This is a genomic window from Bordetella tumbae (genome assembly GCF_965139195.1).
GTDB lineage: Bacteria > Pseudomonadota > Gammaproteobacteria > Burkholderiales > Burkholderiaceae_B > Bordetella_A > Bordetella_A tumbae.
In genome coordinates, this window is the sequence record NZ_CBCSJH010000002.1 from 1 (window position 1) to 168,527 (window position 168,527).

148 protein-coding genes and 3 pseudogenes are annotated in these 168,527 nt (G+C 59.8%); 92 read left to right on the forward strand and 59 right to left on the reverse strand.

The genetic code is table 11. The features are described from left to right. From ACNA0J_RS03635 to ACNA0J_RS03655, 5 genes are all read left to right on the forward strand, one after another. A partial coding sequence (locus ACNA0J_RS03635) for a hypothetical protein (RefSeq protein ID WP_415816523.1) occupies positions 1-196 on the forward strand: 196 nt, incomplete at its 5' end. Positions 197-448: 252 nt separating this feature from the next. Beyond that, a complete protein-coding gene (locus ACNA0J_RS03640) occupies positions 449-1,423 on the forward strand; it encodes a tripartite tricarboxylate transporter substrate binding protein (RefSeq protein WP_415816525.1) in 975 nt (324 codons plus the stop codon). Between the two features lie 81 nt (positions 1,424-1,504). Beyond that, entirely contained in the window at positions 1,505-1,981 is a 477-nt protein-coding gene (locus ACNA0J_RS03645) for a tripartite tricarboxylate transporter TctB family protein (RefSeq protein ID WP_415816527.1), read from the forward strand. A gap of 4 nt (positions 1,982-1,985) precedes the next feature. Continuing rightward, positions 1,986-3,494: a tripartite tricarboxylate transporter permease gene (locus ACNA0J_RS03650; RefSeq protein ID WP_415816529.1), complete on the forward strand. Its 1,509-nt coding sequence runs from the start codon at positions 1,986-1,988 to the stop codon at positions 3,492-3,494. Next, entirely contained in the window at positions 3,491-4,576 is a 1,086-nt protein-coding gene (locus ACNA0J_RS03655) for an Ldh family oxidoreductase (RefSeq protein ID WP_415816531.1), read from the forward strand. Before ACNA0J_RS03650 ends, ACNA0J_RS03655 begins: the two co-directional genes overlap by 4 nt. A gap of 37 nt (positions 4,577-4,613) precedes the next feature. Here the strand turns inward: ACNA0J_RS03655 and ACNA0J_RS03660 are convergent, their stop codons facing one another. The 6 genes from ACNA0J_RS03660 to proC all read right to left on the reverse strand — a co-directional run bounded on the left by ACNA0J_RS03660 (position 4,614) and on the right by proC (position 10,711). Beyond that, entirely contained in the window at positions 4,614-5,693 is a 1,080-nt protein-coding gene (locus ACNA0J_RS03660; RefSeq protein WP_415816533.1) for a sn-glycerol-3-phosphate import ATP-binding protein UgpC, read from the reverse strand. Between the two features lie 46 nt (positions 5,694-5,739). After that, positions 5,740-6,567 carry a sn-glycerol-3-phosphate ABC transporter permease UgpE gene (ugpE, locus tag ACNA0J_RS03665; protein WP_415816535.1) on the reverse strand — a complete coding sequence of 276 codons (828 nt, stop codon included), beginning with the start codon at positions 6,565-6,567 and terminating at the stop codon, positions 5,740-5,742. Between the two features lie 18 nt (positions 6,568-6,585). Then, positions 6,586-7,467, reverse strand: coding sequence for a sn-glycerol-3-phosphate ABC transporter permease UgpA (gene ugpA / locus ACNA0J_RS03670; protein ID WP_415816537.1), 882 nt, complete (start codon positions 7,465-7,467; stop codon positions 6,586-6,588). 189 nt (positions 7,468-7,656) lie between these two features. Next, positions 7,657-8,970: a sn-glycerol-3-phosphate ABC transporter substrate-binding protein UgpB gene (gene ugpB / locus ACNA0J_RS03675; protein WP_415816539.1), complete on the reverse strand. Its 1,314-nt coding sequence runs from the start codon at positions 8,968-8,970 to the stop codon at positions 7,657-7,659. A gap of 203 nt (positions 8,971-9,173) precedes the next feature. Continuing rightward, positions 9,174-9,752, reverse strand: a complete 579-nt coding sequence (locus ACNA0J_RS03680) for a queuosine precursor transporter (RefSeq protein WP_415817110.1) — start codon at positions 9,750-9,752, stop codon at positions 9,174-9,176. A 125-nt stretch (positions 9,753-9,877) separates the two neighbouring features. After that, entirely contained in the window at positions 9,878-10,711 is an 834-nt protein-coding gene (gene proC, locus ACNA0J_RS03685) for a pyrroline-5-carboxylate reductase (RefSeq protein ID WP_415816541.1), read from the reverse strand. 402 nt (positions 10,712-11,113) lie between these two features. Between proC and ACNA0J_RS03690 the strand changes: the two genes are divergently transcribed. The 5 genes from ACNA0J_RS03690 (at position 11,114) to ACNA0J_RS03710 (ending at position 15,963) form a co-directional block, all read left to right on the forward strand. Beyond that, positions 11,114-12,229 carry a high-affinity branched-chain amino acid ABC transporter substrate-binding protein gene (locus tag ACNA0J_RS03690; RefSeq protein ID WP_415816543.1) on the forward strand — a complete coding sequence of 372 codons (1,116 nt, stop codon included), beginning with the start codon at positions 11,114-11,116 and terminating at the stop codon, positions 12,227-12,229. 107 nt (positions 12,230-12,336) lie between these two features. After that, positions 12,337-13,263 (forward strand): high-affinity branched-chain amino acid ABC transporter permease LivH, encoded by a 927-nt coding sequence (gene livH, locus ACNA0J_RS03695; protein ID WP_415807831.1) that lies wholly within the window; start codon positions 12,337-12,339, stop codon positions 13,261-13,263. Further along, positions 13,263-14,498, forward strand: coding sequence for a high-affinity branched-chain amino acid ABC transporter permease LivM (locus tag ACNA0J_RS03700; RefSeq protein WP_415816545.1), 1,236 nt, complete (start codon positions 13,263-13,265; stop codon positions 14,496-14,498). The genes livH and ACNA0J_RS03700 overlap by 1 nt, the downstream gene beginning before the upstream one ends. Continuing rightward, positions 14,495-15,262 carry a high-affinity branched-chain amino acid ABC transporter ATP-binding protein LivG gene (gene livG, locus ACNA0J_RS03705; protein WP_415816547.1) on the forward strand — a complete coding sequence of 256 codons (768 nt, stop codon included), beginning with the start codon at positions 14,495-14,497 and terminating at the stop codon, positions 15,260-15,262. Before ACNA0J_RS03700 ends, livG begins: the two co-directional genes overlap by 4 nt. Then, entirely contained in the window at positions 15,262-15,963 is a 702-nt protein-coding gene (locus tag ACNA0J_RS03710; protein WP_415817112.1) for an ABC transporter ATP-binding protein, read from the forward strand. Before livG ends, ACNA0J_RS03710 begins: the two co-directional genes overlap by 1 nt. A gap of 496 nt (positions 15,964-16,459) precedes the next feature. On the opposite strand, the gene ACNA0J_RS03715 is transcribed toward ACNA0J_RS03710, so the two are convergent. Continuing rightward, positions 16,460-17,071, reverse strand: coding sequence for a glutathione S-transferase family protein (locus tag ACNA0J_RS03715; RefSeq protein ID WP_415816549.1), 612 nt, complete (start codon positions 17,069-17,071; stop codon positions 16,460-16,462). Between the two features lie 107 nt (positions 17,072-17,178). Between ACNA0J_RS03715 and ACNA0J_RS03720 the strand changes: the two genes are divergently transcribed. After that, a complete protein-coding gene (locus ACNA0J_RS03720) occupies positions 17,179-18,417 on the forward strand; it encodes a PQQ-dependent sugar dehydrogenase (RefSeq protein WP_415816551.1) in 1,239 nt (412 codons plus the stop codon). 42 nt (positions 18,418-18,459) lie between these two features. On the opposite strand, the gene ACNA0J_RS03725 is transcribed toward ACNA0J_RS03720, so the two are convergent. Further along, the gene (locus ACNA0J_RS03725) at positions 18,460-18,834 is read right to left on the reverse strand and encodes a DUF423 domain-containing protein (protein ID WP_415816553.1); all 375 of its coding nucleotides are present in this window, start codon (positions 18,832-18,834) and stop codon (positions 18,460-18,462) included. A gap of 137 nt (positions 18,835-18,971) precedes the next feature. Then, positions 18,972-19,922 carry an arginase gene (rocF, locus tag ACNA0J_RS03730; RefSeq protein WP_415817114.1) on the reverse strand — a complete coding sequence of 317 codons (951 nt, stop codon included), beginning with the start codon at positions 19,920-19,922 and terminating at the stop codon, positions 18,972-18,974. Positions 19,923-20,187: 265 nt separating this feature from the next. On the opposite strand from rocF, the gene asd reads away from it, so the two are divergent. Further along, positions 20,188-21,051, forward strand: coding sequence for an archaetidylserine decarboxylase (asd, locus tag ACNA0J_RS03735; protein ID WP_415816555.1), 864 nt, complete (start codon positions 20,188-20,190; stop codon positions 21,049-21,051). 10 nt (positions 21,052-21,061) lie between these two features. Here the strand turns inward: asd and ACNA0J_RS03740 are convergent, their stop codons facing one another. Both ACNA0J_RS03740 and ACNA0J_RS03745 read right to left on the reverse strand, forming a co-directional pair. Then, entirely contained in the window at positions 21,062-21,871 is an 810-nt protein-coding gene (locus ACNA0J_RS03740) for a MetQ/NlpA family ABC transporter substrate-binding protein (RefSeq protein WP_415816557.1), read from the reverse strand. A 117-nt stretch (positions 21,872-21,988) separates the two neighbouring features. Next, positions 21,989-22,879 (reverse strand): NAD(P)-dependent oxidoreductase, encoded by an 891-nt coding sequence (locus ACNA0J_RS03745; protein WP_415816559.1) that lies wholly within the window; start codon positions 22,877-22,879, stop codon positions 21,989-21,991. Between the two features lie 227 nt (positions 22,880-23,106). Between ACNA0J_RS03745 and ACNA0J_RS03750 the strand changes: the two genes are divergently transcribed. Further along, entirely contained in the window at positions 23,107-23,835 is a 729-nt protein-coding gene (locus ACNA0J_RS03750; RefSeq protein WP_415816561.1) for a TerC family protein, read from the forward strand. A gap of 65 nt (positions 23,836-23,900) precedes the next feature. Here ACNA0J_RS03750 and ACNA0J_RS03755 read toward each other — a convergent pair whose 3' ends face one another. Further along, complete coding sequence (locus ACNA0J_RS03755; RefSeq protein ID WP_415816563.1) at positions 23,901-25,229, reverse strand: MmgE/PrpD family protein; 1,329 nt, start codon at positions 25,227-25,229, stop codon at positions 23,901-23,903. A gap of 220 nt (positions 25,230-25,449) precedes the next feature. Here ACNA0J_RS03755 and ACNA0J_RS03760 point away from each other — a divergent pair, with 220 nt between their 5' ends. The 4 genes from ACNA0J_RS03760 to ACNA0J_RS03775 are packed head-to-tail and all read left to right on the forward strand — an operon-like array spanning position 25,450 to position 30,626. Next, positions 25,450-26,610, forward strand: coding sequence for an acyl-CoA dehydrogenase family protein (locus ACNA0J_RS03760; RefSeq protein WP_094820993.1), 1,161 nt, complete (start codon positions 25,450-25,452; stop codon positions 26,608-26,610). A gap of 26 nt (positions 26,611-26,636) precedes the next feature. After that, complete coding sequence (locus tag ACNA0J_RS03765; RefSeq protein ID WP_415816565.1) at positions 26,637-27,608, forward strand: Bug family tripartite tricarboxylate transporter substrate binding protein; 972 nt, start codon at positions 26,637-26,639, stop codon at positions 27,606-27,608. 5 nt (positions 27,609-27,613) lie between these two features. Further along, entirely contained in the window at positions 27,614-29,695 is a 2,082-nt protein-coding gene (locus ACNA0J_RS03770; RefSeq protein WP_415816567.1) for an acetate--CoA ligase family protein, read from the forward strand. A 46-nt stretch (positions 29,696-29,741) separates the two neighbouring features. Next, positions 29,742-30,626, forward strand: coding sequence for an alpha/beta fold hydrolase (locus ACNA0J_RS03775; RefSeq protein WP_415816569.1), 885 nt, complete (start codon positions 29,742-29,744; stop codon positions 30,624-30,626). Here the strand turns inward: ACNA0J_RS03775 and gcvA are convergent. Next, on the reverse strand, positions 30,618-31,559 hold the full coding sequence (gene gcvA / locus ACNA0J_RS03780; protein ID WP_415816571.1) for a transcriptional regulator GcvA: 942 nt from the start codon (positions 31,557-31,559) through the stop codon (positions 30,618-30,620). The two genes, ACNA0J_RS03775 and gcvA, sit on opposite strands and share 9 nt — an antisense overlap. A gap of 191 nt (positions 31,560-31,750) precedes the next feature. On the opposite strand from gcvA, the gene ssuE reads away from it, so the two are divergent. The 7 genes from ssuE (at position 31,751) to ACNA0J_RS03815 (ending at position 39,496) form a co-directional block, all read left to right on the forward strand. Next, positions 31,751-32,335: an NADPH-dependent FMN reductase gene (gene ssuE / locus ACNA0J_RS03785; protein ID WP_415816573.1), complete on the forward strand. Its 585-nt coding sequence runs from the start codon at positions 31,751-31,753 to the stop codon at positions 32,333-32,335. Positions 32,336-32,485: 150 nt separating this feature from the next. After that, on the forward strand, positions 32,486-33,403 hold the full coding sequence (locus ACNA0J_RS03790) for a sulfonate ABC transporter substrate-binding protein (RefSeq protein WP_415817116.1): 918 nt from the start codon (positions 32,486-32,488) through the stop codon (positions 33,401-33,403). A gap of 27 nt (positions 33,404-33,430) precedes the next feature. After that, positions 33,431-34,618, forward strand: a complete 1,188-nt coding sequence (gene ssuD / locus ACNA0J_RS03795) for an FMNH2-dependent alkanesulfonate monooxygenase (RefSeq protein WP_415816575.1) — start codon at positions 33,431-33,433, stop codon at positions 34,616-34,618. Continuing rightward, on the forward strand, positions 34,615-35,406 hold the full coding sequence (gene ssuC, locus ACNA0J_RS03800; RefSeq protein ID WP_415816577.1) for an aliphatic sulfonate ABC transporter permease SsuC: 792 nt from the start codon (positions 34,615-34,617) through the stop codon (positions 35,404-35,406). The genes ssuD and ssuC overlap by 4 nt, the downstream gene beginning before the upstream one ends. A 27-nt stretch (positions 35,407-35,433) precedes the next feature. Beyond that, positions 35,434-36,495, forward strand: a complete 1,062-nt coding sequence (locus ACNA0J_RS03805; protein WP_415816579.1) for an ATP-binding cassette domain-containing protein — start codon at positions 35,434-35,436, stop codon at positions 36,493-36,495. Positions 36,496-36,526: 31 nt separating this feature from the next. Continuing rightward, entirely contained in the window at positions 36,527-36,742 is a 216-nt protein-coding gene (locus ACNA0J_RS03810; protein ID WP_094821002.1) for a TOBE domain-containing protein, read from the forward strand. A gap of 210 nt (positions 36,743-36,952) precedes the next feature. Continuing rightward, on the forward strand, positions 36,953-39,496 hold the full coding sequence (locus tag ACNA0J_RS03815) for a mechanosensitive ion channel domain-containing protein (protein ID WP_415816581.1): 2,544 nt from the start codon (positions 36,953-36,955) through the stop codon (positions 39,494-39,496). Positions 39,497-39,609: 113 nt separating this feature from the next. Here the strand turns inward: ACNA0J_RS03815 and ACNA0J_RS03820 are convergent, their stop codons facing one another. From ACNA0J_RS03820 to ACNA0J_RS03850, 7 genes are all read right to left on the reverse strand, one after another. Then, the gene (locus ACNA0J_RS03820) at positions 39,610-40,995 is read right to left on the reverse strand and encodes a M20 family metallopeptidase (protein WP_415816583.1); all 1,386 of its coding nucleotides are present in this window, start codon (positions 40,993-40,995) and stop codon (positions 39,610-39,612) included. 133 nt (positions 40,996-41,128) lie between these two features. Continuing rightward, the gene (locus tag ACNA0J_RS03825) at positions 41,129-42,100 is read right to left on the reverse strand and encodes an ABC transporter ATP-binding protein (protein WP_415816585.1); all 972 of its coding nucleotides are present in this window, start codon (positions 42,098-42,100) and stop codon (positions 41,129-41,131) included. Next, positions 42,097-43,077, reverse strand: a complete 981-nt coding sequence (locus ACNA0J_RS03830; RefSeq protein WP_415816587.1) for an ABC transporter ATP-binding protein — start codon at positions 43,075-43,077, stop codon at positions 42,097-42,099. Before ACNA0J_RS03830 ends, ACNA0J_RS03825 begins: the two co-directional genes overlap by 4 nt. 4 nt (positions 43,078-43,081) lie before the next feature. Continuing rightward, positions 43,082-43,993, reverse strand: a complete 912-nt coding sequence (locus tag ACNA0J_RS03835) for an ABC transporter permease (RefSeq protein ID WP_415816589.1) — start codon at positions 43,991-43,993, stop codon at positions 43,082-43,084. Between the two features lie 3 nt (positions 43,994-43,996). Next, positions 43,997-44,914, reverse strand: coding sequence for an ABC transporter permease (locus ACNA0J_RS03840; RefSeq protein ID WP_415816591.1), 918 nt, complete (start codon positions 44,912-44,914; stop codon positions 43,997-43,999). Positions 44,915-44,959: 45 nt separating this feature from the next. Then, positions 44,960-46,546, reverse strand: a complete 1,587-nt coding sequence (locus ACNA0J_RS03845; RefSeq protein WP_415816593.1) for an ABC transporter substrate-binding protein — start codon at positions 46,544-46,546, stop codon at positions 44,960-44,962. Between the two features lie 26 nt (positions 46,547-46,572). Then, positions 46,573-47,289 carry a GntR family transcriptional regulator gene (locus ACNA0J_RS03850; RefSeq protein WP_415817118.1) on the reverse strand — a complete coding sequence of 239 codons (717 nt, stop codon included), beginning with the start codon at positions 47,287-47,289 and terminating at the stop codon, positions 46,573-46,575. Between the two features lie 336 nt (positions 47,290-47,625). Here ACNA0J_RS03850 and ACNA0J_RS03855 point away from each other — a divergent pair, with 336 nt between their 5' ends. From ACNA0J_RS03855 to ACNA0J_RS03895, 9 genes are all read left to right on the forward strand, one after another. Next, positions 47,626-48,678, forward strand: coding sequence for a serine hydrolase domain-containing protein (locus ACNA0J_RS03855; RefSeq protein ID WP_415816595.1), 1,053 nt, complete (start codon positions 47,626-47,628; stop codon positions 48,676-48,678). 379 nt (positions 48,679-49,057) lie between these two features. Next, a complete protein-coding gene (locus ACNA0J_RS03860) occupies positions 49,058-49,669 on the forward strand; it encodes a DUF6088 family protein (RefSeq protein ID WP_415816597.1) in 612 nt (203 codons plus the stop codon). Continuing rightward, positions 49,662-50,420 (forward strand): nucleotidyl transferase AbiEii/AbiGii toxin family protein, encoded by a 759-nt coding sequence (locus ACNA0J_RS03865; protein WP_415816599.1) that lies wholly within the window; start codon positions 49,662-49,664, stop codon positions 50,418-50,420. The genes ACNA0J_RS03860 and ACNA0J_RS03865 overlap by 8 nt, the downstream gene beginning before the upstream one ends. Before the next feature lie 6 nt (positions 50,421-50,426). Then, the gene (locus ACNA0J_RS03870) at positions 50,427-50,693 is read left to right on the forward strand and encodes a hypothetical protein (RefSeq protein WP_415816601.1); all 267 of its coding nucleotides are present in this window, start codon (positions 50,427-50,429) and stop codon (positions 50,691-50,693) included. A 204-nt stretch (positions 50,694-50,897) separates the two neighbouring features. After that, positions 50,898-51,869 (forward strand): Bug family tripartite tricarboxylate transporter substrate binding protein, encoded by a 972-nt coding sequence (locus ACNA0J_RS03875; protein ID WP_415816603.1) that lies wholly within the window; start codon positions 50,898-50,900, stop codon positions 51,867-51,869. Between the two features lies 1 nt (position 51,870). Then, the gene (locus ACNA0J_RS03880; RefSeq protein ID WP_415816605.1) at positions 51,871-52,677 is read left to right on the forward strand and encodes an SDR family NAD(P)-dependent oxidoreductase; all 807 of its coding nucleotides are present in this window, start codon (positions 51,871-51,873) and stop codon (positions 52,675-52,677) included. A 191-nt stretch (positions 52,678-52,868) separates the two neighbouring features. Next, complete coding sequence (locus ACNA0J_RS03885; protein WP_415816607.1) at positions 52,869-53,660, forward strand: amino acid ABC transporter substrate-binding protein; 792 nt, start codon at positions 52,869-52,871, stop codon at positions 53,658-53,660. 35 nt (positions 53,661-53,695) lie between these two features. Next, complete coding sequence (locus ACNA0J_RS03890) at positions 53,696-54,349, forward strand: amino acid ABC transporter permease (protein ID WP_415816609.1); 654 nt, start codon at positions 53,696-53,698, stop codon at positions 54,347-54,349. A 67-nt stretch (positions 54,350-54,416) separates the two neighbouring features. Next, positions 54,417-55,169, forward strand: a complete 753-nt coding sequence (locus ACNA0J_RS03895) for an amino acid ABC transporter ATP-binding protein (protein ID WP_415817120.1) — start codon at positions 54,417-54,419, stop codon at positions 55,167-55,169. Between the two features lie 26 nt (positions 55,170-55,195). On the opposite strand, the gene ACNA0J_RS03900 is transcribed toward ACNA0J_RS03895, so the two are convergent. The 7 genes from ACNA0J_RS03900 to ACNA0J_RS03930 all read right to left on the reverse strand — a co-directional run bounded on the left by ACNA0J_RS03900 (position 55,196) and on the right by ACNA0J_RS03930 (position 61,907). Continuing rightward, positions 55,196-56,113 (reverse strand): SMP-30/gluconolactonase/LRE family protein, encoded by a 918-nt coding sequence (locus tag ACNA0J_RS03900; protein ID WP_415816611.1) that lies wholly within the window; start codon positions 56,111-56,113, stop codon positions 55,196-55,198. A 51-nt stretch (positions 56,114-56,164) separates the two neighbouring features. Further along, entirely contained in the window at positions 56,165-57,127 is a 963-nt protein-coding gene (locus tag ACNA0J_RS03905) for a Bug family tripartite tricarboxylate transporter substrate binding protein (protein ID WP_415816613.1), read from the reverse strand. A gap of 120 nt (positions 57,128-57,247) precedes the next feature. Continuing rightward, the gene (locus tag ACNA0J_RS03910) at positions 57,248-58,168 is read right to left on the reverse strand and encodes an NAD(P)-dependent oxidoreductase (protein ID WP_415817122.1); all 921 of its coding nucleotides are present in this window, start codon (positions 58,166-58,168) and stop codon (positions 57,248-57,250) included. A 62-nt stretch (positions 58,169-58,230) separates the two neighbouring features. Beyond that, the gene (locus ACNA0J_RS03915) at positions 58,231-58,914 is read right to left on the reverse strand and encodes an RraA family protein (protein ID WP_415816615.1); all 684 of its coding nucleotides are present in this window, start codon (positions 58,912-58,914) and stop codon (positions 58,231-58,233) included. A 50-nt stretch (positions 58,915-58,964) separates the two neighbouring features. Then, positions 58,965-59,957, reverse strand: coding sequence for a Bug family tripartite tricarboxylate transporter substrate binding protein (locus ACNA0J_RS03920; RefSeq protein WP_415816617.1), 993 nt, complete (start codon positions 59,955-59,957; stop codon positions 58,965-58,967). 2 nt (positions 59,958-59,959) lie between these two features. Next, complete coding sequence (locus ACNA0J_RS03925) at positions 59,960-60,868, reverse strand: amidohydrolase family protein (protein ID WP_415816619.1); 909 nt, start codon at positions 60,866-60,868, stop codon at positions 59,960-59,962. A gap of 70 nt (positions 60,869-60,938) precedes the next feature. Then, positions 60,939-61,907 (reverse strand): Bug family tripartite tricarboxylate transporter substrate binding protein, encoded by a 969-nt coding sequence (locus tag ACNA0J_RS03930; RefSeq protein ID WP_415816621.1) that lies wholly within the window; start codon positions 61,905-61,907, stop codon positions 60,939-60,941. A 98-nt stretch (positions 61,908-62,005) separates the two neighbouring features. Here ACNA0J_RS03930 and ACNA0J_RS03935 point away from each other — a divergent pair, with 98 nt between their 5' ends. After that, a complete protein-coding gene (locus tag ACNA0J_RS03935; protein ID WP_415816623.1) occupies positions 62,006-62,767 on the forward strand; it encodes an IclR family transcriptional regulator in 762 nt (253 codons plus the stop codon). 74 nt (positions 62,768-62,841) lie between these two features. Here ACNA0J_RS03935 and ACNA0J_RS03940 read toward each other — a convergent pair whose 3' ends face one another. Beyond that, positions 62,842-63,501: a LysE family translocator gene (locus ACNA0J_RS03940; protein ID WP_415816625.1), complete on the reverse strand. Its 660-nt coding sequence runs from the start codon at positions 63,499-63,501 to the stop codon at positions 62,842-62,844. A gap of 237 nt (positions 63,502-63,738) precedes the next feature. On the opposite strand from ACNA0J_RS03940, the gene ACNA0J_RS03945 reads away from it, so the two are divergent. The 3 genes from ACNA0J_RS03945 to ACNA0J_RS03955 are packed head-to-tail and all read left to right on the forward strand — an operon-like array spanning position 63,739 to position 66,235. Then, a complete protein-coding gene (locus tag ACNA0J_RS03945) occupies positions 63,739-64,503 on the forward strand; it encodes a 2-keto-4-pentenoate hydratase (RefSeq protein ID WP_415816627.1) in 765 nt (254 codons plus the stop codon). Positions 64,504-64,516: 13 nt separating this feature from the next. Beyond that, the gene (locus tag ACNA0J_RS03950) at positions 64,517-65,272 is read left to right on the forward strand and encodes a YdcF family protein (RefSeq protein WP_415816629.1); all 756 of its coding nucleotides are present in this window, start codon (positions 64,517-64,519) and stop codon (positions 65,270-65,272) included. Positions 65,273-65,320: 48 nt separating this feature from the next. Next, positions 65,321-66,235 (forward strand): DUF808 domain-containing protein, encoded by a 915-nt coding sequence (locus ACNA0J_RS03955; RefSeq protein ID WP_415816631.1) that lies wholly within the window; start codon positions 65,321-65,323, stop codon positions 66,233-66,235. Here ACNA0J_RS03955 and ACNA0J_RS03960 read toward each other — a convergent pair. Together ACNA0J_RS03960 and ACNA0J_RS03965 are read right to left on the reverse strand one after the other, a co-directional pair. After that, positions 66,213-66,863, reverse strand: coding sequence for a 2-dehydro-3-deoxy-6-phosphogalactonate aldolase (locus tag ACNA0J_RS03960; protein WP_415816633.1), 651 nt, complete (start codon positions 66,861-66,863; stop codon positions 66,213-66,215). The genes ACNA0J_RS03955 and ACNA0J_RS03960 overlap by 23 nt on opposite strands. 27 nt (positions 66,864-66,890) lie before the next feature. After that, positions 66,891-67,889, reverse strand: a complete 999-nt coding sequence (locus tag ACNA0J_RS03965) for a 2-dehydro-3-deoxygalactonokinase (protein WP_415816635.1) — start codon at positions 67,887-67,889, stop codon at positions 66,891-66,893. A 136-nt stretch (positions 67,890-68,025) separates the two neighbouring features. Here ACNA0J_RS03965 and ACNA0J_RS03970 point away from each other — a divergent pair. Then, positions 68,026-68,294 (forward strand): annotated as a pseudogene (locus tag ACNA0J_RS03970) (hypothetical protein); the annotation flags it as partial. 208 nt (positions 68,295-68,502) lie between these two features. On the opposite strand, the pseudogene ACNA0J_RS03975 reads toward ACNA0J_RS03970, so the two are convergent. Further along, positions 68,503-68,667, reverse strand: a pseudogene (locus tag ACNA0J_RS03975) (ABC transporter ATP-binding protein); the annotation flags it as partial. A gap of 11 nt (positions 68,668-68,678) precedes the next feature. Next, on the reverse strand, positions 68,679-69,890 hold the full coding sequence (locus ACNA0J_RS03980) for an RNA-guided endonuclease InsQ/TnpB family protein (RefSeq protein WP_415816637.1): 1,212 nt from the start codon (positions 69,888-69,890) through the stop codon (positions 68,679-68,681). A gap of 137 nt (positions 69,891-70,027) precedes the next feature. Between ACNA0J_RS03980 and ACNA0J_RS03985 the strand changes: the two genes are divergently transcribed. After that, positions 70,028-70,426, forward strand: a complete 399-nt coding sequence (locus ACNA0J_RS03985; RefSeq protein WP_415816639.1) for a DUF6496 domain-containing protein — start codon at positions 70,028-70,030, stop codon at positions 70,424-70,426. A 40-nt stretch (positions 70,427-70,466) separates the two neighbouring features. Then, a complete protein-coding gene (locus tag ACNA0J_RS03990) occupies positions 70,467-72,569 on the forward strand; it encodes a response regulator (protein WP_415816641.1) in 2,103 nt (700 codons plus the stop codon). Here the strand turns inward: ACNA0J_RS03990 and ACNA0J_RS03995 are convergent. After that, complete coding sequence (locus ACNA0J_RS03995; RefSeq protein WP_460490360.1) at positions 72,566-74,008, reverse strand: RNA polymerase factor sigma-54; 1,443 nt, start codon at positions 74,006-74,008, stop codon at positions 72,566-72,568. The genes ACNA0J_RS03990 and ACNA0J_RS03995 overlap by 4 nt on opposite strands. Positions 74,009-74,376: 368 nt before the next feature. Between ACNA0J_RS03995 and ACNA0J_RS04000 the strand changes: the two genes are divergently transcribed. From ACNA0J_RS04000 to ACNA0J_RS04010, 3 genes are read left to right on the forward strand one after another with little or no spacing between them, the layout of a single operon-like run. Continuing rightward, positions 74,377-75,765 (forward strand): sigma-54-dependent transcriptional regulator, encoded by a 1,389-nt coding sequence (locus tag ACNA0J_RS04000; protein ID WP_415816646.1) that lies wholly within the window; start codon positions 74,377-74,379, stop codon positions 75,763-75,765. A 55-nt stretch (positions 75,766-75,820) separates the two neighbouring features. Further along, positions 75,821-76,084, forward strand: coding sequence for a hypothetical protein (locus ACNA0J_RS04005; RefSeq protein WP_415816648.1), 264 nt, complete (start codon positions 75,821-75,823; stop codon positions 76,082-76,084). Next, positions 76,075-76,662: a hypothetical protein gene (locus ACNA0J_RS04010; RefSeq protein WP_415816650.1), complete on the forward strand. Its 588-nt coding sequence runs from the start codon at positions 76,075-76,077 to the stop codon at positions 76,660-76,662. The genes ACNA0J_RS04005 and ACNA0J_RS04010 overlap by 10 nt, the downstream gene beginning before the upstream one ends. On the opposite strand, the gene ligD is transcribed toward ACNA0J_RS04010, so the two are convergent. After that, positions 76,663-77,562: a non-homologous end-joining DNA ligase gene (ligD, locus tag ACNA0J_RS04015; protein ID WP_415816652.1), complete on the reverse strand. Its 900-nt coding sequence runs from the start codon at positions 77,560-77,562 to the stop codon at positions 76,663-76,665. It abuts the gene before it with no gap. 40 nt (positions 77,563-77,602) lie between these two features. Further along, complete coding sequence (locus ACNA0J_RS04020) at positions 77,603-78,088, reverse strand: DUF421 domain-containing protein (protein ID WP_415816654.1); 486 nt, start codon at positions 78,086-78,088, stop codon at positions 77,603-77,605. 416 nt (positions 78,089-78,504) lie between these two features. Here ACNA0J_RS04020 and ACNA0J_RS04025 point away from each other — a divergent pair, with 416 nt between their 5' ends. The 4 genes from ACNA0J_RS04025 (at position 78,505) to ACNA0J_RS04040 (ending at position 82,523) form a co-directional block, all read left to right on the forward strand. Beyond that, positions 78,505-78,990: a (2Fe-2S)-binding protein gene (locus ACNA0J_RS04025; protein ID WP_415817124.1), complete on the forward strand. Its 486-nt coding sequence runs from the start codon at positions 78,505-78,507 to the stop codon at positions 78,988-78,990. A gap of 4 nt (positions 78,991-78,994) precedes the next feature. Then, positions 78,995-79,990: an FAD binding domain-containing protein gene (locus tag ACNA0J_RS04030; protein ID WP_415816656.1), complete on the forward strand. Its 996-nt coding sequence runs from the start codon at positions 78,995-78,997 to the stop codon at positions 79,988-79,990. An 11-nt stretch (positions 79,991-80,001) separates the two neighbouring features. Beyond that, complete coding sequence (locus ACNA0J_RS04035; protein WP_415816658.1) at positions 80,002-82,251, forward strand: xanthine dehydrogenase family protein molybdopterin-binding subunit; 2,250 nt, start codon at positions 80,002-80,004, stop codon at positions 82,249-82,251. 68 nt (positions 82,252-82,319) lie between these two features. Further along, positions 82,320-82,523 (forward strand): hypothetical protein, encoded by a 204-nt coding sequence (locus tag ACNA0J_RS04040; RefSeq protein WP_415816660.1) that lies wholly within the window; start codon positions 82,320-82,322, stop codon positions 82,521-82,523. Between the two features lie 65 nt (positions 82,524-82,588). Here ACNA0J_RS04040 and ACNA0J_RS04045 read toward each other — a convergent pair whose 3' ends face one another. Next, a complete protein-coding gene (locus ACNA0J_RS04045) occupies positions 82,589-83,407 on the reverse strand; it encodes an IclR family transcriptional regulator (RefSeq protein WP_415816662.1) in 819 nt (272 codons plus the stop codon). A gap of 122 nt (positions 83,408-83,529) precedes the next feature. On the opposite strand from ACNA0J_RS04045, the gene ACNA0J_RS04050 reads away from it, so the two are divergent. Then, positions 83,530-84,507, forward strand: coding sequence for a Bug family tripartite tricarboxylate transporter substrate binding protein (locus ACNA0J_RS04050; RefSeq protein ID WP_415816664.1), 978 nt, complete (start codon positions 83,530-83,532; stop codon positions 84,505-84,507). A 113-nt stretch (positions 84,508-84,620) separates the two neighbouring features. Beyond that, complete coding sequence (locus ACNA0J_RS04055; RefSeq protein WP_415817126.1) at positions 84,621-86,972, forward strand: cytochrome P450/oxidoreductase; 2,352 nt, start codon at positions 84,621-84,623, stop codon at positions 86,970-86,972. A 9-nt stretch (positions 86,973-86,981) separates the two neighbouring features. On the opposite strand, the gene ACNA0J_RS04060 is transcribed toward ACNA0J_RS04055, so the two are convergent. Both ACNA0J_RS04060 and ACNA0J_RS04065 read right to left on the reverse strand, forming a co-directional pair. Further along, complete coding sequence (locus ACNA0J_RS04060) at positions 86,982-88,607, reverse strand: NAD(P)-binding protein (protein WP_415816666.1); 1,626 nt, start codon at positions 88,605-88,607, stop codon at positions 86,982-86,984. Between the two features lie 85 nt (positions 88,608-88,692). Next, entirely contained in the window at positions 88,693-90,204 is a 1,512-nt protein-coding gene (locus tag ACNA0J_RS04065) for a polyamine aminopropyltransferase (RefSeq protein WP_415816668.1), read from the reverse strand. 82 nt (positions 90,205-90,286) lie between these two features. On the opposite strand from ACNA0J_RS04065, the gene ACNA0J_RS04070 reads away from it, so the two are divergent. The 4 genes from ACNA0J_RS04070 (at position 90,287) to speD (ending at position 93,778) form a co-directional block, all read left to right on the forward strand. Further along, on the forward strand, positions 90,287-90,673 hold the full coding sequence (locus ACNA0J_RS04070) for a DUF350 domain-containing protein (protein ID WP_415817128.1): 387 nt from the start codon (positions 90,287-90,289) through the stop codon (positions 90,671-90,673). Positions 90,674-90,767: 94 nt separating this feature from the next. After that, the gene (locus ACNA0J_RS04075) at positions 90,768-91,811 is read left to right on the forward strand and encodes an SPFH domain-containing protein (protein ID WP_415816670.1); all 1,044 of its coding nucleotides are present in this window, start codon (positions 90,768-90,770) and stop codon (positions 91,809-91,811) included. A 6-nt stretch (positions 91,812-91,817) separates the two neighbouring features. Next, on the forward strand, positions 91,818-93,287 hold the full coding sequence (locus ACNA0J_RS04080; RefSeq protein WP_415816672.1) for a DUF4178 domain-containing protein: 1,470 nt from the start codon (positions 91,818-91,820) through the stop codon (positions 93,285-93,287). Positions 93,288-93,427: 140 nt separating this feature from the next. After that, positions 93,428-93,778: an adenosylmethionine decarboxylase gene (gene speD, locus ACNA0J_RS04085; RefSeq protein ID WP_415816674.1), complete on the forward strand. Its 351-nt coding sequence runs from the start codon at positions 93,428-93,430 to the stop codon at positions 93,776-93,778. Positions 93,779-93,855: 77 nt separating this feature from the next. Here the strand turns inward: speD and ACNA0J_RS04090 are convergent, their stop codons facing one another. Together ACNA0J_RS04090 and ACNA0J_RS04095 are read right to left on the reverse strand one after the other, a co-directional pair. After that, the gene (locus ACNA0J_RS04090) at positions 93,856-94,680 is read right to left on the reverse strand and encodes an FxLYD domain-containing protein (RefSeq protein ID WP_415816676.1); all 825 of its coding nucleotides are present in this window, start codon (positions 94,678-94,680) and stop codon (positions 93,856-93,858) included. Then, positions 94,652-95,536, reverse strand: coding sequence for a hypothetical protein (locus ACNA0J_RS04095; RefSeq protein WP_415816678.1), 885 nt, complete (start codon positions 95,534-95,536; stop codon positions 94,652-94,654). Before ACNA0J_RS04095 ends, ACNA0J_RS04090 begins: the two co-directional genes overlap by 29 nt. Before the next feature lie 215 nt (positions 95,537-95,751). Between ACNA0J_RS04095 and ACNA0J_RS04100 the strand changes: the two genes are divergently transcribed. From ACNA0J_RS04100 to ACNA0J_RS04110, 3 genes are all read left to right on the forward strand, one after another. After that, positions 95,752-96,660 (forward strand): aldo/keto reductase, encoded by a 909-nt coding sequence (locus ACNA0J_RS04100; RefSeq protein WP_415816680.1) that lies wholly within the window; start codon positions 95,752-95,754, stop codon positions 96,658-96,660. 11 nt (positions 96,661-96,671) lie between these two features. Beyond that, positions 96,672-97,958 carry an NTP/NDP exchange transporter gene (locus tag ACNA0J_RS04105; RefSeq protein WP_415816682.1) on the forward strand — a complete coding sequence of 429 codons (1,287 nt, stop codon included), beginning with the start codon at positions 96,672-96,674 and terminating at the stop codon, positions 97,956-97,958. Positions 97,959-98,118: 160 nt separating this feature from the next. Next, entirely contained in the window at positions 98,119-107,070 is an 8,952-nt protein-coding gene (locus ACNA0J_RS04110; protein WP_415816684.1) for a hypothetical protein, read from the forward strand. 9 nt (positions 107,071-107,079) lie between these two features. On the opposite strand, the gene ACNA0J_RS04115 is transcribed toward ACNA0J_RS04110, so the two are convergent. Further along, the gene (locus ACNA0J_RS04115) at positions 107,080-108,069 is read right to left on the reverse strand and encodes an SDR family oxidoreductase (protein ID WP_415816686.1); all 990 of its coding nucleotides are present in this window, start codon (positions 108,067-108,069) and stop codon (positions 107,080-107,082) included. Positions 108,070-108,223: 154 nt separating this feature from the next. Between ACNA0J_RS04115 and ACNA0J_RS04120 the strand changes: the two genes are divergently transcribed. Further along, positions 108,224-108,376 (forward strand): DUF3309 domain-containing protein, encoded by a 153-nt coding sequence (locus ACNA0J_RS04120; protein ID WP_415816688.1) that lies wholly within the window; start codon positions 108,224-108,226, stop codon positions 108,374-108,376. An 8-nt stretch (positions 108,377-108,384) separates the two neighbouring features. Here ACNA0J_RS04120 and treY read toward each other — a convergent pair whose 3' ends face one another. The 6 genes from treY to ACNA0J_RS04150 are packed head-to-tail and all read right to left on the reverse strand — an operon-like array spanning position 108,385 to position 115,846. After that, the gene (treY, locus tag ACNA0J_RS04125; RefSeq protein ID WP_415816690.1) at positions 108,385-110,931 is read right to left on the reverse strand and encodes a malto-oligosyltrehalose synthase; all 2,547 of its coding nucleotides are present in this window, start codon (positions 110,929-110,931) and stop codon (positions 108,385-108,387) included. Positions 110,932-110,971: 40 nt separating this feature from the next. Next, positions 110,972-111,739, reverse strand: coding sequence for an alpha/beta hydrolase family protein (locus ACNA0J_RS04130; RefSeq protein WP_415816692.1), 768 nt, complete (start codon positions 111,737-111,739; stop codon positions 110,972-110,974). Continuing rightward, complete coding sequence (locus ACNA0J_RS04135) at positions 111,726-112,847, reverse strand: DUF3182 family protein (protein WP_415816694.1); 1,122 nt, start codon at positions 112,845-112,847, stop codon at positions 111,726-111,728. Before ACNA0J_RS04135 ends, ACNA0J_RS04130 begins: the two co-directional genes overlap by 14 nt. Positions 112,848-112,878: 31 nt before the next feature. Continuing rightward, positions 112,879-113,874: a lysylphosphatidylglycerol synthase domain-containing protein gene (locus tag ACNA0J_RS04140; protein WP_415816696.1), complete on the reverse strand. Its 996-nt coding sequence runs from the start codon at positions 113,872-113,874 to the stop codon at positions 112,879-112,881. Positions 113,875-113,882: 8 nt separating this feature from the next. Beyond that, positions 113,883-115,079 (reverse strand): cardiolipin synthase ClsB, encoded by a 1,197-nt coding sequence (clsB, locus tag ACNA0J_RS04145; RefSeq protein WP_415816698.1) that lies wholly within the window; start codon positions 115,077-115,079, stop codon positions 113,883-113,885. After that, on the reverse strand, positions 115,076-115,846 hold the full coding sequence (locus tag ACNA0J_RS04150; RefSeq protein WP_415816700.1) for an endonuclease/exonuclease/phosphatase family protein: 771 nt from the start codon (positions 115,844-115,846) through the stop codon (positions 115,076-115,078). Before ACNA0J_RS04150 ends, clsB begins: the two co-directional genes overlap by 4 nt. A 155-nt stretch (positions 115,847-116,001) precedes the next feature. Between ACNA0J_RS04150 and ACNA0J_RS04155 the strand changes: the two genes are divergently transcribed. Together ACNA0J_RS04155 and ACNA0J_RS04160 are read left to right on the forward strand one after the other, a co-directional pair. Then, positions 116,002-116,271 (forward strand): H-NS histone family protein, encoded by a 270-nt coding sequence (locus tag ACNA0J_RS04155; RefSeq protein WP_415816702.1) that lies wholly within the window; start codon positions 116,002-116,004, stop codon positions 116,269-116,271. Between the two features lie 111 nt (positions 116,272-116,382). Continuing rightward, positions 116,383-117,472 (forward strand): annotated as a pseudogene (locus tag ACNA0J_RS04160) (BamA/TamA family outer membrane protein). Positions 117,473-117,512: 40 nt separating this feature from the next. Here the strand turns inward: ACNA0J_RS04160 and ACNA0J_RS04165 are convergent. After that, on the reverse strand, positions 117,513-118,490 hold the full coding sequence (locus ACNA0J_RS04165; protein WP_415816704.1) for a helix-turn-helix transcriptional regulator: 978 nt from the start codon (positions 118,488-118,490) through the stop codon (positions 117,513-117,515). Positions 118,491-118,789: 299 nt separating this feature from the next. Between ACNA0J_RS04165 and ACNA0J_RS04170 the strand changes: the two genes are divergently transcribed. From ACNA0J_RS04170 to ACNA0J_RS04250, 17 genes are all read left to right on the forward strand, one after another. After that, a complete protein-coding gene (locus tag ACNA0J_RS04170; protein WP_415816706.1) occupies positions 118,790-120,385 on the forward strand; it encodes a Hint domain-containing protein in 1,596 nt (531 codons plus the stop codon). A gap of 134 nt (positions 120,386-120,519) precedes the next feature. Further along, on the forward strand, positions 120,520-121,665 hold the full coding sequence (locus ACNA0J_RS04175) for a formylglycine-generating enzyme family protein (protein ID WP_415816708.1): 1,146 nt from the start codon (positions 120,520-120,522) through the stop codon (positions 121,663-121,665). Positions 121,666-121,725: 60 nt separating this feature from the next. Continuing rightward, positions 121,726-122,694 (forward strand): AAA family ATPase, encoded by a 969-nt coding sequence (locus ACNA0J_RS04180; RefSeq protein ID WP_415817131.1) that lies wholly within the window; start codon positions 121,726-121,728, stop codon positions 122,692-122,694. A gap of 8 nt (positions 122,695-122,702) precedes the next feature. Further along, on the forward strand, positions 122,703-123,644 hold the full coding sequence (locus ACNA0J_RS04185) for a DUF58 domain-containing protein (protein WP_415816710.1): 942 nt from the start codon (positions 122,703-122,705) through the stop codon (positions 123,642-123,644). Continuing rightward, positions 123,641-124,147 carry a DUF4381 domain-containing protein gene (locus ACNA0J_RS04190; protein ID WP_415816712.1) on the forward strand — a complete coding sequence of 169 codons (507 nt, stop codon included), beginning with the start codon at positions 123,641-123,643 and terminating at the stop codon, positions 124,145-124,147. Before ACNA0J_RS04185 ends, ACNA0J_RS04190 begins: the two co-directional genes overlap by 4 nt. Continuing rightward, positions 124,134-125,150, forward strand: coding sequence for a vWA domain-containing protein (locus tag ACNA0J_RS04195; protein WP_415816714.1), 1,017 nt, complete (start codon positions 124,134-124,136; stop codon positions 125,148-125,150). The genes ACNA0J_RS04190 and ACNA0J_RS04195 overlap by 14 nt, the downstream gene beginning before the upstream one ends. Then, entirely contained in the window at positions 125,147-126,661 is a 1,515-nt protein-coding gene (locus ACNA0J_RS04200; RefSeq protein ID WP_415816716.1) for a vWA domain-containing protein, read from the forward strand. The genes ACNA0J_RS04195 and ACNA0J_RS04200 overlap by 4 nt, the downstream gene beginning before the upstream one ends. Beyond that, a complete protein-coding gene (locus ACNA0J_RS04205; protein ID WP_415816718.1) occupies positions 126,658-128,034 on the forward strand; it encodes a BatD family protein in 1,377 nt (458 codons plus the stop codon). The genes ACNA0J_RS04200 and ACNA0J_RS04205 overlap by 4 nt, the downstream gene beginning before the upstream one ends. Then, entirely contained in the window at positions 128,031-129,065 is a 1,035-nt protein-coding gene (locus tag ACNA0J_RS04210; RefSeq protein WP_415816720.1) for an HAD family hydrolase, read from the forward strand. The genes ACNA0J_RS04205 and ACNA0J_RS04210 overlap by 4 nt, the downstream gene beginning before the upstream one ends. Before the next feature lie 46 nt (positions 129,066-129,111). After that, the gene (locus ACNA0J_RS04215) at positions 129,112-130,755 is read left to right on the forward strand and encodes an arylsulfatase (protein ID WP_415816722.1); all 1,644 of its coding nucleotides are present in this window, start codon (positions 129,112-129,114) and stop codon (positions 130,753-130,755) included. 76 nt (positions 130,756-130,831) lie between these two features. After that, complete coding sequence (locus ACNA0J_RS04220; protein ID WP_415816724.1) at positions 130,832-133,372, forward strand: fused MFS/spermidine synthase; 2,541 nt, start codon at positions 130,832-130,834, stop codon at positions 133,370-133,372. 124 nt (positions 133,373-133,496) lie between these two features. Then, a complete protein-coding gene (locus tag ACNA0J_RS04225; protein WP_415816726.1) occupies positions 133,497-134,294 on the forward strand; it encodes a bestrophin-like domain in 798 nt (265 codons plus the stop codon). Between the two features lie 79 nt (positions 134,295-134,373). Beyond that, a complete protein-coding gene (locus ACNA0J_RS04230; RefSeq protein WP_415816728.1) occupies positions 134,374-135,336 on the forward strand; it encodes a hypothetical protein in 963 nt (320 codons plus the stop codon). A 74-nt stretch (positions 135,337-135,410) separates the two neighbouring features. Next, positions 135,411-136,595 (forward strand): hypothetical protein, encoded by a 1,185-nt coding sequence (locus ACNA0J_RS04235; protein ID WP_415816730.1) that lies wholly within the window; start codon positions 135,411-135,413, stop codon positions 136,593-136,595. A 99-nt stretch (positions 136,596-136,694) separates the two neighbouring features. Beyond that, the gene (locus ACNA0J_RS04240) at positions 136,695-137,972 is read left to right on the forward strand and encodes a DUF3300 domain-containing protein (protein ID WP_415816732.1); all 1,278 of its coding nucleotides are present in this window, start codon (positions 136,695-136,697) and stop codon (positions 137,970-137,972) included. Continuing rightward, complete coding sequence (locus tag ACNA0J_RS04245) at positions 137,969-138,817, forward strand: DUF2950 family protein (protein ID WP_415816734.1); 849 nt, start codon at positions 137,969-137,971, stop codon at positions 138,815-138,817. The genes ACNA0J_RS04240 and ACNA0J_RS04245 overlap by 4 nt, the downstream gene beginning before the upstream one ends. Positions 138,818-138,866: 49 nt before the next feature. Further along, positions 138,867-139,259, forward strand: coding sequence for a hypothetical protein (locus ACNA0J_RS04250; RefSeq protein WP_415816736.1), 393 nt, complete (start codon positions 138,867-138,869; stop codon positions 139,257-139,259). A 6-nt stretch (positions 139,260-139,265) separates the two neighbouring features. On the opposite strand, the gene ACNA0J_RS04255 is transcribed toward ACNA0J_RS04250, so the two are convergent. From ACNA0J_RS04255 to ACNA0J_RS04280, 6 genes are all read right to left on the reverse strand, one after another. After that, positions 139,266-139,916 (reverse strand): LysE family translocator, encoded by a 651-nt coding sequence (locus ACNA0J_RS04255; RefSeq protein WP_415816738.1) that lies wholly within the window; start codon positions 139,914-139,916, stop codon positions 139,266-139,268. 142 nt (positions 139,917-140,058) lie between these two features. Further along, positions 140,059-140,841, reverse strand: a complete 783-nt coding sequence (gene hpaH, locus ACNA0J_RS04260; protein ID WP_415816740.1) for a 2-oxo-hept-4-ene-1,7-dioate hydratase — start codon at positions 140,839-140,841, stop codon at positions 140,059-140,061. Positions 140,842-140,850: 9 nt separating this feature from the next. Beyond that, positions 140,851-141,717 carry a fumarylacetoacetate hydrolase family protein gene (locus tag ACNA0J_RS04265; RefSeq protein WP_415816742.1) on the reverse strand — a complete coding sequence of 289 codons (867 nt, stop codon included), beginning with the start codon at positions 141,715-141,717 and terminating at the stop codon, positions 140,851-140,853. Then, entirely contained in the window at positions 141,714-142,589 is an 876-nt protein-coding gene (locus ACNA0J_RS04270) for an amidohydrolase family protein (protein ID WP_415816744.1), read from the reverse strand. Before ACNA0J_RS04270 ends, ACNA0J_RS04265 begins: the two co-directional genes overlap by 4 nt. Further along, on the reverse strand, positions 142,586-142,984 hold the full coding sequence (locus ACNA0J_RS04275) for a RidA family protein (protein ID WP_415816746.1): 399 nt from the start codon (positions 142,982-142,984) through the stop codon (positions 142,586-142,588). The genes ACNA0J_RS04270 and ACNA0J_RS04275 overlap by 4 nt, the downstream gene beginning before the upstream one ends. A 27-nt stretch (positions 142,985-143,011) precedes the next feature. Beyond that, positions 143,012-143,983, reverse strand: a complete 972-nt coding sequence (locus ACNA0J_RS04280) for a Bug family tripartite tricarboxylate transporter substrate binding protein (RefSeq protein ID WP_415816748.1) — start codon at positions 143,981-143,983, stop codon at positions 143,012-143,014. A 209-nt stretch (positions 143,984-144,192) separates the two neighbouring features. Here ACNA0J_RS04280 and ACNA0J_RS04285 point away from each other — a divergent pair, with 209 nt between their 5' ends. The 4 genes from ACNA0J_RS04285 to ACNA0J_RS04300 all read left to right on the forward strand — a co-directional run bounded on the left by ACNA0J_RS04285 (position 144,193) and on the right by ACNA0J_RS04300 (position 147,939). Continuing rightward, complete coding sequence (locus tag ACNA0J_RS04285; RefSeq protein ID WP_415816750.1) at positions 144,193-144,825, forward strand: flavin reductase family protein; 633 nt, start codon at positions 144,193-144,195, stop codon at positions 144,823-144,825. Beyond that, positions 144,822-145,646: an IclR family transcriptional regulator gene (locus ACNA0J_RS04290; protein ID WP_415816752.1), complete on the forward strand. Its 825-nt coding sequence runs from the start codon at positions 144,822-144,824 to the stop codon at positions 145,644-145,646. The genes ACNA0J_RS04285 and ACNA0J_RS04290 overlap by 4 nt, the downstream gene beginning before the upstream one ends. A gap of 91 nt (positions 145,647-145,737) precedes the next feature. Continuing rightward, positions 145,738-147,507, forward strand: a complete 1,770-nt coding sequence (locus tag ACNA0J_RS04295) for a thiamine pyrophosphate-requiring protein (RefSeq protein ID WP_415816755.1) — start codon at positions 145,738-145,740, stop codon at positions 147,505-147,507. A gap of 102 nt (positions 147,508-147,609) precedes the next feature. Further along, positions 147,610-147,939, forward strand: a complete 330-nt coding sequence (locus tag ACNA0J_RS04300) for a glycine zipper domain-containing protein (RefSeq protein WP_415816757.1) — start codon at positions 147,610-147,612, stop codon at positions 147,937-147,939. Between the two features lie 167 nt (positions 147,940-148,106). Here ACNA0J_RS04300 and ACNA0J_RS04305 read toward each other — a convergent pair whose 3' ends face one another. Further along, on the reverse strand, positions 148,107-148,610 hold the full coding sequence (locus ACNA0J_RS04305) for a YciE/YciF ferroxidase family protein (protein ID WP_415816759.1): 504 nt from the start codon (positions 148,608-148,610) through the stop codon (positions 148,107-148,109). A 119-nt stretch (positions 148,611-148,729) separates the two neighbouring features. Beyond that, complete coding sequence (locus tag ACNA0J_RS04310; RefSeq protein WP_415816761.1) at positions 148,730-149,959, reverse strand: MFS transporter; 1,230 nt, start codon at positions 149,957-149,959, stop codon at positions 148,730-148,732. A 109-nt stretch (positions 149,960-150,068) separates the two neighbouring features. Here ACNA0J_RS04310 and ACNA0J_RS04315 point away from each other — a divergent pair, with 109 nt between their 5' ends. Next, entirely contained in the window at positions 150,069-151,022 is a 954-nt protein-coding gene (locus ACNA0J_RS04315; RefSeq protein WP_415816763.1) for a LysR family transcriptional regulator, read from the forward strand. Here ACNA0J_RS04315 and ACNA0J_RS04320 read toward each other — a convergent pair. Beyond that, positions 151,005-151,688: a GntR family transcriptional regulator gene (locus tag ACNA0J_RS04320; protein ID WP_415816765.1), complete on the reverse strand. Its 684-nt coding sequence runs from the start codon at positions 151,686-151,688 to the stop codon at positions 151,005-151,007. The genes ACNA0J_RS04315 and ACNA0J_RS04320 overlap by 18 nt on opposite strands. 71 nt (positions 151,689-151,759) lie before the next feature. Further along, complete coding sequence (locus ACNA0J_RS04325; RefSeq protein WP_415816767.1) at positions 151,760-152,257, reverse strand: V4R domain-containing protein; 498 nt, start codon at positions 152,255-152,257, stop codon at positions 151,760-151,762. 222 nt (positions 152,258-152,479) lie between these two features. On the opposite strand from ACNA0J_RS04325, the gene ACNA0J_RS04330 reads away from it, so the two are divergent. The 6 genes from ACNA0J_RS04330 to ACNA0J_RS04355 all read left to right on the forward strand — a co-directional run bounded on the left by ACNA0J_RS04330 (position 152,480) and on the right by ACNA0J_RS04355 (position 159,831). Continuing rightward, positions 152,480-153,982 carry an ABC transporter substrate-binding protein gene (locus tag ACNA0J_RS04330; RefSeq protein WP_415816768.1) on the forward strand — a complete coding sequence of 501 codons (1,503 nt, stop codon included), beginning with the start codon at positions 152,480-152,482 and terminating at the stop codon, positions 153,980-153,982. Further along, entirely contained in the window at positions 153,982-154,998 is a 1,017-nt protein-coding gene (locus ACNA0J_RS04335) for an ABC transporter permease (RefSeq protein ID WP_415816770.1), read from the forward strand. The genes ACNA0J_RS04330 and ACNA0J_RS04335 overlap by 1 nt, the downstream gene beginning before the upstream one ends. After that, positions 154,998-155,894 (forward strand): ABC transporter permease, encoded by an 897-nt coding sequence (locus ACNA0J_RS04340; protein WP_415816772.1) that lies wholly within the window; start codon positions 154,998-155,000, stop codon positions 155,892-155,894. Before ACNA0J_RS04335 ends, ACNA0J_RS04340 begins: the two co-directional genes overlap by 1 nt. 4 nt (positions 155,895-155,898) lie before the next feature. Then, a complete protein-coding gene (locus tag ACNA0J_RS04345) occupies positions 155,899-157,842 on the forward strand; it encodes a dipeptide ABC transporter ATP-binding protein (RefSeq protein WP_415816774.1) in 1,944 nt (647 codons plus the stop codon). Between the two features lie 118 nt (positions 157,843-157,960). After that, entirely contained in the window at positions 157,961-159,274 is a 1,314-nt protein-coding gene (locus ACNA0J_RS04350; protein ID WP_415816776.1) for an aromatic ring-hydroxylating dioxygenase subunit alpha, read from the forward strand. Then, the gene (locus ACNA0J_RS04355; RefSeq protein ID WP_415816778.1) at positions 159,271-159,831 is read left to right on the forward strand and encodes an aromatic-ring-hydroxylating dioxygenase subunit beta; all 561 of its coding nucleotides are present in this window, start codon (positions 159,271-159,273) and stop codon (positions 159,829-159,831) included. The genes ACNA0J_RS04350 and ACNA0J_RS04355 overlap by 4 nt, the downstream gene beginning before the upstream one ends. A gap of 12 nt (positions 159,832-159,843) precedes the next feature. On the opposite strand, the gene ACNA0J_RS04360 is transcribed toward ACNA0J_RS04355, so the two are convergent. Continuing rightward, a complete protein-coding gene (locus ACNA0J_RS04360; RefSeq protein ID WP_415817133.1) occupies positions 159,844-160,884 on the reverse strand; it encodes a site-specific integrase in 1,041 nt (346 codons plus the stop codon). Positions 160,885-161,147: 263 nt separating this feature from the next. Between ACNA0J_RS04360 and ACNA0J_RS04365 the strand changes: the two genes are divergently transcribed. From ACNA0J_RS04365 to ACNA0J_RS04385, 5 genes are all read left to right on the forward strand, one after another. Beyond that, entirely contained in the window at positions 161,148-162,140 is a 993-nt protein-coding gene (locus ACNA0J_RS04365) for a DNA-binding protein (RefSeq protein WP_415816780.1), read from the forward strand. 267 nt (positions 162,141-162,407) lie between these two features. Then, on the forward strand, positions 162,408-163,439 hold the full coding sequence (locus ACNA0J_RS04370) for a SphA family protein (RefSeq protein WP_415816782.1): 1,032 nt from the start codon (positions 162,408-162,410) through the stop codon (positions 163,437-163,439). 119 nt (positions 163,440-163,558) lie between these two features. Next, entirely contained in the window at positions 163,559-165,187 is a 1,629-nt protein-coding gene (locus tag ACNA0J_RS04375; RefSeq protein WP_415816784.1) for an arylsulfatase, read from the forward strand. 112 nt (positions 165,188-165,299) lie between these two features. After that, complete coding sequence (locus tag ACNA0J_RS04380) at positions 165,300-166,673, forward strand: glutamate decarboxylase (RefSeq protein WP_415816786.1); 1,374 nt, start codon at positions 165,300-165,302, stop codon at positions 166,671-166,673. 113 nt (positions 166,674-166,786) lie between these two features. Next, positions 166,787-168,487: an aspartate:alanine exchanger family transporter gene (locus tag ACNA0J_RS04385; protein WP_415816788.1), complete on the forward strand. Its 1,701-nt coding sequence runs from the start codon at positions 166,787-166,789 to the stop codon at positions 168,485-168,487. Positions 168,488-168,527: the final 40 nt, after the last annotated feature.

Below are 168,527 nucleotides of genomic sequence, written 5' to 3' on the forward strand. Positions count from 1 at the left end.
ACGCTCCTTCGGTTTCCCTCGCTCGACTCCGAGGCGCGCCAACACGGTCACTGCCCCGCTTCGACTCACAGCATCTCTGATTCCCTCGTCGCTGGCACGAGCGGTCTACGTAGGCTTCGTAGGCGATGATTTCTGCAAGGACGAAGATCTTGCAGGGCGGCTATTCATTGGCGCCTACGGGCGCGCCAATGAATAGCGTTCGTGATCTGCATGCGAGGGCTTTGGCGTTGGTGGCAAACAGGAGATCTCTCGAGCAATGGGTTCTCGTAGGCCAGTAGGCGAATCGTTGATTGCTCTGCTAATAACGATCAATTAAGATGGTTTCACACTATCACAGAGCGTCTGTTGTTATTTCAAAATGAGGGTGCAAGTACACATTGCGCCCCTATCGTAGCTGACCGGATCCGGCATCCGCCGGGCATTCCACGAAGGACCTGGAGACAATACGATGAGGAAACACCGCTTACTTGGATGGGCGTTAGCGCTGTGCGCTTTTTCTCCGCTGGCATACGCGGATTGGCCTGAAAGGCCTATCACGATGTATGTGGCGTGGGGCGCTGGAGGAGGTACCGATGCCACAGCGCGCATCATCGCCTCGCTGCTGGAAAAGGAATTGGGCCAACCCGTCAACGTCGTCAACCGCACGGGCGGCAACGGGGTCGTGGGACATGCAGCGATTGCCAAGGCCCGGCCTGATGGCTATACGTTGGGCATGTTGACGGTCGAGATCGCGATGATGAAGCACCTGGGCCTGACGTCTCTGTCGCCCGCGGACTATACGCCGCTCGGGTTGATGAACGTGGATCCTGCTGCGGTTTCTGTCAGCGCCTCGTCTTCGTACAAGACGATGGGCGATTTGATGGAGGCGATCAAGGCGAATCCCGGCAAACTCAAGGCATCAGGCACGGGTCAGGGCGGTATCTGGCACATTGCGATCGCCGGTATGCTCAAGACCGCAGGTCTGGACCCAGCGGCGGTCCCGTTTGTGCCATCCAACGGCGCGGCACCGGCCATGTTGGAATTGGCCTCTGGCGGTATCGATATCGTGCCGACCTCCTTGCCAGAGGCGCGTCCGATGATCGACGCCGGTAAGGCGAAACCATTGGCGGTGATGGCCGACAAGCGCGAGGTGCTGTACCCCGATGTGCCAACGTTGAAAGAATCTATCGGCGTAGATTGGAAGATCGGCGTGTGGCGCGGCATCGCAGGTCCCAAGGGCCTGCCCGACGATGTCACCAAACGGATGGTGCAAGCGCTCGACAAGATCAATCACAGCAAGGAATACCAGGACTTCATGAAGCAGCGCGGCTTTGGCATCGGCTGGGCCGGCGGTGCCGAGTACGGCACATTCATGCAACGTTCGATGGATGATTTCGGGCAAGTGATTTCTGCTATTGGCATGGCGCGCCCCGCGCCGCAGTAGCCAATCGGCATCGTTGCCGCATCGCATTCCCCGGCCTGTTGTGTTGGCCGGGGTGTCGAACCCTCATTTAAAAGAGGTCCCATGAAATTCGACGATATTCGAATTGGGATTGTGCTGGGCGTTTTCTCTGTATTTACTTTCGCCGTTGCGCGCATGTTTCCCGTGATTCCTGGCCAGCATTTTGGCGCGAGTCTGTTTCCGACGCTGATTTCAATAGGTCTGTTTATTTGTTCTGTGTTGCTGGTGATCCAGGGATGGCGTGCGCGCCGTGCGGGCGCTGCGCGCGGCGGCTGGCCTGCGTGGTTGCGCGATCCGCTGGCGGTGCTGCGTTTTCTGATGGTGCCGATTTCCCTGGTGTTTTATTTCATGGCGGCTGATTGGCTGGGATTTTTGCCTTGCTCATTCTTGTTGCTGCTGGTGATGCAACGCCTGTTTGGCGTGCGCTGGGTGCGCGCGTTGATGGTGGCGCTGATTGTCTCGCTCGTCATTCATGTGATGTTCTACAGTGTGCTGCACGTGCCATTGCCGTGGGGTCTGCTCGAACCGTTGGCGTGGTGACATCATGGCATCTGAACATATCTATCAGGCATTGCTGCAGGTAGCCGACCCGTTTGTGCTGGGCGTGATTTTGCTGTCTGCGATATTCGGTCTGTTTGTGGGGGCGGTGCCCGGGCTGAGCGCGACGATGGCAGTCGCGCTGCTGGTGCCCATCACGTTTTTCATGGACCCGATCCCCGCTATCGCGATGATGGTGACGGCCACGGCGATGGCGATCACGTCCGGGGATATTCCGGGGTGTTTGTTGCGCATACCAGGCACGCCGTCGTCGGCAGCCTATACCGACGAGGCCTACAGCATGACGCGGCGGGGCTTGGCGGATCAGGCCTTGGGCGCGAGTATCGTGTTCTCGTGTATTGGCGGGCTGTTCGGCACGTTTGTGTTGATCACGTGCGCGCCGATGCTGGCGGATTTTGCGTTGAACTTTACGTCGTACGAGTTTTTCTGGCTGGTGGTGCTGGGCCTGTCGTGCGCGATATTCATTTCGCCATCGAGCACGCTGCGGGGCTTTGTGTCGTTGCTGATAGGGCTGTTGCTGGCCTGTGTGGGGATGAACAATCCTGCGGCGTATCCGCGTTTCACGTTCGGCAACGATGACATGCTCAATGGGGTGACGCTGTTGCCGATGATGGTGGGGATGTTTGCGGTGTCCGAGGTGCTGCGTTACGCCACGGATATCAGTCAGCGTCCGGTGGATATCAAAGGGCGCATCGGGAATATTTTCACGGGCATGGGCGGATTGATGCGCAAGTATCCTGCCAGTGTTGCGCGCGGCAGTGTGCTGGGAACCGTGGTGGGTATTCTGCCTGGGGCGGGCGCTGACATCGCGGCCTGGATGTCGTATGGCGTGAGCAAGCGTTTTTCGCGCGAGCCAGAGAAATTCGGCACCGGCCATGTGGAAGGGATCGTCGAGGCCGGGGCCGCCAATAATTCCGCATTGGCCGGCGCGTGGATTCCCGCATTGGTGTTCGGGATTCCGGGGGATTCCATTACGGCGATCGTGATCGGTGTGCTGTATATGAAAAATATGACGCCGGGACCGATGATTTTTACCAACAGCCCGGTCGAGATGTATGCGGTTTTCGCCGTGTTCGTATTGGCGAACCTCATCATGTTGCCGTTGGGTTATCTGGCGGTAAAGACGGCAAAGCAGGTGCTGAATGTGCCGCGCAATGTGTTGATGCCTATCATTCTGCTGTTCTGCATCGTGGGGACTTTTGCCATCAACAACAGCGTGTTTGATGTGCTGGTGATGTTGGTAATGGGCGTGCTGGCGTATCTGATGGAGGAGAATGACTTTCCGATCGCACCAGCTGTGCTAGGGGTAGTGCTGGGCGGGATGCTCGAAGAGCATTTCGTTTTCTCGATGATCAAGGCCGATGGGAATTTCTGGGCGTTCTTCAGCCGTCCGATTGCTTGCGGCCTGGGCGTTCTGGCAATCCTGGTTTGGTTGATACCGCTGTGCAAAGGCGTATATCGCATGTCGATGCAGAAAAGGAGCGTGACGGCATGAGTCATGATGAGGTTGGGGTGTATGAAGCTGGCGCGCTACGGGAATTTGCCGAGCGAGTGTTGGTGCAGGCCGGGATGCGTACAGATATCGCGGCTACCGTGGCCGATGTCTTGGTCGAGGGCGATTTACTGGGACATACGACGCATGGCCTGGCGCTGTTGGCCCCCTACGCCGCGGAACTGCAGCAAGGCCGCATGGCCAATGACGGCGAGCCCGAGGTCTTGTCTGACAAAGAGGCCGCGGTGTTGTGGGATGGCCGGCGTTTGCCTGGTCCCTGGCTGGTGTGCCGCGCGATTGATGAATTGCTGCCGCGTGCGCGCCGTTTCGGTTCGGCAACCCTGGTCATCCGGCGCAGCCACCATATTGCCTGCCTGGCCAGCTATCTGTTGCGCGCGGTTGAACAAGACATGTTGATCGTGTTGGCCTCGTCCGATCCAGCGGCACGCAGTGTGGCGCCTTTTGGCGGCACGCAGGCAGTGTTCACACCCAATCCTATTGCCGCAGGCATCCCCGCGGCATCACCGTTGTTGATCGACATCTCCGCGTCGATCACGACCAATGGCATGTCTGCACGTCTGGCGCAGCAGGGCAAGCAGTTCGACGAGCCCTGGTTGATCGATGCGCAGGGTCATCCCACGCGTGATCCGTCGGTATTGTTTGCTCAGCCGCCGGGCACTATCTTGCCCGTGGGCGGGATTTCCGCAGGGCACAAGGGCTATGGCCTGGCTTTGCTGATCGAGGCGCTGACCGGCGGGCTAGGCGGTTATGGCCGCGCCGACGGCGCCCAGGGGTGGGGGGCTACGGTGTATTTGACGCTGCACGACACAACGGGTTTTGGTGGCAAAGAGGACTTTCATCGGCAGATGGATTGGCTGGCTCAGCAATGCCGCGAGAATTCGCCTCGGCCCGGCGTGGACGCGGTGCGATTGCCGGGTGATCGGGGGCTGGCGCTACGGGCGCGGCAGCTCAGTCAGGGCGTGTCCTTGGACCCCACGATTGTGCCGGCGTTGCACAAGTTGTCCGAGACGTGGTCCGTGCCGATGCCGCCAGCGATTCAGGTGCGTGCAGACCGCAGCGTTTAGAGGTTGATCACGCCACGCTGATGGATTCACCGCATCATCAGAGTCGCCGGCCAGTCTCTACGTCGAACCAATGCAAGGCATGCTGGCCGTCCGAGTCCAGATGAATCGAATCGCCGGGTTTGAGCGGTGTGGCGGCCAATAGGCTGGTGGGACAGCGGACGACGATAGGCGATTGACCGCAGCGGGCGTGCAGGAGCTGTTCCGAGCCCAGGGTTTCGATCATTTCGACTTCGGCGGGGATGCCTTGGCCATTGAGATGGATGTGTTCGGGACGTATGCCCAGGATGACGGGTCGGCCACGCACGGCGGCGGGGACTTGGTCTGCGGGGATTTGCAGGGTGATGCCGTCCTGGGTCTGGACGCCGCCGTCGGCGCTGGTGTTGACAGTGATCAGGTTCATGGGCGGTGAGCCGATGAAGCCTGCGACAAAGGTGGAGGCCGGTTTTTCGAAGACCTCCATGGGAGTGCCGATTTGCTCGGGGACGCCCTGGTTCATGACGATCATGCGGTGGGCCAGCGTCATGGCCTCGACTTGATCGTGCGTGACGTACAGGCTGGTGGTGCCCAGGCGCCGATGCAGTTTCATGATTTCCAGACGCATGGCCACGCGCAGTTTGGCGTCCAGGTTGGAGAGGGGCTCGTCGAACAGAAAGACTTTGGGTTCGCGCACGATGGCGCGGCCCATGGCGACGCGCTGGCGTTGGCCGCCGGACAGTTGGCGCGGGCGGCGGTCGAGCAGCTTGTCGAGTTCCAGGATCTTGGCGGCGGCGTCGACGCGTTTGCGTATGTCGTCCTTGGAGAATTTGCGGATTTTCAGGCCGTAGGCCATGTTGTCGAACACGCTCATGTGCGGGTAGAGCGCATAGTTCTGGAACACCATGGCGATGTCGCGTTCGGCCGGCTCGAGTTGGTTGACGACTTTGCCGTCGATCAGGATCTCGCCGCTGGTGACAGTTTCCAGTCCGGCGACCATCCGCATCAGTGTGGATTTGCCGCAGCCGGATGGGCCGACGATCACGATGAACTCGCCGTCTTGCACGTCTGCGTCGATGCCGTGGATGACGGCGACGTTGCCGGCATAGGTTTTCTTGACGTTGCGAAAGCTCAGGGTTGCCATGAGATGTTCTTTGCGTAAGCGGCTGCCCAGGTGGTGGGCGGCACGGTTATTTTTCGGTATCGACCAAGCCTTTGACGAACCACTTTTGCATCAGGATCACGACCAGTACCGGCGGGATCATGGCCAATAGCGCGGTGGCCATGGTGATGTTCCACTCAGTGACACTGTCGCCGCCGCTGATCATGCGTTTGATGCCGATGACCACGGGATACATGTCTTCCTGGGTGGTGATGAGCAGCGGCCAGAGGTATTGGTTCCAGCCATAGATGAACTGGATGACAAAGAGGGCGGCGATGCTGGTGCGCGATAGCGGCAGCAGCACGTCGCGGAAAAATCGCAGCGGGCTGGCGCCGTCGATGCGCGCGGCTTCGACGAGCTCATCGGGAACGGTCAGAAAGAACTGGCGGAACAGGAACGTCGCGGTGGCTGAGGCGATGAGCGGCAGCGTCAGGCCGGCGTAGCTATTGAGCAATCCCAGATCGGCGACGACTTTGTAGGTGGGCGCGATACGGACTTCGACAGGCAGCATCAGGGTGACGAAGATCATCCAGAAAAAGAACATGCGCCCCGGAAAGCGGAAATACACCACGGCAAAGGCCGAGAGCAATGAGATGGCGATTTTGCCCAGCGAGATGACCAGTGCCATGATCAAGCTGACGTACAGCATGCTGCCCACGCCAGCGTTGGTCAGGGCGCGCGTGTAGTTCTCGACAAAGTGCGGGCCGGGCAGCAGCGACATCGGTGCGGCGGCGACTTCCTGGGCGGTCTGGGTCGAGGCGACAAACGTCACATACAGCGGAAAGGCGACCAGAGCCACCCCGCACAGCAGGATGATGTGAGCCAGGATGTCCAGCCAGGGACGGCGTTCAACCATGATGCGTAGCCTTTTTGATCAGTACTGGACTTTGCGGTCGATGTAGCGGAACTGCACGACCGTGAGTGCGACGACGATGACCATCAGCACGACGGACTGTGCCGCCGACGACCCCAGGTCCAGGCCGTTGAAAGCGTCGCTGTAGACTTTGTAGACCAGGATGGAGGTGGACGTGCCGGGGCCGCCTTGCGTGGTGGTGTCGATCACTGCAAACGTATCGAAGAACGCGTAGATGACGTTGACGACCAACAGAAAGAACGTGGTCGGCGACAGCAGCGGAAAGACGATGGTCCAGAATCGGCGCGTAGGTGACGCGCCATCAATCGCGGCGGCCTCGATCAACGAGCGCGGAATGGATTGCAGGCCGGCCAGGAAAAACAGAAAGTTGTACGAGATCTGTTTCCACACTGCGGCAATGAGCACGAGCATCATGGCCTGATCGCCATCCAGGCGCGGATTCCAGCCAATGCCCATTTTGCCGAGTGCGACGGCCAGGATGCCGACCGACGGCGAAAACAGGAACAGCCACAGCACGCCGACGACGGCAGGCGCAACGGCGTAGGGCCAGATCAGCAGGGTTTTGTACAGACCCGCACCGCGGATGACGCGATCAGCCATGACGGCCAGCAGGAGCGAGACTGCCAGCCCGACAAAGGCCACCAGCGCCGAGAACACGGCGGTGACGCGGAAAGATTCCAGATACGCCGTCTGGTTGAACAGATCAACGAAATTGTCCAGGCCTACGAATTCGGTAGATAGGCCGAAGACGTCCTGCAACTGGGTTGACTGCCACAGGGCCTGTCCCGCAGGCCAGAAAAAGAACACCAGCGTGACCGCAATCTGCGGCGCCAGTAATAAGTACGGCAGGGTCTTGTGTCGAAAGACGACGCGTTTTTCCATGAGGCAAGCCCTGGTCAGCTAGCAAAAAGTACTGTCAATGTAATTTGGAAATACGTATAACGGCAAAAAAAAGCCCCCACGCTGCGCCTTTGGCTTGCTGCCCCCCGAGGGGGCGTTTTTACCTTGGGGCGGCCCGGCGGTAAAAAAATACGGCGGCCCTCACCGAGAAAGCCGCCGTGATGACAGGTTTTACTTCACGCTTTTTTCGAATTTCTCGAGCAGCTCGTTGCCGCGCGTGACCATGGTCTTGATGCCGTCCTGGGCGCTGGTCTTGCCGGAAACGATGCGTTCGATTTCCTGGTCTTCGATTTCACGGATTTGCGGCAGGTAGCCCAGGCGCAGGCCGCGGGATTGCGCGGTGGTCTGGACGTTCAACTGCTTGACGCCGACTTCCGTGCCCGGGTTCTTGTCGTAGTAGCCGGCCTTTTTGGTTTGCTCGTAGGCGGCGACGGTGACGGGCACGTAGCCGGTCTGTTGGTGCCAGCGGGCAGCGATCTCGGGGCTGGCCAGGAAATGGAAGAACTTTGTCACTCCCTTGTAGACCTCGGGCGATTTCTTGGCAAAGACCCACAGCGATGCGCCGCCGATGATGGTGTTTTGCGGTGCGCCTTTGACGTCGGCGTAGTAGGGCAGGGTCGAGGTGCCGAATTCGAATTTGGCGTTCTTGGCGATGTTGGCGCGCAGACCGCTGGAACCTGTGATCATCGCGCATTTGCCGCCGATGAACAGCGAGTTGGGCTGGTCGCCGCGGCCGCCGTACATAAAGATGCCTTCTTTGGCGAGCTTGGCCAGGTTGTCCAGGTGGCGCACGTGCAGCGGCGTGTCGATCGCCAGGCGGGCGTCCAGGCCGCCAAAGCCGTTGTCTTTGGTGGCGTAGGGTACGTTATGCCAGGCTGACAGCGTTTCCAGCTGAACCCAGGACGGCCAGGACGTGGTGTAGCCGCATTCTTGGCCAGCGGCCTTGAGTTTCTGACCAGCGTCGGCGAGTTCTTCCCAGGTCTTGGGCGGTTTTTCGGGATCGAGGCCGGCTTTCTTGAAGGCGTCCTTGTTGTAGTAGAACACCACCGTCGAGCTGTTGAACGGCATGGAGATCAGCTTGCCGTCCTGCGACGAGTAGTAGCCCGCAACGGCGCCGATAAAGGCTTTCGGATCCAATGGCTCGCCGGCTTCTTCGGACATCTCCTGGACCGGTTTGACGGCGCCCTTGGCGTACATCATGGTGGCCGTGCCGACCTCGAACACCTGCAGAATATCGGGGGCGTTGCCGGCGCGGAACGCGGCGATGCCGGCGTTCATCGATTCGCCGTAGTTGCCTTTGTAGACGGCATTGATCTTGTAGTCGGGGTTTTTCTGGTTGAATTCCTGGACGAGCTCATTGACGCGTTCACCCAGCGCACCTTCCATCGAGTGCCAGAATTGGATCTCCGTCGCGGCGTATGCCGAGGTCGCGGCAAAGGCCGTCATTAGTGCGGCAAAGGTGAGGGCTAGGCGTTGCGGTCTCATGGATTTTTTCTCCGGGTTGCGTGCGTAGTGTGGCCAATGGTATTGGGCCGCAATGAACACGACACCTTATGTATGGGGTGTGACAGAGTTGTGACTTTTACACCACTGGGGGGCGCTGTCAAATATCTGTAGTAGCTTGAATGACACAGCGCTGCGAACGGCGCCGCGAGGCAGCCGCCGCACGGCGCGAAAGTGTCAGCAGGCTATCGAACGCCGCAGCCCGGCTGATCGCAGCCCGGCCTATCGCGGCCCGGCCGATCCAGAGGCTCGGGCCGGGCTAGATTCCACATGAGTGCGCGGAACGGAGCCAGCATGCTGACGTTGACGACCAGCTTGATGGCCAGGTCGCCGAGCATCCAGGTTATCCACGGCGTCCCGGTCGCGGCAAAGGCCACGCTGAAAAACACGGCGGTATCGAGCAGGGCGCCAACGGTGCCCGACAGCAGAGGTGCGCGCCACCAGCGCTGATCGCGCAGCCGGTCAAAGACCTGGATATCGGCCAATTGCGCGCAGATATACGCCAGCCCTGATGCCAGAGCGATACGGGGCGAGGCCAGCCAGATCGATACGGCGAGTGCGACGGCAAAACCGACCCAGGCGACGCGGCGCGCAGCGCTCGGGCCAAAACGGCGGTTCAGGACATCGGTGACCAGAAACGCGATCGGGTATGACAGTCCGCCCCAGGTCAGCCAGTCGTTGAGCGGCACCTGGACCAGGATGTTGGACCCGACGACGATCAGGCCCATGCAAAAGACGGCCACGGCGAACTGACCCGGCGTCATGGCCTGGAAATGGCGGGGTGTTGGTGAGCCTGGGCTGATGCTGGCCGAACCAGGCTTAGGGGTATTGAGGTTCATTGCTTGCATGGAGGGTATCTGACATCGGGATGTCAGATACCCCCTGGGGCTTATTTGCCGAATTCGTCGGCGAGCTCTCGCGAGCGCTGCGCTGCGGCTTCGAGAGCCTGGCGCACGGTGCCGCGCAGGTCGGCCTGCTCAAAAACCTGCAACGCAGCGGCAGTGGTGCCGCCTTTGGAGGTGACGCGTTCGCGTAATACCGAGGGCGAGTCGCTCGCCTGCTCGGCGAGCTTGGTGGCGCCAGCCAGCGTGCCCAGGGCCAATTGATGGGCCTGGTCGGGGCTCAGGCCAACGGCCACGCCGCCTGCAATCAGGGACTCGAGGAACAGGAAGACATACGCCGGGCCGCTGCCGGACAGGGCGGTGACCGCGTCCAGGGCGGCATCGTCCGCCACCCATACGACCTGGCCTACCGAGGCCAACAGGCTTTCGGCCAAGGCGCGGCCCGCATCATCGACGCCGGGCAGGGCAGCCAGGCCCGAGACGCCGGCGCCGACCAGCGCGGGCGTGTTGGGCATGCAGCGCACCAGGTTTTGCCAGGGCCGGCCGGGCTCGCCCAGCCACTCGGCCAAGGTGTCGGCACGTATGCCTGCGGCCACGCTAATAATGAGGGTGTCGGGCTGTAACCACTGACGTGTCGCGGCGACGGCATCGCGCAGTTGTTGCGGTTTGACGGCATAGAGCCAGACTTTGCTGGCTCGCAATGCCTCGTCCGGCGCGCCTGCAGCTGTCGCACCGCGTTGGCGCCAGGCGTTCTGGATGTCGGCATTGGGGTCGACGACATGCAGGTTGCCGGCGGGGCAGGTTTTCCCGGCGAGCCCGCTGGCCAGCGCCGAGGCCATGTTGCCGCCACCGATAAAAGCGATAGAGAGGTCGTGATTCATGGCGTGATTGTAGCTGGCAGCCAGGAAAATGGGCGCGAAACGTCAGTGTTTTCCAGGAGTATTTATCATTTGCAAGCTTGACGTAAGTAAGTTGATGAATACTTGCCCGCCTCTTTTTCCCAGGGCAGCGGGGGAGTTCGGTCATGAAGCGGCTGCGTGCGCAATGCCTTGCAAATAGGCGGCGCACCATGGCGAGATTGCTGCGATGCGTCCCTGAATATTGGGCATTACACGATATTGGGGATTACACGCAGTGACAGGGTGTCAGGCAGCTTTCAGAATACCGCCCACGCTGTACTTTTGCCCAAGAAGCCGGCAATGCACGTCTCTGGGGCCGCCGGGTATCCCCCGTCGATGCCAAAGCCGTACAACGCTGTCCATCCTATCGCCGGAGAATATCGAATGAAGCTTCTGCATCGCGTTAACCCCATCGCTTTGGCCCTGGGTTCGTTGCTGTTGGCTGGCGCTGCCCATGCAGCCGACACTATCAAGATCGGCATGCCCCAGCCCATGACTGGCCCCAATACTCAATACGGGACGCAGATCCAGGCCGGCGCGCTGACCGCCATTGAAACCATCAACGCACAAGGCGGTGTCAAGGGCAAAAAACTCGAAGCCATCCTGATCGATGACGGCTGCGAGCCCAAACAGGCCGTGCCTGCCGCGAACCGCGTAGTCAACTCCGGCGCCAAGTTCGCCGTGGCGCACGCGTGCTCGGGCGTAACGGTGCCTGCTGTGAACGTCTATGAACAAGAGGGCATCGTCGCCATCACCCCGGGGGCGACCTCGCCGCTGGTGACGGACACGACCAAGCCGCATTTCTTCTTCCGTACGATCGGCCGCGATGACCAGCAAGGTCCGTTCGCTGCGAATTACATCGCAAAAACGCTCAAGCCCAAGAAAGTCGCCGTGCTGCACGACAAGCAGACCTACGGCTCGGGTGTGGCCTCGCAGGTGAAGGCCTCCCTGGAAAAAGAAGGCGTGAACATTGCCCTGTACGAGGGTATCAACGTTGGCGATAGCGACTATTCGGCCGTGATCACCAAGCTCAAATCCGCGGGCGTGGACCTGGTCTATTTCGGTGGTTATCACCCCGAACTCGGCCTGTTGCTGCGCCAGTCGCGCGAGCAAGGCCTGAACGTGCAGTTCATGGGCCCCGAGGGTACCGCCAACCAGGATCTGGTGGCGATCGCCGGCCCGGCTATCGAGGGCTTGCTGGTCACGTTGCCGGCTGACTTTACCAAGATGCCCGGCAACGAAGGCATCGTGAAGGCCTTCAAGGACGCCAAGCGCGATCCGGACGGCGCGTTCCAGATGCCGGCCTATGCCGCCGTGCAGATCCTGGCCAAGAGTATCGAGGCCGTGGGTGAGGATCCCGCCAAGGTTGCAGACTATATGCACAGCCATTCGTTCGATACCGGTATCGGTAAAGTCGAATACGACGCCAAGGGCGACTTGAAAGACTTTGAGTTCGCCGTATTCAAGTGGGACAAGGACGGTAAGAAAACCCAGCTGTAAACACGCGAGGCCTTGGCTATCCGCCGAGGCCTGTCCGCACGCCCAGGTTTCCGGCTCCGGGTTGTTGTTACCGGGGCCGGTGCCATTTGGAGCATAGGTAATTATTCATGTCAGACCTTATCCCTCAACTTACCCAGCAGATCTTTAACGGTCTGTCTCTGGGCGCGATTTACGCGTTGATTGCCATCGGCTACACAATGGTCTACGGCATCATCGGTATGATCAACTTTGCTCACGGCGAGATCTATATGATCGGCGCCTATGTGGGCCTGGTCACATTGACCGCGATTGGTACAGGCAGCGGTTTGCCTTTGCCGTTCATGGTGGCTGCCATGTTGTTGGTGGCGATTGTGGTGACCGGTATTTATGGTTTCAGTGTCGAGCGCGTGGCCTACCGGCCGGTACGCGGCAGCCAACGGCTGGTGGCGCTGATTTCCGCTATCGGTATGTCGATTTTTCTGCAGAACTGGGTCGCATTGGGCCAGGGCGCACGCGATATGGCGGTGCCGTCGCTGGTGTCGGGATCGCTGCAGTTCCACATGGGCACGGACTTTGATGTCACGCTGCCGTATTCGCGCATCATGATCATTGTGGTGACGGTGCTGTTGATGATCGCACTGTCGCTGTTTATCAAGTACTCCCGTATGGGCCGTGCATCGCGCGCTTGCTCGCAAGACATGCACATGGCCAATCTGCTGGGTATCGATACCAACCGGGTGATTTCGTTCACCTTCGTTCTGGGAGCGATGCTGGCGGCGGTCGGTGGCGTGTTGATCGCCATCACGGTCGGCAAGCTCAATCCTTTCATCGGCTTTCTCGCCGGGATCAAGGCGTTTACGGCGGCAGTGCTGGGCGGTATCGGCAGCATTCCCGGCGCGATGTTGGGCGGGGTGTTGCTGGGGCTGGCGGAAACGCTGGCGGCAGCCTATATCTCGTCGCAATACAAGGACATCGTGGCTTTCGCGCTGCTGGTCTTGATTCTGCTGTTCCGCCCGACCGGGCTGCTCGGCAAACCTGAGGTGGAAAAAGTCTGATGGCTAATAACACGCTAAAGAACGCTTTTATGGCGGCCGTGTTGACGGCTGTCATTGTGATGCCGGTGTTTGGGCTGCAACTGATTCGTCAGGGCGCACAAACCCATCTGGAATCCCGCTGGGACTTGGTGGCACTGGCCGCCGCAGTGGTGTTCGTTTTTCAACTCTTGCGCCCATGGTTGGCGGTGCCGTTCCGGCGTCTGAAAACCAGTGTGCCGGTATTGCCGGCAGCACCGACCAAAGGCCGTAAATGGATCTTTGTCCTGCTGATCGCGGCTGCCGTGATCTGGCCGTTCTTCAGCGGCCGCAGCTCGGTGGATATCGCGACGCTGGTGTTGATCTACGTGATGCTGGGCCTGGGCCTGAATATCGTGGTGGGTTTCGCAGGGCTGCTGGATCTGGGCTTTGTGGGCTTTTATGCGGTGGGGGCGTATACGTATGCCTTGCTGTATCACTGGGCCGGATGGGGTTTTTGGGAGGCGCTGCCTTTCTCGGGGGCCATGTCTGCGTTGTTCGGTTTCGTCCTAGGATTCCCGGTGCTGCGCTTGCGCGGGGATTATCTGGCGATTGTGACGCTGGGGTTTGGTGAAATCATTCGCCTGTTGTTGATCAATTTGAATTTCTTCACGGGCGGACCGGACGGGATTTCGGGGATTCCGAAACCGACTGTGTTCGGCTTTGAAATGACGCGCCGTGCGAGCGAAGAAGGCACTCAGACATTTCATCAGTTGATGGGCTGGACGTTCGATAACCAGCACATGGTGAACTATCTGTATTTGATGGCGCTGGCGCTGGCATTGGTGACCTTGTTCGTGTCCACGCGCTTGATCCGTATGCCGGTGGGACGCGCGTGGGAGGCCTTGCGCGAGGACGAAATCGCTTGCCGTTCGCTGGGGTTGAACCCGACGCGGATCAAGCTGTCGGCCTTTACGCTGGGCGCGATGTTTGCCGGTTTTGGCGGCGCGTTTTTTGCGGCTCGCCAAGGCATGGTGAATCCGGAGTCGTTTACCTTCATCGAGTCAGCACTGATCCTGGCGATCGTGGTGCTGGGCGGTATGGGGTCGCAGGTGGGCGTGATTCTCGCGGCGATTCTGTTGACCGTGCTGCCCGAGGTGGCGCGTGAGTTTGCCGAGTACCGGATGTTGATGTTCGGTCTGGTGATGGTGTTGATGATGATGTGGCGTCCACAAGGGTTGTTGCCCATGAAGCGTCCCCACGTGGAGCTGGATAAATGAGCGAAGCCTTGTTGAAAGTATCTGGCCTGACGATGCGGTTTGGCGGGCTGTTGGCCGTCGACAGTGTGGGGTTCGAGGTCAAGCGTGATGAGGTCTTTGCCATCATCGGTCCTAATGGGGCGGGCAAGACGACCGTATTCAACTGCGTGGGCGGCTTTTACAAGCCGACCGGCGGCGAGATCATCATGGATGGCAAGCCCATCACCGGTTTGCCCAGCCACAAGGTGGCGCATCATGGGTTGGTGCGCACTTTTCAGAATGTGCGTTTGTTCAAGCAGCTGACGGTGTTGGAAAACCTGTTGGTGGCGCAGCATACGCAGGTGGAATCGCGTCTGTTGCCAGGGCTGTTGAAGCTGAAATCGTACCGGCAATCCGAGAAAGATGCCTTGCAGCGCGCCGCGCAATGGCTGGATTTCATGGGGTTGCGTGAGTACGCCAATCGTGAGGCGGGCAATCTGGCGTACGGCCACCAACGTCGTCTGGAGATTGCGCGCTGCATGATTACCAAGCCGCGCTTGTTGATGCTGGATGAGCCGGCCGCGGGCTTGAATCCCCAGGAAAAGCGCGATCTGCAGCATTTGATCGACCAGTTGCGTCGGGAGTTCGGTGTGGCGGTGCTGCTGATCGAGCACGATATGAGCCTGATCATGGGCATCTCGGACCGGATTCTGGTGATGGAACACGGCAAGCCCATTACCACGGGCACGCCGGATCAGGTGCGTAACGACGAACGCGTCATTAAAGCGTACCTGGGGGAAGAATGATGCTGAAGCTGGACAATATTCATACCTACTATGGTGCGATTCAGGCGTTGAATGGTGTGTCGGTCGAGGTCAATCAAGGTGAGATCGTCACGTTGATCGGCGCGAACGGCGCGGGCAAGACGACGCTGTTGATGACGGTGTGTGGGAATCCTCGGGCGAAATCCGGGACGATCACATTTGAGGGCGAGGATATTACCCACAAAGAAACGCATCACATCATGCGTAGCGGGATCGCGATTTCGCCTGAGGGCCGTCGGGTGTTCAAGGACCTGACGGTGGCGGAAAACCTGATGATGGGGGGCTTTTTTGCTGACCGTCATGCGATCGAGGCGGGGCTCGAGCATGTGTACAAGCTGTTCCCGCGTCTGAAGGAGCGGGCTGCGCAGCGGGCGGGGACGATGTCTGGTGGGGAACAGCAGATGCTGGCGATCGGGCGGGCGTTGATGACGCAGCCCAAGTTGCTGTTGCTGGATGAGCCTACGCTGGGGTTGGCGCCGCTGATTATTGCGCAGATCTTTGAGATTATCCGGACGATACGCTCTGAGGGGGTGACGGTGTTCTTGGTTGAGCAGAATGCGAACAAGGCGCTGCAGGTGGCAGATCGCGGGTATGTGCTGGAGAACGGGAAAGTCGTGCTGCAGGATACGGGGGCGAACTTGCTGGTTAATGATGCTGTGCGGAAGGCTTATCTAGGGGCTTGAGGTCTTGAGGGCCTGACGTTTGGGTGCTTAATGGTGACTGTCGTTTGAGTTCTTAAACGTGCCTGCCGCGTACCCGAATGGCGTGCCAGCCCGTTCGGCCGGTCTGGACGCCTGCGCGTCCAGACTGCCCTTCGGAGATCACGTCAGNCGGGGCGGCTGGGCAAACTCGCTCCGCTGCGCTCCACTCAAACATGCCCAGCCGACTACCCCCCGCCTGACGNNANNNNCTCGGCGGACTCAACGGGCCGGCACGCCATTCGGGTACGTGGCAGGCACTTAGCGTAATGGCAATACGGCAGGGCGCCCCGCACACATGTCTAACTGACTATCTTCCGTGTGACGTGATTTCCTCGGGGGCTTCAACGGACCGGCGCGCCATTCGGGCACGCGGCACGCAGTTGCAATGTTGCGGGCAAAGGGCAGAGCACGCATCGCGTTTAGCGGTGAAAGATGATGCTCCGCCCATATGTTGCAGCGATGATGAATCGCGCTTCGCTTACAGGCCTTCGGCTTTTAGCGCGGCTTGCACGCCTTTGTCGGCGTCCATGCGGCTCGAGAATTCTGCCAGGTTGTTCAGGCCGGATAGGTCGATGTTTTTGGCCTTGGCCCAGCGCAGGACGACGTAGAGGTAGGGGTCGGCGATGGTGGGGGCCTTGCCTGCCAGGTAGGGCTTGTCCGCGAGTTGGGTGTTCAGGATGGTGAACAGGTTGCGCAGGATGGCGGCGGCGGAGGTGCTGAGCTCTTGTTGGGCGGCCTCGCTGGCGACGAAGCGTTGCGGGCCGAAGACCAGCGAGAAGGTGCGGTGCAGGTCGGAGTTGATGAATCCGAGCCAGCGGCGGACTTCTGCGCGGGATTGGGCGGTGCCGTCGCCCAGCAGGTTGAGCTGAGGGGCTTGTTCGGCCAGGTATTCCAGGATGGAGGCATTCTGGGTCAGCGTGTAGCCGCCGTCGCTGAGGACGGGGACGGCGCCCATGGGGTTGATGCTGAGGAATTCGGGTTGTTTCAGCGCGTCGCGCGCGATGGCTTGGGTCTCGTAGGGCTTGCCGATCCATTCTAGGACGATGTGGGCAGCCAGCGAGCAGGCGCCAGGCATGTAGTACAGTTTCATGGTGTGCTGTTCTCCATTAGAACGATATGGCATATTCAGTGCCATTCGTGTTTGGTATGGTACGCCAGTCTGACATCCTCCCTCCAGCTGATTCATCGAGAGATCCTATGCCGGATTCGTACTCCCGTTTCGCCCAAAAATCTGCCATGCGTGCTGTTGGGTTGCTGCGCGCAAAGCCCGCTACGCTGGCTGTTGCATGGTTGACCACAATGTCCTGGGCGAGCGCGCCCGCTGTGTCGCAGGCCCAAGCGCAAACCCATGTATCTATCGAGGCGCCTGCTTTTACCGAGCGCAAGGCGCAGGTGACGACTGTGGTCGAGGGGCTGGAGCATCCGTGGGGACTGGCGTTTTTGCCTGAGGGCGGCATGCTGGTGACTGAACGTGCTGGCCGGTTGCGTGTAGTGAGCGCGCAGGGGGCGCTGTCTGAGCCCTTGCAGGGAATTCCCAAAGTCTTCGCATCGGGGCAGGGTGGTCTGCTGGATGTGGTGCTGTCGCCCGATTTTGGTAATGACCGTTTTGTGTATTTGTCCTATGCCGAAGCGGGCGAGGATGGCAAGGCAGGTACGGCTGTCGGGCGTGGCCGTCTGGCCAAGGACGCACGTGGCCTGGAGGATTTTCAGGTTATTTTCCGGCAACAGCCGAAGCTGTCTACTGGGCAGCATTTCGGCGGCCGCTTGGTGTTCGGCCACGATGGCCTGTTGTTTATTGCACTGGGTGAAAACAATCAGCGTCCCACGGCGCAGGATCTGGACAAGCTGCAGGGCAAGATCGTGCGGATTGCCGCAGACGGTTCGATTCCCAAGGACAATCCGTTTGTGGGCCGCGCCAATGTGCGCCCCGAGATCTGGACGTATGGAATGCGTAATCCGCAGGGGATGGCGCTGAATCCGTGGACCGGCGAGTTGTGGGAACACGAGCACGGTCCGCGCGGCGGTGATGAGATCAATATCATCAAGCCTGGTCAAAACTACGGCTGGCCGTTGGCGACGTACGGGATTAATTATTCGGGATTCGCGATTCCCGAAGCCAAGGGCAAAACGCTGGAGGGCGGACAGGGACCGCTGTATTGGTGGAAGAAGTCGCCCGCAATCAGCGGCATGGCTTTCTATACGGCGGATCGTTTTCCGGAGTGGAAGGATTCGCTATTCATTGGCGCGCTAGGGGCACAGGCATTGATTCGCCTGCAGTTCAAAGACGGAAAAATCGTCAGCGAAGAACGCCTGCTGCAGGATCTGAGCGCGCGCATCCGTGATGTGCGTCAGGGGCCTGACGGCTACCTGTATGTGCTGACAGACGCGGGCGATGGCCAGCTATTGCGGGTGGCGCCGGCGGGCACCGGCTCTTGAGGGCAGCGCCAAGCGAATGCAGATTGTCGTGGTCAGTGAGGCTCAGGCCGAACGCCATGCTGCCCAGGCCACCAAGGCCCACGCGACCAGGAAGGCTACGCCACCTATAGGCGTCACCGCGCCCAGCCATTTGGTGCCGGTGATGGCCAGCAGATACAGACTGCCGCTGAACATGACAATGCCGGCGAACATGAGGATGCCTGCTGTCGAGAACAGGCTGGAGCCGTAATGGGCGGCTAGCAACGCGACCACGAACAGGCCCAGGGCATGGATCAGGTGATACAGGACGCCGGTTTGCCAGACGGCAAGCAGGTCGGCGCTGATCATTTGTTTGAGGCCGTGTGCGCCAAATGCACCTGCGCCGACGGCGGCGATCATGTTTAGGGCGGCCAGGATGATGAGTTGGCGTTCGGTCACGGGTATATCCTTTTGATCAAGCGAAGGAGCAATAGACCTGCATTATCCACGCGGAGGCACGGATCAAACCGGCAATTGCGCCGACCATTTTTTGCGGAGCGACAGGCTGGCATTATCTGCGCTGCCACGGACCGGCATCATCCACGCGAATGCGCTGGGCGCCGGATCAGGGTGGATTTGCCGAACAGGCTTTGTACCAGCTCGGTTGCCAGCATCGCGGTTTTGTTGCGTATGTCCAGCGCGGGGTTGAGCTCGACAATGTCCAGCGATCCCAGGCATCCGGTGTCGGCAATCATCTCCATGCACAGTTGCGCTTCGCGATAGGTGGGGCCGCCGGGAATGCTGGTGGCAACAGCAGGCGCGATTTCGGGATCCAGAAAATCCACGTCGAAGCTGACATGCAAATGGGTATGTGGCGTGAGATCGGCCAAGGCGGCCTCCATGACTGATCGCATACCGATCTCGTCGATGGTGCGCATGTCATAGACTTCGATGCCGGCCTCGGCGATCAGGTTTTTCTCTCCCTCGTCCACGCTGCGTATGCCGATTTGGCGGATCCATTCGGGGTGCAGCGCGGGAGTTTGGCCGGAGAGCGTGGTTAATGGCTCTGGACCTTGGCCGCATAGGCACGCTACGGGCATGCCATGCAAATTGCCCGACGGGGTCAGCGCCTGGGTATTGAAATCGGTATGCGCGTCCAGCCACAACACACGCAGCGGTTTGCCGACATGGTGGCAGTGCCGGGCGACCGCACTGATAGAGCCCATGCCCAGGCAATGATCGCCGCCCAGTGTGACAGGCAGTCGACTGCGTTGCAGTTCGGCGTAGACCGCGTCATGCAGGGTCTGATTCCACGCGATCACTTCTGCCAGGTGACGATAGCCATTGTCCGGCGGCAGCATGGGGTTCGCAGGGCCAATCAGATTGCCGGCGTCTTCCACGTCGTATCCCAGCGCCTGCAAAGCAGGGCCGAGCCCGGCTACACGCAGTGCCTCCGGACCCATGGACGCGCCGCGCGAGCCTGCGCCGATATCGGTGGGCACGCCGATCAATGTCAAGGCACGGACGGCGGGGGGCGGATTGGATATCAGCACAGAGCAGGCCTCGTAGTTTGGGGAAACGAACAACGTTATGTTGTTATTTACGACAGATGCAGAATGACGGGATTCCCGCTAAAGCATTTGCATCGTAGTCAGCGGTTGCCATGATTGCGTTGATGATTATTATCTGCTGAAGTGACCATAGAGGAAACTGATCGATCCCTCGATCACTGGCGCTACACGTCTATAACAAGTAACATCCGTAGCCCAAAGCCGCCTCTACGGCCGCGCCACGTTGTTTTCACCGGATTCCATGCACTTCAAAGACCAGATCTTCCTCGCTAGCCAATACGCTGCGCCGCACCATTTGGTGTCGCGTTTGATGGGGTTGGCCTCCGATTGCCGCACGCCTGCGGTCAAAAACTGGATGATCTCGCGTTTCGTGCGTCGCTATGGGGTGGATATGACCGAGGCGCTGGTCGAGGATCCGCTGGCATACGACACGTTCAATCAGTTTTTTACGCGGGCATTAAAGCCCGATGCCCGCCCGCTGGACGCCGAACCGCACAGCATTTTGTGTCCGGCCGATGGAGCGATCAGCCAGCTCGGACGCATCGAGCATGGCCGTATTTTTCAGGCCAAGGGGCATTCCTATAGTCTGACTGCATTGTTGGGCGATGATTCGGTCAGGGCGGCGGAGTTCATGGGGGGAGATTTCGCGACCGTGTATCTGTCGCCGCGCGATTATCACCGCGTGCATATGCCGTGCGATGGCACCTTGCGCGAGATGGTGCACGTGCCGGGACGCTTGTTCTCGGTCAATCCTCTGACTGCCGGTCACGTGCCCGAGTTGTTTGCGCGTAATGAGCGGGTGGCCTGTCTGTTTGACACCGAATATGGCCCGATGGCCGTGGTGCTGGTAGGCGCGATGATTGTCGCGTCGATCGAAACGGTCTGGGCCGGATTGGTGACGCCTCATAAACGCAAAGTGCGTACGGTGCGCTACGGCGATTCGGCTCGTGCGCCGATTCAGTTGGCGAAAGGGGCCGAGATGGGCCGTTTCCTGCTGGGCTCTACAGTCATCGTGCTGTTTGGTCCCAATCGCGTGCGTTGGACGGATACGCCGTCGGTACGTGGGCCGGTGCGTATGGGCGAGCTGTTGGCGCTGCCTGCGTAGGTGGTTGCCGTCACCACGGAAAATCAATCAAATCGCCATATAGCTGGCGCAGCTTCGCCTTTACCTCGGGCGATTGCTGATAGATCTTGATGAACTGCAGCAGCCGCGGGTCTTGCGCATGCTCGGGCGTCGTCACCCAGCGAATGGCATAGCGGCGTACGTTGTCGGCATCGGTGTTGTCGAACGCCAAACCGTCTTTTTCGTCGATGCCGGCATGCTTGGCAAACGTGGTGTAGGTGACCGAGGCGGTCACGTCGTCAAACGTGCGCGCGGATTGCGATCCCTCGACCTGAATCAGGTTCAATCGCTTGGGATTCGCGACGATATCCTGCAGTGAGGCCTGGTGATCCGTACCGGGACGCAGGGTGATCAGACCCATCGATTGCAATAGCAGCAGCGCCCGGCCCGTGTTGACCGGGTCGTTCGGGATGGCGATCTTTGCGCCTTGTGGAATAGGGTCGCCGCGTTTCAGCTTCTTGGAAAACAGGCCGATCGTGGTCGAATACCCATAGGCGATCGGCGTCAGCTTTGTGCCGCGGCTCTGATTGAACAATTGCAGAAACGGCGCATGTTGAAAGAAATTGGCGTCCAGTGCACCTTCGGCAACGCCGGTATTCGGCATGACCCAATCGCTGAATTCGACCAGCTTGACCTCGATGCCTTGCTTGGCGGCTTCGGCGATGGCGATCTCGGTAGCCTGATTCGCCACACTGGGAATGACGCCGATGCGCAGAGGCTTGTCCTGCGCGGCCTGTGCGCCGCTGGCCAGCATCAGAGCACTGAGCAAGCCAACCAAAGAGAATTTCAGGAAACGATTCATTGTGGGACGCCTAGTCCAATACCGCGATCAGAAAAGCGCCATTGTGCCGCAGGCTGGCCGGTTTTCGGAGGATGCCCCTGGCGTCGAGTGGGGCTCCTCTTTACGACGGCGGCTTTACTATGGCTTTCCTGTGGCCAGCAATGCCACCAGATGTGGCAAGGTAGTCTGCGGCGGGGTATCGTTTGCTCCCTCCTTGAAGAGCTGCTCGATGGCGTCCGCCGCACCATGCGCAGCACCCGTTTCCTCGGCCATCGTGGTGTAGTACCCCAGGTCCTTGTGCGCATTGGACAAGGAAAAGCGCAGGCCCGAATCGTCGCCGGATTCGATAAAGGGACGCAGGCGCTCCAGAGCGACGCCAGCGCCGCCGCCTTTGGCCAGGATGTCGATCAGGATGGGAGCGTCGATGCCCGCGCGTTGAGCGCAGGCGGCAGCCTCGGCGATGACCGCGGCGCAGCCCAGCGAGACGTAGTTATGGATCAGTTTCATGCGGTGACCGGCGCCGATCGCTCCGACATGGGTGATGTTCTCGGCGTAGCAACGCAGTAGCGGCAGGCAACGATCGAATAGGGCGCGATCGCCACCCACCAGGAGATTCAGCCGGCCTTCGGCCGCCTCTTTGGGCGTGCGGGTCATGGGGGCATCCAGGAACAGGCCGCCGGCCTCGGTGACGGCCTGGGCGATGCGCACGGTCGAGGAGGGGATGGCCGTGGAGCAATCAATCACGATGGTGCCCGGACGCAGGCCTTGCAGCAGGCCGTCAGGGCTGAACAAGACGTCTTCGACCTGCGGGGTGCCAGTGACGCACAGAATGACCACGTTGGACTGCCGAGCCACCTGTGCCGGGCTGGCGACTTTGGCCGCGCCAGCGGCCAGCAGTTGATCAACGGGCTGGTTGCCGGGGTGATCCAGCAGCACCAAGGGGTAGCCATGTTTGACGATATTGCTGGCAATGCCGTGGCCCATGAGGCCGACGCCGATCATGCCTACAGTGTCTTTCCCGGTATTCATCAACGATTTACTCAACAAAAAGCCCCGATGCTTTTGCCGTGGACGGCCCGACAGCAAAAATAGTGACGGAACGGATGCCTGTTCCGAACAGGGTAAATGATGGAATACTGATCATACAAGTTACGAAAATTTAAGTTTTTTGTAAGAATTGCGGTCAGGTAATGTTCAGGTTGTTGTAAGAAATGCTAAAACAACGCTTTGACGATTAATACCAACACGGAGATTGCATGCTCGAGTTTTTGCAGACCCTTAGCTGGGCCGCAGTGTTTCAGATCATTCTTATCGACATCCTCTTGGGTGGCGACAATGCCGTGGTTATCGCATTGGCCTGCCGCAACCTGCCGCCGAAACAGCGCATGCAGGGTATTTTGTGGGGTACCGCCGGGGCTATCGGCCTGCGCGTAGTGCTGATCGCGTTCGCGTTGACACTGTTGACGATTCCTTACCTGAAGATCATCGGTGCGCTGTTGCTGTTGTGGGTGGGTGTCAAACTGTTGATCCCCGAGGAAGACGCCCACGGCAATATCAAGGGCGGCGTTTCGGTGTGGGCCGCAGTCAAGACCATCATCGTGGCTGACTTTGTGATGAGCCTGGACAACGTGATCGCGATTGCCGGTGCTGCGCAAATGGCCGACCCGTCGCATCAGATCGGTCTGGTGATCTTTGGTCTGGTGGTGAGTGTGCCCATCATCATCTGGGGCAGCACGCTGGTGCTGAAACTGATCGACCGTTATCCGCTGGTCGTCACGTTCGGCGCGGCCTTGCTGGGCTGGATCGCGGGTGGCATGCTGGTGACCGACGTGGTTGTGGTTGAGCAGTTCGGCGAAGTCTCCGGCACGGTCAAGGTCGCGGCGGAAGTCATCGGTGCGTTGTTCGTGGTGGGTCTGGGCCGCTTGTTCGCGGCTCGTAAAAAGGCCAATAGCGCCACGCCGCAGATCAGCAGCCAAGAGAGCTGATCGCATCATCTAGAGTGTTAGTCACTGTGGGAGGCCAGCTGAAAAGCTGGGCCTCCCACAGTCATTTAGCGCGGCGCTGCGTCGAGGTCTTCCAGTGACCACAGCTTGCGCAACAGCTCGCTGGCACGTTCCTCCCCGAGGACGGGAATCACCAATTCATTGAATTTGCCGCTCAGATCCGCATCGCTCAACGGCAGTTCCGGATCGCCCTTGCGATGAGGTTGCAGATAGGAATCCTGCGTGCCGTTGGTCAGGCGCATATCGACCCGCGCGGCACGCTGACCTGGAAAGAGGCCATCGAGGGTGGGCTCTACATGCAAACGGATACGCGACATCAGCCGGCGCACCGCAGGGTCTTTCAGACGCGCATCGTCAAAGGCTGCCAGCCGCACGCTGCCATATAGCACCGCAGAGGCGACAACAAACGGAATACTGAAACGCGCCTCGGCCGCGGTGCGCGGATCGGGATTACCGGCCACGTCCAAGGCGGGGGCATAGGTGTGCACGTCGATCCGCTCAATATCGTCCGGTGCAGCCCGGAGCCGGTCTTTCAAGACTAATGCAGCGTCGATGGGAGAAAACGTATGGCCGCAACACGCATGATTCTTAAAGGTCATGCGCGTGATATTGAAAGTCTCGCCCAGCGTCGCCAGGAACGGCTGCCAGTCCGGGCCGTTGCTCATGGCGTGTGCCAGGCCTGCGGCGCCATCCAGCACGTCCAGCGAGCCGGTGACCCCGGCTCGCGCCATCTGGGCGGCAGCCAGGCCGCCCTCGGCTGCACGGCCTGAATGCAGCGGCTTGGACATGGAGTCCATGCGGAAGGCCTGCTGCAGCCCGCTGGCAAAGGTGGCGGCGGTCGCCAGCGCGTGGGTGAATGGTTTGGAGGCCAAGCCATACAGGCTGCCAGCTGCCGCGGCGGCGCCAAAGGTGCCGACCGTCCCGGTGTTGTGCCAGAACTTGTAGTGGGTCCGTCCCAGCGCGGCGCCGATGCGTGTAGAGATCTCATAGCCCACGACCACGGCCCGAAGAAAATCGCGGCCGCTGGCGCCGGTCTCTTGCGCTGCCGCCAGGGCGGTGGCAATGGTCGGTGCGCCAGGGTGATAGATCGCGTCCTTGAAAATGTCGTCGACTTCGGCGGTATGCGCGGCCGTGCCGTTGATGAGCGCTGCCGCGCGCGAGGTGGCGGGCTGGCCTAGTGCGAGACGGGACTGGCCGCGCCCGATGTCCTCTGCGTACGCTTGTTCCAATAGCGTCGCGGGCGGCAGCGCTGCGCCTGGCAGCAGAGACGCATACCAGTCCACGACCGCGCGTTTGGCATGGTGCAGGACATCCTCGGTCAGGTCCTGGTTGCCCAGGCGGGCGCCAAAGGCGGCAAAGGTTTCTAGTGCAGTCATTGCTTTCCTGAGTGTGCGGCAATAAACGATATGGCGATATGGTCGATCTTGCGGCGCGATTTCACCACTGTCTATTTTGCGCGTTGTCATGCCATTTGGTCATGTCAATGCCACCTTTGCAATGACTTTTGGTCATGGCAATGGGCGCAATACGAAGTTTTCTCGGCAGGCCAGGCAGGCGATGATGCATCCATCGACACATCCACCGCAGGAGTAATAGATGGATTTTGAATTGAACGAGGAACACCGGGCCTTTGCCGACTCGGTACGGCGTTTTGCCCAGGATCGTCTGGCCGCGGGCGCACTGGAGCGCGCACACTCGCCCGAATACCCCTGGGAAACAGCCCAGATGTTGGCAGAACAAGGGCTGCTGGGCATCGCGTTTCCGGAGGAGGACGGCGGCCAGGGCGGTTCGCTCATGCACGCGGTATTGGCGATCCAAGAAGTCGCGCTGGTTTGTCCCAAGAGCGCCGATATCGTACAGGCGGGCAATTTCGGTCCGATCCGGACCTTTGTTGAATACGCCACCCCCGAGCAGAAAGAACGGTTTCTTCCCGATCTGCTGGGCGCACGCAAACTGATTTCGCTGGGAATGACCGAGCCGGATGCAGGCTCGGCCGTGACTGAGTTGAAGACTTCCGCGCGCCAGGATGGCGACGATTACCTCATCAACGGCAGCAAGATTTTCTCGACGCATAGCCCGGAAGCCGAACTGTTTCTGGTCTATGTGCGCTTTGGCCCGGGCCTCGATGGCATCGGCTCGGTGCTGGTCGAACGCGGCACGCCTGGCTTTACGGTCGGCAAGCCGGCGTCTTTCATGAACGGTGAACAGTGGTCGCAGTTGTACTTTGAGGATGCGCGCATCCCGGCAAAGAATGTGCTCCTCGGACCTGGCGGATTCAAGAAGCAGATTTCCGGTTTCAACGTGGAACGCTTGGGCAACGCCTCGCGGTCCTTGGCGCTAGGCCGCCACGCGTTCAATATCGCCCGCGAACACGCGCTCACGCGCAAACAGTTTGGCCGCGAATTGTGCGAATTCCAGGGGCTGCAATGGAAATTCGCGGACATGTGGATGCGTTTGGAACAGGCGCAATTGCTGTTGTATCGCGCGGCGTTGGAGGGCGAGCATGGCTTGCCGTCCGCGCAGAGCACCGCCATGGCCAAACTGGCCTGCAACGAAGCGGGCTGGTTTGCAGCCAACGAGGCATTGCAGGTCATGGGCGGCATGGGCTTTAGCCAGGAGGCCTTGGTGGAATACTGCGTGCGCCGCATTCGGGGTTGGATGATCGCAGGAGGCTCTATCGAGATGCTCAAAAACCGTATCGCGGAAGGCGTGTTCGGGAAATCGTTTTCCCAACGCCCGCCCAAACCCAAAGCCTGACTATCAAAAGAGTGGAAGGAGACAGTATGCGTAGTTTGATTTGTGCCGCCGTGGCGACCGTTGGCATGATGACCTGGGCTGGCACCGTACATGCCGAAGACGATGCCTATCCCAGTCGAGCGGTCAAAATCGTGGTCGGATTCCAACCTGGCGGTCCGACCGACGTGGTGGCCCGCCTGGTGGCAAAGGCCTTGCAGGAGGAACTCAAAGGCGCTTTTGTGGTGGAGAACAAACCCGGCGCCACGAGCAATATTGCCTCAGAGTCGGTAGCCTCGGCCAAGCCGGACGGTTATACATTATTGTTCGCGGCCTCGCCCTTGGTCATGAACAAGTTCACCTACCCGATGCAAAAATTCGATCCCATCAAGAGTTTCGAACCCATTTCAAAGATATCCTCCGCACCGGGTGTACTGGCCGCGACCAAAAAGCTGCCGGTCAAGGACTACAAGGCGTTTGAAGCGTTGGCCAAAAAAGAGCCGGGCAAGCTCAACTACGGTTCGACGGGCAACGGGGGCACGCAACATATGGCGATGCTGAAATTGCAGGCATTGACCGGGATCGAAATGGCCCATATCCCATACGGTGGCGGCTCTGGCGCCATGAATGACTTGATCGCTGGGAACATCGACGTCGCGTTCATGACGGCGACGGGCGCGATGCCGGCCCTGGTGGCTGGCACTGTGCATCCGTTGGCAGTCGCGGGTCCGAAGCGTTTGCCGGAGTTGCCTGATGTGCCGACCTTCACCGAGCTCGGTATTCCTGAAATGAAATCTGACTCTTGGAATGCGCTCCTGGCACCCGCCGGAACACCCAAACCTATCGTGGACAAGCTTGCCGCTGTCCTCGAAAAAGCGGTAAAGACCAAAGAGTTCTCGGACGTCCTGGGGCCGCAAGGTGCGATGCTGATTGGCAATAGCCCCGAGGAGTTCAAGGCCGAACTGATCGCCGAGGACGCATACTGGAACGAACAATTCAAAAACGTAAAGCTGGACAAGTAAAGGCTATGTCATCGATCACCACCCCTGCATCCTCCGTCTGTCAGGTATTGCTATATCCCAAGAGTATTGCACTGGTCGGCGCCTCCGACGATGTCAAGAAAACGGGCGGGCGTCCTCTGCAGTTTCTGCGCCGGTCGGGCTTTCAAGGCAATATCTATCCCATCAATCCGAAGCGTGCCGAGGTGCAAGGGGAAAAAGCGTGGCCTAGCCTGGCGGCGTTGCCGGAGGTGCCCGAGCATGTCTTTATCTTGTCTCCGACCGATACGGTAGTACCCGCTGTGCAGGAATGCGCCGACCTGGGCGTCAAGCTCGTCACCATCCTGGCGGCCGGGTTTTCCGAGTCGGGCCCCGAGGGTGTCGAACGCGAGGCTGCGCTGCGCGAGATCAGCCAAAAGAGCGGCTTGCGTATTCTGGGGCCCAGCAGCCTGGGGGTCGTCAACCCTGGCAATGGATTGGTTCTGACGGCCAACGCAGCGTTTGCCGAGCCCGATGTGCCGCAGGGCAATGTGTTTGTGGCATCGCATAGCGGCAGCATGATCGGCGCACTGGTGTCTCGGGGAAAAGCGCGTGGCGTGGGTTTTGCGGGCCTGGTGTCGGTGGGCAGCGAGGTCGATCTCAGCGTCGGTGAAATCTGTATGGCGACGCTGGACGATCCTGCTATTCAAGGGTACGTGCTGTTTCTCGAGAGCCTGCGCCATGGCGATGCCATCCAGGCATTTGCCCGCGAGGCGGCAAAGCGCGGCAAGCCCGTGGTCGCGTACAAGCTTGGGCGGTCGAGCGCTGCCGCGGAAATGGCGGCGACGCACACGGGGGCGCTGGCGGGCGAAGACGATATTGCAGACGCTTTCCTGAAGGACCTGGGTGTCGTTCGCGTGGAAATGCTGGAAACGCTGTTCGAGGTGTTTCCCTTGGCCAAGAAATTGCCGCTGGGGGCTAAGCAGGGCAAGCGCGTCGGGGTCGTGACCACAACGGGTGGCGGCGCCGCCATGGTGGTGGATCAGCTCGGGGTGCGCAATGTGATCGTAGAGCCTGCGTCCGCAGAGACCGTGGCTCAGCTGCAGGCGGCTGGGATGCCCGGCAGTGCAGGGCGAGTCCTGGATCTGACCTTGGCAGGCACCAAATATGAGGTCATGAAAAAGGCCCTGGACATCATGCTGGAGGCGCCGGAATTTGACATGGTCGTCGCCGTTGTGGGGTCGTCGGCGCGCTTTCAGCCCGACCTGGCAGTCAAGCCCATCATCGATAGCGCGGGCCACGAAAAGCCTTTGCTCGCCATGCTGGTGCCCGATGCGCCCAACGCATTGGCGCAGCTCACGTCGGCTCAGATTCCGTGCTTTCGCTCGCCGGAAGCATGCGCCGACGCCATTGCTGCCGTGCTCGCGCGCCGTGCGCCGGGGCAACCGGCTACGGTCAAGGTCGATCACCAGCAGCCCGCCTCGACGATCAGCGAGGCCGATGCCTATGAGCTGCTGGATAAATTGAATGTGCCGCATGCGCCGGCAGCGACTTATCCGCTGGACAACCCGCCCCACAGCCTCCCATTTGATTATCCCGTCGTGGCTAAAGTCTGCTCTGCGCACATCCCGCATAAAACCGAAGTGGGTGGCGTGGTTCTGGGTATCAAGAATGCCGAGGAACTGTCGCGCGCCTTTGCCACCCTGCAGCAGAATCTGCGCCAGAAGGCTCCAGGCGTCGACTGCCGGGAAGTGCTGGTGCAGCCGATGCGCAAGGGACTGACAGAAGTGCTCGTGGGCTATCGCGTAGATGTGGATGCCGGTCCCATCATCATGCTGGCCGCCGGGGGCATCTGGGCAGAGGTCATGCGTGATCGCAGCATCCGTCTGGCGCCAGTCTCTGTGCAAACTGCCAGGGAAATGATCGAAGAGGTCAAGATGCTGAAAACGGTCTCCGGCCTGCGCGGCAAGGAAAAGGGGGATCTGGATGCGTTGGCCGTGGCGATTTCGAACTTGTCCAAACTCGCGGTCACGCCTGATTTGCCTGTGCAGGAGGCGGAGGTCAATCCCCTGATGGTGATGCCCGAAGGCGAAGGCGTCATGGCAGTGGATGCGTTGATTATGCGGTCGTGACAAGCGCATTCGCACAAAAGATGAATATGGGTCAACAAGGTCTGTGATGCAGGAATTTTCTTCAGCAGCGATCGCCGAGGCTGACGCTGCGCTGGATAGACTGGACGCCAGCGCCATCCGTCATGCCTTCGATGTACAGGGCTATCGAATGGTGTGGCGCGAATGGGGCAGCGGGCCTGCCCTGGTTCTGATTCATGGCGGACACGGCTCGTGGATGCATTGGGCCAAGAACATCGACGCATTGGCGCGGCATTTCCGCGTCCTTGCCCCCGACATGCCGGGCTTTGGGGATTCCGAGGATTTCGATATGCCGCCGTACGATCCGGACAGGGTCGAACGCCTGTTGGAGAGCTTGGCGCAAGGCGTTGCCCGATTGGTCGGGACGGCGCCTGTGTACCTGACGGGGTTTTCATTCGGCGGTGCGATCGCGGGCGCGTTGGCGCCTCGTCTGCCCGGTCTGCAGCGACTGGCGTTGTTGGGTAGTGCCGGTCACGGGGGACCGCGTCGAGACAGAGAGTCCTTGTCAGACTGGCGGGCCGTCACCGGAAAGGAACGGGAACAGGCATTTGCGCAAAACCTGCAAGCATTCATGCTGTCATCGCGGCATGCCGTGAGCGCACTGGCGTTGCAGATTCACGCACGCTCGTGCGAAAAGACCCGCTTTCGCAGCAAATCCATTTCGCGCAGATCGTCGTTGCGGGATGTGCTGAAGGATTTCGACAAACCGATACTCATGGCCTGGGGCGAGGACGACGTCACGGTGGTGCCCGAGGAGGCCGGACCCATGTTGGCGCAGGATCATCCATCGAGACAGTGGCGCGTCGTCGCTGACTCGGGTCATTGGGTCCAGTTTGAACAGGCCGATGAAATCAACGGGTTGCTGATACGCTGGTTCGCGCCGCCAGAGGCGGTAGAGGGACGCCTATCCTAGCTGCGGGGATTCTTGTGGGCCACAGGCCAGCGCTTCGCGCTCGCGCGCCGCGGTCTCGAGCAGCCAATCCCGAAAGACGGACACGCGGCGCGAGAAACGCTGCTCCTGAGGGCGCAGCAGATAATAAGACATCGAGCGCTGCAGCGGCCGGCGGAAAGGGCGTACGAGTAGCCCTTTGTTGAACTCGGTCTGCAACAGGACACTTTGGCCAATTGCCATTCCCAGGCCATCCAGCGCCGCCTGCCAGGTCAGGATCGAGGTACTGAATGCCATGCGTTCGGAACCCGCTGCCGTGGCAGACAGGCCGTTGGCATCAAGCCAGTCGGTCCAGTCGGTCTTGCGGTATTTCGACACCAGCAGGCGTCCTTTGAGCAAGTCCTCCAGCTTTCCGTGGCGGGACATGTTCTTGTCCAAGAATTCCGGCGAGCAGACCGGCTCTATTTCGTCGGTAAAGAGGAAATCCTCCTTGACTCTCGGCCAGCCTCCCAGGCCGAACTGGATGGCCACATCGGCGGAGTCCCGATCGAAATCCACCTCGGATACGCCATTGCTCACGATGACTTCGATGTTGGGATGGCGGGCATGAAAGTCCTCCAACCGCGGGATCAGCCACTTTGCCGTAAACGTTGTGTACGTCCTGACCCGCAGCACCCGATGCGACATATTCTGCAATAGGCCGTCGGTGGCGGCAGCGATTTCCGCGAAGGCCGGTGCGACGCGCGCGGCATAGGCCGCCCCGGCCCGCGTGAGCGTCACGCCCCGGTGTTCACGGCGGAACAGCTCCACGCCGAGATAGCCCTCCAGCGTCGCCAGCTGTCGGCTCACCGCCGATTGCGACACGTGCAGCTCTTGCGCTGCCAAAGTGAGGTTTTGCAAGCGGGCGACGACTTCGAATACCCGTAGCGGGTTCAGGGGAGGAATACGCAATGACACGGCGGGAATTCGTGAAAGCAATTGGGCCGGGAGAAATGACTTTTCAGTATACCTTTGCGTGCCGTTCCGGGCCCCGTGGGCTGCATGGACAGCGCATAACGACATATCGACTAAGTATTTTCCAGATGGGCATGAGGAGGCCAGAATGACTGCATTCCTGGTTATATACAGACGGAGCGGTAGTCCCCATCATGACGATTCTGACGTTGGCTGGCAGTCCCTCACAGAACTCGCGTTCATCGGCCTTATTACGTTATGCCGCAGAGAGATTAGCGGCGCGCGGTTTGACCAGCGACGAATTAGGGCTGCGCGATGTGCCCGCCGTTGATTTGATCGAAGGCAATTACGGCGGATCTGCCGCCAGCGCCTTGCGTAAACGCGTCAATGCCGCGCAAGCATTGTTGATCTCAACCCCGGTCTATAAGGCGTCCTTTGCTGGCGGACTGAAGGCGATCCTGGATTTGCTGGATGAAAAGGCGTTGGCAGACAAAATCGTGCTGCCCATCGCCACGGGGGGTAGCACCGCCCATCTGTTGGCGCTGGAATACAGCCTGAAACCCGTGTTGTCGGCCTTGGGCGCACGCCATATTTTGGCCGGCGTTTATGCGACAGACCGGCAGGTCACGGTGCAACAGGGACACGTCGCGATCGATGACGACGTGCGCGAACGGCTGGATACCGCCGTCGATCGCTTGGCCAAGCACGTGTCGACGGCGCCGTTATCACAGGGCTATGACCTCGGCTATCTGGCATTGAACGCCAGATTCAGTGTTTGAGAAATAGAGAGGGCTTGTCATGCAGAGCCCGAATGCCTCACGCAATAACGATCTGCACAACGACTGATACATAGGAGCATCTCCATGCACAGGATGCATTCGCGTTTCCTGAGTTGGTTCCGTTTTTCCCGGCTTGCCGTCGCGGGTGTGATGACCTTGAGCGCTGCGATGCTGACGTGCGCGACGGCATCGGCGCAGGACGCCAAGACCTTGCGTATCGGCTTTCAGAAATACGGCACCTTGACCATTCTGAAAGCATTGGGCTCGCTCGATAAAAAGCTGGGCGAACAAGGCATCGCCGTGAAATGGGTCGAGTTTCCCGCGGGGCCGCAATTGCTCGAGGGCCTGAATGTCGGCTCCATTGATTTTGGCACCGTGGGCGAGGCGCCGCCGATTTTTGCGCAGGCGGCACAAGCGCCATTGGTCTACGTCGGCAATGAGCCGCCAGCGCCGACGAGCGAGGCGATTCTCGTGCCGAAGGACTCGCCGATCCAATCGGTAACCGATCTCAAGGGCAAGAAAGTCGCCTTGAATAAAGGCTCCAACGTGCATTATCTGCTCGTCAAGCAGTTGGAAAAAGCCGGTGTGCCATACAAGGACGTCAACGTCTCGTACCTGACGCCGGCCGATGCGCGAGCGGCGTTTGAGCGCGGTGCGGTCGATGCCTGGGTCATCTGGGATCCATTCCAGGCCGCTGCGGAGAAACAGTTGGGCGCACGTGTATTGGCCGATGGGACTGGTGTGGTCAACAACTATCAGTTTTTCCTCGCGTCTCGCGATTACCTGGACAAGCATCCCGACGTGGTTAAAACCGTGTTAGAGGAAATCCGCAAAGGCGACTTGTGGGCCAAGGATCACCCCAAGGAAGCCGTGGATCTTTTGCAGCCGGTATTGGGGTTGGAGCGGCCAGTGGTAGAGCTGGCGGCGCAACGTCTGGCCTACGGTGTAACGCCAGTGACGCGCGAGGTATTGCAGCACCAACAAGAGATCGCCGATGCGTTCTACGCGCTGAAGCTGATCCCTCGCAAACTGGACGTGCAAGAGGCTGCGCCGGCCGAATTACGCTAACTCTAGATTTATGAAGGCCATTTGCTGATGAACGTTTTCTGGTTTATCCCCACCCATGGCGACTCCCGTTACTTGGGCACCACGCAAGGCGCACGCGCGGCGAGTCATGACTATTTCCGTCAGATCGCCGTAGCGGCCGATACGCTGGGCTATGACGGGGTCTTGTTGCCGACGGGCAGGTCTTGCGAGGATGCATGGGTGGTGGCGTCGAGCTTGATCGATGCGACACGCCGGCTGAAATTCCTGGTGGCTATACGGCCTGGCGTCAGTTCACCGCAGTTTGCCGCGCGCATGGCTGCGACCTTCGATCGCATGTCGGGCGGCCGTCTGTTGGTCAATGTGGTCACCGGTGGCGATCCCTCAGAGTTGGAGGGTGACGGCGTATTCGTCAGCCATGACGAACGTTATGCCGTGACATCGGATTTTCTGAAAATCTGGCGAGGCATTCTTGAGGCCAGTCATCACGGGCAGGCGTATGACTACGCCGGCGAGCATCTGGTCTCAAAGGGCGGCAAAGTCATTTACCCCCCTGTGCAACAGCCGTATCCGCCGCTGTATTTCGGCGGGTCGTCAGAGGCCGCGCACGAGTTGGCAGCCGAGCAGCTTGACGTCTATCTGACCTGGGGAGAGCCACCCCAGGCCGTGGCTGCCAAGATCGAAGACATGCGCCGTCGCGCTGCCCAGCATGGCCGCACACTGAAGTTCGGTATTCGTCTGCATGTGATTGTGCGTGAAACAGATGAGGAGGCGTGGGCCGCGGCAGATGCGCTGATCCAGCATCTGGACCAAGACACGGTGGCCGCTGCGCAAACCGCATTTCAACGCATGGACTCTGAAGGGCAGCGCCGTATGGCGGCATTGCACGGCGGGCAATTGCATGACGAAAAGGGTGGCCGCTCGCATCTGGAAATCTCGCCCAATCTCTGGGCAGGCGTGGGCCTGGTGCGTGGCGGTGCGGGAACCGCATTGGTGGGCAGTCCCGAGACGGTGGCGGCACGCATGCGTGAATATGCTGAACTGGGGATCGAGACCTTTATCCTGTCCGGCTATCCGCATCTGGAGGAATCGTACCGGTTTGCGGAGCTGGTGTTCCCGTTGTTGCCTGGGAAAGCGGTGGCGCAGCCCTCTGGTGGGCTGCTGAGCGGGCCGTTTGGCGAAGTCATGGCGACAGAGATTGTGCCGGGGCGCAGCAACAAACAGACGGTGCCTGCATGACCTCGGCGTCGTTCGGATCCCCGTCAACGTGGCGTCGCCGTGCGCTGCCATGGCTGGTGCCGTTGTTGATTCTGATTGCGTGGCAGGGATCTGCGCAATTGGGGTGGTTGTCCTCACGGGTATTGCCCGCGCCATGGTCGGTGGCCAAAGCAGGATGGGAATTGGCCGTTTCGGGCGAGCTGTGGGAACACCTGCGCATCAGTGCACTGCGCGCGCTGTGGGGGCTGTTGCTTGGGGGCGGACTGGGATTGGCATTGGGACTGTTGAATGGCGCCTCGCGTGTGGCCGAGACCTTGTTGGACACGACGTTGCAGATGATCCGCAATATACCGGTGCTGGCCCTGATTCCACTGGTGATCCTGTGGTTCGGCATTGACGAGGCGGCGAAGCTCTCCCTGCTATCACTGGGCGTGTTCTTTCCTGTGTACCTCAATACGTTCCACGGCATCCGTTCGGTAGATCCGGCGCTGATCGAGATGGGACGTTCATATGGGCTGTCGGGATGGGCACTGTATCGCGACGTGATACTGCCGGGGGCCTTGCCGTCCATCTTGGTAGGACTGCGTTTTGCCTTGGGCCTGGTGTGGGTCATCCTGATCGTCACGGAAACGATTTCTGCGCAGTCGGGTATCGGCTACATGACGATGAATGCGCGTGAGTTCCTGCAGACGGATGTCGTGCTGCTGGGCATCTTGTTGTATGCGCTGTTGGGCAAGGTGGCGGATTGGTGTGCGAAAGGCCTGGAAACGCGATTGTTGCGCTGGAACCCGGCTTATCGACCGGCCTGAGGCCACGACTGTTTTTCGGAGCCGACCATGTATTTGAGTCCGTATAACTGGGAATTGAGTGAGTTCGCGGTGCAACCGTTCGTGCGCGAGACTTATGACACTGAGCCCGTCGCCGAGGCCCAGCCACCCGTGCATGTCACGCTGCGCGACCTGAACAAATATTACGGCGAGCGTCACGTCCTGAAAGGGCTGAATATCGAGTTCGCGCCGGGCGAGTTCGCTGCCATTGTAGGACGCAGCGGTTGCGGCAAAAGCACGCTGCTGCGGTTGTTGGCTGGTCTGGAGTCCGCGACACCCGCCGCAGGGCAGCGAGGCGGCAGCACTGCGATCCGCTTTGATGGCGAGGTGCAAGACGGCGCCGATGACCGTGTGCGCATGATGTTCCAAGACCCGCGGCTGTTGCCTTGGAAATCGATTCTGGACAATGTCGCCATCGGTACGCCGATCCGTCAGCGTGGCGAGGCCGCATCTGTGCTGCGGCAAGTCGGGTTGGGCGAACGGGGCGGCGAATGGCCTGCCGCATTGTCGGGCGGTCAAAAACAACGTGTAGCGCTTGCCCGAGCACTGTTGCATCGGCCGGGATTGCTGCTGCTGGATGAGCCGCTCGGCGCATTGGATGCGTTGACGCGCCTGGAAATGCAGCAATTGATCGAGGACCTCTGGCTGCGCGATGGGTTTACTGCTGTACTGGTGACGCACGATGTGAACGAAGCGATCGCCTTGGCGGACCGGGTCATCGTGATTGATGAGGGCAATGTGATCCTCGACCAGCGTGTAGCGTTGCCGCGCCCCCGTCAGCGCACGAGTACGGCATTTGCTGCGCTGGAGGCACGTGTGCTCGACGCAGTATTGAACAAAAAAGGCCCCCACGCTGCGCCTGCGGCTTGCTTGTCCACCTCGCGGCTGGCACGCCGCTCGGATTCGCCAGGCACGGAACAGTCCGCAGGGACTGTCCCGTGTCCGGGCTCATCCCCCACGGGGGCGCCTTTTGTCTTGGGGCGGCCCGGCGACAAAAAAGATCCCACCCCGGTGGATACCCGTCCGCTGGCTCAGGTTATTTCCATTGGCCATTTGCGGCTGGCAGTCTAGAGCCAGACATTTTTTATACAGGAGCAATATCATGAGCATTCAATCCATCAACGCCCGTAACCAATTTCGCGGCCGTATCAAGGAAATCATCCTCGGTCCGGTACTGTCCGAGGTCGATGTCGATACTCCCTCCGGTATCGTCACGTCGGTGATCACGACACGCTCGGTCAAAGAACTCGATCTGCAGGTCGGTACCGAGGTGCTGGCGTTTGTAAAGGCTACCGAAGTGTCGGTGGCGAAACTGTAAGGTCGAGAGCGAGTAGAGGCGGCACGTTCGATTCGGTCGGCGGATTCGAGCGACGATCGACGACTGCTGTTCCCTCTGGAGTTGGCCGCGGCGGTTGTCGGACGTCCTTGAAGGCCTATATCATGATGGCGGCGCCCCAGTAATGGGGCGTTGCGTTGTCGCGGCCTGCGCTTTAGTGGCCGCACACCGTCTCGTCAAGGAGGCCGCCACGTGGCTTTGCAGATCCGCACCGCCCAATCTCTCGGTATGAACGTCAATCCGGCACTGTCGCGCGCGCGATGGGCGATACCCTGGGTGGTGCAAATATGCTTCGCCATGGCGATGTTATTTGGGTTGTTCCTCAGCCAAGGGGCGCAAGCGGCGGTTGCGATTCCCGGCTTGCCGTCCGCTGCCGACAAACCCGCTGCCGAGGCGCCGGCTGCGGACTTGACGCCTGCCAGGTTGGCAGACCTGCTCGACGATCCCGCTGCGCGCGATAAGCTGATCGAGCAACTGAGGGCCCAGGCCGCAGCGCCAGCCCAGGCGGCGGCCGGTACGGATCCGGCTGCGGCGCGTCCTTCGCTGCCGACGCGCATTGCGACTGGCGCACAGGATTTCTTGGCGACGATGGGCACGAATGCCCAGACGGCCGTCGACGAATTGACGGCCGTGGTGCAGAACCAGGGGATGGCCCCGGAGCGGCGTGAGCGGCTGATCTCGACGCTGGTGAGGCTTGCCATCGTCGCGGCGGCGACGCTGATCGTGTTTGGCGTATTGCGAGCGATTGCGGCCTTTGCCTACGCCCGGATAGACAAATGGGCAGCGCGTCCGTTCTTGTTGGCCCCGGGGCCGCTGCGGTCGGCAGCCAGGGCAATGTTTGCCCGGCGAACAGGAGCAATCGTTGGTGCTTTGCTTATCGATCTGGCCATTGTGTTGCTGGCCGGTATGGCAGGCTATGCCACGGCAATGTATGCAGAGCAGCCTTACGGCTCTGTGACCACGGCGCAATCATTGTTCGTGAATGCGTTTGTGGCGGTAGGAATTACGCGAGCGGTGATCCGTGGGATATTCGCAACGCGCTATCCCACACTGCGCCTTTTCACGATGGCTGACGAGACGGCCCAGTACTGGAATGTCCGCTTGGGACATATCGCCGCGGTCGTGGGCTACGGTTTGCTGCTGGTCGAGCCATTGGCGCAGTCTCTGTTGTCGCCCGCATTGGGTGAATTGCTTGGCTTGGTCATCATGGTGATGGCCTATATCTACGCGGTACGCATCATTTGGCGCAATCGCGCCCTGTTGCGAGACCATTTAAAGCAGCGCGCCGAGCGTGCCTCGATCCATTCATTTGGCACGGCGCTGCGTCTGTTGGCGCGCAGTTGGCATGTCCTGGCAATCGGGTACTTCACGGTATTGCTGGTAGTCAGTCAGGTCGACACGCAAGAGGCCTTGCCATTCATGGTGCATGCGACGGTGCAATCGGTCGTGGCACTGGCCGTAGGATCGCTGGTGATCATGTTGCTGGCCACCATGCTGGCGCAGCGCATCCGTCTGCCCGAGGATGTGCGGCGCAAGCTGCCCATGCTGGAAGCGCGCGTGAACGCCTATGTGCCTGCAGGGTTGCGCGGCGTTGGCGTGCTGGTACGCATTGTGGTGGCCTTGTTTGTGCTGGACGCCTGGCGGGTGTTTGATCTGTCCAGGTGGATTTCGTCGGCCGCGGGAGCAAAGGCCATCGGCGTTGTCGTCCATGTGGCTATCGTGCTGCTGGTCGCGGCCGTCGTCTGGACCCTGATCGCCAGCATCATCGAGCACCGGCTCAGCACGCATGAGGGCCGCAGCCTGCCCACCGCACGCGAGCGCACCTTGTTGGCGCTGTTCCGTAATGCTACCTTGATTGTGATCATCACGATGACGGTGATGGTGCTGCTCTCGCAGATCGGCGTCGATATCGGTCCGTTGATTGCGGGTGCCGGGGTGGTCGGTCTGGCGATTGGTTTTGGCTCGCAAAAGCTCGTACAGGACATCATCACGGGGATTTTTATCCAGCTGGAAAACGGCATGAACCAGAACGATGTGGTTCAGGTCGCGGGGATTTTCGGAACGGTGGAAAAGATCACGATCCGTTCTGTGGGCATTCGCACGCTGGATGGCGGCTATCATCTGATCCCGTTTTCATCCGTGGATGTGGTGTCCAACCATATGCGAGATTTCTCGTATCACTTGGGCGAATACACGATTTCGCATCGGGAAAGCGTGGACGACGCGATACAGCATCTGCGCCAGGCGTTTGATGAACTGATGCAGGACGAGCTGCTGGCCCCTGAGGTTCTGGAAGACGTCAGCATTCCGGGTGTGACGGCACTGAACGAAAAGGGTGCGACCATCCGTGTGCTGATCAAGACCACACCGGGTATGCAGTGGGCGGTGCAGCGCGGCTACAACCGATTGGTCAAGAAACACTTCAATGCCGCCGGTATCGAGCTGCCGTACCCGCACACGGTGCTGTACTTTGGCCAGGACAAGAATGGCTATGCCCCGCCGGCCAATGTATTCATGCAGACAGAGCGGGCCGCGAATACGCACAATGCGCGCGCGGCAGGGCATACGCGCCGTCAATTATCCAAGGAGCAGGGCGAGGCGTCGGAAGACGTGTTGGGTAATGAGCTGGAGCGCACGGCCGAAGCAGACGATGAGGCCGCGGCGGATTCTGCGGCATCGCCAGTGGCGGATGCTGGCCAGCCACCCGAGGTCGCCGAAAAAAAGAAGCCGACATGACATGAGTATCGGCGAGTAGCCATGGCCGGTTAACGTGCAGAGCAAGGCGTTCGCGCACTCGCGTTAACCGGCTGGCGATCCAAGATAGCCGGCGACTGACTATCTGGCAAATGTCATTTTGGCGTGCTGCCTGAGCCCAGGTCCCAATACAGTCCCGTCATCAACGTCAATGCCTCGCGCAACAGCTCCGGTGGCAAATGCTCGTTCGGCGCATGTTGCGAGCATCCCGGGTATGAATGCGGAACCCACACCGTCTTCAAACCCAGCACGTCGGTAAAAATATCGTTGGGCAAGGACCCGCCCAGGTTCGGCAGAATGGCGGTTTTCTTGCCACTGGTTTTTTCGAGCGATGACACGGTCCATTTGACCCAGGGATCTTCGGGGTCGATGCGGGTCGCCTTGAACATGGTTTCGCGCGTGGTTTGTATTTTCACCATCGGAAAGCCTTGGCGATCCAGGTGGCTGCGTAAAGCAGGCAATAAATTGTCGGGATCGACACCGACGACGAAACGTAATTGGCATCGCGCCCAGGCACGTGGCGGGATGGCATTGACGGGGGTTTCCGGATTGCCGGTCTTGTAGGCCAGGACTTCGAACGAGCACCAGCCGAATACGCGTTCCGCGGGCGAGAGCCCGGGTTCTCCCCATTCGGGTTCAATCACAGGGCCGTCCGATCCGCCGTCAACCTCGCAATCCACCAGTGCGCGCCGTACGGATGCCGGCAGTTCCGCAGGTACCCATTCCGGGATACGAATCTGCCCCGTAGGGGACGAAATACTGGCAATGGCGTGTGCCAGCTGGATCCCCGGATTCGATATCAATCCGCCCCAGTTGCCCGAGTGATGGCCGCCTTCGCGCGCCTCGATGCTGAGATCGATATTCAGGCTGCCGCGTGCGCCGAGAAATACCGTGGGGCGCTGCGGACTCAGGCGTGGGCCATCCGAGGCGATGAGCAGATCGGCGCGGAAACGATCCTTGTGCTGCTCACATAGCTCGCGCAGCCCGGGAGACCCGGTTTCCTCGCCCATCTCGATCAGGTATTTGACGTTAAAGCCCAGCTTGCCTCGCGTTTCGAACACGAGACGCAACGCCTCCATGTTGATGCTGTGCTGGCCCTTGTTGTCGGCGATGCCTCGTCCATACCAGCGGCCGTCTCGCTCGGTCAGCGCCCAGGGCGAAAGGCCTTCGTGCCATTCCGGTTCGAGCCCGCGAATCACATCGCCGTGACCGTAGCCCAATACGGTGGGCAGGGCAGGATCTTCGATGCGTTCCGCATATAGAAATGGGGCGCGGGCCTTGGTATGGGTCAAGGTCTCGCAGCGAAAGCCCATTGCCTCAAAGGCGGGTTGCATCTCGGTGGAGAGATAGCTTGCCAATGCCTCGGCGCGATCAGGGTTCTGGCTTTCGGTGGGAATGCTCAAGCGACGGCTCAGAACGGATCGAAAGGCGCCCGAATCAAAACACTGTTCAGCGTTGGCGATGGCTTGTTCACGGCTCACGATGATTTTCCTTGAAAGAGATGGCAACTCCGCACGTTGCTTCGGAGAAGGACCTCAGCTGCGCGCGGCATGGTGTTTGATTCCGAGTTTCCTCAGTTGAGTTTTGTCTGTTCATGGCTATAGTACGCAGTCTTCAGACAACGGCATTTTGTTGCGAATACGACGGATACAGATGGCAAGCGACTTGCGCCTGACCTTGTGTTTGCAGCGCAGGCCGTTGTTGTTTGCACTGTGGCATCGCGTGCTTGCAGCGCGGATGAAACGGACAGCCGGTGGGCGGATTGATCGGATCGGGAAAGGATAGCCCCAGCCCCATATCGGGTATGCCCAGCCCCGGTTCGGGCGTGAGCACCGAGGCGAGCAGGGCTTGCGTATAGGGATGGCGCGGCTCATGAAATAACTCGGCGGCAGGCGCGGATTCGACCACACGGCCCAGATACATCACGGCGACGTGCGTGGCAATGTGTTCGACGACCGCCAGGTTATGACTGATGAACACATAGGTCAGATTGAATTCCTGCCGCAGCGTCATCAACAGATTCATGATCTGCGCCTGCACCGATACGTCCAGTGCAGAGGTCGGCTCGTCACAGATGACGATTTCAGGGTTCATTACCAGGGCACGCGCAATCGCAACGCGCTGGCGTTGGCCGCCAGAGAGCTGTCCGGGCGTGTTGTTCGCCAGCCGGGAGGGCAGGCCCACGCGCTCGAGCATCTCGATCGCTTTGTGCTGACGCGGATTGGCGATGCCGTGCACCTCCAGCGGCAGCGACACGATGGAGGCGATGCTGCGGCGCGGGTTCAGGGACGAATAGGGGTCTTGAAACACGGGTTGGACTCGCCGCGCCAGATCGCGCCGCGACATGCTGTGTATGTCTTGCCCTTCGATGCTGACGCTGCCGCTGGTGGTCGGGATGAGCCCCAGCATCAGGCGCGCCAGGGTAGATTTGCCGCAACCGGATTCTCCGACGACGCCCAGCACGCCGCCGCGCTCCACCTGCAAATCCACGCCATTGACCGCATGCAGCGTGCGGCGAGGCTGAAACATACCGCTCTTTACCGTGAAGCTGCGGCTGACGTCTTGAGCTTGGATCAGTGCGCTCATGCGTGGGCCTCCGTGCGAATGCAGCGCCATTGCCGGCCGGGTGCTTCGTGAACGGGAACGGTCTGGTGGCAAACGGGCTGCGCATAGCGGCAGCGATCATGAAACGCACAGCCGTGCAGATCGCCGACCAAGGCCGGTACGACGCCGGGAATAGTGCCTAACGGCGTGCCGGGCGGGGTGCGGCCCGGGACCGGGATACAGGCCAATAGTCCCTCGGTATAGGGATGGCGCGGTGCCTGAAATAGCTCGGATACGGGGCCTTGTTCGACAATCTGCCCCGCGTACATCACGGCAACCTGGCGCGCGATGCGTGCCACCACGCCGAGATCGTGCGTGATGAGCACCATGGCAATGCCCAGTTCCGCCTGCAAATCTGCCAGCAAACGCAGGATCTGGGCTTGAATGGTCACGTCCAGCGCCGTGCTGGGTTCGTCGGCGATCAAGAGTTCGGGCCCGCACATCAATGCCATGGCGATCATGACGCGTTGGCGCAGCCCCCCAGATAACTGGTGTGGATATTGCCCCAACCGCTGCGCAGCCGAGGCGATGCCGACCTTTTCCAACAGCTCGACAGCACGGTCTCGAGCCTGATTCGCGTTGGCGTGCCGATGATGGCGATAGTGTTCGGTGAGTTGATCGCCGATGGTATAGGCGGGGTTCAAGGCGGTCATGGGCTCTTGAAAAATCATGGCCATCTTGTTGCCGCGCAGGGCATTGACGCGGCGGCGGCTGGCGCGAGACAGGTCTTCTCCCAGGACCGCCAGGCGCGAGGTGCTGCGTTTCGCGGCCCTGGGCAACAGGCCCATGATGGCCAGCGAGGTCATGGATTTACCGCAGCCCGATTCGCCCACCAGGCACAATGTCTCGCCGCGCCGCACCTGGAATGAAATGTCGCGCACCGCATGCAGCTGACCGCGTGGCGTATCGATGTCCACACGCAAGTTCTGTACGTCTAATACGATATCGGAGTCGGTCATTGCGTCAGGCCTTGTCCTCGGGCGTAAGCCACTGGTGCAGGCCGTCGCCTGCCAGATTGATGGCGAAAATCAGCATCGCCAACGCACTGCCGGGGATGGCGATCAGCCAGAATGAAAAGAACATATAGGCCTTGGCCTCGGAAATCATCAGGCCCCATGAGGGCAGCGGCGGCTGCACGCCCAGTCCCAGGAACGACAATGCCGCCTCCAGCAAAATGGCGCTGGCGGCCTCCAGTGTGGCGATCACGATCAGATGCGGCACCACGTTCGGCAGGACCTCGCCACGCACGATGCGCCAGGTCGATGCGCCGGCAGACTGGGCGGCAGCGACGTATTCCAGGGATCGCACCTGTTGTGTGGCGCTACGCATCACCACGGCAAAACGGTCCCATTTCAAAAAGCCCAGCACCAGGATCACGACCCAGAGCGAGCCCCCAACGATGGCAACGGTGGCCAAGGCCACCAGAATCACTGGCATGGACAAACGCGTCGTCACCAGAAACGAGACGAACATATCCACACGACCGCCAAAATACCCCGCGGCCATGCCTAACGCTGTACCGATCAATCCGGAAATAACCGCGACGCTGATCCCGATCAATAGCGAAATCCGCGCCCCATAAAACAGGCGTGACAAATAATCCCGGCCCAACTGGTCCGTGCCCAGCGGATGCAGCCACGTTCCTTTCTCATACCAGACAGGCGGTGCCGTGCGATAAGCCAGGTCCTGAAAATAGGGATCATGCGGGGCGATCCACGGCGCGAAGATCGCAACCAAGATGATCAGCAGCAAGATGCCGCCGCCTACCAGCAGCGCCTTGTTCTGTCGCAAACGCCGCCAGGTCAGACTGCCCGCAGGTGCAGTCACGTTCGGTACTGGCGCATTGGCCGTCATCGGTGAGCTCGGTACAGTCATGGTCTACGACACCCGGATGCGTGGGTCCAGCCACGCGTTGGCAATATCCGCTGCCAATGTCAGCAGCACATACAGTACGGATAACAGCAGCACGATCAACTGCATGACGGGATAGTCTTTGAACGTGATGCTTTGATAGGCCAGATAGCCGAGGCCATCCAGGGCGAAAACGGTTTCGATCACAACCGAACCACCCAGCAGATAGCCAAGCTGCACCGCCGCCAGCGCTACCACGGGCACGATGGCGTTGCGCAAGGCGTGTTTAAAAATGACCTTGCTGGCGGGCAGCCCCTTGGCCCGGGCGGTGCGGATGTAATCGGCGGCCAGGACTTCGATCATGCCGGCACGTATCAGCCGCATGAACGCCGGGGCGACGTAATAGCCCAGCGCGATGGCGGGCATCACGAAATGCTGCCATGTCCCGCTGCCCGATACCGGCAGTATGCGCAGCGATATCGAAAACAGCATGATGAGCAGCAGCGCGAAAAAGAAATTCGGCAGAGCCTGGCCCAGCACCGCCACGGCCAGGCAGATGCGATCGGCAATGCCGCCTTTGTAGAGCGCCGCGATCACGCCCAGCGGAATGGAAATCAGCAAGGCCACAGCCAACGCGCTCAGGCCCAGCATCAGCGTGGTCTGCAGCTTGGACAGGATCAGCGGCCCGGCAGCCGTCTTGAAATACACCGAGGTGCCGAACTGGCCCTGCACAATGTGCCACAGCCAATCGGCGTACTGCACGACGACGGGACGGTCCAGCCCATAGGTTTTGCGCACCATGTCGATGTCCGCCTGGCGCGCGCCTTCGCCTGCCAGCGCGACGGCGGGGTCCCCCGACAGATGCAGCAGCATGAATGCCAGGACGGAGACGGTCAGGGCGACCATCACCGCCAGTCCCAGCCGCCGGATGATGAATGCAAGCATTGAATGGCTCCGTGCACCGCCACGTCGCCGTGGCGGTTATCAGGGTTATTTCCAGCTCATGTCCCAGAAACGGACCAGCTCATCCGGATAGGCTTTGAACTCCACGTCCTGGCTGGCGACGTAATACACCGGCAACGACCAGAGCGGCACGGCGTAGGCGTGTTCCGCAATCATGGTGAGGGCTTCTTTATAGGCCGCATTGCGGGCAGCGCTGTCGATCGTCACATCGCCTTTGTCCAGCAATTCGCGGACCTTGGGATCACGCGTCACGTCGTCATTGCCAAACGCAAAATACACCGGCGTCGACGCCGACACATCGTTGACCAGATTCGAGCCCCACGTTTGGTGTGTCAACGAGGCCTTGCCCGCACGGATCATGTCGCGCATCGCGGCATATTGCAGAAAATTGAGTTTGGCGCGGATGCCGACTGCCTGCAGATAGTTGATGATGGCTTCGGTCTGATTGCGTTCGCGATAGGCGACGATATCAATGTCAAAACCGTTGGGATAGCCTGCCTCGGCCAGCAGTTTCTTGGCCAATGCGGGGTCGTATTTGTAGACGGGTGCGCCTTCGTCGGTGCAGCCGACTTGAGAGGGCGTGCAGATGGTGTTGAGCAGCTCCGAGCCTTCGCCGACGATATTCTTGATAATGGACTCGCGATCGATGGCGTGCAGAATGGCTTTGCGCACGCGCTCGTCTTTGAGTTGCGGGGCAGGCGTTTCGTCGCGGATATTCATTTGCATGAACGCGATCCGCATGGTGTTGCCGCTTTTGACTTGCAGCTGAGGCATGGATTTCAGTTGCTCGGCTTGGTCCTTGGGCACGTGCATGATGAAATCCTCACCACCGGAAATCACCTCCGCCATCTGTGTCTGGCGATCCGGGATGAATCGGATCACGACCTTGCCGATCTTGGGCTGGGCTTTGGGCGAGTCTTTGAAATAGTCCTTGTTGGCCTCCAGCGTGATGGACTTGCCGGGCACGTATTCGACGACCTTGTATGGGCCGGTGCCCACGGGTTTCGCGTTCATCCCCTGCGGGCCGACTTCGGCATAGTATTTTGCGGGGTGGATGGCAACGGTCGTCGACAGATATTCTTTGGCGCCGGGGAAAGGTTCTTTGGTCGTGAGCCGTACTTTGTACTTATCGATCTTTTCTACTTTATCGATCCAGCGCACGTTCTGCTGCGTCGTAGCCTTGTTTTTCGGGTCGGCGACGAAATTGAGCGTATAGACGACCGAGTCGGCGTCGAATTCCTCGCCGTTGTGAAATTTGACCCCTTCGCGCAGCTCGAATTCCAGTGTCTTGTCGTCGATCTGTTTCCAGCTTTTCGCCAACTGGCCCTTGTATTCGTTGGTCAGCGGATCGCGATAGAGCAACGTGTCCCAGACGTTGGCCGCGATGATCACGCCGATGCGGACATTGTTGTAATAGGGGTCGACGCTTTCGGGGGCCTGGTCATAGGCCATGCGCAGCGTGTCATCCTGTTTGTTGGCCAGCGCAGGCGACGTGCTCAGCGCCGTGCCGGTAAAGAGCAGCGCGGCGGCCAGCGCCTTGAGACGAGGCAGGGCTCCATGGTGTTCAGGGCGATTCAAATGCAGCGGTGCAGCCAATCTAACGCGATGTTCCATGATGGGCTCCTGTCGAGCGTAATCGGTTAAGCGGAATACTGCGGGTGATTCGGTGACCCCTGGCTGGGTGTATGTTGTGCCAGATATTTCAGCGCGGCCTCGTATTTGCACTGCAAATGCGTACGCATGATCTCGGTCAGGCGCACGGTATCGCGGGCAGCCAGCGCCTCGGCGATGTCGATATGCTGGCGCATGGAACGGTCCCAGTTTTCGTGATTTTCGTTAGACACGAAACGCAGGTTCTGAATGCGGATGTTTTGGGTCTCGTACAAACGTGTCAACAGCGTGTTGTGAGCGGCCTGATGGATGCGCGCATGGATCTCGCGATTGCAGCGATAGTACGTGGGCAGATCGCGGCGGGCATGGCTGGCCATCATTTCGAACGTCAGCGCGCGGATTTCGGCGATTTCCTGGTCGGTTGCGCGTTCACAAGCATAGTGACAGGCGAGAGTCTCGATACCGCCGATGACCTCAAACGTCTCGCGCACATCGGTTTCTGACAGCTCGACGACTTGTGCGCCTCGATTGGGTTCGATGTGTACCAATCCGTCAAAGGCCAAGAGGCGCAGCGCCTCTCGTAATGGTGTGCGGGATACGCCGAGCAATTCGCCCAGCGTGCGTTCGTTCAAACGGGCTCCTGGTGGGAATTCGCCCTCGATGATGCGTTCACGCAAGCGTTCCGCGACGCTGGCGGGCAGCGTGCCGCCATTGCCCGGCACCCGGGGCGGGCGCCGGGCGGGCAGGGCGTCGGATACTGCGCTGTTCGAAAGCGTAGGGGGATCGCTGCTCACTTGTATACCAAATGGATTTGATCTTTTATTCACTATAAAGCACGTCATCCACGCCTCATCATGGGGGATTACCCTGCAATTTCCCGGTAAAACAAGGGCGTACGGGTAATCGATGATAGGGGGGCTCCGGAGAGGCGTTGCGGCGCGCGAGGTCGTTGCGTATGATTTGAAACAGGAAATTTGCCGGTGGTATACCATTTGGATCGGCTACGTCCGTCATAGGCGCCTCTCGAAAACCGATGAGGCAGTGCGGTCATTGGCCATTCGTTAACGACAATTGGGGGCTTCATGCAAGACGCATTGATGCAGCAGGCGATTCAGTTTGCGCAGGACCACGAAACCACTTGGGACCGCTCGGTCGATGGCGTCTTTGGCGTGCATCAGCAGGATCCTCCGCCATGGAACCGTTTGCTGGGACCGGTGCATGATCGCGGCCCCGTGACAGGGCTGGTCGTGGTCGATGGCAAGACCGTGGCATCCTGGGGCGAACCTCAGCGTGCAGACCTGACGTTCAGCGTGGCCAAGATGTATCTGGCGTTGGTGGCGGGCGTGGCGCACGATCGCGGCCTGTTGCCGGATGTCGACGAGCCGGTGCGCGCCCGCGTGCCGGGGATCGGATTTGATGAGGGCAATAACGCGCTGATCACCTGGCGTCATTTGCTGCAGCAGATCAGCGAATGGGAAGGCGAGCGTTTTGGCGTGTCGGATCAGGCGGACCGGTATCGCGCGGTGACGTTCGGTACGCCGCCCGATGGCAAGAAAGGCGATCCGCGTCCGCTGCAAACGCCAGGGACGTACTGGGAATATAACGACGTCCGCATTAATCAGTTGTCATACGCGCTGCTGCATCTGTTCCGCAAGCCGCTGCCAGAGGTTTTCCGTGAGGCGGTGATGGGCCCGATCGGGGCGAGCGAGACCTGGAACTGGGTTTGCTATGACAATGCCTGGGTGAACATCGATGGGGTGTTGATGCCTTCGGTGCCCGGTGGGTCGCATTGGGGTGGCGGGATGTCGATCAGCAGCGAGGATCAGGCCCTGATCGGTCAGATGCTCTTGAACGATGGCCGTGCATGGGATGGAAAGCAGGTGATCTCGCAGGAATGGCTGCGCGCCATGCGCACGCCCAGCGAGCTGGCGCCATATTACGGCTATCTGATCTGGTTGAACGATGGGCAAAAGATGTTCCCTAGCGTACCGGCATCGAGTTTCTTTGGTGTCGGGGCCGGCAGCTCATTCACCTGGGTAGAGCCCGAGCGCCGCATGGTCGTGATTGTGCGCTGGCTGAATTCGGCCTACGCGGATGGCCTGTTCGGCAGGATACTGGCGGCAGTTGATGGTTGAGTGTGTTTGCTAACGCTCGTACGGCTTTATTCGATAATGCTCCGACACGCTTCGGCCATTTATACCGAGGGGGGAAGGAGCGTGGCCTATGGATGCTGGCAGGATCGGTCCGATTTGAATTGAAGGCTGTGTGTTTATCCAGTAATTTGATTCGGAGCGGATAGCATTTCGGGCATGCAAACTCAACGTGCCTATCGTGTCCGATTCCATCTAGCGCCAGAGCGGACGATAACGCCCGTTCTGACGGCGCGGCCGACCAATGTGGCCTCAGAGTATCGTCCGTGGCGGCGGGCTGCCATCGGACAGTCGTCGCGGCTGTTAATTCGTATTTTGTTAGATTATTCACTAAAATATCTATCAAAAATCTTGACAATCAATCATGAGTACTTCTCGATCCATCCGTGAACGCATCGCCTCGCATCTGTCGGGGGAACCTTTTACTCCCGCCTTGTTTGCGGGCCTAGGGTCGCGCGCCGCCATCGATCAGACGCTAATGCGGCTGACGAAGGCGGGTACTATCGAACGCATAGGCCATGGTTTGTACGTAGTACCCAAGACTGGACGGTTCGGTATCAAATCCATGCCCGCGGCAGAGCAGGTGGCGCGAACGGTTGCTCAGGCCGAAGGGGCAATGATCCAGATACACGGGGCAGAAGCCGCACGACGCCTGGGGCTGTCTACGCAGATGCCGGCACAGGCCGTTTTTCACACCACGGGCTCCTCGCACCAGATCCGGCTGGGCAAGCTGATTGTCCGGCTGCAACACGTGGCTCCGCGCAAGCTCGCATTGGCTGGCCGGCCTGCAGGACAGGCGCTGTCGGCCCTCTGGTATCTGGGACGAGATCAAGTCACACCAAACACCTTCAGGCAGATCGCAAAGAAACTGCCCGCTGACGAGTTCGAAGCACTGAGTCAGGCCAAGGCCTTGATGCCCGCGTGGATGGTGCAAGCCCTCATCAGCTACGAGCGCAGTGAGCCTGCTCGTGTCTGAGTCTGTCGCACACTACTTCGATTTGTCGTCGGCCGAGCAGGCTGAACTGCTGCATGGTGTGGCACCGGTGCTGGGTCGACGCGCTGAGATTCTGGAGAAGGACATCTGGCTGTGCCAAGTACTGGGGATATTGTTCGCGCTGCCAAATCGCAAGCCCATGGCGTTCAAGGGCGGCACGTCTTTGTCCAAGGTCTATCAAGCGATCGAGCGTTTTTCAGAGGACATTGACGTCACCATCGACTATAGGAGCTTGGTCGTCGATGTGCCCGAACTTGCGATGCTTTCCAATACGCAGCGCCGAAAGCTGTCCGATACGCTTAAGAAGGCTCTGATTGAGCATGTCACCGAGGAACTGGTCCCGGCATTGAGAGAGGCACTGACGCAGGCGCTTCCAATGCACCACCTCGACATCGAAATCAGTGACAATGCAGAGAGACTCTGGTTGTACTACCCCAGCGCCGTTGAGAACACGGACGCTTATCTGCGGCCAAGCGTGCTGATCGAATTCGGTGGCCGCAATGCGGCGCTGCCGCAAGACATGATGACAATAGTGCCCGACGTGACCGCGCACGTGCCGCAGTTGGCGTTTCCCAGCGCGCAAGTAGTAGTGTTGTCGCCAATGCGTACATTTTGGGAAAAAGCGACCCTTATCCATGTTGAGTGCCATCGTCCGGACCTGCGCGTCGGTGCGGAGCGCTTGTCGCGACATTGGTACGACCTGGCACGTTTGGCCGACCATGAGGTGGGGTAGAAGGCTTTGGCTGATACCAAATTGCTAGCCGACGTGCTGAATATCAAGGAGACCTTCTATCGCAGTGGATTCAGCCACTATGGTCTCTGTCAGGCTGGTGGTCTGCGGCTGATTCCCGATGAGATGTTGATGAGGGCGCTACAACGAGACTACCAGACTATGCTGGATGCGCAGATGTTCTATGGCGAGAGCCTGGATTTTCAGCGAGTCATAGAGCGCCTGTCCGTATTGGAACGGGATATCAATCGCACCGTATCTATGCAAAGAACGTAGAACAGTTCTGCAAATTTCTGGAGTAATTATTGATGACGATCGACCGTATCATTGGCGTCTCAAAATTTGAATTACTCATGACGCGCCCGTTGTCATAGCCTGCTCTGAGGGCCAGTGTTGCACTGGCCCTGGACTGTGGTCCGCCTCAGTCTGTAATCGGCATGCGGCTCGTTCTTGAGTAGAGAATACCTAGGAGGAGCACACATGCCCAATGGCAAGCGCAGGGGACTCATCGCGCTCGCAGCCAGCACAGCGCTGGCATTCGCGTTTCCTGTTTCCGCTCGAGCGGACAGCGACAAGCCTATCACCATTGTGGTTCCTTATACGGCGGGTGGCACCAATGATAATTTCGCCCGTATCCTGGCCGAGGGAATCAGCAAAGAGCTTGGCCGCCATGTGATTGTCGAAAACAAGCCCGGTGCGAACGGCATCATCGGTGCGTCGTATGTGGCACGGGCCAAACCCGACGGGACGACGCTGCTGTTGGGTGGCACCGGTCCTATTTCGTTGAATGCCATGCTGCGCCCATCGCTGCCATATCGGGTAGACAGTTTCGAGTCCGTGGCGCTGTTGTTCGATGGTCCGCTGACGATTACGGTGCCGACATCGATCGGCGTAAATTCGGTCGACGAATTGATCCGCTACGCCAAGGCGCAGAACAGACCCCTGTTGTACGGCACACTGGGTCCGGGCAGTGTCACGGATCTATTCGGTCTCCTGGTGTCAAAGACATTCGGTTTTCCGATGACGCCTGTCGCATACAAGGACAATAACTCTGCGCTGATCGATCTGATGGACGCTCGTGGCGATATGAACTACGCCACGCCCATTCCCATGATCCAGAACTCCAAGAAACTGAAGATACTGACGCTGACGAGCGACCAACGCGATCCGACCTTGCCCGCCATTCCCACGGTGGGAGAGTTGGGCTATCCCCAGCTGAAATCCACCTATTGGACGGCATTGCATGCGCCCAAGGGAACGCCGCGTGAAATCATCGACAAGATTGCCGCAGCAGCCATCAAAACGGTCAAGACGGATACATTCCACGAGGTGCTGAAGCTCAATGGCCAAACCGAACGGGCCGCGGGGCCAGAGGCGCTGGACGCTCAGCTGGAGGCCGACCGGCAGCATTGGGGCACAGTGATTCGCGAAAACCACATCGTGATCAATTGATATGGCCGAATTGAACCAGGCATGGCTCGGCATCAGTGGCCGCGTCGTCGCGGTCACCGGCGCAAATGGCGGAATCGGGCGCGCGACGGTGCGTGCGCTGCTGGAACAGGGCGCTCGCGTGGCGATGCTGGACAGGCAAGCGTTGCCGGCAGCGGAGCTGGACGCATTGGGCGCCGATACGCAGGGGGAATGCATATCGATCGCCTGCGACGTGGCAGACGATCAACAAGTCGCCGCAGCCGCTGCGGAAGTCGGCCAGCGCTTGGGCGATTGCTATGGCCTTGTCAATAACGCTGCCATGACCATGCCAGGGCACTTGAAAGACGTCGCCATTGCCGACTGGAGCCGTCAACTGGATGTGAATCTGACGGGGTATCTGCGATGCGCGCAAGCCTTTGCAAAACCGATGCTGGCCAAGGGGGAGGGGACGATCATTCATGTCGCTTCCGTTGCCGGCCACAACCCGCAGGCCTACAGTTGCGGCTACAGTACTGCCAAGGCCGCCATATTGATGCTGTCCCGGCAGCTGGCTTTCGAGCTGGGGCCGCTGGGGGTGCGCAGCAACGCCATTAATCCCGGGCTCATCAAAACGCCGTTGACCGAGGCCTTTTACGCAGATTCCCAACTGCGCGAGCAACGTGAGCGAGCCGTGCCGCTGCGCCGTATCGGTACGCCAGAGGATATTGCAAATATTGCAGTCTTTCTGTTGAGTGAACGATCTGCGTATGTCAACGGCGCGGAGATCACGGTAGACGGTGGCTTTACCCAGACGCTCATGAGCCACATCCCGCGTCCCGGACGTACCTGATCGGGAGTGGCACCGTCTGTCGCGGGATGCGACGGCCCCGAACGTACCCGCCGTATGCATGGGCCTCCCCGCGTATGGGCGCGGCAGGGTGGCTTCAGGCGTGAGTCAGACTGGCTATAATCATCGATTCGGCCCCTGATTGGCCCTGTCTATTTTTATTGCTTCGCGCTTTTTAGGCGCCTGACTCCACCATGAAAAAACTGACCGCTGCTCTCCTGGTCTGCGCTACGTCGTTGCTCGCGGCCTGCGGCCAAAAAGATGAACCGGCTCCGCAAGCGGCCACTCCGGCTGCTGCGAAAAAGGTCATTGTCGGCCTGGACGACAATTTCCCGCCGATGGGTTTCCGGGACGACAAGAACGAATTGGTCGGTTTTGACATCGATATGGCCCGCGAGGCGGCCAAACGCATGAGCATCGAGGTCGAATTCAAACCCATCGACTGGAGCGCCAAAGAAGCCGAACTCAACGGCAAACGGGTCGATGCATTGTGGAACGGCCTGACCATCACCGAAGAGCGCAAAAAGAACATCGCATTTACTGCCCCCTATATGGCCAACCACCAGATCATCCTGGTGGCGCAAGCCTCGCCCGTGCAGACCAAGGCCGATCTGGCTGGCCGCGTCGTCGGTGCACAGGACGGCAGCAGCGCCGTGGATGCCATTAAAAAGGACGCTCCTGTGGCCGCCAGCCTGAAAGAGGTCAAGCTGTTCGGCGATAACGTCACCGCGCTGATGGACCTGTCGGCAGGCCGTCTGGATGCCGTGGTGGTGGACGAGGTCGTGGGCCGTTATCTGGCCAGCAAACGCGAGGGTCAGTATCGCGTGCTCGAGGAAAACTTCGGCACCGAAGACTACGGCGTCGGCCTGCGCAAGGAAGACACCGAGTTGCTCGCCAAGCTCGACGAAACCCTGACCGCCATGAAAAAAGACGGCTCGGCTGCCCGCATTGCCCAGCAATGGTTCGGCGCCGACATCATCAAATAAGCCCGCCGCAAGTGATCGGCTGACGAGAGCACCGCATGGATTACATCATTTCCCTGCTGGGGCCGATGGCGCAGGGCGCAAAAACGACCCTGACCTTGTTTTTCGTGACGTTCGCGCTGGCAGTGCCCTTGGGGCTGGTGCTGGCGCTGGCGCGCATCTCGCACTGGCGGGTATTGAGCCAGCTGGTGAACGCCTATATCTGGCTGATGCGGGGCACGCCGCTGATGCTGCAGATGTTGTTCATCTATTTTGCATTGCCGTTCGTGCCGGTGATCGGTGTGCGGCTGCCTGATTTTCCGGCAGCGATCGTGGCCTTTGCGTTGAACTACGCCGCGTATTTTGCCGAGATCTTCCGCGCGGGGATCCAGTCGGTGGATCGTGGCCAGTACGAGGGCAGCAAAGTCCTGGGCATGACGTATTTGCAGACGCTGCGCCGCATCGTGCTGCCGCAGATGGTGCAGCGCGTATTGCCGCCCATGAGCAACGAGACGATTACGTTGGTCAAGGATACCTCGCTGATTTACGTGTTGGCGCTCAATGATATTTTGCGCACGGCGCGCGGTATCGTGCAGCGCGATTTCACGACGACGCCGTTTCTCGTGGCGGCTGCGTTCTATTTGATCATGACGCTGTTGTTGACCTGGTTGTTCCAGTACATGGAAAAACGCTATGCCAAGTACGATCAGTAATCCAGCAGCGGGTGACATGTTGGCCAATGATATGACGTTGAACTCCAGTGCAGATCCGCGCCCCGTCATGATTGCTGCCCATCAAGTGGGCAAATCATTCAGTGGCGTGCGCGTGCTGGATCAGGTATCGCTGACGCTGCGCAAGGGCGAGGTGGTGGCGGTGATCGGGCCGTCGGGTTCGGGCAAGAGTACCTTTTTGCGTTGCCTGATTCATCTCGAGACCATCGACCAGGGCAGCATCGAGATCGAGGGCGAGACGCTCGCCTCGGCCTCGCCGGATGGCGCGAGCCACTATGTGCGTGATGCGGAGGTCCGCCGGATCTGCCGAAAAATGGGGATGGTGTTTCAGTCGTTCAACCTGTTTCCCCACAAGACTGTCCTGGAAAATATCATCGAAGCGCCGATTACCGTACAGCGTGTGCCGCGGGACCAGGCCATTGCCAAGGCCGAAGACCTGCTGCGCAAAGTCGGCCTGTTGAACAAGCGCGATAACTATCCGGCGCGCCTGTCCGGCGGGCAGAAACAGCGGGTCGCGATTGCGCGGGCCTTGGCGATGGAGCCGGACATCATGCTGTTCGACGAGCCGACCTCTGCGCTGGATCCCGAGCTCACCGGTGAAGTCCTGCGTACGATGAAGCAACTGGCCGACGAACACATGACCATGCTGGTCGTGACGCACGAAATGGGCTTTGCACGCGAGGCTGCGCATCGCGTGATCTTCATGGACAACGGCCGCATCGTCGAAGAATCCCCCACCGAGGAATTTTTCCGTGCGCCCAAGCAAGAGCGGGCGAGGGCGTTTTTGGGGCAGATGCTGTAACGGAAACGAGGCTGGCCGCGAATCTTCTATTGCGGCCGTGCCAGCTTCAATCCTGCCTCAGGGGCTTGCGCACGCAGGATCGTCCCCGTAGTGGATTCCGTGCAATACAGGGTCTGACGATCCGCTCCGCCGAACGCGATATTCGTCGTCGACATGCCTTTACCGCTGCGCCAGACTTTGATGGGCTCTGCCCGAGCGTTCAACAGCCAGACATAACCCAGCCCAGGGTTCGCCACGACCAGGTTGCCTGACTGATCGACCGCCAAGCCATCCGGACCGCTGGGGCCGTATGAGGTAAAGAACTGACTGACTTTGGATACGCTGCCATCGGGCAATAGCGGTACCCGCCAGACACAATTGCCGCGCGTCACCGCCAGATAGAGAACCTTTTCGTCGGGCGAAAGCGCTACTCCATTGGGGCTGGGCACGTTGGCCAATAACAAATCCAGCTGGCCATTCGGTCTCAAGCGATAGAGCCGGCCACTGGGATCGTGCAAACCGCTTTGGCCTTGGTCGGTGAAATACAGGTTGCCCAGGCTGTCGAAAATCAGATCGTTGACGCCGCGAAACCGCTCGCTATTGCGCCGTTCTAAAAACGGGCTGACATGGCCGGTATTGATATCCAGCTGCATCAAGCCGTTCTTATAGTCCGTGATCAACAGCGTCGTGGCGTTCAGCCATTTCATGCCATTGGGCTCACCGTCGTATTCGGTGACCAAGGTCCATTGGCCTGTCGGATCAATACGGAATACTCGGCCCCAGGGGATGTCGCTGACGTACAGATTACCCGCGTCGTCGAACACCGGGCCTTCTAAAAATGAATCCGACACGGCGCCGCCCCGGTTGGCGTCGGCCCACGCGCTGCGTTCAGGCTTTCGCAGCGCTTGCGGCATGGTGCTGAATACATCAAAGGCGATTACGTCGGGCGGAGAAAGCAGAAACATCGTGGGCTCCGGGAAATTCTCGTTATTCAGGACAGGCAGCGCGTACGTGTATTACTCGGATTTCAATCCCAGTTCGCGCGCCATGTCAGTGTAGTTAGTGACCTCTTGACTCAGTTGCGTGCCGAACTTTTCCCCGCAAGTATTTTGCGCTTGCATGCCTAGCGATTGTAATTTGCTCGCGGATTCAGGCGATTTGGAAAATTCGGTAGCGACTTTCTCAAGCGCAGCCAAGACGTCGGCAGGCGTACCCGCCGGGGCGAGCAATCCATACCACGCATCGGCGCTGTAGTCTTTGACGCCTGCTTCTGCGAACGTGGGAACATCTGGCAAGAATGGCGAACGGCTGGGCGACGCGACTGCGATGGCATGCAGTTTCCCCCCCTGCAACTGCGGCAGTACCGATCCCAGCGTAGCGAATGAACTATCGACTTGTCCGCCCAGCAAGTCGGTGACTGCCTGCGCTGCACCCTTGTACGGGATGTGGTTCATCGAGGTGCCGGTCAGTTTCAGGAACTGTGCGCTGGCGAAATGTCCGGAGCTGCCCGTACCCGGGGTGGCATAGGTGCGCATGCCGGGTTCGGCTTTGAGTTGCTGCAGGAATTCGCCCACGGTTTTGACAGGCATGGACGGTCCCACTACCAGTACGGTGGGGCTGATGGCCAGCGTGCAAACCGGCGCAAACGATTTCAGCGCGTCGAAGCCGATTTTTTCGCTGTACAGCGCGGGAATCATCGTGTGATTCGTCGCGCCCAGCAGCAGCGTATAGCCATCAGGTTTGGCGCTGGCGACGGCCTTGGCTGCCAATGTGGTGTTGGCGCCTGGTTTGTTTTCGACGATGAAGGTCTGGCCCAGCGTACGCGTGGCTTGGTCTGCAAAAGCACGGGCCACTACGTCAGTGGGACCACCAGCCGAAAATCCGACGATGAGTCGAACGGGATGGTCTGGATAGGCGCTATAGGCGCTACTGACGGCCAGGGCGAGCGCTATGCCGCATGCGAGCGTCGAGCGTTTCATGGTTTGTCTCCTGTGGGTTCGCGCTGCCTCGCGGTGACGAGGTGATCGTTGACGACGTTCACCGCAATAGCTGGCTGGCGGGGATTTCTTAACGTTTTTCAGACATGGTGATGTCTTGCTCTATTGCCTTGATATGCTGGTTTTCGCCAGCACCGCCAACAGATTTTGCGCCGCTGCCACGCCCATGTTGACGTATGCTGCGCTGGTGACGCCGCCGATATGGGGGCTGAGGATAATGTTTTTCTCGCCCTGAAAGGGATGGTTGGCCGCCATGGGTTCCACGGCGAAACTATCCAACGCCGCCATTTGTACATGGCCGCTGCGCACCGCGTCCAGTAATGCCGTTTCATCGATCAGGCCACCGCGCGCCGTATTGACGATGATCACACCGCGTTTGCATTGAGCCAGTGTCTGCGCATTGATCAGTCCGCGATTGTCGGCAGTGAGCGGGCAGTGCAGCGAGATCACATCGGATTCGCGCCACAGGGTCTCCAGATCGACGGATTGAATGTAGTCGGGCAGCGCTTTAGCATAGGGATCAAAACCGATGATGCGCATGTCCAGCGCGGCGGCCATCTTGGCGGTGCGCAGGCCGATCGCGCCCAAGCCGACCAGGCCCAATGTTTTGCCGCCGAGCTCCAGGCTTTTGTGTGTAGCCTTGTCCCAATGACCCGTGTGCATGCGGGCATTGAGCTCGACGACGGATTTGGCGCAGGCCAGCAGCAGGGTCAATGCTTGTTCAGCAACGGCAGCCGCATTCGCCCCCACGGCCGCAACGACCTCGATGTTGCGCGCTTGCGCAGCGGCTTTGTCGATCGTGTCGGTCCCGCTGCCATGTTTGGAGATCACGCGCAGCGCCGGCGCAGCGTCCATGGCGGGTGCAGCGACTTTTCCGTATCGCACGATGATGGCCACGGGGTTGTGATCGCGGCACAGCTCCACAATGTCTTGTTCGCTGGGGGTCTTGCCGGCATAGACAATGCGGTAGCCGGTCAGCAACGCCAGTGCTTCATCCGCCAGATCTGCGCCCGTGATCAGGATTGCAGGTTTGGATTGTGGGGCCGAAGCGAGGGCGTCTTTCGGGGAATCGAGCGTAGCGGCATTCACAGCGTTTCCCCTTCTTTCAGCACACCGGCAGTGCGCAGCGCCGAAGTCAGCCATTTGGCGGCGGTATCGCCGGTTTTGATGGCGGCAATGCGTGCGGCCTCGTCTTTCACTTTCTTTTCGGCGGCAGGCAACAGGCTTTCGATCTTGTCACGCTCGACGACGACCACGCCATCGTTATCGCCAATGATGAAATCGCCAGGATGCACCGTCACGCCGCCGACGCTGACGGGATGGCCGATTCGGCCGCCGACGTTCTTGGTGGGGCCGTTGGGATTGGTACCGGCAGCAAAGACCGGGTAGTCCATCTCAATGATTTCCAGGCTGTCGCGCGCTGCGCCGTCGATCACGACACCGGCCAGGCCGAGCTGTTTGCAAGCGGTCATCATGATGGTGCCCATTAGGGCCGAGCTCAGGTCTCCTTTGCCATCGATGACCAGTACATCACCGGGTTTGGCCAGCGAAATGGCGGCGTGGATCATCAGGTTGTCGCCGGGGCGAACCTCCACCGTGAATGCGGTTCCCGCGAATTTCATGCTCGAATGCAGCGGACGGATACGGCCATGCAAGGCGCCACGGCGGCCAGCAACGTCAGCCAGAATGGCGGGCTGCAGCTCAGCGGCACGCCGGACGATGTCGGTGGAAACGCGGGGGAAATCTTTGATGATGTCGGGGTTGCTCATGATGATGTCCTGTAGGTTCAGTCAGAAGAAATTGAAAAAAAACGTGGGCGTCAGGCGGTAATACCGGCATCGCGGATCACTTGACCCCACTTGACGTAGTCAGCGCGGCGCATTTTGTCGAGCGCGTCGGGACTGCCGCCCACCAGCGTGATGCCGAGTTTGTCGGCCAGTTCCTTTAACGCAGGCGTCTGCAGCGCGCTGGCGATGGCCGTGTTCAGTTGCTGAACGATGGGGGCTGGGGTTTCTGCCGGCGCAAACACGGCCTGCCATTGTTCGACGACAAAATCATCAAAGCCGGATTCGCCCATCGTCGGGATATCGGGCAGCGTTTTCAGCCGCTGTGCAGACGTGACAGCGAGGGCGCGCAGGCTGCCGCTTTGTATATGGGGCAGGGCAGCCGCGACGGGGGCGAACATGAATTGAACTTGTTCGCCCAAGGTGTCCTGTAATGCAGGCGTGTCACCTTTGTAGGGCACATGAACAAGGCGGATGCCTGTTTTCTGCTGCAGCAATTCGCCTTGGACGTGCAGCACGGTCCCGGTACCGCCCGAGGCATAGGCAATGCTGCCAGGTCTGGCGCGGGCGGCCTCGACCAGGGCTTGTACCGAGGTATAGGGTTGATGCTTGCCGATCACCAGCACGTGCGGAATGGTGCCGACGATGATGACGGCGGCAAAATCCTCGACCGGGTCGTAAGTCAGCTTGCCCATCACGTGAGGGGCGATCGCTTGCGGACCGATCGACGTGCCCAATACGGTCAAGCCGTCGGGCTCGGCGCGGGCCACGCGGGCGGCACCGATAGTGCCGGTGGCACCGGGCCGGTTGTCGACGATAACGGTGGTCTTGAGCAGCGTGTTCAGTTGTTGGGCAATGGCGCGTCCCAACACATCGGTGCTGCCGCCTGCTGGGTACGGCACGACCCAGTTGATCGCTTTGCCATCAGGCCATGCCGCTGCGCGGCTGGTCTGCGCAGCGCCTGCGGCGAGCAGCGCGGCACCGGCGAGGAATCGGCGGCGGCTGAACTGAATAGGGATATTGTTCATGTTCACGATGTCTCCTGTAGATTGGCTAGCGATGGGAGCGGGGTGTGGCTCGTGAAGCCATAAAGCTGTTCGGGATTGCGCACGAGGATTTGTTCGAATACCTCGCTGTCCTGCGCCCAGTGGGCCAGGCGGTCTATCTGTCGTGCGTCATCAGGCATCGGGTGCAGCCCCGCAGAGGCTGTAGCGTGCGGCCAATCGCTACCCCACAGCACCCGATCCGGCGCGGCCTGGATATAGCTGCGCGCCAGTGGGTCGATCGCGGGGTCCTCGGTGCGGCCGCTGGCGCTGACGATATAGCCGCCGGACAGCTTTACCCATGCGCGGCCGTTACGCAGCAATTCCAACACCAAGGCATGGGCGGTATGGCTGAATGCCTGACTGGGTTGCAACCTGGCCATGTGATCAAAGACGATCTGAACCGGTAATCGCGTCAGGATTTCTGCCTGCTGGGCTAACTCATCAGGAGGCATCAACAGTTGCAGATGCCATCCCCACTGCGCAATGCGGGAGGCGAGCGGCACAATCTGGTCGATATTGCCTACGACACCTCGCGAGAGATTCAAGCGTATGCCCCGAACGCCCGCCTGATGCAATGCCTGCAAAGCGGTATCGCTTTCATTGCCGCCGATCACCGCGACGCCGCGCACCTGATCCCCCATCGCTGCCAGCCCGGCCAGCATGCTGCGGTTGTCCGTGCCGTAAGTCGACGGGGTGACCAGGACGGCGCGAGATGTCCCCAGACGCGCCTGCAACGCCTGATACTGCGCAACCGAAGCATCAGGCGGCGAGAGCGTTGCCCCGGATACCGCCGGAAACTGCGCGTCATAGACGTGGATATGACAATCGCAGGCGTGCAGAGGGACTGGGGACACGGGGTGAGCCGTTCCCGAGGTATAGGCGAGGGCAGCCATCGTTCAGGAAATATCAGGTCGTTCGAAACTCGACGGTGTCATGCGTGTTTGTCGCAATCCGCTTGGGTCTTTATTCCACCCGCGCACCGGATGCCTTGACGATGTCAGCCCAACGCAGGCGATCGTCATGGATCAGCTTGGCGAATTCCGCAGGGCTGCTGGTCAGTACGTCTGCACCTTGTTCGCGATATTTCTTCTGCAGATCATCAGTCTTTAACGCCGCGTTGAATGCGGTATTGAGTTTGTTGACGATGTCCTGCGGAATGCCGGCCGGGCCTGCGATACCGAACCAGGTGATGGCTTCGAAATCCTTGAAGCCCGATTCGGCGACGCTGGGCACATCCGGCAGATCCGGCGTACGCTGCAAAGAGGTCACGACCAGGCCGCGCATCTTGCCGTTGCGAATGTGGCCGATCAAGGTCGGCACTGACGACATGTACATCTCGATTTGTCCGCCGATCAAATCGTTGATCCCTTGCGCGGCCCCTTTATAGGGAATGTGGGTGAACGTCGCGCCAGTAGCCTGTTGCAGTTTGACGGTGGCCAGATGGCTGACAGTGCCATTGCCGGACGATCCGTAGTTGATCGCTGACGGCCGGGCTTTGGCGTCTTTCACGACATCGGCCAGCGTTTTGTAGGGCGACTGCGCCGAAATGGCCAGCACCAGCGGCGCGCTGGCGATCAGTCCGATCGGCGCCAGGTCCTTTTCTGGGTCGTAGGGCAGTTTGGCGTACAGCGTGGGGTTGATCGCCAGATTGCTGGTCTGGCCCAGGACCAGGGTGTAGCCGTCCGGGGCAGACTTGGCCACGGCGTCCACGCCGATATTGCCGCCGGAGCCAGGACGGTTTTCCGTCACAATGGTCCAACCGGTATCGGTGGCGACTTTGTTGGCGACTTCGCGCGCCAGGGTGTCGGTGCCGCCGCCGGGAGGGAACGGCACGATCAGGCGGATGGGCTTGGTCGGGAAATCCTGAGCGATGGCAGGGGCCAGGGCGCAGGCGAGGGCGATGCCGGCTAGGACACGAGGTAGGACGTTCATTCTGTCTCCGGTATGGATCTGGTTTTTGGTGAGTGCATTGTGCTGAGGTGTTCCGCACATTACAATGCTGTCTTGTCTGGCGCGACATGTTCTATCAAATGAAATATTCCAAACCCGATACAGAAGACGATCCCGATGCTGGCGAAGGCGTCGTTGCGGTCCGGCGCGCGATGCGCATCCTGGGCGCTTTTGGCGTCGACGATTCCCATTTGTCCTTGGCAGAGCTCAGCCGCCGCACGGGCTATCACCGGTCGACGGTGTTGCGGCTGGCCCGCACGCTGGCGATGGACGACTATCTGGCGCAGCGCGTGGATGGCACCTGGCGATTGGCGCGCGCAGCGGGGTGGCTAGGTGCCTGCTATCAGGCCACGTTCAATGTGCATGACGTCGTCGAGCCCGTGCTGCGCGAGCTATCCAACGCCACCGGCGAGAGCGCTACGTTCTATGTACGCGAGGGCAATCAGCGCATCTGTGTGGTGCGGGTCGAGGGGCCCCGGTCTATCCGCCACCACGTGCGGGTAGGGGCAGCGTTGCCTTTGGATCTAGGCAGCCCTGGCCGGGTGATTCTGGCCTTTTCCGGCGAGGCGGGAGAGCCCTATGAGTCGATACGGCGTGCCGGCTACATGATGTCGCTGGGCGAGCGCGATGCCGAGGTATCCAGCATCTCTGCGCCGGTTTATACGTCCAATTGGACCTTGCTGGGGGCGATCTGCATATCAGGGCCTCTATCCCGCTTGACCGAAGAAGCCATGAACGGGCACAAGGAAACCGTGCTGGCCGCAGCCAGCCGCTTGTCGCGCGCGATGATGGGCGTGCACCAGGGCACGTCTGTGTCCGGCCAGCGTATGACCCATTTCTGATCAGGACTGCGTGTACCGTATCGCACTGTATCTATCAGGGCCGTCGCGGTTCCGAAGCCGTAACGCAGACAGAACTACTTCGTTACCGTCTTGTGATTGCCGGCAAAGGCGGCGGCGATGCCGAGTCCGATCAGCATCGCGCCGCCCAGATAGCGATCCAGATTCAGATAGGTGCGGCTGGTGCGCAGCCATTGGCCTGCCGCACCGGCAGCGATGGCATAGCAGGCGTCACTGATGAAGCCGACGACGATCAGCACCGCACCCAGGAAAACGATCTGCGAGGCGACGTGCCCACGGCTGACGTCGACGAACTGCGGCAGGAATGCCAGAAAGAACAGTGCGGTTTTGGGGTTGAGCAGATTGATGATGAAGCCGTCGCGATAGAGTTTGCGATAGCGCCGTTTGACGGTTGGCACATCGGCACCGGCCGCGGTCGGACGCGTACAGATTTTCTTCAGTCCCAGCCAGACCAGATAGGCGGCCCCGGCATATTTGACGATATCGAAGGCGAGCGCAGAGGAGGCCAGCAGCGCGGACAGGCCGAGCGCCGCCGCAATCACATGCACCAGCGTGGCAGTGTGGATACCCAGATCCGAGATGAGGCCCGCTTTTTTCCCTTGTTCGATGGATTGCGCAATGATGTACAACACGGCAGGGCCCGGGATGACCAGGAGTACTATCGCTGCACTGATGAACAACATGATATTGGTACTGCTGGGGATGACGAATTCCATGGTCTGCCTTGATGTGATAGGTATTTGACGGCTGGATCCGGTGCATGGGGCGGCGTTTGCTGATATCGCCTGGACACGTTGTAGACTCGGGGCAAACCCGAGACAATCAAGTGTACTCTCGGTGAGAGCTTGTCTGGTTTTTATCGCGGCAAATGCAGGCGTTCCCTCCATTTGCCGTCCTTCACGTAGCATGGGCTGCGTGAGGCTGGTTTCAAGCGCTTTTTATAAGGAATGTTGATGTCTGATAGCACGTCCACCGTCCAAGCACTGGCCGCACAACTGATTCAGGCATGGCCTGGCAATCGCACGCAGGTGACGCTGGATGCGTCGCTGATCCCGGCCGAGGAATCGCAATCCTATGCGGTACAGGATCGGATCATTGCGTCGCTGGAATCTCCGATTGCGGCATGGAAGGTCGGATCGAAATCAGTGGATGGTCCCATGCAGGCAGCGCCATTGCCAGGCGCAGGCGTGCAGCCGGGGCCGGCGGCGATTCAACGCAGCGCCTACGGCGTTCTGGTACTGGAGCTGGAATTGGCATTCCGCTTTAACCGTGACTTCGCGCCCGGCGAACAGGCCTACGGCGATGCCGAGGTATTGGACGCCATCAGCCATACCGTGACGACGATCGAGATCGTCTCCAGCCGCTACGCCGGCTGGCCGGTCGACAAACTGGCCATGTTGGCAGACTTGCAAAGCCACGGCGGCTTGGTGGTGGGCGAGGCAGTGCCTTACGACGCCAGCTATCCTTTCGAAAAACCCTCGTTGACCTGGACGCACGATGGCCGCAACGTGGCGCCCGAGACAACCGGCAATCCGGCTGGCGATCCGCGCCGATTATTGCCTTGGCTGGTGAATCACGCCGCACGCCGTGGGGTCGGCGTGCCTGCCGGGACGTTGATCACGTGCGGCACTTATACCGGAATGTATGCACCCAAAACCCCCGGTACGATTGTGGGCCAATTTCAGGGTCTGCCTGAAATCCGCCTGGCGATTGCCTAGTGGACCGCAGTGCATGACGCTCGCGATTTTTGTCGTGATCGTGGTGTTGGCGATAGGCTGTGCGGCGTTGACATGGCGCCGCACCAGCATCTCGCTTTATGTTGTCGCGGCGGTCGGCTTTCTGGCTGTGGGGTGTGGCCCGATTTCAGCCTGGTTGCTGGGCAAGCTTCAGTCGGACTACGAGACCTCGGCTCCCGTGGCTTGGGGCGCACGCAACGCCATTGTGCTGCTGGGCGCAGGCACCGAGCGTGTGGCGGGCAGGGTAGAGCCTGGCGTGTTTTCGTATCCACGTATCGTTGTCGCCGCAGAACGGTATAACGACTGTAAAAAGTCCTCGGCCTATTGCAAGGTCCTCATCAGTGGCGGGGATGCTGCGCGGACGGGCTCCTCAGAGGCGTCCGTCTATCGTGATGTCTTTGTGCATCTCGGCATAGATCCGGCCGACGTGCTGCTCGAATCCGAAAGCATGAATACCTGGCAGAATGCGCAGTTCTCCAGCGCGTTGCTGCAGCGCGAGCATGCCGATCATGTCGTGCTCGTGTCGTCGGCCGCCCACATGCGGCGCAGCGAATTGTATTTCGCGCATTTCGGGGTCTCGGTAACGCCTGCGCGCGCGGATTATCTGCATGCCATCAGGTCCGTGCTGCCACTGTCTTACAACTTCACCTTGGCGGATGTCGCGTTGCACGAATACCTGGGCATCGCCCGGTACCACGTGTACAACTGGATGGGCTGGAATCCCGCCCGTCATCGTCCTGGTCAGGCGTAAAAGATTGCTTGTAAACTCGACGCTTCTGCGTCAGCTCTGGAGGCCTGGATGGCCGGAAGCAGCTTTTTTGCCTTGTTCGACGATATCGCCACGATCCTGGACGATGTCTCTGTCATGACCAAGGTCGCCGCCAAGAAAACGGCGGGTGTGCTGGGCGATGATCTGGCGCTCAACGCGCAGCAGGTCACCGGCGTGGCGGTCAATCGCGAGTTGCCCGTCGTCTGGGCCGTTTTCAAGGGATCGCTGCGCAATAAATGCATTCTGGTGCCGGCCGCGTTGCTCATCAGCGCCTTTGCGCCGTGGGCGGTGACGCCATTGCTGATGGTGGGCGGGGCATTTCTCTGTTTCGAGGGCGCCGAAAAGCTGATTCACCGGTTTTTGCCGCATGACAGCACGCCCGCGGGCAATCACGAGGCCCGGGCTCACGCCTTGCAGGACCAGCGTGTCGACATGGTGGCGTTCGAGCGCGAAAAAATCAAAGGCGCGGTTCGCACTGACTTTATTCTGTCGGCAGAAATCATCGCGATTACCCTGGGGGCTGTGGCCGGCGCGGATTTCGTGCGTCAGGCAATCGTGGTGACCACGATTGCGCTGGCGATGACGATCGGCGTCTATGGGTTAGTCGCGGGAATCGTGCGCCTGGACGACCTGGGCCTGCATCTGCGCAGCAAATCGTCCGCCGTGGCGCGTGGCCTGGGCAACGTGATTGTGCGGGCTGCGCCGTATTTGATGAAAACACTATCCGTGGTCGGTACCGCCGCCATGTTCATGGTGGGTGGTGCGATCCTGACGCACGGCATCGCGCCCGTGCATCACGCGATTGAACAAATAAGTCACTTGGCCTCTTCGACAGCTTGGGTGCAAGCCACGGTGTCCACCGTGATAAACGCCGTGTTTGGTGTGGCCGCCGGTGCAGTGATAGTCGGGGTAGTCTCGGGGATCAAGCGTTTGTTGCGGCGTTGAATGCCTGCCTGTAAGCCGCAACAAAAGCCTGGGCGTCCCGCGCGATATCGGCCACCGGTTTGCCGGGCTTGTACAGTGCTGAACCCAAACCGAAACCACTCGCACCAGCCTCGACAAAAGGTGCCATATTCTGCGGCGTGATGCCGCCGACCGGCACGAGCCGGATGCTGGCCGGCATGACCGCGCGCCATGCCTTGAGTACGTTCACACCGAGCTGCTCGGCGGGAAACATTTTCAGTACGTCTGCGCCCGCGGCCAGGGCGGCAAAGGCCTCGGTGGGCGTGGCCACGCCTGGGCAGCAGGCCATCTCCGCAGCCTTGGCGGCTCGGATGACTTCGGGATCGCTGTGTGGCATCACGATGATCTGGCCGCCTGCATAGGCAACATCGATGCAGGCCTGGGGGGACATCACAGTGCCGGCCCCGACGACGCAATCGTCTGGCAAGCCATCGCGCAGGGCGCGGATGCTATCGAGGGGAGAGGGGGAGTTCAGGGGAACCTCGATCAATCGGAACCCTGCCTCATAGAGCACCTGGCCCGCAGAGAGCGCCTCGGCCGGTTCGATGCCGCGCAGGATGGCAATTAATGGACATTGAGACAGGGCGTTTTCGAATACGGAGAGAGACATGGATAGCTTTCCTGAGAAATTGGAATGTCAGGTGGTCGCTGCAGGGACCAACCCCGCAGCCTGAGCCAGATGCCATAGGCCAAGCTCGGTGGCATGAGGGGCGAGCTCGGGTTTGTCGGCGCCATACAGGCGCAACGCCTGGACGTATCGTTGGCAGAGCGCATCCTGGCCGCACAGCACAATATGAGGCAAGGCACCTCTGGCGCGATGCAATGCCAGAACGCTTGCCACCTCGTAGCCGATCAACAGGCCGGATAGATAATCGGGTTGTGCATTGCCATCGAGTTGGCCTGTCAGCCCCAACGCACGCGTGCTGAATAATGTCGATAGCAAACCCGCGCGGCCCTCGGGGAGGCTGGCCACCGCCAGGCCGCGGGCAAAGCCCTGCGCATCGGCGGGGGCATCGCTGTTCATGGTGCGGCCGAGAATCGTGTGATCACGCAGCGCGGCGTAGACTTCGCCGGTCATGTACGTGTCGAAATGGTTCACCTGGCCGTCGTGCACGTGAACCCATTTGGAATGCGTGCCGGGCAGGCCGATCAATAGATCGGCGCCATCAGATGGACGCATCGCCAGGATGCCCGCGATCTGGGTTTCCTCGCCGCGCATGACGTTGGGCAGCTCGCCGCGCTGGATCAGGCCGGGCACGATATGAATCGTGGCCTGACCGGCGCGCTCGATCTTCGTCATCAATTGAGCAACCCCGGATAGCCCCACAGGTACATCCAGGTAGGCCGCCTCGCGCCAGCCCTGCGCACTGCCGACCATGCCGCACGCGATCACAGGCAGGGCGGGTTTTTCGCGCAGCCAGTCGCCGCAGGCTTCGTTGAAAGCGATCTCGAAACCGGCGTGGGGATGGGCAGAGGATTTTTCGCCGGGCCGGGCCTCGGGCAGGCGCATGATGCCCCAAGGCAGCGGCCGTACGCACAGCGTGCGGCCAGTTTGATCAAGCAGATAGGCGCGTAGCGACGATGTGCCCCAATCCAGTGCGATCAGCGCGGCAGGCGTAGCAGTGTTAAGAGTCATCGATCAAATTTTCCCGCATGTAGGCATATATAAGAACATACCAAAGATGTATTTCATCGTGTGGTGCACGTCTGACAGAATCAAAGGTTCCTTTTTGACGAGCGCCTTTGCCTCTCTGCCCCGGAAACGGCTTGCCATGAATTTTCAACAACTGCGATCCATCCGCGAAGCAGTACGCTGCGATTTTAATTTGACGGACGTGGCCGAGAGCCTGCATACCTCTCAGCCAGGCGTCAGCCGGCAGATCCGCGAATCGGCGTGGCCATCGAGGCCGTGGCGGATTACGCAGGCCTGGTCAGTGTGCCCTGTTATCGTTGGAATCACAGCGTGATTGTGCCTAAAGGGCATGAGCTGGAGCGAGTTTCCGGCGCATTGACGCTCGCACAACAGGCGCGCTATCCCGTCGACCAGTGAGTCACTGGTATATGTTGCGGTTAATCGTGTATGACAGCGCCATATGACATGACCGGGCATCACGCACTCTGAATTTGTTCAATCGCCATGCAAGGCTTTACGTACATCCGGGTCGGGATCATCGAGTTTCGTCTGCAAGGCGGGCAGGGCGCGAACATCGCGGATCTCTCCTAATGCCTAGGCGGCTTCTTTGCGCAGATTACTTAAGTGCTATGAATGACAGTGCGGTCACCAGATCGGGATGGCGCGGCCTGTGGAGTGCCAGCGGAATTTCTTCGATGATCCTGCCCGGCCGCGGACTCATGACCAGAATGCGATCCGCCAGGAACAACGCCTCATCGATGTCGTGAGTGATGAACAGAATGTGTGAGCTTGTCATAACAGGTCTTGACTGCTCCCTTCCCAAAAGGAAAGGGATTCCCACTTCACCGAACCGAGCCGTTGCACATCATCATTCATGTACTCAGGTCTTACCGTTTCTCCATGGGCTAACACCGCCAGCCCGGCGGCTAATACGTTATGCGCCGCGTTGATGTCGCGGTCGTGGCCGGCGTTGCATTGCCGACAGGACCAATGTCGCACGCTCAATGGCAGCTTTGGTAACACATACCCGCAAACGTGGCAGCGCTTGCTCGACGGGTACCAGCGATCTACCCGCACGAACTCACGTCCATACCAATGGGCCTTGTATTCGAGCTGTCTCAAAAATTCCGCCCACCCGGCATCGCCGATGGACTTAGCAAGGCAGCGGTTTTTCTGCATGTTGGACACAGACAAGCTTTCTACGGCAATCACTTGGTTCTCGTGGATCAACCGGGTAGAAAGCTGGTACAGGAAATCTCTGCGAGTGTCTGCGATCTTTGCATGCAGCTTGGCGACTTTCAGTTTGGCCTTGGCACGACGAGCCGATCCCTTCTGCTTCTTCGCCAAGCGGCGCTGTAGCGTAGCCAACTTAACTTCATGCTTACGAAAGATCTGTGGCGCATCGACTTTTTCTCCTGTTGAGAGCACCGCAAAATGAGACAGGCCCAGATCAATCCCGACACAGGTCGACGTAGGCGCTTTCTGCGCCACAACGTCGTCGCACAGCAGACTGACAAAGTATCGGCCCGCTGCGTCTTTGCTGACCGTGACGGTGGTGACCTTGGCGGCTTTAGGAATCTGACGGGACCAGCGGATGGGAAGTGCCTCAGCCATCTTCGCGAGCTTGAGCGAACGGCCATCCCATTTAAAGGCACTGGCGGTGTATTCCGCCGATTGCGGGCCATCCTTGCGTTTGAAGCGGGGATATCCCGTTCGCTTGGCAAAGAACCCGGCAAACGCCGTTTGCAAATGGTGCAGTGTCTGCTGCAACGGAACACTGCTGACCTCGTTCAACCAGACATACTCCGGCAGTTTTTTCAGCGCCGTCAGGGTTGCAGACGTCGCGTGATACCCCAGCCGCTCCTGTCGCTCAGCCCAGGCCAACGAACGAAGGCTAAGCATGTGGTTATAGACCACACGCACACACCCAAACGTGCGAGCCAGCGTGATGGCTTGCTCGGGCGTCGGATAGAACCGGAATCGGTAGGCACGTTTGGTTTGCATGCCCGAGAGACTATCCACGCCCAATCAGAAAACTGGATATTTATCCAGCTATCAACTCAAATCAGACCAATCTTGCAGCCTTACGGCTGCGCCCCTTTCTCCCCCGGCAGGAATGCCGAGGTTTCTCGGAGCAATGGATGACGACGATGATGCTCATGCTAGAGATGGCGGTGCAGATTGAGAACGAACGAATTCGCGCATCGTTATGTGAAAAACGAAAATGGCGCGACAGGCACGAGACTTGCGGCATGTATTTCAAAATGACTGTGCGGGTGGCATGCATCCGCACCGATCGCCATCCGATCAGCAAACAGGAGGTTGCCATGCCCGATCGAACCGCGAAAAAACAGGCCGAGGCCGACCGCAAGGCCGGAAAATCACCCTCGACACAGGCAGGCCATTTTGTCGAGGCGGAGATAGAAGCCAAGCGCAAGCACAAAGGGCCAGCGAAATCGAACAAACAGGCTGTTGCTATCGGTTTGTCAAAGGCACGCAAAGCAGGGGTCAAGGTCCCGGCCAAACCGAAGTCGCATTGAAACTTGCTTTGCGGCGGAAAACGCAGTAGCGTGACGCGAGATGCTAAGTAACAAGAATCGAGTGCGCAATCCCTGGACAGATACGCTAGCCCGATTAGAGGACGAGCGTGTGATGTTGCAGCGTATCGCCGCTGGGGTCCCCCTGGCGGATGTGCTGCTGTATGTACTACATGCTGTCGAGGCACAATCCAGCGTGGCATTGCGTACCGCCATCGCGTTCGTTGATGAGTCGGGCAAACATCTGGTGCACGGGGCCGCTCCCAGTTTTTCCGAGAGTTACCGGCAGGCCGTCAAGGGGGTGCCGATCGGCCCGCATATGGCTTCATGGGGCGCGGCCGCCTATTTCGGAACGGCGGTCTATGCTAACGACGTGATGACCGATCCCAATTGGTCCGAGTGGCGCGAGTTTGCGATAGAGCAGGGCATACGCGCCTGTTGGTCCACGCCGATCAAAGGGACAGACGGCCAGGTACTCGGGGTATTTTCCAGTTATTACGCCACGACACGTCTGCCGTCGCCGCAGGATATCGATGCCACTGCCTTGGTGACGCGTACGGCCGCTCTGGCTATCGAACGATCGCAGTACGACCGGGAGCTGGAAAAGCGGGTGGAGCTGGCGATTGCCGAACGGGACAGGATCTGGCGCTTGTCGCCGGAGTTGCTGGCGGTCGTCAATGCGGAAGGACGCTATGTCAGCGTCAATCCCGCCGTGTGGGACATTCTGGGCTGGACGCCAGAGCAGTTTTTGGCTATGCCTCTGGCTGATCTGGTACACCCGGACGATTACAGGGCAACTGCGCAAGTCCTCCTGCCGGCGGCAGAAGGCGCTCATGAGGCCCGGCATCTGGAAAACCGGATGAAGCACAGTTCCGGCAGCTATAGCTGGATCACGTGGACGATTTCCCGATCGGAGGGTGATCTCTATATGGCGGGGCGGGATGATACCGATCTGCGCGTGCAGGCCGAGGCCTTGCGTCATACCGAAGACGCGCTGCGGCAATCGCAAAAGATGGAAGCCGTCGGACAGTTGACGGGTGGCATCGCCCATGACTTCAACAATATGCTGCAAAGCATATCCGGCGCGCTATACCTGATACGGCGCAAGCTGGCTACCGGCAACCTCGAGGCGGCGGAGCGCTTTATCGATACGGCGACCGAGTCGACTGAGCGCGCCGCGCGGTTGACACAGCGGCTATTGGCGTTCGCCCGCCGGCAGCCTATTGCGCCTGTGCCGTTGTGCCCTGTACGCGTGCTGCAATCGATGGAGGATTTGTTTCGACGCTATATCGGCGAACGCGTGCAGTTGATCCTGCATACGGATCCCGTTTCATGGCCAGTGTGCTGCGACGCAAATCAGCTCGAGAACGCATTGCTCAATATGGTGATCAATGCGCGAGACGCGATGCCTGATGGCGGCCAGTTGACGCTACAGGCGACCAATAGGGTGTTGGATCAAGCGTCGTTATTGCTGAACGCCGAATTGACGCCGGGTGATTTCGTCGAAATTTGCGTGTCGGATACAGGCTGCGGCATGCCCGATGACATCAAGAATCGTGCGTTTGAGCCTTTTTTTACGACCAAAGCGCTGGGCGAGGGCAGTGGGCTGGGTCTCTCGATGATCTATGGTTTCGCGCAGCAGGCGGGAGGTCTGGTGGGGTTGGACAGCATCGTTGGTCAGGGGACGAGGGTGCGGTTGTATCTGCCTCGTTATGAAGGTGCGATGCCGCCTGTAGAGTCGGAGACGCCTAGCGTACCTGTCTCTGTCGATGAGAGCCTGCAGCCGGCAGTGGTGGCCCTGGTAGAGGATGATGCTGCCGTCCGTCAAATGGTGTCTGAAGCATTGACGCAGCTGCGTCTGAACGTGTTGGTGGCAGCAGACGGTATCGAGGGCCGCACGCTCATGAATCAAACGGAGCACATCGATCTGTTACTGACCGATGTAGGATTGCCGGGCTTGAACGGTCGGGAACTGGCCGATGAGGCGCGTCAAGTGCACCCGGATATCAAGGTGCTGTTCATGACGGGCTATGCGCAAAGCGCTGCTGCGGCGCAAGGGTTTCTGGATACCGGGATGGAACTCATCGTGAAACCCTTCAAGCTCGAGGCGCTGCTCGAACGCGTGCGCCGCATTTTGCTGATCTAGTACCGGCGGCGCAATTCAGCGGCGGGCAGTTTCAGTTGCGCACGGTATTTGGACACGGTACGCCGCGCGACCACGATGCCATCGTCGGCCAACCGCTGCGCCAGCGTGACATCGGACATCGGGTCGCTCGGGTCTTCGTTCGCGATCCATTCGCGGATCAAGGCCTGGACGGACGCCGCCGAGCAAGAGCCGCCCGTAGCCGTCGCCAGCTCGCGTGAGAAAAAATGCCGGAATTCATACAGACCGCGCGGCGTGACCATGTATTTATTGGCCGTCGCGCGCGATACCGTGGATTCATGAATCTCCAGCACGTCCGCGATTTCCCGCAATAGCAGTGGCCGCAGCGCAACTTCGCCATATTCAAAGAAGCGTTGCTGGCGTCGAACGATAGCCTCGGCCACGCGCTGGATAGTGGTGTAGCGTTGCTCGACATTGCGCACGAGCCAGCGGGCTTCCTGCAGTTCCTGGGCCAAAGGGCCGCGCTCGTCTTGGCGTACACGGCGAAACAGGTCGGCATAAACGCGGTCCAGACGTGCGCGCGGCATGGCGTCTCGGTTGGGGTATACCTGCCACTGGCCTTGCTGTTTACGCACGATGACGTCCGGCACAACATAGACGGGAGCCTCCTGGTCATAACGCCGCCCGGGTTTGGGGTCCAGCGCACGGATGCGTTCGCAGGCCAGGCGCAATTGTGCTGGCGAGCTACCGGTCTTATGCAGCAATGCGTTCCAATCATTGCGGGCCAGGACGTCGAGGTGAGTCCGAACGATAGCCAGGGCCAACGCAGTCGACTCATCGTCTTGGCACGGCTCAGCCTGCAGTTGCAGCGCGAGGCATTCGCTCAAGTCGCGCGCCGCCAGACCGGGGGCTTGCAAGTGTTGCACCAGATGCAGCGCTGCGGCCCACTCGGCGGGATCCGGGGCCGGCTCGAAGTCTCCCTGTCCGGCCAATGAATCCAGCGGGGTGCGAACGTAGCCATCGCCGTCCAGGGCATCGATGATGTACTCGGCCAGCAACTGATCCCGCTCGGACAATGGATGCGCACATAGCGCTTCGCGCATGCGGCTTTGCAAGGAGGGCGGCGCGGCAACCCAATGTGAAAGATCGTGATCGGCGTTATCGGATAGAGACTTTCGTTTGGTCGGATAGTCTCCCGAATATGCCGAAGGGGTGGTGAATGCCTCTTCCTTATCGTGATACGGTTCTTCTGACGAAACCTGCTGATTGGAGGCAGGGAGCAGGTCGGGGTCGTTGGAGGGTGACTGGGCGCCAGTGCTCTGTATGTCCTCGTCTTCAAGGAATGGATTGGTATTCAAGGCATTTTGGATCGCGACGCTGAATTCCAGCGCAGACAACTGCAGCAATTGCACGGACTGCTGCATCCTGGGGGCCAGGGTGGTTTGTTGGCGTAGACGCAGTTCTGGCGCGATGTAAGGCACTGGAGCTCTCCTCATAGGGGTTTGACTCGGGGGCAAGCGATGCTGCCTTATCTCCATGTTCATGCAAATTCCGTGCCACGCCATGAGGTGCGTGCCGACCCTGGGCTCGCATGAGGCCTGCCGGGGGTGATCGCCTGGTCGTGTTTACATGCGCCGGTAAATATTACCCAGGCCGCGGGCCGTCTTGCGGTCTTGATGTCCCCGTAAAAAAACGGTTAGCCGGTGCCGCTTCATCGTTGAATACGAGGAGTAGTGAAACGAGAAGTTTTGAAATCTTTATTGAATCGTATCTGATGTTTACGTTTGTCGGATATCGAACGGGTTATGCTGCAAAATCAAGCTCATGAAACCTCACTTCCGGGATAGGTATGCCTCATCTTCTGATCGTTGACGATGATGATGCTGTGCGTGACACCTTGGCTGAAATCGGTAAGGACAGCGGTTATACTGTTTCACAGGCCAGCACCATCAAGCGCGCCGTAATTGAATGGGAACGGCATGTTCCCGACTTATTGCTATTGGACGTACGCCTCTCAGAGGGCAGCGGAATGGATCTCTTTGATCGCGTCCCTCTCGGCCACGCAGAGGTCGTGGTGATCACCGGTCACGGCACGATGGATTCCGCCATCGACGCCCTGCGGCTGGGGGCCACCGATTATCTGGTCAAGCCCATCGAGATGGAGCGCCTGCTGCGCATACTGAATCGCGTGGCCGATGGTTTTGGCGACGCGAATCCGGGCCAGCCCGTGAAAGCGCCGGGCCGTCTGGGCAAGATGCTAGGAAACTCCGAGCCGATGGCGCGGCTCTTTGACCAGATATCCCGCGCCGCGCCCAGCGAGGTGACAACGCTGTTGGTCGGCGAGAGCGGCACGGGCAAAGAACTGGCCGCACATGCGCTGCATCAGCTCAGCCCACGCAGTCAACAGCCGTTTGTGGTTGTGAATTGCGGCGCGATCGCTCCGAATCTGATCGAAAGCGAATTGTTCGGCCATGAGCGCGGCAGTTTCACCGGCGCCGACCGTATGCACAAGGGCTATTTCGAACAAGCAGATGGCGGGACCTTGTTTCTGGACGAGGTTACGGAAATGCCCTTGGAAATGCAGGTCAAATTGCTGCGTGTGCTCGAGTCGGGATGTTTCGTGCGAGTGGGTTCGCACCAGCAGATATCGTGCGACGTGCGGGTGATTGCCGCGACCAACCGCAATCCCGAACAGGCCGTGCAGGACGGCAAATTCCGCGAGGATCTGTATTTCCGCCTGAGCGTGTTTCCCGTGGATCTACCCGCATTACGCGAACGCGGTGACGATATTCTGATGCTGGCCGATCAGTTTCTCTCGGCGCTGAATGCCGAGCACGGCACGAACAAAACCTTTAGCGAGCAGGCACGCCAAGCCATACAGAATCACGCATGGCCCGGCAACGTGCGCGAACTGAGGAATTTCGTGCGCCGCGCGTTTATTCTGGCTGATGGCGACGAAGTGACGGGCGACACCTTGATACGGCAGGCGGGCCCGGTCGATGGTGGCAAGCGGTCGACACTGATGCGGGTGCCCGTGGGGGCGACGTTGGCTGAGGCCGACCGCCAGTTGATCCTGGCGACCTTGGAACGCTGCCAAGGGGTCAGGAAACAAACGGCGGCTGTGCTGGGCATCAGTCCCAAGACCCTGTACAACAAACTCGAAGAATACGCCCAGGCCGGGCACGCGGTGCCGGGGGGCAATCCTGCGGCAGAGGATTATGGAAAATCCGGTCACTAGCGGCGTACTGCAGGCATGATCCTTGCGCTCCCATTGTCAAAATGGGAGCAAGCTCATGTCAAATCAGCATCGACGCCGCGAACAGACTGACCATCAAGGCCAACCAGATCGCGGCCGCCAAGAGCACACCCGGGAGTCCGGGCGATGGGGGGCCGACGAGCCTGACTATGGCCGGCGGCGTGGCGAGCGGCCCGAGCCGGAACCTCATACGGGGCCCAATCGCCATGGGCCGCAATACGAAGAAGGGGGCCGCTATCCGGGTACACGGCAGGGCAACGAGCACCCGCCGCTGCGCAAGGAGAATGCCTCATGTCATTGATTGTCGCAGCGCGATATCAGACGTTTGATCAGGCAGGTGTTGCCGCACAGCATCTCGAGCGGCATGGGTTTGCGGGCGACCGGGTCCACACGTTCTACGTGAATACTGCGGGCTCGCATGACCGTTATCCGGTCGGCGGGGACCGCCGCGAGGACCCTGATGCGACGGGCGGTGTGATCGGGGTGCTGTTTGGGGCGTCCATATTGGGCGTGCTCGGTGCGGCGCTGACGATGTTGGCGGTCCGCAATTTTCAGTACTCCAGCTTGATTGTCATTGCGGCTGGCGGGGTCGGTGCCTATGTGGGTGCCTTGATCGGCGCCATGGTGGCCGTCGGCCGCGTACACCGGCGCCGGATTCGGCGCAATGGCGCAGCGGTCGTCGAGGAGCATCCGCCGGTTCGAGCAGCTGGTGTCCTGTTGGCAGTGGCTGTGTCCTCGGACAAGGAGGGCGAAGTCACGCGTCTGTTGCGCGAGTCGGGCGGTCAGGATGTCGAACGTGCAAACGGCCGTTGGGAAAACGGTAAATGGCAGGATTTCGATCCACTGGTGCCGCCAGAACCCGAGCCTGCCGCTCGCTGATCAAAGCTCGAGGCGATCCATCATGCGTTGCGTCAGCACGGTGCGGCGAGCGGCATAGTCCTGCCAGGGATCTTCATGGGTTTGCACGTGATCGAGCGCATTGCGTACGTTGAATGCCGCGGCTCGCAAGTCATTGTGAAAGTCCAATGCGTCCCAGGGCAGGGGCATCGAGACCGGCGCCTCGGGCCGTGCCCGCACGGAGTAGGCGCAGATGGCTGTTGCTCCGTTGCCGTTTCGTAAGTAATCGACAAATATCCGGCCACGCCGCTGGTCCTTGGCCATATTGGCGGTGAAGCGGTCGGGCATGGCGTTCGCCAGGCGTTGGGCGAGGTGGTGGGCGAGGAATCTGACGGTTTCCCAGGAACGGGTTGCGCGGATGGGGGCGACGAGGTGCAGTCCTTTGCCGCCAGTGGTCTTTAAAAAGGGTGCGAGACCGACTTCGGTCATGAGTCCATGGGCCAGCTGCGTGGCTTCGACCAGGCCCCGCCAGGATATGTCAGGGCCTGGGTCCAGATCGAGCGTGACGCGATCGGGATTGTCGTGTCCAGGGGCACGGGCGCCCCATGTATGGAACTCGATGACGCCCAGCTGTACCAGCCCCAGCAAACCCTCTATGGATTGAATCTGCAAGTGTCCCGCTTCGCGGGAGAGCCCTGTGGGCAGCGTGCCAGTCAGATGTTTTTGAAAAAAGCAATCTTCGTCGGCGCCGTCAGGACATCGCAGCATGGCGATACGGCGGCCTTTCAGGTGCTCGAGCATATAGGGGGCGATAGACTCGTAATAATGGGCCAGATCGGACTTGGTGGTCTTGGGTGGGCGCAGGACGGTGCGGTCTGGATGGGTGAGGGTGACGTGGCCGATGCGCTCTGGCGTGTTGCTTTGCATACGGAGACTGGTCATGGCGTGTTCCCGAGAGTCAAAGGTGGGATATGGGGTTTGCTCAGGTGCGCTTGATTACACTGATGTTGCCGTCCGCTTCGATATAGGCGCGGTGTACCTGATTGACATCGTCGACGCCATGCTGGCGTAGCTCGCTCAGTAGTTCGTCTTTGGTGATGAATTCTTTGCGCAGGCTGCGCAGGCGGATCTGGCCGTCTTGAACGAGACAGACGCGATCCGCGGTGAGAAGCCGCCCGATAGGTTTGACGTAATAGGCGAGGCGGTCGATGGCGACAGTCCAGCCGATGATGGTCGCGACCAGGATCATGCCATCGGTGATGGACTGGTATTGGCCTGCCATGCCGTTTTGTGCCGCGTCGGCGATCAGGACCAATACCAGCATGTCTGCGATTCCCACTGAGCCTACGTCTCGTCTGCCTGCCATTCTGAGCAGTAGAAAGATGAACCAATACATGAGGCTGCCGCGGATGATGATCTCTACCGGCGACATCGAGAGGGAAAACATGGTCGTCCAGTCGGGCTGCATATTCTGCTCTTTCAGTATGTAGGTATGTGCGGGGAGCAAGTTTCGGGCCTGAGGAAAAACTGCTTTGCATTGCTGCATTCAGGCGGTAAGGTGAGTCAGGCCGATGACCGGGGCATGCGGCTTGCGTACGCCGGTCGGACGTCTTTGCTTTTCAGGAGAACGTAGTGAGTCTAAGCATGCACGTTCCGCAGCCCCCGCATCCGAATCCCGGCCGGCCGACCATCCCGCCAGAGATTCCCCCGGAGAACCCACCAGAGATCCCACCCGACGGTCCTCCTGACACGCCGCCTGGCGAACCTCCGATCACCCCGCCTCATGAGCCGCCGACGGATCCGCCACGCGAGCCGCCCACTCAGCCGCCACAGAACCCCGAAACAGACGAGCCGGAGGTGGATCTTCCTCCTGCGGAATCGCCGATCCGGCATCAGGTGTCGCAGGGCGGCATATCGACTGCATTGCGCGTCAATGGCGTGAATCACGCGTTGACACTGGACCCCCGCGCCACGTTGCTGGACACCTTGCGCGAGTCCCTCCATCTGACGGGCACCAAAAAGGGCTGTGACCATGGTCAATGTGGCGCCTGTACGGTGCATGTCGATGGCAGGCGGGTCAACGCCTGTCTGGTGCTGGTGGTGACCCTGCACGGCCGGGACGTCACGACCATCGAGGGCCTGGGCAGCGCCGAGTCGCTGCATCCGTTGCAGGCTGCATTTGTCGAGCATGACGGCTATCAGTGCGGCTACTGCACGGCAGGGCAGATCATGTCAGCCGCCGCGTTGCTGCACGAGCCCTGCGGTGACAGCGACGGCGAAGTGCGTGAGCTGATGAGCGGCAACATTTGCCGCTGCGGAGCGTATGCAAACATTGTTGCCGCCATCCAGGACGTCCGCGGAAAAGGGTAGACGCATGCACCAGTTTCAATACACACGCGCGGCCGATATCGATGCTGCGCTGCGCTTGTTGGCGACACAAGGGGACGGCCCGCCGCCGCGATTGCTGGCGGGCGGCACGACGCTCGTGGATCTGATGAAACTCGATGTCGAGACACCGGCACATATCATCGACATCAATGGTCTGGGCCTGAACGAGATCGAGGTATTGGCCGACGGACGCACTCGCATCGGCGCCCTGGTGCGCAATGCCGACCTGGCGCGCGATGATCGCATCACGGCCCACTATCCCGTTCTGTCGCAGGCGCTGCTGTCGGGCGCGTCGGCGCAGTTGCGTAACATGGCCACCACCAGCGGGAATCTCCTGCAGCGTACACGCTGCGTTTATTTTCGTGATCGGGCGGCTCGCTGCAACAAGCGTAATCCGGGTAGCGGCTGCGATGCCATCGGCGGTCATAACCGCAATCTGGCGATTTTGGGTACCAGCGAACATTGCATCGCGAGCAACCCGTCGGACATGAACGTTGCCTTGATGGCGCTCGATGCCACCGTGCACGTGCAGGGCCCGGATGGCAGGCGTGATATCGCACTGCGCGATTTTTATCTGCTGCCCGGCGATACGCCTCAACGTGAGACAGTGCTGCAGCCTGATGAGCTGATCACGCATGTGAGTCTGCCCGCCAGCGGTATGGGCGGGCATTCTTGCTATCTGAAACTGCGCGACCGCGCTTCGTATGAGTTCGCGCTGGTGTCGGCCGCCGTGGTGCTGCACGTGCGTGATGCACGTATCCTGGCCGCGAGTATTGCGCTGGGTGGTGTGGGCACACGGCCATGGCGCTGCCCGTTGGCGGAGCGGGAACTGGTGGGTCAGCTGCCCAGTGCTGCGCTGTATCAACAAGCCGCACAGTCGGCCTTGCAAGGTGCAGTCGCGCAAAGTGAGAACGGTTTCAAGATCGAGCTCGCGCGCCGTTGCCTGATCCACACTCTGTCCACGGCTCTGCCACCGCAATAAGGACACGCATAATGGTTCAATCTATGTTTGCCCATCCTGATGCCATCGGCCAGCCCAGCGTGCGCATCGATGGGCCGCTCAAAGTCAGCGGCACAGCGCGCTACGCCGCCGATTTCATGCTGCCCGATATGCTGTACGCCGTGCCCGTGTGCGCCACCATCGCGCATGGCCGCGTTGCCGGACTGGATGCACAGGCCGTCGAGATAATGCCTGGCGTGCACGCGGTCATCCACCATGGCAACCGGCCACCGCTCTATCGCGCCACCAGCGGCACGATAGACGAGGCCCGTCCACCGCTGGATGACAATGTCGTTCGCTACTATGGTCAATACGTGGCGCTCGTTGTCGCCGATACCCTCGAGCAAGCGCAGGCCGCCGCCAATGCGGTTCATGTCAGTTACGACGCCGATACGCCTGATGTCTCGCCGCCTGGACAGGGAGACATCTCGGCGCAGAGCGATGAGGCGTCTCGCTCGGTCGGCGTCGAAGGCGAGGCATCTCTCACCATTGAAAGCGAACGAGGCGATGCGCCAGCCGCCTATGCAAGCGCCGCGGTGCAGATCGATGCGGTCTACACCACGCCGGTCGAGACCCATAATGCGATGGAGCTTCACGCCTGTGTTGCCGCATTCGATGGGCAGGCCTATACGTTGTACGAGTCCACGCAGGGCGTCGTGAACCACCGCGATGTGGTGGCACAGATGCTGGGTACCGGCAAAGAAAACGTGCGGGTGATATCGCATTACCTGGGCTCTGGGTTCGGAGGCAAGCTGTGGCCGTGGCCGCACTCATTGCTGGCGGCAGCCGCCTCGCGTTTACTGGGCCGGCCCGTCAAGGTGGTGATCAGCCGCGCGATGACGTTCCAGAGTGCCGGGCATCGTCCTTATACTCACCAGCACATGCGGCTGGGTGCGACGCGGGAGGGCAGGCTGGTGTCGGTACAGCATCACTACCTGAGTCAGGCATCGATGCTGGATGACTACCGGGAACGGTGCGGCCAGGCAACGCCACGCATGTACAGCACGCCCAATCTGCAAGTGTGCTGGGGATTGGCGCGACGCCACGTGGGAGCACCCACCTCGATGCGGGGCCCGGGCGCCGTGCCGGGAATGTATGCGTTGGAATCGGCCATGGATGAATTGGCTGTAGCGCTGCAGATCGATCCGGTGGCGTTGAGGCTGCGCAATGAACCGCAGCACGACGAAGGTACTGGCCTGCCGTTTTCGTCGAGGCACCTGCGTGAATGCTTGCAGCAGGGGGCCGAGCGATTCGGCTGGCATTATCGCCAGCCTGCAGTAGGCGCCATGCACCGCGGCGACGAGGTGTTGGGCTGGGGCATGGCCGCATGTTCATGGCCCGGTTTACGCATGCCTACGGATGCCAGCGTCAGTTTGCATGCCGATGGCTCGGCCCGACTGGTCTGCGCGACGCAAGATATCGGTACTGGCACGTACACGATCCTGGCGCAACTGGTGAGCGCCGAGACCGGCATCGCGCTGGAGCGGATACAGGTCGGTCTGGGCGATACGCAATTTCCGCCGGGACCGGTATCAGGCGGATCGGCCGCCACCTCGTCGATTGTGCCAGCCGCGCTCGAGGCTACGCGCAAAGCGGTGAGGGCGGCCTGCCGCTTGGCTGTAGACACAGAGGGACCTTACGCCGGTCAGGCGGAACAGAGCTTGACGATGCGGCACGGCCGTATCTGCGTTGCTGATGACAAAGCCGATGCGGGTGTGCCGCTGGCTCAGGTATTCGCGAGGACTGGCGTGGCCAGCGTGGCGGGCGACGGCCATGGCGGCAGCGGCAAGGCACTGAAGAAGCAGTACTCGATCAGTTCGTATGGCGCACATTTCGTAGAGGTCGCGTGGCATCCGGCGACGGCGCGTCTGCGCGTCGCTCGCGTCGTGACGGTCATCGACGGCGGACGCGTTGTGAATCCCCGCACCGGCCGCAACCAGATCGAAGGCGCCATCGTCATGGGCGTAGGGATGGCGATGTTGGAACAGACGCATTACGACACGCGGTCGGGCGCGCCTGTCAACAGCAACCTCGCCGACTACATCATGGCAACCCACGCCGATGCGCCGCAATTAGATGTCAGTTTTCTGGATTATCCCGACCTCATCTGGAATGAGGTGGGCGCACGTGGTATCGGCGAAATAGGCTTGGCTGGGATAGCCGCCGCCATCACCAATGCGGTCTACCATGCCACCGGCGTACGGGTACGCAGCCTGCCGGTGCGTATCGAAGATCTACTGTGAGGGCGCTATGCGCACGCGCTGGCACGCGACATGCGGGTAAGACGACTCCTACTCAACAGGAGGTCATTATGAAGTTAAGAATGTTTGCGTTGCCCATCATCGCCGTCGGCCTGGTGCTGGGGGGCTGCAGCCATCGTACTCACGACGGCGACAGCACCTACGACCGTCCGGGGTATCAGAACTCCGCACCACCCCCGCCGCCCGCCACCATGCCGGACAACAACAGCAATACTCCGAGCCCGGCTTACCCCTCCTCGGGTGGCTCACGCTGAGCCGCTATGCGACACGACCGCCCGCCGAGAGCGGGCGGCTCGCGCGTATCTCGTTTCCAGCTCGATCAGCGATTTGCCGTATAGCCCAGCATCCGACTGATGGCCTGGGCTTCTCGGCGTACCGCCTGACCTATTACTCCGTCCGGGGAGGGGTCGAATCCGCCGGATGCGCCTAAAGCGGTCAGTACCGCACGAGGGCGGCCCGTATAGTCGTAGAGGGGGGCGGCGACGGCGCTGATACCGGGCAGATTGGTATCGCGCACCGACGCGCAACCAGCATCCCGCACGGATTGACGCAGCACCTCGATAGGATCGTCGGCGTCCAGCAGCGCGCGCTGTGCGGGCGTGGCTGCCTGTAATTCTGAGCGGACCATTGCCGATACCTCGCGGTCATTCAACGCAGCCAGCAACGCGCGGCCGGTGGCCGACCAGAGTATGGGCAGTACAGAGCCCACCCGCACATTGACGGTGACGGGCAGGCCGGGCTCTTCAAAGCGAACGATGGTGGGCCCTTTGTTGCCCATCACTGCGACAAAGCAGGTGACCTCGAGCTCCTCGCGCAACCGTATCAGAGAGGCCTCCGCCATGCGGATAGGGTCCGCCTGCCGCATCGCCGCCAATCCCAGCAGCAACGTTTCCAGGCCCAGAAAATATTGCTGGGTAGAAGTGTCCTGGTTCACCAGGCCGCCTTCCGCGAGGCTCACGAGATAACGGTGCACTTTGGCGGGGCTTTCGTCGATATGCGAGGCGATCAGTGTCAGGCTCGCGCGTCCTCCCAGACTGCCTAACGCCTTGAGGATGGCGGTACCGGTTTCGGCAGCCTGCACCCGTTGGCGGCGTTCGCGTGGGCGGGCGGAGGCAGGGGCAGCGGACGGAGGGTTCATAGGGAGCATAGAGGGGCAGAGGACACGAGGACAGGTTATCCCGTATTGACGATTTACGCATAGCGTATAGAATTTACGCAAAATAAGCTACGCCTTGCAGCCACAACACAACGGAGACAATCATGCCCTTTGGCCGTTTCACTCGCGCGTTCGCCTGTTCCCTTCTCACATTGACGGCGGCGGCGCCTGCGCTTGCCGACGGCTATCCGTCCAAGCCGATTCGTTGGATCGTGCCGTATGCCGCCGGCGGCGGCTCGGATTTTCTGGCGCGTACGATCAGCCAGGGCTTGTCGCCGAAGTTGGGGCAAACCATCGTGGTGGACAACAAGCCGGGCGGCAATACGGCGATTGGCGCTTCGGAAACAGCACGTTCGGCACCGGACGGCTACACCATGCTGTCGGCTGACAACGGCACCCTGGTTTTCAATCCGGCCTTGTACGCCAAGCTTTCCTACGACCCTGAAAAAGACTTGGCGCCTGTGACGCTGCTGGGGAAATTCCCGATGATTCTGGTCGCGGGCCCGGCGCTGAAGGCCACGGATGTAAAGGGCTTCCTCGCCGAGGTAAAGGCCAGTCCCAAGGGCATGGATTACGCGTCGGCCGGCGCCGGCAGTCCGCATCATTTGGCGATGGAGTTGCTCAAGGTGGAAACCGGCGCGAATCTCGTGCACGTACCGTATCGAGGTGCCGCACCATCGCTGGCGGATGTCGCGGGCGGGCAAGTTCCCGTCATGATGGTCGATTTGGCTGCTGGCGCCGGTTTCATCAAGGGTGGCAAGGTCCGCGCCCTGGCAGTGGCGAACCCGACCCGTTTGCCGCAGCTGCCTGACGTGCCGACCTTTGCCGAGCTGGGCTACAAGAATGTCGAAGCATCGGCTCAGGTGGGTATCGTTGTCCCCGCCGCTACGCCGAAGCCGATCATCGACAAGCTGAACCAACAATTGGTAGAGACGATCAAAGATCCCACGATTCGTCAGAAACTCGTCGATTTCGGAATCGAGCCGGTGGGTGATACCCCCGCAGAGTATGCCGCGCTGCTGAAAGACGAGCGCGTTCGCTGGCACAAGCTGATTCGCGATCTGAATATCAAACTGGATTAATCGCCGCTCGCGCATTACCGCATTACAGGAACGACGTTATGTCATCACGTTTCAATCAAGGACAAACCCAGGTCGAGGGGCAACGCCCAGAGCCCCGTGATACGTTGGGTGCCATGTATTCCCAAAGCCAGAACCCGGCATCTCGCGGGGGCTGTCCCGTCCATCAGATGACTAACGCCGCTCCCTCGGGCTGCCCCGTACACGTGAGTCCGCGTGCCGCCGAGTTCGACCCGTTTGGCGACGCCTATCAGCAGGATCCGCCGGATTATGTCCGCTGGGCGCGCGAGCAGGAGCCGGTGTTTTACAGCCCCAAGCTCGGCTATTGGGTCGTGACGCGCTACGAGGATATCAAGGCGATCTTTCGCGACAACATCACGTTCAGTCCATCGATTGCGCTTGAGAAAATCACGCCGACAGGGCCCGAGGCGAACGCCGTGCTGGAATCCTATGGCTATGCCATGAACCGCACGCTGGTCAACGAGGACGAGCCGGCGCACATGCCGCGGCGTCGCGCATTGATGGAGCCTTTCACACCAGAGGCCCTCAAGCACCACGAGCCGATGGTGCGTCGTTTGACGCGCGAGTATGTGGACCGATTCATCAACGACGGGCGTGCGGATCTCGTTGACCAGATGCTGTGGGAAGTGCCCTTGACAGTGGCGTTGCATTTCCTCGGTGTCCCCGAGGAGGACATGGATCTGCTGCGTCAATATTCGATTGCGCACACGGTCAATACGTGGGGCCGGCCCAAACTGGAAGAACAAGTCGCGGTCGCGCATGCCGTGGGAAATTTCTGGCAATTAGCGGGAAAAATCCTGGACAAGATGCGCCAGGATCCCGATCAACCGGGCTGGATGCAATACGGGATACGCAAGCAAAAGGACTATCCCGATGTGGTCACGGACTCTTATCTGCATTCGATGATGATGGCTGGCATCGTCGCGGCACATGAGACGACGGCGAATGCATCGGCGAATGCTTTCAAATTGCTGCTGCAGCACCCGGACGCGTGGCGTGATATCTGCGAAGACCCCTCGCTGATTCCCAACGCCGTAGAGGAATGCCTGCGTCACAACGGCTCTGTCGCGGCATGGCGGCGGTTGGTCACGCGCGATACGAATATTGCGGGAACGCCGATTACCGCAGGTTCGAAGCTATTGATCGTCAGCTCGTCGGCAAATCATGATGAACGTCATTTTGCCGATGCGGATCTGTTCGATATCCGGCGTGAAAACGCCAGCGATCAATTGACCTTTGGCTATGGTTCGCATCAATGCATGGGCAAGAATCTGGCCCGCATGGAGATGCAGATATTCCTCGAGGAGTTCACGCGCCGTTTGCCTCATATGCGGTTGGCCGACCAGGCATTTACGTATGTGCCGAACACGTCGTTCCGGGGGCCGGAGCATGTGTGGGTGGAATGGGATCCTCGTCAGAATCCAGAGCGTGCGCAACCCGAGATTTTGTCGCGTCGCCAAGCGGTGCGTATTGGCGAGCCGTCTACGCATGCGGTGACGCGGCCGGTGGTGGTGGAGCGCGCCGATCCGGTCGCTGAAAATATCGTGATGCTGACCTTGGCCTCGCCTGATGGAAAGGCGCTGCCGCGCTGGACGCCTGGGGCTCACATTGATGTCGAGTGCGGCGACACGGGGATGTCTCGTCAGTATTCGCTGTGCAGCGATCCTGCAGAAACTGGCCGTCTGCAGATTGCGGTATTACGAGAAACAGAAAGCCGCGGTGGATCTGCCTGGGTGCATGAGTACGCGAAGCCGGGTACGCGTTTGCGTATTCGTGGTCCGCGCAGTCATTTCCGATTGGATGAGACGACGCCTCGTGCGGTCTTTATTGCCGGTGGCATAGGTATTACACCGATCAGCGCGATGGCCCGCCGTGCGCGCGATCTGGGCATTGATTACGAACTGCATTACAGCGGCCGCTCCCGTGACGGCATGGCGTTGTTGGCTCAACTGCAGCAGTTGCACGGTGAACGTTTGCGTGCCTATGTCTCGGCAGAGGGCACGCGCAATGATTTCGCGGCATTGTTGGCGCAGCCTGTGGCTGGCACACAGGTGTATGCGTGTGGTCCGGAGCGCATGTTAGAGGCTTTGAAACCGGCCTGCGCGCATTGGCCGGAGGATACGCTGCGGGTGGAGCATTTTCATTCCACGCTGGGGTCGTTGGATCCGTCTAAAGAACAGGCGTTTGAGGCGGAGCTCAAGGACTCTGGGTTGGTGGTTACTGTGCCGGCGGATCAGACGCTGTTGACGGCGCTACGGGCGGCTAATATCGATGTGCAAAGCGACTGCGAAGAGGGTCTCTGCGGGTCGTGTGAGGTGCGGGTGTTGGCGGGGGATATTGATCATCGGGATGTGGTGTTGACTCGGGCTGAGCGTGAGGGGAATGGCAAGATGATGAGTTGCTGTTCTCGGGCTCGGAGCGGGGGGCGGATTGTGTTGGAGTTGTAGGTAGCTTGGCTACGCGATTCCACTAAGAATTCGCCCCGCGGCGCTAACCCCCCACCAAGACGCTTCTTCAAAAACCGAATATCCAGACAAATCGGCATGGGCAAACAAGACAGCGCCGTCGGTCTCTCGCAACGCAGCCAAGCCAGGGTTATTTAAATAACCAGGCACAGGCGTTGCCATTGCATGCCCCCGCACCGTGACATCGAGCCGTCGAGTGTGTCGCCAGAAGTCATCACCATAGACCGTCAGCAAGTCAGTGGCGGCCTCGACACGTAAGGCTTCGGGGCTGGCCTGGGTTAACCACTCCCGTGCTTGATCAGGGGTGAAGCGGCTTAACGCTTGATAAGCAGAGAAAACGGTACGTGGAGACGGCGCTACGCGCAGCAGCTGATGTGTCGAGACCACGTAGCCGAGTGCATTGCCCTGGTAGACCACGTTATCCCAGGACAATGGTTCGCCTTCTGCCTCTTTGGGATAACCGTCCATCACAAAATTCGAGACCAACCAAGCCGCATGTGGACTCGTGTGAATAGCAGGGTCATATCCATACGCGCGAATATCGGGCAATAGACGCTGGGCGACAAACAACGGCATTGCACAGACAACGCGTTGTGCATGAATGGTATAGGCTGATTCATGGCCATCGAGACACAAGATTTCCACCTTGCCACGAGTCTCTATGATACGGGCTGCCGTCCCAGGCAATAGCCAATTCGTATGGCCCAGTTTGCGCGTAATCGCATCGCACATCAGCCGGGATAGCGTTGCCAGACCATCCGGCCACGTCAAAACAGCGCCATCGGCGGCGTTCGCGGCATGGCCATCGCGGCTGGCGAAATAGTGCAGGCCGGCCCACGCCGAGACACTGTCGATACCAGCACCGTAGTCGTCGCGCGTGCAGTAATTCAAGTACCAAAGCAAGGCCGGCGACGTGTAGCGTTCGCGGTCCAGCCATTGGCGGAACGTAAGCGTGTCCAGTTCGCGCCAGACAGGATCCTGCGACGATAACGACAACGGGATGGCAAAGACCTTGCGTCCGTCCCGCCCGCGTGAGGTGCGCAGCGTTTCGGTATAGGCAATAAAACGGTGATGCTGCGCGACATCGGCCGCGGGCAGGCCAGTCATGGGCAGCAGGTCGCTTTCCCAACGGCCATGGCGATACAGACGTTCTTGCGGCGAGTGAGCCAGTATCGACTCATCGTAATAGGGACGTTCGGTATCCGCCCCGTGCTGAATGATCCCGAAATCCGCCAGCATCTCGCGAACGTGAGCGGATTCCAATGACGGCAGTGGTAGGTAATGGGCGCCGGTCGGATAGACCAGGTCTTCGAATTGCCCGCCAGCGGCATTCCCTGTGAATTCAGGGCCCTGGACCACGACGAAATGGGTGTGCCCTTCGCGGACGAGTTTCCATGCACAAGATAGACCGGCGATGCCTGATCCGAGAATCGCCACGTCGTGATACCGGTCGGCCGCGGATGACGGTAACGCAGCGCCATCACGCAAGCGGTGGCCGGTTTCCATGCCAGGATAGTGGACCTGCGCCGGGATCTCCACAATGCGAGACCGGTAATAGCCCGCGACGCCCGCCACAGCCGCCGTCGCGGCGCTTATCAGAAAGCTGCGCCGCCGCATTATGCGGGCCCACTCAGGATGGGCGCGCGGGAAATCGAGAGGATCCCATCACGATGGGGTCGCCCAAGCGCGATATCCTGTTTCATCACCGTATGACCTGACGCCAATCTTCGTCGAAGTAACGCACGAGAGATTGCTCGTTCAAACGATTCGGCGGCATCGCCAGCGCGGGCATATCCGCTGGGAAATGGAATAGCTCCTTTATCGCGGCGCTGTCCAGGTAGCGCGTGGGGACAGTCAGTTTTTCCGGGACAGTGTAGTCCTTGCGCTTGCTCGCCAGGATAAAGCCCCAGTCACCGAAGGACGGCACGTACACATGATAGGGCCAAGTATGCAGGCCGGCTTCTTTCAATGTGGCGTCGATGCTCCAGAACGAACGGGGCGCGAAATAGGGTGAGGTGGACTGGATCACCATATAGCCGCTTTCTGCCAGATGCCGGGCCATCAGGTGATAGACCGGCACCGAATACAAACGGCCCAGGCCGAAATTCGATGGATCGGGAAAATCGACCACAATGAAATCGTAGACGTCCGCATGGCTTTCCAGCCAGCGGCCTGCGTCTTCGTTGATGACGGTCACGCGCGGATCGTTCAGGGCATTGTGATTCAGCTTGACGAGCGGTTCTGAGCGCATGAACAGCCCCGTCATGGCTGGGTCCAGATCGACTAGCGTGACGTGCTCGATCTGCTTGTGCTTGAGGATCTCGCGCACGGCCAAACCGTCGCCGCCGCCCAGCACCAGGACATTGCGTGCCCAGGGCAGGGCCTCCAGACCAGGGTGTACCAGCGACTCGTGATAACGATGCTCGTCGCGCGAGGAGAATTGCAGGTTGCCGTTGATATACAAGCGCAAATCATCATGCCAACGCGTGATGGCCAGCCGCTGATACTGGGTGGTTTCCGCGTGGATGATTTCGTCGCCATACAGGCCTTTCTCGGCCCATGCCGTCATGTGGCCAGAATAGGCAAAACCCAGTGTCAGCACGCCCAGTATCACCGAACAACGTAGCGCACGTTCTGCGGGCCGGCGTACCTCTGTGCGAAACAGCCACGTCGTCCACAACGCGACACCGGCATTGAGCATGCCAAACAGGAAACTGGTGCGCAGCAACCCTAGACGAGGCGCTAACAGCAGCGGGAAGACGAGCGAAACAGCCAGAGCGCCCAGATAATCGAAAGTCAGCACACGGCTGACGATTTCGCGAAACTCGGCTTTGCGCTGGTTGAAAATCCGCATGACCAGCGGAATTTCCATGCCAACCATCAATCCAATAATGAAGACCGCGGCATACAGCGCCGCGCGAAAAGGCGCCGACAACCAGGCAAAGACCAGGAACAGCGCCGCCGCGGAGACGCCGCCCAGCAGGGCGACCAGCATTTCGACATCGATAAATCGATTCAAAACGTCTTCATCTTTTACATATTTTGACAGCCACGAGCCGATGCCCATCGCAAACAGATAGCATCCGATGACGGAGGAAAATTGCAGGATGGAGTCGCCGAGCAAATAGCTGGCCAGGGCACTGCTGATGAGCTCGTAGCCTAGGCCGCAAGAGGCGACAATCAGGACTGACAGGATGAGGACGCGGTCGCGCATGGGTATTCCGGGGCAAGGTGCGCGCAGTATATCCAACCGCGCTATATACTGCGCACAAACTAGGAAAAGGGAAGAGATGGAACTGCATCCTGTGCTGCTCTATTTGGTGTATATCGTTTCGGCTTTGGCCATGCTCGGGGTCTTTACGGCGATCTATACGGCCATCACCCGCTATAACGAATTCGCCTTGGTGCGCGCCGGCAATATCGCGGCCCTGTTGTCGTTTGGCGGTGCGTTGCTGGGATTCAGTTTGACTGTATGCGTCAGTATTGCGGTGCACGCCACCTTTGTGATGTTTCTCGTATGGGGTTTTGCCGCGATGGCGGTGCAGATCGTTGTCTATGCCGTGGTTTCGCGCGGGATACGCGGGATGAATGAGGCCATCGAGGAAAACAACATCGCCATGGGCGGCCTGTTGGGCCTGATTTCGCTGTCGGCAGGCGTAGTGAATGCTGGGTGCTTGACCTGATAGGGAATATCGCCGCGCACTGACACGCTGATTGGGGTGTTGTGCGGTGCACGATATGCCCGGCATGTTTTTATCTTTCGGAAAGGAGTCTCGTATGGGTCTCGGTTCATTTATCCGCAAACAGTTTATCGACATCCTGCAATGGAATGAGGACACCGATGGCGTGCTCGCCTGGCGTCATCCCATGCAGGATTTTGAAATCCAATACGGCGCCAGCCTGACCGTGCGCGAGTCGCAGATGGCGGTGTTCGTCAACGAAGGCCAGATCGCGGACGTGTTCGGTCCCGGTATGTACAAGCTGACGACGCAGACGCTGCCGGTGCTGACGTACCTGAAAAACTGGGACAAGCTCTTTGAGTCGCCGTTCAAGTCGGATGTGATTTTCTTCAGCACCCGGCTGCAACTGGGACGGCGCTGGGGCACTGCGCAACCGGTGACGATACGCGACAGCGAGTTCGGCATGGTGCGGCTGCGCGCCTTTGGGGTGTATTCGTACCTGATTTCCGACCCGGCCAAGTTCTATCGCGAAATCAGCGGCACGCGCGATGTCTTTACCGTCGATGATCTGGAACTGCAACTGCGCAATATGGTAGTGGCAGCCATGACGACGGCGCTGGGCGGATCGAACGTCGCTTTCCTGGATATCGCGGCCAATCAGGGCCTGATGTCACAAAAAATCGCCGAGGCGCTGGGGCCGGTGTTTGACCGGTACGGCGTCAAGCTCGATAACTTCACCGTCGAAAACGTGTCCCTGCCCGAGGAACTGCAAAAGGCGCTGGATACGCGGATCTCGATCGGGATGACGGGGGATCTGGGCAAGTACACCCAATACCAGACTGCCAGTTCCATTCCGATGGCGGCGCAGAACGAAGGCGGTATTGCAGGCATCGGTGCTGGCCTGGCCGCGGGTGCGGCGTTGGGGCAAACCATGGCGCAGGGGCTGGTTCCCGGGGCTGGTGCAGCGGCGCCAGGTACCGCAGCCGGCGCCGGCGCAGCAGCCGGTGCTGCGGCAGGATCCGCTGGCGCCGATCCAGTCCAACGCCTGCAACAGCTGAAGGATCTGCTGGACAAAGGACTGATCACCATTGCGGACTACGACTCGGCCAAAGCCGAGGTGCTCAAGAAACTCACCAGTTAATACACGATGCAGCAGGTTCTGTGTCCGCAGTGCGGCGCACCGGTCAAATTTACCTCCACGGCTTCGGTCATGGCGGTGTGCGGGGCATGCCGCAGCACCTTGCTCAAAGACGCCGAATCGGTCAAGCGGGTCGGCGAAATGGCCGATGTGCTGGAGGATTATTCCCCGATCTGTCTTGGGGCCGCCGGGATCTACGACAAAAAGCGTTTTGACGTCATCGGACGCATTCAGATGCGCTACGACGACGGCTTTTGGAACGAGTGGTATATCTGGTTCGACGATGGCACGGACGGTTGGCTGTCGGATGCTTCGGGCCAATATGCGGTGACACACACGCGGCGGACAAAGAACCCGCCAGAGTTTCCATCGTTCGACAGCATCAAGCCCGGCGGCGTGTTCAAACTGGATGGCCAGATTTTTGTGGCCTCTGACGTCCGCACTTGCCGTGCGACGGGTGCGCAGGGCGAATTGCCCTTTGTGCCCGGAGACGGCTGGCAAGCCCGCGTTGCCGATTATCGCAGTGTCAATGCCTTTTTGACGCTCGACTATTCCGACGGCGACACGCCCGCACTCTATGTAGGCAGGGCGTTTGAGCTGTCGGACATGCAGGCAGCATCGTTGCGCAGCGACGCGCAGGTCGAGGAGACAGCAGGGCGTTTTCGCGGCAAAATCCATGCGCTGGACTGTCCGAACTGCGGGGCACCGATCAGCTTTGTCGCGGCGATGGCGACCCAGGTGGTGTGCCCGTCCTGCATGGCGGTGGTGGATTGTGCCGAAGACACGGCCAAGGTCATCGAGCAACAACGCAAGCTCAAATCCATCAAGACCACGTTGGCCCTGGGCGCAAAGGCAAAGATCGATGGCGCCGAATACACCTTGATCGGTTTGTTGAAATGCGAAGATCCCGATCCAGAGGAGCCCTCCAACTGGATCGAGTATTTGCTGTTCAATTCCCAAAAAGGTTTTCTCTGGCTGGTCGAATCCGAGGATGGCTGGGAGCGCGTGCATGTCTGCGACACCTGGCCCACGCGCAACAACAACAGCAGCGTCAATTGGCTGGGCAAGCCCTACCGGAAACTATACGACTATACGTCCAGGGTCACGCTGGCCTTGGGGGCCTTCAATTGGCGCGTCAAGGTCGGTGACACCACCCAGATCTCGGATTACCAATCCGGTGGCCGCAAATTGACGCGTGAAGAATCCCAGAACGAATTAGGATGGTCCGCGTCGTCGCCGGTCAATCCGGTCACATTGGCCGAATGGTTCGGTCAACCCGAACTGGCCAAGCAGAAGGCCTATTCCTCGGGCAGCAGCGTCACGGGTTATCGAACCTGGGCCGGCCGCGCCACGATTGCCATGCTGTTCTTCAATTTCTTTGATATTTTCACTGGCAAGCTGCCTTTCTTGATCATGGGCGTGATCATGTTGTGGATCCCCGCCGTGTTGGCGGACAAGTTTTTCGGACAGGGCGACTGATCGATGGGAAAGGTTCTGTACATTATCTATGCCGCCTTTGTCGTGCTGACAATGTCCATCGGCCCCACCACATCGAGCGGCGGGTCCAGTTCGTGGGGTGGGTCCAGCGGTTCCGGCTGGTCTTCTGGCGGCAGTCATAAATGATCGTGCATGCGACCTGCGGCCGTCATGTGCTGGCTGACCTGCGTGGGATAGCTGTGCCGCTATTGACGGACGCCGAGGCTTTGCAAAACGCCTTGATTCAGGCAGCGCAACATGCCGGCGCGCATGTACTGGGTGCGCATTTCCACCATTTCGGCGAGCAAGCCGGCGTCACCGGTGTGGTAATGCTGAGCGAATCGCACATCAGTATCCATACCTGGCCCGAACATGGTTTTGCGGCGTTGGATATATTCATGTGCGGCCAGGCGCAACCCGAACTCGCATTGCAGCATATCCGCGAGGCGCTCAGGCCCGGCAGCGAGCATGTTACTTCTGTAGAGCGAGGCTGAAGGCCTGCACGCAACGGCGGCTGTTGCAGGGCGGGTCCGTGATGCCAGCCGTTGAACGCAGTGCCCGTCTGTGACGACTACTGCGCCTCGGCGTCGTAGATCACCGCAACGCGGGCAAAGTTGGCGCCGTGCTGTTTGACGTCGAATTGAAACGGCACGCTTTCGCCCGGCTTGAGCGCCGGCACGCGCAGTTCCTCATAGCGTGCACCCGTCAGATGATCTTTGGCATCGTACAGGCTGACCCATACGCGGATCTCGTCGACGTCGCTTTGTGACTCATTGAGCACACGGCCGAACACCGTCACATACTTGTACTGATAGCGGTACGTAAAATTCAAGGTGCCACCGCCAATGCCTGCATCGGTTTTCTCGATGGTGACTTTCAGTTTGGGGCGCGGACCGGGCAGGGCGGCGCGTTTGGCCGGCTGCCAGTTTGCCTTGATTTCGGTGATCTTGTTAAAGCGTTCGCCCGTGAACACCATGGGCACGTGCTCGCCAGGATAGATCGTGCTGGGCATCGTCCACTCGTGACGCAACCCGATCGCCGTCGATCCCTCGAAAAACGCCATCGTCACGTTGGGATCGACCATGATGGTGTCTTTGCTGGTGTTGACGAACTCCAGATACAGCTGCGAACGCCCGATTTCATTGGGCAACCGATGCGGATCGACGACAGTCATGGCTGAACTGTCGAAAAACTTGAAGTTCTCGTCCAGCAATTCTTCGGTACTGAGGCGCAAATGGTCGATGACCCGTACATTGGCCGGGTCGACGCGAATGATGCGAGAGGGACTGGGTGTCGGTGGGACCTCTGTCGCCTGTGCAAACACCAACGAGGGAATCATGCCGGCCAGCAGCGCGGCGGTGTAGCGGCTAGCCTTCACTTTGCACCATATAGTCATAGGACGCGACTTTCTCGTCGCTGAACATGTCGCAACGCACGTCGAACGGCGTGGCGGCATTGGGCCCCAGCTCATTGGCGACGCCATAACCTGAACCCACGCCAATGATGCGGCCGTCCTTGCCGTACAGAGTGACGACAATTCTGGCGCTGCGCGCGGTGCCCATCTCGATGTTGCGCGCCAGACCCACCAAACGATAGGTGCCGTCATTGAGGACGAGCTGCACCTTTTCGGCCACCACGGCGCGGCTGATACGGCTGGTCGGCGAGACGCGTTGGACTTTCAATTCGTAGCGCGTAAACGGCTCGTCGGGCATCGACAAGCGGACAGGCGCATATTCGCCAGGCAGCAGCGTGTTGGCGATCGTCGAGCCCGAGGTGCTGCTCAGCGTCAAGGCATCCCGGTAAAAGGTCGCCGATACGTTCGGTGCGCTGATGTCGCGGCCGGTGTCGTTGTGCATGAGCATGACCAGCTCGCGGCCGCGATTGGTCTTGATGTCCTGTACATCGGTGAGCTTGACCAGACCTGGATCGATGGGCTTTTCAGGCTCGTACCGGGGGGTGGGCGTACTCGAGTCGTGCAGCAGCGTCATCACCAGCGGCACCAGAAAGATCGCCGCCACGGCGACGATAATGATCGCAATCGCAGCCGGCTTGATTTGCACCGGCGTTGGCTGCGGTTGCTGCATGCCTCGCAGGATTTTTTCCAGGCGCTGGGCGACATCGTCCTCGACCAGCGTGACGGCCTGGCAGTGATTGCAGCGATACTCGTTGGTCGCGAGCTTGGTGAACTGGCTGCTGCCACAGGTGGAGCAGGTCAGTGTGATGGTGTTGATGGTGGTGCGTTTGGTGGGCATGCGCGCGGCCCCGCTTGGCGCGGGCAGGGTGATCATCCTGGGGCGCAAGGATAACCCGGGACGCAGAATGTCGCGGGGCGCGCTCGCATCAAAATATTACAAAATGCGAATAAAAGCAGGGCACTATCGTAAACGGGGTGTCTTGGCATATGCGCTATGCGACGGTTATAAGGGCAATTCAGTGCCTCTCGCCACTAGCCCCAAGGAGTGCCCGCATGTTCACACGCCGCCGCTTTCTGCATGGGTTGTCCGCATTGGGTGTCGGAGCTCAACTGCCCGACATGGCGATAGCGGCGGATACCGCGATAAACACACGGCGCATTCCTTCATCTGGCCAGACGGTTCCTGTCATCGGAATGGGAACGGCAGATAGTTTTAATGTAGGCGATAGCGAACCAGAACGAGCACCGTTGCGCGAAGTGATGCGCCGATTCTTCGCCGCTGGGGCCTCGGTGATCGACACGGCGCCCAGCTATGGGCAATCGGAAACCGTGATCGGCGATTTGTTGGCCGAGCTCGATCTGCGCGACAAGGCGTTTCTCTGCACCAAGATCGGTGCATCGGGCCGCGAGACGGGCCAGGCCCAGTTTCAGGAATCACTGCGTCGTTTGAAAACGGACAAGGTCGAGCTGCTGCAGGTGCATAACCTGCGGGATTGGCGCACGCAATTGGCGTTGATCCAGGAGCTAAAGGCCCAAGGCGCCGTCCGTTATTCGGGTCTGACTCACTATTACGATGGAGCGCACGATGAATTGGCGGATGCAGTGCAGGCCTCGAAGCCCGATTTTCTGCAGATCAATTATTCGGTGATCACCACGGGTGCGGAAAAGCGTTTATTTCCCATGGCGCAAGACCTAGGCATCGCCGTATTGATCAATCGTGCCTTTGAGGATGGCCGATTGTTTCGCGAAGTGGCTGGTAAAGAATTACCCGGCTGGGCCGCCGAGGCGGGCATCACATCATGGGCGCAGGCCTTTTTGCGATTCGCGATCAGCCCGCCCGCCGTGACCGCGGTGATTCCGGCGACCAGTCGCCCCGATCGGCAGAGCGATAACCTGAAAGCGGGATATGGGCCTCCATTGACGGCCGAACAACGCCGATCGCTGCAATCGATGTTCGCCTGATAGAGCGTAACGTGACATCCAGCACTATGCCCATAAAGGCGAGTGTGATTCGCCTACTGAACCTGCGCGAAGGAGAGGGCGTTGCGGTGGCCGCAGGCCTGGGCATGTTTTTTCTATTGTTCTGCGCGTATTTCATGCTCCGGCCCGTGCGCGAGACCATGGGCGTGGCTGGCGGCGTCGATAACCTGCAGTGGTTGTTTACTGGGACGTTCGTGGTCACTTTGATCGCCATGCCGCTGTTCGGTTGGGTAGCTTCGCGTGCGCCACGACGGCATATTCTGTCGTGGGTATATGGGTTCTTTGTCGTGAACCTGCTGGTGTTTGCCGTGGTGTGGTGGCTGCAGGCCGACATCGTATGGACCGGGCGCGTGTTTTATATCTGGTTGTCGGTGTTCAATCTGATGGCGATTTCACTCGCCTGGAGCGTGCTGGCCGATGTGTTTGCCGGCGAACAGGCACGCCGCTTGTTCGCGTTGATGGCGGGCGGCGCGAGTTTGGGCGGACTCGCAGGGCCGTTGTTGGGCGCGTTGCTGGTCGAGCCGTTGAGCCATAGTGGTTTGCTGGTATTGGCGTCCGCGCTCCTGGCTGCCAGCGCGGGCTGCGCGGCGTGGCTGCATCGCTGGCGTGACCGGCATCCTGACGAGGCAGAGGACGCCAATGACCGGGTCGAGCGTCATCGACCTTTGGGCGGTAATCCCTTTGCAGGTGTGACAGAGGTATTGTGCTCGCGCTATTTGCTGGGCATTGCTTTGTTTGTGACGCTCCTGGCCAGCGTCAATACCTTTATGTACTTTGAGCAGGCGCGAATGGTGGCCGAACATTTTCCGGACCGTACACGCCAGACGCAGGTCTTTGGTTTGATTGACGCGGTGGTGCAGGGCTTGGCCATCCTGACCCAGGTGTTCTTCACGGGCCGGATCGCACAGCGGCTGGGTGTGCGAGTGTTGCTGACGGGCGTGCCGCTATTGTTGGTAGCGGGCTTTTTGTGGTTGGCGTGGTCTCCGGTGTTTGCCGTGTTTGTCGTGGTGATGGTGGCGCGCCGTGCGGGTGAGTATGCCCTGGTGCGTCCAGGCCGCGAAATGCTTTATACGGTGCTGCCTTCGGAACAAAAATACAAGGCCAAGAACTTCAACGACACGGTGGTGTATCGCGGTGGTGATGCGCTGAGTGGCTGGGTGAAACGTGGAGTAGACCTGATGGCGGACCAGCCGTCTTTGGCCTTGTTTTTAGGGGCCGTGATTGCGTTGGCCTGGGCCGTGACGGGAGGATGGCTGGCGAGGCAATATGGGCGAAGATAGCGTGCCCGCTGCGTAGATACCAGCGGAGCAGATATCGCTACGAAAGCAGGAATCAGCGAATTTCACCGATTCCATCGGCACTTTCGTCGAAAAAATCTCGCTGATAGTGCAACTTTTGGCTATTTTTTGTCGGTCTACGATAAGAATATCGAGAATCGCCATGTCACGAGTTCGCATCGCGCAGCCCCCACGGTTGTTACGCAAGACGGTATTAACGATGAGCCTGGGCATGGTGTTTGGCCCCTGTTTCGCCCAGGGCGTGTCCTTGAGTTGCGACCCCAACACGCAATGCGTCAAGCTCGATGATGGGGCGACTTATACCCAGGGTGTCAGTGTCTCCACCGATGGAGAAAGTGGCACAAGTGATTCTCACAATGGGCAAACACCGGTCGGCGCCGAGATGCTGGACCAAGGGGCGATCTTCACTCTGAACCCGCAATCGGGAGGCGGAACGTGGTCAAGCGATTACGGCGTGATCACTGCGCTTTCCTACGGCGGCAATAGTTATGAAGAGGGTGACGCCGGCGACGGTGGTGGCATCAGGCTCGATAGCGCGGGGCAGGTCGATCTGGCTGTGTCGTCGAGCAACGAAGTCTCCTCCGTGTTGTATGCCAGAAGCCTGGGAGGCAGCGGGCCGGCTGACAATGGCAACAATGATTCCGACGGCGGCAGCGGCGGCTGGGGAGGCTCAATCAGCGTCGTCACCTACCTAGGCAGCCGTTATCAGGTGGTGGGGGATATTACGCAGGACATGTCCGGCATCTTCGTGGCGAGCCTGGGTGGCTCGGGTGGCGCCCAGAACTCGGGCACGGGAGATCAACTAGGCGGCGCGGGCGGCGATGGCCATAGCGTGACGATCGATAGTTCAAGCGACATTCTGTTTGGAATCCCGGCACAATCGGGCAACGCTGCTCAGCCGGTGACGATAGCGTCGGGCGCGCTGGTCGGGCTAATACGCGGTGATTCAAAAGGCGGTGACGGCGGCAAGGGCAATGGTGATGCCGGCGCTGGCGGCGACGTCACGATTCATCACAATGCCGGACTGCTGCAGATCGTCGCCGCTGAGGGCGATGGCACCCAGACGGTGTATGGCGTACGTGCCTCGTCCGAGGGGGCCACGGGTTACGGGTCAACCGATGACTCCGACCCAGGCGGTACCGGCGGCGGCTCGGGAAACATGACCGTCGACGCGTATAGCAGTATTGACCTGCAAACGCCGGGCATGATGGGCGCGGGCATTCAAGCCGAAACCGAAGGCGGACAAGGCGGCGAGAGCCCGAGCAAAGATGAAAGTGGCGGCAGCGGCGGCGTAGCCGGCTCCGCTACGGTGACGGCCGGCGATATGAGCAGCGGCAACACGTCCGCCCCGTTGACCATCAGTACGACAGGCTCGACGATGTTCGGCATACAGGCGGTTTCGAAAGGCGGGTTTGGCGGTGACGGCGCCGACAGCACCGTGCTGGCCGGCGAGGCGGGCGGTGGCGGGTTGGGCGGTAACGCTGGCGTGGTCACGGTCAATGTCGGCAGTAATGCGACGGTCACGACGTCGGGCGATTACTCCTCGGGCGTGACGGCGTGGTCAGTCGGCGGTGGCGGCGGCACTGGTGGCGATTTCATCGCTATTCTGGGCGGATCAGGCAGTAAAGGCGGCGATGGCGGCGAATCGAAACTCGTCACGGTCACCAACAATGGAACGATCAACACCACGGGTGACCAGGCGTTTGGCATTGATGCGCAGTCCAATTCGGGCGGCGGCGGTGCGGGAGGGATCGCCGATGGCCTGATTGTCGAGCTCGGTGGCGACGGTGGCATAGGCGGTGCCGGCGGCGGTGTGACGATCAGAAATACCGGTACGATCAGCACGACGGGCAGCGGCGCCACGGGTATCAGCGCGCAGTCCAACGGCGGTGGTGGTGGCAATGCGGGCGGTGCAGGCGGCATCATCGCGGTGGGAGGCAATCCGCGCAACAACGACCTCGGCGGAAGTTCCGGCGACGGCACGGGCGGAACGGGCGGCCTCATCAATATCGCCAATATCGGCACGATCACCACCGTCGGCGATGCGGCCGAAGGCATCCTCGCGCAGTCCATTGGTGGTGGTGGCGGCAAGGCCAGCGATACGATCAATGGCATCGTCGCCGTTGGCGGCAGCGGCGCTGCGGCGGGTAATGGCGGCGGGGTGTATTTCATTGCGGACACGCAAGGCACGATTTCGACTTCGGGCGACTATTCGTACGGTATCAACGCCCAGTCTATCGGCGGTGGTGGCGGCAATGGCGGCAGCGCCACCGGCGTGGCGGCAGGTGTGGGCGTTGCTGTGGGCGGCAATGGTGCCGCTGCAGGGAATGGCGGCTATATTCAGTTCAATATGTCGGGCGATACCGCCTCCAGCGTCACGACGCAGGGCGATAACGCGCACGGCATACTCGCTCAAAGCATCGGCGGCGGAGGCGGCTCAGCGGGCGATGTGCTCAGTGTGGGAGCGTCGTTTGTCGATATAGTCGTGGGCGGCAGTGGCGCCGCTGGCGGCAATGGCGGCCTCATTGATTTCGACTGGAGCAATTTAAGCGTCACCACCAGCGGCATCGCCGCGCGGGGCATCATGCTGCAATCAGTCGGCGGCGGTGGCGGGACCGGCGGCGGGGTACGCGGTGACAATCTGTCTTTATTGGGTGAGCTCAGCACCCTGGTCGGCGCCGATGGCGGTGACGGCGGGTATGGTGAAGACATCAACGGGACGATCTTGTCTTCGACCATTGTGACCGGTCTGGCGGTCCCCGGCACACAGACGGCGTCCAGTACTCAGGCGACCGATGACGATGATGATGACAGTTCACCGAGCACGAATGCCCTCACTACGGACGCCTCGGCGATATCGATGCAATCCATAGGTGGTGGTGGCGGCGCAGGCGGATCGGTCACGAATCAGGTGCTGAACTATGGCCCCCCCGTTTTTGCCGGCGGCGCGGCGTCGATGACCATGGATTTTGCGGTCGGCGGCCGTGGCGGCGAGGGTGGGCATGGCGGCACGGTGGGTCTGACCGTGGCGGGCACCAGTGCCAGCACGGCGGGACAGTTTGCGCATGGCGTCTTTATGCAATCGATAGGCGGCGGCGGTGGCGACGGCGGTTCGGCTCAAAACTACATGATTCAGGTGGATACCGGCGACGTCAGCGTGGGAGTAGAGGCAGACGCCGCGGTGGGGGGGCAGTGCATCAGGGTCGGCAAAGCGTGCGCGGGCGGCGATGGCAACCAAGTGACCGTCAACCTGAGCACGAATGGCTATACGGACGCCACGATATTGAATACCAGCGGCGACTATAGCAACGGCGTGCTGGCGCAATCCATCGGTGGCGGCGGTGGCGATGGCGGGTCGGCGGATAGCTATGCCTTCGGATTTCAAACCGGTATCGCGGCCTCGGTGGCGGCCACCACCTCGGTCGGATCCAAGGGCGGCGCCGGAGGCGGTGGCGGTACCGTGACCGTCAACACGGGCGCCAACGCGCAAATCAAGACCACCGGATCAGGTGCGCGGGGCATTGTGGCGCAGAGCATAGGCGGAGGCGGCGGCACAGGACAAGGCACCTCGGCCTATTTATCCGGATCGGAGCAAGCCACCAAGGTGCTGTCTGTCGGCCTGACGCTGGACGTGGGCGTGGGCATGAAAGGCGGCAGCGGCGGCGACAGCAAGATGGTCACTGTCAATCAGGCCGGCGAGATCGTGACGACGGGACGCGACAGCGATGGAATTCTGGCGCAGGCAGTGGGCGGCGGCGGTGGAATCGGCGGATCGATGGGGGCCGACCCAGAGGACACGCTGGACGTGATTTCCAATGCGTTGCAAACCCTCAAGGATCACGTCGAACTGCAAAACATCTCGGCAGAGGTGCAAGTCAGCGTCGGTGGCCAGGGCGGAGACGGTGGCGTGGGCGGCACGGCAGTGGTGAATAATTCGGGCGTGATTCACACGTTTGGGGAGTATGCCGATGGGATCGTCGCGCAATCCATCGGCGGTGGCGGTGGCACCGGTGGTGGGAGCACCTCGCAGACCTACGTAGACTGGTTCGACGCGAACGTCTCGGTGGGCGGCAGCGGCGGTGTGGGCGGCGACGGTGGCGCTGCGACCGTGAATCTGCAAAGCGGCGCGCAAGTGCGTACAGTGGGTTATCAGGCCTACGGCATATTGGCCCATTCGATTGGTGGTGGCGGAGGCCAGGGCGGCAACGGTACGCTGGCCACCAAAGGTCGGATAGAAATTGGCGCGGGCGTCGGTGGCGGCGGTGGCGAAGGCAGCGACGGTGGCACGGTCACGTTCACCTCACAGACCGACAAGGCGATCCAGACCAACGGCAATGCCTCGCATGCGGTGGCCTTGCAATCCATCGGTGGCGGCGGCGGTATTGGCGGGTTGACCCTCGGTACCGGTGGCGATCGCATCGGTTATTCCCTGGATATGTCCATGTCGATCGGCGGCTCGGGGGGCAGCGGGGGCAATGGCGGCCAAGTCAACGCCTGCACCAATAATTCGTGCAAATTGACGCAAATCAACACCACCGGCCATTCGGCGACGGCGCTGCTGGCGCAATCGGTGGGCGGTGGTGGCGGCGACGGCGTTGTCGGCATACCGGACCAGAATGCGATCGCCGCAATTGGCCTGAATCTGGCTGCGCTCTTGGGCGGTGGCGGCGGCGACGGTGGAGATGGCGGCAATGTGAATATCGGCGGTCAATATGATATCGAGACATTCGGCCCCTTCGCTCACGGTATTGCGGCGCAATCCATCGGCGGTGGCGGGGGCATGGCCAGTTCTGCCGATACCGTGAGCGAACAGATCGGAATTTCAGGTGTGACGCCTGCCATTCAAGTGTTGTTATCCGTCGGCAGTGAGGCGTCGGGCAGTGGCGGCAATGCCAACGCGGTGGATATCGATGCGTCTGGCAGTGTCGTCACCGTAGGTGATGGCTCGCATGGCATCGTGGCGCAATCGATCGGTGGCGGTGGCGGCCTGCTGGGCACGACCTTGTCTGACGAGAATCTCTTGCCCGAGCCGCCGCAACCTGATCCGGATGATCCGAACAATCCCAATGTGCCGTGGCTGCCGGGTGAACGTTATCTCACGTTGGGCTCTACCGTCGACGATCCCACGGATAACTCACATATCGGCGATAGCGGTGTCGCAGGGTCAAGCATACCTGCGGTGAGCATCACCTACGATGGTGTCGTCCAGACAATGGGCGATTGGTCCATGGGCGTGCTGGCGCAATCCATCGGTGGCGGGGGCGGAGCAGCCCACTCGGGGGTGACCCCGTACGGTCAACTGGGGGCCGGCGCTGCCACCATCAGGGTCGGCAGCCCGAATATGACTGGCGCTGGCGGCGATGTCGCACTCATGTTGTCACCGGGACAGAACGGTATCGTCACGGCAGGCAATGGTAGCTATGGCGTACTCGCGCAATCGATCAGTGACGGGGGTGGTCTGGGGACCGGCATGGTTTTTGATAGTGCCGCACAGATGCATATCGGCGGTGGCTCGTCGACGCTCCCCTCGGAGGCGGTCGCCGCTGGCCATGTCGGCGTGCAGGCGCAGTCGCAGATATATACGTTAGGTACGGACGCGATAGGTCTGGCCGCGCAGGCGATCGGTGGTGGTGGCGGCGTCGGTGGGGTATTGGCATGGGAGGGCACGACGCTCATGGGCGCCGAGCTGCGCGTGGGCGGCTATTGGCCCGGCCAGGGAGGTGGCGTATCGATTGACACCAACCAGACGATCAATACCAAGGGCAATCGGGCGTACGGCGTGGTGGCGCAGTCCATCGGTGGCGGCGGCGGGATCGGCGTGATTGGCGTGTCCGATGCACGCGCCCCAGACGGACTGACGGTGCAAATAGGTGGCTCAGCAGCCGACGGCTCCGAGATCGACGAGGACGACTCTGATATCTGGGTACAAGGCGCCGATGCCGGAGGCGTGCAATTCGATCTGGACGGCACGATCGCCACGGCAGGCCGCGATGCCGACGGTGCGCTGATCCAGGCGATTGGCGGCGGTGGCGGCTTGAGTGGTGCGACGGGTGATCAGTCCGGCGCACTCAACCCGAGCATCACCCCGGCTGCGGATACCGCGTACGCGCTGAAACTGATCTTGGGCGCAGACAACAATTATGGCAATGGCGGCAATATCGGCTCTACGCAGCAGGCGGCGCGCATGGCGGCGCACACCACGACAACCGGTGATTTTGCAGACGGCCTGGTGCTGCAATCCGTCGGCGGCGGCGGTGGACAGGGCGGGGTGGCTGCCGCTGGCGGCACCATTGTCAGCGCGCTGACGATGCAAGTGGGCGGAGGATTCAGACCCACGGCTGACATGGCTGACCTCTCTACCCAAGGGGGACCGATTGTGCTGGCGTTCAACGACGAAGGCGACGGCACGTCTGTACATACGAAGGGTTATGCCGCCAATGGCGTGGTTGTGCAATCCATTGGAGGGGGCGGCGGTATCGCGGGCGCGAGTGCGCCGCAGGGCACGGGAACGATCCAGGTCGGCGCGACCAACGAGGTGCAAGGCAATGGCGGTGACATCCAGATCACGCCGGCCAGCTATCTCGCGTTGAGCACACAAGGAGACAGCGCGCATGGGCTGGTTGTGCAATCGATCGGCGGTGGTGGCGGGATCGCCACGGTCGATAGCCGCACCAGCGATGCCACCACAGGCGTGGGGCAATTCAAATTGGCCCTGGGTGGCAGCGGAGGTAATGGCGGCAACATCGAACTCTCGACCGGCGGTAATTTCACCACCGCGGGGCAAGGCGCGATTGGCATGATCGCCCAGTCTATCGGTGGCGGCGGCGGCATCGCGACCACAGGCGGCGCAGCGACTCTGTCAGACGTGACGCTAGGCAGCTCGCTCAACGCCTCGTCTGGCGATGGTCAAACCGTCACCGTCACGTTGCAAAGCGACGGGATGATCTCTACCTCAGGTGCGGGTAGCCATGGCGTGGTGGCGCAATCCATCGGTTCGGGAGGCGGGATTCTCGGTGATCTTACGCAGACCGTTACGACGAGCAACAGCGACGGATGGGATTTGGTGACGGGCCAGAAAAATGGCAGCGGCGGCGAGGTGACTGTCACGGTCAGTAATGTCACCACCACTGGTATGAATGCGTTTGGGGTGATCGCGCAATCGCTCGGCGGTGGTGGCGGGTTGGGCGGCTCGAAGGCGGGCGGTTATGCGGGTGAGACGAATGGCGATGAGTCGGAATCGACCGCGCATGCCGGTAACGTGTCGGTGACGGTCAATGGCACCGTCAGCGCGACAGGCGAGAACTCGACCGGCGTATTGGCACAGCGGCAAGCCTCTAGCAATAGTGGCGTGGACGGCTCTATCACGGTCAATGTCAATGGCATCGTGCGGGGTGGGAGCGGCAGTGGGGTGGGCATATGGGTATCGAACGGTGCCTACAGCACGTCGCCCGATGTCATCAACGTCGCAGAAAACGCGCAACTGTCCGCGGTATCCGACAACGCGTTACGCAACGATGGCAGTTCTCCATTAACGACGAATAACGCAGGGAATATCCAGGGTAATGCCCTGTGTGAGGAAGATGTCTGCATCCTCAACAGCTCCCTCACAGGCACGCTGACCCATGCGGAAATTTACCAGGCGGACGTGACGACTGCCGGCAAGTTGATCATCGGCCGCCCGGGGAGCTTTGGCCACCTCACGGTCGCTGGAGATTTTGCACAGACGAGTACGGGCATCATATTGGCCGATGCCGATTTCCTGGGAATGCGTGCTTCGAACATGACTGTAGAGGGCGATGCACAGTTAGATGGGCGCGTCGGTTTGAATGCCGTCACTCTCTTGCCGGATCGCGAGTTGACGTTGGTAAACGTCCAAGGCAACTCCACCGGCGAGCTTCACGCGGTCGATACGCCGATCTTCGATTTTGATATACAACAAGCGGGCAATGAGCATCGCGTCAGCGTCAAGAGCGCAGACTTCAATGCCAGTTCCATGGACCTCGCACGCAATCAAAGCCACGTGGCAGGATCGTTGCAGGATATCTGGGATCGGGGCGGCAATGCCGAGATGGCGCCTTTATTTGCCGTACTGAACGATGCCGCGGCACAAGGCGCAAGCGCATATAACGATCGACTGTCCGATCTGTCGCCTGGCGTCGCGCTGGCACCGGCCGCGCAAATGGCCGTGGGCATGGCACGGTTTACCGAATCGATGATGTCTTGTCCCGCGATGGATAGCGTGGGCACGGACGGACGCGAGCGGGATTGTGTATGGGGGCAAGTCACGCGCCGCAGCACATCGCAAGACGCGGCAAACGGAACATCCGACTTTTCGTTCGACAGTACGACGTATCAGGTCGGCGGACAGTTCGAGTTCAAGCCCGGCTGGTTCGTGGGCGGATCGTTGGCCTATCAAAACAACAGTTTGCGGGGCAAGGACAGCCGTGCCAGCGGCAACGGCGATGCAGGTTATGCCGGCGTCGTCCTGAAATATCAGGATGGCCCGTGGGTGTATTCAGGTGCGATCGGGGCAGGCTACGGTTCTTACGATATGAATCGCAATCTGAACATTTCGGGCTATGACCGCGAGGCAGGCAGCGATCCCGACGTTTACAGCGCGGGGGCCCGCCTGCGCGCGGCGCGCCATATCGGCCTGAGCGATCAGTTCTATCTGAAACCCTATGTCGATCTGGATCTGATCTATACCCGCATGCCGAGCTATACCGAATCGGGCGATGCCCTGAGCCTCAAAGTCGACAGCAGCGATCAGTTCCAAGTGGGCCTGTCGCCGATGCTGGAGATCGGCGGGCGAGTCGATCTGCCCAACGGCGCCACGATGCGGCCGTATGCCTATGCAGGGGCATCATTTCTGAGTGACGATTCGTGGGATGCCAGTGCGCGATTCAGCGGCGCACCGGCGGGTAGCGATCAATTCAGCTCCACATTGGCGGGCGACCATGTCGTCGGCCGTGTGGGAGTCGGGATGCAAGTCAACAATCGTTCGGGGTTGGATTTCCGCTTGCAGTATGACGGAGAGTTTTCGAGCAAAGCAACGAGCCACGCGGGTCAGTTGAAGGTGATGTATCGGTTCTGAGCTTGATACCTAATCTCCCGCGGTCCCTGTCACGGGCAGCACAATACCCGTGATATAGCTAGAGCAGCACGGCGCCGCCAAAAAGACATACGCTGGCGATAGCTCCTCCGGCTGGGCGGCGCGGCCCATTTGCGTCTGTTTGCCGAATTTTTGAACGTCTGGTGCAGCGTTGTCGGCAGGGTTCAACGGCGTCCAGACGGGGCCGGGTGCGACGGCGTTGACGCGAATACCGCGAGTGGCCAGATTGGCTGCGAGTGCGCGGGTGAATGAATGGATGGCGCCCTTGGTCGCTGAGTAGTCCAGTAAATGAGGACTGCCGCGCAGGCCGGTAACCGAGCCCGTATTGATGATGCTTCCGCCCTCCGGCAGGTGAGGCAGCGCGGCGCGCGCCATATAGAAATAGCCGTAGATGTTAGTGCGCAGGGTTTCGTCCAGGCGCTCGTCGGAAATGTCCTCGAGCGAATTGGCATGCTCTTGAAATGCCGCGTTATTGACCAGAATGTCCAGATGCCCAAAGGCGCGGACGGTTTTGTTGACGGCTTGCTGGCAAAACTTGGGATCGCGCACATCGCCGCTGATGGTGATACACCGTCCGCCTTCGGCTTCGACGGCTTTTTTTGTTTCGGCGGCATCATCGTCTTCGTTCAGATAGGCCACGGCAATGTCTGCCCCCTCGCGGGCATACAGCACGGCGACGGCACGCCCGATGCCGGAATCTGCTCCGGTAATCAAAGCCACTTTGCCCTCCAATTTTTCGCTGCCTCGATATCCCGGCGCAGAATACCGGGGAGCCGGATTCAGATCCGATTCCCGGCCCGGTTTCTGCTGGTGCTGAGCGGGTTGCGGCGGTTCAGGCTGACGGCGATCACCGGCCTGGGCAGGGCCTTTCGATCCGCTCGACTTGGACGATTTTGCATCGCGTTGATCTTGATCGCGTTGAAGTTCGCGTTGGCGGCGGGCGGTGGCGTCGGCGTCTTGATCGCGAGAACGGTTCGTCATCTGCTTCTCCTTGGCTATCAGGCACCCGGACGGGCGTAGGAAGCTTCAGCCTCGCAATTTGCATTCCCGACTGAGCCGGGCATGCAAATTGCTGTACGAAACAGGTACGGGGCCGATGGGGCTCTGGACGCGATTCCGGAGGAGGACTGCCGTCATGTCGACCATTCTGCTGATTGTGCTGATTCTGTTATTGGTAGGTGCCTTTCCTGCGTGGCCTCATAGCCGCGGCTGGGGATACTATCCCAGCGGTATTTTGGGCATTTTATTGATCGTTCTTATCGTCATGCTGCTGACGGGCCGTCTGTAGCTGAGGGCTTAGTCAGCACTGACGCAGAGCGCAACAGGCCAATCCTGAAATAGCGTATCAAGTGCGATTTCGCCTGTTGTGCTCAAAGCGAGCTCGCGTTGGCTCAGCAGGTCTTTCCAAACGAGGCCCGGCAATGAGGGCACGCGTAATGTCGTACCTTGCCAGAATTGTCTTGCAGCCTCGGCCTCATCTCTCGCATACCCTGCAATACGGCGTGCGCACAATCGCGGTACGACAACCAGGGCAGTACGCCGGCCTGCGCCACGTAGAAACGCCACGACATGGGCGGCCCGAGGACCCTGCGCACATAGGGGCCGATAGGGGCCGGCTAACAGTTCAGGCTGCTGCGCACGCAGTTGCAAAGCCGTATGGATGAGGGACTGCTTGACCGCGCCATTGCGCCAGTGTTTTGACCCGGGCCGCGTGATGATTCCTGACGACAGCAGAAAACGGCGGCGCTCGTAATCGACCGGCCGGCGATTATCCGGATCGACCAGGCTGTAATCCCACAGTTCTGCACCCTGGTACAGGTCCGGCACACCGGGACAAGTATTACGCAGCAAGGTTTGAGCGAGACTATTGATATGTCCTGGCTCGATCAGAGATTGCGCCAAGGCTGCCAGCGTGCGCAGCGGCTCGCGATCATGCCCCTCGGGATCGAGGATATCAATACAAGCCTGAGCCGCAGCTTCGTAATGTTCGTCGGGATCTGTCCATGAGCTATGCAACCCCGCCTCACGCAATGCTTTGCGCTGCCAGGCGCTGATCCGCGTCAACCATTCACGTAGGAGCAATGGATCCAGTGTCTCGCTGGCGCCAGGCCAGTCTGCCGGCCAGGCGCCAATCAGCGCTTGCAGCAGTATGTAGCGGTCCGGGTCGCTGAATGCATTGGCCGGGAGCAAGGCCAGCCACTCTGCCGCCATGTCTGCCCACCGCGAGGGCATCTCCGTCAATACGGCCAGGCGTGCGCGGGTGTCTTCGCCGCGTTTGTGATCATGGGTCGCCGTGGCCAGCAGAGAGTGTGGCATGTGCCGGGCACGCCAATGATTGCGGGCATGAAAGCCTTGTGGCCCTAACGCAAATCGTTGCGGCCAGGCGCCCACCTCGTTGCGGGACAATAAGGTGCCTTGACGGTAATGAAGGGTGTCTTCGAGCGATTTCGCTGCCAATGGCGGCGTGACTTGCTGCAGGCGTTTAAGCGCGTTGAGGCCGTCGGGGATCGAGGATGTGTAGAGCTGGTGCAGCAATTGATCCAGGTGTGCACTGTCCGATTCAGCTAGCATGGCGCGCGCACCCCGGGTGGCCTCATCCCAATGCGTCCGGTCTGCGGCAGATGGACCGCCATCTTCGGCGTAACTGCGATAGACCGGAAACGCCGTCAGCCATGCACCGAGCACACGATCCCAGGACGCCTGGTCTTCGGCTTCATGCGACGTGAGGCGTGACCATGCTGTCAGCAGCCCGTGCCGTTCATGCGCCAGGCGCCGATCCAGCAATTGTGCACGGATAGTGTGCAGTTGGTGTTTTAATCCACTCGAATCGCCGCCATGCGCATACCAGCCAGTCAATAGCGGACGGCGGGCGGAAGGGGAATGCAACAACGCGCTGACGTCATCCATAAAGTCGTAGCCCGTGCTGCCCTCGACAGGCCATCGATGGTCGAGCGCCTCTTGTGGCGCCAGAATTTTTTCCACGACGATATACGGTTTGCGCGCCGGCGCGGCATTGCGCATAGCGGTACGCAGCCGGCGCAAATAGGCGCCTGGCTCTGCCAATCCGTCTATATGATCGATGCGCAGCCCGTCGATCCAGCCCTTGCGATATAACGCCAGAGGCAGCATATGCACCGCTTCGAATACTGACGGATTTTCGACCCGCACGCCCACCAGATCGTTGATGTCGAAAAAACGGCGCCAATTCAGTTGGTTCGTGGCCGAACGCCACCAGGCAAGGCAATAACACTGTTGTTCCAGCAGCGCATGCAGCGCGGCCGTGCGTTCTGCATGATCCGGTGCGTCAGCGTAGCGGGCCAGCGCCGCAAAGACCGACGGGCCCGATATCGGCAGCGCTTGGCCGCCGGCCAACACGACCGGTTCGCCGTGCTGTTTGCCTAGTTGAACATCCCCCTTGCACAGGGCCGAACCATAGGGCTGGCCGAGAATGGGCAACAGGACTTTTCCCGAGTGCATCTCCCAATCGATATCGAAATAATCAGCATAGGTACTGGCACGCCCATTGCGCAGCACATCGCGCCACCATGGGTTGCGCGCGTCGGCGGCCATGTGGTTGGGTACGATATCCAGCAGCAATCCCATCCCGCGCGCCTTGACGGCAGCGGCCAGCCGTTCGAGCGCCGGCTCTCCGCCCAGGTCGGCACTCACGCAGGCGGGGTCCAGCACATCGTAGCCATGCATTGAGCCGGGACGGGCCTGCGTGATGGGTGACAAGTAGAGGTGGCTGACGCCCAAATCGGCGTAGTAGTCCAGTTGTGCGCGTGCCGCATCAAAAGTAAAGTCGGCATGCAATTGCAGACGCGCAGTGGCGCGTAGTGTCATTGGCGGCTCCATGCTGATGTACGGCTGAGATGCCTCTCCTTTATGGCGCACCGGTCAGGGAAGGGGTAGTGCCGGTGCGTGCGCCCATGACCATTTCCGTGATCCAGTTCACCAGCACCGATGTGTACGCCCGCTGCGCAGTCTTTTGCGTCAACGCATGGTCTGCGCCATCGATAATCCGGTGAGTCATGGAGTGGGCGCGCCGAAACGCCGAGCGATAGCTCATGATGGTGGAGTGCGGAATGTAGTCATCCTGTTCCGACTCCACGATGAGTACATCGCCCGGGAACGTGGCGCATGCAGACAACGCACGATTGGTCTCCGGCGCAACGTAGTCACTGCGATAGGCTCGTAGTACTTCCCGATTGAGTTGGTGCTTGGGCTTGAACCATTCATCGTCGAGATACAGCGCGGGTACGTGCAGGGCCAGCCATCGTACTTTGCGCAATTCGGTCAAAATCGATGCCAGGTAGGCGCCATAACTGCTGCCGACCACGGCGATTTCACCTGTTTCCACGGCAGGATGCGCAATCAGACGATCATAGGCAGCCATGACGTCGTGCAAATTATCATCGCGGGATACGTGTTCCCGTTGGGTTTCATTCGCGGCATGCCCTCTGAGATCAAAGGTCAGGCAGACGCAGCCCAGGCCGGCTATTCCCTCTGCCCGTTTCAGGTCAAAGGCTTGATCACCGCCCCAGCCGTGTATGAAAAGTATTCCAGGAATTTTGCTCTTGGGCGTCAGCAGCGTGCCCGCCAGGACATCATCTGCGACGTTGATGTCTATCGCGTCGCTATGTGCCACCATTGTTTTCCCTCACTATGCCACCTGTCTTTGTCAACCATCCCACCCGGCTGTCTTGCCCGTGGAACACGAGATCGCCGCTGTCCGGCTGCGCGGACGCGGATCCGTAACGTTCTAGCGTGTAAGCGTTGATTTCGCGGCAGTCAGGATGATGCGCGAAGTGGAGCAGGGCGGATGCCTCCGCGATACTCGCGCCTCCAGCACGCCACGATTGTTCCAATACCCCGGCCCGCCATGCCCCGGCCGTAGACTGTCCGAGCGCAATATCGTAATTGCGGCGTGACGCGATCAACGATGGATACGCCTGGTTCACCGCAGCGTCATAATGCAACGCCAGCGTGACGGCGTGGCGTTCGTTCGGCGTCATGTCCAGCGACGTGAGCGCAGTCGGCTCATCGAGAATACAACGCAGGTTCGATCCGCCATAGACGTCCTGGCCACTATTGTCCGGGGTCAGCCCCTGTGTGCCTACATAGGACAATGTATAGCCGCCGACGCGGCACCATCCTACGCTGTAGGTTTCGACGTCGGCCAGGTTTTCCTCCAGTACGACGCCTCGTGCTATTTCCGTCATCTCGGCGATGGCGCGTTCCAGTTCGTTCCCGTCCTGAATCACGCGTTGCCCGCGTCCAGCATTGGCGTAAACGGGCTTGATACGTATTGGTCCACGACGCAGCAACGCGCCGCCGGCTTGTCTTGCATCCTCGGGAGAAAATGCGGTGTAGCCGCTGAGTACGGCGTCTGCCAAGCGTTCGGCCAGGGTGTGAGACCATCCGTCGGGGGCAGCGCTACGCCGGCGCCATAAACCGTGCGTAATCGCTTTACTGGCCACGAAGTCGTACGGCACCATTCCTCCGAAAAAACGGGCTTCGTCGCTGATACCGAGTTCATGCGCGTGCAGGGGACCAATCAGGGTTTGATCGGGAACGTAATAGTGCGCCGCCCCGGGCTGCGCGCTATCGGCCTGATAGGGCTCCAGTACCTGGCACTGCAGCAATTCGGCGAGTTTACGCGCCAGGCATAACTGCGTGGCGACTTCGTGCTGCGATGCATTGCTATCGCGGGGATAGGCCACCACGCAGGCAGGAGAGAATCGAGAAGAGTGCGTCATGGCACACCTGCCGCAAGCGCCGTGCCTGGCCTCATTGCGGTGTGGGCCGGGATACGCGGCGCCGGATGGACCATTTGGCCTCGACCACACCGAACGCCAGCAACGCCAGCGCCAGCGGCAGGAGGAAATAGACGGCGCGATAAGTCAATACCGCGCCCAGAATATCTACGGGAGGGAGATACTTCCCCAGCGCGGCGACGGTAATGGCCTCGGTGGTGCCCAGTCCGCCCGGCACCCGCACGACCAATGCCGCGACGCTGGCATACAACAGCACCCCTAATGCCGCCGCATAGGGAACCCGCTCCTGCAGCACAACATACAGCACCAATCCCATCAGGCCCCAGGACAGTATTGCGCTCAAGCTCTGCGCTAGCGCCATCCGTGCGCCGGGCAACACGATACGCCACCGGCGCACCATCCAGGTCCGCCCCGGGTATTTCAGGCAGGCCAGAACATAGGCACCAGACAGTGCCAGCAGCACGACGCCAACTATTCGCAATCCATCTTGTCCCCAGTCGATGGTCTGAGGCAGAGGGACGGCACCGCTGACAAACAAGGCGCCGGCCACCCAGCCGAAGCCGACCCAGTTCGATAGGGCGGAGAACAGCGCCACGCGAGTCGGCACCGACTTGCGGCACCCCATGCGCAGATAAAGCCGCAAGCGCGTTGCAAAACCACCGAGCAGCATGCCCAGGTTCAGATTGAGGGCATAACTGAGCATGGCGATCCCTGCGACGCTGAACAGCGGCAGTTTGTGGCCGATGTAGCGACGTCCCAGGATATCCATGAACGAGTATGCGAGATAGCCGCTCAGCGCGACGGCGATCGCCATGGCGATCGTGGGCCGGGGAAGCGCGCGCACGGCTTTCCATACACCAGGCCAGTCCACGTCACGGGCCAGGTAATACAACATGCCCGCCACGACCCCTACCACGAGCACGGCCAGCCACCTGCCCAGAGACCGTCGGACGCGGGGGCTGATCCGAGTCCAACGCCGCCTTGTCGTACGTATCCGGAATGTGTCCATGGGGATCCTCATTCTTGCGCCGGCTGATGGCGGTCTATAGATTCTGCCGCTATGCGCTGCAGGCGAGGCTTATGGGCAGGCAGACTGCCCACCCAGTTAGGAAAACGCCGTAATACGTGGAATACCATCACCCCGGCCCACAATCGGCGCAGACGCCGTGTGCCGATTGATGAGCGGGGTATTCGCTCGCAGTCCTCTTGCAGCAGGCGTTCCAGACGCTCGCGCAATACGCGATTCAGCGCCCGGTCTCGCATGATCACGTTGGCCTCCAGGTTCAGGGCCAGGCTGAACGGATCCAGATTGCTCGAGCCCACTGTGCTCCAGTCCTGGTCGAAGCAAGCGACTTTGCCATGCAGAGGACGGCGGCAATACTCGTAGATCTCCACACCTGCGTCGATGAGATAGTCATATAGCATCGTGGCGGCGAGCCGGGCGATGCGCATATCCGGCTCGCCCTGCAATATCAGGCGCACGCGCACGCCTCGCCGGGCGGCACCTGCCAGGTCATGCAGCAATCGGTATCCGGGAAAGAAATAGGCATTGGCGATCAGTACATCCTCGCGGGCCGAACGCAGGCTGGCGCGATACAGGCGCTCGATATCCTGTTGATGCCGCGCATTGTCGCGTACCACCAGCTTGCCGGCTCCGTCTTCGTCGGGCACCGGGGCAGGGTCTGATGCTGGCAACCTACCTGGCGCAGCTCGCACAGCCGCACGCATATAGGCAGCGATATCGGCACACAACGGACCGCGCACGCTGACCGCGTAGTCCTGCTTGGCCTGATCGCCATATTCGGTCAGATGGTCTTCCGAGAAATTGATGCCGCCGACGAATGCCAATTCGTTATCGATGACGATGAGTTTGCGATGCAGGCGCCGGAACACATGAAACCGCATACCGAACAGGCGCGGTTTGGGGTCGAATATATGCACACGTACCCCGGCAGTGGCCAGCTCGGCGAGAAATGCGGGCTCCAGTGGATCAGAGCCGTAGCCGTCCAGCGTCAGTACAACCGAGACGCCGCGTTGCGAGGCTGTGATGAGCGCCTGCTGCAATGATCTCCCTACCGGATCGTCAAACAGAATGAATGTCTCCAGGAGGACCTCTTTGCTCGCTCGCGCGATAGCCTTTTCGACTGCAGGGAAAAAGGCATTGCCGTTCTCAAGCAGTTCAAAGCGATTCCCCGTATGCCAGCCCGTACTCATAACGAGATCTCTGCGGTCAACGGCACATGGTCGGATAGGCCGGCCCATACGCGCGAGGTTTGCGGTTCGGGGCGCGAGGTGTGGACGCCCCGTACGTAGATCCTGTCCAGGCGCAGGACCGGGCACACAGCGGGATAGGAGCGAGCCGGTCTGCCGTAATGCTTCGTAAACACCTCTTGGGCATCGCAGCCGGCCATGACCCGGTCGGCGCGTAATCGCCAATCATTGAAATCACCCGCGATCAGTAGCGGCTCATCCGTGGGGATTTGGCGTTGGGCCAACTCGCACAGCAGGTGCAGTTGGCGTTGCCGGTGCCCCTCGCGCAGACCCAGATGCACACACACCGCATGTAGCGGATGCGCCAATTCCGGCGGACGCAGCACGCAGTGCAGCAACCCACGCGGCTCAGGGCCTGCAATACTGACATCGTGGTTGGTATACGTCGCGATGGGGTAGCGCGACAGGATCGCATTGCCATGATGACCGTCCGGGTAGACGGCATTGCGCCCGTAGGCATAGTCGGACCATAACGTGTCGGCCAGGTATTCGTACTGCGACAGCGCCGGCCAATCAGGTAATCGCTCGGCATGTCCCTGATGCGCCCCGACGACCTCTTGCAGAAAGACAATGTCGGGCGCCGCGGATCGCAACGCCTCACGCAGATCGTGCAGCATGAAACGGCGGTTGAAACTGGTAAACCCCTTGTGCGTATTGACCGTCAGCAACCTGAGGGCGAAGCGACTCCCACTGTCGCGCTGTGATTGCATGCTGCCTCCCTAGCCTGGTAGATGTGGCCATACTGCAAGCGGCATGCCCAGGGAGTCAGATCAATGTGTTCGGCCGGCCGTTTATTTCGTTTTTTGGATAGCGTTTGTTTCGACTTCGTACTATTGTAAATACATCGCAAGGGCGAACTAAGCATATGGCGAACAACTACCAGCAGGTCAGATCGCACATACGCACTCTCGAGGCCGAAGCAGAGCGTCTGCGGCGGCGAGAGTTACGCGGTGTCTTGTCAGATATCCGATGGAAAATCAAGGAATACGGGATCACCTCCGAGCAATTGTTCGGGCCGGATCTGTCAGATTTCGTGAGATACCGCGACCCCGAGACCGGACACACCTGGAACGGGGTAGGGCGACCGCCCAACTGGATCAAAGGCAAGGACCGCGGTCTGTTTCGCGTCGACTGAGTATTCATGGCGCCGGAAAAAACGTACGGCAAAGAGGAGAGTGCTTTGTTGCCAGCGTTCGTCGCCTTGTTTCGGCGTGCCAGCATGGTGCGTCTGCTAGGTCTGGTAGCGATGGTCAGTGGGGCCACTTGCATGGGGCAGCCCACTGGGTTCACGGATCCCGAGGATGGCGCATTTGATCTGAGCGATTATCTGCTCAACCGGAAAGGCATATTTCCCGTCCCGGTGATCATTACCGAGCCCGCCGTCGGGTACGGAGGCGGCGCGATGCTGATGTACTTTTCAGAATCGCTCGGCGAGGCCAGTCAAAAGGCGAAAGAGAGTGACTCGTCACTGGCCCCCCCCCAATATCACCGGCATTGGCGCGTTGGGTACGGAAAACGGATCACGAGGTGCAGGCCTGTTCCACTTTCACACGTGGGGCGCCGACCGGTTCCGGTATCTGGGCGCATTGGCACAGGGCAAGGTCAATCTCGATTATTACGGCCCTCTCAATCGCGGGCACAGCTACGAACTGAAGGGTACGTTTCTGGTGCAGCAATTGCTCGCGCGTATAGGAGACAGCCGCTGGTATGTGGGACCTCGCTATACGTACTTCAGATCCGATACGCGCTTTACCGGTGCAGAGAAAAATCCTCTTGGATTATTGGATGATCAGAAACTGAGTGTCGGCAAATTAGGCCTGGTGATCGACTACGACAATCGCGATAACATGTTTTACCCGACTAAAGGCAGTTATGCCGAGTTCGAGGCGCAGTTTGCACGCAGCGGATTCGGCAGTTCAGCGTCCTTTGAAACTTACCGCGCGCGTGGCTATACGTGGTTGCCTGTTCATCCTAAATGGACATTAGGGCTGCGCGCCGATGCTCAGACCACCAGCGGTTCGGTGCCGTTTTATGCGCTGCCCTATGTCGATTTACGCGGTGTATCGCGCGGCCGGTATCAAGACCGGACCGCCTTGGCCGCGGAAGTCGAAATGCGTTGGGCCGTCACACCGCGCTGGTCGCTATTGGGCTTCACGGGGGTGGGTAAAGCCTATGGCCGATGGAAGTCATATGGCGAGGCCTCCAATGTGAATAGTGTCGGCGTCGGATTCCGGTATCTGATCGCCAGAAAATTGGGTTTGGCAATAGGCATCGACGTCGCCCACAGCAAGGACCAGAATGCTTTCTACATTCAGGTGGGGAGTGCCTGGCGATAGAAATTGACTGCGATATCCCTGCGGTCGCGCTACGAGCCCGTCACTGCTGGCGTGTACGCTTTAGCGTTTCGCTTGGCAGCTCGCCGAAGGCATTGCGATAGTACTGAGAGAATCGGGACACATGTCGAAATCCCCATTTCATTGCGACCTCTGAAACCGTCCCATCCTGTTCACAGTTGAGCAAATCACGCAGCGCGCCATTTAACCGTGCCGTCATGAACCACCGCCCAGGCGTCATACCGACGCTGCGGCGAAATATCAGCTCCAGTGAACGCAGGCTATATCCGCTGCGCTTGGCAATTTCGGCCAGCGCAATGTCCGTGTCTTCGCCCGAAACGACGAGCCGTTCGCAAGCGGTGATCAATTGGTGATGGCGTATCTCTGTCGCAGACTTTTCTGGTTGATTCAATGGGGTTGAGTCGAATATCTGGTCCACGTAACTCCCCAAAAGCGAATGGTAGATTTCCGCGCCTAATTCGGAACTAATTCCGCCAACTGGCTCAAGTCGGTGAGCCAGTCCCAGGGCATCGTCAGTGATTCGAGTCAACGCGTGCCTGGCCCCGTTGCGTAAACGCATCGAATACGCCGCGTGCCTGGATAAATGAATGGGGCGTCCTACTCGCGCAGTGGCGAACGCCTGTAAGGATTCCTCCGGCACCACAAAATTGACCCAACGGGAAGGGCCTGATGCGTGATAGAGGAGTTCTACTCCCGGCGGATAGATTTGTATTTCATTGCTCTCCAAGGCCATCGTATTGCATCGCGTGACCTGTTCTCCTTCAGCCATGAATCCTATGCAAACCTCTTTCTTGGGCATACAGCCTTGAGCAACAACAGGGAAGTTGTAGCCGCCAGTCTCCAGTCTGATGTCACCGATAACCAGCCGTTGGTGTGCCATGGTTGCTTGCTTGGCGGACAGGAGACGATGCTCGAAGGTGGTGCCATAGACGACATCAAATGCCTGGCATGGCTCGAAGCCGGAGTAGAGGTGCCGCATGTACATCGGCTGATACATCATGGCAAAAAGTTCCTACAAGATTTCGCTTTTCGGATAGCGCATGGTGCTGCTTCGTAATAACTTTACCAAGAACGACGTATATGTAAGCAGAATATTGCCCAAGAAATGAGAAAAAATGCGAAATTTTCCTGAGTTTCGCATAAATGTATCGAAAAGTTGTAATGGGATGATGGGTATAAATGGCGGCAACACTTTGCCGTAATAGGGCGTTTTTTATTTCTTGAGGAGGCTCGGCGCGACAGCAGTCTGGGTTTTTGTCTGGTTCTTTTGGCGATGCAATCAACTGGAAGAGGATTGAGATGGCGGATATCAGCTTGACTCCCGACGACCCCACGTGGGCCTGGACCGATACAGAAACGGATACTGAGTTCAACTTTGCGCTCGGTGTCGACAATGGCGCAGTGGACTTCACCAATGCAGGCTCTGTGACCGCCAACTTCGATGGCGCACACCCATTTTCTATTTATGCTGAAAACACCAATCTGCTGATCGGCAATCTGAATGGTGGCGCTGGCGATCAACCCATCACATTGCAGGTGGGCCCGGATTCGACGACAGGCTTTTCGCAGTTTCAACCTCAGTGGCTGGACAACCTCACCATCGATTTTTCCCAAGCCCAAGGCACGGGCACGGTGGCGATGAACGTGGACAATATCACCACTAATCCTGGTGACGTGCTGCATATCACGGGCGTAGAGGGCGGGGCTTCTTTCACATTCGTAGGCGCCACGCCGGATCACGCTGGACTGGACAACGGCATCCTGACTTTTTATGACGCGGACAACCAGCCTATCCTGCAAGTACAAGCCGATAACTTTACGCAGGAAGACCTAGACAGTTTGAACTTCAACGGTAATAACGTTTCGTTCGCCTGCTTTATGCGCGGTACCTTGATTGCGACTCCGGATGGAGAACGTCCTGTTGAGACGCTGCAGCCAGGCGACAAAGTCAGTACAGCCAGCGGTGGCGTTGCCACGGTGAAGTGGGTGGGACATCGCACGCTGTACGGAGCCCATATTCCCGAAGAGCATGCCATTCGCGCTTTTCCGGTCCGCATTTCCGCTAGTGCACTTGGACCGAATATCCCAGCCCGAGATCTCTATGTGTCGCCGTACCATCACATGTATTTTGATGGCAAGCTGATTCCAGCGATGTTGCTGGTCAACGGAAAGACGATTGTTCAGGATTTTTCGCAACAGGTCTTCGAGTACTTTCACGTCGAGCTGGATCGTTTCGATATCCTGCTGTCCGAAGGTGCGGCATCGGAGTCGTATGTCGATACCGGCAACCGATCGATGTTCCAGAACGTGAATGTGGTCACGTTATTGGCAGATTTCGGGCCTGCCCCAGGGCGTCCGACCATCGAAGGAATCGAGGTGTTGCGCAAGGGGCCGGCAGTGGCTGCGGTGCGCCGGCGTTTGCTCAAACGTGCCGAGCAATTGACTCGATCCTTGAGAGTGTCTGATCCGAATCTGCGGGTGCAAGTCAATGGCAAAGTGCTTGCGGCCCAGGCCCATGATTCCGGTGAGTCCATTGTTCGATTCGAGCTGCCAGTTGATGCTGATGCAGGAGACATTCATCTCCTTTCGCGTTGCGCGATTGCCCGCGAGACGGCCTCGGATCCCCGCCGAGACCTGCGCACAGTAGGTGTGGGGCTGGCTCGTATCACCATCGAGGACGACGATGGCCGCCGGGATATAGCGTTGTCTGCATCTGAACTGCAGGGACTGAACGCACCGCAAGACGTGCACGGCGTAACGATGCGTTGGACCGATGGCCATGCCACGATTCCCAAGGCGCTGCATCGTGTCAGAGGAAAGGCGACGCTCGAACTCCATGTATTGCGCACCCATTCCTATTGGGAGAGCGCAGGAACAATGAAGCAAGCAGCCTGAGCGCGACACCGGGGCCTTTTATTCATTGAGGCCCCGGCTGCAGTTTGCACGACTTGGCAAGGCTGGACGGCTCGCGGTGTTTCCGCGTGATCCGAATGCGTTACGTGTGTTGGAACCGGTGGTGAGGTGAGCGCGTGAAACAGCAAGTGAAGATCGGATTGACGGCAGTAGCGATTCTTGTGGCGGCAGCAGCATTAGGCGCCTACGTGGGTGGATGGAACGTTTCCGATTCCTCGGCGCGTGAGGTCAAGCTGGGCGATGGGAAAAATGGGCCCGCGGGCATGGCGTGGATTCCCGGATCGCAATTTCTCATGGGTAATGAGCACAAGCTCTCTCAACCTAATGAACGGCCTGCTCATGCGGTGCGTGTCAGCGGGTTCTGGATGGATGTGCACGACGTGACCAACGCCGAGTTTCGCCGGTTCGTAGAGGCCACCGGTTACGTGACCACGGCGGAGCAGAAGCCGCGCTGGGAAGATCTGGCCCCGCAACTGCCGCCTGGTACGCCGCGTCCAGATGACAGTGTGCTGGTGCCCGGCGCCATGGTTTTCGTAGGCTCCGAGAGCGAGGTCTCATTGCGAGATTACACGCGCTGGTGGCGATTCATTCCGGGGGCTAATTGGCGCCATCCGCAAGGTCCGGGCAGCAACATCCAGGGCAAAGACGATCATCCCGTTGTGCAGGTATCTTATACAGACGCTGAGGCCTATGCGAAATGGGCCGGCAAGCGGTTGCCTACCGAGGCGGAGTGGGAGTTCGCCGCGCGCGGCGGGATAGAGCAAGCCGACTATAGCTGGGGCAATGAGCTCAGCCCGCAAGGCAAGCCTATGGCGAACATCTGGGATACGCAGCAGCAACAGCCTTTCCCCGTCGTCAAAGACGAAAAAATTCAGGTGGGTACGACACCGGTCGGCAGTTTTCCATCGAACGGCTACGGGCTGTATGACATGGCCGGCAATGTGTGGCAATGGACGGCGGACTGGTATCGCGCCGATGCCTTTGCGATCCAGGCTCAATATCGCGAGCCGCCGCAGGACCCAGCGGGCCCCGCCGACAGCTTTGATCCCGATGATGGCAATGTGCCGGAAAAGGCACCGAAACGCGTCACGCGTGGCGGCTCGTTTTTGTGCAGCGATACCTATTGCATTAGTTACCGCGCCAGTGCCAGGCGGGGTGCAGACCCGCTGAACAGCATGTCGCATCTGGGTTTTCGTACGGTGATGACCCAGGAACAATGGAAATTGGCTCAGGCTCATAAGAATAGCGTCGTCAGCCGTTGAGTCCACCCGTGCGCTCACCGGACGAGCGCACATGAAAGCATCACCATGGAAGGCAAGAGCATGGCGAATCGCGATGGCGTTCTAGCGTTGGAGCAAGCTGTTTCTGCGACGGTCCTGGGTCAGTCGACAATCATCCGTCACGTGCTGATTGCGCTGTTGGCCGATGGACACGTGCTGCTGGAAAGCCTGCCTGGCTTGGCCAAGACCCGCACCGTCAAGGCGCTGGCAGCGCATATGGCGGCCACGATGAGCCGTATCCAGTTCACGCCGGACCTGTTGCCCTCGGACATTACCGGTGCCGAGGTGCTGCAGCAGGATGCCTCGGGAAATCATCGAATTGAATTCCAGCAAGGTCCATTGTTTGGCAACCTGATTCTGGCCGACGAAATCAATCGTGCCCCGGCCAAGGTGCAATCCGCCTTGCTGGAGGCCATGGAAGAGCGGCAGATCACCGTGGGCGGCGTGACTCGGCCCATGCCGAAGCTGTTCATGGTATTGGCCACGCAGAATCCTATCGAACAAGAGGGCACTTATCCATTGCCTGAGGCGCAGATGGATCGTTTTCTGATGAAAATCCGGTTGGACTATCCGGCGCCGGATGATGAGACGGCCATGCTCGCCTTGTTGCGCGATACCGCTACGGTAAAGGCCGAGGAGGCCGAGCGTCTTTCACAGGAAATATTGTTTGCCTGCCGTGACGAGGTGGCGGCAGTGCATGTGGCTGCGTCCGTGGATCGCTACATTGTCGATCTGGTAAACGCTACGCGCCGCCCCGCCGATTACGATAGCGATCTGCAACGATGGATCCAGATCGGGTCCAGTCCGCGTGGCGCGATTGCACTGGACAAAGCGGGCCGCGCGCATGCGTGGCTGGCCGGTGCAGATTTCAGTTCGCCTGACGATGTGCGCGCCGTCGCCCATGCTGTCCTGCGTCACCGGCTTCACCTGACATACGACGCCGTCGCGGATGGCGTCACGGCAGAACAAGTCATTGACCGATTGCTGGATGTGGTGGCCGTCCCGGCATAGGAATCGCCATGGCGCACCCACCACATCCCGTTCATCCGTCGTTGGCGGAATTGATGGCTATGGAAGGCGCGGTAGGCGGCCTGTCGTTTGTCGCGCACCAGCCCTCCACCAGCGTCCTGGCCGGTCAACATGGATCGCGGTTGCGCGGGCGCGGCCTGGATTTTTCCGAATTGCGGCGTTATGTGCCCGGCGATGATTTACGGCAACTGGACCCCAGGGCATCATTGCGTTACGGCAAGCCGTACGTGCGCTCCTACACCGAAGAACGCGACCGGCCGGCGATGATCATCGTGGATCAGCGCATGAGCATGTACTTTGGCTCTGTCAAGTTTTTCAAATGCGCGGTGGCTGCTCGGGTGGCGGCCGCGACGGCGTGGATGGCTTTTCGTGCAGGGGATCGCGTGGGAGGCCTGGTGTTCGACGATGAGCGCGTCAGCGTTCAAAAGCCGTTGCGCAGCCGCCAGCAGGTGCAGGCATTGTTGGCATCGGTGGTGCGCGCCAATAGCGAGCTGTCGGCCGACAAGCCAGACCGGGCGGCGGGCCCCATGCTCAATGCGGCATTGCGCCAGGCATTGGGTTTTGCCAAGCATGACTATCTGGTCTGCATCATTAGCGATTTTGCCGGGGCCGATGACGACACGCTGCGAGCATTGAGACAGTTATCTGCGCATAACAGCGTTGTGGCAGCTCTGGTCTACGATCCCATGGCGCAAGATCTGCCGCGGCAAGGGCATCTGGTGGTGACGCAAGGCGAGTTGCAGCTCGAAATCTCCGTCGGAAAGGCACGAGAGCGTCAACCTTTGGCCGATTTTTTCAGTGGCCGTCTGCGGCAAGTCGCGGACCTCTTGCGCCGCAGTCAGGTGCCATTGCTGTCCATCGATACGACCACGGATCCATTGACGCAATTGATGAGTGAGTTGGGACACCGGCAAGAAGAGAGGCGGCCATGAGTGATACGCCTGTCCTCGGCCTGGATCAATTGCAGGAACTGGCGTTGCCTGCGCCGCCTGCTTATTGGCCGCAGACCTGGGGGTGGGCTGTGGTGGCGGTATTGCTGCTGCTCGGCATCGGATGGATGGCGGTATGGGGTTACCGGCGGCATCGGCGCAATCTGTATCGCCGTCAGGCACTGCGCGCGTTGGAGCAGTTGAACAGAGAGATTGCCGCCAATCCCCTGGCAATACGCGAACTGCCGGGTCTGCTCAAGCGGACCGCGTTGGCAGCCCAGCTGGATGGGCAACGCACGCGCGTTGCCGCATTGCACGGTGATGGTTGGCTGAACTATCTGCAGGAGAGTGCTGGACAGCCGGTGCTTCCCGACGGCAGTGGCCGCGTACTGCTCGCGCTCGCTTATGCCCCGGACGAGACGGTACGGTCATTGGATGGTGAAACCTTAAAGGGCTTGATTGCGGCAAGCCGGCTATGGATGGAGCGTCATCATGTGGCGGCTTGAGTATCCGTGGCTTTTTTTGCTCGTGCCCTTGGGCGTGCTGGCGTATCGAGCGCTGCCGGCCTATTTACAGACGCGGCAGGCCTTGCGTTTGCCTTTTTTCGACACGATGGCGACCTTGACCGGAAAGTCGCCGACTCGCCCTGGCGTGCGCGACCGCCGGGGGCAGCTGGTGTTGAATATCGTCGTGTGGTTGTTGATGGTATTGGCGTTGACGCGGCCTCAATGGGTAGAGCCGCCGTTAACGCATACCGAGCCGATGCGGGACATTCTGCTGGCGGTCGACATTTCTCAATCGATGGACAGCACGGACTTTCGTGATCCGCAGAACCGGCCAGTGTCGCGCTGGGACGCTGTCAAATCTGTGGTGTCGGATTTCGTGGACAAACGTCCTGACGATCGGCTGGGATTGATCGTTTTCGGCACGGGCGCCTATCCTCAGGCGCCGTTGACACGCGACCACGCATCGCTGCATTTTCTCTTGGACCAGGCGGCTGTCGGCATGGCGGGTCCCCATACGGCTATTGGCGACGCCATCGGCTTGGGCATCCGTATGCTGGATAAAGCCGATGAGCGCGACAAGGTGTTGATCTTGCTGACCGACGGCAACGATACCGGCAGCGCCATCCCGCCGGATCGTGCTGCGGCCTTGGCGGCACGCCATCATGTGACGGTACATACGATAGGCATAGGAGATCCCCAGGCCACCGGAGAAGAGCGGGTGGATTTTGACGCATTGCGCGAGATTGCGCGGACGGCGGGGGGAAAATTCTTTAGCGCCAATGATGTCAACGCACTACGCGAGGTGTATGCCACGCTGGACCGCATTACACCCAAAGAGGTCAAGTCCCTCAGCCACCAGCCGAAACGGGACTACTTCTGGATCCCCCTGGGTTTGGCGCTGTGCTTGCTGTTGTTGTGGCATTGCATCGCAGCCTTGGGCGCTTGGCGTGGTGTGCATCGTGCTGACCATGCAGGGCAGGCGCCGGCGAAGGAATCGGTATGAATATCGATCTCAGCGCCTTTCACTTTCTGCGGCCCTGGTGGCTGTTGGTGATACCGCTGGCCATCGTGTTGTGGTGGGGCCGGCACCGTGATCTGGCCAAGCCTGGTCGAGATACCCGCATTGCGCCGGACCTGTTGCCGTATTTGACCGTTCGGTCAACGGGTAGCCGGGGGCCGGCGCCGATCGACGTACTGGCGTTGATGTTGATACTAGGTGCGCTGGCAGCCGCAGGGCCCACTTGGCAGCGGGACGAACCCGCGTATCTGGACAATGTGGCGCCGCTCATCGTCGCCGTGGATCTATCTGCCTCGATGGATGGCGCTGACATACCGCCTTCGCGGCTGGAGGCGGCCAAGCATCTGCTGCGGGATCTGAGCGCACAGCGGGCCGGTGCGAAGACCGGGCTGATTGCCTATGCAGGCAGTGCGCACCTGGTGGCGCCTCCCACGGATGATGCCAGTTTGCTGGATCTGTTCGCTCAAGCCTTGTCATCCGATCTGATTGCGCGCAAAGGCCGGGATGCGGCCTCCGCGATCGATCTGGCCTCGCGTGCGCTGCAGGCGGAGCAGGCGGGCGGCACATTGTTGCTGGTCACCGATGGGGTCGATACGGGGCAGCTTGATGCTGTGAAAGATCGGGCTCGGGCAGCGTCGAATATGCAGGTGCTGATCATGGCCGTGGGGCAGGTGGGGTTGGATGTCGCTGCCTTACGGAATCTGGCGGATGCCGCCGGTGCGCCCTTGGGCAGCTTGACGGGCAGCCCCGATGATCTGGATTGGGTGACATTGCACGCCCAGCAACATTTTCGCGCGGTACAAGACGCGCAAATGGGTGTTGTTCATTGGAAAGACGTAGGGTATTGGCTGTGCTGGCCGCTCGGTCTGTTGGCATTGTTGACGCTGCGGCGCGGTTGGAATGTGGCATGGCTCGGAGGCTTGCTGTTGGCCGCCACGTTCAGCACCGCGCCAATCGCGCACGCCGGTGCGCTGGCAGATGCGTTCTTGACCGCGGATCAGCAGGGTCGGATAGCGTTTGAGCAAGGCCACTATGACGAGGCTGTGCAACGATTCCACGATCCCTATTGGAAGGGACGGGCCGCGTATCAGGCGGGAAACTACGCCGTCGCTTTGGCGGCGTTCTCCTCGGTTCAAACGGCCGAAGGGTATTTCTATGTAGGGAATACCCAAACTCGTCTGAGGCAATACGACGCCGCGCTGGACGCCTACGATCAGGCCCTATCGATGCGGCCAAACTGGAAACCGGCGATGGTCAATCGCGACATCGTGTCACGATTGATCGACGACATGAGCCAAGAACAGCAAGGCGAGCCGGCTGATTCGCCGGATCAGACCATCGATGACAAGACGGCCAAGGCCGGCAAGATGATTCAGGTGCCCGTGGCGAAAGCGGCCTCGGAAGACGCGTGGCTGCGCAACCTGACCGTATCGCCGGCCCGCTTTCTGCGCAGCAAGTTCGCCATCGAGGATGCACGGGCGGGAGGCAAGCCATGATGTACTGGCGAAGGTTCCTCCTGGGCACGGTTGTGAGCGTAGGCATCATGTCAGCGGCCTGGGCCCAGGACACCGCTGCATTGCTGGTCACTGCGCGTTTGCAAGGCTCGAGCGAAGTCCAGGTGGGGGCAACGGTGGAATTGGAGTTGCAAGTCACGACTCCAACGTGGTTCACGCAGCCGCCGCAACTGCCGGTGTTGAACCTGCCAGGCGCGATGGTGACGCCTCCATCGGGACAGGGCGTCATTGTCCGGGACCAAAAGGACGGGGTGGTCTACAACGGTTTGCGTTACACCTATGTGCTCAGCCCGACCACGTCGGGCAGACTGCAAGTGCCTGCGTTGACGGTCAGTGCCAAGGTGGGACCCGGGGGAGAGACCGCCTCGGCCAGCAGCCAGCCGTTCTCGTTCACAGTAGCCGCAGAAAAGAGTGGTAGCGACGAAGGCCCAGCGGCAAATGAAATAGCCATTACCCAAGACTACGATTCAGCGCCGGACCCGTTGGTCAATGGTGGCCGCGTGACACGCACCATCATCCAGCGTGCGATGGGGGTGCAAGCGATGCTGTTGCCCGAGGCTTCCTTGGGCGAGGTGAAGGGTTTCAAACGCTATTCACGAGAACCGGAAGTCACGACCTTGACCGATGGCCGAGGTGGTTTTGTGGGCGGGCAGCGCATCGACAGGGCGGACTATGTCGCCCAGCAAGCCGGAGCATTGAGCTTTCCCGACGTGACCATGCATTGGCGCGATAGCGAGACCGGCGAGCCGCGGTCGCAGACGTTGCAGGGGCGTACTTTTGAGGTGGCGGCCGCGCCTGTCGTCGATCCGCCGTTTTCCTTGACCGAGGATTTGGCGCAGTTGCGTCATGGCTTGCGTTGGGTGCCTGCCTCCTGGCTGCTGTTCTCGATTGGCGTCGTCGTTCTCGCGCTGGCTTTGTGGCTCACATGGCCGTGGTGGCGCAGGGCAGGCCGACAGCTCAGCCAATGGGCGCATTTGCAATGCACGCGCTACCAAGCAAGCGAGGCCTGGCATTGGCGGGCCTGGCGGCGAGAAGCGCAGCGCGATGTTACGTCGCTAAGCGCCTTCTATCGATGGTTGAAAGTCGCCAGCGGCGCGGCCGATGTAAGCGCCGCTACGGCCCAGTTGCCCATAGCGGTTCGCAGCGCCACCCAGACGGTATTGGGCACCAGAGTCGCGGGCAGTGGGGCCGACAAGACGTGGCGGACAAGCTTGGTCCATCTATCGCATCAATGGCGTCTCGCCTGGCGAACAAAACAGCGGCGGGCGTCCGCGTACGCCTTACCGGTCAGATTGAATCCCCCTCAGAACAACGGGAATAACGGACTCCTCCGAGAACCAAGGGAAAACTCATGAAGAGCATATCGACTACAGCAGTACGACGTTGCGCCGCATGGCTGGGAATGTTGACCGTCACGCTGTTGATATCGGCGTGTGCGGGACATCATGCGGATTCTCGGCATGCCGGGTTACCTTCGTGGAATGACGGCCCCTCGCGTCAAGCCATTGTCGCGTTCGTGCAAGCAGTGACCGATCCGAAAAATCCCGATTTTGTTCCGCCGGAGCGCCGCATCGCCGTGTTCGACAACGACGGTACGCTCTGGAGCGAGCAGCCTATGTATTTCCAGGTCATGTTTGCCCTGGACCGCGTCAAGGCGATGGCGCCAGAGCATCCGGAATGGGCGCGGCGTCAACCGTTTAAGGCGGTGATCGAGGGGGACAAGGCCCGATTGGCCAAGTCCGGGGAATCAGGACTGCTGAAAATAGTCGGCGCGACCCACACCAATATGAGCGTCGACGATTTCACGCAAAGCGTGTCGGACTGGTCGGCCACGGCGCGTCATCCCCGCTTTAACCAGCGCTACATCGATATGACTTATGCCCCCATGGTCGAGTTGCTGAAGTACCTGCGCGATCAGGGCTTCAAGACCTACATCGTTTCCGGGGGAGAGGTCGAGTTCATGCGCGCCTGGGCGCCTGCGGCCTACGGTATCCCGCCCGAGCAGATTATCGGCACCACCTTTGTGACGACGTTTGAGAATCGTAATGACGCTCCCGTGTTGTGGCGTCAGGGCAAGCTCGAATTCAACGATGATGGTCCGGGCAAACCGGTAGCCATACAGCGCTACATCGGTCGACGCCCGATCTTTGCCTTCGGCAATTCGGATGGTGATCTGCAGATGCTGCAGTGGACAGCAGCAGGCGACGGCAAGCGTTTTGCGGGCCTCGTACACCACACAGACGCACAGCGAGAGTGGGCATACGACCGGGATTCCAAAGTCGGCCGATTAAATAAGGCATTGGACGAGGCCACACGCCAGAACTGGACGGTCGTCGATATGCAGTCGGAATGGCGGCGGGTGTATTCGTTCGAACCGCTGCAGTAGGTTCAATAGTGGGACGTAACCGCCCGTCAGGGCAAGGAGAGCAGCGATGAAAGCAAGACGATGGCTGGGGGCGGCGATGTTGGCCGCGAGCGGACTTGCGATCACGGGCGGCGCGCCAGCGCAGGCTCAGAACTCGCAATCTAAACCGGCGGCAGAGGCCTCTGGCAAGAAACCCAATATTCTGGTGATCTTCGGTGACGACATCGGTCAAACCAACGTCAGTGCCTATGGTGACGGCGTGGTCGGCTATAGGACACCGAACATAGATCGCATCGCCAAAGAGGGGACGAGGTTTACCGATTACTACGCTGAGAATAGCTGCACGGCGGGCAGGTCTACGTTTATTACGGGGCAGGTGCCGCGTCGTACCGGGCTGTCCAAAGTGGGCATGCCGGGTGTTGCCGTTGGATTACAAGACAGGGATATCACGATTGCCCAAGCCTTGAAGTCCCATGGCTACAACACTGCGCAGTTTGGTAAAAATCATCTGGGCGACCGTGATGAGTATCTACCCACGAATCACGGGTTCGATGTGTTCTTTGGCAATCTTTACCACTTGAATGCCGAGGAAGAGCCCGAACGCCCGTATTGGCCAAAGAACGTAGCCGACGCGCCGAAAGGACAACCGGTAGCGCCTCCGCCCCGGGGTGTCATCAAATCCTCGGCTGACGGAAAGATCGAGGACACCGGTGCATTGACCCGTAAGCGAATGGAGACTATTGACGACGAAACTGTCGGTGCTGCGTTGGATTATCTTGACAAGAATGGCAAAGGCGACAAGCCGTTCTTTTTGTGGATGAATACCACGCGCATGCACGTCTATACCCACATCCGCCCCGAGCATCAGGGTAAGGCTGGCATGCCGGGCAATGCTTACGCAGATGGCATGTGGGAGCATGATCAGGATGTCGGTAAGTTGTTGAAGAAAATCGATGATCTGGGGATTGCGGACAACACCATTGTTATTTATACGACCGACAACGGGCCCAATCAGTTCAGCTGGCCGGATGCGGCGACGACTCCGTTCCGCAACGAGAAAAACTCGAATTGGGAAGGCGCCTACCGGGTGCCCGCCATGATTCGCTGGCCGGGACATGTTCCCGCAGGGGCGGTCAAAACGGGAATTGTCTCGGGGCTTGACTGGTTCCCCACGCTACTGGCCGCAGTCGGAGATAGCGACGTCAAGGAGAAATTGCTGAAAGGTTGGACTCCCAACGGCAGCAACAAGAGCTACAAAGTCCATTTGGATGGCTACAACCAATTGGACTATCTGACGGGCAAGAGCGACGACAGTGCTCGCCAGGATTTCTACTACTTCAACGACGACGGCTTGTTGGTCGCCATGCGATACAACAATTGGAAAGCGGTCTTTTGCGAGCAGCAGGCACCGGGTGGATTTAATGTGTGGAAGGACCCGTTTGTATGCTTGCGTGTACCTAAGCTGTTCAATTTGCGCATGGACCCGTATGAGCGTGCAGATGTCGTATCCAATCAATACTATGACTGGCTGGTGAAAAACGACTACCTGGTGCTCATGGCATCCATGAAGGCAGCCGAGTTCCTGCAGACCTTCCTGGAATGGCCGCCCAGCCAGCGTCCGGCGTCCTTCAGTGTTGATCAGGTACAAGCCGATGTAGACCGACAGGTCGAGCAGTATTTCGAAGATCAAGCCAAGAAGCAAGGCAAGTAAGAGAGGGAGTAGGGGGCGCAGCAAGCATGCTGCGTCCCCTATCTAAGTATTTCGCATAGGGTCTACCTCAAACGATATGAGTTCGTCTACACGCTCACTGCACGATGTATCTGGAGCCGCACCGGCCGCGGTGCGCACGGCGAGCCTGGCGACGCCAGCCATTCTGCTGGCGTTGTCTGGCATGTCTGCGTTGATTTTTCAGATTATCTGGATCAAGCAGCTGTCCTTGATTGTTGGTGTGGAAGTGCATGCGATTGCAGTAGCAATCAGTGCATTCTTTTTGGGGCTGGCGGCGGGCGGTTGGTGGCTGGGACGCAGAGCGGACCGCAGCGATCGGCCTGTGCGGGCCTATGTATGGATCGAGATGGGCATCGCTGTTGCAGCGATGGTTGTGACACAGATACTCGCACACGGGGCATTACCATTCGCCCGCGTGGAGCAACACAGCGCCTTCCTGGCCTGGTTGGCTGTAGTGGTGGTGATAGGTGTGGCACCGTTCCTGATGGGAGGCACGCTGCCCGTGCTGTTGCGCGCGGTCGGCGCAGGGCGCGTAGGGCGAGCGGGCGGTGTGCTATATGCCGCAAACACTACAGGAGCGATTCTCGGTGCATTGCTACCAGCGTTCATTCTTATCCCTGCATTGGGCGTGCAACGCACCGCTTGGGTAGCCGCAGGATTGAACGTGGTTGCCGCGATAGGCGCATGGCTATGGGGACGCGATGCGCGGCTGGGTATGGAGCCGGAGCGAACGCAGGAATCGCTGACAGGTTCTCCAGCATTGCCGTCGCGGGCGTGGTTGGCCATAGGCTTGTACGCGGTGGCCGGAGGGGTTGCGCTGGGCTATGAGGTGTTGTGGTCGCAGATGATCGTGCCTTTCATGAGCACGCGCGCTTTCGCCTTTTCTATCGTGCTGGGCGTTTATCTCGCCGGTTTGGCTATAGGCGCAGCGGTGTATGCGGCCTGGGAGCATCGGCTTGGAAATCCGTGGCGAGTGTTCGGGCTCTTGATCGCTTGTGCAGGTGTTTTGGCCTTGCTCGAGCTGGCGCTGCTGGGCCGCTGGCTAGTCAATGCGCAAAGCGTGGCGGAAACCGTGATTCAGGGGTGGACGCAAAGCAGGCTCGCCGGGATGAGTGCGCGCTTTGCGGTGGCGGCTGGCGTTATCGTGTTGCTGCCTACATTATTGTTGGGTGCGGCATTTCCCGCAGTGTTGCGCATCGCCGTGCCGTCCGCTCAACGTGGCCGGGGCGCAGGTGCGGTGCTGGCGGCCAACACGTTGGGGGGCATCGCAGGGACGGCGATGACGGCATTTGTTCTATTGCCGGCGCTGGGCACGGTTCGCAGTTTGGTGCTATTGGCATTGATGGCCTGCGCAGTCGGGCTGATCGCAGTCTGGCAAGCCCGGCCTGTGGCCGCCATGGCTCGTACGGTGACGGCAGCGCTGGCAGTTGGCGTGTTGATCATTGGATGGTCTCTCGCGCCGAACCACCTCGCGCGACTATTACCGGGTGCTCAAGGCAATGATCTCGTGTTCTATGAGGAGAATCACGGCGGCACTGTCGCCGTCGTGGAAAGCGGCAGCGGTGACCATCGATTCCATCGGCTTTATATCCAGGGCGTGTCGAACTCCGGTGACGCGATGCCGTCCTTGCGCTATATGCGGCTGCAAGCGCTTTTGCCGCTGATTGTGCACAACGCAGAGCCGCGATCGGCGCTGGTGATCGGCTATGGCACGGGCATTACCGCTGGTGCATTATCGCGTTATCCTTCATTGGACCAACGGGTCGTGGCCGAACTATTGCCTGGTGTGTTGCACGCAGCGCCTTTTTTCAAAGGTACTTATTCCGCCGCCGAGGATCCTGGCCTGGATGTCCGATTGCGCGATGGCCGGCGCGAGTTGCTGGTCAGTGACCAGCGTTATGACTTGATTACGCTGGAGCCGCCTCCGCCGTCTGCGGCAGGGGTGGTGAATCTCTATTCCCGTGATTTCTACACCCTGGCGGCAGATCGTCTGAATCCCGATGGCATCGTGGCCCAATGGCTGCCGTTGCCTACACAGAATCTGGACGACACACGCGCGCTGGTCGCGGCTTTCATCGATGTCTTCCCTCATGCCTCGCTCTGGACCACGGAGTTGCATGAGATGCTGCTGATCGGCTCGATAAAGCCTTTGTCGCTGGACGCTACCCGTATCGATGCGCGTTTTTCGCAACCCAAGGTGCGGGAGGCGTTGACCGAAGTGGGTGTTGCCTCGTCAGCGGCGCTATTGGCGACCTGGGTGACCGATCGAGAGGGCCTGGTGCGCTTTGTCGATCAGATGCCGGCAGTGACGGACGATTTCCCCGCGATCGAGTATGCGCCGTGGGTACGGCAGCGTGAGATCACCCGGACATTGCCAGCATTACTTGCCTTGCGTAAGGACCCGCCGATACAAGGAGCCGATTCGACTCTGATGGCCGAAATTGATAACGAGAGAAGCAAGCTCGACGTGTTTTACAGGTCGGCCTTGTCCGCGTATCAAGGCGATCGCCAAGGTTGGGCGCGAGAGGCCAGCGCATTAGGGCAGGCGGCTCAGGACAATGCCTATTTGCGTTGGTTTGTCGGCGGTCCGGGGCAGTGATTTCTATACGGCCTTCCATTCACTTCAATGTACAGGAGATAAACGGCGAAATCTGACGGTTTAGTTTGACTTTCCCTGCGTGTCATTTTTGGTCCTTTTCGGTCCTTTGGGTGCATGGTGACCTATGAGCTATTCCTTGATTCTCGTCAGCCTTGTTGTAGTGTTCTTTTGTGTGTTGTATGGCGCCATTCAGGTTGGGCGTTATGTGGGTAAACGCGATCACTCGGATGAAGGCGGCAGCCGATCTGGTGCGGCGGCTATCGAAGCGTCCGTTTTCGCGCTATTGGGTTTATTGGTGGCTTTCACCTTTTCGGGTGCCTCCCAGCGGATGGTGGAGCGCCGCAACCTGCTGGTCCAGGAGGTCAACGCCATTGGCACCGCCTGGCTGCGTATCGACATGATTAATGCCGCGGACCAGCCCGGGCTGCGCGAACAGTTTCGGCGTTACGTGGATGAGCGCATCAACTATTACCGGAACGTCGCCGATCTGGATCAGCGTGACGTGATTGCAAACAACGTGGGCGCAATACAGAAGGAAATCTGGGCCTCATCCATGCAGGCCGCAACGCGCAGTACACCGCCGTTTGCTGCGGCGTACGCCAGTGCAGTGAACGAGATGTTCGATGTGTCCACGGCACAGACTGTGGCTCAGAAAGTGCATCCGCCAATAGTGACCTATCTGTTTCTGGCCATTCTGGCTGTGGTTTGCGGCTACTTTGTCGGCCTGAATCTGGCAAAAGGAGGGCGGGGCGGATTTATCCATCAAGCGTTATATGCCTTGGTGATGACTACCGCGCTATACATCATTATTGATTTCGAGTTTCCCAGGATTGGAGTCATCCGTATCGATCAAAACGATGCGCTGTTAGTTGCACAGCGCGACTCGATGAACGATCCCCCTGGGCAGTCCCAGCAGCGGTGAGATTGGTAGCTGAAGCCATGATCAATCAGTATCTTGTGAGGCAGCAGTGAGAGCGAGATATTTGTTCGGAAAGCCACGGATGGCCAGGGCAGCGATTCAGTTCGCGAGCTGGGGGCTCGCGTTATGCTCCTTGTCGGGGGGAACATTGGCGACGGCGCAATCGACCGTGCGGTTGACGAAAGACGATCTGCAAAAACGGGCTAATGGCGTCCTGGCGTTGATGTCGTTTTCGATCGTTCCCGACATCACGACCAGCGCTTTGTCGATAGGCAGTGGTAGTGCTGGAACGTCGGGTTCCAGCGATTTCTATATGACACAGCTGGGCGGTGGCGACACGCTGTCTCAATCGGTGCCTATCTACATGGAAGGCGTCCTGGCGGCCAGCCGCTACGATCCGACTTTTGTGGCAACCCAAGGCGCTGAGCAGCGGCGTATTCCTACTAAATGGAACAGTTTATCGGCTACCGGCGGCATTGGTTGGGATTTCAAACTGACCGATGAGTTGAAATTTCGGCCGATTTTCAACTTTGCGCTCGGTAACGTGACGAGTGATTTGCGCGCCGCCAGCTGGTATGTAGGGAGGCGAACCGGACGTGATATTGACTTTCTGGATAGAGGATCCCTGAATGCCTACGGCCTGGGTGGGTCCGTCATGTTGGACTATGAACATTATCGGCCCGGCTACGAGGTGGATGTCGAATTGCGTTATTCCGATATCAGGCTCAAGAGCTTTGCCAGCTCTGCGGCAGTGCAAGGCAGAGCGTCGGCACGTTCAGCGAATCTGTGGGCGAGATATCGCGCACCGACGGGAATGATGCTGCTGCAACGGCCACTGCGCTACGTGTTGGAGCTGACGCATTCGGAGTTTCTCGGGGACCAGCGCGGTGTGCTGGGGTTTGACCGGCTGACATCCGTGGGAGCGGGGCTGGAGTTGGACTCGAGCGCTTACAACGTCGTCGTTACGCGTACCCGGCTGGTGGGGCGTTATGTGTTTGGCAACAATGTCTCGGGCTTTTCCGTCGGGTTGGCAGTGAGCTTTTGACTGAATCGTGCCGGTCAGGTGCACCGGCGATATGACACGGTAGTCTGTGTCGGTGTGGTATCCCGGAGGTGGATATGGGGACGACGCAATTGAGGGAACGTGACGCCGAGCCATTTTCGCTGGTGCGCGACGACCTGTTTTACCGGTTGCAGCGCCGGATCGGGCTGATTCCTGCTCATGGAGATGGGATCAAGCGCCGTGCGCTTGTGTATGCCTTGGTCGCATGGCTGCCGTTGGTCATCGCTTCGTGGCTGGCAGGTACCGTTGTCGAATCAGCAGGAATTGCCGAGCCTCTGCTTGGGCACATAGGTATTCATGCGCGTTGCTTGATTGCGATTCCACTGCTTGTGCTCGCAGAGGGACTGGCGCAGCAGATGATCCCTCTATTCATGCGGGAGTTTCGCCGGACAGAGTTGATAGGAGACGGTCAGCGCGAACGCTTTGAAAAGGTTCTCGTCGATGTAATCCGGCTGCGTAACCGGGCGTTCCCCTGGGTGATCATTGTGGGCTTGGTCTCAACCTGGACAGCTGCATTTTTCCTCACCCCCAATCGAGACGAAATCGAGTGGGCAGGGGCAAACAGCCGTAGTCTGGCCTTTGGTGCATGGTGGTTCCTGCTGGTGACGCGTCCCATTTTTTCGATATTGTTGCTAGCGTCAATATGGCGATTGGTCCTGTTAGGGATCTTGCTGTTTCGCATCGCCCGGTTGCCTTTACAGCTGGTGGTCATGCATCCGGACAGGTTTGCAGGGTTGGGGTTCTTGGATCGTCTGCCGGTGATCTACAGCCCCTTCATTCTGTCTGTATCAGCCGTGATGGCGGGTGCATGGGCTCATGGTGTTTTCTATCATGATGTGGCGGTGCCTTCCCTATATATACAGATGGCGGTGCTGCTGATCGTGCTGGTATTGATCGGGTTGGCGCCATTATTGGTGTTTTCCCCCATGTTGGTCAGGGCCAAGAAAAAAGCATTGCTTGATTATGGCGTGCTGTTGGCCAAACATGGGCGGGCAGTGGATGCACGCTGGATCGCGCAACGTGAAGTACCCGATTTGCCGATGCTGAATGCGCCAGAGTTGGGGCCTGTCGCGGATATCCAGGCGCTATACCAATCCGTTGCATCGATGCGGCCGGTGCTCGTGAACAAATCCATTTTGCTCAAGATCGTAGCCCCTGCCGCATTGCCATTATTGCTGTTGGTGGCGACACAATGGCCGCTCAAGAGTACGCTGACTAAATTGTTGTTCACCTTGCTGTAAATCCGGAGGCCGTTTGGCGCAGGTGTGGTCTGTCAAGATTATTGTGCCGTGATTGAGAGAGTTCTACGAAGCGATTCACTTTTCTGGCGGGAGACTTCCATGAGATGGCTATTAAGGTATTGCATTGCTTTATTCGCGCTATTGTGTTTGAGTCCGCCGGGGTATGCGCAGTCCAGACTGAGCAACGAGCAGCTTGACCAAATGCTCGCACCGGTGGCGCTCTATCCCGATGCCTTGCTGTCGCAAGTGCTGATGGCGGCTACCTATCCCGACGATGTGGCTGCGGCCGCGAAATGGTCTGCGCAGCATACGAATCTCAGCGGCGATGAGGCGGTAAAAGCTGTCCAGAACCAGCCCTGGGACCCCAGTGTGCTGTCGTTAGCAGCGTTCCCGTCAGTACTGGATATGATGGGCAGGCAGCCGGACTGGGTTAAATCGGTGGGTGACGCCTTTCTGGACCAGCCAGATGACGTGATGAACTCCGTGCAGCGATTGCGATTGCAGGCGCAAAAAGCGGGATCGCTGAACAGCAATGCCCAGCAGACGGTGACCACGTCCACTCAAGGCGGATCGACGGTTGTCAGCATTGCTCCCGCGTCGCCGAGCGTCGTGTACGTGCCGACCTATAACCCCACGACCGTCTACGGCACATGGCCTTATCCCTCATATCCCCCGGCGTACTATCCGCCGCCGCCAGGGTCCGTATTCGCTTCTGCGCTGGTGTCGGGATTGGCGTTTGGCACAGGTGTCGCCATTGTCGATTCGCTGTGGGGCGGTTTTGATTGGGACCACCATGATGTCGATATTGACGTGAATCGCTACAACAATATCAACGTCAACAGGAGACTAGATGCCAGCCGTTCCAATGTCAATTGGAATCACGATCCATCACGCAGGGGAAATACGCCATATCGAAGCGCAGACACCAGACAGCGTTTTGATGATCAACGCGTTCGCACCCAGCGAAATCAGGGCGACCGAACGCTGGGGACGGCTGCCAGACCGAGCGGGGGACAGCAAGATCGCCGGGAACATGCGCAGGCCGTCATGCGTCAGCATGAAACCTCCAATGCGGGGGCACGAGGGGCCGGCCATCGGCAAACAGGAACCAATCGTGCGCAGACCGGTGGTGCCCATCACGCACAGAGTCGCGGCAATGCACAGGCCGCTGCTATCAATCGGTCCAGGGACAACAATCGGGACAACGCTTTGCGTGGCGTTAATAGTCCTGCGCACACGCGTAACGCGAGCAATGCGCGCACTGGCCAGGCCAGACCGGCCGTGCATCACGAGCAGCGGCGCATGTCAGCCCCATCGCATCAGGGTGGCGCTCTGCGCGGAGGCGGTCAACATGGACGCGGAGGGATACGGAGATGAAACGGATCAGCCAAAACATTATTCGCCAAGCCACCTTGAGCGTGGGCCTGGCCACCGCGCTGGGAATAGGAGGGCAGGTGTTTGCCCAGGCGGTTTACCCGACGGCCGACGCGGCTGCCGAGGCCTTGGTTTCGTCTATCGCCACGGGCGATCAAGACAAGCTCAAGCACGTGCTCGGCGCGGACTTTCACCGTTATGTCCCCCGAGATAGCGTGTCACAGGATGACGTGTATGCCTTTTTAGCCGCATGGTCGCAGCGTCATGAAGTGGTCGGCACCAGTGAGACGTCTGCGGCGCTCGTCGTGGGACAGCACGACTGGTCCTTTCCCGCGCCTATCGTAAAAAGCAGGCAGGGGTGGCGATTCGACGTGCGCGAAGGCGCCAGGGAAATGCAGCATCGGCGTATTGACCGCAACGAGTTCGCGGCAATACAGACCCTGCAGGTCCTATGCGCGGCGCAAGAGCGTTATCGCTCTTCGGTGGGCCAAGGCAAGGCGGCTGAGAGAATCGTCAGCCGCGAGGGCCAATATGATGGATTGTATTGGGACCCTGCGGGGCAGTCTTCGCCGCAAAGCCCGCTCACTGACGATGCGCTGGTCATGGGGCCGGACGTCCCTGCCGATGCGGCGCTGCACGGCTATCGGTACGCGATCCTGTTGCCTGCTGACGAAACGGGATGCGCTTTTGCCGCGTGGCCTGCCAGATATGGACAGTCCGGTGTGAACAGCTTTGTGATCGGCCGCGATGGGACCATACGCGAAAGAGATTTCGGCAGGGCAGCAACGATCAAGGATTATCAACGAGTGGGGCAGGCGAACTCCAGTTGGACGCAAGCCGTTCCCTGATCGAGCGTCGGCACAGACTACAATGAATCATCAACGTAGGAGAATCACGATGAAAGTATCCCGTCGCAATGTAACGCTATCGGCAATGGCGCTTGCAGTGCTATTGGCCGGTGAGGGCGCTTGGGCGCAAGCCTATAGCGCGTTTTCCACCGACACGATTTACGGTTCGTTAAAGCACGAAGAAGCCGTCTCGTTCAACAAAGCGGCGGTAGGTGTTCTTGAAAACACCCAGGACAATGCGACGACCTTGTGGAGCAGTCCCACCAAACGCCGAACACCCATTACGGCAAAACTGAATGCAGACGGTGTTCAGCAACAAAACGGTATGCCATGCCGCTTGCTGCATTCGCGTTTGGAGCGGGGGCCAAACCATGAAAGTTGGGAATTTCTGTTTTGCCAGAAAGACGGCCAATGGAAGGCGGTTTCCCAGACGTTGCGATGAATCGCGTTAGCGGGACGGCGAGCTGATCGGATCTCGGTTAAGTATCAACCACCCGGCAATGCCCAACATGGCAACGCCCAGCAGGCCGTCCTGCACACGCATAAACCACGCATTGCGGGTCAACCAGCCCCGGATCCGTGACGCGCCATACGCGTAGATCGCGCCCGTCACCAGCCCCAGCATTTTGGAAAACACGCCCAATACCAGCATCTGCACCCATACCGGGCCGCGGGCCGGGTCGGTAAATTGCGGCAGAAAGGCGATCATGAAGATGAACACCTTGGGGTTGAGCAAGTTGGTCATGAATCCCTGCCAATAGGCATCGCGGGCGCTGCCTGGCTGGGCGGTGAGGCTGGTGGCGGTGGCCCGGGCACAGCGGCGCAATGCGCGAATGCCCAGATAGACCAGATAGATTGCGCCCAGAACCTTGACCGCGGCAAACAGGGTCTGAGATTCCTTGAAAATCGCCGCCAAGCCCAGCACGACCAGCGGCACCTGCACAAATCCTGCCGACCAGTTTCCCAGCACGCTGATCCACGCCGTGCGAAACCCTTGTGTCATACCCCGCGTGAGCGTCAACGCCATGTCCGGGCCTGGGGTGAGTTTGAGCGCCAGATCGGCGGCCAGATACAGCAGGAACACGTGCAGGGTGGGCATGAGGGCGGGAATGCGGTGCTGGATGGGGAGCCGCTATTATGCGCCATCCTGCAATGGCTAGGTCAGCTCAACGCAATGCCGCACCGGCATCGTGGCGCGCCCGCGACGGCCGAAGGTTTCCTGGCGCCCCTTATGAAGGCCCTTAGGAGAAATGCACGGAAATGCTGCCCAATGGGCCGTAATCGGCATGCAAGGTATCGCCCCGTGCGACGGCCACGGTACGAGTGAACGAGCCCGCGAGCACAATGTGACCAGCTTGGAGGCCGGTGTCGTGTTGTGCCAGTTTGTTGGCGAGCCAGGCGACGGCCAAGCCAGGATGGCCCAGTACCGCAGCGGACACGCCGGACTCTTCGATAACGCCGTTTTTGAGCAGCAGCCCAGCGACCCAACGCAGATCGACATCGAGGGGTTTGACAGGGCGGCCCCCCAGCACAATCCCGGCGCAGGCGGCGTTATCGGCGATGTTGTCGACAATGCGGCGAGGGTACTGGCTGCGGCCGTCAATGAGTTCCAAGGCGGGCACCACATAGTCGGTGGCGTCCAGCACATCGAACAGGCTGACATTCGGGCCGCTCAAGGGCTTGCCCAGCACAAAGGCCAGTTCCATTTCGACGCGGGGGACGATGAGTGTTTCGGTCGGGATGGTTTCACCATCCTGATAGAACATGGTGTCCAGCAAATGGCCATAGTCCGGTTCGTTGATGCCTACCGTACTTTGCATGGCCTTGGATGTCAGGCCGATTTTGTGGCCGCGCAGGACTGCGCCGCGGCTAAGCTTGTCATCGATGATTCTTTTCTGGATCGCATAGGAATCCGCGATGTCGATATCGGGAAAAAGACGATCCAGCTGCTGGCAGGGGACACCGCTGCGTTCGGCCTCTATCAGCAGTGTGGCGGCGCGCTCGCGGTCGGTTGCGTTGAGCATGTCGGTTCCTTAAGGATGAGAGATCAATTCGTCGGCCACCGGATTCGACAGCACACCTATGCCCGAGACCTCGACCTCTACCACGTCACCAGGTTTCAGAAACCGCGGGGGAGTAAACCTCACGCCCGCACCGATAGGCGTCCCGGTAGAGATGACATCCCCCGGCTTCAGAGTGGTCCAGATCGAGATATAGCGAATCAATTCGGCAAAAGGGAACATCAGATTGTCCGTGCGGTCTTGCTGGCGCAGCTCGCCGTTGACACGTGTGCGGACTTCGAGAGGCGCATTGGGATCGAATTCATCGCTTGTCACCATCCAGGGACCCATTGATCCACTGGCGTCGAAGTTCTTGCCCTGGGTGACGTTGAATTTGCCGTGTTTCAGCCAGTCGCGTACGGTGCCTTCGTTCAGGCAGGTCAGGGCGGCAATATGATCCCAGGCATTGTCGGCCGATATGCGGCGGCCCGCTTTGCCTATGATCAGCGCGATTTCTCCTTCGTAATCGAGCTGCTCGGACTCGGGCGGGCGTAGCAACGGTTGGCCATGTCCGACAAAAGATCCTGGGAACCGCGGAAATACGCTGGGATAGGCGGGTGGCGCGCTGCCGTCCTTGTATTCTTCGTTGCGATTGCCATAGTTGACACCGACACAGATGATTTTTTCCGGTGCGGTGATGGGCGGCAAGAGACGGACTTGGTCCAGGCGCAAGCTCGCGGCTCGCTCGGCGGCCAACCGTTGCAGTATGGGCAAGGCTTGAGCAGTCAATACGTCTTTCAGGCTGTCATAGCCTAGATCGTCCAGCGCCACGATGTGCTCGCTATCACGCAATGCGCCAAAGCCGATACGTCCTTGGTGTTCGTACGAAAGCAGTTTCATTGATTGAATCCAAACAGGCGGGCCGGATTGTCGACCAGGATTTTTTGCAGCATGGCGGCATCGCCGGCATAACGGGCCAGTTGATCCACCAACTGTCCTTCGTCGGGAGTCGCCTTGACGGAAACGGGGTGAGGCCAGTCGCTGCCCCATACAATGCGGTCAGGGTTGGCTGCGATGAGCGTACGGGCTAACGGCACGACGTCATCCCAGGGGTAGCCCGTCTTGGACAGCTTTTCCGTGAGCGACAGCATGACCCAGAAATTGCCGCGCTGTAGCAATTCCTGCAGCTTGCGCAACGTCGGGTCGTTGGCGCCGGCAGCCGGATCTGCGCGCCCCATATGATCCAGCAGTACGGGGATATCCAGATTTTCGAACTGCTCGGCTTGCGCCATCATGCCGTCAGGTTCGGGCTGGAATTTGGCGTACCAGCCCAGTTCTCGGATGCGACCAATCGCCCGGTCAAACACCGCGGGCTCCATACTGATGCCCAGGCCCTGGCGGCTAAAGCGTGCGCCTCGGACACCGGCATCGTGCAGCTTGGCAATATAGGCATCATCGCGTTCTGCCAGGACAGCCGCGTTGGCGCAGCCTCGATAATTTGGCCCGGCGGCAGCCAGGCCATCGAGTACGACTTGGTGATCGGCGCCATATGTGGTGGCTTGCACGATGACACCGCGTTCAATGCCCAGCAACTTGTGCAAACGCAGTGCGACGTCGATCGTGGCGCTGGGCATTTCGTAGGCGGCACCAGCGCGTACGGGATAACGCTCGGCCGGACCGAACACATGGAATTGACTATCACACGCGCCGCGCGGCAGCGAGGTTCTGGGCGCAGTGGGAGAGGGATGAAAGACCTGATATTGTGAGCTCAACGTGTGGCCTCTTTGTCATTCAGTATCGCAATGAAGTCGCATTCGATCAGCTTGTCGCCGTCCAGGTCGGCTTGCATCGTGTGGCGGGCGGGCCGGTTTTGGGGATCAGGAAAATCACGCAGCCACACCGCGTTCAATGCCGCACGTTGGCTGCGATCCCGCATCCAGACGGTCATCTTGATGATGTTGGCGAGCGATCCGCCACCGGCCTCGACGATGCGGCGCACATGGTCGAACATCAGTTCGCATTGGCGCTCGATCGTGCTGCCATAGGCGCCTGTGGCAGGGTCGGTGCCTTGGATGCTGCCTGAATACAGCAGGTTGTCGATGCGGCTGGCCGCAGGAATGGGATTCTTATGGCTAAAGCCATCGGCGTAGATACTGCGTCGTGTCATGGAGAAATCCAGGAATCGATGTGGGGATTAATTCGCGGTGATGCCCGCGCGTTCGATGATCGGGGTCCATCGCGCGTCTTCGGCGGCCAGGTATTTCGTGAATGCCTCAGGCGTGCTCGCGCGTGCTTGAGCGCCGAGGTCGTCAAAGCGTTGAATGATGGTGGGATCGGCCAGGACCTGGGTCAACGCGGCGCTGAGACGATTCAGAATGTCGGGTGGCGTGCCTTTCGGGGCCAACAATCCCGTGAATGTTGCCGCCTCCATGCCGGATATCCCGGCCTCGGCAAAGGTGGGCACGTCCGGCATCGACGGCACGCGCTTGGCTGTCGTGACGGCCAAGGCGCGCAAACGGCCCTCCTTGACGTATGGCAAGGCGACCGAAATCTGATCAAAGTTGAAATCCACTTGGCCTCCGATCAGGTCGGTGGTAGCGGGCGAATTGCCTTTGTAGTGGGCCGTCGTCCAGTGCGCGCCGGTCAGCGACTGCAGCAGCTCGCTCACCAGGTGATTCGTAGTGCCTGCGCCGGGCGAAGCCATGGTGAGCCTGTTGGGATCCTGCTTTGCCATTGCGATCAGATCGCTCATTGTCTTCACCGGCAATTTGGGATTCACCTGCAATACCAGCGGGGTGTACGAGATCGAACTGATAGGTTCGAAATCGCGGTCCCATTTATAAGCCTGGCGATTGAAAATCAGCGGACTGAACAGTAGCGGTCCATTGGCTGCCATGAACAAGGTGTAGCCGTCCGGCTCAGCGCGGGCAACTTGCTCGCCGGCGATCATGCCGCCTGCGCCGGGCTTGTTGTCGACGATGAATGGTTGACCCAGCGCGGCTTGCAATCCCGGCGCAATCAGGCGCGCGGCAACGTCCACATTGCCACCGGGAGGATAGGGAACCACGATTTTTACAGGTTTGTCGGGCCATGCCGCGACGCTGAGCGAGGCGTATGCACTGAGCGCGATCGCAGCGCAAGTTCGCAGGATGAGTGGGAAATGCATGTCGGTCTCCTGGTTCGTTTTTGTCGTGTTTCTGTTGTGTTGGAACTCTAAAAACTTGCTCCCTAACCGACAATCGAGAAATTCGAAAAAAGTCCGAATATTGGACTTAATCAGGAATCTGCCAGAGCAGCATCGCAAACCACATCCGCAAACCCGGGAGAATATCGGTACTTTGTAGTTCAATATACGGACTGAAAAAGAGACGTCTCATGCGCATTTCTGCCCCCGACCTCAACCCCGAACAGATTTACCGGCTCATGAGCGGCATCGTGGTGCCGCGACCGATCGCCTGGATCAGCAGCCTGAACGCCCATGGGCAAGTCAATCTGGCGCCTTTCAGTTGCTATACCTTTGTGTCCAATACGCCCCCCATGATTGGCGTGAACATCGGGCGCAAGGCCGGCACACGAAAGGACACTGCCAACAACATCGTCACACACGGCCATTTTGTGGTGAATATCGGCGACGAGACGCTGCTTGATGCAATCCATATGAGCGCCGAGGAACATCCGCCAGAGGTGAGCGAGGCGCAGCTGTTGGGACTGTCGGTCCTGCCGGGCGAGGCCATTGCCACGCCGCGTATTGCCGAGGCGCCTATCAGCCTGGAATGCCGGTTCCATAGCGCGACACCCTATGGCTACACGGGGGCCGAGTTTTACGTAGGCGAAGTGCTGGTGTTCCATATTCGCGATGGGTTGCTGCAGGACGGCAAGATCGACACCACACAATTGCGGCCGATCTGCCGTATCGGCGGCCCGAACTATGCGTCGCTGGGTCCCATCGTGACCAAACGTGCAATACGCCAGACGGCCAAGACGGTGATGGCGGGGGATTCCACATGAGCACGACCTCGACGGAAGATTCGGCAGGCGGCGCGCAGACGGTGCGCCGCGCATTAAGCATCCTGCGTCTGGTGGCCTGCGGCCAGGAACGTGGCGTCAGGTTGATTGATCTGGTGCGTATGTCCGGATTGAATCGGCCAACGGTGCATCGCTTGCTCAAGACGCTGATCCAGGAAGGCGCCGTTGAGCAGGACACGGATACGCGGCGTTATTTGATTGGGCCGGAAATCAGTTTGCTGGGATTGGCGCGGACGCGGCGTTTTCCATTGTTGACGGTGGCGGATCCCTATCTGCGGGAGCTCGCTGACGAAGTGGGCGATACGGTGTTCCTGAGCATTCGGCATGGACACGACTCGATCTGTATCGGGCGCCATACAGGACATCACCCGATTCAGGTGCTTTCCATCGAGGTCGGTGTGCGGCGCCCTTTGGGGCTTGGGGTGTCCGGGGTGGCATTGCTCGCTTGTCTGTCTCCCGAGGAAAGCGTTTCTTTGGTACAGCAGAATGCTACGCGTCTGGAGGTGCAGGGTGAACACGTCCATGACGTTCTCGCCAGTGTCGAACAGGCGCGTGCGCTGGGCGGCCTGGCGCACAAACCCGCCGGGTTGATGCCGGGCACGAGCGCGGTAGCCGTTCCCATCACGGGCACAGATGGCCAGGCGTTGGGGGCCGTTACCGTGACGGCGATGGCCGAGCGGCTGGCCGAACAGCGCTTTCCTATGGTGGTGGAGCGTATGCGCCAAGCAGCGGCAGCTATTGCAGCGCGTCAAGCGCGCGTTTCCGATAGGCACCTCGAGGGGCAGCGATCACGCTCAGTCTGATCCCGCATCGAGTCCGCCCGTAACCGCTACACCAGGCATGTAACTTGCGCCGCCCCGGTTATTTCGCATTCACGCGTAATTGGGGGCAAGCATGGCAAAGACAGTAGCGGATTTTGTGCTGGCGCGACTGGCAGAATGGGGCATCGACCGCGTGTTCGGTTACCCGGGCGATGGCATCAATGGTCTGATCGGCGCATTTGGGCGCGAGGGACAGGCCATGCGTTTCATCCAGTCGCGCCACGAGGAAGAGGCTGCCTTCATGGCATGCGCCCATGCCAAATTCACGGGGCAGATCGGCGTGTGCCTGGCAACGTCGGGTCCAGGCGCCATTCATTTACTCAATGGCTTATATGACGCCAAACTGGATCACCAGCCCGTAGTCGCCATCGTGGGCCAGCAGGCGCGATCGAGCCTGGGTGGGGACTTTCAGCAGGAAGTCGATCTGGCGGCCTTGTTCAAAGATGTCGCCCGTGATTTTGTGCAAGTCATGAGCACCGCCGAGCAGGCCCGTCATCTGATCGATCGCGCCATGCGGATTGCGCTGGAGCGGCGCGCGGTCACATGCATCGTGATCCCGAATGATGTGCAGGATTTGCCAGCTGTGCCGCATCCGCCCCAGCGGCACGGCATGATGCATACCGGTATAGGGGCAGTGTCACATTCGCATGTGCCGGGCGAGGATGCCTTGCACAATGCCGCGTCCGTATTGAACCGCGGACGCAAGGTGGCGATCCTGGCAGGCGCTGGCGCCTTGGGGGCATCGGACGAGCTCGCCCAGGTTGCCGAACGCCTCGGTGCAGGGGTGGCCAAGGCGCTGCTGGGCAAAGCTGTGCTCTCGGACCGTTTGCCATATGTCACCGGCAGTATCGGGCTGCTGGGCACCGTGCCTAGCTGGAGGCTGATGCAGGATTGCGATACCTTGCTGATGGTCGGTACAACTTTTCCGTACACGGAATTTTTACCGCCCGAAGGGCAGGCCGGTGGCGTGCAGATCGATCGCGACGGCCGTGCGCTAGGCCTGCGCTATCCGATCGAGGTCGGCCTGGCGGGCGATGCGAAGCAAACCTTGGCCGCACTGCTGCCGTTGCTGGAGCAAAAAACCGACCTGGACTGGCGTCATGACATCGAAAAAGACGTCGCGCGCTGGCGCGAGGTCGTGGCGGCGCGTGCGCAGACCCGAGGTGAATTGATCAACCCGCAACTGCCGTTTCTGGAACTGTCGAAACGCCTGCCTGACGACAGTATCGTGACATGCGATTCGGGGTCGGCGGCCAATTGGTATGCGCGCGACGTCGACGTTCGTCCTGGCATGCTGGCGTCGATATCGGGCGGGTTGGCGACCATGGGGTGCGCCGTACCTTATGCGCTGGCGGGCAAACTGGCCTGGCCTGAACGTCCCGTGGTCGCGCTGGTCGGCGATGGGGCGATGCAGATGAATGGCATCAATACGCTCATTACCGTTGCGGATCGCTGGCGTGATTGGAACGATCCGCGTTTTGTAGTGCTGGTGCTCAACAACGGCGATTTGAACCTGGTCACGTGGGAACAACGCATCATGGGGGGTGACCCTCGATTCCGCGATTCGCAACGATTGCCGCCGTTCTCGTATGCGGAATATGGCAAGCTGCTGGGCCTGGAAGGCATCCGGGTAACGGATAGCGAAGACGTCCCTTCGGCCCTTGATCGCGCATTTGCCGCGGACCGCCCTGTGGTGCTGGAGGTCATGACAGATCCCGAGGTGCCCCCCATGCCGCCACACATTACGTCCAAGCAGTTTGGCGCCTATATGCAGGCATTGCGCAAGGATCCGGCAGGCGGTGCTGCGTTGCGTGCCACATTGAAACAGTGGTGGGCGGGCTGAACGGCTCGTCCCGTGCGATAGCTGCAATCCCTGGCACGGGACTTGCGGCGCATGAGGCCAAGCACGGCATTCTGCGCGTGCAGAGACGGATCAGGAGGCGATATGCATAAGCAGCATCACAGCGACGACACCCGCGATCATGACAGTGGCACACTGAGCAAATTGGTGCATAGCACCGAAGAGCTGCTGCGCCGGACTGCAGCATTCGGTGGCGCGGACGTCGAGGCCGGACGCGATCGTTTAAAACGTGAATGGGATGCGGCCAGTTCGCGTGCGTCAGATTGGCAGGATGCCGCAGGCGCCGGAATCAGGCATTTTTCCCGAGCAGCAGATCGTTGCGCGCATCGCCATGCGTGGGAATCCATAGCGGTAGCAGCCGTAGTCGGCGCGGTGATCACGGCGTGCCTGATGTCGAAGTCTACGCGGCGGTAAAACGAATGCGAGTTCAGCTGGAGCAAGCACGCGAGAACCACAGTAGTCAGTCATAGACAAGAGCCGAACCCGACGCCGGCTCGACAAAACCGAAAACCGATGGGCCCCGGATGCACCGGGTCCCATCGGATGATTTTTAATTACGTATCGACTCGGCCAGTCCAATCTCAAGCTGCACTTTTTTGTGCGGCTTTTTCGTTGGCGCGGCGCAGCGCCAGGGTATTGAGTTTTTCATCGGCGCCTTTCTCCTCGGCTAATGTCTCCTTCAGGAGTTTCACCGCTTCTTTGTGGCCCAACTGATCGGCAAAGGTGCATAGCGTGCCGTAGCTGGCAATCTCGTAGTGTTCCACTTTCTGTGCAGCGCCAATCAGCGCAGCATCCAGGACTGGGCCTTTTTTTATCTCGTCAATGATGTCACGGCCTTCTTCGACCAGACCCTCCATCGCGGCGCATTTGATGCGTTTGAGGCGTATGCCCAGGACTTCGACAATCTGGTCGATACGCTCGACCTGGCCTTGCGTTTCCTCGAGGTGATTGGTAAAGGCCTTGGCAAGCTCGGGATCCTCTGACGCGCGGGCCAATTTGGGCAGTGCCTTGGTGAGTTGCTTTTCGGCATTGTAGATATCGGATAGCTCATGCACGAACAAGTCTTGCAGGGTTTTCTCAGCCATGAATTTCTCCAAGTGGTGATGTGGCGCAAGATCGCGGCACATCACCACATTCAGCAAGTCGCGTGCCGTGAGATAGCTGGGCGCGCCGTATCGCTGCTGCTATCCAGCCGGCTCGACGATCACGCTTGTGCGGGAGTCAAAGCGCCCGACCGCATCAGTCTCAACGCCAGCGCTCCCAACGAGGCAACCGTAGCCAATACGACAACCCCGATCCAGCCATAGTGAGCCAGCGCCACGCTGCCCAATGCTCCGCCAGCCGCCATGCCGATGAACATGCCTACCATCAATACGGCGTTCAATCGGCTGCGTGCGGCGGGGTCCAGGCTATAGACCAGGCTTTGATGTGCGATCAATGACATCTGAATGCCCAGGTCAAAGCCAATCGTGCTCACCGCGATCAGCACCAGTGCTGCTTGCGCAGGCAACATCGGGACAACGGCCATCAGCGCAAACGAAACCGCTGCCAACAAGGCTCCACGACGGCTCACCACGGCCGGGCCGTGGCGGTCTGCTGCGCGTCCGGCCAATGGGGCTGCCAACGCGCCGGCGGCTCCGGCCAGGCCGAACGCACCTGCCGCCCCCGCACCGAGATGAAAGGGCGCAGCGTGCAACATGACGGCCAAGGTGGACCAGAACGCGCTGAAGGCCAGAGACAACAAGCCCTGTGCGAACACCGCGCGGCGCAACTCGCCATACTGCCGCCACAACGAGCCGAGCGAACTCAGCAAGGCGCCATAGGGCAGGGTGGTCGTCGGTGCAAAACTGGGCAAGCCCCGTGATAGCGCGGCCCCCAATACGACGATGGCCACGGCAGCCGCCATGAACATGGCGCGCCAGCCAAACTGCTCGGCCACCAGTCCGCTGACCACCCGCGACAACAAGATACCCAAGAGCAGCCCTGTCATGACCGAGCCGACGATACGGCCTCGATGTTCGGCAGGCGCCAGGGTGGCCGCGGCCGGCACGATGTCCTGAGCGAGCGTGGCCGCCAGGCCGACGGCGAAACTGGCCGCTAACAAGGTGCCCATGCCTGGGGCCAGTGCCGCGAGCAACAGCGCCAAGGCCAGCGCCGCGATCTTGCCCAGCATGATGCGTTTGCGGTCATAACGATCACCCAGCGGCGCCAACAACAAGATACCTACCGCGTAGCCTAATTGCGTCAGCGCCGGGATCCAGCCCAGCGTGGCATCCTCTGCGCCGAAATCGTTGCCCAGAATCCCCAGCATGGGTTGGTTGTAATACAGCGAGGCGACTGCGAGCCCTGCACCCGTCGCGAGCAACAGCACGCGACTGCTCGACAGGCCCGGTTGGGCAGGAGAAGAAATGGAATGACTGGTAGTGGCCGACATGATGATTTTCCCGTGTGAATACCCGGTTCGAAGGGCATGGCGGCATTCTGGACTTGCATGATACGTATTGGTAGTGGCCTAAAATGCAGAACGGTTATACGATAAACGTATGAAAGAACCTATCTTCGGGGCAGACCGCTTCCAATTGCTGGAAACCTTCGTCCGCATTGTCGAGGCGGGCAGCCTGTCTGCGGCGGCGGCGCAAATGGGCGCGACACAGCCCACGGTGAGCCGCCGTCTGCAGGCGCTGGAACGCGCGTTCGGCGTTCGGTTGATTCAGCGCTCTACCCATGCGATGGGCCTGACAGAGGAAGGGCAGCGCTGTTACGAGCGCGCGCTGGAACTCCTGAAAGCCTGGCAGACGCTGGAAGGCGATGTGCATGGCGCGAGCCAGCAGCCCGCCGGCACGTTGCGTGTCGTGGCGCCCCATGCATTTGGCCAGGACCAGTTCATCGAGCCGTTGGCCGATTATCTGAGCCGCTATCCCGACATGCGGGTCGAATGGTTGTTGCATGATCGCCTGCCTGACTTCATTGGCGAAAATATCGATTGCGCGATTCGGGTAGGGCATGTGCTAGATCCGTCGCTAGTCGCCATCAAGCTGGGAGAAGTCCCGCGTCTGGTCGCGTGCGCACCGGCATTATTGCAAGGGCGTACCGTGCCTGAACACCCTAGCGAACTGACGGATCTGCCATGGGTGGCGTTGCGTACGTTCTACCGCGAAGACATTGAGTTGATCCACCGCCAAACGGGCGAACGCGTCCGTGTGGAAATCGCGCCGCGGCTGTCGACGGACGGTCTGCGTGCGGTAGCAAAGGCCATGCGATTAGGCTTGGGGGCAGGGGCGGCCTCGTCCTGGGCGTTGGTACAGGACTTGACCGCGGGCAAGCTCGTTCACCTCGTCCCCGAATGGATGGCGGAGCCGCTGCCTGTGCATCTGATTTATGCGCCGTCCCGTTTGCAACCTGTCAGGCTGCGCAGGTTTATCGACATCATGAAAGCGCACCTGCCAGCAGAGTTGCAGGCGTCGCAAGCAACGGCCGGCTCAACTGCCGCGTTCTAAACGCTGCTGGTAGGCGTTGTAATAACATGCGGCCGCCGCCCGCGCATGCGTCAGCATGCGGGTACGCACCAATTCCGCATCGCCGGATAGAAACGCCTGATACAACCCCTGCATGCCATCCAGAATGAGTTCCCGTACCTCGGAATCATCCATCGTCATCAAACGCACGACTTGAACATGATCGATATACCTCGAGATGGCGTCGGCCAATTGGCGATTGGGCACCATGGTCAGCCAGGCCCATCGAAAACGCGCGTTATCGCGCATGAATTCATCGATGTCGCCAGTCTCGTGGGCATGTTGCGCCTTTTCTAACGACGCGCCCATTTCTGCCAGGCCTTTAGGCTGCGCATGCAGCGACGCCGAGGCCGCTGCCGGCGGCTCCAGCAAGGTGCGGATTTCAAAGATTTCGTTCATCTGCGCGAGCGTATAACGGCGCAACACAAATCCGCGTGCGGTGCCCTCGAGCAGGCCCTCGCTGGTCAATTGCATGAGAGCCTCGCGCACAGGCATGCGCGAGACATGCAGCTCGCAAGCGATGTCATGGTCAACGAGACGGTCTTCCAGACGGATCTGTCCCATCTGGATGCGCTCTCGCACAATACCGTAGACGCGTTCGCGCAGATTGGGTTTGCGCGGGGTTTTGCTATGTGTTGTTGTCGTCATGTCCACTGCCATTTTTACACTAGGCCACACCCCGTCAGGAAAGCGCAAAAGGCAGCAGACCGTAGACGTTCCTAATCGGTTTGTGCCTGAAAGACGCACTGTGACGCCCCCATGCACGCACACTGTGTTTCATGCACGCTTGCGGCTTTGCCCAGCACGAGCGCCGTCACGGCCTCGAGCATACCCGCAATGGCGTGGCAGACCGGGGCGTCGCTTGATCCGGCAGCACTGGCGAACGGGCTATTGTGTACGGTCAACGTCAGCGCCTCTGCAGGTGTCCAATCAAATCGCCACACGCCCCAGCCTAGATCTGCAGCGGATTCTGCCATGACTTGCAAAAAAGCCTCGGTGTCTGCCGTCCCGCTCGCCCGATAAGCACGAGCCGATGCGCCGCCTCGGTTCCGGACCGACGCACGCAGGCTCTCGAAGGCGCGTTGCCGGTCGGCGGCGGGCAGGGCGGTGAACAGCCCCATCAGCACATCCGCTCGCATCATGACGTAGCGGCGATCGGCATCCAGGATCTGCCCAGACGCCGTATCCCAATTCAATCGTTCGTGTAATTGTCCCATCGCCAGGCCTCGGTTTGTTCTAGAAATATACTCTTTTGATGATGGTAAGTAGATGAAGTTAGGGTAAATAATTAGTTTAAAGCTCAACTAATCGTGTTTAAATTCAAAACAATATATTCTTTTCCATGCCCAGATTGGGGCTCCCGAAATCATTCCGGCATCGGAGGCCGTATGAGTATCGCGAGGTTGGTAAGATGGTCTGCCAGGTCTCTGGCATCTTGTTTGTTCGTCACCTGTGCCAGCCTGGCGGCAAGCGTTGCCCAGGCCCAGACGCCCGCGGCCGAAGAAGAACTGAAAATCGTCTATCCCGTCGACGTGCCATCCTGGGACCCGACGGCGGTCACCTTTCCGGCGGGACAGTCGGTGTACAAGGCGGTGTTCGATTCGCCACTGTTCATTGATGGCGATCTGAAACTGCAGCCGTCGTTAATCAAAAGCTGGAAATGGGCTGATGACAAGAACACGCGGCTGACGGTTGAACTGCGCGACGACGTGACCTTTCATGACGGCAGCAAGCTCACGACCGAGGATTTCAAGTACAGTTTTTTTGACCGGCCCAAGAAAGACAAAAAGCTCGCGATCAATGGGTTCTTTGGTTCATTGAAAGACATCGAGGTCGCCAGCCCGACCGAGGCCACGATGGTCTTTACGACGCCGACGCCCACGGCGCCGAATTACCTGGGGTTCCTGACTTCGTATATCTTGCCCAAGGCCTACATCGAGCGTGTGGGCGAGGACGCTTTTCAAGCGAACCCGATCGGCGCCGGCCCGTACAAGATCGTGCGCTACGAGCGCGGTTCGCGCGTGATTCTCGAGGCCTATGACAAGTATTGGGGCCCCAAGCCTGCCATCAAGCGTGTGGTGTTCGAATTTGTGCCGGACGCCTCGGCCCGCGTAGCCATGCTGGAGTCGGGCAGGGCAGATGTATCGGTGCAGATCCCGCTGCGCGAAGTGAACCGTCTGGCAAAAAATGCCAACCTCACGGCCAAGATTTATCCCTATAGCGAGATTTTCATTTTGCAGATGCCGAGCTACGTGGAGGCGTTTCAGAATGAGCACGTCCGGCGTGCTCTGCACATGGCGATCAATAAACAGGCCATTTCCAAGGCGTTTTACGGCAACGTGGCCAAGCCCATCTCGGTGCTGGCTACGCCCGGATCCCCTGGCGATGTGCCGGGTTATGAATTCAAATTCGACAAGAAGGCTGCTCAAGAAGAACTCGCCCGCGCAGGCTACGGCCCCGACAAGCCCCTGAAAATCCAGTTCCTCTCGACCAACAACGCCTTTCCGAGCGACTACGAAATGGCCCGGGCCATCGTGCAGATGTGGTCGCAGATCGGAGTGCAAGCCGATTTGCAGGAGATCACGCTGGCGAAATATCTGGAACTGAGCCATTCGTCCAAGGTGCCTGGTGTCATGCTGTATAGCTGGGCCAATGCGACTGGCGATCCTGAAATTTTCGCAGGCAAAATCCTCGATCCACGCCTGCGTTTCTCTACCTGGAAAGAGCCTGCGCTGGCCAAGACGATTGATGATCTGGCTGCCTTGGGCGATCCTGCCAAGCGTTTCGAGGGCTATCAAGCCCTGGCACGCGAGTCCACCGAACATGCCTGGAGCCTGCCGTTGCTGCAGTCGGTGGCGACCATCGCCTACAAGAAAAACCTCGACATCAAGGTTTACCAGACCGCCTACATCCTGCCCGCCGAATACCGCTGGAGCAAGTGATGCTGGCTGCGCTGCTGTCCCATTTCACACGCCGGCTGATGGTGGCGGTGCCCACCATGCTGGCCTTGTCGGTCGTCGTGTTTATCGTGCTGCGTCTGCTGCCCGCCGATCCGCTGGGCATGATGCTACCGCCGAATGCGACGAATGCCGAGGTCGAGGCGCTACGCCACGCGATGGGATTGGATCGATCGTTGCTGGTGCAGTATGGCATCTGGCTGGGGCACGTATTGCAGGGTGATCTGGGCCGGTCTATCAGTTCCGGGGTTCCTGTCACGCAGCTCATTGCCCATACCTTGCCCGCCACGCTGGAGCTGTCGTTCGTGGCGCTGTTCCTGGCGCTGTTGATCAGCGTGCCGGGCGGATTGTTGCTGTATGTGCTGCACGACCGGCGTGGTGAACTGGTGGCTGACGCAGGCCTGGTGCTGTTGATCTCGATCCCCGGCTTTCTGTGGGGCATTTTTCTGATGCTGGGGTTCGGCGTGTACTGGCCGGTGCTGCCGTTTTCAGGGCGTTTCAGTTCTGATGTGGTCGCGGCGGGTCCGACGGGATTTGTGCTCGTCGATTTTTTGCTGCGTGGTCAGTTGGGGAATTGGGTGGACGCTTTGTCGCATCTGATTTTGCCGGCTACCGCATTGGCCCTGGGTTTCAGTCCACTGATTGTGCGTGTATTGCGCGCCAGCTTGCTGGAAGTCAGTCATGAACAGTACGTCACGGTCGCGCGTTTGCGTGGCCAGCCGGAATGGCGCGTGATCTTGCGCCACATGTTGCGTAATGCATTCCTGCCTACCTTGACGCTCATCGGCGTGCAGTTTGGTTTTCTGTTCGGTGGCACTTTGCTGATCGAAATGATTTTTTCATTTCCAGGACTCGGCAACATGATGGTGCAGGCCGTTCGCAACCATGATTTGCCCTTGATCCAGGGGATTTCGCTGGTGTTTTGCGCAGTCATTCTGCTGATCAACGCCAGTGTTGATTGTCTATATGCCGTCATTGATCCCCGCCTGAGAACGAGCTGATGTCGACTTTGCCTATCTCTACGCGCCCGTGGCGTACGGGTTTGTCTCCGCTGAAGGCGGCAATGCGCGCATCGCCCAAGGCGACCATCGGCGGGGCAATCGTGCTGGTGCTGGTCCTGATCGCCATATTTGCGCCCTACATTGCGCCCAATGACCCGCTGGAACAGGATCTATTGTCGCCACTGCTGCCTCCAGCCTGGGCGGCCGATGGCATGGCGCAGTTCCCGCTAGGTACCGACAGCCTGGGGCGCTGTGTATTGTCGCGATTGATTTTTGGCACCCGCATTGCGCTATGGGTGGGGCTGTGCGCCGCGACCGGCGCCACGCTGGCCGGCTGTGTGCTGGCGCTGATTGCCGCCTATTTCGGTGGCCGTGTCGATCGCGCCATTGGGTATCTGGTCGATCTGTGGATGTCCTTTCCGCCGGTTGTGCTGTCGTTGATCCTGATGGTGGGCCTGGGGACTGGGGTAGGGAATGTGATCCTGTCGATCATCTTGGTGGACTGGACGCGGTTTTGCCGGGTCGTGCGCGCCGAGGCCTTGAAAATCCGGCGCAATGACTACGTCACCGCTGCGCGCTTGATGGGATTCGGCCATTTGCGCGTGATTCTGCGCGAGATGCTGCCTGGACTCGTTCCGCTGATTCTGACCTTGTTCAGTCTGCAGATCGGTATTGCCATCATTGTCGAAGCGATTTTGAGCTTTGTTGGTCTGTCGGTGCCTGCCGATGTGGTCGCCTGGGGCGTCATGATCGCCGATGCCCGCAGCACGATGCAGGAGGCCATCTGGACATTGATTGCGCCGGTCGTCGGCATCGTGTTGACGGTCTTCGGATTCAATCTGCTCAGTGACGGACTGCGGCGAGCGCTGGATCCGCGTCAGCGTGCGAGGAACTGAACCCATGTCCTTATTGCAATTGAGCCATTTGACCTTGACCGTGGATGTTGCGCTGGACGATGCCGGCAACACCGCGCCCGCCGATGTGCTGCGCGATATCACGCTCAGTGTCCCGGAGGGGCAGATGCTGGGCCTGGTCGGGGAGTCCGGCGCGGGGAAAAGCATGATCGGCCGGATGGTCGCGGGTACCATCCCCGCGGGTTTTCGCATCAGCCAAGGGGTGCTCACATTCAAAGGGCAGGATCTCAATCAGATCAAGCCCGCTCGACGCCGCGAACTGCTGGGGCGGCAGATCGCTTTTATTCCGCAGGAGCCGCTGTCGGGTCTGAATCCGGCGCTGACCGTCCGCCAACAGCTTTTCGAGCACCTGCGCCATGTGGGGATTCCCGCCGCGCAGCGGGAAAGCTATGCCAGCTCGCGGCTGGCCGAGGTCGGACTGACCGATGCGAAAGCCATGCTGGCACGCTATCCGCATCAGATGTCGGGCGGTCAATGTCAGCGCATCCTGATTGCGATGGCATTCTGCGGCGACCCTGCATTGATCTTTGCCGACGAGCCTACCACGGCGCTGGATGTGATTACGCAGGCGCAGATCATGCAGGTGCTGGCCGAACAGCAAAGGCGACACAAGACGGCGGTAGTGCTGGTGACGCACGATTTGCGCTTGGCTGCACATGTGTGTGATTCGATTGCAGTGCTGTACGCGGGCGAGATCGTCGAGCTGGGGGCGGCGCGGCAAGTGCTGGACGCGCCCTTGCATCCCTATACGCGCAGCCTGAAAGAGTCCGCTCCAGGGATGGGGAAATCGACCCGGCTGCTGCAGGCCTTGCCGGATTTCATGCCGGGGTTGAAAGATTTTGCGCGCATCCAAGGCTGCCGCTTTGTCTCGCGCTGCCCGATACGCCAGGACGGCTGCGCCACGCATCATCCTGCATTGTCATCGCGAGAGGATGGGCGCGCCGCGCGGTGCCTGGATCATATTCCTGCCTGGCCGGTCAACGAGGCCGATGGCATCGATGCGCTCGCGGCATTACGTAGCGGCCCGCCACCCGGCAGTAGGTCGTCCGTCGTGCAATTGCGCGATGTCGCGCTCTGCTATCCCGGTCCGGCTCGTTTGTTCCGGTCCAGCGAGTCCATCCAGATATTGGAACCCTTGAGTGTCCACGTTGAGCAGGGCGAATTTCTTGGCATCGTCGGCGAGAGCGGCAGTGGCAAAACAAGCCTTGCGCGCCTGATGGCCGGCATGGTCGCGCCGACAGCGGGGCAGATTGAGTACCCCGGTTCCGCCAGCGGCAACAGGCGGCTCGGGACGAACATTCCCCTGGCAGATCCGCGCGATGTGCAATTGGTGTTTCAGAACCCCGATTCGGCATTGAATCCCCGGCGTCGTGTTGGCTCCCTCGTCACGCAGATCCTGGAGGTCAGTCAACAGGCCCGCCTGCGTGCGGGTGCCGCCACTCAAGACCGCAACCAGATTGCGCAGCAATTGCTGGCCTCGGTGGGCCTGCCGCCCGAGGCGGTGGACCGGCTACCGTCGCAGCTATCGGGTGGACAGAAGCAGCGCGTCAACATCGCCCGCGCCCTGTGCGTGACGCCACGGATGATTGTGGCCGATGAAATCGTGTCCGGCCTCGATGTCTCGGTGCAAGCCTTGATCCTGAATCTGTTGCTGCAACTGAAACAAGAGCTGGGGATTGCGCTGGTGTTCGTATCGCACGACCTGGCCGTGGTGCGCTATCTCTGTACGCGTGTGCTGGTGCTGCACAAAGGCCGCATCGTCGAACAGGGACCGACTGATGAGGTGTTCGAGCAACCCAGCCATCCCTATACCCGCGCACTGATCGCGGCAGTTCCGCCAGATTCTGCTGCCCAGGCATGGAGGCCCGCGGTCCGGGATGCAGACGCTGCGTTGCACGCAACGCCTGCCGTACAGCGTGCGGCTGCCTAGATCACGGCTCAGGAGTTGTGCCGCCAAGCCGTCACTCGCGTTTATCCCCCAGCCGTATAGTTTCGCGGCTGGATCCATTTCTGTTCCCGGCAACGTACCGGGTTATCCGGAGCAACCAATGCGTGAGTTCTCATCCACGACACCACTGCGATCTCTGATCGAGCCGGATCGTGTACACCGGGATCTATACGTGGATCCCGATCTCTATCGGACCGAAGTCGAGCGCCTATGGACGCGTGCCTGGGTGTATCTGGGACACGAGAGCCAGATACCGAACGTCGGCGACTACACCACGATCGATATCGTCGGGCAGTCGCTGATCATGCTGCGCAAAAGCGCCGCCGAGGTGGTCTCGTTGATGAACCGGTGCGCACACAAGGGCAGTCAACTGGTACACGAGCGTCAGGGGAATTGTGGGAAATTCCTGCGTTGCCCTTATCACGCGTGGACCTACAAGCTCGATGGTTCGTTGTTGTCCGTTCCCCTGAAAAATGACTACGAGGGCACGCAACTGTCGAGCTGCCCTTCCGGGAAAGGCTTATCCAGCCCCGGCGCGACGATCAATTACAAAGGTTTTGTGTTTGTGCGCCTCAGTGATGAGGGGCCGGATTTCGAGTCCTATTTTGGCGAGGCGCTGGCCACACTGGACAACATCATCGCCCGTGCGCCGGAGGGTGGGGTAGAGGTGTTGGGTAAACCGCTGCGCAACATCATTCGCTGCAACTGGAAACTCTATCTGGAGAACGTGAACGATACCGTGCATCCGATCTCCACCCACGAGTCCGCAGCCAGCGCGGCCAAACATGTCAGCGAACACTTGCCTGAGGGCAGCGATACCGTTTTGGCGATGGAACAATTACTGCCGTTTGGCGCGGGCTACAGTTTCTATTCGGAAATGGGCGCTCGCGTGCTGCCGCACGGCCATAGCATTCTGGGCACGAAGTTCAGTATTCACACGGGCTATGCACCGTTGCCGGATTATCAGGCCTCGCTGGAGTCCCATTATGGCAAGGACGAGGCCGAGCGCATTCTCAGTTTCTCGCCGCAGAACACCGTGTTTTACCCGAGCCTGGCTGCGAAAGCCTCGCCGATGGTGTTGCGCGTCATCCGTCCGTTGTCGGTGAATGAGACCTTGATCGAAGTGTGGGCCTTTGCGCCAAAAAACGCGTCGGCCAGATTGCGCCAACGCGCTTCGTCGTACGCGCGGCTGGTGTTTTCGCCCATGTCAGTGGTGGCGCATGATGATGTGCATTTGTTCGAGAGCCAGCAGCAGGGGCTGCAATGCTTGGGTAACGAATGGCTGAGCCTGCATCGTGGCTACCGCGAGGGCGAGATCGACGCGAGCGCTGTTTCGTTAGACAGCGGCAATAATGAACTGGTGATTCGCAATCAACATCGCGGGTGGCTGGGGCTGATGGAGGATGCGTCATGAGTCAGGCTATTGCGGATGGAGAGCCGATCGTGAATCAGGTCATTGCGCCAACAGCATTGGAGACCGCAGCTGCGCATGCCTCATTGACCAACTTCGTGTATCACGAGGCGATGCTGCTCGATACGCGGCAGTATGAGGCGTGGCTGTCGTTGTTCACGCAAGACGGTTTGTACTGGATGCCGCTATCTCCTGACGACGGTGTGACAGACTCCACGCCACCGGACGAGTCCCCGGCTTTGTTGTACGAGGACTTATTGCTTTTGCGCCTGCGCGTGCAGCGATATGCCAATCCGCGCGCTCATTCGCTGCATCCGGCGGTGCGAGGGCTGCGGGTGTTGCAGGCGCCTGCGGTCATCGATGCCGACGAATCGTCCGGCAAGTTCCACACACGCACTCCGTTTATGTATGTGGAAACGCAAGGCGATACGCAGCGTGTGCTGGCGGCCACCGCCTATCACACGTTGGTTCGTGAGGCGGGACAATGGCGGATACAACGAAAGAAAGTCGTCTTGCTTAACGCAGATGCGAGTTTGCCGGCGATACAGTTGTTGTTGTAGGTGGCAGTGAAATCAATCGCCGCTGATTGAATTGGCGGCTGGGTGAGGGGCAGGGGCCTCGCTGAACTCGGAATCATTTTCCAGCAAGCGCCCGGCCTTGGCAGATAGGGCCGCCCCGGCCCGGTGATAGCCCACGACGCTGACGACACTCGCATGTCCCGTCATCGCCATGGTCTCGCCGAGCGGCAGCCCCTGACGGCCGGCCTCGGTGACAAAGCCCGACCGCAGGCTATGGGCGGCGTAGTCTCCGGACAGCCCGGCCAGGGCGGCACGCGCCTGTACGATCTTGCGCACGGCCTCGGCTCCCAATCCCTCGCCGATCACGCCCCCGCGCCGCACACGGCGAAACAACGGCCCTGATGTGATCCCGGCGGCACTCAACCATGCCTCTAAGGCGATCGCCGCGCGGCCTACCACGGGTTTGTAGCTGTCGGCGCGTTCGACGCCTTCCTGGTTAGTCTTGGAGTGTCCCATCGTGTAGAGAAATCCCTCGGGGACGCGGCGTGTGTTTTCTATTGTGGCGCGTACGATTTCGGAGCGTCGCCGGCCGCCGCTGGCCCATCCAAACAGCAGCAGGGCGCGATCACGCAGCCCGATGAGCGAGTCGTCGCAGGTCGCCAGGAGCTGTTCCAGTGGCTCTTTGGTCAAGGCGTCTTTGCGCGCCGGGCGGTCGCCGCGTTTTGCGTAGGCGCTGCGCACGCGCTCCAACAACATCTGCACGGCCCGGCTGCGGCAGGGGTTGGGCAGGTCTTGCGTTTCATGCGCCTCGGACAGGACCGCTAGGCGGTGGCGGACCGTCGCGAGCTTGAATGGCCCTGGTTTGCGTTTGACCCTGGCGGCCACCAGGGCCGCGTCAACGTCAGCAGGCAAGTCATGCGCCAGCCCCTGATTCGTGACGTGCTCGACATGATCGGCGATGAACTGCATCACCGTATTGACCGGCACGGGCAGCAGAAAGGGCGTACCCAATCGCAATTGATGCCAGGCCGCCCAATATTGAATGGCTGATCGATAGGCGGCGAGGGTGTTTTCCGAGCTGCCTTCACGCAGCAGCGCTTGAATCGATGCGTCGCTCGCACCAAGGCTGTCTTGCAGCGTTCCAGCAGCCTGGGCGCGTTGTACAACAGCTCGCGAGGGGCCAAATCGCGCATTTTTCACTGAATTTCTCGCATAAACATAGAATGTGTTCTATATAATATGTAGTACGTATTAAATAATACAGAAATATTGAATTAGGGCGGATAACTTTTAATTATCCACCCTAATTTGCCAGAAACAGGAGCCAGCGCCAAGCTGGCCGCGAACAGAGATCCATCATGGCGATAGGCGTTCAAGAAGCAGACGTGTGGGCAGCAGCAGATGCGCTGCTGCAATCGGGCGAACAGCCGACCATCGAGCGGGTGCGTCTGCATCTCGGGCGTGGCTCGCCCAATACGGTGGGGCCTCATCTGAAGGCGTGGTTTCGCGGTCTGGGCGAACGTCTGGTGTCAGGGCAGAGCGCAGACAGGGGTATTCCCGATCTGGTGACAAAAGCGGTGACGCAAATTTGGGAAACGGCCTTGGCAGCCGCCCGCGAGGGGTGCGCTACTGAGGCGGCTGCACAGCGCCGGGAACTCACCAACGCTCAAGAAGCGCTGGCTGCCGATCGCGAGGCGCTCGCGCAAGACCGAAACCGGCTGCGAGCTCGAGAAACGGATCTCCAAACCAGTGCTCAGGCTGCTCACGCACAGGCGGCCGCGACGGAGGCTCGTCTGCAGGCTGCCGAGGCACAATTACGGGAAAGCGCACAGACCGAGAAAGCGCTCAGCGCCGAGCTGGCATCGGCTCACGATCAGATATCAGCATTGCAGCAGTTGTCGCAACAGGCGCACGTCTCGCAACAGCAGGCCTTGGAAGCCGCCGAAATGCGGCACGCCGCACATGAACGGCGTTGGCTGATCGAGGTCGACGAGTTGCGGCAAGCGTTAAAAAAGGCGCAGGAAGACCAGGAGCGCGCACGTAAGGCCGCCGACGTCTCGGCGTTGCGTCATCAGCAGGCGATGGAGCAGGCCCGTGCGGATACGGACGTTCAGCTTCAACGGGCAATGAAGGCCGAGGCTGCCGTGCAAATATTGACCGCGCAGTTGGAGGCGGGCACGCAGGCCACGCTGGCGGCGCAAATACATTGGGAAAGCACGGTGGCGCAACTGTCGGCGCAGATCAACGCCTTGAGTGAACAGATACAGACAAAGGATCGGCAACTGGAGCTCGTGATGCAAGCCGGCCCGCGTCGCCGTCGCGCCGCCAAGGCCCCGTCCGAGAAGGAATAGCCGCCAGTGCCAGCGCTGCGCTTGCCGAGATGTTGCGCGATATGTTCTGCAAGAAAATATCTGTTTATTGCGAATCGGTAATCTGTGGGCGGCTGATCTGCAGCCCATTCGAGGTAGTGAATGTCTCAAAATGCCAAGAACTAGTAAAACGATGGCATTGTTGTTAAAAATTACTCTACAATTTGCGACAAGCCTATATTTGGTTACGACGGGCCCATGATTTGACGCGGTTTGCCTTTTTGCAGTGTTGTTAAAGCGGAGGGCTTGATGGCAGCAAAAGGTTGGGGCAAGTTCATTTCGAATGTGTGGGTTCGTGTGACGGCACCATCCCGCCATTTCGGGGCAGGGTGCAAGAGACTTACCATCGCGTGCGTCGGGCTCGGCGCAGCATTGTCGTCAACGTCCAGTTGGGCTACCGAAGGTGCCCTGGGCCGCCAGATCACCGGTACTAATGTCTTGCCTAACGCGGGCATCGTCGCGCCGGAACCTATCACCGCGGTCAATCTCACTCAAATCTATTTTGACGGGTCGATTGGTGCCCATCGAGACGTGCCCATTGCGGGCAAGACCTCGCTGGGCCTGGACGGCAAGATCTCTTTTACGCTGCTGTCATTGCTTAAGACCTGGGATACGGACACAGGCAAATGGAATTTTGCCTCCGGTATCACCATCCCCTACGTATGGACCAAGGTCGAAGCCTCATTGAGCGGCTCTCAACGAGGCGCGAGCACGAGCGATATCGCCTCGAACCTGTTCGATTTGTACTTCACGCCCATTGTGGCCGGCTATCACTTTTCCGAAACTTCGCATATCGCTTTGAGCCTGAATGTCTGGGCGCCGACAGGGAAGTATGACGAAGACGATATGGCGAACCCCAGCCTGAACAACTGGACATTCATTCCGCAGGTCGCCTATACCAAGATCTTTCCCGAATCGAAATGGCAGCTCGACATGGTGGCGGGCCTGCAGATCTATACCAAGAATCGCGCGACCGACTATCGCAATGCGCCGCTGTTCAGCATGGACGTGATGGCGCGCAGGAAATTCGACAACGGCCTGAGCGCCGGTTTGATCGTTGGGACCCAACAGCAGTTGGGCAACGACAGCGGCCCCACGGCGGATCGCTTGAACGGTTTCAAAGGACGTGATTGGGCCTTGGGTCCCATCGTCACGTATGACAGGAAGCTCCCTGGCGAGCGATCGTTGTCGTTGAGTTTGCGTTGGGTGCCGACTATCAGCAGCAAGAACCGGTTGGATAGTAATGACACGGTCATGGCAACTGCCGCATTGATTTTTTAGTTAGCTAAGATCGGCTCTGTTAAGCCATCTTTAGTCCGAGCGTGCCGGATATATAGCGCGTACCGAGTGATGAAAGTGCATTGTTGCGGGTCTTTGTTTCAGATGAAGAGGAGTAAGCAATGAGTACGACCGGACGGTTAGGCGCTATATTCGCTGTGGGCTTGCTGGCCTGCGCAGCGGGTTGGCAAGCACAGGCTCAGCAGGCTAGCGCCGGCGATGCCAACAGCAAGAAGCCCAATATCCTGGTGATATTCGGTGACGATATCGGGCAGGCCAATATCAGCGCCTATAGCCATGGGGTGATGGGGTATCACACGCCCAACATCGACCGCATCGCCAAGGAAGGCATGATGTTCACCGACTATTACGCCGAAAATAGCTGCACGGCGGGGCGGTCGTCGTTCATCACGGGCCAGACGCCATTGCGTACGGGCTTGTCCAAAGTGGGTGCGCCCGGCGCCACAGTCGGGCTGCAAGCGGGCGATATCACCATTGCCCAGGCCTTGAAGGCACGCGGCTATGTGACGGCTCAATTCGGCAAGAACCATTTGGGCGATCGGGATGAGTATCTGCCGACCAATCACGGTTTCGATGAATTTTTCGGCAACCTGTATCACTTGAATGCCGAAGAAGAACCCGAACGTCCGTACTGGCCTCAGGATCCCAATGACCCGTATGTCAAAAATTTCTCACCACGCGGCGTAGTCAAGGCGTCGGCCGACGGCAAGGTCGAGGATACGGGTGCGTTGACCAAAAAGCGCATGGAGACGATTGACGACGAGACCGTCGGCGCAGCGATTGATTACATCGACAAGCACGGCAAGGGCGACAAGCCGTTCTTTGTGTGGATGAACACCACGCGCATGCATATCTATACGCACGTGCGCCCCGAGTATCGTGGCAAGAGCGGGATGCCCGGCAACGAGTATGCCGATGGCATGTGGGAGCATGATCAGGACGTGGGCAAGCTGCTGAAGAAGCTGGACGATATGGGCATTGCCGACAACACGATCGTGGTTTACACGACGGATAACGGCCCCAATGCCTTTACCTGGCCAGATGCCGCCACGACACCGTTCCGCAGCGAAAAGGACTCGAACTGGGAGGGCGCGTTCCGTGTGCCCGCCATGGTTCGCTGGCCGGGGCAGATCCCGGCCGGCAAGATCCAGAGCGGCATCGTTTCGGGGTTGGATTGGTTCCCGACGCTGCTGGCTGCGACAGGCGATACCGATATCAAGGACCGCCTGCTCAAGGGATGGACACCACCGAATGGCAAGCTCAATTACAAGGTGCATCTGGATGGTTATAACCAACTCGCTTATCTGACCGGCAAGACCGACAAGAGCGCCCGCGACGATTTCTTTTACTTCAATGATGATGGGAAATTGGTGGGTATGCGTTTCGGCAACTGGAAGGCGGTGTTCTGCGAACAGCGCACGCCGGGGAATTTCAATATCTGGCAGGATCCCTTTGTCTGCCTGCGGGTGCCGAAGATCTTCAACCTGCGTATGGACCCCTACGAGCGGGCGGACATCACCTCGGATCAGTACAACGACTGGCTGGCCAAGAACTCCTATTTGACCGCGATCGCTACGATGAAGGCATCGGAATTTCTGGAGACTTTTGTGACGTATCCGCCTAGCCAACGCCCGGCGAGTTTCAGCATTGACCAGGTCGAAGAGCAGGTGCACAAGACCATCGACAAGCATTTCGAAGAGCAGGCCAAGCAAAAGGCGCAGTCGAAGTAGCACTGTCGCATTACTTATCGTCCGTGGTGCGNGGNCATGCCGTTCTGACGACGGCATGTCCGCCCCGGTGTTCTCGTCTGCGCGGCTTTGCGCGCTTTAGAAAGGTGCCAGAATGACCCAATCTAATTTGCTATCGACACCGTACGACCAATTCAATATCGAGGTGCCGGAAGACCATTTTCCGGAGGACGGTATGTCCGCCCGCGCCGCTTATGCACTGGTGGTCAGCGACGAGTGGATCGACACTAATCCCATGTTGAACATGTCGTCGTTCGTGACGACGTTTGCCGAGCCGGAGGCCGTGCGCCTGGCCGAGCGAAACATGTTCAAGAACTATATCGACCACGACATGTACCCGCAGTTGTTCGCCATGGAAAATCGCATGGTGAAGTGGCTGCATCGGCTGTGGAATGGCCCGGCCGATGCGATGCCGTACGGGACGGCTACGGTGGGATCCTCCGAGGCATGCATGCTGGCCGGCCTGGCGCATAAATGGAACTGGCGTCAGCGCAGAGAGCGCGAGGGCAAAGACGCCACGCGTCCCAATATGGTGACAGGCGGGAATGTACAGATCGTCTGGAAAAAATTCCTGCGCTATTTCGATGTCGAACCGCGCATCGTTCCGTTGAAACCCGGCCAATATTGCCTGACTGCCGAGGACCTCGATAAGTATGTCGATGAGAATACGATAGCAGTGGTAGCCATCGCCGGCCAGACGTTCACGGGCGAGGATGACGACATTCAGGGCATTCACGATTGGTTGGATGACTATGAGAAAAGAACCGGGGTCTCTGTGCCTATGCACATTGACGGCGCGTCCGGGGGCTTTGTGAATCCTTTCTTGTATCCGGATTACAAATGGGATTTTCGTCTGCCGCGCGTGCTGTCGATTAACGCGTCGGGGCACAAGTACGGCCTGACACCGCCGGGTCTGGGATGGGTGGTGTTCCGGGAACGCAAGATTTTCAACGAGGATCTGGTGTTCTATGTCAATTATCTGGGCGGTGAAATGCCTACCGCGACATTGAACTTCAGCCGGAATTCTTTCCAGCTGGCAGTGCAGTACTACCAGTTCCTGCGCCTAGGTTTTGAGGGGTATCGCCGCATCATGCAGCGCACGCTCGATAATGCGATAGCCTTGCGCCAGCGCCTGGTCGATAGCGGCTATTTCACAATCATGAACGATACGCAACGTATTCCGGTGGTTGCGGTGACGCTGGACAAGAAGATCAAGAACTTCAACGAGTTCGACGTTTCGAACAAGGTGCGCGAGCGCGGCTGGGTGATTTCCGCCTATAGCATGCCGCCTGATGCGGAATCGGTGCGCAGTCTGCGCGTTGTGGTGCGCCCGCACATTAATCACAACGTGGCCATGACATTGGCCACCGACATCATCAACGCGTGCAAGTATCTGGAGCAGCATGGTGGCACGGCGACGCCACCGGAACTGCATGATCCGCACAAGACAAGTCCGGCGAAATGTTGATGCAGGCATGGATCAATCGTCGCTAGGTTGGTCATGAGTTGGGGGCGTCGCACGGCTTCCCGTGCTGGAGTCGTGCGGCGCGCTTTGATATCCGCGTTTCCAGGGTACACATCATGCAAGCTTCCATGCATTTCCTCGGGGACAATCCCTATATCTTGCTATTTCTGACTATTGGTTTGTCTGTTTGGGTGGGCAAGTTTTCGGTGAAAGGCTACGGCCTGGGCGCGGTGGCGGCCGCCATTATTGTCGGTTGCCTGATGGCCACGGTGGGATCGCTTTATGGGGTCAAATTCCATCTGGATGACTTCGCCAAATCGCTGCTGTATTACTTGTTCATGTATGGGGTGGGACTGCGCGTAGGGCCGTCGTTTCTGAATGCATTGAACAAGGAGTCCATCAATTACGCCATTCTGGCCGTGATTGCGCCCATCCTCGGGTTGGGGATCGTGGTGTTTGGCACGCGTTTTTTCGAGCTGCCGTTAGGGGCGGCTGGCGGTATGTTGGCCGGATCGCAGACCATGTCCGCGGCGATCGGCTCGGCGGAGCAAGCGGTCAGCTCCGGCGTCATGTCGATGGGGGCAGGCCAAACGCCCGAGCAAGTCAGTGCCATGATCGCCTTGTCCTACGGTATTACGTACATTTGGGGCACCGTCGGCATCATTCTGCTGTGCAAGTACTTGCCCAGGATTTGGGGGGTCGACGCCAAGGCTGCTGCACAAGAATTTGAAAAACAACACGGCGTGCCGAATGTGGATGATGCGGGCCTCACGGCGTTTCATCCTTTTGATCTGCGCGCCTACCGTGTAGAGAATCCGGAATCCATCGGCAAGACTGTCCAGCAGTTTCGCGAACGTTTTCCGCAGTATCAGGTCGTCAATGTCGAGCGCGGCGACCAGATGCTGGGCCCCGGGACCGACACGCAATTCCAGCATGGTGACATCGTGGCGCTGGGTGGCCGCCTGGAGGAAATGACGGCCAATATGGGCGTTCTCGGACCCGAGGTCCCTGATGCGAAGGTCCTCACCATTCCGCTGGATCAAGCAGAGATACTGGTGACCAACAAGGAGGTCACAGGACGGCCGTTGAAGACGTTCCGAGGCTCGGAGCTGGCAGGTCAGATCCAGCTGCAGCGCATCGAACGCAGCGGCGTGCCATTGCCCATCGGTTTGGAAACGACGCTGCAAAAGCGTGATGTGCTGTTCGTCACGGGACTGCAGTCGGCGGTAGGCAAGGCCGGAGAGATCTTCGGTACTATCGCGCGCCACAGTTCGGCGACGGATCTGCTGACGCTGTCGTTTGGCATGATTCTGGGATTCTTGATCGGCCTCATCGAGGTACCGGCTTTTGGCGCCAATGTCGGCCTGGGTAATGCCGGGGGGCTGCTGCTGTCCGGCATTATCGTGTCCTCGATCTCGTCGAGACTGCGCTTTTTCGGCAATACGCCGAATGCCGCGCGCAACATCCTGGAGGATCTCGGCCTGATCGGTTTTGTGGCGATTGTCGGCATTAACGCCGGCGCTGATCTGCTGAGTCAGTTGACGGGGGCGATCGCGCTGAAGATCTTTATTGTGGGCTTTCTGGCTTCTACGATTCCGCCCATTATTGTGTGGGCCATCGGGTTCCACATCATGAAGATCAATCCGGCCTTGCTGATGGGGGCTACCGCTGGCGCGCGCAGCCACTCGGGACCGGCGCGAGAGGCGGCCAAGGAGGTGGGGTCCAGCGTGCCCTGGCTGAGCTTTCCGGTGGGATATGCGGTGTCGGGCGTATTGCTGACGGTGTTCGGTTATTTCGCCATGATTCTGGCGGGTTGAATGCGCCCTGGCCGGGGTGAGCCGATTCATGCGGCGCACC

Excerpts from the sequence above, each read along its gene's own strand:
- ACNA0J_RS03640 (WP_415816525.1), top strand. The coding sequence starts at position 449 with ATGAGGAAACACCGCTTACTTGGATGGGCGTTAGCGCTGTGCGCTTTT.
- ACNA0J_RS03645 (WP_415816527.1), top strand. The coding sequence starts at position 1,505 with ATGAAATTCGACGATATTCGAATTGGGATTGTGCTGGGCGTTTTCTCT.
- ACNA0J_RS03650 (WP_415816529.1), top strand. The coding sequence starts at position 1,986 with ATGGCATCTGAACATATCTATCAGGCATTGCTGCAGGTAGCCGACCCG.
- ACNA0J_RS03655 (WP_415816531.1), top strand. The coding sequence starts at position 3,491 with ATGAGTCATGATGAGGTTGGGGTGTATGAAGCTGGCGCGCTACGGGAA.
- ACNA0J_RS03660 (WP_415816533.1), bottom strand. The coding sequence starts at position 5,693 with ATGGCAACCCTGAGCTTTCGCAACGTCAAGAAAACCTATGCCGGCAAC.
- ugpE (WP_415816535.1), bottom strand. The coding sequence starts at position 6,567 with ATGGTTGAACGCCGTCCCTGGCTGGACATCCTGGCTCACATCATCCTG.
- ugpA (WP_415816537.1), bottom strand. The coding sequence starts at position 7,467 with ATGGAAAAACGCGTCGTCTTTCGACACAAGACCCTGCCGTACTTATTA.
- ugpB (WP_415816539.1), bottom strand. The coding sequence starts at position 8,970 with ATGAGACCGCAACGCCTAGCCCTCACCTTTGCCGCACTAATGACGGCC.
- ACNA0J_RS03680 (WP_415817110.1), bottom strand. The coding sequence starts at position 9,752 with ATGACGCCGGGTCAGTTCGCCGTGGCCGTCTTTTGCATGGGCCTGATC.
- proC (WP_415816541.1), bottom strand. The coding sequence starts at position 10,711 with ATGAATCACGACCTCTCTATCGCTTTTATCGGTGGCGGCAACATGGCC.
- ACNA0J_RS03690 (WP_415816543.1), top strand. The coding sequence starts at position 11,114 with ATGAAGCTTCTGCATCGCGTTAACCCCATCGCTTTGGCCCTGGGTTCG.
- livH (WP_415807831.1), top strand. The coding sequence starts at position 12,337 with ATGTCAGACCTTATCCCTCAACTTACCCAGCAGATCTTTAACGGTCTG.
- ACNA0J_RS03700 (WP_415816545.1), top strand. The coding sequence starts at position 13,263 with ATGGCTAATAACACGCTAAAGAACGCTTTTATGGCGGCCGTGTTGACG.
- livG (WP_415816547.1), top strand. The coding sequence starts at position 14,495 with ATGAGCGAAGCCTTGTTGAAAGTATCTGGCCTGACGATGCGGTTTGGC.
- ACNA0J_RS03710 (WP_415817112.1), top strand. The coding sequence starts at position 15,262 with ATGCTGAAGCTGGACAATATTCATACCTACTATGGTGCGATTCAGGCG.
- ACNA0J_RS03715 (WP_415816549.1), bottom strand. The coding sequence starts at position 17,071 with ATGAAACTGTACTACATGCCTGGCGCCTGCTCGCTGGCTGCCCACATC.
- ACNA0J_RS03720 (WP_415816551.1), top strand. The coding sequence starts at position 17,179 with ATGCCGGATTCGTACTCCCGTTTCGCCCAAAAATCTGCCATGCGTGCT.
- asd (WP_415816555.1), top strand. The coding sequence starts at position 20,188 with ATGCACTTCAAAGACCAGATCTTCCTCGCTAGCCAATACGCTGCGCCG.
- ACNA0J_RS03740 (WP_415816557.1), bottom strand. The coding sequence starts at position 21,871 with ATGAATCGTTTCCTGAAATTCTCTTTGGTTGGCTTGCTCAGTGCTCTG.
- ACNA0J_RS03745 (WP_415816559.1), bottom strand. The coding sequence starts at position 22,879 with ATGAATACCGGGAAAGACACTGTAGGCATGATCGGCGTCGGCCTCATG.
- ACNA0J_RS03750 (WP_415816561.1), top strand. The coding sequence starts at position 23,107 with ATGCTCGAGTTTTTGCAGACCCTTAGCTGGGCCGCAGTGTTTCAGATC.
- ACNA0J_RS03755 (WP_415816563.1), bottom strand. The coding sequence starts at position 25,229 with ATGACTGCACTAGAAACCTTTGCCGCCTTTGGCGCCCGCCTGGGCAAC.
- ACNA0J_RS03760 (WP_094820993.1), top strand. The coding sequence starts at position 25,450 with ATGGATTTTGAATTGAACGAGGAACACCGGGCCTTTGCCGACTCGGTA.
- ACNA0J_RS03765 (WP_415816565.1), top strand. The coding sequence starts at position 26,637 with ATGCGTAGTTTGATTTGTGCCGCCGTGGCGACCGTTGGCATGATGACC.
- ACNA0J_RS03770 (WP_415816567.1), top strand. The coding sequence starts at position 27,614 with ATGTCATCGATCACCACCCCTGCATCCTCCGTCTGTCAGGTATTGCTA.
- ACNA0J_RS03775 (WP_415816569.1), top strand. The coding sequence starts at position 29,742 with ATGCAGGAATTTTCTTCAGCAGCGATCGCCGAGGCTGACGCTGCGCTG.
- ssuE (WP_415816573.1), top strand. The coding sequence starts at position 31,751 with ATGACGATTCTGACGTTGGCTGGCAGTCCCTCACAGAACTCGCGTTCA.
- ACNA0J_RS03790 (WP_415817116.1), top strand. The coding sequence starts at position 32,486 with ATGACCTTGAGCGCTGCGATGCTGACGTGCGCGACGGCATCGGCGCAG.
- ssuD (WP_415816575.1), top strand. The coding sequence starts at position 33,431 with ATGAACGTTTTCTGGTTTATCCCCACCCATGGCGACTCCCGTTACTTG.
- ssuC (WP_415816577.1), top strand. The coding sequence starts at position 34,615 with ATGACCTCGGCGTCGTTCGGATCCCCGTCAACGTGGCGTCGCCGTGCG.
- ACNA0J_RS03805 (WP_415816579.1), top strand. The coding sequence starts at position 35,434 with ATGTATTTGAGTCCGTATAACTGGGAATTGAGTGAGTTCGCGGTGCAA.
- ACNA0J_RS03810 (WP_094821002.1), top strand. The coding sequence starts at position 36,527 with ATGAGCATTCAATCCATCAACGCCCGTAACCAATTTCGCGGCCGTATC.
- ACNA0J_RS03825 (WP_415816585.1), bottom strand. The coding sequence starts at position 42,100 with ATGAGCGCACTGATCCAAGCTCAAGACGTCAGCCGCAGCTTCACGGTA.
- ACNA0J_RS03830 (WP_415816587.1), bottom strand. The coding sequence starts at position 43,077 with ATGACCGACTCCGATATCGTATTAGACGTACAGAACTTGCGTGTGGAC.
- ACNA0J_RS03835 (WP_415816589.1), bottom strand. The coding sequence starts at position 43,993 with ATGACTGTACCGAGCTCACCGATGACGGCCAATGCGCCAGTACCGAAC.
- ACNA0J_RS03840 (WP_415816591.1), bottom strand. The coding sequence starts at position 44,914 with ATGCTTGCATTCATCATCCGGCGGCTGGGACTGGCGGTGATGGTCGCC.
- ACNA0J_RS03845 (WP_415816593.1), bottom strand. The coding sequence starts at position 46,546 with ATGGAACATCGCGTTAGATTGGCTGCACCGCTGCATTTGAATCGCCCT.
- ACNA0J_RS03855 (WP_415816595.1), top strand. The coding sequence starts at position 47,626 with ATGCAAGACGCATTGATGCAGCAGGCGATTCAGTTTGCGCAGGACCAC.
- ACNA0J_RS03860 (WP_415816597.1), top strand. The coding sequence starts at position 49,058 with ATGAGTACTTCTCGATCCATCCGTGAACGCATCGCCTCGCATCTGTCG.
- ACNA0J_RS03875 (WP_415816603.1), top strand. The coding sequence starts at position 50,898 with ATGCCCAATGGCAAGCGCAGGGGACTCATCGCGCTCGCAGCCAGCACA.
- ACNA0J_RS03880 (WP_415816605.1), top strand. The coding sequence starts at position 51,871 with ATGGCCGAATTGAACCAGGCATGGCTCGGCATCAGTGGCCGCGTCGTC.
- ACNA0J_RS03885 (WP_415816607.1), top strand. The coding sequence starts at position 52,869 with ATGAAAAAACTGACCGCTGCTCTCCTGGTCTGCGCTACGTCGTTGCTC.
- ACNA0J_RS03890 (WP_415816609.1), top strand. The coding sequence starts at position 53,696 with ATGGATTACATCATTTCCCTGCTGGGGCCGATGGCGCAGGGCGCAAAA.
- ACNA0J_RS03895 (WP_415817120.1), top strand. The coding sequence starts at position 54,417 with ATGATTGCTGCCCATCAAGTGGGCAAATCATTCAGTGGCGTGCGCGTG.
- ACNA0J_RS03900 (WP_415816611.1), bottom strand. The coding sequence starts at position 56,113 with ATGTTTCTGCTTTCTCCGCCCGACGTAATCGCCTTTGATGTATTCAGC.
- ACNA0J_RS03905 (WP_415816613.1), bottom strand. The coding sequence starts at position 57,127 with ATGAAACGCTCGACGCTCGCATGCGGCATAGCGCTCGCCCTGGCCGTC.
- ACNA0J_RS03915 (WP_415816615.1), bottom strand. The coding sequence starts at position 58,914 with ATGAGCAACCCCGACATCATCAAAGATTTCCCCCGCGTTTCCACCGAC.
- ACNA0J_RS03920 (WP_415816617.1), bottom strand. The coding sequence starts at position 59,957 with ATGAACAATATCCCTATTCAGTTCAGCCGCCGCCGATTCCTCGCCGGT.
- ACNA0J_RS03925 (WP_415816619.1), bottom strand. The coding sequence starts at position 60,868 with ATGGCTGCCCTCGCCTATACCTCGGGAACGGCTCACCCCGTGTCCCCA.
- ACNA0J_RS03930 (WP_415816621.1), bottom strand. The coding sequence starts at position 61,907 with ATGAACGTCCTACCTCGTGTCCTAGCCGGCATCGCCCTCGCCTGCGCC.
- ACNA0J_RS03935 (WP_415816623.1), top strand. The coding sequence starts at position 62,006 with ATGAAATATTCCAAACCCGATACAGAAGACGATCCCGATGCTGGCGAA.
- ACNA0J_RS03940 (WP_415816625.1), bottom strand. The coding sequence starts at position 63,501 with ATGGAATTCGTCATCCCCAGCAGTACCAATATCATGTTGTTCATCAGT.
- ACNA0J_RS03945 (WP_415816627.1), top strand. The coding sequence starts at position 63,739 with ATGTCTGATAGCACGTCCACCGTCCAAGCACTGGCCGCACAACTGATT.
- ACNA0J_RS03950 (WP_415816629.1), top strand. The coding sequence starts at position 64,517 with ATGACGCTCGCGATTTTTGTCGTGATCGTGGTGTTGGCGATAGGCTGT.
- ACNA0J_RS03955 (WP_415816631.1), top strand. The coding sequence starts at position 65,321 with ATGGCCGGAAGCAGCTTTTTTGCCTTGTTCGACGATATCGCCACGATC.
- ACNA0J_RS03960 (WP_415816633.1), bottom strand. The coding sequence starts at position 66,863 with ATGTCTCTCTCCGTATTCGAAAACGCCCTGTCTCAATGTCCATTAATT.
- ACNA0J_RS03965 (WP_415816635.1), bottom strand. The coding sequence starts at position 67,889 with ATGACTCTTAACACTGCTACGCCTGCCGCGCTGATCGCACTGGATTGG.
- ACNA0J_RS03980 (WP_415816637.1), bottom strand. The coding sequence starts at position 69,890 with ATGCAAACCAAACGTGCCTACCGATTCCGGTTCTATCCGACGCCCGAG.
- ACNA0J_RS03985 (WP_415816639.1), top strand. The coding sequence starts at position 70,028 with ATGACGACGATGATGCTCATGCTAGAGATGGCGGTGCAGATTGAGAAC.
- ACNA0J_RS03990 (WP_415816641.1), top strand. The coding sequence starts at position 70,467 with ATGCTAAGTAACAAGAATCGAGTGCGCAATCCCTGGACAGATACGCTA.
- ACNA0J_RS04000 (WP_415816646.1), top strand. The coding sequence starts at position 74,377 with ATGCCTCATCTTCTGATCGTTGACGATGATGATGCTGTGCGTGACACC.
- ACNA0J_RS04005 (WP_415816648.1), top strand. The coding sequence starts at position 75,821 with ATGTCAAATCAGCATCGACGCCGCGAACAGACTGACCATCAAGGCCAA.
- ACNA0J_RS04010 (WP_415816650.1), top strand. The coding sequence starts at position 76,075 with ATGTCATTGATTGTCGCAGCGCGATATCAGACGTTTGATCAGGCAGGT.
- ligD (WP_415816652.1), bottom strand. The coding sequence starts at position 77,562 with ATGACCAGTCTCCGTATGCAAAGCAACACGCCAGAGCGCATCGGCCAC.
- ACNA0J_RS04020 (WP_415816654.1), bottom strand. The coding sequence starts at position 78,088 with ATGCAGCCCGACTGGACGACCATGTTTTCCCTCTCGATGTCGCCGGTA.
- ACNA0J_RS04030 (WP_415816656.1), top strand. The coding sequence starts at position 78,995 with ATGCACCAGTTTCAATACACACGCGCGGCCGATATCGATGCTGCGCTG.
- ACNA0J_RS04035 (WP_415816658.1), top strand. The coding sequence starts at position 80,002 with ATGGTTCAATCTATGTTTGCCCATCCTGATGCCATCGGCCAGCCCAGC.
- ACNA0J_RS04040 (WP_415816660.1), top strand. The coding sequence starts at position 82,320 with ATGAAGTTAAGAATGTTTGCGTTGCCCATCATCGCCGTCGGCCTGGTG.
- ACNA0J_RS04045 (WP_415816662.1), bottom strand. The coding sequence starts at position 83,407 with ATGAACCCTCCGTCCGCTGCCCCTGCCTCCGCCCGCCCACGCGAACGC.
- ACNA0J_RS04050 (WP_415816664.1), top strand. The coding sequence starts at position 83,530 with ATGCCCTTTGGCCGTTTCACTCGCGCGTTCGCCTGTTCCCTTCTCACA.
- ACNA0J_RS04055 (WP_415817126.1), top strand. The coding sequence starts at position 84,621 with ATGTATTCCCAAAGCCAGAACCCGGCATCTCGCGGGGGCTGTCCCGTC.
- ACNA0J_RS04060 (WP_415816666.1), bottom strand. The coding sequence starts at position 88,607 with ATGCGGCGGCGCAGCTTTCTGATAAGCGCCGCGACGGCGGCTGTGGCG.
- ACNA0J_RS04065 (WP_415816668.1), bottom strand. The coding sequence starts at position 90,204 with ATGCGCGACCGCGTCCTCATCCTGTCAGTCCTGATTGTCGCCTCTTGC.
- ACNA0J_RS04075 (WP_415816670.1), top strand. The coding sequence starts at position 90,768 with ATGGGTCTCGGTTCATTTATCCGCAAACAGTTTATCGACATCCTGCAA.
- ACNA0J_RS04080 (WP_415816672.1), top strand. The coding sequence starts at position 91,818 with ATGCAGCAGGTTCTGTGTCCGCAGTGCGGCGCACCGGTCAAATTTACC.
- speD (WP_415816674.1), top strand. The coding sequence starts at position 93,428 with ATGATCGTGCATGCGACCTGCGGCCGTCATGTGCTGGCTGACCTGCGT.
- ACNA0J_RS04090 (WP_415816676.1), bottom strand. The coding sequence starts at position 94,680 with ATGACTATATGGTGCAAAGTGAAGGCTAGCCGCTACACCGCCGCGCTG.
- ACNA0J_RS04095 (WP_415816678.1), bottom strand. The coding sequence starts at position 95,536 with ATGCCCACCAAACGCACCACCATCAACACCATCACACTGACCTGCTCC.
- ACNA0J_RS04100 (WP_415816680.1), top strand. The coding sequence starts at position 95,752 with ATGTTCACACGCCGCCGCTTTCTGCATGGGTTGTCCGCATTGGGTGTC.
- ACNA0J_RS04110 (WP_415816684.1), top strand. The coding sequence starts at position 98,119 with ATGTCACGAGTTCGCATCGCGCAGCCCCCACGGTTGTTACGCAAGACG.
- ACNA0J_RS04115 (WP_415816686.1), bottom strand. The coding sequence starts at position 108,069 with ATGACGAACCGTTCTCGCGATCAAGACGCCGACGCCACCGCCCGCCGC.
- ACNA0J_RS04120 (WP_415816688.1), top strand. The coding sequence starts at position 108,224 with ATGTCGACCATTCTGCTGATTGTGCTGATTCTGTTATTGGTAGGTGCC.
- treY (WP_415816690.1), bottom strand. The coding sequence starts at position 110,931 with ATGACACTACGCGCCACTGCGCGTCTGCAATTGCATGCCGACTTTACT.
- ACNA0J_RS04130 (WP_415816692.1), bottom strand. The coding sequence starts at position 111,739 with ATGGTGGCACATAGCGACGCGATAGACATCAACGTCGCAGATGATGTC.
- ACNA0J_RS04135 (WP_415816694.1), bottom strand. The coding sequence starts at position 112,847 with ATGACGCACTCTTCTCGATTCTCTCCTGCCTGCGTGGTGGCCTATCCC.
- ACNA0J_RS04140 (WP_415816696.1), bottom strand. The coding sequence starts at position 113,874 with ATGGACACATTCCGGATACGTACGACAAGGCGGCGTTGGACTCGGATC.
- clsB (WP_415816698.1), bottom strand. The coding sequence starts at position 115,079 with ATGAGTACGGGCTGGCATACGGGGAATCGCTTTGAACTGCTTGAGAAC.
- ACNA0J_RS04150 (WP_415816700.1), bottom strand. The coding sequence starts at position 115,846 with ATGCAATCACAGCGCGACAGTGGGAGTCGCTTCGCCCTCAGGTTGCTG.
- ACNA0J_RS04155 (WP_415816702.1), top strand. The coding sequence starts at position 116,002 with ATGGCGAACAACTACCAGCAGGTCAGATCGCACATACGCACTCTCGAG.
- ACNA0J_RS04165 (WP_415816704.1), bottom strand. The coding sequence starts at position 118,490 with ATGATGTATCAGCCGATGTACATGCGGCACCTCTACTCCGGCTTCGAG.
- ACNA0J_RS04170 (WP_415816706.1), top strand. The coding sequence starts at position 118,790 with ATGGCGGATATCAGCTTGACTCCCGACGACCCCACGTGGGCCTGGACC.
- ACNA0J_RS04180 (WP_415817131.1), top strand. The coding sequence starts at position 121,726 with ATGGCGAATCGCGATGGCGTTCTAGCGTTGGAGCAAGCTGTTTCTGCG.
- ACNA0J_RS04185 (WP_415816710.1), top strand. The coding sequence starts at position 122,703 with ATGGCGCACCCACCACATCCCGTTCATCCGTCGTTGGCGGAATTGATG.
- ACNA0J_RS04190 (WP_415816712.1), top strand. The coding sequence starts at position 123,641 with ATGAGTGATACGCCTGTCCTCGGCCTGGATCAATTGCAGGAACTGGCG.
- ACNA0J_RS04195 (WP_415816714.1), top strand. The coding sequence starts at position 124,134 with ATGTGGCGGCTTGAGTATCCGTGGCTTTTTTTGCTCGTGCCCTTGGGC.
- ACNA0J_RS04200 (WP_415816716.1), top strand. The coding sequence starts at position 125,147 with ATGAATATCGATCTCAGCGCCTTTCACTTTCTGCGGCCCTGGTGGCTG.
- ACNA0J_RS04205 (WP_415816718.1), top strand. The coding sequence starts at position 126,658 with ATGATGTACTGGCGAAGGTTCCTCCTGGGCACGGTTGTGAGCGTAGGC.
- ACNA0J_RS04210 (WP_415816720.1), top strand. The coding sequence starts at position 128,031 with ATGAAGAGCATATCGACTACAGCAGTACGACGTTGCGCCGCATGGCTG.
- ACNA0J_RS04215 (WP_415816722.1), top strand. The coding sequence starts at position 129,112 with ATGAAAGCAAGACGATGGCTGGGGGCGGCGATGTTGGCCGCGAGCGGA.
- ACNA0J_RS04220 (WP_415816724.1), top strand. The coding sequence starts at position 130,832 with ATGAGTTCGTCTACACGCTCACTGCACGATGTATCTGGAGCCGCACCG.
- ACNA0J_RS04225 (WP_415816726.1), top strand. The coding sequence starts at position 133,497 with ATGAGCTATTCCTTGATTCTCGTCAGCCTTGTTGTAGTGTTCTTTTGT.
- ACNA0J_RS04230 (WP_415816728.1), top strand. The coding sequence starts at position 134,374 with ATGGCCAGGGCAGCGATTCAGTTCGCGAGCTGGGGGCTCGCGTTATGC.
- ACNA0J_RS04235 (WP_415816730.1), top strand. The coding sequence starts at position 135,411 with ATGGGGACGACGCAATTGAGGGAACGTGACGCCGAGCCATTTTCGCTG.
- ACNA0J_RS04240 (WP_415816732.1), top strand. The coding sequence starts at position 136,695 with ATGAGATGGCTATTAAGGTATTGCATTGCTTTATTCGCGCTATTGTGT.
- ACNA0J_RS04245 (WP_415816734.1), top strand. The coding sequence starts at position 137,969 with ATGAAACGGATCAGCCAAAACATTATTCGCCAAGCCACCTTGAGCGTG.
- ACNA0J_RS04250 (WP_415816736.1), top strand. The coding sequence starts at position 138,867 with ATGAAAGTATCCCGTCGCAATGTAACGCTATCGGCAATGGCGCTTGCA.
- ACNA0J_RS04255 (WP_415816738.1), bottom strand. The coding sequence starts at position 139,916 with ATGCCCACCCTGCACGTGTTCCTGCTGTATCTGGCCGCCGATCTGGCG.
- hpaH (WP_415816740.1), bottom strand. The coding sequence starts at position 140,841 with ATGCTCAACGCAACCGACCGCGAGCGCGCCGCCACACTGCTGATAGAG.
- ACNA0J_RS04265 (WP_415816742.1), bottom strand. The coding sequence starts at position 141,717 with ATGAAACTGCTTTCGTACGAACACCAAGGACGTATCGGCTTTGGCGCA.
- ACNA0J_RS04275 (WP_415816746.1), bottom strand. The coding sequence starts at position 142,984 with ATGACACGACGCAGTATCTACGCCGATGGCTTTAGCCATAAGAATCCC.
- ACNA0J_RS04280 (WP_415816748.1), bottom strand. The coding sequence starts at position 143,983 with ATGCATTTCCCACTCATCCTGCGAACTTGCGCTGCGATCGCGCTCAGT.
- ACNA0J_RS04285 (WP_415816750.1), top strand. The coding sequence starts at position 144,193 with ATGCGCATTTCTGCCCCCGACCTCAACCCCGAACAGATTTACCGGCTC.
- ACNA0J_RS04290 (WP_415816752.1), top strand. The coding sequence starts at position 144,822 with ATGAGCACGACCTCGACGGAAGATTCGGCAGGCGGCGCGCAGACGGTG.
- ACNA0J_RS04295 (WP_415816755.1), top strand. The coding sequence starts at position 145,738 with ATGGCAAAGACAGTAGCGGATTTTGTGCTGGCGCGACTGGCAGAATGG.
- ACNA0J_RS04300 (WP_415816757.1), top strand. The coding sequence starts at position 147,610 with ATGCATAAGCAGCATCACAGCGACGACACCCGCGATCATGACAGTGGC.
- ACNA0J_RS04305 (WP_415816759.1), bottom strand. The coding sequence starts at position 148,610 with ATGGCTGAGAAAACCCTGCAAGACTTGTTCGTGCATGAGCTATCCGAT.
- ACNA0J_RS04310 (WP_415816761.1), bottom strand. The coding sequence starts at position 149,959 with ATGTCGGCCACTACCAGTCATTCCATTTCTTCTCCTGCCCAACCGGGC.
- ACNA0J_RS04315 (WP_415816763.1), top strand. The coding sequence starts at position 150,069 with ATGAAAGAACCTATCTTCGGGGCAGACCGCTTCCAATTGCTGGAAACC.
- ACNA0J_RS04320 (WP_415816765.1), bottom strand. The coding sequence starts at position 151,688 with ATGACGACAACAACACATAGCAAAACCCCGCGCAAACCCAATCTGCGC.
- ACNA0J_RS04325 (WP_415816767.1), bottom strand. The coding sequence starts at position 152,257 with ATGGGACAATTACACGAACGATTGAATTGGGATACGGCGTCTGGGCAG.
- ACNA0J_RS04335 (WP_415816770.1), top strand. The coding sequence starts at position 153,982 with ATGCTGGCTGCGCTGCTGTCCCATTTCACACGCCGGCTGATGGTGGCG.
- ACNA0J_RS04340 (WP_415816772.1), top strand. The coding sequence starts at position 154,998 with ATGTCGACTTTGCCTATCTCTACGCGCCCGTGGCGTACGGGTTTGTCT.
- ACNA0J_RS04345 (WP_415816774.1), top strand. The coding sequence starts at position 155,899 with ATGTCCTTATTGCAATTGAGCCATTTGACCTTGACCGTGGATGTTGCG.
- ACNA0J_RS04350 (WP_415816776.1), top strand. The coding sequence starts at position 157,961 with ATGCGTGAGTTCTCATCCACGACACCACTGCGATCTCTGATCGAGCCG.
- ACNA0J_RS04355 (WP_415816778.1), top strand. The coding sequence starts at position 159,271 with ATGAGTCAGGCTATTGCGGATGGAGAGCCGATCGTGAATCAGGTCATT.
- ACNA0J_RS04365 (WP_415816780.1), top strand. The coding sequence starts at position 161,148 with ATGGCGATAGGCGTTCAAGAAGCAGACGTGTGGGCAGCAGCAGATGCG.
- ACNA0J_RS04370 (WP_415816782.1), top strand. The coding sequence starts at position 162,408 with ATGGCAGCAAAAGGTTGGGGCAAGTTCATTTCGAATGTGTGGGTTCGT.
- ACNA0J_RS04375 (WP_415816784.1), top strand. The coding sequence starts at position 163,559 with ATGAGTACGACCGGACGGTTAGGCGCTATATTCGCTGTGGGCTTGCTG.
- ACNA0J_RS04380 (WP_415816786.1), top strand. The coding sequence starts at position 165,300 with ATGACCCAATCTAATTTGCTATCGACACCGTACGACCAATTCAATATC.
- ACNA0J_RS04385 (WP_415816788.1), top strand. The coding sequence starts at position 166,787 with ATGCAAGCTTCCATGCATTTCCTCGGGGACAATCCCTATATCTTGCTA.